Origin of the sequence: Stieleria mannarensis (genome assembly GCF_014154935.1) — a bacterium.
Taxonomy (GTDB): domain Bacteria; phylum Planctomycetota; class Planctomycetia; order Pirellulales; family Pirellulaceae; genus Stieleria; species Stieleria mannarensis.
Genome location: NZ_JACEHH010000006.1, coordinates 1 through 230686, shown reverse-complemented (window position 1 = coordinate 230686; position 230686 = coordinate 1). Strand labels below are relative to the sequence as shown.

The 230686-nt window shown below is 59.1% G+C and carries 162 protein-coding genes and 1 tRNA gene (1 of these 163 cut by a window edge); 80 read left to right on the top strand and 83 right to left on the bottom strand.

The window, feature by feature from the left end; all coding sequences use genetic code 11:
• From H1B37_RS06635 to hisA, 3 genes are all read right to left on the bottom strand, one after another.
• Window positions 1-1871, bottom strand: partial view of a sulfatase-like hydrolase/transferase gene (locus tag H1B37_RS06635; protein ID WP_182865840.1) — the 5' portion only. 313 nt of this gene lie to the left of the window's left edge; only the first 1871 of its 2184 coding nucleotides appear in the window; its start codon is at window positions 1869-1871; its stop codon lies beyond the left edge, outside the window.
• A 426-nt stretch (window positions 1872-2297) separates the two neighbouring features.
• Complete coding sequence (locus tag H1B37_RS06630) at window positions 2298-4301, bottom strand: prolyl oligopeptidase family serine peptidase (RefSeq protein WP_182865839.1); 2004 nt, start codon at window positions 4299-4301, stop codon at window positions 2298-2300.
• A 172-nt stretch (window positions 4302-4473) separates the two neighbouring features.
• Window positions 4474-5202, bottom strand: a complete 729-nt coding sequence (gene hisA / locus H1B37_RS06625; protein WP_182865838.1) for a 1-(5-phosphoribosyl)-5-[(5-phosphoribosylamino)methylideneamino]imidazole-4-carboxamide isomerase — start codon at window positions 5200-5202, stop codon at window positions 4474-4476.
• A 195-nt stretch (window positions 5203-5397) separates the two neighbouring features.
• On the opposite strand from hisA, the gene H1B37_RS06620 reads away from it, so the two are divergent.
• The 5 genes from H1B37_RS06620 (at window position 5398) to H1B37_RS06600 (ending at window position 10982) form a co-directional block, all read left to right on the top strand.
• Window positions 5398-6498, top strand: a complete 1101-nt coding sequence (locus H1B37_RS06620; RefSeq protein ID WP_182865837.1) for a LacI family DNA-binding transcriptional regulator — start codon at window positions 5398-5400, stop codon at window positions 6496-6498.
• A 22-nt stretch (window positions 6499-6520) separates the two neighbouring features.
• Complete coding sequence (gene rbsK, locus H1B37_RS06615) at window positions 6521-7444, top strand: ribokinase (protein ID WP_182865836.1); 924 nt, start codon at window positions 6521-6523, stop codon at window positions 7442-7444.
• Between the two features lie 69 nt (window positions 7445-7513).
• The gene (locus tag H1B37_RS06610; protein ID WP_182865835.1) at window positions 7514-8482 is read left to right on the top strand and encodes a sugar ABC transporter substrate-binding protein; all 969 of its coding nucleotides are present in this window, start codon (window positions 7514-7516) and stop codon (window positions 8480-8482) included.
• Window positions 8479-10035, top strand: coding sequence for a sugar ABC transporter ATP-binding protein (locus H1B37_RS06605; protein WP_353620791.1), 1557 nt, complete (start codon window positions 8479-8481; stop codon window positions 10033-10035). Before H1B37_RS06610 ends, H1B37_RS06605 begins: the two co-directional genes overlap by 4 nt.
• Window positions 10032-10982 (top strand): ABC transporter permease, encoded by a 951-nt coding sequence (locus H1B37_RS06600; RefSeq protein WP_182865834.1) that lies wholly within the window; start codon window positions 10032-10034, stop codon window positions 10980-10982. The genes H1B37_RS06605 and H1B37_RS06600 overlap by 4 nt, the downstream gene beginning before the upstream one ends.
• A gap of 163 nt (window positions 10983-11145) precedes the next feature.
• On the opposite strand, the gene H1B37_RS06595 is transcribed toward H1B37_RS06600, so the two are convergent.
• Both H1B37_RS06595 and uvrA read right to left on the bottom strand, forming a co-directional pair.
• Window positions 11146-11712, bottom strand: a complete 567-nt coding sequence (locus H1B37_RS06595; protein ID WP_220498073.1) for a GxxExxY protein — start codon at window positions 11710-11712, stop codon at window positions 11146-11148.
• 326 nt (window positions 11713-12038) lie between these two features.
• Entirely contained in the window at window positions 12039-14906 is a 2868-nt protein-coding gene (gene uvrA / locus H1B37_RS06590; RefSeq protein ID WP_353620790.1) for an excinuclease ABC subunit UvrA, read from the bottom strand.
• Between the two features lie 210 nt (window positions 14907-15116).
• Between uvrA and H1B37_RS06585 the strand changes: the two genes are divergently transcribed.
• From H1B37_RS06585 to H1B37_RS06575, 3 genes are all read left to right on the top strand, one after another.
• A complete protein-coding gene (locus H1B37_RS06585; protein ID WP_182865831.1) occupies window positions 15117-15605 on the top strand; it encodes a hypothetical protein in 489 nt (162 codons plus the stop codon).
• 103 nt (window positions 15606-15708) lie between these two features.
• The gene (locus H1B37_RS06580) at window positions 15709-16338 is read left to right on the top strand and encodes a Uma2 family endonuclease (protein ID WP_182865830.1); all 630 of its coding nucleotides are present in this window, start codon (window positions 15709-15711) and stop codon (window positions 16336-16338) included.
• A gap of 104 nt (window positions 16339-16442) precedes the next feature.
• A complete protein-coding gene (locus H1B37_RS06575) occupies window positions 16443-17333 on the top strand; it encodes a hypothetical protein (protein WP_182865829.1) in 891 nt (296 codons plus the stop codon).
• A 232-nt stretch (window positions 17334-17565) separates the two neighbouring features.
• On the opposite strand, the gene H1B37_RS06570 is transcribed toward H1B37_RS06575, so the two are convergent.
• Both H1B37_RS06570 and ftsH read right to left on the bottom strand, forming a co-directional pair.
• Window positions 17566-18552, bottom strand: coding sequence for an SMP-30/gluconolactonase/LRE family protein (locus H1B37_RS06570; protein WP_182865828.1), 987 nt, complete (start codon window positions 18550-18552; stop codon window positions 17566-17568).
• Between the two features lie 28 nt (window positions 18553-18580).
• A complete protein-coding gene (gene ftsH, locus H1B37_RS06565; protein WP_182865827.1) occupies window positions 18581-20689 on the bottom strand; it encodes an ATP-dependent zinc metalloprotease FtsH in 2109 nt (702 codons plus the stop codon).
• A gap of 218 nt (window positions 20690-20907) precedes the next feature.
• Here ftsH and dxr point away from each other — a divergent pair, with 218 nt between their 5' ends.
• From dxr to H1B37_RS06550, 3 genes are all read left to right on the top strand, one after another.
• On the top strand, window positions 20908-22170 hold the full coding sequence (dxr, locus tag H1B37_RS06560) for a 1-deoxy-D-xylulose-5-phosphate reductoisomerase (protein WP_436298238.1): 1263 nt from the start codon (window positions 20908-20910) through the stop codon (window positions 22168-22170).
• An 18-nt stretch (window positions 22171-22188) separates the two neighbouring features.
• Complete coding sequence (locus H1B37_RS06555) at window positions 22189-24348, top strand: site-2 protease family protein (RefSeq protein ID WP_182865825.1); 2160 nt, start codon at window positions 22189-22191, stop codon at window positions 24346-24348.
• Between the two features lie 812 nt (window positions 24349-25160).
• A complete protein-coding gene (locus H1B37_RS06550) occupies window positions 25161-25508 on the top strand; it encodes a hypothetical protein (RefSeq protein ID WP_182865824.1) in 348 nt (115 codons plus the stop codon).
• 338 nt (window positions 25509-25846) lie between these two features.
• Here the strand turns inward: H1B37_RS06550 and H1B37_RS06545 are convergent, their stop codons facing one another.
• On the bottom strand, window positions 25847-26941 hold the full coding sequence (locus H1B37_RS06545) for a molybdopterin-binding domain-containing protein (RefSeq protein WP_182865823.1): 1095 nt from the start codon (window positions 26939-26941) through the stop codon (window positions 25847-25849).
• Between the two features lie 40 nt (window positions 26942-26981).
• Window positions 26982-28460, bottom strand: a complete 1479-nt coding sequence (gene gnd / locus H1B37_RS06540) for a decarboxylating NADP(+)-dependent phosphogluconate dehydrogenase (RefSeq protein ID WP_182865822.1) — start codon at window positions 28458-28460, stop codon at window positions 26982-26984.
• A 405-nt stretch (window positions 28461-28865) separates the two neighbouring features.
• On the opposite strand from gnd, the gene H1B37_RS06535 reads away from it, so the two are divergent.
• The 4 genes from H1B37_RS06535 (at window position 28866) to H1B37_RS06520 (ending at window position 35036) form a co-directional block, all read left to right on the top strand.
• Window positions 28866-30263, top strand: coding sequence for a DUF1598 domain-containing protein (locus H1B37_RS06535; protein WP_182865821.1), 1398 nt, complete (start codon window positions 28866-28868; stop codon window positions 30261-30263).
• A gap of 107 nt (window positions 30264-30370) precedes the next feature.
• Window positions 30371-31165 (top strand): arginyltransferase, encoded by a 795-nt coding sequence (locus H1B37_RS06530; RefSeq protein ID WP_182865820.1) that lies wholly within the window; start codon window positions 30371-30373, stop codon window positions 31163-31165.
• Window positions 31166-31406: 241 nt separating this feature from the next.
• The gene (locus H1B37_RS06525) at window positions 31407-33161 is read left to right on the top strand and encodes a DUF1598 domain-containing protein (protein WP_182865819.1); all 1755 of its coding nucleotides are present in this window, start codon (window positions 31407-31409) and stop codon (window positions 33159-33161) included.
• A gap of 78 nt (window positions 33162-33239) precedes the next feature.
• On the top strand, window positions 33240-35036 hold the full coding sequence (locus H1B37_RS06520; RefSeq protein ID WP_182865818.1) for a di-heme oxidoredictase family protein: 1797 nt from the start codon (window positions 33240-33242) through the stop codon (window positions 35034-35036).
• Window positions 35037-35392: 356 nt separating this feature from the next.
• Here H1B37_RS06520 and H1B37_RS06515 read toward each other — a convergent pair whose 3' ends face one another.
• Window positions 35393-36442, bottom strand: coding sequence for a threonine aldolase family protein (locus H1B37_RS06515; protein WP_182865817.1), 1050 nt, complete (start codon window positions 36440-36442; stop codon window positions 35393-35395).
• A 27-nt stretch (window positions 36443-36469) separates the two neighbouring features.
• Window positions 36470-37468 carry a zinc-dependent peptidase gene (locus H1B37_RS06510; RefSeq protein WP_182865816.1) on the bottom strand — a complete coding sequence of 333 codons (999 nt, stop codon included), beginning with the start codon at window positions 37466-37468 and terminating at the stop codon, window positions 36470-36472.
• Between the two features lie 268 nt (window positions 37469-37736).
• Here H1B37_RS06510 and hemL point away from each other — a divergent pair, with 268 nt between their 5' ends.
• Window positions 37737-39038: a glutamate-1-semialdehyde 2,1-aminomutase gene (gene hemL, locus H1B37_RS06505; RefSeq protein ID WP_182865815.1), complete on the top strand. Its 1302-nt coding sequence runs from the start codon at window positions 37737-37739 to the stop codon at window positions 39036-39038.
• 712 nt (window positions 39039-39750) lie between these two features.
• Here the strand turns inward: hemL and H1B37_RS06500 are convergent.
• The 4 genes from H1B37_RS06500 to H1B37_RS34335 all read right to left on the bottom strand — a co-directional run bounded on the left by H1B37_RS06500 (window position 39751) and on the right by H1B37_RS34335 (window position 45011).
• Complete coding sequence (locus H1B37_RS06500; RefSeq protein ID WP_353620789.1) at window positions 39751-41124, bottom strand: sensor histidine kinase; 1374 nt, start codon at window positions 41122-41124, stop codon at window positions 39751-39753.
• 4 nt (window positions 41125-41128) lie between these two features.
• Window positions 41129-42457 (bottom strand): PP2C family protein-serine/threonine phosphatase, encoded by a 1329-nt coding sequence (locus tag H1B37_RS06495; protein ID WP_353620788.1) that lies wholly within the window; start codon window positions 42455-42457, stop codon window positions 41129-41131.
• Between the two features lie 144 nt (window positions 42458-42601).
• Window positions 42602-43207, bottom strand: a complete 606-nt coding sequence (locus H1B37_RS06490) for a nitroreductase family protein (protein WP_182865814.1) — start codon at window positions 43205-43207, stop codon at window positions 42602-42604.
• Window positions 43208-43505: 298 nt separating this feature from the next.
• Window positions 43506-45011 (bottom strand): SpoIIE family protein phosphatase, encoded by a 1506-nt coding sequence (locus tag H1B37_RS34335; RefSeq protein ID WP_182865813.1) that lies wholly within the window; start codon window positions 45009-45011, stop codon window positions 43506-43508.
• A 293-nt stretch (window positions 45012-45304) separates the two neighbouring features.
• On the opposite strand from H1B37_RS34335, the gene H1B37_RS06480 reads away from it, so the two are divergent.
• Both H1B37_RS06480 and H1B37_RS06475 read left to right on the top strand, forming a co-directional pair.
• On the top strand, window positions 45305-46096 hold the full coding sequence (locus H1B37_RS06480) for a hypothetical protein (protein ID WP_182865812.1): 792 nt from the start codon (window positions 45305-45307) through the stop codon (window positions 46094-46096).
• 216 nt (window positions 46097-46312) lie between these two features.
• The gene (locus tag H1B37_RS06475; protein ID WP_182865811.1) at window positions 46313-48766 is read left to right on the top strand and encodes a TolC family protein; all 2454 of its coding nucleotides are present in this window, start codon (window positions 46313-46315) and stop codon (window positions 48764-48766) included.
• Between the two features lie 395 nt (window positions 48767-49161).
• Here H1B37_RS06475 and H1B37_RS06470 read toward each other — a convergent pair whose 3' ends face one another.
• Window positions 49162-49524, bottom strand: a complete 363-nt coding sequence (locus H1B37_RS06470; protein WP_182865810.1) for a hypothetical protein — start codon at window positions 49522-49524, stop codon at window positions 49162-49164.
• An 89-nt stretch (window positions 49525-49613) separates the two neighbouring features.
• Here H1B37_RS06470 and H1B37_RS06465 point away from each other — a divergent pair, with 89 nt between their 5' ends.
• Window positions 49614-50810, top strand: a complete 1197-nt coding sequence (locus tag H1B37_RS06465) for a hypothetical protein (protein WP_182865809.1) — start codon at window positions 49614-49616, stop codon at window positions 50808-50810.
• Window positions 50811-51000: 190 nt separating this feature from the next.
• On the opposite strand, the gene H1B37_RS06460 is transcribed toward H1B37_RS06465, so the two are convergent.
• The 10 genes from H1B37_RS06460 to H1B37_RS06415 form a co-directional block, all read right to left on the bottom strand.
• Window positions 51001-51669, bottom strand: coding sequence for a DOMON domain-containing protein (locus H1B37_RS06460; RefSeq protein WP_286177470.1), 669 nt, complete (start codon window positions 51667-51669; stop codon window positions 51001-51003).
• Between the two features lie 161 nt (window positions 51670-51830).
• Window positions 51831-52220, bottom strand: a complete 390-nt coding sequence (locus H1B37_RS06455) for an amidohydrolase (protein ID WP_182865808.1) — start codon at window positions 52218-52220, stop codon at window positions 51831-51833.
• 14 nt (window positions 52221-52234) lie between these two features.
• Window positions 52235-52849 (bottom strand): hypothetical protein, encoded by a 615-nt coding sequence (locus tag H1B37_RS06450; RefSeq protein ID WP_286177469.1) that lies wholly within the window; start codon window positions 52847-52849, stop codon window positions 52235-52237.
• A 57-nt stretch (window positions 52850-52906) separates the two neighbouring features.
• Entirely contained in the window at window positions 52907-53998 is a 1092-nt protein-coding gene (ychF, locus tag H1B37_RS06445) for a redox-regulated ATPase YchF (RefSeq protein WP_182865807.1), read from the bottom strand.
• Between the two features lie 133 nt (window positions 53999-54131).
• A complete protein-coding gene (locus H1B37_RS06440; protein ID WP_182865806.1) occupies window positions 54132-55055 on the bottom strand; it encodes a DUF4339 domain-containing protein in 924 nt (307 codons plus the stop codon).
• Between the two features lie 5 nt (window positions 55056-55060).
• Complete coding sequence (locus H1B37_RS06435; RefSeq protein WP_182865805.1) at window positions 55061-57952, bottom strand: hypothetical protein; 2892 nt, start codon at window positions 57950-57952, stop codon at window positions 55061-55063.
• Between the two features lie 6 nt (window positions 57953-57958).
• Window positions 57959-59992 carry a GAP1-N2 domain-containing protein gene (locus H1B37_RS06430; protein WP_182865804.1) on the bottom strand — a complete coding sequence of 678 codons (2034 nt, stop codon included), beginning with the start codon at window positions 59990-59992 and terminating at the stop codon, window positions 57959-57961.
• 3 nt (window positions 59993-59995) lie between these two features.
• A complete protein-coding gene (locus H1B37_RS06425) occupies window positions 59996-61327 on the bottom strand; it encodes a hypothetical protein (RefSeq protein WP_182865803.1) in 1332 nt (443 codons plus the stop codon).
• Window positions 61328-61617: 290 nt separating this feature from the next.
• Window positions 61618-64623 (bottom strand): protein kinase domain-containing protein, encoded by a 3006-nt coding sequence (locus H1B37_RS06420; protein ID WP_182865802.1) that lies wholly within the window; start codon window positions 64621-64623, stop codon window positions 61618-61620.
• Between the two features lie 23 nt (window positions 64624-64646).
• Window positions 64647-65321, bottom strand: a complete 675-nt coding sequence (locus H1B37_RS06415) for an ECF-type sigma factor (protein ID WP_182865801.1) — start codon at window positions 65319-65321, stop codon at window positions 64647-64649.
• A 379-nt stretch (window positions 65322-65700) separates the two neighbouring features.
• On the opposite strand from H1B37_RS06415, the gene H1B37_RS06410 reads away from it, so the two are divergent.
• Together H1B37_RS06410 and H1B37_RS06405 are read left to right on the top strand one after the other, a co-directional pair.
• Window positions 65701-66699 carry a DUF1573 domain-containing protein gene (locus H1B37_RS06410; RefSeq protein WP_182865800.1) on the top strand — a complete coding sequence of 333 codons (999 nt, stop codon included), beginning with the start codon at window positions 65701-65703 and terminating at the stop codon, window positions 66697-66699.
• 182 nt (window positions 66700-66881) lie between these two features.
• On the top strand, window positions 66882-68444 hold the full coding sequence (locus H1B37_RS06405) for a sulfatase family protein (RefSeq protein ID WP_182865799.1): 1563 nt from the start codon (window positions 66882-66884) through the stop codon (window positions 68442-68444).
• 88 nt (window positions 68445-68532) lie between these two features.
• On the opposite strand, the gene H1B37_RS06400 is transcribed toward H1B37_RS06405, so the two are convergent.
• Window positions 68533-72252: a CHAT domain-containing protein gene (locus tag H1B37_RS06400; RefSeq protein ID WP_182865798.1), complete on the bottom strand. Its 3720-nt coding sequence runs from the start codon at window positions 72250-72252 to the stop codon at window positions 68533-68535.
• Between the two features lie 395 nt (window positions 72253-72647).
• Between H1B37_RS06400 and H1B37_RS06395 the strand changes: the two genes are divergently transcribed.
• The 4 genes from H1B37_RS06395 (at window position 72648) to H1B37_RS06380 (ending at window position 77857) form a co-directional block, all read left to right on the top strand.
• Entirely contained in the window at window positions 72648-73061 is a 414-nt protein-coding gene (locus H1B37_RS06395) for a GntR family transcriptional regulator (RefSeq protein WP_182865797.1), read from the top strand.
• Between the two features lie 71 nt (window positions 73062-73132).
• Window positions 73133-74083: an ABC transporter ATP-binding protein gene (locus tag H1B37_RS06390; RefSeq protein ID WP_182865796.1), complete on the top strand. Its 951-nt coding sequence runs from the start codon at window positions 73133-73135 to the stop codon at window positions 74081-74083.
• Entirely contained in the window at window positions 74080-76605 is a 2526-nt protein-coding gene (locus H1B37_RS06385; RefSeq protein WP_182865795.1) for a hypothetical protein, read from the top strand. The genes H1B37_RS06390 and H1B37_RS06385 overlap by 4 nt, the downstream gene beginning before the upstream one ends.
• Window positions 76589-77857 carry a hypothetical protein gene (locus H1B37_RS06380; RefSeq protein ID WP_182865794.1) on the top strand — a complete coding sequence of 423 codons (1269 nt, stop codon included), beginning with the start codon at window positions 76589-76591 and terminating at the stop codon, window positions 77855-77857. The genes H1B37_RS06385 and H1B37_RS06380 overlap by 17 nt, the downstream gene beginning before the upstream one ends.
• Window positions 77858-77872: 15 nt before the next feature.
• On the opposite strand, the gene H1B37_RS06375 is transcribed toward H1B37_RS06380, so the two are convergent.
• Window positions 77873-79774 carry a RecQ family ATP-dependent DNA helicase gene (locus H1B37_RS06375; RefSeq protein WP_182865793.1) on the bottom strand — a complete coding sequence of 634 codons (1902 nt, stop codon included), beginning with the start codon at window positions 79772-79774 and terminating at the stop codon, window positions 77873-77875.
• Window positions 79775-80315: 541 nt separating this feature from the next.
• Here H1B37_RS06375 and H1B37_RS06370 point away from each other — a divergent pair.
• The 11 genes from H1B37_RS06370 (at window position 80316) to H1B37_RS06320 (ending at window position 103435) form a co-directional block, all read left to right on the top strand.
• Window positions 80316-82076: a GspE/PulE family protein gene (locus H1B37_RS06370; RefSeq protein WP_182865853.1), complete on the top strand. Its 1761-nt coding sequence runs from the start codon at window positions 80316-80318 to the stop codon at window positions 82074-82076.
• A 410-nt stretch (window positions 82077-82486) separates the two neighbouring features.
• Window positions 82487-83596: a type IV pilus twitching motility protein PilT gene (locus tag H1B37_RS06365; RefSeq protein ID WP_182865792.1), complete on the top strand. Its 1110-nt coding sequence runs from the start codon at window positions 82487-82489 to the stop codon at window positions 83594-83596.
• Between the two features lie 120 nt (window positions 83597-83716).
• Window positions 83717-85429, top strand: coding sequence for a GspE/PulE family protein (locus H1B37_RS06360; protein WP_182865791.1), 1713 nt, complete (start codon window positions 83717-83719; stop codon window positions 85427-85429).
• Window positions 85430-85541: 112 nt separating this feature from the next.
• Window positions 85542-86981 carry a type II secretion system F family protein gene (locus H1B37_RS06355; RefSeq protein ID WP_182865790.1) on the top strand — a complete coding sequence of 480 codons (1440 nt, stop codon included), beginning with the start codon at window positions 85542-85544 and terminating at the stop codon, window positions 86979-86981.
• Window positions 86982-87155: 174 nt separating this feature from the next.
• A complete protein-coding gene (locus H1B37_RS06350) occupies window positions 87156-88418 on the top strand; it encodes a type II secretion system protein (RefSeq protein WP_220498071.1) in 1263 nt (420 codons plus the stop codon).
• A gap of 57 nt (window positions 88419-88475) precedes the next feature.
• Window positions 88476-89879 (top strand): type II secretion system protein, encoded by a 1404-nt coding sequence (locus H1B37_RS06345; protein ID WP_182865789.1) that lies wholly within the window; start codon window positions 88476-88478, stop codon window positions 89877-89879.
• Between the two features lies 1 nt (window position 89880).
• Entirely contained in the window at window positions 89881-91299 is a 1419-nt protein-coding gene (locus H1B37_RS06340) for a pilus assembly FimT family protein (RefSeq protein ID WP_182865788.1), read from the top strand.
• Window positions 91300-91358: 59 nt separating this feature from the next.
• Complete coding sequence (locus H1B37_RS06335; protein WP_182865787.1) at window positions 91359-92927, top strand: type IV pilus modification PilV family protein; 1569 nt, start codon at window positions 91359-91361, stop codon at window positions 92925-92927.
• Window positions 92928-93237: 310 nt separating this feature from the next.
• The gene (locus H1B37_RS06330) at window positions 93238-100338 is read left to right on the top strand and encodes a hypothetical protein (RefSeq protein WP_182865786.1); all 7101 of its coding nucleotides are present in this window, start codon (window positions 93238-93240) and stop codon (window positions 100336-100338) included.
• A gap of 85 nt (window positions 100339-100423) precedes the next feature.
• Window positions 100424-102964 carry a PulJ/GspJ family protein gene (locus H1B37_RS06325; protein ID WP_182865785.1) on the top strand — a complete coding sequence of 847 codons (2541 nt, stop codon included), beginning with the start codon at window positions 100424-100426 and terminating at the stop codon, window positions 102962-102964.
• 3 nt (window positions 102965-102967) lie between these two features.
• Complete coding sequence (locus H1B37_RS06320) at window positions 102968-103435, top strand: hypothetical protein (RefSeq protein WP_182865784.1); 468 nt, start codon at window positions 102968-102970, stop codon at window positions 103433-103435.
• A 237-nt stretch (window positions 103436-103672) separates the two neighbouring features.
• Here the strand turns inward: H1B37_RS06320 and crtI are convergent, their stop codons facing one another.
• The 4 genes from crtI to yacG form a co-directional block, all read right to left on the bottom strand.
• Window positions 103673-105187 carry a phytoene desaturase family protein gene (gene crtI / locus H1B37_RS06315; RefSeq protein ID WP_182865783.1) on the bottom strand — a complete coding sequence of 505 codons (1515 nt, stop codon included), beginning with the start codon at window positions 105185-105187 and terminating at the stop codon, window positions 103673-103675.
• Between the two features lie 39 nt (window positions 105188-105226).
• A complete protein-coding gene (locus H1B37_RS06310) occupies window positions 105227-105913 on the bottom strand; it encodes a hypothetical protein (RefSeq protein ID WP_182865782.1) in 687 nt (228 codons plus the stop codon).
• Between the two features lie 197 nt (window positions 105914-106110).
• Window positions 106111-106593, bottom strand: coding sequence for a transcription elongation factor GreA (greA, locus tag H1B37_RS06305; RefSeq protein WP_182865781.1), 483 nt, complete (start codon window positions 106591-106593; stop codon window positions 106111-106113).
• A 112-nt stretch (window positions 106594-106705) separates the two neighbouring features.
• On the bottom strand, window positions 106706-106903 hold the full coding sequence (yacG, locus tag H1B37_RS06300) for a DNA gyrase inhibitor YacG (RefSeq protein ID WP_182865780.1): 198 nt from the start codon (window positions 106901-106903) through the stop codon (window positions 106706-106708).
• A 664-nt stretch (window positions 106904-107567) separates the two neighbouring features.
• On the opposite strand from yacG, the gene H1B37_RS06295 reads away from it, so the two are divergent.
• Both H1B37_RS06295 and clpP read left to right on the top strand, forming a co-directional pair.
• Window positions 107568-108221 carry a ClpP family protease gene (locus tag H1B37_RS06295; protein ID WP_182865779.1) on the top strand — a complete coding sequence of 218 codons (654 nt, stop codon included), beginning with the start codon at window positions 107568-107570 and terminating at the stop codon, window positions 108219-108221.
• Window positions 108222-108276: 55 nt separating this feature from the next.
• Window positions 108277-108867, top strand: a complete 591-nt coding sequence (gene clpP, locus H1B37_RS06290; protein ID WP_147868826.1) for an ATP-dependent Clp endopeptidase proteolytic subunit ClpP — start codon at window positions 108277-108279, stop codon at window positions 108865-108867.
• A 172-nt stretch (window positions 108868-109039) separates the two neighbouring features.
• Here clpP and H1B37_RS06285 read toward each other — a convergent pair whose 3' ends face one another.
• The gene (locus H1B37_RS06285; RefSeq protein ID WP_182865778.1) at window positions 109040-109471 is read right to left on the bottom strand and encodes a hypothetical protein; all 432 of its coding nucleotides are present in this window, start codon (window positions 109469-109471) and stop codon (window positions 109040-109042) included.
• Between the two features lie 371 nt (window positions 109472-109842).
• On the opposite strand from H1B37_RS06285, the gene H1B37_RS06280 reads away from it, so the two are divergent.
• Both H1B37_RS06280 and rimO read left to right on the top strand, forming a co-directional pair.
• Window positions 109843-111051, top strand: coding sequence for a hypothetical protein (locus H1B37_RS06280; protein ID WP_182865777.1), 1209 nt, complete (start codon window positions 109843-109845; stop codon window positions 111049-111051).
• Between the two features lie 432 nt (window positions 111052-111483).
• Window positions 111484-112899 (top strand): 30S ribosomal protein S12 methylthiotransferase RimO, encoded by a 1416-nt coding sequence (rimO, locus tag H1B37_RS06275; RefSeq protein WP_182865851.1) that lies wholly within the window; start codon window positions 111484-111486, stop codon window positions 112897-112899.
• Between the two features lie 256 nt (window positions 112900-113155).
• Here the strand turns inward: rimO and H1B37_RS06270 are convergent, their stop codons facing one another.
• Window positions 113156-113383, bottom strand: a complete 228-nt coding sequence (locus tag H1B37_RS06270; RefSeq protein WP_182865776.1) for an FmdB family zinc ribbon protein — start codon at window positions 113381-113383, stop codon at window positions 113156-113158.
• Window positions 113384-113547: 164 nt separating this feature from the next.
• Here H1B37_RS06270 and H1B37_RS06265 point away from each other — a divergent pair, with 164 nt between their 5' ends.
• Entirely contained in the window at window positions 113548-114219 is a 672-nt protein-coding gene (locus tag H1B37_RS06265; RefSeq protein ID WP_182865775.1) for an NAD(P)H-hydrate epimerase, read from the top strand.
• A 132-nt stretch (window positions 114220-114351) separates the two neighbouring features.
• Window positions 114352-115347, top strand: a complete 996-nt coding sequence (locus tag H1B37_RS06260; RefSeq protein ID WP_182865774.1) for an SMP-30/gluconolactonase/LRE family protein — start codon at window positions 114352-114354, stop codon at window positions 115345-115347.
• A 23-nt stretch (window positions 115348-115370) separates the two neighbouring features.
• Here H1B37_RS06260 and H1B37_RS06255 read toward each other — a convergent pair whose 3' ends face one another.
• Window positions 115371-119324: an ATP-binding protein gene (locus H1B37_RS06255; RefSeq protein ID WP_182865773.1), complete on the bottom strand. Its 3954-nt coding sequence runs from the start codon at window positions 119322-119324 to the stop codon at window positions 115371-115373.
• Between the two features lie 115 nt (window positions 119325-119439).
• Between H1B37_RS06255 and H1B37_RS06250 the strand changes: the two genes are divergently transcribed.
• From H1B37_RS06250 to H1B37_RS34330, 5 genes are all read left to right on the top strand, one after another.
• On the top strand, window positions 119440-119820 hold the full coding sequence (locus H1B37_RS06250; RefSeq protein ID WP_182865772.1) for a response regulator: 381 nt from the start codon (window positions 119440-119442) through the stop codon (window positions 119818-119820).
• A gap of 877 nt (window positions 119821-120697) precedes the next feature.
• Entirely contained in the window at window positions 120698-122839 is a 2142-nt protein-coding gene (gene uvrB / locus H1B37_RS06245) for an excinuclease ABC subunit UvrB (protein ID WP_182865771.1), read from the top strand.
• A gap of 415 nt (window positions 122840-123254) precedes the next feature.
• Window positions 123255-125894, top strand: coding sequence for a DNA mismatch repair protein MutS (mutS, locus tag H1B37_RS06240; RefSeq protein ID WP_182865770.1), 2640 nt, complete (start codon window positions 123255-123257; stop codon window positions 125892-125894).
• Window positions 125895-126318: 424 nt separating this feature from the next.
• On the top strand, window positions 126319-127194 hold the full coding sequence (locus H1B37_RS06235) for a hypothetical protein (RefSeq protein WP_182865769.1): 876 nt from the start codon (window positions 126319-126321) through the stop codon (window positions 127192-127194).
• Between the two features lie 583 nt (window positions 127195-127777).
• Entirely contained in the window at window positions 127778-130579 is a 2802-nt protein-coding gene (locus H1B37_RS34330) for a DUF11 domain-containing protein (protein WP_182865768.1), read from the top strand.
• Between the two features lie 215 nt (window positions 130580-130794).
• Here the strand turns inward: H1B37_RS34330 and eno are convergent, their stop codons facing one another.
• Window positions 130795-132078: a phosphopyruvate hydratase gene (gene eno / locus H1B37_RS06225; protein WP_182865767.1), complete on the bottom strand. Its 1284-nt coding sequence runs from the start codon at window positions 132076-132078 to the stop codon at window positions 130795-130797.
• A 163-nt stretch (window positions 132079-132241) separates the two neighbouring features.
• Between eno and H1B37_RS06220 the strand changes: the two genes are divergently transcribed.
• Complete coding sequence (locus H1B37_RS06220) at window positions 132242-132874, top strand: riboflavin synthase (protein WP_182865850.1); 633 nt, start codon at window positions 132242-132244, stop codon at window positions 132872-132874.
• Window positions 132871-133782 (top strand): 16S rRNA (adenine(1518)-N(6)/adenine(1519)-N(6))-dimethyltransferase RsmA, encoded by a 912-nt coding sequence (gene rsmA, locus H1B37_RS06215; protein ID WP_182865766.1) that lies wholly within the window; start codon window positions 132871-132873, stop codon window positions 133780-133782. The genes H1B37_RS06220 and rsmA overlap by 4 nt, the downstream gene beginning before the upstream one ends.
• Window positions 133783-134053: 271 nt before the next feature.
• On the opposite strand, the gene H1B37_RS06210 is transcribed toward rsmA, so the two are convergent.
• Both H1B37_RS06210 and H1B37_RS06205 read right to left on the bottom strand, forming a co-directional pair.
• Complete coding sequence (locus tag H1B37_RS06210; protein ID WP_182865765.1) at window positions 134054-135325, bottom strand: outer membrane protein assembly factor BamB family protein; 1272 nt, start codon at window positions 135323-135325, stop codon at window positions 134054-134056.
• A gap of 210 nt (window positions 135326-135535) precedes the next feature.
• Entirely contained in the window at window positions 135536-136663 is a 1128-nt protein-coding gene (locus H1B37_RS06205) for an SGNH/GDSL hydrolase family protein (RefSeq protein ID WP_182865764.1), read from the bottom strand.
• Between the two features lie 339 nt (window positions 136664-137002).
• On the opposite strand from H1B37_RS06205, the gene H1B37_RS06200 reads away from it, so the two are divergent.
• Together H1B37_RS06200 and mog are read left to right on the top strand one after the other, a co-directional pair.
• Window positions 137003-138157, top strand: coding sequence for a M24 family metallopeptidase (locus tag H1B37_RS06200; protein ID WP_182865763.1), 1155 nt, complete (start codon window positions 137003-137005; stop codon window positions 138155-138157).
• Entirely contained in the window at window positions 138154-138711 is a 558-nt protein-coding gene (gene mog / locus H1B37_RS06195) for a molybdopterin adenylyltransferase (protein ID WP_182865762.1), read from the top strand. The genes H1B37_RS06200 and mog overlap by 4 nt, the downstream gene beginning before the upstream one ends.
• 73 nt (window positions 138712-138784) lie before the next feature.
• On the opposite strand, the gene H1B37_RS06190 is transcribed toward mog, so the two are convergent.
• From H1B37_RS06190 to H1B37_RS06080, 23 genes are all read right to left on the bottom strand, one after another.
• Complete coding sequence (locus H1B37_RS06190; RefSeq protein ID WP_182865761.1) at window positions 138785-140620, bottom strand: heparinase II/III family protein; 1836 nt, start codon at window positions 140618-140620, stop codon at window positions 138785-138787.
• A gap of 15 nt (window positions 140621-140635) precedes the next feature.
• Complete coding sequence (locus H1B37_RS06185) at window positions 140636-141982, bottom strand: glycosyltransferase family 4 protein (protein WP_182865760.1); 1347 nt, start codon at window positions 141980-141982, stop codon at window positions 140636-140638.
• 283 nt (window positions 141983-142265) lie between these two features.
• Window positions 142266-144413 carry a bi-domain-containing oxidoreductase gene (locus H1B37_RS06180; RefSeq protein WP_182865759.1) on the bottom strand — a complete coding sequence of 716 codons (2148 nt, stop codon included), beginning with the start codon at window positions 144411-144413 and terminating at the stop codon, window positions 142266-142268.
• A gap of 22 nt (window positions 144414-144435) precedes the next feature.
• Window positions 144436-145533 (bottom strand): glycosyltransferase, encoded by a 1098-nt coding sequence (locus H1B37_RS34325; protein ID WP_182865758.1) that lies wholly within the window; start codon window positions 145531-145533, stop codon window positions 144436-144438.
• 25 nt (window positions 145534-145558) lie between these two features.
• Window positions 145559-146638 carry a glycosyltransferase family 4 protein gene (locus H1B37_RS06170; protein ID WP_182865757.1) on the bottom strand — a complete coding sequence of 360 codons (1080 nt, stop codon included), beginning with the start codon at window positions 146636-146638 and terminating at the stop codon, window positions 145559-145561.
• 66 nt (window positions 146639-146704) lie between these two features.
• Window positions 146705-148021: a hypothetical protein gene (locus H1B37_RS06165; RefSeq protein ID WP_182865756.1), complete on the bottom strand. Its 1317-nt coding sequence runs from the start codon at window positions 148019-148021 to the stop codon at window positions 146705-146707.
• A gap of 52 nt (window positions 148022-148073) precedes the next feature.
• Window positions 148074-149375, bottom strand: coding sequence for a glycosyltransferase (locus H1B37_RS06160; RefSeq protein WP_182865755.1), 1302 nt, complete (start codon window positions 149373-149375; stop codon window positions 148074-148076).
• Between the two features lie 176 nt (window positions 149376-149551).
• Entirely contained in the window at window positions 149552-149836 is a 285-nt protein-coding gene (locus tag H1B37_RS33345) for an acyltransferase (protein ID WP_220498070.1), read from the bottom strand.
• A 243-nt stretch (window positions 149837-150079) separates the two neighbouring features.
• A complete protein-coding gene (locus H1B37_RS06150) occupies window positions 150080-151423 on the bottom strand; it encodes a CDP-glycerol glycerophosphotransferase family protein (RefSeq protein WP_182865753.1) in 1344 nt (447 codons plus the stop codon).
• A 93-nt stretch (window positions 151424-151516) separates the two neighbouring features.
• Window positions 151517-153055: a lipopolysaccharide biosynthesis protein gene (locus tag H1B37_RS06145; protein ID WP_220498069.1), complete on the bottom strand. Its 1539-nt coding sequence runs from the start codon at window positions 153053-153055 to the stop codon at window positions 151517-151519.
• Window positions 153009-154064 (bottom strand): sugar phosphate nucleotidyltransferase, encoded by a 1056-nt coding sequence (locus H1B37_RS06140; RefSeq protein WP_182865751.1) that lies wholly within the window; start codon window positions 154062-154064, stop codon window positions 153009-153011. Before H1B37_RS06140 ends, H1B37_RS06145 begins: the two co-directional genes overlap by 47 nt.
• 113 nt (window positions 154065-154177) lie before the next feature.
• The gene (neuC, locus tag H1B37_RS06135; protein ID WP_182865750.1) at window positions 154178-155350 is read right to left on the bottom strand and encodes a UDP-N-acetylglucosamine 2-epimerase; all 1173 of its coding nucleotides are present in this window, start codon (window positions 155348-155350) and stop codon (window positions 154178-154180) included.
• Between the two features lie 4 nt (window positions 155351-155354).
• Window positions 155355-156374 carry an N-acetylneuraminate synthase gene (neuB, locus tag H1B37_RS06130; RefSeq protein WP_182865749.1) on the bottom strand — a complete coding sequence of 340 codons (1020 nt, stop codon included), beginning with the start codon at window positions 156372-156374 and terminating at the stop codon, window positions 155355-155357.
• Window positions 156375-156378: 4 nt separating this feature from the next.
• Window positions 156379-157059 (bottom strand): acylneuraminate cytidylyltransferase family protein, encoded by a 681-nt coding sequence (locus tag H1B37_RS06125; protein ID WP_182865748.1) that lies wholly within the window; start codon window positions 157057-157059, stop codon window positions 156379-156381.
• Window positions 157056-157670, bottom strand: coding sequence for a NeuD/PglB/VioB family sugar acetyltransferase (locus tag H1B37_RS06120; protein WP_220498068.1), 615 nt, complete (start codon window positions 157668-157670; stop codon window positions 157056-157058). Before H1B37_RS06120 ends, H1B37_RS06125 begins: the two co-directional genes overlap by 4 nt.
• Window positions 157670-158857: a LegC family aminotransferase gene (locus H1B37_RS06115; RefSeq protein WP_286177457.1), complete on the bottom strand. Its 1188-nt coding sequence runs from the start codon at window positions 158855-158857 to the stop codon at window positions 157670-157672. The genes H1B37_RS06120 and H1B37_RS06115 overlap by 1 nt, the downstream gene beginning before the upstream one ends.
• Before the next feature lie 48 nt (window positions 158858-158905).
• Window positions 158906-160150, bottom strand: a complete 1245-nt coding sequence (locus H1B37_RS06110; protein ID WP_220498067.1) for a polysaccharide biosynthesis protein — start codon at window positions 160148-160150, stop codon at window positions 158906-158908.
• A 12-nt stretch (window positions 160151-160162) separates the two neighbouring features.
• Entirely contained in the window at window positions 160163-162700 is a 2538-nt protein-coding gene (locus tag H1B37_RS06105) for an O-antigen ligase family protein (RefSeq protein WP_182865746.1), read from the bottom strand.
• Between the two features lie 241 nt (window positions 162701-162941).
• On the bottom strand, window positions 162942-163985 hold the full coding sequence (gene gmd / locus H1B37_RS06100; protein WP_182865745.1) for a GDP-mannose 4,6-dehydratase: 1044 nt from the start codon (window positions 163983-163985) through the stop codon (window positions 162942-162944).
• Window positions 163986-164069: 84 nt separating this feature from the next.
• Window positions 164070-165038 (bottom strand): GDP-L-fucose synthase family protein, encoded by a 969-nt coding sequence (locus H1B37_RS06095; RefSeq protein WP_182865744.1) that lies wholly within the window; start codon window positions 165036-165038, stop codon window positions 164070-164072.
• Entirely contained in the window at window positions 165038-166447 is a 1410-nt protein-coding gene (locus tag H1B37_RS06090; RefSeq protein ID WP_182865743.1) for a UDP-glucose 6-dehydrogenase, read from the bottom strand. Before H1B37_RS06090 ends, H1B37_RS06095 begins: the two co-directional genes overlap by 1 nt.
• Before the next feature lie 53 nt (window positions 166448-166500).
• A complete protein-coding gene (gene nusG / locus H1B37_RS06085; protein ID WP_182865742.1) occupies window positions 166501-167085 on the bottom strand; it encodes a transcription termination/antitermination protein NusG in 585 nt (194 codons plus the stop codon).
• Between the two features lie 528 nt (window positions 167086-167613).
• Window positions 167614-169200 carry an MraY family glycosyltransferase gene (locus H1B37_RS06080; RefSeq protein WP_182865741.1) on the bottom strand — a complete coding sequence of 529 codons (1587 nt, stop codon included), beginning with the start codon at window positions 169198-169200 and terminating at the stop codon, window positions 167614-167616.
• Between the two features lie 409 nt (window positions 169201-169609).
• On the opposite strand from H1B37_RS06080, the gene H1B37_RS06075 reads away from it, so the two are divergent.
• Both H1B37_RS06075 and H1B37_RS06070 read left to right on the top strand, forming a co-directional pair.
• Complete coding sequence (locus tag H1B37_RS06075; RefSeq protein WP_182865740.1) at window positions 169610-170710, top strand: hypothetical protein; 1101 nt, start codon at window positions 169610-169612, stop codon at window positions 170708-170710.
• A 56-nt stretch (window positions 170711-170766) separates the two neighbouring features.
• Window positions 170767-172200, top strand: coding sequence for a polysaccharide biosynthesis/export family protein (locus tag H1B37_RS06070; protein ID WP_286177454.1), 1434 nt, complete (start codon window positions 170767-170769; stop codon window positions 172198-172200).
• Between the two features lie 181 nt (window positions 172201-172381).
• Here H1B37_RS06070 and H1B37_RS06065 read toward each other — a convergent pair whose 3' ends face one another.
• Both H1B37_RS06065 and H1B37_RS06060 read right to left on the bottom strand, forming a co-directional pair.
• Window positions 172382-175480, bottom strand: coding sequence for a right-handed parallel beta-helix repeat-containing protein (locus H1B37_RS06065; protein ID WP_182865739.1), 3099 nt, complete (start codon window positions 175478-175480; stop codon window positions 172382-172384).
• Window positions 175481-175573: 93 nt separating this feature from the next.
• Window positions 175574-176173, bottom strand: coding sequence for a hypothetical protein (locus tag H1B37_RS06060; protein ID WP_182865738.1), 600 nt, complete (start codon window positions 176171-176173; stop codon window positions 175574-175576).
• Window positions 176174-176732: 559 nt separating this feature from the next.
• Here H1B37_RS06060 and H1B37_RS06055 point away from each other — a divergent pair.
• The 12 genes from H1B37_RS06055 to H1B37_RS06000 all read left to right on the top strand — a co-directional run bounded on the left by H1B37_RS06055 (window position 176733) and on the right by H1B37_RS06000 (window position 187054).
• Window positions 176733-177143: a response regulator gene (locus H1B37_RS06055; RefSeq protein WP_182865737.1), complete on the top strand. Its 411-nt coding sequence runs from the start codon at window positions 176733-176735 to the stop codon at window positions 177141-177143.
• A 10-nt stretch (window positions 177144-177153) separates the two neighbouring features.
• A complete protein-coding gene (locus tag H1B37_RS06050) occupies window positions 177154-178860 on the top strand; it encodes a GspE/PulE family protein (protein WP_220498066.1) in 1707 nt (568 codons plus the stop codon).
• 5 nt (window positions 178861-178865) lie between these two features.
• Window positions 178866-180023, top strand: a complete 1158-nt coding sequence (locus H1B37_RS06045) for a type II secretion system F family protein (RefSeq protein WP_182865736.1) — start codon at window positions 178866-178868, stop codon at window positions 180021-180023.
• Window positions 180020-180364, top strand: a complete 345-nt coding sequence (locus H1B37_RS06040) for a type II secretion system protein (RefSeq protein WP_182865735.1) — start codon at window positions 180020-180022, stop codon at window positions 180362-180364. Before H1B37_RS06045 ends, H1B37_RS06040 begins: the two co-directional genes overlap by 4 nt.
• A gap of 150 nt (window positions 180365-180514) precedes the next feature.
• Window positions 180515-180841, top strand: a complete 327-nt coding sequence (locus H1B37_RS06035; protein ID WP_182865734.1) for a type IV pilin protein — start codon at window positions 180515-180517, stop codon at window positions 180839-180841.
• A 24-nt stretch (window positions 180842-180865) separates the two neighbouring features.
• Window positions 180866-181339: a GspH/FimT family pseudopilin gene (locus H1B37_RS06030; protein ID WP_182865733.1), complete on the top strand. Its 474-nt coding sequence runs from the start codon at window positions 180866-180868 to the stop codon at window positions 181337-181339.
• Window positions 181336-181779 carry a hypothetical protein gene (locus H1B37_RS06025; protein WP_182865732.1) on the top strand — a complete coding sequence of 148 codons (444 nt, stop codon included), beginning with the start codon at window positions 181336-181338 and terminating at the stop codon, window positions 181777-181779. Before H1B37_RS06030 ends, H1B37_RS06025 begins: the two co-directional genes overlap by 4 nt.
• Window positions 181769-182401: a hypothetical protein gene (locus H1B37_RS06020; RefSeq protein ID WP_182865731.1), complete on the top strand. Its 633-nt coding sequence runs from the start codon at window positions 181769-181771 to the stop codon at window positions 182399-182401. The genes H1B37_RS06025 and H1B37_RS06020 overlap by 11 nt, the downstream gene beginning before the upstream one ends.
• A 19-nt stretch (window positions 182402-182420) precedes the next feature.
• Complete coding sequence (locus tag H1B37_RS06015; protein ID WP_182865730.1) at window positions 182421-182813, top strand: hypothetical protein; 393 nt, start codon at window positions 182421-182423, stop codon at window positions 182811-182813.
• 10 nt (window positions 182814-182823) lie between these two features.
• Window positions 182824-184446 (top strand): PilN domain-containing protein, encoded by a 1623-nt coding sequence (locus H1B37_RS06010; RefSeq protein WP_182865729.1) that lies wholly within the window; start codon window positions 182824-182826, stop codon window positions 184444-184446.
• The gene (locus tag H1B37_RS06005) at window positions 184439-185050 is read left to right on the top strand and encodes a hypothetical protein (protein WP_182865728.1); all 612 of its coding nucleotides are present in this window, start codon (window positions 184439-184441) and stop codon (window positions 185048-185050) included. Before H1B37_RS06010 ends, H1B37_RS06005 begins: the two co-directional genes overlap by 8 nt.
• A gap of 171 nt (window positions 185051-185221) precedes the next feature.
• On the top strand, window positions 185222-187054 hold the full coding sequence (locus H1B37_RS06000; protein ID WP_182865727.1) for a type II secretion system protein GspD: 1833 nt from the start codon (window positions 185222-185224) through the stop codon (window positions 187052-187054).
• A 266-nt stretch (window positions 187055-187320) separates the two neighbouring features.
• Here H1B37_RS06000 and H1B37_RS05995 read toward each other — a convergent pair whose 3' ends face one another.
• Window positions 187321-189063 carry a Na/Pi cotransporter family protein gene (locus H1B37_RS05995; RefSeq protein WP_220498065.1) on the bottom strand — a complete coding sequence of 581 codons (1743 nt, stop codon included), beginning with the start codon at window positions 189061-189063 and terminating at the stop codon, window positions 187321-187323.
• Between the two features lie 207 nt (window positions 189064-189270).
• Between H1B37_RS05995 and H1B37_RS05990 the strand changes: the two genes are divergently transcribed.
• On the top strand, window positions 189271-191475 hold the full coding sequence (locus tag H1B37_RS05990) for a Na/Pi cotransporter family protein (RefSeq protein ID WP_353620787.1): 2205 nt from the start codon (window positions 189271-189273) through the stop codon (window positions 191473-191475).
• Window positions 191476-191600: 125 nt separating this feature from the next.
• On the opposite strand, the gene H1B37_RS05985 is transcribed toward H1B37_RS05990, so the two are convergent.
• Window positions 191601-191996 carry a DUF5684 domain-containing protein gene (locus H1B37_RS05985; protein WP_182865725.1) on the bottom strand — a complete coding sequence of 132 codons (396 nt, stop codon included), beginning with the start codon at window positions 191994-191996 and terminating at the stop codon, window positions 191601-191603.
• A 300-nt stretch (window positions 191997-192296) separates the two neighbouring features.
• Here H1B37_RS05985 and H1B37_RS05980 point away from each other — a divergent pair, with 300 nt between their 5' ends.
• The 6 genes from H1B37_RS05980 (at window position 192297) to H1B37_RS05960 (ending at window position 198351) form a co-directional block, all read left to right on the top strand.
• Window positions 192297-193472, top strand: coding sequence for a Gfo/Idh/MocA family protein (locus H1B37_RS05980; protein ID WP_182865724.1), 1176 nt, complete (start codon window positions 192297-192299; stop codon window positions 193470-193472).
• A 280-nt stretch (window positions 193473-193752) separates the two neighbouring features.
• Window positions 193753-195879: a phosphate acetyltransferase gene (gene pta, locus H1B37_RS05975; protein ID WP_182865723.1), complete on the top strand. Its 2127-nt coding sequence runs from the start codon at window positions 193753-193755 to the stop codon at window positions 195877-195879.
• Window positions 195876-197090, top strand: a complete 1215-nt coding sequence (locus H1B37_RS05970; protein WP_182865722.1) for an acetate/propionate family kinase — start codon at window positions 195876-195878, stop codon at window positions 197088-197090. The genes pta and H1B37_RS05970 overlap by 4 nt, the downstream gene beginning before the upstream one ends.
• A 2-nt stretch (window positions 197091-197092) precedes the next feature.
• Window positions 197093-197215, top strand: coding sequence for a hypothetical protein (locus H1B37_RS33675; protein ID WP_286177447.1), 123 nt, complete (start codon window positions 197093-197095; stop codon window positions 197213-197215).
• Between the two features lie 243 nt (window positions 197216-197458).
• Window positions 197459-197803 carry a hypothetical protein gene (locus H1B37_RS05965; protein ID WP_182865721.1) on the top strand — a complete coding sequence of 115 codons (345 nt, stop codon included), beginning with the start codon at window positions 197459-197461 and terminating at the stop codon, window positions 197801-197803.
• Between the two features lie 248 nt (window positions 197804-198051).
• Window positions 198052-198351, top strand: coding sequence for a hypothetical protein (locus H1B37_RS05960; protein ID WP_182865720.1), 300 nt, complete (start codon window positions 198052-198054; stop codon window positions 198349-198351).
• Between the two features lie 160 nt (window positions 198352-198511).
• Here H1B37_RS05960 and H1B37_RS05955 read toward each other — a convergent pair.
• The 10 genes from H1B37_RS05955 to H1B37_RS05910 form a co-directional block, all read right to left on the bottom strand.
• Window positions 198512-198584 (bottom strand) — tRNA-Gly (locus H1B37_RS05955).
• 119 nt (window positions 198585-198703) lie between these two features.
• Window positions 198704-200437, bottom strand: a complete 1734-nt coding sequence (locus tag H1B37_RS05950) for an alginate export family protein (RefSeq protein WP_182865719.1) — start codon at window positions 200435-200437, stop codon at window positions 198704-198706.
• Window positions 200438-200530: 93 nt separating this feature from the next.
• The gene (locus H1B37_RS05945) at window positions 200531-201511 is read right to left on the bottom strand and encodes an RnfABCDGE type electron transport complex subunit D (RefSeq protein ID WP_182865718.1); all 981 of its coding nucleotides are present in this window, start codon (window positions 201509-201511) and stop codon (window positions 200531-200533) included.
• Window positions 201508-203289 (bottom strand): CRTAC1 family protein, encoded by a 1782-nt coding sequence (locus tag H1B37_RS05940; RefSeq protein WP_182865717.1) that lies wholly within the window; start codon window positions 203287-203289, stop codon window positions 201508-201510. Before H1B37_RS05940 ends, H1B37_RS05945 begins: the two co-directional genes overlap by 4 nt.
• Before the next feature lie 6 nt (window positions 203290-203295).
• Window positions 203296-206856 carry a CRTAC1 family protein gene (locus H1B37_RS05935; RefSeq protein WP_182865716.1) on the bottom strand — a complete coding sequence of 1187 codons (3561 nt, stop codon included), beginning with the start codon at window positions 206854-206856 and terminating at the stop codon, window positions 203296-203298.
• Complete coding sequence (locus H1B37_RS05930; RefSeq protein WP_182865715.1) at window positions 206853-207485, bottom strand: hypothetical protein; 633 nt, start codon at window positions 207483-207485, stop codon at window positions 206853-206855. The genes H1B37_RS05935 and H1B37_RS05930 overlap by 4 nt, the downstream gene beginning before the upstream one ends.
• Window position 207486: 1 nt before the next feature.
• On the bottom strand, window positions 207487-209058 hold the full coding sequence (locus H1B37_RS05925) for a 4Fe-4S binding protein (protein WP_220498064.1): 1572 nt from the start codon (window positions 209056-209058) through the stop codon (window positions 207487-207489).
• Window positions 209055-209528 carry a FixH family protein gene (locus tag H1B37_RS05920; RefSeq protein WP_182865714.1) on the bottom strand — a complete coding sequence of 158 codons (474 nt, stop codon included), beginning with the start codon at window positions 209526-209528 and terminating at the stop codon, window positions 209055-209057. Before H1B37_RS05920 ends, H1B37_RS05925 begins: the two co-directional genes overlap by 4 nt.
• Window positions 209521-209745: a hypothetical protein gene (locus H1B37_RS05915; RefSeq protein WP_182865713.1), complete on the bottom strand. Its 225-nt coding sequence runs from the start codon at window positions 209743-209745 to the stop codon at window positions 209521-209523. The genes H1B37_RS05920 and H1B37_RS05915 overlap by 8 nt, the downstream gene beginning before the upstream one ends.
• A gap of 37 nt (window positions 209746-209782) precedes the next feature.
• Complete coding sequence (locus H1B37_RS05910) at window positions 209783-210367, bottom strand: hypothetical protein (protein WP_182865712.1); 585 nt, start codon at window positions 210365-210367, stop codon at window positions 209783-209785.
• 1245 nt (window positions 210368-211612) lie between these two features.
• Here H1B37_RS05910 and H1B37_RS05905 point away from each other — a divergent pair.
• A complete protein-coding gene (locus H1B37_RS05905; RefSeq protein WP_182865711.1) occupies window positions 211613-213508 on the top strand; it encodes a redoxin domain-containing protein in 1896 nt (631 codons plus the stop codon).
• Window positions 213509-214049: 541 nt separating this feature from the next.
• On the opposite strand, the gene H1B37_RS05900 is transcribed toward H1B37_RS05905, so the two are convergent.
• From H1B37_RS05900 to H1B37_RS05890, 3 genes are read right to left on the bottom strand one after another with little or no spacing between them, the layout of a single operon-like run.
• Entirely contained in the window at window positions 214050-215360 is a 1311-nt protein-coding gene (locus H1B37_RS05900; protein ID WP_182865710.1) for a type III PLP-dependent enzyme domain-containing protein, read from the bottom strand.
• Window positions 215361-215362: 2 nt separating this feature from the next.
• Entirely contained in the window at window positions 215363-216883 is a 1521-nt protein-coding gene (locus H1B37_RS05895; protein ID WP_182865709.1) for a hypothetical protein, read from the bottom strand.
• A 4-nt stretch (window positions 216884-216887) separates the two neighbouring features.
• A complete protein-coding gene (locus tag H1B37_RS05890; protein WP_220498063.1) occupies window positions 216888-218144 on the bottom strand; it encodes a sugar-transfer associated ATP-grasp domain-containing protein in 1257 nt (418 codons plus the stop codon).
• Between the two features lie 499 nt (window positions 218145-218643).
• Here H1B37_RS05890 and H1B37_RS05885 point away from each other — a divergent pair, with 499 nt between their 5' ends.
• Complete coding sequence (locus H1B37_RS05885) at window positions 218644-220059, top strand: L-serine ammonia-lyase (protein ID WP_182865707.1); 1416 nt, start codon at window positions 218644-218646, stop codon at window positions 220057-220059.
• Between the two features lie 125 nt (window positions 220060-220184).
• On the opposite strand, the gene H1B37_RS05880 is transcribed toward H1B37_RS05885, so the two are convergent.
• On the bottom strand, window positions 220185-222563 hold the full coding sequence (locus H1B37_RS05880) for a polysaccharide biosynthesis tyrosine autokinase (protein WP_182865706.1): 2379 nt from the start codon (window positions 222561-222563) through the stop codon (window positions 220185-220187).
• A gap of 419 nt (window positions 222564-222982) precedes the next feature.
• Here H1B37_RS05880 and H1B37_RS05875 point away from each other — a divergent pair, with 419 nt between their 5' ends.
• The 3 genes from H1B37_RS05875 (at window position 222983) to H1B37_RS05865 (ending at window position 226513) form a co-directional block, all read left to right on the top strand.
• On the top strand, window positions 222983-223888 hold the full coding sequence (locus H1B37_RS05875) for a hypothetical protein (protein ID WP_182865705.1): 906 nt from the start codon (window positions 222983-222985) through the stop codon (window positions 223886-223888).
• 360 nt (window positions 223889-224248) lie between these two features.
• Window positions 224249-225127 carry a hypothetical protein gene (locus tag H1B37_RS05870; RefSeq protein ID WP_182865704.1) on the top strand — a complete coding sequence of 293 codons (879 nt, stop codon included), beginning with the start codon at window positions 224249-224251 and terminating at the stop codon, window positions 225125-225127.
• A gap of 519 nt (window positions 225128-225646) precedes the next feature.
• Window positions 225647-226513 carry an alpha/beta hydrolase gene (locus tag H1B37_RS05865; protein WP_182865703.1) on the top strand — a complete coding sequence of 289 codons (867 nt, stop codon included), beginning with the start codon at window positions 225647-225649 and terminating at the stop codon, window positions 226511-226513.
• Between the two features lie 130 nt (window positions 226514-226643).
• Here H1B37_RS05865 and H1B37_RS33670 read toward each other — a convergent pair whose 3' ends face one another.
• Window positions 226644-227102 carry a helix-turn-helix transcriptional regulator gene (locus tag H1B37_RS33670; RefSeq protein WP_286177443.1) on the bottom strand — a complete coding sequence of 153 codons (459 nt, stop codon included), beginning with the start codon at window positions 227100-227102 and terminating at the stop codon, window positions 226644-226646.
• A gap of 89 nt (window positions 227103-227191) precedes the next feature.
• Between H1B37_RS33670 and H1B37_RS05855 the strand changes: the two genes are divergently transcribed.
• Window positions 227192-227368, top strand: a complete 177-nt coding sequence (locus tag H1B37_RS05855) for an SRPBCC family protein (protein ID WP_182865702.1) — start codon at window positions 227192-227194, stop codon at window positions 227366-227368.
• A 13-nt stretch (window positions 227369-227381) separates the two neighbouring features.
• Here the strand turns inward: H1B37_RS05855 and H1B37_RS05850 are convergent, their stop codons facing one another.
• Window positions 227382-227768, bottom strand: coding sequence for a group II truncated hemoglobin (locus H1B37_RS05850; RefSeq protein WP_182865701.1), 387 nt, complete (start codon window positions 227766-227768; stop codon window positions 227382-227384).
• 40 nt (window positions 227769-227808) lie between these two features.
• Between H1B37_RS05850 and H1B37_RS05845 the strand changes: the two genes are divergently transcribed.
• Window positions 227809-228213 (top strand): hypothetical protein, encoded by a 405-nt coding sequence (locus H1B37_RS05845; RefSeq protein ID WP_182865700.1) that lies wholly within the window; start codon window positions 227809-227811, stop codon window positions 228211-228213.
• 407 nt (window positions 228214-228620) lie between these two features.
• A complete protein-coding gene (locus H1B37_RS05840) occupies window positions 228621-229040 on the top strand; it encodes an SEC-C metal-binding domain-containing protein (protein WP_182865699.1) in 420 nt (139 codons plus the stop codon).
• Window positions 229041-229063: 23 nt separating this feature from the next.
• Here H1B37_RS05840 and H1B37_RS05835 read toward each other — a convergent pair whose 3' ends face one another.
• Window positions 229064-229960, bottom strand: coding sequence for a hypothetical protein (locus tag H1B37_RS05835; protein WP_182865698.1), 897 nt, complete (start codon window positions 229958-229960; stop codon window positions 229064-229066).
• Window positions 229961-230488: 528 nt separating this feature from the next.
• A partial coding sequence (locus H1B37_RS33340) for a hypothetical protein (RefSeq protein ID WP_220498061.1) occupies window positions 230489-230686 on the bottom strand: 198 nt, incomplete at its 5' end.

Below are 230686 nucleotides of genomic sequence, written 5' to 3'. Positions count from 1 at the left end.
AATTCTTTGACCGGCATTTTGCCGACGATCCACGGTTGCCCTTGCGGGTCGATGACCACCTTTTCGCCGGTGTGCGAGAGGATCCGTCGTCCTTTTTCTTCATACAACATGCCGTTGTAATTCGGATTGTCGGCCACGACGTCACACTGGTAACCGGTCACGACGTCCAGCCCCAGATCGGGCCGCGACGTGCCGCGGTATTGCAGCCCGCTGTTGCCGCCGGGGGACACCTTGACGTTAACCCGCAAGTCGAAGTTGCGGATCGTCGAACCTTTCCAGGTGATGAACCGATTCATCTTTAGCGAACCGTCGGTCACACCGGTCAACGCACCGTCGCGAACCGACCAGTACTTCGAATCGCCGGTCCAGCCACTCAGGTTCTTGCCGTTGAACAGATTCACAAAGCCGTCGTTGCCGGGCCGAACCGTCACGGCTGCGGAAGCTTCGGGGTGCGGAACCGTCGACGCGGTGAAGGGGGCTTTGAGCGGGGCGATCGGTCCGCCCAATTCCTCCACTCGCCGGTCCGTTCGGACTCGCATCGCCGCCAACGTCTCGGCATGGGCGGGGTCGGCGGTCAAGTTGACCAGTTCATCGGGATCGTTCTTCAAGTCATGAAGGAACTCATGGTTGCCATGGTCAAAGTAGCGGACGTATTTGTAACGCTCGTTTCGAATCCCCTCAAACGCCGGAATGCGGGTGCGGACGGCGAAGTGTTCGTGGAAGGATTCGGTTCGCCAGTCATCTGGTTTGGCCCCCGAAACAATTGGTCGCAAGCTGTGCCCTTGGTAACGCGCCGGAACATCACCCCCAGACCAATCAACGAACGTCGCCGGCAGGTCAAGGTTCAGTGCGATCGCATCGGTCACCTTGCCTCGTTGATCCTGCGCGACACGGGGGTCGGCGATGATCAGCGGCACGCGGAGTGATTCTTCGTAGTGCGACCACTTGCCGGCCAGCCCACGGTTGCCCATGTGATAGCCGTTGTCGGCCGAGTAGACGATGATGGTGTTGTCCGCCAAGCCGGCGTTTTCCAACTCCTTGATGAAGCGACCGATCGCGTTGTCGATGCCGCTGACCATGCGGTAGTACGCGCGGATATTCGTCTGGTACTTCTTGTCGGTGTTCCAGCGCCAGAAAAAGCGTTCGCGGTTGATCGTTGTTTTCAGAAAGTCCGGCAAGGCCTCAAAGATCTCCGGGGCATTCAACCGCGGTGGGGCGATGTCGATGTCGTCGTACATCCCGTCGACCGCCCGTGGCCAGGCAAAGTGGCCGATTCCGGGGCGTCGGTCGCCGTCTTCGGCATGGCAGGCATTGAACCACATGTTCAACGCGAACGGCTTGTCCTTGGGTTGTGATTTGATGAAGTCGATGCCGCGGTCGACGATCACTTCGGTTTCGTGTCGCAAACTGCCATCGGGTTGCTTCTTGTAGAACGGATTGCGGCCGATCGCTTCGAACTCGTCGAAATGGTCTTCCCGCTTGTATCCCTTGGGCATTTTGGCATGCCATTTCCCGAAGTAGCCGGTGCGGTAACCACGCTCTCGCAAGATGTCGCTGTACAGCGTGTTGACCGCTTCGGCCCGCGCCAGTTCCGGGTTGTCCGGTGATCCATAACTGCGACCGGTCAATCCGCTCAGGATCGTCGTCCGACTGACCCAGCAGATCGAGTGGCTGACGAACATGTTTTCGAACCGCGTCCCACGGGCGGCCAACGCGTCGATGTTGGGCGTCTGGACGACCTCATTGCCGTAACATCCCAGCGTACTGGTGGTTTGATCGTCGGTAAAGAAAAAGACGATGTTGGGCGGGGCGTCGGCAACGGCGGTGCCGGCGCACAAGAGCAGCAAGACAGTCGAAACAAACGTTTTCATGGTTGCAAACTTTGGGGGGAAGATGGCGGAGGGATCGGTATGGTTAGTCGTGTTGGTGTCCAGGCTTTCGCCCAATGCCACTTACTTGCGATCACAAACTGAGCCGTAGACGCTAGCCTCGGGCCTTACAAGTCTTGAAAGGCAATCCAAGGCCCGCGGCTAGCGCCGTCGGCTCAAAAAGTAAGTGGCATTGGGCTTTTGCCGCCAGGGAGCGCTACGGAGCAGCGAGGGGAATCGCCTAAAGGCTAATCACCAACGTGCGCTGGGGTGCAGGCTTTCGCCGCCCGGTGTCGCTGCTTGCCAGCGACCGGAAATCGCCTGAAGGCTAGACAGCAACGCCTGGATTCTAACCGGTTGGGTGACTCCGTGGGCTGGCATTTCGTTGTGACTTTGCGACAGACGCAGCCCGCCGGTTGGATCGGCGAGCTATTTCAGCTTCCACGTTTCGTCAAAAAAACCTTGCGATTTGATTTCGCCGGCGTAGATCGAGTCGTCCGGGGCGGTCACGTCCAGCACGGCCCAGTCGGGCAGCATCGCAATTTGACGCGAGTTACTGACGTTGGAAAATTCGCGGAACGTCAGCCCGCTGTTGACGACAACGTAGCGCCGTGGATTGACCGGGTTGGGATAGCAGAACACGGGCGCATGATCGACCGGGTCAAAACTTTGCTCCCCCACACGCAGTGTCTCGCGGGTCCATTGGATCGGAAGCCGGTCGGAGATGTTGAACAGGAAACGGTTGCTGCTGAAGTCGCCGAAGCAAATCAGGTGGCAGGTTTCGATTTGATCGTCGGTCAGGTCGCGATCCAAGACGACTTGCACGTCACCTCGCATCAGCCGCGACCACCGTTTTTGAAAATATTCAACTTCGCGATCGATCCAACGTTGGACTTGGCCGTGCCGAGCCGGTCGGCTGGGCATGACGATCACAAAGCGGTCGCAAAACGCATCGTCGATCGGTCCTTGCAACCCCGGGCGTTTACGCTGTGTCATGTCGTCGTCGGTCGCTTGCGTCCACTCGCCGGAGGCATCGCGGGCCAGTTCGCACTGAAACCCACGCAGGTTACCGGTGTCTTGGACCTCGTACGTCTGACCATCGATCTCTATTTCAACCGCCCCGCGGCGGCCCGGCCAACCGGAGTCGGAAAAGTCGATTTCAAGGTGCGTCACTCCGTCGGTGGCAATCCGCAGGCTCTCGGACTGGTTGTCGATGCGGGCGTTGACCGTTGCGGGCGTCCAATGTTCTCGCATCCCGGTCACGCGCAGCCATCCCGCGCGGCTGTAGCGGAGCGTGTACGTGACGAAATCAATTTCCGTCTCCGGCTCGTCGCCCGCTTCGGCGGCCCATTGTTCGATCTGGGCATCGATCCGCTGCTGCGACGGCGGATCGATTTTGTGTCCCATGCCTGCACCGATCACATAGGGAAACTCCAACCCCAACTCTTTGGCCCGAGTGACGACGCGATCGGCTGCCATCTTCTGCTTGTCGATTTCGCCGCTGTAGGCGATCGTGTGGGTTCCCCGCAGGTTTTGTGTCCACGGCAAGACGTCATACCAACGCAACAGTTTTTCCGCCGTCGGCGTGATCGGAAAAGGCGTCGATTGCGTCCAGCCTTGGTAGCGGATCGTGTCGACAAATCCGGCACCCGGATTGGCCGCCAACCAGCGCATCGGATCGTGAACGGCCATGTGCCAGCAACCGGCGCCGCCCATCGAGAATCCGCGGATCGAAACGCGCGACGGATCGACGGCGATGCGAGAATCGATGTCGTCGATCGCTTCATACACGTCCGTCTCGCCGGCAAACTTGAACGCATTGCAGTGGCGGCCGAACGGATGCAGGACAAACGTGTCGTCGGGAGCGTATTGGCCGACCTTCGTCATCCGCTCGGTCAAAAACGGCACCTCCGTCTTCGTGTCACCGCGACCGTGCAGCCAGACGTCCATCCGATGGGGCTGGTCGATCCGGTCCAACGTGAAACCCGCCGGAACGACAATCCCATATGGCTGGACCGAATCGTCGATGCGGGAGACGAACCCGGCGACCAAGGGCTGGGGATGATCGTTCGCGTCGGGATCGAATCCGATCAGCTGCAATCCACGGGTTCCCGACTGGGCCGCAGCAATCCGCCGTGCGGCTTCATCGAGCAATCGGTCGGCCGCATCGACTTCCTTGGGTTTGAAGAACAGATTCTGACGGAGTGCGAGATCCACCGCCCGGATCAAAACGTCCACGTCGCTCCGCCACAGCGATCCGTCGTCGGATTCCGCGACCGCGCGGCCGAGTCGCTCGCCGATCGATTCGACACGCTGCTGCAGTGCCGCGCGTCGTTGCGGGTCGATTTCGATCCCCGGCGGCGGCAATTGCTTGAAGACAGGCCGACTGGCCGCCGGCTGAGCGAATCCATGGTTTCCAAGCAAGATCACCACCACGATTGCCAAAGCAGAAGCTGAGCAACGCATCGGTCGACAACGCCACTTTGACGTCGCGACGCTCGCCAGAGCGTGGACTGCATCGAAATACCACCTTTTGGCGAAGGTAGCTACAATCGTCGCACCCCACGACGAGACGTTTTCGTTTACCCAGGCGTCGGCCCGCATCTCAGCTGTCTCCGGCGATCTCAATGACTTTGTCCAGTTGCATCACCCCATCATAAATCGATCGCCCGACGATTGCCGCCGGCATGTCCATTTCGACCAACTTCGTCACGTCGTCGTATGTCGTGACGCCGCCGCTGGCGACCAAGGGGATGTCGGTTGCGGCGGCCATGTCACGCAGCCCATCAAAGTTCGGGCCGCTCATCATCCCGTCGCGTGCGATGTCGGTGTAAATGATCGCGGCGATGTTGGTGGTTCGCCCCCGCAAGTCTTTCGCCAGGTCGATCGCCGGCGTGGAACTGGTTTCCAGCCAGCCGTCGGTCGCCACCATGCCATCACGCGCGTCGATGCCCGCGGCCAGCTTTCCCGGAAACGCGTCACACATCGACGCAAACCACTCGGGTTGCTTCAGTGCCGCCGAACCGACCACCAACCGAGCCAACCCCAACTCCAGCAGAGCCTCGATCGCGGCTTGGTCACGCACTCCGCCACCCATCTGACAGGGCAACCCGGTCGCCGCGACGATCCGCGCGACCGCGTCACGATTGGCCGTCGGGTCATCGCCCCGGGCCGCGTCCAGATCCACCAGGTGCAGCCGCCGGGCGCCGGCCTGTTGCCACTGCACCGCGAATTCGACCGGGTCGTCCCCGAAGACCGTTTTGCGGTCGTAGTCGCCTTGCCGCAAACGGACCGGTTTTCCATGACGAAGATCGATTGCAGGCCAAATTTCCATGATCGGGGTGGGGTTCGAGTTAAAAGGCAGAGGAGACAGGCAAAAAAACGGGACGGGAAAAACGCCGTTCCGCGGCCGGAATCGTCGTCGGTCCCGGCCGGTTGCAACGATACCGCATCGGCAGGTAGACTGACCAGGACAGAGCACAAACGATTGTGCATTGCCCCCTGACGCCTGCTGTCGCCCGGTCTTGCCGTGTCACCGAATCCTGCGCCGTCCCAACCCGTGACGCTGAAGAACGTCGCCGAGCGCGCCGGCGTCAGCGTTTCGACCGCCTCGCGGGCACTCAACGGCCAAGCACGCAAGTATCGGATCAGCCGGACGACCGAAAAAGCGGTTCGCAAAGTCGCCGATGATCTGGGGTTTCAGGCCAGCCAAGTCGCCCGTTCACTGCGGCTGAAACGCAGCGGGCTGATCGGCGTGATCGTCCCTGACGTCTCGAACCCGTTTTTTGCCTCCATCGCCCGTCAGGTCTCCTTGGGGGTCGAAGCGTCCGGGTTCTCGGTCTTATTGGGCGATAGTCGCGAAGAAACAGCGATCGAGCAGCGACTGGCCCGGCAGTTGCGTGCCAAGCAGGTCGAAGCCTTGCTGGTCTGTCCGGTCGGTGTCAGCTGTGACCATCTGATCCAACTGGATCGGGCCGGGTTGCCGGTGGTGGTGGTCGATCGTGTGTTTGAGGGGATCGAGTTGCCTTGTGTGACGTCGGACAATCTGCAAGCGGCGCGGGAGTTGGCAGAGGTCTTGATCCGCGCCGGCCATCGCCGGATCGGCGTCTTGTCGGGCGTCCGTGAAAGCTTGCCGGCGAAAACGCGATTGCAAGGATTACGCACTGCGGCCGAGCAAGCCGGGTTCACAATTGGTCCGTCATATGTGGCGGGCGACGCGTTCACCGAACAATCCGGCTACGACGCGACGCAGGAACTGTTGGATCGCCACCCCGATTTGACCGCGATCTTTGCGATGTGCAACCCGGCCGCGATCGGTGCGATCCGAGCGCTCCACGAGCGCGGCTACACAATCCCCGGCGACTGTTCGGTCGTCGCCTTTGATGACCATCCCTCGGCGGACCTGATGAAAACGCCGCTGACGGTCGCGGTCCAGGACATTTCACGTCTCGGACGCTTGGCCACCGACGTGTTGCTGGAGCGTTTGGATCTTCAGCCGACCGGTCACCAGGTTGATGCGACCGCGTCATCACCGAGCGTTCAGGGCGTCACCGCGAGATCGAATTCAGACCGTTGGCAGGTTCCCACCACCCTTCTCAAGCGGGCGTCCGTCGCGGAACCGTGTCGCTAAACCTTCCATCTCCTTCATCGCAATGAACAACGTGCCGAAGCCGACGATCGCCGTGTTGGGATCCATCAACATGGATCTGGTGATTCGCTGTGAACACCTGCCGAAACCGGGCGAGACGGTTTCGGCACAATCGATGACGGAGGTCCCCGGCGGCAAAGGTGCCAACCAGGCGGTCGCGGCGGCGCGCTGCGGCGGCGCGGTCCGCATGATCGGCTGTGTCGGCGATGACGGGTTCGGTCAAAAACTGCTCGCGAATTTGATCGCCGAATCGATCGATTGCGACGCGGTGTTGAAAGCCGAATCCTGTGAATCGGGGTTGGCAATCGTCAACGTCGAAAACAGCGGGGAAAACGCGATCATCGTGATCCCCGGTGCGAACGCGCGGATCACGCCCGAGGACGTCCGTCGCTTTGAACCCGCCATCAACGATTGTGATGTCTTGATGGTGCAGTTGGAAACACCCCAGCCGACGGTGCTGGCGGGAATCCAAACCGCCAAACGTTCGGGTGCCAAAGTGATCTTGGATCCGGCACCCGCGGCGACGCTCGAGAACGAATTGCTGGACGTCGATCTGATCTGTCCCAACGAATCCGAGGCCACAGCGATCGTCGGCGGAAGTCTGGAAACGATTGATGATGCCGTGACGATTGCCAAGCAATTGCATGCCCGGGGGCCGGCCGCCGTGGCGATCACGTTGGGCCCGCGAGGCACGATGCTGTACGACGGCGCGAGGGCTGAACTGATCGAGTCGATCGAGGTGGATGCCGTCGACACCACGGCCGCCGGCGACGCCTTTGCCGGCGCGCTGGCCGTCCGCTGGGCCGAAACCGGTTCACTTCGCGACGCCATCGCATGGGCCAACCATGCCGGAGCCCTTGCCGCGTCCAAGCGGGGCGCCCAGCCGAGTTTGCCGCACAGAACACAAATCCAGGCGGTGTGCGGTTGATCCGCCACCGGCCGGCGATCCCTCTCGCCGGTTTTCCATCCCCTTTCCCACCCCGCCAACGAGTCTTCGATGCGTCACTTCCTACTGACCACCCTGTTTGCCGCCGTCTTTATCGTCGTCGGCTGTTCCTCAAATAACGACACCGCGACGAGCGATCCGGGGGCGTCCGAAGGCGACGCGCGTCCGAAGGTCGCGTTGATCATGAAATCGTTGGCCAACGAGTTCTTTTCGACGATGGCCGAAGGCGCCAAGACGCACCAAAGTGAACACGCCGGGGAGTACGAATTGATCGTCAACGGCATCAAAGACGAACGTGACTTGAGCCGTCAGGTGGCGTTGGTCGATGAAATGGTGGCCGCCGGAGCCGACGCGATCGTGATCGCACCGGCGGATTCCAAAGCGTTGGTGCCGGCCTTGCGAAAGGCGATCAACAAAGGCGTCGTGGTGATCAACATCGACAATAAACTGGACGCGGACGTGTTGGCCGGCGAAGACGTCCAGATCCCCTTCGTCGGTCCCGACAACCAAGCGGGCGCAAAGAAAGTCGGCGACTACTTGGCCGGCAAGTTGTCCAGCGGTGACAAGGTCGCGATCCTGGAAGGCATTCGGACCTCGTTCAACGCCCAGCAACGATTGGCAGGCTTTGAAGCGGCGATGCAGGCGGCCGACATCGAGATCGTTTCCAGCCAAAGTGCCGAGTGGGAGATGGCCAAGGCGAATTCGATCGCCGCATCGATTCTGAGCGAGCATCCGGACATCAAAGCGATCTTGGCCGCCAACGACTCGATGGCGTTGGGGGCGATCGCCGCGGTCAAATCCGCCGGGAAAGCAGGCGACGTGCTGGTCGTCGGCTTTGACAATATCTCGGCGGTTCAGCAGGCGATTCGCGACGGCAAGATCCTGGCCACGGCCGACCAGTACGGCGACAAGCTGGCGGTTTTCGGAATCGAAACGGCGCTCGAACTGATCAGCGGCGAAACCGTCGATCCCAGCGACGTCGAAACTCCCGTCGACTTGGTCACGGCGGAAACACTGTGAGCGTGTTGTTCGATGCGGTCGGGATGACCAAGCGTTACGGCCGCGTGACCGTGCTGCGCGATGTCGACTTCGATGTCCGCGGCGGTGAAATCCACGCGTTGCTCGGTGCCAACGGCGCCGGCAAGTCGACGCTGTGCAAGATGATCGCCGGACTGACCGACGTCACCGCCGGCGGCATGCGAATCGAGGGCCGTCCGTTCGCCCCGGCGCACAAACAGGCCGCCGAATCGGCCGGTGTTCAGATCATCCAACAGGAACTGAATCTGATCGCGACACTCAGCGTTGCCGAAAACTTGCTGCTCAATCGTCTCCCCTCGGTCGCCGGCATCGTCCAGCGCCGTGTCTTGCATCGCCAGGCCCGCGAGGCGTTGGACCGGCTGCGGTTGGACCACATCGATTCCCACACGCTGGTCGCGGATCTGGGCGTCGGGACGCGGCAAATGGTGGAAATCGCCGCGGCGCTCGCGCGTGATTGCAAGCTGTTGATTTTGGATGAACCCACCGCGGCGCTCAGCGGCAGCGAAACGGAGTTGTTGTTCGATCAGCTGAATCAGTTGCGGAACCGCGGCGTCGGCATGATCTACATTTCTCACCGATTGGACGAAGTCAAACGGATCGCCGATCGCGTCAGCGTGCTCCGCGACGGCCAAAACGTCGGCACCGAAGACACCGCATCGGTTTCCACCGACCAGATGGTCCAGCGGATGAGTGGCGAGGCGGCCGCGGGGCCGACGCGCGTTCGGCACGTCGCATCGATCGATGCGGACGACGATGCCACCGGGGCAAACGGTCCGACCGTATTGGTCGTCGACGGACTTTGCCGTGGTTTCGTCCGCGACGTGTCGTTTGCGGTTCAAGCCGGGGAGACGTTTGGCATCGCCGGGCTGGTCGGATCGGGGCGAACGGAATTGTTGCGCGCGATCTTTGGCGCCGACCGACCGGAATCGGGCAGCGTCTCGATCGCCGGTTCCCAGCCCACGCAGTACGTTCACCCATCCCAAGCCGTCGCGGCCGGATTGGCGATGGTCACCGAAGATCGCAAGGACAACGGGTTGTTGTTGGAACAGTCGATTCGCTGCAACACGTCGCTCAGTGCGATGGTCAAACGGTTTTCCTGGTACGGCATCATCAAGGGCACTGACGAAGCGACCGTCGCCGACCAGATGTGTCGCGCCATGGAAACTCGCTGCACCGGTATCGAACAGGCGGTCGCGGCGCTCAGCGGGGGAAATCAACAAAAGGTCGCGATCGCGAAATGGCTGACCCGCGACGCCGACGTGTTCTTGTTCGACGAACCGACCCGCGGGATCGACGTCGCGGCACGGCGAAAGATCTATGACCTGTTCGGTTCCCTGGCCGAGGCCGGCAAGGGGATTGTGATCGTCAGCAGTGATTTAGAAGAACTGTTTGACACCTGCGACCGCATCGCGGTGATGTCGGCCGGTCGGTTGGTGGAAACCCGGCCGCGGTCGTTGTGGTCCGAAGATGCCATCTTGCAAGCGAGTTTTGCGGGGCATCGAACGAATGAATCTGCAGACGCACCTGGAACATGAAACAAAAGCTCTCACAGTCGTTTTTACAGTACGCCGGGCTCCTGGGAGTCCTGGTGTTGTTGATCGCGGTGTTCTCGGTCAGCTCTAACAATTTCTTTCAGACCCAGACGCTGGTCACGATCGCCAATTCCAATCCGGATTTGATCTTCGTCTCGGTCGGCATGACGCTGGTGTTGATCGTCGCTGGAATCGACTTGTCGGTCGGTTCGATGTTGGCGCTCGGTTCGGCGGTGATCGGGGTGCTGATGGTGCGGCACGAGTGGAGTTTGCCGTTGGCGTTTTCGGCGTGCTTGCTGGTCACGTCCTTGTGTGGTTTGTTCAATGGGTTTGTTTCGGTCTGGTTTTCGATCCCGTCGTTTATCGTCACGTTGGGCATGCTGGAAATGGCCCGTGGCGGGACGAAGGTGATCACGGATTCGCAAACGATGTACATCGGCAGCCGAGTGGAATCGTTCGGGGAACCGCTGTCATGGATCCCACTCTCGCCCGCGTTTTTGGTTGCCGTGACGATCGTGATCGCCGGACAGTTTTTGCTGACGCGAACGGTATTTGGGCGTTACTGCGTCGCCATCGGGACGAACGAAGAAGCGGTGCGGATGAGCGGGATTCGCACGGCGCCGTACACGATCGCGACGTTTGTGATTTTAGGGTTGCTGTGTGGGTTGGCGGCGTTGTCGCAGACCAGTCGGCTGTCCAGTGCGGACCCGAACGCGGCGATCGGGTTGGAGTTATCGGCGATCGCCGCCTGTGTGATCGGAGGGACGAGTCTGATGGGCGGGCGAGGCAGCGTGGTGGCGTCGTTCATCGGCGTGTTGATCATCGCTGTGCTGCAGTCGGGCCTGGCACAAATGGGAGTAGAAGACGCGATCAAACAGCTGATCACCGGAGCCGTCATCATCGCAGCCGTCCTGCTAGACGCCCTCCGCAGCCGCTGGGGAGGAAGGTAGGGGGGACAGAGAAATAGGGGCAGGGAAATTCGGGGAAGAAAAAGACAAGAAAATGGGTGACAAGAAAATGTCGTGGGGAGGGCAGGGGAGAGGACAGAAAAATGGGGGGCAGAAAAATGTTGGTGGGGAGGAATCGTGGGCAGGAGAGTGTAGGTAAATGGGACTAGGCGGCTTTGTGGAGCGTTTCGAAAGTTACCTTGTGTAGTCCGATGTTCAGCCAGTGAAGGCGATTCCTGTCGAGGTGGTTGAGGAAGAGTTGGCAGTGGCGCTGAAATTCTTCGAGATGCTGATTCAGGGTTGAAATCATGATCACGTCTCCCGTCAGATTGGTGCGGATATTTTGTTGCCCATAGTCTTTATTGCCAGAGGTTACCGTGGCGATCGAATGTGATTGATCCAGGCCACCGTACAAGAAGTCGGAGAGTGCCAGATAAAGACCTTGATCAAGTCCGGTGCCCCAATCTCTCAGGGCAGCGATCATGCCTTGCATCCAAGCATGATCCGAACTGGACGATGGAGAATAATTGTCGCTGTCTAAACCAAACGATTGTCGTTGAGCCCGCGTCAGAGCAACGTTGACGAATTCTTGCTCGATCGTTTCCGGGCGTAAGTTGACAAGTTTTCCCGCTCGCACTTCACACAGCATCAGATAGTTTAATAGCTGAGCACGGTGCATGTCGCATAATGCATCCACTGATTTCCATTCAAAGATTGCGGCACCGCTAAACAACGAATCCAAAGCTTAGCGACGGGTAAATTCGCCGTGGCTGACTACGATCGGTACCTCGTACAAGGTGTCGGCGAAGCATTCACGGATCCTTCGATGATAAATGGACTCGTTAAAGAATCGCCCCATTTCCTTTCGGATCGCAAACACACGCCCCATCACCTCATAGCAGATCTGAGAAAACTCTCGTTTCCCAACAGCCCGAATTTCCGCTCCGACTTCGATCGGCATCACATTTTCCTCCTTCCATTTTTCTGCCCCCTATTTTTCTGTCATCGCCCTCTTCCCCACAATATTTTCTTGTCTTCTTCCCTCGATTTTTCTGCCCTTCATTTTTCTGTCATCTCCCCGCGGCGGATCTCTTCTGCGAGCACCTTTCCGGTTTCGCTTTCGGTGCACTTGGCGATTTCCGCGGGGGGGCCTTCGGCGACAATTCTGCCTCCGGCGTCGCCGGCGCCGGGGCCGAGGTCGATGATGTGGTCGGCACTGAGCATCAGCAGGGGATTGTGCTCGACGACCAACAGCGAATGTCCGTCGGCGATCAGGGCGTCGAAACAATCGACCAACCGGATCAGGTCCTCGAAATGCAATCCGGTCGTCGGCTCGTCCATCACGAACAGCGTGCGTTTACGTTTCGCCGACGCCAAGAATGCGGCCAGTTTCAACCGCTGGCCTTCGCCGCTGGAAAGCGTGGTGGCGGGTTGCCCCAGCGACAGGTAACCCAGTCCGACATCAATCATCCGCTTGAGCCGCGCCTGGACCTTCGCCGCACCGCGGAAGAAGTCATACGCCTCGCGGGCGCTCATCGCCAACACATCGGCGATCGATCGATCACGATACCGTGCTTTTAAAATATCGTCGCGGAAACGCGTGCCGTGACATTCCGGACATTGCATCGAAACGTCGGCCAGGAACTGCATGTCGATCTCCAACACACCGGCGCCTTCACATTCCGGACACTGCCCCTTGGCGCTGTTGAACGTGAAGTGGCTGGGCGTCAGCCCTCGGGCCCTCGCTTCGACGCTCTCGGCAAACACCTTTCGAATCGGATCGAACGCCTTCAGATATGTCACCGGACAGCTGCGTGGGGAACGGCTGATCGGCGACTGATCGACCGACACGCAATCTTGGATCTGCCCCAGTCCGCTGACCGATTGGTACGGAAGGGGCTTGGCGGCTTGGTGCAGTTTTTCGTGACGGATCGCTTCCAGCAACGTGTCCTGGACCAGCGAACTTTTGCCGCTGCCCGAAACGCCGGTGACGACGCACAACACGCCGAGCGGAAAATCGACGGTGACGTTTTGCAGATTGTGACCGCTCGCTCCCCGCAAGGTGATGCGGCCGCGGGCATCGCGTGGTTCGTGATGCCGCAACGTGTGTCCCCGCTTGCCCGAAAGGAATTGCCCGGTCAACGAATCGCGGTTGCGCAACATTTGCTTCGGCGTTCCTTCGAACACCACGCGTCCTCCGTCGCGACCGGCCCCGGGGCCGATTTCGACCACCCGGTCCGCCGTTTCGATCATTGTTTCGTTATGTTCGACGACGATGACCGTGTTGCCACGATCACGCAACGAACCGATCGATTCGGACAAGCGACGGACATCCTTGGGGTGCAGCCCCGCGGTCGGTTCATCCAACACGTACAACATGTTGACCAGGTTTCCGCCCAAGGCGGCGGTCAACGCGACCCGTTGCGTTTCGCCGCCGGAGAGTGTTCGCAGGGGACGGTTCAGTTGCAGGTAACCCAGCCCGACCGATTCCAGGTAACCGATTCGATCGGCGATTTGACGCAAGGGTTCGGCTGCGATCGCGCGTTGCCGGGGTTCCAGCGGTGCGTCACGAAAGAAATCGGACGCGGCGGTTGCCGGCATTTCCAACAGGTCCGCGATCGTCCGATCGGCGATCTTGTAAGCCAGCGCCGAAGCGTTGTAGCGCCGGCCGTCGCAGCCGTCGCACGTTCGATAGCTGCGGAATCGCGAGGCAAAGATGCGGATGTGCATCTTGTACTTTTTGCGATCCAGCCAGGCAAAGAAACCGTCCAGCCCACCGAAGTCGCGCTCCGGGACTCCGCGTTGAATTAGTTTCAAGTGTTTCTTTTTCAGTTTGCTGTAGGGTACGTCGGTCGGCAGGTCGTAATCGTCCGCCAACGCCAACAACTCCTCCAGTTCATGTCGGTACGACGGTGTGTTCCAAGGCGCGATCGCCCCCTCGGCGATCGAAAGTGTCGGATCGGGCACGACCAGATCCATGTCCACGTCGACCAGTTCGCCGAACCCCTCGCAGATTTCGCAGGCCCCCAAGGGGTTGTTGAAATTGAAAAGTCGCGGCACCGGATCGGGGTAATCCAGGTCGCATTGATCGCAGCGTCGTTGGTCGCTGATCACGCGTTGGATCCAGTCGCGGCCGTCGATCTGGGTGATTCGGCCTGGGATCGAGTTGTCATCGGGGGGCGAGTCACCGCTGGGGGATGCAGGGAGCAGGGGGGCATCGGTCAGAACGACCGCGCGTCCGTGCCCTTCGTCCATGGCCGTTTCCAGCGATTCGGTCAGGCGCGACAGGTCGGTCTGGCCGGAAACGCGATCGACCACGACGATGCATTCGGCCCCCCCGCGTCCGATCTTCTTGGCCAACGCCGACCGATCGGAATCGGACAGGTGAAACGTTTCGCCGCCCAAGATCAGCCTCAGGTAGCCGGCCCGCTGCAGCCCCAGCAAGATCTCACCGCCGGATTTTCGATTGGGCAAGAAGACCTGGAATCCGATCATCGCACGTCCGGTCGACGCGGCCAGTTCTTCGGCGATGGTTGTCGGATCGTCCTCCCGGACTTCGCGACCGCACCCGGTGCAGTACAGCGTGGCGCACTTGGCAAACAGCAGCCGCAGGTGGTCGGCGATCTCGGTCGTCGTCCCCACGGTGCTGCGGTTCGTTTTCGATCCGCCGGCGCGGGTCACCGCCACCGCCGGTGGAATCCCGGTGATCGAATCGCAGGCGGGTTTATCCAGCCGCTGAAGGAATTGGCGGGTGTAGGCCGAAAAGCTTTCGATGTAACACCGCTGGCCTTCGGCATACAGCGTGTCGAGCGCAAGAGAGCTCTTGCCGCTGCCGGACAGGCCGCAAAAGGCGATCAGTTTACCGCGAGGTAAATCCAAATCGACATCGCGCAGGTTGTGGACGCGGCAACCGCGAACGGAGATCACTTTGGCGCTCGCCGGGGAACGCGTGGGGGCTGATGGTGAGGACAAGGGCAACTTGGGTGGAGTTTGGCGTCGTGTCGGAAACGAATCGCAAGCAGTGTAGCGCATCGTCAGCCTGATGTCGCCGCACCGCGTCGGGGACACACCACCAGCCGTGGGGCGCCTACAATGCGTGAACCAGTGCAGACGCGACAACTCCCTTGGGCGAAACGTATGGGTGTTCCCGAATCTTTCAGCTACATCCACCTGCCATGCGGACAGACGACGGTGATCTCGGGCCCCGAGTTTGAATCGGTCGCCAACCCGCTGTCGGGGATTGAAACGACGTTGTGTGTGCACTGTGAAATGCAGGACGACGTCGCCCAATTTCGCTGGGAAGGCGCCGAGGAAACGATCGCCGAGTATTACGATCGCTTGCTGGCCGAAATCCCCGAACAGGAACTTGAGCGTGCCGGCCGGCCGGGAATGTTCAAGTACATGAGCCTGGGCGGCGTTGCCGGCTTGGCGCTCGGCGTGCTGTTTGCGATTGCCCTGTCACGGCTCGGACCGATCGCGGCGATTGTGGGTGGATTGATTGCCACGCTGTTGATGACGACCCTCGGCGTGTTACTGGGGTTCATGCACTTCGAAAAGAAAGTCGTCGTGCCGGTCGTGAAGGAGTATTGGAACGTCGACGACGTGCGATTGCTTGTCGGTCGTTGAGCGCCAGTCCGGCTGTCCGATCCTTTGCATTGACGGCTGCTGCGGTCTATGTTGAAGATCATCCATGGCGAATGATCGGCCAATTTCCTTGTTTCACGCAACCATGTCCAGCCAACCACGAGCGAGTCGAATCGGCGAACCCACGTGGGAGATCGCCAACCTCTACCCGCGACAGGGGGCTTGGTCGGAGTCGGACTACCTGGGGTTGGACGCGGGACGACTGGTTGAATACGAAAACGGAGTGTTGGAGATCCTACGCATGCCGACGGAATTGCATCAGGCGATCTCGCTCTTTCTGTGGCTGCAGCTTCGAAACTTCATCGACACGCACCGCCGGATGCAGGGTATTTGCCTAGTCGCGCCTCTGCCGATTCGATTGTGGGATGGGAAATTCCGGGAACCTGATGTGATGTACATGTCAGCGGAGAACCGCGAGCGACGCACGCCCAAGTTCTGGGAGGGAGCCGACTTGGTGATGGAGATCGTCAGTGAGAGCGATCCGGACCGGGATTGGGTTGAGAAGCGGCAGGATTATTCGAAAGCCGGCATTCCCGAGTACTGGATCGTCGATCCGCGTGACCGCAGCGTCACCGTGCTTGGGCTCGACAACGGGGGAACAGGTTACGACGAATTGAGTCGAACCTTCGACGGCCAATCGGCGGCGTCGCGATTGTTGGCTGATTTTGCCGTCGACGTTTCCACCGTGTTCGATCGCCCCGAAGTGATTCAGTAGCGGTGGCGGAGAGCGAATCCGATTCGGACGGTGATGTCGCGCGAGTGGTTCCCGCACGCCCAAACCCAAGCAGCCGTTCGCCGAGAAAGTGGATCTGGTGGACGGTGTTGACGTTGCTGGTTTTCGGGCTGCCCCAATGCAGTTTGCTGGTCACGAAAATCATGGCCTGGATTCCGCTGGGGAATAGTCTGGACACGACGATCGAAATCGCGGTCAGTTACGCGATTTTAGGCTTTTCGACGGCGCTGTTGTGCTCTCCCGGTCTGGCGATCTTGGCGGCGATTTTTCTGCGTGCCGGCAGCGGCACGAAGCGTTGGGCGATGGCGATGGGTTACGTGGTCATCCACTGTATGGTGACGGGGGGGGTGATGGTGGTCACTGAACGCCGCTGGGTCACACACGCGATGATGTATGAAGCGGACTACGGACGCATCATTGGCCATCTCATCCTGGCTCCGGCACTCTCGTTCGCGTCGGTCGTCCCCGCCGCGGCGATGCAGTACTATCGCGGATGGACGATCAAGATTGGTCTACAGGAAATGAACAGACCGCGAGCAAGCTTGATCGGGCTGATGGAATGGGTGCTCGTGAGCGCCTTGTTTTTCACCCTCGCTCGCTTGTCGTTTGCAGCCAGCTATCAGTCCAACGCCTTAGCGTTCTTCTATGAAACTTTGGTGGTCGTCTTGCCGTCGGTTGGCGTCGGCATCGTGACGCTGCTGTTGTTCCTTGGGGGCCTGAGCGACGGTAGGTCACGGGGCGGCTTTCGACGCTTTCTGTTGATCGCGTTGATCCAAGTTGCCGTTTTTGCCATCGGCTTCATTGCGCTGCAGATGAAGACTCCGGCGCTGGGGCTGCATTGGAATCTGCAGTGCGCCGTCGCACCCCTGTCGACTTGCTTGACCGGAACCGTGATCGCAGGCAGTGTGGTCGTTTGCCTGCGGCGGATCGGTTATCGGTTGTATTCCAGAGGTGAGTTGCGCCGCCGAACTGCGTGAGAGCGGGCGAGGCAATTCGGCATGATTTGCACGCGCCCACGCGGACGGGCGAGTTTCGTAGCCGATGCGGAAAACGGGTAAGAAGATTTCGGAGGTAAGAAAATTGTGAGATGTACGTCCGAACCGAGATCAGCAATTTTCCTACCTCCAAAATCTTCTTACCTCTCCCCTTCCTGTCACGTTTGGAAGATGCAGGAAAGGGATGGCAGAATGATTCGGGGCGGCATGATGTTTACTTCATCTTGACGCGGCACAGGAAGTTGTCCGCGGTGATGTACAGGTAGGCTTCTTCGCTGTCGAAGGTACAGTTGCTGACGCGTCCGCCGGTGATCATGCGTCCGATCAGTTTGCCATCGGCGGTGAGCACATAGATCGCACCGGGGCCGCTGCCGAAAATCGTGCCGTCTTTTTTGATGGTCATCCCATCGGGAAGCCCTGGATAGTCCTTCATTGCTGCTTTGGCATCGTGCAGCACTTTCCCTTCGCCCAGATTTCCGTCGTCGCCGATCGGGAACGCCATCCAGATCGGTCGGCCGGGATCGCTTTGCGCGACGTACAGCGTCTTTTCATCCGGCGACAACCCGATCCCGTTGGGGCGTGTCATCTCTTTGGTCAACAACGTCAACGTACCGTCGGTCGCGAGCCGATAGACGCCACAGAAATCCAGTTCGCGACGCGGATCATCGGCGCGTTCGGGCAAACCGTAGGGTGGATCGGTGAAGTACAGGTTGCCCGATTTGTCGAACGTCAAATCATTGGGGCTGTTCAGTCGTTTGCCCTGGTAGCGATCGGCCAGTGTCAGTTTTCCGCCGCCGCGGGTCAGCACGGAGACGCGGCGATCGCCGTGTTCGCACATCGTCAAACGATGCTGGGGATCAAGCGTCAATCCGTTCGACCCGGGTTCCAATCCGTAGTAGCTGACCCCGGTGTAGCCACTCGGTCGCATGAACAATTCCACGCCGCGGGACTGGGACCAGCGGAAAATGCTGTTGCGAGGAATGTCCGAAAACAGCAGGTGCCCGCCTCCATCGTCGGTGATCCAAACCGGTCCCTCGGTCCAAGTGAATCCCCCCGCCAGCACCTCGATTTTGGTGCCGGCGTCGGCGTACTGTTCCATTTCCGGCGACAAGACTTCGATCTGGCCGATCGTGGACGGTGTTTGTGCGTCACCCAAGGAGGCGACCGCGAGCAGCAACAGCAAACTGATTGGTTTTCGCATGGAGTTGAATCAAATGAAGGGAAGAGCGTTATTCCGCGTCCTTCAGTGTATCCAAATCATTTTCCGGTTTGCGAATTTGTGCCCGAGGTTTTTCGGTAATGGTGCCGGGGACCAACCAGGGGCCGGTGGAATGTTCCTTGATGACTCGGAACAATTCGCTGTTGTCGATCGATTCGACTTCCAGCAACCGCTGCGTGATCGCTTCGAGCACTTCGCGGCGCTGGGTCAGGATCTCGCGGGTTTGCGTGAGCGCGTCTTCGACGATCCGCGACACTTCTTTGTCGATCAACTTGGCCGTGTCTTCGCCATAGGTCATGCTGTGTCCGTTTCCGCCACCGCCGGCCAGGAACGGCGATCCGGTGCTGTGGCGATAATTGATCCGCCCCAGCCGGCTCATGCCGAAATCCATCACCATGCTGCGGGCGATTTCGGTGCAGCGTTCCAAGTCGTTCTGGGCTCCGGTGCTGATGTCTTGCAGCACCATTTCTTCGGCCAGCGTGCCGGCCAACAGGACCTTCATCCGGCTTTCCAATTCCAGTTTGGTCATCAGGTAGCGTTCGGAGTCGGGGCGCTGCATGGTGTACCCCAGTGCGGCGAACCCGCGTGGGATGATGCTGACCTTGTGGACCGGATCGGTGTTGGGCAGTGCGGCGGCGACGAGCGCGTGGGCGGCTTCGTGATAGGCCACGCGGATCTTTTCGTCCTCGTTCATCACGCGGTTCTTCTTTTCCAACCCCGCGGTGACTCGATCGACCGCTTCGTCAAACTCGGTCGTGCTGACGGCGGACTTGTCGGCCCGCGCGGCCAGCAGTGCGGCTTCGTTGACCAGGTTGGCCAAGTCCGCACCGACAAAGCCGCTGGTGATCGAGGCGATGTGACGCAGGTCAACTTCGTCGTCCAATTTCACGCTGCGGACGTGGACTTTCAGGATCGCTTCGCGTCCGGCCACGTCGGGACGATCGACCAGCACTTGGCGGTCGAACCGTCCGGGCCGCAACAGCGCCGGGTCCAACGTTTCGGGACGGTTGGTCGCGGCGACCACGATCACGCCGTTGTTGGAATCGAACCCGTCCATTTCCACCAGCAGCGCGTTGAGCGTTTGTTCGCGTTCGTCGTGCCCGCCGACGACGCTGCCCGAGCGGCTTTTACCGAGGGCGTCCAGTTCGTCGATAAAGATGATGCACGGCGCGCGGCTGGTCGCTTGTTGGAACATGTCGCGGACGCGTGCGGCCCCGACCCCGACGAACATCTCCACGAAATCGCTGCCGGACAGACTGAAGAACGGCACCCCGGCTTCACCGGCGATCGCTTTGGCCAACAGGGTTTTCCCGGTTCCGGGCGGACCGACCAGCAACACGCCTTTGGGGATACGGCCGCCGAGTGCCTGGTATTTTTCGCTGTTCTTGAGAAAGTCGACGATCTCACGGACTTCTTCCACCGCTTCGTCGATCCCCGCCGCGTCTTCGAACGAGATCGACAGGTCTTCTTGGCCGTGCAACTTGCCGCGGCTGCGCGAGAAGGACATCGGCGAACCGACGCCGCCGATCCGCCGCAACATGATCACGCCGATGGCGATGATCGCTCCCAGCATGAACAGATTGAACCAGTTGTCCGCCAGCCAGCGATTGGGGCGTGCGTTGTCCCAGGTCACGCCGGAGTCACGCAAGATCTTGTCGAAGTAGGCGTCCTGCGTTTCGTTGACCACACGGACGGTTTCGAAATCGGTCCGCGTCGGCAAATTCTCCGGGTCGCTGGCCGCCTTGCTGCCCGAACCGAGGGAGCGATACATCACGGTGCCGGTGATTTTTTCGTCGCCGAGCAACACGAGTTGTAAATCAGAGAACTCCAGTTGGATCTTGGGGTCTTTCGGTGAATCGACGACGATTTTCGGCGTTTCCGCCTTGCCGCCTTCCTCTTCGATCTGCTTTTGTTTGGCGTGTTCGATCAGCAGTTTGGCCAAGTCGGGATAGCGCAGCGAGCGGCTGTTTTGCCCGAACAGCAGGGCGCTCATCATCACCGCCAAGATCACGCCGATGATGACCAGCCAGACGCCACCGGTCCGCGTTTCCCGCGATGGTGCGTCGCGTCGGTCATTTGGATCGTCGGAACCGCGATTGGATCGTTTATTGTCACTCATCAGAAATTGATATCAGCGTCGAAAAGTGGGAAAGACGTGATCGGGGCTCCCAGAAATTAATCGAATCCGTCCAGATCACACGCCATTGTTCGGTCCAATCGCCGATGGGACAACCCATTGCGGTCCGGGCGTGCGGCAAGGTCGGGTCGTAACAATCCGGCGGATCGTCCATGATAGGGGTTTCAAAGGATTCTACCGGAGCTGATGGAACCGTTGCCGTGACAAAATTCTCTACCGCCCCCCCCAGCCAGTCCGAATGGTCCGGCGATCGATCCGAACGATCGACGGTGAATGTTGCGGTCCTGGGGGCGACCGGCAGCATCGGCACGTCGACCGCCGAGGTGATCGCCCATTTGAATCAAATCGACCCGAAAAACGGCTGGCGGCTGTGGGCGGCCTCGGGGCACAGCAATCTGAAGGTGCTGGAGGATCTGGTCGGCCAGGCGGCACGCGACGGGGCAGCTCCACAGCGATTGATTTTTTCCGATCCGTCGGTGATTTCACCCCAGGCGGCTGCCGAGCGATTCGGACCGTTGGGGATCGATCGGGACGCCCTTCGCTTCGGGGCGGAACAATTGGTCGACGTGGCGCGGGATCCGCAGGTCGACGTCGTGGTTGCGGCGATCGTCGGCCGCGCCGGGTTGGAAAGCACGGTCGCGGCGGTCCAGGCGGGAAAGCGGGTGGCGCTGGCCAACAAAGAAACCCTGGTCGTCGCCGGGGGCCTGGTCAGCGAACAGGCCGCCGATTCGGGCGGGCAGTTGTTGCCGGTCGATAGCGAACATTCGGCGATCTGGCAGTGCATCGCGGATTCGCCGAGTCCCTCCAAGCGATTGATTCTGACCGCCAGCGGGGGACCGTTTCGATCGGCCAGTGCCGCGGAGATGCGGGATGCCACTCCGGAGGACGCGCTCGCGCACCCCACTTGGCAGATGGGGCGGAAAATCTCGATCGATTCGGCGACGATGATGAACAAAGCGCTGGAGATCATCGAGGCGCGGTGGCTGTTTGACGTTTCAGCCGATCAGATCGAGGTGATGATCCATCCCCAATCGGTCATCCACTCGATGGTGGAGTTTCAGGACGGGTCGGTGTTGGCCCAGCTGAGCCCGCCAGACATGCGATTGCCGATCCAGTATGCTTTGACGCACCCCCGACGTCTGGCCTGTCCGGCCCCGTCGCTGGATCGCCGCCAGAGCTGGGATTTGAGTCTCCAGCCGGCGGATTTGGAGCGATTTCCCGCCTTGACACTCGGTTTTGAGGTCGCCCGAGTCGGTGGAACTGCCGGTGCGGTGGTCAACGCCGCCAATGAAGTGGCGGTCGGTCTGTTCTTGAGCGGCGAAATTCGGTTTACTGACATAGTTCCCCTGTGCCAAAAAACCCTCGAAAATCACACCTTCGAGCAACGGCCCTGCTTGGCCCGTTTATTGGAACTCGACCACTGGGCTCGCCAAGAAGCGCGGCGCTGTGCCGAACGCCTTTAGTCCCCTCCCTTTGAATACATGAACGATATGATCAGCGACCTGTTCCTCCTCATTGCCCAATCCGAGCCGGATGGTCTGATGGCGCTGGGAGGTAGTATCCTGCTCTGGACGCGGGTGGCGCTGGGCATCGGCCTGGTCATCTTTGTCCACGAACTCGGTCACTTTGTCGCTGCCAAGACCTTCGGCGTGAAATGCGAAAAGTTTTACGTCGGATTTGACCCGCCGTTGAAGATCGGTCCGATCAAGCTGCCTTCGACGCTGGGCAAGTTCACTTACGGAGAGACCGAATACGGAATCGGGATCATTCCGCTGGGCGGCTACGTCAAAATGCTGGGTCAGGATGACGACCCGCGAAAGATGAAAGACGAAGCGGCCCGGGCGCGACAACTGTCCGGTGATGCCGAATCCGACGAGGAGGAAGACGAGATCGACGGCCAGACCGCCAAGGCTTCGGCAGACGAGTTGGCGGAATTGGATCCCCGCAGTTTGCCCGCCAAACCGGTCTGGCAGCGCATGATCATCATGAGCGCAGGCGTGTTCATGAACGTCGTGACCGGCGCGATGTTCGCCGCCGCCGCGTTCTTCTATGGCGTTCCGTACACCCCGGCTGTGATCGGTGGCGTCACCCCCGGCGGGCCCGCGTGGCAAGCCGGCATTGATCCCGGCGGACAAGTCGTCAGTGTCGATGGCATGGACGACGCTCAAATGCACTTTCGCGAGATGCGTTCGGCGATTCTGCATGCGGGTTTGGAAACGCCGGATCGCCCCATTCCATTGACCGTCTCGTTTGGCGACCGCAACGTCCAATACGAACTGGTTACGCAACCGCATCCGTTGCAAAAGCGATTCCGGATGATCGGGATCACCAGCCCGACCTCGACGACATTGAGCGAATCGGAAAATGCGGCACCGCGAAGTGTCGCCGCGTCGGTGCTGACCGAAGCCGACCTTGGCGCCACGATCGTCTCGTTTGACGGGACGGAAATCGACGAAACGGCGATGGTGCCCGGGACGCCGTTTTTTGATTACTTGAACACTCATCCCGACAAGACCATCAGCATCGGGCTGCGCCGCACCGACGGCAGCACTCACCAGATCGAACTGCCGCCGCAACCCTCCAAGTGGGTCGGAATTCGAACGGCCGTCGGTCCGGTGTCCGCCTTGGTGACCAACGGTCCGGCCGAACAAGCCGGCATGCAAGTCGGGGACGTGATCGAGGCGGTCGGGGATCTGAAATCACCCGACGCCGAGGAACTCGTGTTGGCGCTGGCACCTCGCCAGCCGGTCGTGTTCTCGGTGCGTCGCGGCGATGAAACGCTGGACATCGAAATCACCCCCGATGACTCCCCACAAACCCTCTCGCCGACCTACGGCACCGGCGACAAGGCGTCGGTCAATGCCTACGGTTTCGCGTTCGACATGCCGGCCGTGGTGGACGCGTTCAGCAAAGACCAGCTGGTCAAAGGCGACCCGCTCGAGCCGACCGACGAACTGAAAAGCATCACGCTGTTACAAACCAACGAGTACCCGGACGAATTTAAATCGGGCCCCTTGGCTGACTTGGTCACCGAACTGTCCAAGGGATGGAAATTTGACGAGGTCCAAACGGCGACCGGGTTCTTCGAATCGATCCAGTCGCTGCCCGAGGGGACGGAATTCAAAGTCCTGGCCGAACGGGCCGAAACCGGTGTGATCGTCGAATCGGTCGTCAAACTGGCCGCCGATCAACGTGTCCGGTTCGAACGTGGATTGGGGCTGGTCGCGTCCGAGCAGATTCAAACCGCCGGATCGATCAAAGAAGCGTCGGTGCTGGGGATTCGCGAGTGCCGGCGTCGACTGGGTGAAGTTTTCCGATTCCTGAACATGTTGGTCCACGGCAGCGTCAGCAAAGACCAAGTCGGCGGTCCGATCCGAATTTTCCAAGTCGCCGGCAGCGAAGCCGAGCGGGGAGTTTCGGCGCAACTGTTGTTCTTGACGATGTTGAGCATGAACTTGGCGGTGCTGAATTTCTTGCCGATTCCGGTGTTGGACGGTGGTCACATGGTTTTTTTGATCTGCGAAGCGATCATGGGACGGCGTGTGAACGAAGAGCTGGAGATGCGGTTGACGCTCGTCGGCGGGATCATGCTGTTGGCGCTGATGGTGTTCGTGTTCTTCAATGATTTGATCAACATCTAGAGACCGTCCGGCTTAGGGCGATCACTTTTCTGGGGGACGATGGCCCGTCCGGGCCGTCGCCTGTGGGGCTCGACGCGACGACCCAGAAAGGACGTCGTACAGGCTCCGCCACCTGATCGGCATGATCATTCGGATGTTGGGAGTCCTTGTTGTTGGCAAGACGAATGGACTCGTCGCTTCGTCCTCTACAGGGAAGTCGTCCACTACGGGAAAACTGAGCAACGACGGCCCGGAAAGGCCATCGAACCGGTAGGGCGGCGTTCTGCATCTGCCGCCTTTAACGGCGCGAGCGGACGCAACGGTCGACTTCAACATGCCTGTTGCGAGAGTCCTTCACGTTGCGAGCGTGGTTCATGTTGAGCGTGTCCGTCGCGGATGCGCGGGCGGCTGTTTGGGGCTGACCACACATTCACACCAGTTTCTTGCACGGGGCCCGCGGGGGCGTCGATATGACAGTTGTTCGATTAACCCTCGAATCGATTTTCAACTGACGACCCTCCCTCCCTAAGTCGGTTGAGATCGCGGCGCATCGGAGCATCGACGTCTGCCGTCCTGACCCCAAAACTGTCTCATCAGGCCCAGTCGCTAGGATTGGAACGGAGAGAGTTGGGCAGACGTCGCTGCTCGCCCGCGATCCCATCCAACGAATCAACTTGCCGTGCTGACCACCTCCCCACAGGTCACCGCTCGCTGATCCTTCCCCGAGGGCTCTGATGGTGAATGCGCAACCTCTCCCCTGCGCCGCGCGATTTTCGGGTCGATCGATGACTTCCCAGTCCGATCCAAGCGCCACTCCCTTTTAAGGAGGCACCATGGCCAAAAAAGACACCTACCGCGTGGTCACGCGCGGTCATGATGGTTCGTTGATGATTTCCGATTATCCCTCCATCGACCCGCTGATGCAGTCGCATCAACAGATCGGCATCGATGATTGCAGCACCGACCTGGCGCTCCGCGGGATGCCCGTGTTTCGCGGCCTGATCGGCCCGATGCCCGAAGGCAAGAACATCGTGCGTTATGAAACGCCCGAAGTGTTTGAAGTCCTGACGAAAGAATGGATGAATGCCAAACCTCGTAAGCGACGGCGCCGCACCGCCGCGCAAATCGCCGAAGAAGCCGCGCTGGCGTTGGAGCTGGAATCGCAAATGGCGTCGTCGTAGACGCTTCGAGTGCGAGTCGGTCCGTCGACCCAGCCTGCCAGAGGTCGTGCGGTTTTAAACCACTGAATTAACTGGCGATTACGACTCCACCCTTCCCCTGGGAGGGTCGCGGAGGAGTGAGCGCTCGGAGCGGGGAGGATTCACTGTGGCTCGAGTGTACTCAAGCACCACGATTCGACCCTCCCCTCGCTACGCTCGACCCTCCCTGTCAGGGAGGGTGAATTCATAAATTGATGCGTATGCCCCTCGCTGCGCTCGACCCTCCTGCCAGCAGGGTTAATCTGAAAAACCGCGCGACCTCTTCGGAGGAGCGTTTGGTCTTCTTCACAAAGAATTCCCTACACCGCGGCCAGCACTCGCTGGAGCACTTCGATGCGGCCGGGGTGCGATGACGTCGTCCAGCCGGCCAGCGGCAACGTGACCGAACCGTCGCCGCGAATCGTGGTGTCGGCGTGATGCACGCCGGGGACGGCGGCGGGCAAATAGGCCTGGGCGATCGATTCGCCGGGATCGGTCCCGCCGATTTGCAGCCGCACCGGCGTGACGTTTTCGGCCGTCGGCAGGCCGACGCGAATGTCGGGCATCGGCGACTGGGACAAATCTGACGGGGCGACGTGATTGTTGCGCCATCGCATCACGGTGTACAGGTTCTGGTCCGCGGTCAGCCGCAGCAGCGTGACACGTGAGACGATCGGAACGTCACCGTCATCCATCGGCAAGGCCGACTCGTTCCAGAGTGCGATCCACCGCAACAGCAACTCGCTGGCGATCGTTTCTTCGCCCGTTTGAAACGGCTGATCGCCGACCACAACCACGGTGGATCGGCTGTGCCGAAAATGCTCGTGCAGCCGGTCGGCCTCCGATGCAGACGCGCACAGCTCGTCCTCGCTGCCGGAAGTTTCCGTGCTCAGCAATTCGTGCAACCGCGAGAGCAGCGCGATGCCGGGCGCGGGCGTGTACTCGATCGCCAGCCCCGACTGGTTCAAACGCTCTTTCAATCGCGGCGTTGAATGGTCCAGATTGCCGATCACCCAGGCATATTCGGCGCGGCGGACCGCGTCGCCCAGCGTGGTGCCGAGCCATCCGTCGCGGGCGATCGTCTGGTCGAGTGCCCGAGCGGATGGGGAGCGATCGATCCGCAATTGGATCTGTCCCTGGTTGACCAACGTTTCGAGCGTTTTCGCTTCGGCGATCGTCGCCCCGTTGAAGTCGACGACCGGTTCGGTCGGTAGCGAAAGCGTTTGCCGCAACTGGTTCCAATCGACCGTCTCGATCGTCTGGGTTCCCAGTCTGGCCGCGGGTGGCCGGACGGCGGAGGTCAAGGCGACTTGTGCCAAATGGCACGGCACCTCGGTTTCTCCGCTGACGGGATCGACACGCAAGTCATCGCAACACAGCGGACAAAACGGACAGACGATCGGATCGTTGGGCATGATGCTCCCCGGGGGGAAGGGCTGTGGGAGGATTCCCCGGTTACGCCTTGGGGGTCTTGCGCAATTGCAACCACTCGCTGTGGAACGTGCCTTCCTTGTCGACCCGCTTGTAGGTGTGGGCGCCAAAGTAGTCGCGTTGGGCCTGCAACAAGTTGGCCGGCAAGCGAGCCATGCGGTAGCCGTCGTAGTAACACAGCGCGGTGCTGAATGCCGGCACGGGGATTCCCATCACCGAGGCGACCGCGACGACCTTGCGCCATTTTTCCTGGGCATTTTCGACGGCATCTTCGAAGTATTTGGCCAGCAACAGGTTTTCCAGCTTGGGATCGGCATCGAAGGCTTCTTTGATGCGGTCGAGGAACTGGGCGCGAATGATGCACCCGCCACGCCACAGCAGCGCGGCGGCACCGTAGTCCAGGTCCCAATTGTGTTCGTCCGAAGCGGCTTGCAGTTGGACAAAGCCCTGGGCATAGGAGACGATCTTCGACGCATAGAGGGCTTGGCGAACGGCTTCGATGAATTCGGCTCGATCACCGACCAGCGATTGGGCGATCGCTCGCATTTCCGGGTTGGAGGATTCCGAGGGGCCGTTGAGCGTCTTGCTGGCTCGCACCCGGGCTTGTTTCTGGGCCGACAGTCCACGGGCGAAGACGGCGGTCGTGACCAGGGTGCTGGGGACGCCCAAGTCGAGCGCCAACTGGCTCATCCATTTTCCCGTGCCCTTGGCACCGGCGACGTCCATGATTTTGTCGACCAGGAAATCGTCGCCGCCCTGGTCGTCTTTGACGCTAAAGATGTCGCGGCTGATTTCGATCAGGTAGCTCTGCAGTTCGCCGTCGTTCCACTGGTCGAAAACGTCGTACAGTTCGTCGTTGCTCAAACCGCCCAGCTCGCGGAGCAACTGGTAGGCTTCGCAAATCAGTTGCATGTCGCCGTATTCGATGCCGTTGTGCACCATTTTGACGTAGTTGCCGGCACCACCGCTGCCCAACCATTCACAGCAGGGGATGTCGTTGTTGGGGCCGACCTTGGCGGCGATCGATTGGAACATTTCTTTGATGTGCGGCCAGGCTTCGGCCGATCCGCCGGGCATCAAACTGGGGCCTTTGAGCGCGCCCTCTTCGCCGCCGCTGACGCCGCATCCGACGTACAGCATCCCGGCCTCTTCGACCTGCTTGGTGCGTCGTTCGGTGTTCACGTAGTATTCGTTGCCGCCGTCGATGATGATGTCACCCGGTTCGCAATGGGGCAGCAGTTGCTCGATGATCGCGTCGACGGCCGGTCCGGCTTTGACCAGCATCATCAGTTTGCGGGGGCGTTTGACGGCTTTGACAAATTCCTCGATCGTGTGCGTGCCGACGAAGTTCTTGCCCTTGGCACGCCCGGCGATCAGTTCGTCGACCTTGCTGGTCGTGCGGTTGTACACGGCGACCTTGTACCCGCGACTTTCCACGTTCAGGGCCAAATTCTCGCCCATGACTGCTAGACCAATCAAACCGAAATCGCAATCGCCGCTCATGTTTACAAACTCATAGGGAAGGTGGTTTCCAGACCGTCAGGCCAGATTCTACGGCAGACCCAAAAAACCGGAAGGGCGGGGAAAAACCGGCGCGGCGGAAGGCTTGGAGAGCTAAGATAAAATCGATTCGGTATGGCGTTTGCACCGCCCTTGGGTGCGAAATCGAATCGGTCCCGACCGACCATCGAATCTTCCCGCCAGGGAGGGGTTCGTGACCAATGGAGACACCGATGCCCCCTCAGGGGCCGGTTGGGACGGCAGATTTGCATCAATTCCTATTCCCTCGCGGTAGTTTCTTGCCGATTCGGCCGCGACTGATTACTGTCAACAGCAAGTGACTTTTCCCCCGCGCCTTCACAACCAGCGCCCCCACACCCCGGCCGCGTTTTGAAATTGGTTTCACCGATGACACGTCTTTTCCGCTCCTTTTTGCTTGCCGCGCTCGCCGCAGCCTTCGTCACGTCTGGATCCGGCGTCTACGGCCAGAATAACGGCGGCGGTGGCGGCGACACGAACATTAACTTCGCCCAGCCGATCGCCGGCGTGGACATCGACGCCCAAGGCGTTTTGAAGGTCCGCCAATTCGATCCGCGTGTCGCCCGAGAGCGTCTGATGGCCGCTCGCCAGATGCGTGATAACGACCTGATGCGGGGCAGCAAACTGCGAAAGGTCTCGCTGCAACGCTTGGAAGCCGCACTCCAAGAGCAACTGGCCGCCGGCGGCGCGATCGGCGATGATTTGAAAGCCCTCGCAGGCCTGACCTCGATTCAGTACGTGTTCTATTACCCCGAAACCCGCGACATCGTGGTTGCCGGGCCGGCCGAAGGTTTTGTCGCCGACCCCACCGAACGCTACGTCGGCATCCAATCGGGCAAGCCCACCGTGTTGCTGGAAGACCTCGCGACCGCCCTGCGTGCCTATGCCCCCGGTCAACCTGCGACCGGCGTGATCAGCGTTTCGATCGATCCGACCCAGGAAGGCCTGCAGCGGATGCAGCAATTCCTCGCTTCGGTCCGCGGCCGTGTTCAACCGAGTGATGCGGCGCGTTTGGCGGCCGGATTGAAAAACAACCTGGGGCTGCAAGACGTCACGATTCGCGGGATCCCCACCGACACACACTTCGCCCGCGTGCTGGTCGAAGCGGACTATCGCATGAAACTGATCGGGATCGGGCTAGAGCGGTTGCCGATGCGATTCCAAAGCTATGTCGATCGGGCAAACCCGTCGGCGGTCGCGGCCAACGCCATGGAACGCTGGTATTTCCAACCCCGATACGACGGCATCGCGGTCAGCGAAGACGGTTTGGCGATGAAGATCAACGAGCGTGGCGTCGAACTGGTGGGTGAAAACGAACGGGTCGCAGGCGGAAAACGCACGATCACCCGTCGCGTCAACAAAGCCAGCCAAGCGTTCTGCCAAGAGTTCACCAACAAGTTCCCGGCGATCGCCGATCAGGTGCGAGTCTATGCCGAATTGCGTCAGCTGATGGACATTTCGATCGCGGCGGCCTACATCCAGCAACAAGATTTCTACGGCCAAGCGGAATGGGCGATGCCGGTTCTGGGTAACGAATCGGCTCTGGCCGTCCAAACCTACACCGCACCGGAACAGGTCGAGACGGCCGTCAATGCGGTTTGGCGAGGCAACACGTTGATGACGCCCCTGGGCGGCGGCGTGCAAATGATGCCCCGCAAAGCACTCGCCAAAGAGACGTTGGTGGTGGATCGTGAAGGCCGAAACAACGAAATCAAACAGTCCGCCGGCCCGTCCGATTTGAAGGACGGCCAATGGTGGTGGGACTGATCCATTCGCACAACTCATCGGCCGCGACGCAGCAAATTTGTGTCGCCACCACGAAATCACGCTACACTGGCCGTCGGGAAACAGCTTCTCGCGGCCAGTGTTTTTTTATGAAATACGAGTCACCCTCGAAATCGTCCGAGTCGATCAATCGGCTCGACGCCAGCGAACAGGACCTCGCCAAGAAGGGCTTGGTCGTCGTCTACGACTCGCTGCAGGAGTGCCCGTATCTGGACGGAAAAGTGGCGCGGATGCCGCTGGAGTATCCCAAACGCCGGGTTTCGCCGGACGACCTGGATCGGCTGTTGCGACTCGGTTACCGTCGCGCCGGAACGATGCTGTACCGGACCCAGTGCCCGGATTGCGACGAGTGCATTGCGACCCGCGTGGACGTGCGACAATTTCGGTGGACCCGTTCGATGAAACGGATCCTCAATCGGTCCGATCGGGAATTGGAGGTCGGCTGGGGCAGGGTGCAGATCGATCCGGAGCGGTTACGGCTGTTCAATGATCACCGTGCGGCGCGACAGCTTTCACGACGGGGACCGGCGGATTTGGCCGATTACCACGAGTTTCTGGTCGCGACCTGTGTCGAGACTGCGGAATTGACGTTTCGAATCGATGGGAAACTGGTCGGAATCTCGATCGTCGATCTGGGACGCCACTCGCTCAACGCCGTCTACACCCACTTTGACCCCGCCTTTGGACGCTATTGCATCGGCACGCTGGCGGTGCTCAAGCAGATCCAGTGGGCCTTGGAAACCGATCGAAGGTACGTGTATTTGGGGCTGTTTGTCGCCGAAAACCGTCACCTGAACTACAAAGAACGGTTCCGGCCCCAGCAACGACTTTTGGACGGCGTTTGGCAGACGGTCCCGGAGGCCAACGGCCCTGGTGCAGTTTGAGGCATGTTGCAAATCAATACACGCGTGCTGCAGCATTTTGCTACGCTTGTCCGCTGCGAGATCAAGCGTTTGTGGCCGATTCGGAAAAATCCGTCATTGGCATGCTTTTTTCATATCGGGCTGGTGGTGAAGGAAGTTCCCGGCAACTGCAGACCGAAAAAGGCGACGTTAATATCTGCCCAATGGCGAGAGCCTTCGGGTTTCCGGAGCCACCACAACCAACCCCGTCAGGAAATACGTGATGAGTCGACCCCATCGCCTTGCGAGTTCGGTTTCCAGCGTTGCAATCACGATTGCCGTGTTCATGTCGATCGCTGATCAAGGTTGCTGGGCAGCCCCACCGGCGGATTCAGTCTCGGCAGGATCGGCCCCGGCGGATCAAGCAATCAAGGCCGGAGAATTCGCCGTCGCCAAATCGCTGCCCCCGGCGACCCTGCCCGGTGCGCGTGACCGTTTGCTGGCCCAGGTCGCGACCGCCCAATCCCTTTCGGGCGAATCGTCGGCCGCCGCCGCCACGGTGCGACAGATCGAAACACCGGCCGATCGCCAACACGTCCTCGACAACTCGCTGGGAGCCGTGCGGGACGCAAACGCACAAGGCGGAGGTGCGTTTGCCGATTTCGATTCGCTGATGAATCTGATCGAAACCACCGTCGTCCCCGACACCTGGGAAGCGCTCGGCGGCAACAGCACGATGGCTCCGTATCCTCAAGGGGTCTACGTGGATGCGGCCGGGACGGTTGAAATGGCCCCGTTGCCCAGTGAGGATCAATCGCTGGCCAAGGGAGCGATCGCCAACCTGGATGCACTGTTGGCCGCCGATCTGAACTCCCAAGCCCGAGACTGGCGTGCCCCGTCGCCGATGCGCTGCGTTTCGTTGCGACGATTGCGAGACGAAATCACAACGCGGCGAATGAGCGGCGTGCCGCTGGGCGACAGTCTGTTGCATCTGGCCGGCCTCTCGCGCGTTCAGTATTTAATCCTGACCGATGACGACATCGTTTTGGCGGCACCGACCAGCGGTATCGACATGGATCGTGGCTGGTATGTGGATCGCCAGTCGGGGCGAGCGACCTTGCGGAGCGATTTCCTGGCCCGCTGTCTGGCCGCCACCCAAGCCGGCACACCGTTCGGATGCACGATCGATCCGACGCCGACGGGAATGCAAGCGGCGATGCAGGTCGCCGACCAGATTCGTTCGGGCCAGATTCCGATCGGCAAGTCGGCGGAACAGCTGCGTCAGGCATTGGGCATGCAACGCGTCGAAGTGTTCGGCGCCGCCGGTGACACGTCGGTCGCGTTGCTGATGGTCGAAGCCGATCGACACATGAAACAATTGGCCTTGGGCCAGCAACCGATGCCCGAAGGCGTCGCCAATTACCTGGATGTGGTTGATGACTTCATCGACCAAGGCCCGCCCAACGGGTTGCTGTTGCGATTGTGGTTCACGGCTCACCGTCAATCGGTCCGCTGCGACGGCGAACGACGTGTTTTCGAGATTGCCGGCAACGCCGTTCGGTTGAGTGGTGAAAACCAACGGGCATTGGCCGACGGTGGACGGGGAGATGTCACCGGCGATCCGCGCAGCGCGCAGTTCGTCGCCGGGTTCAACCGAAACTGGGCGCGCATCCGTGACCAGTACCCGATCTATGGCGCGCTCGAATCGCTTTACCGTCTCGCGGCGGTTTCTCACTTGATCGACCGGTTCGGGGCCGAGACTGCGCATCGCGATCTGGCATTGGCGCTGGCATCCGAAGACGACGCGCGGGATTGGAATCTGCCGGCACCCAAACAGGTCGAATCAATTGCGACGATGCACACGGTTCGCAAAGGCAGCCAGCGACATCATGTGCTGTTGGCCAGCGGCGGCGTGTCGGTGGCGACCGACGCGACCGTCAAGTCAACCATCACGACCTACCCGACACTCCAGGCCCAAACGTCTTTGGCCAAACGACAACCGGTGGCGGTGAATCATTGGTGGTGGGACGGCCGGTAGGGCGACGGTGCGCGAAACGTTTCGTGGCGAGGGATCTACTTTTCTTTTCTGGCGGGGGCAACGATGTTGCAACAACGAATGGGTTCACGATGTGTCGGTGTCTTGATCTTGATCGCCGGCGCTGTTTCGCTGGTCGGGCAGTCGGTATCGGCGGTGTCGCCGGATGCGATCGCGGCCGGGCGGCAGCTGTTTGAAAAGAGCTGGTCGCCGCAGAACCCGGCGTTGATGGGCAACGACGGACTGGGACCGCTGTTCAACGGCCAATCCTGTGCGGTCTGTCACCGCCAGGGCGGCATCGGGGGCGCCGGTGAAGCCGAATTCAACGCCAAATCGATCAGCATCGAATCGATGCACGTCTCCGGCGGCCCGATCAACCCCGACGTCGTCCGCCAAGCGATCCGCGGTTTCCACCCGGGCTTCATCGATCCCCGCGCGGGAATCGTCAATTCGCTCTCGCTGGCACATCACGGCGGCACGTCGGCCTTCGCCGCCTCGCGCGACGCTTTCATGCAAAAAATCCCCGCCCTGTTCAGCGATAACGGCGGTTCGGTCAATGCCGCCGAAGTCCGACTGGCCAACGCGACCCCGATCTTGTACTCGTCGACCGACGGCAACTACCAAACGACCATCCGCGCCCGCATGTTCCAGCGAAACACCACGCCGCTGTTCGGTGCCGGGCTGATCGATCAAGTCACGGTCAAACAGCTGCGTGCGGTCGAACGAGAGCAGACCAAACACCCGGAAATCAGCGGCCGGCTTTCGACGTTGGCCAGCGGCGGCATCGGCCGGTTCGGCTGGCGCGGGAACGTGGAAACGCTGTTGGATTTTTGCGACCAGGCCTGTGCGGCCGAAGTCGGCCTGGAAACGCGCCGGATCAACCAACCCGCCGACCCAATGGCGCCGGCGTATCGTAACCCGACCTTCGATATCTCTGACTCGCAGATCAAAGCGATCGCCGCCTTCGTCGCCGGGTTGCCGGCACCGACGCGAGAGATTCCCCAAGACTCCGATCGACGCATGATGGCCGCACGCGGCGAACAACTCTTTGCCTCGGTCGGCTGTGCCGTCTGTCATCGCCCCACCCTTGGTCCGGCGGCGGGCATCTACAGCGACTTGCTGCTTCACGACATGGGGCCGAACTCCTACGACCTCAACCCGGCGGACCCCTACATCGTGCGTGCGACGCCGGTGACGCGGATGGATTTTGCCGTCGATTCCGAAACGTCCGTGTCCCGCACGATGGTCGATGACACCGTCATGGGAACCGCGTATTACGGCGGTAAGTATTCGATGGAGCCTGGGGCGACGTCCACCATTGCCGGACAGTCCTCCAGCGTCAATACGGCGACGTCCAAGTCCGCGATCCCCACTCGCCCCAGCGTCATGGTCTCACGCTATGAATATCGCTTCGAAGCCGCCCCCGTGCCGCCGATGACACTGCGATTCGTCAACGCCGAGAGTCAATCCAAGTCGTGGCAAACGACTAAGACCGACAGTCAGTTGGTCGAAAACCGAGTGAATCGCGCGAATCGAGAACGGACCGCTTCGGGACGCGATTCCTACACCACCGAGAACACGACGACGACGACTCACAACATTCGTCAGACCCGGACCGATTACACCCGCTTGCACCTGGAACCGACGTACTTCACCCAGGAATGGAGGACACCGCCGTTGTGGGGCGTGCGTGATTCGGCCCCCTACATGCACGACGGTCGCGCCGAAACCCTGCTCGAAGCGATCACCATGCACGACGGGGAATCCAAAGGCACGCGGGATCGGTTCTTGACGCTGTCGCTGGAAGATCGGCAGGCGGTGATCGAGTTCCTGAAGACGTTGGTCGCGCCGCCGAATGCGCCTCAGCCGGGGAGTTAGTTGGGAGTTGGGAGTTGGGAGTTGGGAGTTGGGAGTTGGGAGTTGGGAGTTGGGAGTTGGGAGTTGGGAGCGCCGGCTGCCCTCTCCGTCATTCTGCCCCGTATCATTCTGCCTCCCTATCGTTTTGCCCCTATCGTTTTGCTGGTCTGCGCGCTCGAACGGGGTTCCACGGGCCGCTCGCTTACCGGCCTGTTGATCTAATCAGCCGCACGGCGCTAGCCGCGGTTCTCGCCGCCGCAAAACCGGGGCTAACGCCCATCGGCTAATCGTTAGCTGTTTCATTTCGACTAAATCAACAGGCCGTAACGCTTCCCGCTGGCATTTCTGGTGATTGTTTTGCCGCCTGACGCCGTCGGTCACCCGACCAACGCGACGAACTGGTCGACATGATCGGTCGTGGTCGCAAACGAGGTCACCAGTCGGTACAACCCCTGGCCGGATTCCAGCTTGGATTCGAATTCCTCGGGGACCGGCCAGGGATAGAACCGTGCCCCCTGTTGTTTTAGCCGCTCGGCGGCGTCTTTGGGCATCGTGACGAACAGTTCGTTGGACTGGCATGGCCAGGCGACCGAAACGTGTGGCGAATTCGCCAGTCCCTCTGCCAATCGATCGGCCATCGCATTGGCGTGCCTTGCCAGCCGAATCCAAAGGTCGTCGTCCAGGTAGGCGTGGAATTGAGCCGCGATGAAGCGCGTTTTGGAAAACAGCTGCGCGGCGCGTTTCCGAATGAACGGCAGTTGTTTGGCCCTGGCGGGATCAAAAAAGACGAGCGCTTCGGCACACCAGCAACCATTCTTGGTCGCCCCGAACGACAGCACGTCGACACCGCTTTTCCAGGTCATTTCGGCCGGCGTCGATGCCAGCCGAACCATGGCGTTGGCAAATCGCGCCCCATCCATGTGCAGCGGCAATCCGAAGGCATGGGTGTGTTCGGCGATCGCCTGGACTTCGGCGTTGCTGTAGACCGTCCCGACCTCGGTCGCTTGTGTCATGCTGACGGCCATCGGTTGGCCGTGGTGGACGAATTCGGGATCAAAGCGTTCCAACCCACGACGCAGCGCGGCGGGATCGATTTTTCCCAAGGGGCCATCGATCGGGGCCAGCCGTGCGCCGGAGGTAAAGAATTCTGGCGCCCCGCATTCGTCTTCGATCAAGTGGGCTTCGCGATGACAGAGGACAAATCCGCCGGGGCGATTAACGGCCGAGAGCGCCAGTGAGTTCGCCGCCGTTCCGGTACCTACGAAAAAGACGGCGACTTCACGTTCGAACAATTCATTGAACCGCTGTTCGAGTTGTCGGTCCAGGTCGCTGGCCCCGTAGGCGGGCGAGAAGCCTTCGGAGTGGCGTTGCAAGGAGGCGGCGATTTCGTCGGCCGCGCCGGCCCAATTGTCGCTGGCAAAAAACATTGCGTGCAGGTCGGTAAAGAAAGGGAACTAGGGTCGTGACATTCGTTTCCGCCGGCAGCAGTGTTTGTACTTTTTGCCGCTGCCACAAGGGCACTTGGCATTCCGCCTCACCCGCTTGGGCCGCCGCGTGACACCGGCCAGAAAGCTGCGTGTGTTTTGACGATACATCTGTTGCATCATCTCATAGATCTTCGGCGCCTTGGACTGCAGCACCTCGGGGGCCTCAAAGAAGTACTCCGAGAGGACCGCGAAGTACTCTGCTTCATTGGTGTAGGCGTATTGATCGATGTGGTGTCGGCCCTCGGGTTTGTTCTTCAGCTCTTCGCCGATCCACTGAATCCAGGGGCCGATGGTCGCCAGGCTCGCTCCCGGCGGCAGCCCATCGACGCTGCCGTCGGCCTTGTCGACCAGGTGTGCAAATTCGTGGATGCCGACGTTGCGTTTGTCGTCGGGGTTTCTAAATCCCGCTATCAGATCGGGTTTGGACAAAATCATCACGCCGCTCAAATGGCCCACGCCGATCATGCCCAACGTCCGCCGGTCGACGTCGTCGTGTTCCCCCGAGGTGCTGTAATCGTCGCCGAACGCACTCGGATAGATCAGCACTTCGCCTAGTCCCGCGTATTCCCAATCATCGAATCCGAACACCGGGATGATCGCACTGGCGGCGACCAGGGCGCGCGTGGTGTCATCGACGTCGGTGCGGATGCCCGTGATCGGGGTTTCGTCCAGAAAGATTTTCACCAGATTGCGAAACCGTTCCCGTCCGGCATCGTCCAGGGCACGGTAGTAGGCGACGTCGTGGACGAGCGCGGTTTCTAGTTCCGCGGGAAAAGGCTCGGCCATCACCCGCAGCCGACGCACGGTTCTGCGCCGCCACCACCAATACGCCAGCGGCGCCAACGGCAGCCCGATCAATCCGAGCGGTGATTTCAGCGACAACAGCAGTGACGCGCCGCCGATCAGGACCGAGATGACGAGTGCCAGACGCCGGTTGGAGCGATCGGATCGTGCGGTTTCGAGCATCGGGTTGCTGTGACGGGTGAGGGTAAGAAAATTTTGGAGGTAGGAAGATTGTGGAGAGCGCGGGGGGGAGAGTTAATCGCTCATTTTCCTACCTCCAAAATTTTCTTACCCATCGCTTCGATCTTTTCCGCCTTCATCCTACCGCTGGACGTTTGACCGGAGCGGCGGAGGCAAGACTTTTCGTCGAAGTTTGGCAGGGTTTCGCCCGGTCTCGGATTGGCTGACAATGGCGTCTCTTTCCTTCCCCGAAACAGGACCATTTTCAGCTATGACCGAGCCCCGTCGATTTGCCGGCGAAAAAAGCGTCGCCGCGTTTGAACGAGCCCGCAAACTCATGCCCGGCGGTGTGAACAGTCCCGCTCGCGCGTTCGGCGCCGTCGGCGGCACGCCGTTGTTCATCGACCATGCCGATGGTCCCTATCTGTTTGACATCGATGGAAAACGCTACATCGACTACATCGGATCCTGGGGGCCGATGATTCTGGGGCACCGCCCGCCGGCGGTGATCGACGCGATTCAAAAGGCGGTCGCCAAGGGGACCAGTTACGGCGCGCCGACCGAGGCCGAATCGCGGTTGGCTCAGCAGATCATTGACGCGGTGCCGAGTGTTGAAAAAGTCCGGCTGGTCAACAGCGGGACCGAGGCGACGATGAGTGCGATTCGCGTGGCACGCGGGGCGACCGGGCGACACAAAGTCATCAAGTTCGCGGGCAACTACCACGGCCACGTCGACAGTCTGTTGGTCGCCGCCGGCAGCGCCGCGGCGACGCTGGGCGTTCCCGATTCGCCCGGTGTCACCCCCGGGGCCGGCCAAGACACGATCGTGCTGGAGTACAACGATTGCGCGGGAGTGAAAAACGCGTTTGCCAAGTACTCTGGCGAGATCGCCGCGGTGATCCTGGAACCGGTCGTCGGCAACATGGGCTGTGTTCCGCCGACGATGGAGTTCCTGGAAACACTTCGCCAGGAAACACTTTCGGATCATTCGATTTTGATCTTTGACGAAGTGATGACCGGTTTCCGGTTGGCCTATGGCGGTGCCCAGGAGCGGTTCGGTGTCGTGCCCGACATGACCACCCTTGGCAAAGTCGTTGGCGGCGGGATGCCGCTGGGAGCCTATGGCGGCCGCGCGGACATCATGGACAACGTCTTGCCGGCGGGGAAAGTCTTTCAGGCGGGAACGCTGAGCGGGAACCCGGTCGCGGTCGCCGCGGGCAGCGCGACGCTGGAGCAGTTGGCCGACGATCCGCCCTACGAACAACTCGATCGCATGGGAGATCGCTTGGCCGACGGATTGCACGCCGCCGCCGCCAAGCATGGGCTGCCCCACCAGGTCCAACACGTCGGCAGCATGTTGACGCTGTTTTTCAACGCCCGCCCGGTGACCAATTGGCCCGAAGCGGATCGCAGTGATCGGGAAGCCTTTGGACGTTACTTCTGGGGGCTGATCGAAAAAGGCATCTACATGCCGTGCAGCCAATTCGAAGCGTTGTTCTTCAGCAACCTGCACACCGAAGCCTTGATCGACGAAACCATCGACGCGGCGGATCAGGTGATGGCGGCGTTGTGAGGGCCTGTTGATTCACCAGCCCGCGGCGCTAGGCTTTGTCCCTAAACCCGTAGCGGAAGCCGCCAAGGCTTTCGTCTCGCAGCAGTTCCTTCCTCGTTCCAAGGCTCGGAACGTGAAATTAATTGCTGCTTCATTACGGTGCGTTCCCTCTCCCAAATAGCTCCCCTCTCCCAAAAACAGATCGCGCGAAAAATAGTGAGCACAGAGTGACGTTGACCGCGATCTGTTTTGGGGAGAGGGGCTGGGGGTGAGGGGCTCGTCATCTATTCGCTGCACATTGATTGTTCCACCAAATCCCCTTCGACTCTGTGATGCAATTGTTGCCGGCTCACTTCACTTCGGTGTGGAATCTCTGCGTCAGATCTGCCACGCTCCCAAACTTCGTCGACGCCTGGGAATCCCCCTCACCCCCGGCCCCTCTCCCCCAGAAAACCTGACTCGCTGAAGCTCGCCAGGTTTTCTGGGGGCGAGGGGAGCCAGAATCATCAATATCGTCTTGCAATGAAACGAGTCTAAAAAACTTTGTCTGGCAACATTGTCTTGCTCGCAATGGTAGGGAATTGGTCAGCAATTTATTTCACGTTCCCCGCCTTGGAACGCACTTTCGGTGTGGCTCCCGCCACACGCGGCCTTGTGCCCCTGGAGAGGCGGAGCCCGGGAACGAGTGAAGGCAGCGAGGGGGCAGTCGCCTAAAGGCGAGACACCAACATCTCTACGGCACGTTTTCCGGTTTGGCGATCGGCAACGTGACCACCGCCGAGGTGCCTTGGCCGGGGGCGGAGTGAAAACTGAGTGAACCGCCCAGTTGAGAGACGACGTTGCGGGTCAGGTAGAGCCCCAGCCCGATGCCGCGGCCGGGTTCTTTGGTGGTGAAGAACGGGTCGCCGACGCGGCCGAGGACCTCGTCGGTCATCCCCTGGCCTTCATCGGTGACGATGAATTCCACGTTCCGTCGATCGAGTCTTGATTCGACCCGCACACGGCCCTCGACCCCGCTGGCATCGAGCCCGTTGTGGATCAGATTGCGGATCGCCTGGGCGACTGCTTCTTCGGGCATCCAAAGCGTTTTGTTTTCGACCGCTTCGGTTCCATCGACCACGTCCACGCGGTGCGGATCACGCACGCCTTCGAGTGTGGCATCGATCAGTTCCCCGACGGTCGTGCGAAACCACTCTTGGGCCATCGAATCGCCGGCGGCGCCGCGCATCCGTTGCAGGATGTGTCGGCACAAATCCAGTTGGTGATCGATCAGTTTCAAATCCTGGTCGACCGTGGCGGGTTTATCGACGTCTTCCAGGTGCCGTGACAATTCACGCGCGACGACATCGATGGTCGAAAGCGGGGTGGCCAGTTCATGCGCAGCGCCGGCGGCCAAGGTGGTCAACGATTCCAACTTGCGATCGGCGGCTTTGGCCAATTGATATTCGCGCAGCTGGCGTTCGCGTGCCCGCAACAGACCGCTGGTTCGGGTGACGAAGTAAGTGACGACCGACGCGCAGGTGCCGAAGGCCAGCATCAGTCCGCCGGTGCGAAGATCGAATCCGCCCGAGACGGTTTCGCTGCTGAGTTCTTTGACGGGAATGCTGTAACGCAAGATCAGCGCGTAGCCGAGCGTCGCAACGACCGTCAATGACCAAGCGGCCTTGGGCCAGATCATCACTCCGCCGACGGCCAGATTGACGAAGTAAAAGAAACTGAACGGATTGGCCGCGCCGCCGCTGTAATAAAGCATGGCGGTCAGGGTGGCCAGGTCCAGCAACATCAACCCCAGGGCGACCTTTTGAACCTCCGGCGACCCGTCATGTTCCGCCAGCTCTCGGTCGGAATCCAGTTGACGGGCCTGCTGTTCGGGGGTGTTGTAGCGTCGCAGCCAAACGCCGTAGATCAGGTTGGTGACCGCGGTCAGCGCGACCAACCCCAGCAGCGGCGCGTAGGGCAGTTGGACACCGATGCCCCACCCGGCCAACAAAATGGTCACCAATTGCCCGGCGACGGCAAACGACCGCAGGTGCAGCAACCAGGCCGAAGATCCGAGTCGGGCCGAGGGCAGCAGCGGAATCGCAAGACGGACGGCGGGCTGATTCACGGGATCAGTGATCGATGGCGGTTTCGTCGGCCGAGCGGTTGTGTTGCTCGCGCAATTGATGCATCGTTTCGACGATCGCTTTGGCTTGCAGATGAATCGCGGTCTTGCCGTCGCCACGCCCCATGGCCGCCAAACCTTCCTGTTGAAACTGATCGATCTGGTGCCAATCCATCATCCAGTTTTTCAGTTTGGCGGCCTCGCGCAGTTCCTCCACCGTCTTTCCCAACCGATCGAAAAGCGTTTGATCCGGTTTGGACATGTAGCGTCGATACGGGGCGTTGCCGCCATAGGCTTTGGGAATCCCGCCGCGTTCGCCGGATCCGGACGAGGATCGTCGTCGCGTCTGTGTTTTCAGGTTGGAATAAAAGGTGGCGGCGACGACGCCGGAGATCAACGCGCCCAAGAGCGTGATGATCATCACGCCGTCGTTGAGTCGCAGAAACAGAAACACGAGCGACAGGATCGCCAGCAGGACGGCGACCACCAGCGAGACGACCATGCCGCGGTAGGTGGACGCGTCTTCGGCGACCGGTTTGGCAGGTGCTTTTTTGTCGTCGATCAAGGGGCCTTCGGTGACGGTGGTCACGACGACCGTGGTGTTGTCCGGTCCGCCGCGCAGATTGGCCAGATCGACCAACACCTCCACCGCCAGCTCTTCCGGCAAACAGTCCAACAAGGTTGCCATCTCGACATCGTCGACCTGGCCGGACAACCCGTCACTGCACAATAAAAACTTATCGCCCAATTCCAATTCGAAGGGACCTTCGATATCGATTTGCACTTCCGAATTCGGACCGAGCGATCGCGTGATGACGTTTTTCGGAAGTGCCTGTCCGAGCGCGCTGTCGGGATGCACCTGCCCACTGGCTTGGACTTCCCAAACCAGCGAGTGGTCGAAGGTCATCTGTTCAAAGACGCCACGCCGCAACCGGTACACGCGTGAATCGCCGACGTGGGCGATGATGCCTCCCACCGGCAGCAACGCCAACGTGCTGGCGGTCGTCCCCATGTTGTGGAATTCGGGGTTCTGCTGTCCCCGCTGGTAGATTTCCGCGTTGGCCTCGGCGACCGCCACGTGCAACGAGTTTTTCGCATCGGGGACCGCGGTGCGAAAGTAATTCATCGCGATCAGTTCGGCCGCCATGCTGCTGGCCAATTCACCGGCCGCGTGGGCTCCCATGCCGTCGGCGACGATGAACAGATGACCGCGACTGTCGAACCGCTCGCGCGATTGGGCGGGGATCACGGAATACGAATCCTGGTTGTTGGTTCGGCGCATGCCGACGTCGGTGCGTGAGGCACAGACGACTCCAGGGTTCCAAGATTCCGACACCGATCGTTTATCCAGCTGTGATGATTAAATGCAAAGGTGGTTGGCTGTGGCCGGTCAGGGGGCATTGAGCAGCCGCAAGTTCTTATTGTATTCGGCCAAGACCACGGTGGGAGATCGGCGGCCGTCGGGCACACCGTGGTTGGATCATTTCCAACCGACCGGGCGACCCCATGATTGACTGAACACGTGTTCGGAAAGTGGATTTCGTCTTCGCGCCGATGCTTCGCGCGCCGCCAACGCCCGGGCGTCTTCATCGCTCGGCTCGGATGTTTCGGGATAGCCGATCGCGATCGCGGTTGCCGGCTCAAATTCGTCCGGGATCTGGTATTCGGTCCGCACCTGACTGAGATTCACGCCAGCCATCTGATGGACCTGCAAGCCGATCGCGGCGGCCTGCAGCGCCAGGTGGGCGGCGGCTTGGCCCAGATCGTGCAGTGCGACGCGATTGGGGTTTTCGTTGCGAGAAAACGTGCGGCGGTAGGCCGTCAGCACCAGGGCGCCGGCGTTGGCAGCCCAGGCTTGGTTCGCCTCCATCAAGCAACCGAGCATCTTTTGAAATTCGTCGCCCTGCTCGCGGGTGGCGACGATCCAGCGCCAGGGTTGCTCGTTAAAACTGCTGGCCGCCCAGGTGGCGGCTTCAAAACATTGTGCGAGTTTTTCCTGCTCGACCGGCCGGGGGGTGAAGCGATAGGGGCTCCAGCGCTGTTCGATCGGGGAAACAAGCTCCCGCAGCGTGGGATTGGGCGTCATTGGCAACAGAGATCTCTTGGGGTCTGGGAGGGGGCCGCTGGGGGTCACGGTGCCGGGGGTCACGGTGCCGGGGGTCACGGTGCCGGGGGTCACGGTGCCGGGGGTCACGGCGCCGAGGGTGACGGCGCCGGGGGTCACGGTGCCGGGGGTCACGGTGCCGGGGGTCACGGTGCCGAGAGGACGCGAAAACCGTCTGGCGTTCGCATCGCGATCCTTGGAGGTTACCCTCGCCGGCGGGTGCGACTTTCACAGCATACCGATTTTATCCCCGCATTTGTGGATCACTGGCTCAAAAAAATCAGCCGCGTCGCCGTGAAAGCGACAAAAGTCCGCGCTCGTGACGATTGGGAAAACCTGCCATTTCACGACGCAACACCGCCAGCGCGTTTTGTTCACTCTGCAGGGCCGATCGCATGCAGCATCCCACCAGTTCTTGGCTGATCCCGTCGGCCCGCAACCCTTGCCCATACGTCACCAACGTTTCACCTTCGGCCAGCCGGAACTCCGACTCATAACATTCGATCTTCATCGCCGTGCCGAGCGGTTTGTCGCCCGTTCGCGTCAGCGGGCGATAGCCGTACTTGCCGGCAATCAATCCCGCGATGTCGCCGGCGGAGGCCAGTTCACCCTGGCCGGTTTCCGGATTCAGACGGGCGTAGAGCAACGAGACCAGCTGGTCGGTGGTGTTCGTTTCCCACAAGGTGTCGTTGATCCGTTGCAGCATCTGGTGGGGCGTGTGTTGATAACCGCTGTGCGCGGTCAGGGCGGCCCGAGCGGTCGCGGCGATCATCGCACCCCCGGCACGCGGGTCCGACGCCTCGGCCATCGCCAAGATCATTGATCCGTCGGGCAGAACGTCCCACATGTGCCAACCGGTCGACCAGTCGTGCGGCGATTCGATCATTCCGTCGACCAGCCATCCCGGCGCCAACCACTTGCCCACGGGTAGGGACGAGTATTGCCACGCGGCGATGTCGTTGATCGCGTCGACCGAACTGCGGTTGCGTTGTTCGCGGCGGACCTGGGCGGCCGACGAGAGTTCTTGCGTGATCTGAGACGACGCCATTTGCGCGATCGCCGAATGGGACGGATCCAATTGCTTCGGGTCGTTGGCGAACAACCACAGCGTACCGATCGGTAGGTCGCCTTTGTAGATCGCCGTGCAGACGGCCGCGCCGAACGATTCCGGTGCGTTCCACGTTTCTGCCAGATGGCCGCGGAGGTCGTCCATCAGCACCGCGTCCTGGACCATCGCTTCCAAATCGGCGCGACTGCCACGCAACATCCGCGGCTCGCTCTTGAGTCGATCCGACGGCAATCCGACCACCACGCGGGTCTTCAGGTATTGCGTCTCGTCGTCCAGCATGTAGACCGCCGCGGCATCAAACCCGGTCGCCTGGATGGCCCGCTCGAGCGTCAGATGGATCGCTTCGGATGCCGCCTCGCTGCGGGCCGGAGAAAATTGAACCGTCGCCAGACTTGCCAATTCGATCTCTTGGCGGCGGACCAGCGATTGCAACTCGTCGATTTCGGTCGCCATCGCCCGCGCCACGCTGGCCAGTTCTGTTGCGGTTTCCTTGACCACCGGCGGTTGGGAATCGGCCGGATCGTCGGCCATCACATCCATCTGCACCGCCGGCAAGACCTGCACGCCGTCGGCCTTGTGCCGGTCGTCGATCCGCCATCCGGTCGCCGCGGAAAAGGCACTCCAAAATTGGTCGCTCGAAGACTGGCCGGGGCGGGCGGCGGTTTGAGCGTCTTCGCCCAGGTGAAGTCGAAGGTAGGACGGTACAGGTGTGCTCACGAGAATCTGCTCTGGCAAATGGAAAGCGAATGACGGATGAAATCGCTCGGAATCCCGAGTCGAACGCTGTCTGGCGATCCTTGCCGTAGGGGTTCGGATCGACCGCAATCGCAATCGCGCTGAACGGATTTGCCAGCAAAGTTTCCGGAGTTTGCCAGCCGGCCGCCCCTGGCCGGAATGATCGTTAGCAACGTCGCAACTGGTGCTCAAAGCGAAATCCAGCACAGAGCGACTGTCCCGGTCGAACATAAGGGCAGGGTTCGTGTGATCGTTACCGGGAAAAGGATGTCCCCATGATTCAGCTTGATTTGAACTTTGTTTCGGCATTGGCCAAGTCGCGCCGCGCCGCCGCGTTTGCCGGTTTTGCCGCTCTGACGGTCGCGATGACCGGTTTGGCCGCCGCGCATCACCCCGACCGCGAGAACCAGACGGTTCACCCACGTGTTGATGTGATCGGACCGCTGGGCAATCGGCTGCATCCCAGCTATCGCCGCGTCTACAACCGTCCGACCTACTTGGGCGGCAAGCTGGCCTACCTGATCGCGCCGTCCAGCCAGGAAGCGATGGCCTGGCATCGTGCCGTCCACAGCGGCGGCTATGAAAAGCCCAAAAAGCATCTGCGGTTGGAGCAGCATTACTTCTATCCCAAGCCGTACCACGCGATGGACGTCGGACCGCGACGTCCCAGCAACCCGCGGGCGGGTGTCGCGTCGGATGCCGAGATGCTGGAAACCGCCCCGCTGCCGACCCGTTCTGCGACCGAGGGCGAACCACAGACCGATCCGCTTCCCGAGCCAGCCGATGTGCCGGAGCTGGACGGGCCGCAATTGGAATTGCCCGAGATCGAAGCAGGTGACGGGGTGCAATCCTCGTCCGACGCTGGCGCGCTGTCCGCTTGGGAAGTCCACGTTTCCCAGTCCGCTCCGCTTGCCAACGGGACGACGATCGCCGAACTGGTCAGTGGTGGGAAAGCCCGCGGCGTGAAACGCGAGCAATCCGCGGTTTCACAGCAAGACACGGTCTCCGAGCCGCTGATCGACAGCGCCAAACCGCCGATTTTCACGCCCAGCTGGCGAACTCGATAGAACTCCAGAATTCTTGGCAGAACCGTCAAAGTTTACCAACTCTGCCACCGATACCCACTCTTGGACAAGGTTTCTCACGGTTTATGACGTAGTGAGCCTGAGTGACCTTGGTGGGGGGCTTCCGTTTGGACTGCTCGCGACTGACTTCATCATTCGATGTGATCCTCCTTCACGATCGAAGGGTGACCGAAGTCGCGGCCTAGGGAAGCTCAGGGCATGAATCGCTCGTTGTTTCGAATCGCTGCGCACCTGCAACTCGTTTTGGCGATTGTATTGGCGACTGGATGTACGCCGACGCAACCGTTCTTTGTGAATGAGTCGCCGGATTTACAGCACTACCTCAACACTGCCACGTCGATCGAGTATCCCGACGTGGAAGTTGCCAGTATGCCGGAGGCGACCGAGTCGTTGCCGCCGCTGACGGTAGGCAATCATAACTACGAATTCTGGAACATGACGCTGGAAGAATGCGTCACGATGGCGCTGCAAAATGCGCGGTTCCTGATGACCACCGGCGGAACGGCGGAGACGCGCCAGAACATCGCCGCCCAGTTCGTCAGCGGATCACCGGGCCAGTTCGGCAGCGTCTATGACGTCGCGCTCCAGCAATCGACCACCCAATCGATTCCGATCACGACTGACAGCAACGGCAACCGGTTGCTGCCCCGAGGAGCCGTGCGGGCCAACCAGATCGGCGGCGTCGAGGACGCGTTGGCCGAATTCGACGCGGTCGTCAGCGGGTTCATCGATTCGTCCACCACCGACCGGCCGCAAAACGTCGGCAGTGGCAACACGATCAACCGTCAGTTCACCGTCGCCCAAAACTCGTCGCAACAGTCCGCGATCAGCAAACGGTTTGCGACCGGTGGCGTCGCAACGCTGCGTCAACAAATCCTGTACTCGCGAAACAACACCGAGCTGAGCAGCATTTCGCGGCTGTACGCCAGCGACTACACCGCCATCGTCGAAGCCCAAGTCCAACACCCGCTGCTTCGCAATCGCGGCACCTACATCAACCGCATTCCTGTCATGTTGGCCAGCATGAACGAGGACATTTCGATCGCGACGTTCGAACAACAAATTCGCAACCTGGTCCGTGACGTCGAAGTCGCTTACTGGGATCTGTACCTGACCTATCGAGCTGTCGCGACCGCCACGATCGCACGCGACAGTGCTCAAGCGACCGCCGAATTCACCAAACTGAACATGGACGCCGGCACCGGGACGATTCAAGAATTGTCGCAGTCGGTCGGCCAGTACTGGAATCTGCAACGCCGTCTGACCGCGGCACTCAATGGATCGAACTTGCCCGGCGACGACCGCTTCGGCGTCTACGGCCGCGAACGCGCGCTGCGAGAACTGCTCGGTTTGACCGCAACCGACGGACGTTTGATCCGACCGATCGACGAACCGACACAGGCTCGTGTGGATTTCCAGTGGTCCGACTCGGTCGCGCAGATGTTGTACCTGAGCCCCGAACTCCGCAGCCAAAAGTACTCGATCAAACAAGCCGAACTGGAACTGGCCTTGGCCAAGAACCAAGTCCTGCCCGACGTGAACCTGTCGCTGTTGTATCGCTACGTCGGCTTGGGGGACACACTGGGGCCTCCCGGACGTGACCGCGATCCGTTCCCCGCCGCTGGCAGCAGTGCACTGGCCAGTTTAACCAGTGGAGACTTCCAAGAGGGTGTGGTTCGTCTGGAGTTCTCGATGCCCGTGGGAGTCCGACGCGAACTGGCGCGGATCCGAAACGCACAATTGACACTTCGCCAGCGACAAGAGTTCCTGCAAGAGTCCGAGCGATTGGCCGTCAGCCAACTCAGCGACGCGATCGGCAAATCCGCTAGCCACTTCTCGCAACTGCAAGATGCGGCCAACGAGTGGCAAGCCGCCGAGCAAGAAGTTGACGCGCGGATGTTGGAGTACCAAAAGGGACTCAGCCCCGTGAACGTCGTGCTGCAAAGTCAACAGCGTCGTGCCGAAGCCCAGATTTCGTACTACCGTGCTCTGGTCGAATACAACAAATCGATCAACTATGTCGACTACCTTCGCGGCACCTTGCTGGCCAACAGCAACATCGCACTGCGGGAAGGTCCCTGGAACAGCAAGGCCTACTGCGACGCTTTGGAACGTGCACGTGAACGATCGGCAGGATACAAGTTGCAATACGGTGTGACGCGACCGGGTGTCGTGCGACGCGGACCGGTCGGTGACGCCAACGCCGCGGTCGAAGTGATGGGGTTCAGCGATTCGTCGTCCGGCCAGATCGTCTCGCCCGAACAAGCCGGATCGATGGGGATGTTCGAAAAATCCTACAACGAAGTGGCTCCGGTCGAAGACATGCCGCTGGAACAATACGGATCACCCAGCGAAATGCTCAATCCCCAGCCGATCAATCCGCCGGTGATTCCCGTCCCCGATCCGTCGGTGACGGAACCCGAGTCGTCGGCTCCATCTGACGGCACCCCGGCCGTGCCATCCCGGGACAGCAGCATTCTGGTCCCCGGTCAGCCGTCCGGTTCGATCGCACCGATCAGCTATCAAACCGAGCAGGTGGCTCCAGCCGCCGCGGCCGAATCGGTCGCCACCGCCTCGGGGGCACCCGTTCCGGTCCGCCGAACCGCGGTCCCCAAAGCTCCTCGTTCCGCCCCAACGCAAGTGGCACGCTGATCGCCACGCATTGGACCCTCGGTCCAACCATCAATCCATCCGTAGGGCGGAGGAATCGTATGGCCGTTCCCGAGACGCTTCGGGAGTAATGGGCGGCCATGCCAACGACTAGCTCGAGTCGCACTCACAAGGTGCCTCGAGCTTTTCGTCGTTGATTTCGTAGCGGAAGCCGCCAAGGCTTTCGCCATTGCAGTTCGCTCTCAAACTCCGCGGCGCCCCTCGCTCACGCTTCGCGCCTGGAAAGATCCGGTGAATCTTGCTGAGCCGAGCATGACAACAAACCGTTGGCGGCTTCCGCTACGCGATGATCGAAAGCCTTGGCGGCTTTCGCTACGCGATGATCGAAAGCCTTGGCGGCTTCCGCTACGAGTGATCGATCTGACGATTGCCCGTGTTCACGCCACTTCGTCGTAAACCAACTCCTCCCCGATCCAGATCCGAAAGCGACGGATCCGCAATCCTCGCGAAAAGTCGATTTCGATGCGGCCTTGGCGACGATTCGCGTCAAGCGACTCGGGCAACCGAAACTCGGCCTGTTTTTTCAACCCGATCCAGCTGATCTGGCGCCAAACCCGCTCGCCAGCAATGTCGATCGTTTGGCGGAACCACCAACCGGAATAAACGAACTCCGCCTCGATCGGGTGCCGGATCTCGACCACGCGATACAGGAACGCCCCCTCCTTTCGGCGGGAGTGTTCGCCAAAGTAGCCTTTCTGCAAAGGCGCCTCGGCGGTGACGGAATATGGGTTAATGCTCACGCTGTTTGCTTGCCCGGGGAAATCCCTCAAGCTAGTATGACTGGTCCGCTCGTTCTACACCCGGTTTCTACGTCTGTCAGAGTTTCCCGATGCGTACGTTTACACAGCCCCTGATGCCCTCACTGAGCATCGTGACGCCGGCCATTTTTGCGCTCGCGAGTCTGGTCTGGACCGATTTTGCGGCCGCCGCCGAGGGTGACGGCCAGCACTTGGTGGTCCAACAGTGGGTCGCGGCCAGCGCCGAAGGCCGACTGGATGCGGTGATTGTAGCGCCGGACACGTCGGCAGACACCCTCCCGGCGGGCAGCATCGGCGTTTCGCTCGTTTCTCAAGAGGGCGCGATCTATCGGGCTCAGCCGTCAGCCGAATCAGGTTTTCAGTATTCCTTTGCCGGGGTGCCCGACGGTGTCTACACCCTGGTGACCCGCGGCCCGAACCTCGTCGCCTGCTATGCCGTGCATGTGGTTGCCGCCAGTGACCGGCAAATCGACCCGCGGCATCATCAACTGGAGATCGCCGCCGCCGGGCTGCGTGTCAACAAAGTCAGAAACTCGGTGATCCGATACATGCCGTCGACCATCCCATTTGTGGCGGCATTTGAAGGCCCCCATGGGGTCAAGCTGATGAATGAGCTGCGTGCCGAGCACACCTACCGCGTCGCCCAAACGGCCGGCGGGATCTCGGGACGGATTTATCGTGCCGGGGCGAACGATGGCCAGCTTGACGGTGCCGCCGGCACCAACGTTTTGCTGTACCAAAACCGCGAGCTGATCGGACAGGCGATCACCGAAGCCGACGGCAGCTTTACGATCGACTCGTTGGCCCCCGGGTTTTACTCGGTCATCGCCATCGGTCCTGACGGAATCGGCGTGGTCGGAGTCCAACTGGTCGAAGAAGTGCTTGCCAGCAGCGAATCAGTCGGCGATGACGGCCGGCAGTTGGTCGCACTCCAGGCATCGACGTTCCAGCCCCAGTTTGAATTGCAGCTCGCGCCCAGCGGTTTAGAATCGCCGGCGATCGAGGAGCTGATTGAAGACCAACCGCAACAGCCCGAAATCCTGCCTCCCGGTGAGCCGGGATTGCCCGTTGAAACCGCGTCGATGGAAGGTGCACCCGTCGGTGGTGGCGGGGGAGGCGGTGGCGGAGCCGGCGGTGGCGTCGGTGGACGCGGCAGTCTGCTGCCCGTGTTGGGATTCGCAGCGGCCGGAGCCGCGTTCGCGGCCGGATCTTCGGACGACGACGACGCGTTTTCCACACCGCCGGTGACCAGCCCGATCACGCCTTAGTGCCGCCTCATTCCCAGACTCCGCTTGAGAACAAGGTGGGGAGCGCCACGGAATCCGCGCTCGGAGCGGGGAGGGTTCGCCGCGGCTCGTTGCACGCCATAACGATCGCATGACCTCTCCAGGACGGGTGAAGTCTTCCGTTGGCGCGTGTGATGGAGGAAGAGCACGCCCCCGGCCGACGAATCTGAAACTAAACCAAAACCGCGTCGGCCCACAAACTGGGGTCCTCGGTAACAGGGTATTCCGGGCCGGGGCCGAAAGTTTGCCAGCCGAGTTCGCGGTCGATGACGGCGTAGTAAAGTGCCAGGCGGGTTTGCTCGGCAGGCTCGAATCCGGTCAGTGCGGCGGTGGGGATCAGCCCGCGGAGTTCATAGCCGTCGTGCCGCGCGAACGTCTTGATCGACAGCGTGTCGGCGGCGATCGGTTTGGGATTCCCGCGGGCGCGATGGATTTCGATCAGGGATGCGATCGGGCGTTCGCGCCGTGGTCCGCCCCCGGCAGGCATGAACAGGAAACGATGACAGTACTGTGTCGCCCGGTGGATGTTGGGGCTGCAGCGGGTGTCGATCCAAAGATGAAAGCCGTCGCTTTCGTCCAGACGTGTTTCGCGGCACCAGGGGACTTGCCGTTTGCCGTTGACCAGCACATGCACGCCCAGCCCGGCGTCGGACCACGCCAGCCGTACGTCGGCAAACACCTTGCGGCCGCCGAGTGCCCCGAACGATGGCATCCGGCACGATTCGGGAAGCTGCAGACCTTTGGAGGTCCATTCCAAATCCGCTTTCTGGACGTCGACTTCGAAACGAAACAGAAACGTCGGATCGATGAAGTCTTTGGTTTTGGAGTTTGAGGTGGCCAAGTCGGAGCCTCCGGTGCATGGGGTTCCCAGGCTGTGCTTGGGAACACGTGGAAACGTTTTCGGGTAGTGGACGAGGCGACGAGTCCATTCGGATTGCCGGCTGCATGGACTCCTCGCGTCGTCCACTGCCGTTTGGCCGAAGCTTCGGGCGTGAAGATCGTCTAACTCCCCGGCGAGTTGACCAACTCGGTGATTCGATCGAGTGCCAGTCGCAGCGACTTGGCCGCCATCACAAAATTGGTGTGCCCGCTGACTTCGGGTTGGATTTCCTCGTACAGTTCGGTGGCTTTGCGCAGTTTGGACAGTTTCTTCTTGGCCATCTTTAAATAGCCGGCATCGTCCTGCACCTGATCGATCGGTCCGACGGCCAGGATGAAGTCATAGATGTCTCGAACCACACTCCGCAGCTCCTCGTCGTCCTCGGCCTCGTCGGCATGTTTCAGGAACGTCCGCACCATCCACAGGTGGGCGACTTGGCGGTCGATGGCCTCGACCCGGTCCGTTGGCTCGACCCGGTCCGTAGCAGCAGGCCGGTCATTTGCGTCAGGCATCGGCGCGTTCACCCTCACAACGTTTCGGCGGATTCCGATTGGGGTTCGCTCTCGGAATCCGTGGCGGGTTCGGCGACGGCCGCGGCCGGTTTTTTCGGGGCGTGACCGTGGGGCGTGTTCATCGCGACTAAGACCACGCCGACGACGGTCAGTCCCATGCCGACCCACAGCATCGGGTTGATTTCCAGCGGGCCGTGTCCGCGCAGTTTGATGATCGAAACGATCGCCGTGACCGAGACGGCGCCGCCGAACACGATCGGCATCACCAGCAGCGCGTTGCCGCGGCTGGTCATCATCGCGGTGGTCAAGCACAACGCTCCGAACGCGCCCAAGGCACCGGCCAAGAATCCCCATTTGGCCGGCAGGAAGTGCGTCACCCCTTCCACGCCCGGCACCGCGGCGGTGTAGTTAAAACTGTCGCCTTTGACCTTCATCATCGCCAAGCCGCCGACGATCGCGATCACCAGATAGGCGATCCCGATGAACACGTAGGGTTTAAACGGCGTCCAGCCGTCCGGGGGAAGCAACGGTTTGCCGTCGACCCGCGGTGTTTGCGCGTTTCCGATCGTCGGTCCGTAACAGCCCCAGAAAAGTGCCGTGCCGATGGCAAAGAGGATTGGAATCAACATCTTGTTCATGAATACCTAAGCGGAAGTGCTTCGTGGTGGTGGTGTTGGTGGGCCGAATCAAATTTTGTGCAGGAAATGACAGATGTCGCCATCTTGCATGACGTAGTCCTTTCCTTCCACGCGTAGTTTACCGGCTTGGCGAATCTCTTTTTCGCTGCCGTAGGTTTCCAGGTCTTCCAGTGTATAGACTTCACAGCGAATGAAACCCTTTTCGAAGTCGGTGTGAATCACACCCGCCGCTTGGGGAGCGGTCGCACCGACGGGGATCGTCCAGGCCCGGACTTCTTTTTCGCCGGCGGTGAAATAACTTTGCAGCCCCAACGTCTTGTAGGCCGCTTGGGCGATCGTGCTCAGCGCCGGTGCGTCCAATCCGACGTCGGCCAACATCTCTTCGCGATCGGCTTCATCCAGTTCTGCCAATTCGGCTTCCAGTTTCGCGCTGACGCAGACCACGTTGGCTCCCGATGCCTGGGCGTGCTGGCGGACCTTGTCCACCAGCGGGTCTTTGCCCTCCAGGTCGTTTTCGTCGACGTTGGCGACATACAGAATCGGTTTGGCGGTCATCAATCCGAAGCTATGGATCGACTTGGCCTCCGGTTCGGTCAAATTCAGCGTCCGTAAGGGCTGTTCCGATTCCAGGTGTGCGTTGCATTTTTCGATCGCCGTCACCCGAATCTTGGCCTCTTTGTCGCCGCTGCGAGCGGTCCGCTGGGCTTTGGCGAGCGCGTTTTCCAGCGTTTGCAGGTCGGCCAGAACCAATTCGGTCTCGATCGTGTCGATGTCCGCGACCGGATCGACGTTCCCGGAGACGTGGATCACGTCGGCGTCTTCGAAACAACGCACGACTTGGACGATCGCGTCGACCTGGCGGATGTGGCTGAGAAACTTGTTCCCCAACCCCTCTCCATCGCTGGCGCCTTTGACGATTCCCGCGATGTCCACCAACTTGAGTGCCGCCGGGATGGTCTTTTGCGGGGTGATGTACTTCGTGATTCGGCCCAAACGCTCGTCGGGAACGTTGACGATCCCCTCGTTGGGTTCGATCGTGCAAAACGGGTAATTCTCGCTTTGGGCGGCCTGCGAGCTCGTTAATGCGTTGAAAAGCGTGCTCTTGCCAACGTTGGGCAATCCGACAATCCCGGCTTCCATGGCTCTGTTCAAACAGGGGGCGTGTGTGAAACGGGAAAGCGTATCATCGGACGCCCGGTTTTCGTAGGCCACGACGGTTTTCGTGGCTGCGAAAGGGGATCAGGCCAATCCGCCGGTCAGGCCAATCCGCCGGTCAGGCCAGGACGTTGGTGATCGGGACGTTGGTCGCCAAGGCGGTGATCAGGACCAGCAACAGGATGCCCAGCCAGATCATCACGGCGACGGAGGTCAGCAGCCAGAATTGGTTGACCGTTCGGGCGGCCACCAGCGCGGCGATCGCCGAAGCGGATTGCGCGGCGGCCTTCAATTTCAGCGACGCCTGGACGGCCATGACGCCTGAGATGGCCGCCACACCGCTGAGCGAGATCCGGATCGCGGCGGACATGGTGTCGGATTTCAACTTTCGGCCGCCTTGATTGAGCGCGACGATTTGGCCGACCATAAAGATTGCGGCAATGATCAGCAAGCTGACGCCGAAAGCCATGATCAGCGCGTGGTGCTTGGCGATCTCGGTTGCCAACGCACCGGCGTCGGCCGGCGGGGTTTCGCTGGAAACGTGGCTGACCGTCGGGGTTCCGCCGCCGGGGGTGGCGCCGCCGAACAGTTCAGGAATCGCTTCGGCCGCCGGTTTCCACGTCTCCATGCCGTTTTTCCACACCAGCGAGTCCTTCTTCAGGATCTTCGCCTCGCTGTACAAACGCATCTGGTCCATCGACACGGGACCTTGTTTTTCGCCGTTGACGTGGGCGTACCACTGTGCGGTCGCGTTGTCGTTGGCCGCCGGTGCGGCGGGGCCGCCTCCGTCGTGGGATCCTTCGCTGCCCGGCGGAACGCTGGAGGCCGAGGCGGCCATGTCGCCGGCCATGCCTCCGCTGGGAGTGGCGCGGGGAAAGAAGTTCCCAAACTCATCGGCCTTCATCCAGCTCAACCCGTCGCCGGACAACTCATGCATCCGCGTGACTTGGCCCCTGCGGACCATGTCCTTGACCTTGTCCGGTGTCAACGGGCCGATCGTTCGACCGCGGAAGCGAATGAAGACGCGTTCGATTTGAGTCATGCGATTCAGTACGGGAACAAGAACAGGGGGCGTCCCGGGACTTGGTGCACGGGATTGGGTGTCAGTTGAACGTGGCCTTGTTGCAATTTTCCGACCGGAAAAAATGACGTCTCCGCGTCGCCCTCTCTCGCCGCGGCGACGACGTACAAGGTTCCATCGATTTCGGGGGTGCCACCACGAAGATGATACTCGATTTGGCCGCCGGCGGATTTCGCCAGAAACCCGACCCACTTGATCCGCTGTGATGCGACCGTTTCGTAATCCGACAGCGGGTTGGCAAAGCGTCGATAGGCGACATTCAATTCGGCCATGATCACCTTTCGCAATTCCGGATTGAGGTCGTCATTGGTCGGACGTGACTGGTGCCACTGTTCACGGACGGTGCTGCGTCGGGCCAGCATCCGCATCGTCAGCGGGATCATCTGTTTCAGGTCTTCGCTGCCGCGTGTGGCGGCATCCAACAGGTAATAGATCAGCCATTCCTTGATGATGCCGTCGAGGTTCTTTCGTTTCATCACCTCGCTGACCTGGATCAAGAACGTTTGCTCCCACTTGGTGTCAAACCCGATCGCTTGTTTGGATTTCTGGTCGACGACTTGGCTGATCGACCGCATCGGTTCTTCGACGACCTCGGGCAACGGTCCCTGGAAGGCTCGGTTTCGCACGCCGCCCAGCGGATCGGAAACCACGTCCACCCCGATGCTGCCGGCGCGCGACATGCGGTCGGCGTTCTGTTCGGCAAAGGTCTTGTAGATCAGGTGCGATGTCGTCCCGGAGGGGCTGTCCGCATCCGGGATCGGCAACGTCACCAGACGCGACAGGGGGTGTTTGGAAATCAGCCCAAAGGCGCCGTCCAAAATCACCTTGCGGCCCACGATCTCTTGCATCGTTTGGGTGAAATCGGGCATCGCCTTGAGCACCGGATTCGGGTCGGCGAGCGCGCGGATTTTTTCGGCCGACTCGATCAACCCGGACGCTTCGGAGGACGTCACCCCGTTGTCTAGCTTTGATGCCAACGCGTCCAACCAGGCGTTGGTGCGTTCGACGTTGAACCAGTGATCCTCTTCGTCGATGACGGTGCGAAATTCGATGAAATTGGTGCGTGAGACGGACTGGGTGGAGTAATCGCGCAGCCGGTCCGAGTAGACCTCCAGCGAGCGTGAGTTGAGCAACGAATCAATCGCGTCGTCGCGCTGTTGGGCAACCATGCTTTCGTCTTTCATCCGCTTCAGCGCCGAATCGACTTGCGAGCGCAACGTTTCCTGTTTGGCACGGGCGGCATCGGATCCCAGCGGGAATTGATTGGGCAATCGAACGATGGACGAAAGCAATTGTGCGATGGCCTGGCGGTTGGCGGCGGAGCTGCCACGTCGGGAGAGTTCACCGAACTGTCGCTGCAGTTCGGCGACCTTGCCGATCATTTCATCGGACTGCCGCATCGCTTCACCGGCCCGATAGGCGTCCTTGCGTTTGCGGAGATCGTCGACGCGCGCCTGTTCGCCAGGGCTGGCCGCCAATTCGTCCAACTGCGGCAACAGGATTTCGTCGATCAAGGCCGGGTCATCGTTGCTGGCCTGGGCGATCAGTTTTTCGAACAACTCCTGCCGCGTGGCTTCCTTTTCCACCGCCTTTTTGGCCGTCGCTTGCATCGCGACCATTTTCGGCAGCTGTGCGACCTCGGGATTGGTCGAGAGCAGGGAGTTGTAGTAGTCCAGTGCGGCGTCGTATTGTTCGGCCGAGATGAACTGGGTCATCTGGTCGACGGTTTCTTGTTGTGCGGTTTGTTTCCCCGACGACGCGAGGAACATGGCAACGCCGACGATTGCAATCAACACGACGGCCGCAACGCCGACGCCGATCAGGATCAACTTGCGTTTGGCTTGCTTGGCGGGCTGATTGGCCAGTTCTTCGACGCGATGCGTCAGTTCCTCCGGCAACGGCTGGCCGAACCGCGATGCCTGGTCGTAGGCTTTCTGGACGTCGTCGATCGGCGCGTGAGCCTGGAGCTTGGATTCCAGGTTGGCGACCGCCTGTTGACGTTCGCTTTCCATCACGGCTTGGCGATCCAGATCCTCCAGCCACTGCATGGCCGCCGCAACGGATGACTCAAGATGGCCGGGGACGCTGAGTTTGTGTTTGGCCCGTACCGCTTGCCAATTCGACCGCAAGCGTCGCGCTTCGGCTTCGTCACGCTGCTCAAACGCCGCATTGATCTGGGGCGCCAACACCCCCAATTCATTCTCCTGGGATTGTCGCACATGGGCTTCGGCGGCGAAGGAACATTGATCGATCAATCGCGAGGAGGGGGCGACGCGCCAGTTGCCGGCGGTCAGTTCCTGATTCAATTGATACAGGTGTGCGGAATCTTCCAGTTCCAGTGCGTGTTTGAGTTCCTTGTCGATTTGACTCAGCCGGACCTTTTCCCATTTTTCGACGTCGTCTTGCCAGACGCTGTTGGACGCGTCGACCCGCGCGATCTGTCGCAACGTGCGCAGCCGAACCGCCAGGGGGGCCTTGGCGATCGCCAGACGCCGGTGCCGTCGCAACAGCGCATCCAGGGGCAAACTTTCAATGATGGCTTCATTGATTTGTGCCACGTAGTCCTGATTGAGTTTGGGCGGCAACGGGATTCCCATGAACTGCAGAATCTCGTTCCATTCGTCCCACTCGGGGAATTCCAGGTCGGCCGCGGCATCGAGCGCGTTGGGCGTCATTTCGACCCGTTGGATCGCCTCACTGCGCAGCCCTTTGCGCAGCAACATCACGGCATCGTCGAGACGCTGATTGACCTCTTGGACTTGCGTCCGATAGGAATCGGCCAGCACGCGCATTTCGTCTTCGGCAATCCCGTCGCGTTTCTCAAGCGCGCGTCGAATCTTGTCAACGGTCGTTGGCATGGAAAATTACCAGGAAAAATGTATGTGAAGCGGAACACGTCGCAGCACGACGCTTTCCGATTCCAGGAATTTCAGTTCGGGCACCTCGACACGGTGTCCGGTTTCCAAGACGCCGAACCCTGCGTGAAGTTCCGCCGCAACTTGGGAAAGCTGTCCACAATCGTCGACGATCTGCACCAACGCCGCCTGTTGCTCTTTGGTGAGTGCTTTGCTGGACGATTCGAGTTTGGCACGCAACGCCGCCTTCAGTTTGGTTGCCGCCTCGGAAAGGTCCACTCCGCCGGCCCTGCGAATCAGAGAATCGATTCGCGCGTCGCCCTTGCCCGGAAACAGGTGTCGGAAGAACGCTTCGATGACCTCTTTCAAGTTCGCCGGCAGATGGTCGCTTTCCGCGTCGATCGAATCGGCCAGTTTCGCAAACCGGCTCAACTGGATCGCGACGTCGCGATAGGCTTGAGCCTGCTCGCCCAGGAACCCGGTTTGGCTGGTCCAATCAACGTCGGCGATCGCGATCAAATCGCCGGTCTCGCGGCTCCAATACATCTGTGTCGGCCCCAGTGATTCGGGCACCGAGGGGATTCGCTGGACGTTCATCGATTGTGTCCGCTCGGTCAACTGCGTCGTCCGCACCACAAGTTCTTGGGGCTCGCCCAACGGCGTGGCGGTTCCCCCCCAGGCGACCGAACGGGTCTGTTTGATATCGGGCACCGCTCCGGCAGCGTCGCTGACCGGTTTCAAACGCACATAGCCTCGCAACGAAACCGGATTGGGGAGCGGGGTTTCGTCGCTCGGGTTTTCGGCGGCATAGGCCGACAATTGCTTTTTGTCATAGTGCAGCACCAAGTCGTGCGTTTCGGCCGGTACCGGGGCCTTGGGCACGACGACCGGCGTTTCTTCGTCCATCGGCGGCGTGATGTCGACCGGCATCGGGGGAACCGGCGGCGGGGCAGACCCCGGCAGGATCGGCAATCCCGCCATCAGCCGCGCCACGGTCCAGGTCGCCCCGAGTCCGACGACCGCGGCAAGAATCGCGACGGCAATGACCAACTGCTTGCGTTTCTGTTTGCCGCGGATCAGTTCCAAAGGCAGCGAAGGCGGTTCGATTGACGGTGGCGGCCCGCTGACGACGTCCTCATCGGAGGACCAGGAGGATTCCACCGGAGGCGCGGCGTCGGGTTCTTGCACGGCGGTGAACGAAGCGCCCGAGAGCGCGCCGCCGGACAGAGGGTTGCCTGTGTCGCCCCGGATCACGCCGCGTGCCCGCTCAACCCACTGCGATGCCGTCGTGATCGTCGGATGCTTCGTCAAATCAATGGCTTTTCCCGACGACGCGGCAAACCGGGCCTCCTCGGTTCCGACCGGAACAAACCGAACCTTGCATTCGACGTCCGGTGGGATGTTGGCGGCAAAGGTATTGAAGGTCGCACGCCAACGCTGGGCCGCGGGCAACAAGGAAATCGATTCGTCGATCAGCTCCAGCAACCGCCCACGCTGGTCGAGCGGATAGATCACCCATAACGGTGTCGCATCGCCCTGGGCGATCGCCTCGGCCACGACGCCGCCCCAACCGGAATCGCCGGCGACGGATTTCCACGCCGTACAGATTCTCGGCGGTTGGTCGCCGCGGGGAATGGTCGGTCCACTGGCCGGGGTCTCACATTGGCCCAGCCACTCGCTGCGCATGATCGACCCCTGACTGATCAGCCAGGCCGGACCGGCCGCGGGCATCTCACCGGGCGCGACCGTCACGTGGTGCGCGATCTTGTTGGTGCGGCCGGTGTAGTCGGTTCCATAGGCCGCGATGCGGGAAAGCACCGAGACGACTTGGCCGCCCAGATTGACGCGTTGATGGGCGAACGAAACCGGGTTCTCCCCGGCGCGGTTGCTGTCGGGCGCAAACAGGTGGCGATAACTCGAGATGGCTTCCAGCTTGCCGATCACATTGATCGGCATTCCGGCGGTCGTCAGGACCGTGCAGAAACCTCGACTGCCGTGACGCAGACCCTGGGGGGCGGAAGTGTAAAGTAATTCAGTACTCAAGGGTCACTCTAGTTGTTCCGTCATCCAGCGACCATCTTCCAGGGACGCGGCGTCACCGGTCGCCCCGACCAAACCGCCCGCCCAATTGTGTAACGCCACCAACATCGGAATCTCGACCCAATACGGTTGCATGTCGCGGGGCCGAATCCCCAACGCTCCGGTCGCCGGATCGACCGACGGACTGCTGCCGCTGGCGCTGACCGGGATGAAGGTCAAACTGGTCGAAAAACCTTCCGCCGCGGCGACGATTTCCGGACAGATTTCCGACATCAATTCGCCGACCTTGTCGGACGTGTCTTTGATCCGGCGGCTGTCCAAGGTGCAGAACTTGGTGCCCTCGACCGGCAGATACGGCTCTTCGGTCGAAACGTCCGGCAACAGGTTCTTCCAAGCGTCCCACTTGGTCACGATCACGATCAACGGCCGCTGATGCAATTCGTCGTCCCGCAGACCCGCATGGCGGCGGACACGCTGGATCGCTTCCAACAGGATCGTGTCTTGACGCACGCTGGTCTCGCGGGCCAGGCGTGAGGTCCGCGACACCATTTGAGGATCGTCCGTCTTGCCCTCACACGCCCGTCGAAAACGCGTGTCTTGTGTGGGGTCGAAACAGAAAAACAGACACTTCGAACTGGCCAAGTGCCGCGTGACCGGGTTGACCGTCTTGTCGGCTCCGGGAAAGAAACTCTCCCCGGCATTGTCGTACAGGCAAACCAGTTTGGAGATTTCGCGGTTGCGGCGATACCGCGGATGATTCGACAGCGGTTGCAGATTGAACATGAACGGACGCGGCAACGTGACACTGTGGTCGCCCATGTCGACCGTGTCGTACATGTCGCCCTGTTCTTCTGTTTTTGCCAGTGCCACCGGTGTGTCCAGGTCCGGATTCATGAATTGCAGTTCTTCGTATTCATGAATCCGCGAATTCGTTTCCGCATCCACATCGCTCAACGAAACCGCGAACCGTTTGGGCAGCGTCTGGCGCAGCTTCCATGACAGCGACGTCAGAAAGTAGCTCTTGCCACAGGCCGGCGCCCCGAAGATGCTGAAGAACAAACTCGGCACCTGGTACATCGAACGCGGAACGTGCAAATGGCATTTAGGACACGCCATCCGCGTCGCGTACTGTCCCATCTCGTCGATCGCGTCGCCTTGGGGACTGAACCGGCTGGGCAAAAACCGCTTGGCGTGTTGGAACCCCAATTTGGCGTCACCCAGCAAATCGGGATGCTCGGAAATCCAAAGCGACTCCTCGGGGGCATACGCATGCCAGCAGTGCGGACACGTTACCTTGTTCAGCAGTGTCAAAGCCTTGGTTCGGACTGCGGTCGGCATGCGAAAAGGGTGACTCAACAGGGGGCGGAGATGCGGAAAGTGAACGCATCGCCAGTTTAGTCGATCAAGGGTCTCGATTCCACCAAGCCGGGGTGCCGGCGGGCGGTGTCTCGATCGCCGGCAGGACCGGGCGCGATTAAGCCTGTTGACGGGATTAGACGGTCGCGGTTCGGTTTTTCGGTCGCGGAACTCGGCCACCCTTTTGCGCCGGCGTGGCGACGCACGAGGGCCGAAAACCTTGGCGGCTTCCACTACGACACGAAACCTGCCTCCCGAGCCTTGGTCGACTGCTAGGCCGTCCGAGTGATGTCCTTGGCCGACGGTAGGTACGGCGCGGCCGCCGGGCGGACGCGAAGATCAAAGAACGCCGGATGCTGGGCCAACAGCAACGGGAACATCGTCGCCCCCGATTCGCTCAGCCGCCCCAACAGGCCGTCGTCCAGATCCGCGTCGGTTCGCAGATCAAAGATGGCGCGATTGAGTGATGACCCGAACGGTCCGTAGGGAAACTCGGCCAACCTGGTCTCCCGCTGACGAAAATACTCTTCGGCCGACGTCGGCTCGGCGGCAAATCCTTGTTCCGCCGCCGCGCTCCGGTAGTCCCGTTGTTGTTCGTAGATGTCGATCAGCAATCCGATGGCAAGCAGACGAGATGGATTGCCTTCGGGGGTCGAGTCACGATAGCGCTGGGCGTCGACAAGTGCACGGCGGTCGTATTGAAAGAACCAGTCGACGCGGCTCTTGTCGGTCTTGATCAGCATCGACATCGGGTTCAATTTGGTCGCGGTTCGGAGCGCGTCGATCGCTTGCTCGCCCAAACCGAGTGCGGCCAACAGCAAGCCGCGTTGATGTTGGACTTGAAAGTTGTATCGGTGTTGGCGGTGCAGTTCGGCGAACAACCGATACGCTTCATCGTAATGGTCCAACGATTGCCATTCGATCATCGCTTGAGCCACACGGGCGTCGACCGAGCTGGGGTCTTTTTCGAGCGCCTTGGTCATGCTGGTGCGTGCTTTTTCCAAGTGGGCGAGCGATTCGGCGGTGTCGCTTCGCGCCGCCAGGTTCAACGACGCCAGCGCGATCGCCGCCAGTGGTTCGCTCAACCGCGGGTCTTCTTCATGAGCTTTTTCAAAACAGCTGATCGCCCGCTCCAGCCCTTTGGTGCAATCGGCATCACCGTAAGCATGCCCTCGCATCAGACATCCATAGGCCATCGGGTCGGGGGCGTTTTGTTTCTGGCCGCTGGTGACCAACGCACGACCGATTTGTCGGGCGATGTCCGAGGCGACGACGCTTTGCGCCAGGAACTGTCCTCCCGGCAGGGCCACCGTTTGCTCGGTCACGAACTGCTTGCCGTCCAGAACGCTGCCGTCGACCGCACTGACCAATTGCCAATTGACCAACCAATACTTCTGCTGACCCGAAGTCTGGCTTTCATAAGAGCCGGTCAAGAACGCATCGACGCCCAATTCAGCTCCCAGCGAGACGAATTGTTGGGGCGTCTGGGCCGTCTGCGGCCGATAGGGAAGCACCGTCAAACCGTCCACGGCCGAGAGTTCGTTGACCAACGCCGAAGCGAGGATTTCGCCATCGGCCAAGCCGCGTTCGGCCAGCAGCATGTCCCCGTCGTTGTCCTCGGCCGTCGACGCGTTGACCTCACGCAGCGACAACACCGCGATCGATTCGATCGCCCCCATATTGACCGTCGCTTTTCCCAGCGTCAGGGAGCCGAACATGCCGCCGAGCAGTCCTCCGGCAAGGGTCGTCAACATGTGTCGACGCAGCATCCCTTCGCCGGAATCGATGCCGCACACGGGATGCCCCGCCCGCTCCGGAGCCGACGAAACGCTGCGATTGATGTCGAACCGCCGCAACCGCGCGTAAACGTCGGTGGCCGTCGGGCGTTTGGCGGGATCTTTGTCCAAGCATTGCGCGATCAGCTCGCACAGCACCTTGGACTTCTCACACGGCTGACGGTCGTATTCCACTTCGCCGCGAAGGGTGCCGGCCAGACGATCCGCCGGCGTGGCGCCCGGGATCGCCTGTTTGCCATAAAACACTTCGTACAACACGCATCCGAATCCGAACATGTCGGCCGCGGTGGTTGCCGATTCTCCGCGGGCTTGTTCGGGGGCCATGTAGCCCGGGGTCCCCAGGATCGTTCCCGAACGCGTCCGGCCGGCGTCCTGGTCATCGCCCGGAAACGCCGAATCGCTGACCCGCGAAAGTCCAAAGTCGACCAGTTTGACACGCGGCCCGGAATCGTGGTCCGAGTCGTGGTGGTCGACCAGCATCACGTTTTGCGGTTTCAAATCGCGATGGATGACACCGGCGGCGTGGGCCGTTGCCAACGCGCCGGCGATTTGCATTCCGATTTGGCAGGTCTGTTCGGGCGACATCGGGCCGGCGGCAAGCTGGTCGGCCAGCGTCAGCCCGCTCAAAAACTCCATCACCGCATAGGGCGCGTTGCCTGCCATGCCGACATCGAACAACTCCACAATGTTCGGGTGCGAAAGCGCCGCGACCGCCTTGGCTTCGCGCTCAAACCGTTCCACCAATTCGATCCGTTTGGGATCCGAGGACGCCAGATGGGGAAACCCCAGCATCTTGATCGCGACGGGACGATCCAGCCGGGTGTCCATGGCGCGATAGACGACGCCCATCCCACCACGGGCCAACACGCGGCTGATCGCGTAGGGGCCGATGGAGCTGGCTGATTCGCCGTCAGGGTGCTCGCGTCGTGCCCGCATGCTGGCATCCGCTTCGGCGACCTCGGGGCTCCCTTCTGCTTTGGTGTCGTCGTTGGCGTCCGCGGGAGTCGCGAAGCCCGGTGAGGGAGAGCCTGGTGAGGGAGAGCCTGGTGAGGGAGAGCCCGGTGAGGGAGCCATCCAGTGGGTGTCAGGCGATTGCTGATCGGTGGGGTCGAGATTGATCGCGTCGGAGGGGGAACGGTGCCCGGCAAAAGGGCTCGTGTCACGGTGGCCGGTGGGTGATCGTTCGGCGGGCATCCGCCCCAGGCCTGGCGATCCGGTCTTGGACTGAAAGGGGGTCGGGATCGATTCGGTGGCTTGACGGGCGCGATGGCGTTTGGATTGCAGTTCGCTCTCGATCGCCAGCAATTCCTCGCGCAGCAGTTCGATGTGCTCGCGGAGTGGGGTTCCGGCGTGTTGTTCGATGTACGCCTTGATCGCTTGCTCGACCGACAGCGGACGGTCGCTGTCAAAACATTCCTCGAACTCCAGGCACACCGTGTCGATGGCGGCCAATTCGGCGGCGGTCAGGTCGTCCAAATTCATCGTGTTTCCACCGGGGCATTGGTTCAATCAGACTCATCCGAGTCGTCTTCGTCGGAATGGGCAGCTTCCGACCACGTCCGCCGGATCAATTGCAATCGGCGTTCGGTCGCTCGTTTGCTGATCCCCAGCCGATCGGCGATTTCGTCTACCAGAAAGCCGTCCATCCGCATCACGGCGATCTGCCGTAATTGGGCGTCGGGCAATTGGTCCAGCAGCGTGTTGCAGGCCTCCTCCAGTTCGACATTCAAATCCGCCGTCATCGCTTCGTCGGACACTCCGCCGATTCCGGGCGACTTGCGGGTGTCGTCGCTATGCATGAAAACGGACTCGCCACGCACGGCGCCACCGCCACGTTTCTGACGGGTTTGGAATCTCAGGTGCGCATTGACTTTGCGGCCCGTCAATGTGATCAGCAACCCCCACAGGTTGTCGGGGCCACTCAGATCCGGGAATTGGTCGCGGCGGATCCCCGCGATAAAGCTGTGAAAGGCCGACAGGGCGATGTCTTCTTCGTCCCCAGCCCGTTTTAAATTCGCCGGCAGCCGTTTGGCCGCCAATCGAACCAACCGCTGGAAATAACCGTCCCAAAGCTCGCCGATCGCTTCGTCATCTCCGTCGCGGACACGCTCCAGGGCAGCGGCGAACCGCTCGGGGGCATCGACACCGGGCTCGCTTTCTTTATCGGGGTGGTTTTCCATCAAGTCAACGCAGACGTGAGAATCCGAACATCCGGTGGTACGGATATTGTGGAAAAACAGTTCAAGTTCGGGGGATTCCCTTGCCCAACTTGTTGGATTCGGTAATCATTCCCATCGTACCAGGATTCATACCGGAGAATGCGACAAGGGTCCACCGGCGGTCTAACCAGGACAGTCCCCCGAAGCCTCCCTAAGATCAACCGGCGCACCGATTTGACGACAATCGGCGGCGTGATTACGGCGAGGATTTTGTGGCGATGCGACCGCGAGATGCGATTTCTTGACCTAGGTTCCCTCCAGCGGGGAGCACCTTGTGGAGTATTCGCGCTACATGAATTTTGTCACGACAATCAATCGCCATCCGGGGGGAGTCCACCACATGTTCCGCGCCACCGTCACCGCCCTTGTCATCCTTGCGGCTTCGCTTTCGATCTCCGCCAGCGTCGCAGCCCAGTCCCAATGGCCCGACAACGCATTTGCGATCAAAAAGCACGACTTCGGGACCGTCGCGGTGGCTTCGAAAACGGAATTCCGATTCCCCGTTTACAACCCCTACACCGAGCCGCTGCACATCCAGACCGTGCGCCGCAGCTGTGGCTGCACCACCCCGATCGTCGAAACCGAGTACATCCAGCCCGGTCAGACGGGATCGATTCTGGCACGGTTTAACACCGACACCTTTCGCGGCAAGAAAGGCGCGACGCTGACCGTCGTGTTCGATAAACCGTTCTATCGCGAAGTCCGCTTGCGGGTCGACGGATACATCCGCAGTGACATGGTCTTCCACCCCGGTGCGATCGAGTTCGGAACGGTTGCCCAAGGCGAATCGGCGTCCAAGTCAACTCGCGTGCTGTACGCCGGACGCAGCAATTGGGAAATCGTCGACGTGCGTAGCAACGTGCCGTGGTTGGTCCCGAGCAAAAAACTGGTCAGCCGAGGCGCCGGACGGACCGACTATGAATTGACCGTCGCAATCCGCGAAGATGCCCCCACGGGCCCCTTCCAAAACGAAATCATCGTGATCACCAACGACACGAAACGACCCGAAGTTCCCTTCCCCGTCGCCGGAACGGTCGAAAGCCCGCTCAGCATCTCGCCCCAAGCGATCGCGTTTGGAAGCCTGAAACCCGGCCAAAAGATCGAAAAGCGATTGGTCATCAAAGGCGCCACCCCGTTCACGATCGAATCGATCACCTGTGAAGGCTGGGATGTGACGTTCCCCAAGGTTGCCGTCGCCAAGACCATCCATATCGTCCCGGCGACCTTCGTGCCGACCGACGCCGAAGGCCCACAAAAGGTCACCGTCTTGATCACCACCGCCGGTGAAGAATCGGTCACCGCCAAAGCGATCCTGACCGCCGATATCCGCGACGAGTGATCGCCGGCTCGACGAGGTTGCCTTTCCAACCCGAGCCCAACATCGAATCAGCCCACCGATGGCAAAGCGTACCCACGGATATAAATCGGTTTGGGATCCGTGGGTACGCTTTGCCATCGGTGGGTTTTTTTGTGCCAATTTCCCAGCCGTCATCCATTCAACTGGCGCCCTGTTTCGATCCCATGCCTCAAAGCCGCCTACAGTGCCCTCCGGTCTGTCTTCCACTCCTTCTGTTCTCGATCGGCTTGCTCTGTTGTTGCGTCGGCCGACACGCCTCGGCCGCACCGCCCAACATCGTCTTTGTCCTGTGCGACGACCATCGCTATGACTGCATCGGCGCCGCCGGACACCCGTTCATCGAAACGCCGCACATCGACGCGATCGCCGACTCCGGTGCGATGTTCACCAACGCCTACGTGACGACCTCGCTGTGCTCCCCCAGTCGCGCGTCGATTTTGACCGGACAATATGCGCACAATCATCGCGTCGTGGACAACTACCATCCGGTCGATGCCGATCTGGTGTTCTTTCCGCAACAACTGCAAACCGCCGGCTACCAAACCGCCTTCATCGGCAAATGGCACATGGGCGGTGACATCGACGACCCGCAGCGCGGCTTTGATCATTGGGTCGCATTCAAAGGACAAGGCACGTACTGGCCCGACGGTCACGGGACCACACGCGAAGTGCCCCAAACGACCTACGACGGTTTTAATGTCAATGGGAAACGAGTCGCCCAGAAAGGTTACATCACCGATGAACTGACCGATTATGCGATCGACTGGTTGGCGAATCGACAATCCGACAAACCGTTCTTTTTGTACGTCAGCCACAAAGGGGTTCATGCGGATTTCGTCCCCGCCGATCGTCACCGCGGTCGCTACGACGACCAACCGTTGCCGATCCAAATTCCCACGCCCGAACAGATGGACGCCGGAGACCTACCGATGTGGGTCCGCAACCAACGTAACAGTCGGCACGGCGTCGATTTCGGATACAACATGGCCGACTTTTCACCGACGGTTTATTACCGTCGCTACTGTGAATCGATCTTGGCCGTCGATGACAGCGTCGGTCGCTTAAATCAATACCTGCAACAATCCGGGCTCGCTGACAACACCGTGTTCGTCTACATGGGCGACAACGGGTTTCAATTCGGCGATCATGGTTTGATCGATAAACGCGTCGCCTATGAAGCGAGCGCCAAGGTGCCGTTGTTGATGAAGGCCCCGGGGCGAATCCCGGCCGGTCAAACCTACCACCACCTGATCGGCAACATCGACATCGCGCCGACGTTGTTGGAAGCCGCCGGCGCAGAATGCCCCGCGGCGGTCGACGGCATCAGCTTGTGGAAATCGATCTGCGGAACTTCGACCGACGAAGTGACGCGAAAACACTTGCTGTACGAATACTATTGGGAACGAAATTATCCCCACACACCGACGTTGCACGCGGTGATCGGCGGTCGTTGGAAATACATCCGTTGTCACGGACTTTGGGACCGCGACGAGTTCTATGACTTGCAAAACGATCCCGAAGAAATGAACAACCTGATCGATCATCCATCGATTCAAGCACGGATCAAAGCGATGAATCAGACGCTCTGGACGTTGCTGAAAGAATCCGGCGGCAACGACGTTCCGTTACTGGAAGACCGCGGTCCGAACTTTCCCTGGCGGCATCCCGATCACGCACCACAGGCCGAATTCCCGAAAGAGTATTTTCGCGAAAGCGAAAAAGGGTGAACCGTTGGTGTCTAGCCTTCAGGCGATCTCCCGTCGCGGCTACGCAGCGAGTGTGTGCGGCTAAAGCCTGGACACCAGCGCAGGGCTATCAACCCCCGTCCCCTTTAAACTCGCGCAGCCATTGGCGATCATCGGCGTGCAGACTTTTCAGGCTGACTTCGATTTGATCACCGTTTTGCTTCTGCAGGACGACTCGGTCTCGATGGGTCGCGATCCATTTGGCGATTGTCGCATGTTTGCCGTCCGCACTGCGCCAAGTCCGAAACCCGAGCGCATCGGCGGCGCCCGCATCGGGACCAATCGGCTGTGAAATCCCGGCCGCGGTAAAGGCGGCCCACAGGTGCGGCATGGGAGGAAGCCCCTGCGCATCGAGCCGGCGCATCGTGGCCAGTTGAGCCGATCGCAGCGCCGCCGCGGGGGGCTTGCCGCCGGACAGCTGGTCAAAGAAGTCCTTCATCAAGTCGGCCGTGATCTGGTCGGGGATGGACCACAGCGTCGCCACGACCGTTTTCGCGCCCGCAAGACGAAAGGCATGGCTCAACCCCGCCACACCCTCACCGCTGCTGGCGCTTCCGACGGCGGTTTGGCAGGCACTGAGGACAACCAGTTCGGTCCCTCGAAAATCGCAATCCAAGATTTCCAATCCCGTCAGAATGCCATCGCCCTGGCCACCGAAGGCCGAGTTTGCGTTAGCAAACGCCAATCCGCAGGTCGCCATCGGGTGTTGTTCGTGTCGATACTCCGAAAACCCGTGCGTGCTGAACACGGCGATCCGAGGCCGATTGGCGGTTTTCACGACGTCCTCTTGGGCATTGGCGCCGAGGGCGATTCGTGGGGCAGAGCCTGTCAGGGTTCGCAAATAAGGCGATACCGCCTGTGCTTCCTTGGCCGTTCCCGGTAACGGTGAAAAGGGGACGCTGGCCGGCTGGCCGTTCGCATCGTTTCCGTAGTCGGGATTGGCAACCATCAACGGTGCGGACACCGGCTGGACCGTTTTGATCGCCAACAGATCGCGACCGCTGAGCAGGTATTGGATTTCGTGGTCTTCGATGACCCGTTTCCCGTCGGGTTTGGTCAATGCCGCAAACGGGATTCGCCACAATTGATGATCGGGCGAGACGAGCCACTTGGGGGTGGTCATCACTTGGTCGGGCAGCGAATGCAGGACCAGTGTCGAGATGACGTCGAGGTGTTGGTTGATCGCTGCAATAAAGTCATTGGGAATCATCTGCCCGCCCAAGCTGGCATGAAATTGGATCAGCGGTCGCGACAATTGATTCCAGTCATCGCAGACCACTTCCAATTGAATCTCCCCGCGGCCGACCGGCGGGATGACCCAGACCAGGGCCTGCAACCCACGATGCGTCGGCGCGATCGAGATCAGTTCGCGGGTGATCGAACTGTCCAGTTTGGTGCGCACGCCGGCGACCGCGCATTCCAACAGCACCGCGTCGCCGGGAATGCGTTGCCGAACACTCGACAGGTCGCTCCATGGGGATTGCCGAAGCTCTGTCCAACCGGTCGAACCCAGTTGCCATGACAGTTCTGATTCGCGAGTGCGGAGCGCGTCGAGCCGGTCGTGTCGCTCCGCCGCGGCGCCCGTGGGTTTGAGTCCGTTGGTAGGATTCTGAAGAGCGGACAAGGTCAGCGATGAGATTTGTTCGCGGACTTCGGCAAGTTGCTCCGCAATCTTCCGGACTTGGGGATCTTGCGTCGATGCGGTCATGCGATGGCGTTCGGCCAGGGCGCGCGTTGATGCGCCTTTGGCGTTCAAGACCCAACCGGCAGACAATTCGGCGGCGCGGGGGACCGATTTCAATCGCACCGCCATTTCCAAGGCATCGTGAAACGCGGGTTGGAACCGCTGCCGCAAAAACTCCGCCTGCTCGGTCTCTGACAACAGTGGCAACGTCCGAGCGACGTAATCGCGAAAAGCCCGCTGGCTTTCATCCATTCCGGACAGCGCGAGCTCGAATTTTTCCAATCGTTCGAACAGTAGCGCCAGTTGCGCCGCTGCGTGAGCGGTGTCGGGATGATTCGGGCCCAGTAATTGCTTGGACTGCTTGTAGTGTTCGACCAAGGCCGGTTGGAGCACCTCCCACCGGTCCGTCTCGCGCACGTCAGCGAGCAATTCGGTCAACAGATCGCGTGTTTGACGACTGAGCGCTCCGTGCGCCTCGTCGGCCCGTTCCCACGCTTGCACGCGCCACTTGAGTGCGGCTCGGACATCTTCGGCCTTGGCTACGAAATTGGCCATCTGTCGATATTCGTCCCAGTCGACCGCCTTTTCCTGGGTGCGTTGGTGATCCAGGTAGCGTTGGTACGTCGCCACGGCGTTGTCGTGTTGCCCCAGCGCGTGTTGTGTCTCGGCAATTTGCCGCAACAAATACGTCCAACCGTCACCGAATCGCCCGTCCGATTCAGCCATCTGAATCGCCCGCTGAAGCAGTTCCAATCCACGCTGGTGGTTTCCTAAAACGTGTCGATAGGCCTGACCGCAGTTTCGGATCAGGTTTTGGTGTCGGATCGGGGCGCGTTGCAGGCGCCGGTCCCCGGCCGCCAACAGGTCCTGGATGGCTTTCTCCGCTTCGGCGACTTTGCCTTGTTCCTTCAGTTCACGAACCTTGGATTCGATGCCGCGGATCTCTTCAAGAAACGCCTCCTCGCGCGTCTTGGGCTTGGCGGCGACTTTCGGCGTCAGCGGTATGTGACGATGCTTCAGCGCGGGATCAAATTCCGTCGCCAACGAATCCATCGACCGATCCAATTTCCAAACCTGTGACAGTCGACCGTACTCCAGACGAAGGATCAGGTACTGGCGATCCGCTGAGAGCGCAAGGCCATCGGTGAAGAAATACGGATTGCGACTGATTATTGCGTTGACTTCGGGGGCGAACGGGAGATAACGAATTCGATCGGGTGATGCGAGTGCGCGAATCTGGACCGCATCGATCGCAGTCCCTTCGTCGCTGCTACCATCGCAGCTGAACAGGCGATCGGCTTTGGAATCGAAAACCGGCCAAGAGTGGTACGGCAGGTGCAAAAGTCGCCGCCCCGACCGTGCGTCAAAGCTTGCCACGCCGCGCTCCATCACCGTCTTTTGAAATTGGCCAATGATCTGCGTCCCTTCCGCAGCGATTGACAGGTGTTGCAACGAGTGCTCCAAGGGAATCGCCCTGGACGTCTTGGACGACAAATCCCACTGACGGGTCAGTTTTTGGCAACTTGACAAAATCGTCGTTCCGCGATCGTCAAAGTCACAGCTGGCGATGGATGTCGGATGCGGGGGCAGATCGGCGATCCGACTGCCATCGGTCAGGTCCCACAGCGAAATGTCGCGATCGTCGCAGAGTGCGAGAACCGGTTCGGCCGGAGAAATCACCGGGAAACTTCGAGTGCTGTTGACCGGCAACGTGCGAACGAGGACACCGTTCTCCAAATCAAACTGTCGCGCCGAACGTTGATCACAAACCACCAGGTAGCGGCCGTCGGCTGAACAGGCGGTCGTCCGGACGACCAGCGGTCCATCGAAGGCAAAGCGATTGATTTCTTGGCCCGATTTCAGATCGATCAACACGATCGCTTTGGTTTTTGAGGGCAACCGATTTTGTGGAGAGGCGGGATCGAAGACGCAGGCAACCATTCGATCACGCCCAGCGACATGGATGCCGACCGGGCCGTCTTGGGGCGTCATTGCCAGCGTGGGACGCTCGGCAGTGAGCGCAAAACGATCGTTGGCGTCAGCGGCAAATCCGATGCCCGTGACGAAGGCGATCGAAAGAATGAATGCGACGAGCCGAAGGGCCATGGTTGTCCTCAAAGAGCGTTTTGGTTTTACCGCGATCCTCTTGCTTGCGGCACTACCACAGACGCGGCAAGAGCCCAGATGGTTCCGCCGATTGTGTCGCCGGCAGGATGCAGATGTTGTCACCGGTCGACTGGGACACTTAGTCGCTCAAATCCAGGCGGAATGGGTGGGCGGGATCTCCCAGAAGGACGGCGCCGCATGTACCAGTGATGCCACAGCATGTCGATCGGCTCGCGCGTGCCCCGCGCCTTCGAATTAAGAACGAACCCTCCCTGGCGAGTTCGTAGTGAGAGTCTGTTGCCGCTTTTCTTCTCGTCAGCCCGATTGCTTGACACGCTCACCTGACCGCGTTACCATCTATCTAGTACACCAGGTGGCCGGAGATGTGGGAAGCGATGCTATTCACGATTGACCCTTCAAACGGCGTTGCGATCTATTTGCAAATCGTGCGTCAAATCAAATTTGCCATCGCTGAGCGGACGTTGCGGCCCGGTCAGCTTATTCCCAGCGTTCGAGCGCTCAGCCAGCAGATGACGGTCAATCCAAACACCGTCACGCGGGCGTTACAGGATCTGCAAGCCGAAGGCATCGTTGAAACACTGCGCGGGAAGGGAATGGTCGTCTGTGACGGAGCGACCGCGACTTGCCGAATTCAACGCCAAGAAATCATTGCGGATCGTATTACCGGCGTCTTAACCGAAGCGCTCAGCGCTGGGCTGTCGGGGAAAGAAGTCCAGCAGATCGTTACACGCAAACTGAAGGCCTTGGAGGGAAAGGTGGCTCAGATCGGGTCACCGGTTCCCGACTGAATTTTAAATTTCCTATCAGGTTTGCAGACTCCATCACCGCCCCCGCACATCTTTCACGCGGCATTCCATTCATGAATCACATTATTCAGACATCCGATTTGACGATGCGTTTTCGGGGCTGCGATGCGTTACGCGGTGTCACGCTGCACGTCGACGAAGGGACGGTTTTTGCCTTGCTCGGCGAAAACGGTGCCGGCAAAACGACGCTCATCCGCATCTTGACGGGATTTCAAATGCCGACATCGGGAACCTGCCGGATCATGAATCTGGATCCTGCAAAGGACGCTTTGGAAATCCGACGCCGAGCGGGTTATGTCTCCGACGCGCCGGCGCTGTATGACTGGATGGGGGTCGGTGAGATCGGATGGTTTGCAGCCACACTCTACGACCAACATTTTTTGCCGCGTTATCAGGAATCCATTCGGCGTTATGAGATTCCAGAAGACCGTAAAATTCGTCATTTGAGCAAAGGCCAGCGTGCGAAAGTTGCGCTGTCTCTTTCGCTCGCTCATGACCCTGAATTGCTCATTCTGGACGAACCGACGTCGGGGCTCGATCCGAAGGTCCGCCGTGATTTCTTGGAAAGCATGATCGATCGCGCTGCGTCCGGACGAACGGTCTTTCTCTCCAGCCATCAGATGGCTGAAGTTGAACGGGTGGCGGACGTCGTCGCAATCCTCCACGACGGCATCGTGCGAGTTTGCGAACCGTTGGACACGCTGAAGGATTCGGTCACCGAGGTGGCCGTCAGTTTCGAAGATCCGCTTGTTGCACTGCCGACACTTCCCGCGCCGGCCGAGGTGCTCGGCGAACAGAGCTATGGTCGGCAACGCAGCATGGTGATTCGTCACTATGACTCCGGGATGCACGACTTGCTGGCAAGCCGGGTGGGCGTGACCGGTGTTAGCGAACGAGCATTGTCGCTCGAGGAGATCTTCATTGCCTTTACCGGCAAGTCGCCATCGCGGGAATCAATCGATCGTGCCGAAGTCGCGGTGGAGATCGAAGGAGGGGGGGTATGACCGGAGCACTGATCAATAGCCGTGGCTTGATTTGGAAAGAAGTTCGTCAGCTCTTTCCATTGGCTGTGGCTTTGTTTGCCGCCGGGCTGGTATTGATGCTCGTCGCGCAAATGTCACCGGACAACATCTACGCAATGCGTCAATCTGGCCGCTACATTCCGCTGGCGTTGCCAGGATTGTTTGCCGTCGGTGTGGCTGCCATGACGGTTGGTCAAGAGCGTGAGCAAAAGACAATCCTTTGGCTCACATCGATGCCGATCTCACCGGGACGCCTGATCCGAATCAAGCTGATCGTTAGCACGTTTGCACTCGGCGTGATGTGGATCGGTTGCTGGGCACTGATCAAACTGGAAATGATGGTCGGTGCGTTTCCGGGCGGGTTCAAGTTTCCGCTGTTGCCAAGTTTGAGTCATGAGGCCTCGATCACACAACAGGTTGCGTTCCTGTCCTGGCATCTGCACACCTTCTACATCTTGGTTTGTGGATTTTATACCAGCTGGCGAATCAAGAACTCGTTCGCAAGTCTGATCGCCATTGTTCCGTTGGCGTTTGCACCATTTGCAGTCATACACCTTGGCGAGTACATCCGCCGGGAACACGTTGGAACGGCCTTCTTGGATCCGGTGACTTCGGATCTAGCGGCACTTGCGGTAACGCTGATCGCATCCGTCATTGTCGGTGCACTCGGATGGCGGGCGGCGATGCGTGTCCTGTCGCCGGCGAGCGCGGAGAAGGAATCCAAGGATGCAAATCGATTTTCACCCTACGCCGTGTTCGGCCCATCGTTCGGCACATCCGGTGAGACATCGCGGCGCGTCCCTGACCAACCCTTTCGGTCAACCTCGTTGGCGATATTCAGACAATCGTTCGGTAGCAATCGACTTGCGCTTGGGGGAATTTTATTTGTCATTTTTGCGGGCGTGATTGGCTCCACCGCCGGCGGTCTGCCGTATGTCGGGAGCTCGCGCAACGGCGGTACATTGCTTATCATCAGCGGCCTGTTAGGCGTCTGTTGCTTGGGCGTGTTCGCGTTTACCGGTGATGGCAAAGCTGAGCGTCTACGCTTTTTTTCCGATCGTGGTGCGTCACCGGCGAAACTCTGGCTCGGACGGCACCTCTTGGCGGTGGCTGTATTGGGGTTCGCATCGTTGCTCTACCTTCTGGTCGGTGTGATCTCAATATCGGTGGACAGCGAAGACAGGCACTACCTGTATATTCCGCCGTTGACGGTCGTCATCCTCTTGGCGGTGTACTGCTACAGCATTTCACAATGGATCGGCCAAAACTTTCGGGCGTTGTCCATTTCGTTGCTTTTAGCGCCCGCGGCAACCGCCGCTTCTCTTTTTTTAGCCGGCGCGGTGATTTCGATAGGCGGGACGACCAGGATCGGCGCACCGATCACCATCGCACTGGCAGTGGTTTGGTATTTTGTCCCGCTTCTCGCGACTTTGCTTTCGATGCGAGCGTATGCCGATGGGGTGCGGGGACGCAAACTAATCGCAAAGTCTGTCCCTGCACTTATTTTGTTCGTCGCGATTCCATTGATTCCTTGCACGGTGGAGTATGTCAGCTATCCAATCATCACCAGCACGCAAAGAACTTCGCTGGCGCAACAGGCGACGAAAGCCAACGCCTCAGTGAGAATGCCAATCGATAAAGTCTCATTCCAGACACCGGTTGGCAGACACCTTCCAGTCGTGAATCGCACGGGCGATTACACGTCCGAGGTCGCCTATGATGATAGGGACTTCTCCGCCGCCCATTTGGCAAATGTCTATGTGGATGACGCTCAGAAGCGAGGTGTCATGTGTGAAGCGACGACATTCGATGGAATCCTATCGCTCGCATCATTTGCAAGGGTTCGGTTCTTTCAGTCACCCGACGACCAGGCTGCGTTGGCTGAGCTAAATGAATGGATGGATACCATGACGAAACTGGCACGGAGACTGCGACGAAGCCCGCGGGTGATTGATCAAGATCACGCCGATGCGATCGTGTTTTGGCTCGCAGACACGCTTGCCAGCCCCCAATGCCAAATGCACTTGGACCGGCCCGCTGTGCAAGCAGCACAGGAGCTAATCGCCGACAGACAGGGATGGTCGGACGCTCGCCGCCGGGCCGTCTTGGTTTCTTGGTACAACTGGAATGAAGATCGTCAAAGCGGCGCACCTGCAGATCGGTTTGGCGGATACTCGATTGACGTCTGGATTAGAACTCACCGCGGCATGTTGGGTCAGTGGCTCTTTCGAAACCACACGATCGACTCGATCGCGTTCCATTTGCTTGATCTGTTGGACGCGGAAGAACAGGGGCAGTCGTCGATAGAGCAACGGAAAACGCTGGATGAATTGATCAGCGGGACATACCAAGTGTTTGGACAGGGCCCGTACAGCGATCGAGCGCGTCGCAAGGGTGCCTCACAGGCTGCTTTGTTGAATACCGAAATTCGATCCAGATATCCCGGTGCCCAATGGTTCGCTGCTTGGGAAAAGGAGTTGGCGCAGAATGCAATCACAGATTGAAACCGCATCGCGAAAACGGACGACGCCGCTGGAACGCAGATGGTTGACTGGATTGATTGCGCCTCCGCTGTTGGTGGCCGCCGCCGTTGTTCTGACCGTCGCTTTGGTCGTCAAGATGGCTTGGGACCATCAACACAATGCAACCGGATCAGCCGATGGATCTGCGGTCGTCGACCAAGCGACCGTTTACGACGCCGATACATCGACCGACAACTCGGCACGGTGGGAAACGTTAGCGTTTGCGGTGCAAGGCCTCGAAATTCGCTTCGATGGGTTGCTGGAAACCACCGATCAAGCTGGTGCATGGCAGATCGGTCCCGATGTATTGCAACGGTTCTCGGATGAAGCACAGCCACTGATCGATGAAATGAAACAGTTGCTTGCCGATGAAACGCCGGTTTGGAATCCCTATGTCGTTGGCCGAATGTGGGACATTGACATTCGGGGTTCGCTGCCCTTCATGCATCTGTTGGAAATTGAGTTTCATGCTGCAGTCGTCGAAAAGGATGCTGATCGAGCGCTCGAAACATTGCAACTGTTGGTCGACATCGCGCCCGTGATGGACTATTCCGCGGCGTTTCGTTTCTATTTGTGGCATGCACCGGCAAGTAGCACGCATCAACGTTTGATCGCTGAATCACTCGTTGTTGGCTTTTGGGACCAGCCCAACCAACTGACGAGACTTCAAGATCAATTGTCTGCATTTCAACAACTTAGCGCCGACCGGGCAGGATTGTACGAACCGTGGGATCCTCCCTTTGCCATCGACTTGCATGTTGCCAAGTGGAACTACCAATACGAAAACGAATTGCAAAACAGATCGCTGGTCGCGAAGCTCGCGGGAGTGCTGGTTGGTAGTGGAACTGCCCAGCAATTGAGTTCTCATCAAATGTCAACCGAAGACGCAATCGATTCGGTGGAAACGGGATTGAGGCTGACGCGAACGGCGATCGCCGTCAAACAATATCGACTGCAGGAAAAACGCTGGCCGTCGGACTTGGCGCTGCTGGAGAAGTTCGGGCTCGGTCGCGATGATTACATGGCTGATCCGGACACTGAATTCGGCTACGAAGTAGGTACCGACGCGATCGCCAAAATTTGGATTCCGAAGGATGCACAGGGCAATCCGCAATCTCTGCCCGAGGCGATACCCACTCGAGTGAAGCATTTCGACCATTCCATGAGACACATCTATCACTACCGCACGATAGCGGTTCGTGCATCCCGTGCCGTGGCGGGTGAGATGCAGTAGATGCATCGCAGCAGTCTATCGGTCGCAAGCCAGCGTGATGCGAATTTCGTCGTAGCTGACTTCGCCGTTGAAGTGATCGAAGATCGGTTTCAGTTTTCCGTCACCGGCCAGATGTTTATTGGCCAAGACGCGTTGAGCCGTTTCGGGTTTCACCCAGGGTGTCGGGTCGTTGATGCCGTTGTGGCGGATGTAATCGGTCAGATACCGCGTCACCGTGCTTTCGGCGCGAGACATCTTGCGGGCGACCGCTTCGATCGAATCGCCCGATTGGAAGTATTCAAAAGCGGCCAACGAACTGATCGCGGGCACGAAGGTCTCGTTTCCGCCGGCGGACTTCTTGCCGCGGCCGGTCGCCGTCAACTTGGGCGTGCCTTTGCCGCGGAGCAGGCGCCGACCTGCTTCGGTCGCCGCCAATGTGTGGTAGGGGCCGCTGCGGGACAGGTATTTCTGGCTGATCAGCTGTTGGATCCAGACCTTGACGGCCATCGGGCCGTGCTCGCCGAGTTCGCCAAAGCTTTTCAGCCGCTCGTGATGGAATTGAAGGACACGTTTGTCAGATTTTCCCGTCAGCACCCGCGCGGCGTGTCCGGCGTTGTGCTTTTGTTTCAAATCTCGAACACAGCCGACAATGGTGCGTGCAATTTCACGGGATCGTTCGTGCAGTTCCAACTCGCCCAGGCAGACATCGCAGGCACCGCAGCGCATCACGCCGTAGTCCTGACCGAAGTACTCGACGATCGCTTTGTGCCGGCAGGTCACATCATTGCAAAGTTCAAACATGGCCTGCAACGAATCCCGGGCGACTTGGCTGGCATCGCCGTGCATCACGTCGTTCCAGACCAGGAAGTCCCGCGGGCTGTGCAGCAAAACGCACTCCGAATCCAGCCCGTCGCGTCCGGCCCGACCGCTTTCTTGTTGGTAGTGTTCGACGGACTTGGGCATCCCGGTGTGGATCACGAAGCGGATGTCGGGCTTGTCGATCCCCATGCCGAACGCGATGGTCGCGACCATGATGTCGCAACGATCCTGCATGAAACGGTCTTGGTTCGATTTCCGCTGCGGACCGGTCATGCCGGCGTGGTACGGTTTGGCGTTGAACCCCAGCGTCCGCAACGCCTGGGTCGTCGTGTCGACTTCACGGCGGCTGAGGCAATAAATGATGCCCGACTGCCCCGGATGACGATGGACGACGTCCATGATCTGCTGCATCTTTTGCCCGGCGCGGGGCATCCGGTAGGTCAAATTGGGGCGATCAAAATTGCCGACCAAATGGCACGGGTTGGCAAGCCCCAATTGGCAGGCGATGTCGCTGCGAACCGCCTGTGACGCGGTGGCGGTGAAGGCGTGGACCGAGGCGTCGGGAAACAGCCGCTTCAGCGTTTTCAACTCCTGGTACTCGGGACGAAAATCGTGCCCCCATTGGCTGACGCAGTGGGCTTCATCGATCGCAAAGTAACGCACACATTGCTGTTGTCGCAAGAAACCGAGCGTCTTTGGGGACAGCAATCGCTCGGGGGCCAAGTACAGCAATCGCAGCTGGCCGCGACGAATTCGATCGGCGACCTGCCGCTTCTCCGACTCCGTTTGCAAACTGTTGACCAGCGCCGCGGGAACACCCTTCTTCTTCAGTGCGTTGACCTGGTCCTGCATCAACGAGATCAACGGGGACACGACGACCGCCAAGTTGCCGGATTCCGACTCGCCGCGACCAGCCCCTTCACGATCACGAGCCCCTTCACGATCACGGTGCCCCTTGCACAAGGCCGGGACTTGGAAACAAATCGACTTGCCGGCACCGGTGGGCAACACCGTCAAGCTGTCGCGACCATCCAGAATGGTCCGAATCGATTGTTCCTGAAGCGGGCGAAAAGAGTCGTAGCCCCAAAACTGATTCAACACGCGCCGTACATCTTCCATCGGTCTCTCCCAAGTCTACTTGTGTGCAAATGACAAAAGTGATCGGGTAGTCCGATGCCTCGGCGAGGACTTCAGATAGGTGATTCCAGAGAATCGACCCGCCGAGCGGCGATCAGTTCGCTGGGGGCATCATACCGCTCCGTCGAATCGAGTCAAGCATTTCGCTGGCTCCTTCGACGACCGCCCTTCGGAGCGGTCGCCTCAGCACGCCCCGCGTGCCGCCACGTACGACGGCCCTTCCGGGCGATTCCCCTCTCGCTGCTTTCGCGGCGAGAGGGGAATCGCCTAAAGGCTAAACACCAGCGCGAGTGAAATCGCCTCAACGCGAGACACCAGCGCGATCTGGAATTCGTCTCAACACCCCATCGGACGCAACCGATTGCTCGAAATGACGGCAGTTCTTTTGCTTGCCGATGACCGGTTTCGCGTTTGGGATGGTATCCTGTGTGATGTGCGGACAGACGCCGAGGAAGCGGATTCATCTGTCAGCACCCTTCTCGAAACGACAACGATCCCCCACAGCGCTAACGAAGGCGAAACCATGGGCCAGGCTATTCAAGAATTCACCGATCTGCTGCTTCGTAAAGGCATCATCAGCTTGGACCAGCTTTCCGAAGCGGAACAGGTCGCCCGCGACACCTCCACCGACGTCGGCGACATCCTGATCCAAATGGAGTATGCGACGCCCGAAGAGGTCGCTCGGGCGATGGCCAAGTTCCACAAGATCCCCTACGTCGACCTGCGGGAAGCACGGATCGCCGACGAGGTGATCGAATTGGTGCCCGAGTCGGTCGCGCGGGAAAACATGGTGCTGCCCTACAGCGTCGAAGACGGTGCGCTGCGGATCCTGATCGCCGACCCCTTCGATCTGGAAACGATCGAAAAACTTCGCTTCATCCTGAACCGAAAGATCGAAACCGCACTCGCCCCGAAAGAGTCAATCCAGGGGGCCATCAACCAGTACTACGGGCAGGTCGAAGGGGAATCGGCTGACTCGATGCTGCAAGAGTTCACCGACACCGCGATCGACTTTACCGAAACCGAATCCGGAGACAGCGCCGAGACCGCCGAGGACGCCGACGACAGCAGCGCGCCGGTGATCAAACTGGTCAACCTGATGATCCAGGAAGCCGTCCAGCTGCGGGCCAGCGACATCCACGTCGAACCCTTCGAAGAACGCGTCCGGATCCGTTATCGAATTGATGGCGTTTGCGTCGAACGCGAAAGCGCCCCGCGGCGGATGCTTTCGGCCCTGATCGCCCGGATCAAGATTCTGTCCAAAATCGACATCTCGGAAAAACGACGCCCGACCGACGGCCGAATCAAGATCACGGTGGGGGACAAACAGCTCGATTTGCGGGTCAGCATCATCCCCACCAACCACGGCCAGTCCTGTGTGATGCGGCTGTTGGACAAGGACAACATCAAAGTCGGCGTGCGGCAGCTGGGGCTGAACCAACGCGACTACCGAAACTTCAACACCCTGATCCGGCGGCCCAACGGAATCATCCTGGTCACCGGCCCGACGGGGTCGGGAAAGACCACCACGCTGTACGCGGCACTGAACGCGCTGAACCGACCCGACCGCAAGGTGATCACGGCCGAGGACCCGGTGGAGTACTACCTGCCGGGGATCAACCAGGTCGAAGTCCGGCACGCGATCGGGCTGGACTTCGCCCGCATCATCCGCTCGATGCTGCGTCAGGCACCCAACATCATCCTGGTCGGGGAAATGCGTGACCACGAGACCGCATCGATGGGAATCCAGGCTTCACTTACTGGACACCTGGTTTTTAGTACTCTGCACACGAACGATGCGCCCAGTTCTATTAGCCGAATGGTGGACATCGGTGTACCCGGCTACATGGTGGCAAGTTCGGTCATCGCGATCCTCGCCCAGCGGCTGGTACGGACCATTTGCCCGCGCTGCAAGGTCCGCTACCAGCCCACCGATGCCGTCATCGCCGACTCCATGCTGCCGCCCGAGATGGTCGCCCAAGCGGAGTTCTCGCGGGGTAAGGGCTGCCCCTACTGTGGACGAACCGGTTACCGCGGCCGGATCGGGATCTATGAACTGATGGTCATCAACGGCAAACTGCGTGAGATGATGTTCCGCGGCGCGGACACCAAGGAACTCCGCATCGAAGCCATAAATAGCGGCATGTCAACACTTTACGCCGACGGCATGCTGAAGGTGATCCGCGGCATCACGACCTTCGAAGAGGTCTATCGGGTGGCCAAAAAGACCGAGCAGGAACCGCTCGCGCTCAGCCACTTGGTCGGCGACCTGGACTCGCTGTAATCCCCCGAAAACGGCGCCAGCGGAGGACGAAAGCCGCCCCCGGGCGGCGGTCGATTTTGCTTGCAACCTGGGCCCGCGCCGGCCACTCGATGCTACCACGTTGGTTGTCAGCGGCGCCGGGACGTTCGCCGCGCCCTGCCATTGCAAAACCACAGTGGCCGCCAATCCGCCCGTTCGGTTCTTCCGGGGGGGCATTGGCAAAAAGTTTCGCGTCGATGGCGAAGTTTTTTGAAGTTTCCCTCGCAAGCGGACATAATGCCCGCATTCCGGGGAAAACTTGTTCTGCTTCTCGCCATCTGAATTCCCTTTCCCCGGCTGGGCCGGAATGCACACCACCCGCGTCGACGTCCGCGAGCGTGCAGCCACCGCCCACGAGAAAATGACTGTTCTCACTTTGAGGTAAACCATCGATGGCAACCGTCCTGATCGACAAACTGCTGCACGCCGCCATCAAGCAAGGCGTCAGCGACATTCACATCGTCGTCGGCCAGCCACCGGTGTTTCGTTTGCACGGGCGGATGCGGAAGTTGGAGACCAAGACGCTTGAGGGCGAGGACGCGGTCGCGTTGATGAAGTCGATCACTCCGGAACGCTGTCAACGCGAACTGCAGGAATCGGGCAGCACCGACTTCGGTTTCGCGTTCGGCGAAATGGCCCGTTTTCGGGTCTCGGTGTTCAAGCAACGCGGCTTCATTTCGATGGTGTTGCGTCAGATCCCCAACGACAAATTGACCCCGGAGCAGCTCGGGTTGCCCGAGGCGGTCGTCAAATTGGTGCACCGGCCCCGGGGGTTGTTCCTGGTCACCGGGCCGACCGGGTCGGGTAAGTCGACGACGCTGGCCAGTCTGATCAATCTGCTGAACGAGACGGTCGACCACCACATCATCACGATCGAGGACCCGATCGAGTTTTATCACGACCACAAGATGAGCACGATCAACCAACGCGAAGTTGGGGTGGACGTGCCGAGTTTTTCCGAAGCGATTCGCCGCGCGTTGCGGCAAGACCCCGACGTGATTCTGGTCGGCGAGCTGCGTGACCTGGAAACGATCGAAGCAGCGATCAGTGCGGCCGAAACCGGCCACGTCGTGTTCGGCACGTTGCACACCAACAGCGCCCAGGGCACGGTCAACCGAATCATCGACGCCTTCCCCGGCAACTTGCAGGACCAGATCCGAACCCAGTTGGCCAGCACGCTGATCGGCGTCGTCGCCCAGACGTTGTTGCCCAAGATCGGCGGCGGCCGCTGTGCGGCGTACGAGGTGTTGGTCGTCACGCCGGGGGTTTCCAACCTGATTCGCGAAAACAAGACCTTCCGAATCAGCAGTGCGATGCAGACCGGTGCCAAGTTCGGGATGCAGCTGATGGACGACGCCCTGTTCAACCACTGGAAAAACGAAACCGTGACCGTCGAAGACGCGTTGGCCAAGGCCCATCGCCCGGACGACCTGGCCAAACGCATCGTCCAGGCCCGTCGCGGGTTGGACGATTCGCCCGTCCCGATCGGCGACGAAGACTAAGCAGCGACGAAGACGTCCCCCTAATCAAAACAAACCATTCCATCCATTCGTTTCGCAGCTCGATGCCCCGCGTCGACGCTCCGGACACGATTCCTCCTTTTCTGTTGAAGCAAAACACCGATGGCACAACGTCGCATTGGACAGATCCTGGTCGACCTCGGTTTCCTGACCGACGAACAACGCGACATCGTGCTGGAGGAACAGGAACAACAGCCCGGTGCGCTGTTCGGAAAAGTCGCCGAGGACATGCAGTTGATCACCGAAGATCAGCTGATCCAGGGCTTGGCCGAACAGATGTCGATGCAGACGATCTCGCTGGAAGACATCCAGTTGCAGCCCGAGCTGGTCGAGAAGCTGACCGAGACGATGGCCCAGCTGTACCGCGTGGTGCCGATCCGGTTCGAAGGCAATCAACTGACCGTGGCGACCTGTGACCCGCAAAACTTGAGCGTCCAAGACGAATTGCGGACGTTCCTGGGGTATGACATCGAAGTCCTGGTGGCGACCGAGCGGGACATCAACGCCACGATCGGCCGCTACTATGACAGCGAAGCCGAGAGCGTCGAAAAGCTGGTCGCCGAGCTGGCCGAGGACGAAGAGCTGAAAGCGGCCGTCTCGGCGCTGGAGAGCGAGAAATTCAACATCACCGATGCCGAGGCGTTGGCCGATTCGGCGCCGGTGCGAAAACTGTTGAACATGGTGTTGCTGTTGGCGATCAAGGACCACGCCAGCGACATCCACTTGGAACCCTTCGAAGACGAGTTCCGGATCCGGATCAAGGCCGAAGGTGTGTTGTATGAAATGGTCCCGCCGCCGCGTCACTTGGCGTTTGCGATCACGACCCGGATCAAGGTGATGGCCGATTTGGACATCGCCGAACGCCGGCTGCCGCAAGACGGTCGGATCGAGTTGATGGTCGGTGGCCACCCGGTCGACCTCCGCGTCAGCGTGCTGCCGACGATTTTTGGCGAAAGCGTCGTGATGCGGGTGTTGGACCGATCGGTCGTGAACCTGTCGCTGGAAAACGTCGGCATGGACGAAGCGATGATGAAAAAGTTTCGCCACGCGATCGATCGCCCCAACGGCATCATCCTGGTGACCGGTCCGACCGGCAGCGGCAAAACGACGACGTTGTATTCGACGTTGTCGGAAATGAACGACATCAAAGACAAATTGATCACGACCGAAGACCCGGTCGAATACGACATCGACGGCATCATCCAGATCCCGATCGATCACGACGCCGGCGTCACCTTTGCCAGCTGTTTGCGGGCGATCCTGCGTCAGGACCCCGACATCATCCTGGTCGGCGAGATCCGCGACTTGGAGACGGCTGAAATCGCCATCCAGGCCGCCCTGACCGGGCACTTGGTGTTCAGCACGCTGCACACCAACAGCGCCCCGGCGACCGTCACGCGTCTGAAAGACATGGGCATCCCGGCGTTCATGACCTGTGCGACCGTCGAAGCGATTTTGGCCCAGCGGCTGGTCCGTCGCATTTGCCCCAAGTGCCGCGAAGAAACCAAAACCAACACCGAGCTGCTGTTCCAATTGGGGCTGAAACCCGAAGACGTCGCGGGCAAGAAATTCTTCCGCGGTACCGGATGCGACCAGTGCAACAACACCGGCTACAAGGGCCGGATCGCGTTGTTCGAATTGATGATTTTGAACGACAAGATTCGCGAGATGGTGATGGGCAACGCGTCGACCGACGAGCTTCGCGACGAAGCGGCCAAGGACGGCATGACCACGCTGCGGGAAGCCGGGATGGCGATGGCGTTTGACGGGATCACGACGCTGGACGAAGTCGTCCGCGAGACGGTTTCCGAATAAAACGATCACACACTTTTTCAACAACACGTTTTTGTAAGACAGCCGGCAGCGAGTGCCGCGGCGCAGTACGCGACCGCGGGGCGTGCCGGCCCACCGCCGAGGGCGACCGAGAATGCCTACCTATCAATTCGAAGCGATGGACGCGGCCGGACAAGAGATCCGGGATGAGATCGATGCCGCGAGCGAAGAAGAGGCGCAAACCACCATACGCCAGATGGGGTACTTCGTCACGAAGATCTCCGTCAAGAAGCAAGCCGCCGCGGCCGCTGCGAAAAAGAAGGGCAAGCGGGGGTTCGCGATCGGCGGTGCAAAGACCAAACACATCTGTGCGTTCACCCGCCAGTTGTCGATCCTGCAGGACGCCGGGCTGCCGATTTTGCGTTCGTTGAAGATTCTCGAGAACAACCAAAAACCGGGCAAGTTGAAGTTCGCCCTGATGGACGTCTGTGAAGAAATCGAAGGCGGGGCGACGCTCAGCGAAGCGATGTCCAAGTCGCCCAAAATCTTCAGCCGGCTGTACGTTAACATGATCAAGGCCGGTGAGGCCGGCGGTGCACTGGAGACGATTTTGCAGCGTCTGGCCGACTTCCTGGAACGTGCCGAATCGCTGAAACGCAAGGTCAAGGGTGCGTTGATCTATCCGATCGTCGTGGCGATCGTCGCGATCCTGATTCTGACCGGGATCATGATCTTCATCGTGCCGACGTTTGAAGAGATGTTCGAAGAGTTCGAACTGAAACTGCCGGCGCCGACGTTGTTGTTGATCGCGATGAGCAACTATCTGGCCAGCTATTGGTGGTTGTTGATCGTGATGCCGATCATGTTCCTGTTGTTCATCAAATTGATGCGCAAGTTCCGTCACGGGCGGACGGGGTTTGACATGTTCATCATCAAGGTTCCGGTGTTCGGGGGCTTGTTGGAAAAGAACATTCTGGCCCGGACGACGCGGACGTTGGGGACGTTGGTCAGCAGCGGCGTGCCGATTCTGGAAGCGCTGGCGATCACCCGCGAGACCGCGGGCAACGCGGTGTTCGAAAAACTGTTCAGCAAAGTCAACGAGGCGGTGCGTGAGGGTGAAGTGATCAGCAAGCCGCTGCGTGAAGAGAGCCGGTTGGGGTTTCACCCGATGGCGGTGTTCTTCTTTGCGATCTTCGGATCCTTTCCGGGGTTGCTGTTGTTGTCGGTGGCGATCACCAGTCGCGGCACCAAGTTGGATGACGGCGTGATGGTCCAGACGCTGACCTTCATCGCGGCCTATGCGATCGGCGGCGGGGCCGTCGGTGCGGGCCTGTTCTATGCCTTGAAAATCAAAAACCGCGTCGTCAACGACCTGGTCGTCAACATGGTCGACGTCGGTGAAGAGACCGGCGAGCTGGACACGATGTTGTACAAGGTCGCCGACCAATATGACGAAGAAGTGCGGACGATGACCGACGGCCTGACGGCGTTGATCGAGCCGTTGATGATCGTGTTCCTAGGCGTCACGGTCGGCTTCATCGTGATCAGTTTGTTCATGCCGTTGATCAGTTTGATCACCAGCCTGTCCAGTTAACACACCCCCTGTGGGATAGGCTTCCAGCCTGTCGCCACAACCACACGTACGACGGGGCTCCTGTCCCGTCGCAAACCCGACCCGCCGCAGGAACCGCGCGCGAGTCGCCTTATCACCCAACAACGACCCCGCGGCCGCAAGCGTGCCGCGTCATCCATCGAGCGAAACCCTGCGATGAGCAAACGAATGACAAGTCAACAAAGCGACACGCGTCGAAGCGGATTCACGCTGGTCGAGTTACTGGTGGTGATCACCATCATCGCCGCCCTGGCCGGCTTGGCCATTCCCGCTGTCGGTGTCGTCATGAAGTCGGTCCGACGCTCCGCGATGAAGGCCGAACTGACGAACATTGAGGGCGGGATTGATTCGTATTACACGAAGTACAATGACTATCCGCCGGATTTCTCGGACTGGAACATCGTCAAAAGTCACTATTTGAAGATCTTTCCAGACATCGCGACCAGCGAGCTGAACTTGCTGTTTGCATTGTGCGACACCTTTCCGGACAACGACCCAAGCGCGACTCCGCCGACCAGCCCCGCCCCCGTTTACGATCCGTTCGTGATGGACCGCGCCGAGGCGTTGGTCTGGTCGCTGGGTGGTTTCAGCAGCGATCCGCAATATCCGTTCACCGGTGCCGGCGGCCCGCTTGAGTTGCCCCCGTCGATCAACATCAACGGGACGGCGACCGCTCCCAACCCCGCACTCGCCTCTCACTACCAGTACCGAGCGGTACGGAATGCGCCCATCATTGATTTTGAACCGGAGCGGCTGCTGTTAAGTTCCATCAAATCGGCGGCTGGCCCGTCGTACAATTCATCGACGGGAGTCTACGATCGCAACGTCAGCACTGACGAGCCGAGGAACGTGACCGGGTTGCCGGCTCTGTACCAGACACCTGATATCTTCCCGGCGTATGTGCTGCGTGATGGGCACAAACCGGCCGTTTACTTCGACGCTCGAACCTACGCGTGGAACAACGGCAACACCGCGGCGCCGATCGTCTTCAATGCGTACGTCTCGTACGAGAGCGATTCGAACACGTCCAGCTTGGATCCGGACAGCATCGACGGCATCCGCCCGGTCTACACGACTCAGCCCAACACGCCGCCCGCCGGTGGTTTTGCGGCAACCTACGGCGCCTCGGCCGCCTCCTACCAGTTCGCCAACCCGAGTTCCTTCCAAGTGCTCGGCCCCGGATTGGACGGGCGGTACGGCTACCTGCTGGACGGCAACGGCGGCGGGCCGTCCGATTCGGCGCCCGTTTTCTGGCGGACCGACGGAGTGCTCTTGGGCTTGGTGGTCGGTGGCGCGGCGCAACCGATGACCGGGGTCTCGCGGTTCGATATCACAGGCTTTGTACCGAGCGCTACCAACAGCATGCGCGACAACATGTCGAACTTCATTACCAACACCTTTGAAGACGAATTGCCGTGATGATTTGACCGGTGTGAAAGAGTGTGTTCGGGTTCAATGCAACAAAGTAAATCAGTGATGCAGATTCATCCTCAAAATAGACGGTACCACGCTGACGCAGCGAAACGCTGTGGTCGGGGCTTCACGTTGGTGGAGTTGTTGGTGGTGATGACCGTCATGGTCACGCTGGGCGGCATGCTGACCTATGCGCTTGCCTCTGCAGCCACCGATGCCCGCATCAAACGAACTCAGGCGGATGTTCTGACGATCGGCCAGTTGTTGCAAACGCGGATGAATGAGGTTTCGCTGTCGAAGGTTTCCTTGTTCTATGGGACGACCGCGACAACGCCGCAAGGGGCCGTTGGTGGACTGGGCAGCACGTCGACCAGTTTGGCCGCAAGCCCGGGGTCGTTCGAAGCCGAAGAACGCAGCCGTTTGGTGCTGATGGCACGCCGCGATTTGGTTCGCATGGTGCTTCCGGAGTGTCGTGCTGATCTGTTGTATCCGCCAGCAACGCTTCAATTCCGCACCCGGACCGCGGGTGGTGGATGGCAAGGGAACGTGGCCCAAATCAAACCGCCGGCGCAGTGGAATCGAATGCGAACGTTGGTGGGGTTGGATTCCGCGGCAAGCTTGGACGCGAGACTGGCCAATAATCCTTGCACGGATCCCGCCGTTGATGGAATCGCGGCGGCGTACAACAGCGGGTTTCAATTTCCATTCAATCAGTTCGCCGACGGCGACTTGCTTTCGGATGACCCGGCCGATCCCGCCGATCGTTTTTGGTCGCGAACCAACGAATCGGCCGAGTGCTTGTATCTGATTTTGGCGACGACCGAGATGTTCGGCGGCAAGGCAATTGACCGGATCCCCAGCACAAGTATCGGTGACACCGACGGCGACGGGTTTCTGGAAATCTTGGACGCCTGGGGCAACCCGTACGAGATGATCCGCAACCCCGCCGGTTTGTCCTCGCGAGCCATTCGGAACTTCGTGCCCAGCGGAGGCAGTTTGCCGCAACAGTACCCACAAGATCCCGATCCATTTGATTTTTTGCTCAGCGATTACCGTTACGACGCCGCGAATTTCGCCTCAACGCCGCCCGCGCCGCAACAGGCGTACCATCCGTATTACTTGCCGCCGGTCGTGATCAGCGCCGGTCAGGACGGGGAGTTCGGGATCCGGCGCACGTTCTGGATCGATGAGGATGGCGTTCAGCAGGGCGTCAAAGATTTCTACAGTGCGTCTGCGGTTCGTATCGCAACGGACACCCCGTCGCCAAGATTCAACATGGCCTATCGCTACCCCGATCCGTTTTTCAATGTTGCGATGGCACCGATTTCCGGCGGTCACACGTCGCACGATTTCACACTTTCAGGCGCCCTTGGGATTCGCAACGCTCGCGAAGGCGGCGGATTGGGGGGCACTTTTGACCGTGAGACAGCGGGGGACAATATCACTTCGCTTGGTGGAGACCTATAGCATGAGCTTCCGATCCTATCGCCAGCCGACGCGCAGGTGTGGTTTCACACTGGTCGAGCTGCTGATCGCCATCACGATCGCGTCCGTGCTGACGGCGATCGCGTTGCCGACGCTCAAGGACAGCATGCGACAGACGTCGCTCAGTCGCAGCGCATCGCTGGTCAAGGGGGCGTTCATCAATGCCCGCACCCAGGCGATCCGGACGGGCCGCCCCTACGGCTTGGTGATCGCCCGCCAACGACGGGACATCGGCGAGGGGAATCCCGCCAACTTGAATTACTTTAGCGCGAACTACGCGACGCGACTCTACTACGTGCAGTCGCCGATGGAGTACCGCGGTGACGTCGACAGTGCGGTCGCGTACCCGATCATCCACACCACCTCGCCGACGCCGCCGACCACCTCGCCGCTGTATCCACGACAGCCACAATTCTTCATCCCACGCAGTTCGTCCGGGTTGCTGTACGCGCTTGCGTCGGGAATCAACTCCGCCGCCTCGGCGTTGATCCGCCCCGGAGTTCGATTCTCCGTCAACGGATCGGGCTACGTCTTTGTCTTGGAGTCTGCGGTCACAGAGGTCAGCAACAATATCCCGGCACTGGCACCGGTACTGGCCGCGGGAACCGATGGGACGTTGATCACGTTCAACTGTTTGACCGTGGCATCAGAAAACAACATGGTGTCGGGAAACTGGCGCGGCGCAACGAGCGATTGGGAATTCCCGATGGCGTTGTCGCTGACCCAACCGTATCCCTTCAAGTTCCGGGTCAATCCGATCCGGGCCCCACTGGCGCCGGTCAATCTGGTCGGCCGCACGGTGGTCGACCTTTCGATTTCCGGACCCTCGACCGCCCCGATCGCGTTCAATGCACAAGCGATCGTGGATTCGGCACCCGGGAATCAAATCCCGAACTTGCAGGTCGACCGAGAGCTCAGCGACGTCGTTGTGATGTTCGCTCCCGACGGACGGCTCAACGGGGTTCATTACGACGTGCGGAATGTTCAATCCGGGGTAATCGAAAAATTTGACCTGACACGATTTTCACCGTCGACAACCGTCTCGTTTAACGTCGGCTATGTCGATGGGATCCTGGAGAACATCGACGATGCGGCCCGCTATCCCCAATCGATCGGCGGCACGGATTATCAGGTCACCGCGAACGACCCGCCGCTGGCGACGCCGCAGCCGCCGGCGGCACTGACACCCACGAAGGTGCCCAATTTTGCCAACCCCGACTGCGCCTGGGTCAGCGTCCAGCCGCTCAGCGGTGCGATCAGCTTGGGGACGGTTGCGACACAACCACCAGCCGGCGTGTTGAGTACGTATTACGGGCTGGGGGCCAATCCGACCGCACGTCAGGTGATCAACGCCCGCATCCACCAATCACGACGGCTGACCACCGGGGGTGCTGTGCAATGAGACATCGCGAATTTACCTTCAACGGAGGTCGAAGAATCGTCCATCGAATACACCCCACCATGCGTCCCACGATACCGCGCCACATCAGCATGAAACGGCAGGGGCTGTCCATCATGGAAGTGCTGTTTGCCATCGCGGTGCTGACCATCGGCTTGCTGGGGGTCGCCTCGATACTGCCCGTGGCAACCAACAACGCGGCCAATGCGTTGCAAATCGACCGTGCGATCGAAGAGATCAACAATCGGGTGGCGACCGACATGGCGCGGTTGCGGGGTTCGTTCACCGAAGTGATCGTCGCCAACAACTCGTTTAGCGAATTCAACGCACCGACCGGCAGTTTTACGAACACCAATGCGTTCAATGCCCCACCGGCGGCTCGCTTCAAAAGCATCAGCACGGCGGAGTTCGGCAGCCACCTTTCGCAGTACGACGTGAATTATCCCGTCGACACCGGAGCTCCGACGAACCAGGCACGCATGCCTGATGCGTTTTGCATCGATCCATGGTTTTTGTGTGCAACCAACAACTTGCGTGATGACACCAACGCCACCAACCCCAACCAGCTGCGCAACGGATACGATCGCACCGTTTTTCCTTGCTTTGACCCGCGGTATCACTGTGTCGGATATTCTCCTTCCGATGCGCTCGATTCCTACATTCCGGTTCCGGGATCGGCTCCGAGTCCTGCGATGTGGAACCTGCCTCGGTTTACCAGACTGGCGCTCCCGCATGATGGGAATTCCGGGTTGCTTTCGGCGGCGGGGGCCAGGGCCTTGACCTTGCGCAGCGACGAGTTTTCGTTGTTCAATCCGAAGGACCGGACGCTCGGTCCGGGGTTGTTCGTTCAACGCAGTGCGAACGCCGCTCACTCGCTGACCCGCAACACGGTCAGTTCACGATTCAGTTCGATCGTCTTGATGTCGCGCAGCAAACCCGGCAGCAACCTGTTTGATGCCGCGGTCGTGACGATGCAAGACCGTCAAGTCGTCACGGTGCCCGGTGCCGGTCCAGCGTTGGCGCATCAATTGGGCCCCTACACGGCGACCGACCCGACGATCGTTAATGGGCCTCCGCCACCGGAGGATCAGTTGCTTTATCCGGGCGAGCAGTTGGGTTACGTCTCGGTGGCTGACGGACCATTCGTCGGCGGCGGCGGGGGAGAGTTTAAATTTCGCACCAGTCGTTATGTGTTACCAAACCTCAATGACAACGATTGGTTGATGCTGATGCGCCGCGAATACGTGACCGATCCGGTTACGGGGGCGGTTGTTCCGCAAACGTTGAAATTCGCGTGGTTCCAGGTCTCCGATGTGACCGGCCAGCCGACCGTGATCACGGATCCCAACGGTGTCGTTTGTATCGAAACCCAGGTCGCTGTTCGCGGACCTGATTGGGTGTTTCATCCGATTCAAGTTCAACCGTTTGCACCGGCGTCCACCACCTACGCGGCGCCTTATTACGGCGCACCTTCCCAACCGAGTTGGGGCACCGCACCCGCGTTTAATTACGACAACATGATGGATACGTCGGCGTCGGATCCGGCGGGATACAAGAAACAAGACTTCGGGACGGTGGTCGTGATCATGCCCGATGTGGTCAGCGTGAAACCCTTCCAGGTCCAACTTTGATGTGCCACCACCCTGACTAGTTCAATGGAGTTGCCGGCAAGATGTTCCGGCACACCCGTTCAAATGGAAATGCACGAATCGCATTTCGTTCACCAAGCAAGAATGCCCATTCAGCCCTTTCGGCCTTAATGTGTCGAGAGCCTTTTCTTTTCAAACAGCGATCGCACCGTTTCGCGGGCATGGGAATAGCCATGTCGTTCAACGGGGCCCCGGAATCGCGGGATGAAATTTGATGCCAATGTACAAGCCTATGAATCGACGAATTTCTCGATCCACCCGATGTCCAAACCGATCACGGCGAGGGATTGTGTTGTTGATCGTGTTGGGGATGCTGTCGTTGTTCACCGTGTTGGTGATCAGTTTTGTCGTCTTCAGTTCCCAAATGTCGGAATCGTCGTTTTCCAGCCAGCAACGACGCCAGCAGGAATTGTCGGCCACGCCGCCGATCGAAAGCGCGGTCTTGCAACTGTTGGTCGGAACCGAAGATCATCGTAGCGCCGCGTTCGGGGCGAGTCTTTTGGAAGACTATTACGGTGTCGACGGTCTCGAAATGCGGGTGGCGCATCGTTTGTCTCAGCCGAGTCCACCAACCAACGCCCTGCCCGTGCCTCCGCGGGCGCGAGGCCAATTGCTGCTGCCCCTGAACGGCCAACAAGAACCGCAATCGACGCTCTTCAAATTTCCCACCAATTGGGCGCGATGGCATTATCCCAATCCAAACATTTCGGGCCAACCGATCAATGTCGCGCCTGCACCGGGCAATGTCACACCCGTCACGACAGCGTTCCGCAACCGACTGCATATGGATTTGGACGATGCGCTGACCGGCCGGATCGTGACCTTTGATGAAGGGCCGCTGAAAAACCGACCGTTTCGAATCGTGCGGTCTTTCGGCACCGACAACGGAACGCCGGACCAGGGCGTCACCATCGGCGACAACGCCGAATACAGCATGGCAGGCAACTTAGTGATCGACCTGAGCGAGTTCGGCGACGAGGTGATCACGATTGATGGCGTCTCGGAGCGGCTGTTCGTCGTCGCCCAGAATTCGCCCAACCGATTGCTGTACAGCCCCGGGCCGGATGGCCAACCCGGGCGTGCCGGGGTGGATGACGATGGGGTCAATGGTCAAGACGACACCGGCGAATTGGGATTTCCCAACACCGACGATTATGGATTCCGTTTCGTCGTCAATGGCCAGATCTTCAACGGAGCCGGCCTGAATCCGGCCGGCGTGACTGGCCTTGCACGAAACGGAGCGGTCATCGAGCCTGCGGCACACATTGAATTCACATTGAATTCTCGTTTGACCGGTGCGGACTATCAAGGCGGGAATGGAACCGATTTCGCCTATCCCCAGCTTGATGAAGCCTGGGACGCGGCGGATATGGAAAACATCTTTCTGGCTTGGCAACCCAGTGATCACCGCCGAGTCGATACGAACTCCGCCTCCTTCGTTCCCATTTACACGGGGCCGAATGCTGCGGAACTGAATCGGCAATTGGGCCAGAACATCATTCCGTCATTTCACCGACCGTCGATCATCAATTACCTGATGAACGCACCGATTCGGCTGCCGACCGAGCCGGTGGGTGCAGGGCAAACGTTTGCGCAAATCAAGGCGAATCCGACGGACCCCAACGCCGCCCAGCGACTGGAAAAGCTGATGACGCAGATTCGTCGCGCGACGCTCCGTCCGTTGAACTTTCCGCATTTTTATTACAACGCAGGCGTCAGTGATTTGGATGACGACGGCGATCCGTTTGACGGGGCACCAGCCTTTTCGGGATCGAACCCGGCGGCGATCTTGACCCGGCCGATCGATTTGACGGTTCCCTTGCCGAACATCATCACCCAGATCGAAGATTTGGCAAAGTGGCTGATCAACGGGCCTTGGGATGTGGACAACGACGGAGATGGCTTGCCCGACAGTGTTTGGGTCGACCTCGGATTGCCTACGGTCACCGCGCCGGACGGTTTGGTGTTGAAACCGATGATCGCGCCGCTGATCGAAGATTGGGACGGCCGCATCAACGTCAATTATGCGGGCAGTTACAACCAACTGGTCAATCGCCGCTTTGACACCGGCCCCGGCAGCTACACCACCGACGCCGAGTATTTTGCCGTCAACCAAGCACTCGACTCGTTCGGCCGAGGCGGAGGTTTGGGCCCGGCAGAAATCGATTTTTCGCAGCTCTTTGCGCTGGAGCGTCTGCCGCTTCGCAGTGGCTTTCTGGGACCGATCCGCACGAACCAGGTCGGCGCTCCGATCTCGATCGATCAAGTGTTGTTGACGCGTTACGGCAACCTGTTGAACGTGCGGTATGGAGGCCAACCGTACAACTATGCCAGTCCGTATCCCTACTCGGCGCCCAACACTCCGCTGGCCAATTACCTTCGTTTCCCCGGTGCCGGGACGCGGTTCCAGCCGCAAGTGTTCACGGTCACGCCCAATCCGGCGGCGGATCTGTTGTCGCGGATCCCGTTCCCTGGGCGAGCGCTCAACCACCAAGCCAATTCGGTTGCGGGGCGACCGGTGGACATGGCGGGGATCATGAAAACTCGCAAGGACCCTCGGACCGGAACCCAGACGTTTAATCAGTTGGCCGCCGGAGATGAAATCGGCAACCAGCCTTATGAGTTCGGTGCCACGGAGATTCGCGGTGACGATCAACCGTTCACGCCTGCCGAGTTGGTGGATTTCCAGAACGGTGGCGAGCTTAACGGTCGTCTTTCCCAATTGCTCCGCGACGCCGCCAATCGCAACGAAGCACTGCGACGCTTGTTGGTGACCGACAGCCGCAGTGTCGATTCGCCGGAGTTGCCGGGCGAAGACGGAATCGTGCAGTTTCTGGCCGACAAACTCGGAACGGGCGTCGCCAGCAATGAACAGATTCACCGAATGCTGGCGTTGGAGTTACGGAAAGGTTCCAAGTTGAACTTGAATCGTCAGATCGGTAACGAGCAAGACGACACGGGCGAAGGCATCGGAGACGAATCCAGCGAGATCGACACATTCCTGGCGATCCGTTCGTCCACGCCCACGGTGGTTCGAGAAGCCAACTTGGCCAACAACCGGTTCTCTCAGGAAAACGCCTTTCCTCAGATCGCCGATGCCTTTGCCAATCAAGCCAGCCAGCGCGCTCACTATGGGCCCAATTCGGTGTACCGTCCTTCCGCGACGGTACCGGCGGATTTCGACGGTCTTGATACCGATGGGGACGGCATCTTGGACCAGGGGGATCTCCGCCTGGATTTGGACAACGACGCGACTACACCGTCGGTTCGCGTGAAGATGGCCGATGGGGCGGAATTGCTTGCCAGACATCTGTATTGCCTGATGTTCGCGCTGATCGAAAACAAGGGCACCGGCAATGTCTTGGTCCCGGATTTCCCCTACCCGGGTGACATCGCGAACGCTTCGGACGACATCAAGAACCGCTTTGTCGCCCGAAGGTTGGCCCAATGGGCGGTCAATGCGGTCGACTATCGCGATGTCGACTCGAAATGCACACGCCTTCGTTACGACTGGAATCCGTTCGACAGCAACGGCTTCGATTTGACCATCGCCGCCAGGAACACGGTTTGGGGAATGGAACGCCCTGAGATCCAGATCACCGAGACGTTTGCGACGCACGACAAACGATTGAAACGAAATCTGATCAAGACGCCCGCCGGTGGCGCAGGCTCCGGCTCTCAGGTGACTGCCGACGGTGAGTACCCGCAAGACGATGACACCAGCGATCCGACCATCGATTCGGACAGCGACATGGATCAATTCCGCATGCCGCAAGCGAGCGCCTTCGTCGAACTCCAGTCTCTCGCCCCGAAGATCGTCGGCAGCGGAGAAACGCAGCCGAGTTTGCCGGGAGACCTTTACACCAACAATGCGCTCGACTTGGGACGGATTGTCGGCGCAGGGACGAGACGAAGCCCGGTTTGGAGATTGGCGATCGGCGAATCTGCTGGAAGCAATCCGGACAAGGGGGCTGCGAACAAGAGCACACGTTGGACGTTCGATGCTGATCGGCTACGTGACTTGTCGAATGCCGGAATCGATTCTCCGAGCTACCTGGACATGGACGGGAATCCGGCGTCGGATGATTGGACGCCCAATGCCCAAGATGCCAATGTCACAACCTGGGAGGAATTCCAGCGTCATACCGCCGACATTCGACCGTCCATTCGGTTCGACACACCGCCGGCGGGTGACCGCAAGGAATACGTCACGCTTTCGGACGATGATCTGAATCCCTTCACCGATACTGCAGCCGGCAATTTGGCGAGAGTGGAACTGAAACGATTCGTTTGGTTCACGAACCTTCCCCCGGTCGACTTGGCGTGCGTTTCGGACGATCGCAGCGGGATGCGACCGGACAACGTGTTCAATCGCAAGAACGCGGTGAACCCTTACCTTGCGCCGGGGCAATACGCCGTCGTCGCCCCGCGAATCGAGACCTACTTTGGCCAAGACAAAGGTCCCGATCCGTCGTCGATGACCTATCAACCGTCCTTTCAAGTCTTGCGGTTGCGTGGCGCGACGACCGGTTCGCGGCTGGACTATTACACGTTAAGCAACGACAGCACGCCGACCAACGCGAACCTCAACCCCAACTCGCCCAGCTACTCCGATGACGTCGCGGCCGATGGGTACTATGAAGTGGACGACATCCTGCCACTGGTCTGTCAGTCGCTGTTTCCTCATCAGGCTCGCAACACGGGCGACGCCCCCTACGCCCCCGGTAGCAATCGCGCCGCGTGGCAACAGTATTACACGAACTTCAATGTCGCCGAACACGTGGACATGGGGTTCAACATCAGTGCTCCGTTGCCGAACGAGAATTTCTATATTCCGCCGACGCATCGGATCGCCAACGGAGCCCAGACGACACCGTCCGGTGCCGCCCCAACGCCCTATCCCCTTGTCGATGGTTATCACGACTACGACCAAGAGCCAGAGCCGCCGGCCGGGAACCCACCGTTTGTCATCGATCCGCTAACGGGAAGCCATCCCGATGAGCCGCTGGACCATCGTGCCACGGCTCCGCTGAACATCAATGAATGGTGGGGTGTCGGCACACATCAAGAAGCGGCCACGGTGTTCGTGCAGCGGCTTGCCGACCCGACGTCACCCTGGCATCCGATCGACAACCCCTACATCACGGTCGACTTCATGCCGATGGATTTGACCACCTTCAACGGCGAGTATGACGTCCGCGAACGGGTCGACCGAATGCAAGGTGGAGCCGTCGTGACCGATGATTCGGTCGATGACAAATCCGACTGGGACGACACCAACGCGAATCAGTTTTATCCGCTGGTCCGTTTCGACACGCGGCGTAAGATCCCGGACCTCGAAAAGGACCGCGGTGCGACGGTGTTCCTGCCGATCAATAACGCGCCGACCACGTTGGCCGATTACGAACGGGTCGTGGTGGCCAAGCGATCGCCGCTCAGCATGACGACAAGCATTTTGCGGCCGACGGCGATTTCGGTCGCCGAAAGCACGAACCCGAATGGTGCCTGTTGGCCGTACGATCTCGGTGCCATGTGGCAAGACAACGGCAACCTGACGACCGACGCGACCGGATTGCGAACCGACTACGATGCCGAACGTTACACGGGCGTCCAATTCGATGCCCAACCGTTCTGTCAAACGTTAGGATTCGTCAACCGCGAGTATGGCTACCCGGTTCAAAGCACGTCGCCAAGAATCTTGGCGGATAACTTTGGCAGCGCCCGGTTCTACGTCGGAAGCCCCAACGATGTCCTGCTGACGACGGTCCCCTGGATGAATCGTGAGTACCAGTCATCGTATGGACTGGCGAACGTTCCCGCGGTTTCGCGGACGTCGCTGTTGGAAACGTTTGGTCCGGGAACGCTGCGGCATGCGGCGAACCAGGAATTCGAGCGTGCCGAACCCTTCCGACACCTGCTCGGTTTCGACGTCAAGTATTCCGAGCAACGCACCGCCGACACCACCGGGCGGCAAAATTTGGGGATCATCGAAGACGCCCCGGATGAATTCGAAGACGCACCGGAAGATTTCACAGGCGATCGTGCGGGTTTCGAGCAAATCTTTGACTACGTCGATGTCGGACCGGTCTGGTTTGACAGTAAGCGTTGGTTTGATCCTCTCAAGACCCGTTTTCGACGTGACATTGAATTCGACTCCGGCAGCCAGGTTCAACTGTATCGGATGTTCAATCGCGCAGTCGAAACGCTGCAACCGCCGTACAACTACATCGGTCTGAACCGCACCCCCGGCAAGATCAACGTCAACACGTCGCCCGACTACATTCGCAAGGGCCGCGGTTTTATTGATCCGGATGCGTCGAACACGAATCCGCGGGTCGTGGGACACGAGTTCCTTGATGCCGGAGAAGACCCCGCGAACCCAGACCAGTTGCCCGCAGCGGCGGTGCGGAACGAGATTTACTCCGACCCGTACAACCAACAAACCGATGGGAACGGGTTTACCAGTGCGTTCTTGAATTCAAAGCTCTATGCCAATGGTTCGGTTTACCGATCGTTCGCGTGGGGGATTTCGACGCCTTATGAACTGGACACGACGTATGGTTCTCCGGCGACGATGGGGGAAAACAATCTGTTCCAGCAAACCGTGGATTCCGGTTTCGGAATCAGCTTTAAAGGCTTCATTGAAGCCCGGCGAGGGTTTAGCACGACGACGCGTGGTGATGCATTCATCAACGGGACCACGTTCTACGGCAACCCCGATCTGGACTGGCGTTATCCCACTCGTTTCGCCGGTGTGTTCGGACCGGCGCGGGCTGCGGCCACGCCGACCGTTCAGCGAATGATGCGGCAACCGGGGGACCCGACCAATGTGAACGATCCCGGTATGCCACGTCGGACACACGACATGATGTTGATGCGGCCGCATCCCGACTTTGATGAGCGGACGATGACGGCGGCGCAACGCAATGCGGTGACAACCGGTGCCGCGGAACCGAACAACTTTGCTCTGGATGTCGAAGCCGCGACCAACGGCGGATCGGTCACGCTGCCGGCGCTCGCCCCCGGCAACCCCGATATCGTCCAACTGGAAATGCCGTTGGTCAACAGCGCCCTGTTTGAACGTCCGCAGGCCGAATTGCACAAGAACTTGCGTGATCTGGATCGCGATGCGTATTTCCGCAACCAAAACACGGCGCGATTGGACGGGGTGACAACGCATCACAGCAATGTGTTTCAAATTCGATTGACGCTCGGATACTTCGTCGTTGACCCGACCACCGGTGCGGTCGGTCGTGAGTACGTCAACGAAACGGGAGAATCCATTCGTCATCGCGCCAATTACGTGGTCGATCGAACCATTCCGGTCGGGTTCTTGCGTGGCAAAGACATGGGGGCCGAACGCATGATTCTCTACTCTGAAGTCGAGGAATGAGCGTTTCCGCGGCCGGAGAAATTTTCGAAATGAGGACGGTCCCTGCAACGGGACCGTCCGGTCTCCAATACACAACTGATGATTTATGACGCCTGTTCAAAACCATTGTTCGAGAGAATTGCGACGCAAGGTGCGCGGATTCACGATTCTCGAAGTGCTGATCGCATTGACGGCATCACTTCTGTTGATGCTCGGTCTCGCTCGAGCCTACAAGTTGCTTAGCAACAAGATTACGAGCCGACAGTCGGAGTTGGATCTCAGTAGCCGACTGCGCGATGTGGCGTTGCGATTGCGCGACGAGTTGCAGCGGGCCACCTGTGACATGCGACCGCCGGCCCAGCAAGGGGCGGCCGAAGGCTACTTGGTCTATCACGAAGGGCCGTTTACCGATTCCACGACGATCTTGGGAAGTGTTGCCAATCCGACGCCGTTGGCCGAGAAGTATTTCCCGGACAGTCGATTCGGTGACTTTGACGATTTCTTGGCATTCACCGCGACGGCAAAAGAAGGCGCCCCCTTTGCCGGTTTCATCCCCCGGGCAATCCTGGATGCGAAACGCTATGCCAACAACCAGTTGTCTCCGGCTGAAATCACGAACTACAACAACATCGCCGGCTATGGCAGCCAGCTGGTTCCGTTTTATTCCGGGATCGCAGAAATCGCCTACTGGGTTTCGCCGCAGTGGGAAAGAAACGCCGACGGATCGCTTGTCTATGAAAATCAGGTGCCCGACAGCGGGGGCGCTTTTTCATTGTATCCGGTTTATCGAGATCGGAACGAAGACCTGCTGCCGGATCGCTTGCAGCTGCATCGTCGTGTCTTGCTGGTTCGTCCCGATTTGAACATGACACCCAGTGAGATGAATGCCGTCAATCGTCTGGCCAATGCCAGCAGCACCGTGCCGGCGACGCCGGCGACGACCCGCAACGTGCCGACAATCCCCTTCCTGGTGCCCAACGGTTCGGGGGTCGAAATCGTTCCCGTCTCGGACGAATCCGGTGCGAACGTTTCGCTGTTTCCCAATAACACCTTTCTGAGTGCTCCCGGGGTGTGGTCCGCCGGGGCGAACAATGCCTCACCGAATTGGTTGACAGGGATCGCGCGGCTGCAACAGGCGATGGATCTGTCCATCAGTCGAGTTGCGGACCGCTGGAGTGTTCCGGCGACGACCGTCGCGCCGGCCGTTTCACCCACCTACGGCATGCCGACGGCGATCCTGCGTGCGAATTCGTTGGACGCGTTGTCCAAACCGGAGAATCGTTTCGCTCACGTTCGGATCCCACATTCGCTGATTTCCGGCACGGAAGGCTCCTCGATGCCACAGATCGCACTTTGCCCACCGCACCCCTATTTGACCGCGCGTTATTCCACGCCGCCGTCCTTGCCCGACCCCAACGACCCATTGATGTCGGCCGGGTCGACGCCGACCACCTTTCCTGCCCAGGCCCACCACGTCGTCGGCAGCCCGCCCGGTGATGCACCGTACTTGGACACCTTCGGGCGGTTCACGATGACGACGTTTCTTCGGCCCGAGTTCAACCTGGCCGACCGCGTCAGCGATGTCGCCGCGGGCGGCACGTCGGTCGCGTTCGTCAATCGCGGCGGGTCGGATGTGATTGCCGAGGACTTGGTCGGTTTTGACATTCAAATTTTTGACCCCAACGCGCCACGCTTCGTCTGGCGCGGGCCCAATGGTGTGCCGGGAAATGTCGGAAACGACGACGGTCTGACCGTCGGGGGCGTTGCCGCCGAGACTGCCGAGGAACTTGGATGGCCCGGATCGGACGATGAATTCGTCTCGGTCAATGACCCGCGTATCGACGAAGTCCTGGTCAACAACGGCAACCGCTCGTTGAGCAACTGGAATCAAACTCCCGCGACCGTCTTTGATGTCGTCGATCGAGGTGACTTTGTCGACCTTGGTTACACCCGCCTGGCTGGTGGCCCCATGCGTGGACTGGTGCAATTTGACGAAGCCGGAAATGAGATTGCCCGACCGCCGACGCCGACAACGGTTTTCTCACGCTACGAGGATTTCGCCAGCCCCTACAGCGGGTTCGAATACAACGGCAGCCCGAGTGTGCGTTTTGGTCCCGGTCCGACAGCCTACTACTCGTTTTTCCCGAAGTCGTGGGAGCAGAGCGGTCGGTTCATCATTTCCAGCGCCGGCGGTTCCAATACCGTCTCATCGTTCTATCAGCCGGTCTATGACACCTGGACTGACGGTTACGGGTCAGACGGAATGGACCAGGAAGGCAGATTTTCGGCAGCCCAGTTTGGTGTCGTCCCGACCTACCAATACGCCTTTGCCGTTGCCGGTGCGACCACCGGCGTGCCGGGGTTCCAGGAAAGCCGCGTTGCCCAGAATAATCCTGGCACGGTTTCAAACCTGCAGCGTCCGGTGAGTGTGCGCCGGTGGAGTTCGTTCGATGGGGCGGTCGGAAATCAGGGCGAGTTCGTCGATCAGAACGCGGGTAATGAGCAGATTCCAGAGAACCTTTCCACGACCCCGATCGAACTCAGTCCCCCGATTCGTGATCCCTTGCGTGCGATCAAGATCAGTATCCGCATCAATGACTTTGCCGCCGAGACGATTCGGCAGCAGACGGTGATTCAGGAGTTTTGAGCCGTGGGAAGGTTGTTTCGTCTGCTGGTCGTGCTGGTCCTTGTCGGCGGTGTCGGCGCGCGGGCGGGGATGCTGGTCCGATTCCGGCAACTTGCTCCGCCGACCGCGGGCGTCGATCGGGAGGACGTGGCCGCGGCGATCTCCGATGTCGCGGTGGAGGCACAACCGTATTGCTTCTCCGCCTCCGCCCCCGTCTTGCTGACCGCCGGTCGCGATGGATTGCCCGGCAAAGCCGACGTCGATGACAACCTGGATGGCACCGTCGATGACCGCCGCGAAACCGGTGCCGTCGGCAGCGACGACGAATGCCTCGGTCCGGCGGACTCAGGTTACCAGGAGGCGCTGGACATGCCGGGGATGATCACGATCTCAAAAGGTGCGTTTGTGGCGTGTGACGCGCGGCAGAATGCTGAACGCTATTTGACGCCGCGGTGGGGGTGGTTTGTGGTTGGGAAGGAACAGGCAGAATGATACGGGGCAGAATGATGGGGAGTGGGGAAGCAAGACAAGAAAATGGTGCGCGGTAAGAGAAGATGACAGAAAAATAGGGGGCAGAAAAATGGTGTTAAGTCACGCGGATCGTTTGTTGCCCAAATTCCTTGTTGCCAGATGTGACGGTAGCGATCGAAGGTGATTGATTAGGACCGCCATGAAAACAGCTCGGATCTTCCTCCCCTCTCATTTTTCTGCCCCCTATTTTTCTGCCCCCTATTTTTCTGCCATCTCCCTTCGCGACATCTTTCCGTTGAAATCTTTTAGCACCAGCCCGCTGGTGATGCGGCTGGATTCATAGATCACCGGCAACCCGCTGCCCGGATGGGTGCCTCCGCCGACCAGATACACGCCGCCTAACTCTTCGAATCGGTTTCGCGGACGCTTGTGCAACATCTGCCCCAGGTTGTGCGCCAAGTTGAACGTCGCGCCTTTGTAAATCGCGTAGTCTTCGTTCCAGCCCTGCGGGGTGATCATGTGCTCGGTCCGGATCCGATCGCGAAGATCGCCCAAGCCGATCTGTGCCATTTTATCCAACGTCAATTCGCGAAACGCCGAAGCCTCTTTTTCCCAGTCGATCGATCCGGTTTGGTGAGTCACCGGAACCAAAACGTACAGCGTGCTGTGGCCTTCGGGGGCCAGTGAAGGGTCGGTGACGCAGGCGTTCTGGACATAGAACGACGGGTCGCCGCTAAGCGTGTGTGTTTGTTCGATCTCGCGTAGATTCTGTTCGTAGTCTTCGCTGATGTGAATGCTGTGGTGCGGCAGGTCTTGGTAGATGCCTTCGATTCCCAGGTACAGCATGAACGTGCTGCAGGAGAATTTTTTCTTGGCGATCGCATCGTCGCTCCACCGTTTTCGCTTGGCGTTGGGAACGGTGCGGGTGATCCAGTCGGCAAAGTCGGCGTTGACCACGAACGCATCGGCGGCATAGTGGCCACGATCGGTGGTCAATGATTTGACCTGCCGACCGTCCATCGTCACGCTGCGGACCGGTTCGTCGTAGCGAAACGTCACGCCCAGCTCTTCGGCGATTTCCGCCATCCGCTCGCTGACTCGACTGCAGCCGCCGATCGGGTGCCAGACGCCGTGTTCGTATTCCAGGAACGAGAGGATGCTGAACAGGCTGGGGCAATTGAACGGCGACATCCCCAGGTACTTTGACTGGAACGCGAACGCGATGACCAGCCGGGGATCGGTGAAGTAGCGTTGCAGTTCTTTCCCGAGCGATCGAAACGGGTGCAGGTGCTTGGCCGCCGCGATCATCGACGGACGCATCAGGTCGGTGATCGAGGAAAACGGTGACTCGAGGATCGGGCGAAACTTTTCCAGCTTGACGCGATTGTCGTCCATGTAGCGAGCCAGTGCGCCGACGTCGGCCGGTGAGAGTTTGGCGATCTGGCGATCCATCTCCTCCAGGTCCGGTGTGCAGTCGAGCTGTCCGCCGCCGCCGAAGGTCAGTCGGTATTGCGGGTCCAGCCGCTCCATCGGCACTTCTTTCATCAGGTCGTAGCCGACGCTAGCGAAGATTTCTTTCAGGACCCGCGGGTACAAGAAGAACGTCGGACCGCAATCGAATCGATACCCGTCTCGTTCGATCGCCGAGGTCCGGCCGCCGGGGCGGTCGCGGCGTTCCAGCACGGTGACGTCACAACCGGCATGGGCCAGTTGCATCGCCGCGGCCAGACCGCCCGGTCCGGCACCGACCACCACCACCTTTGGATTTGACACGGAGGGTTGTTTCCTTCTAAAGGCTAGACACCAACGTTGCTAATACGTTCCTTTCTGGATCCCGGCTTCGATTTGGCGGCGGACGAGGGTGTCGATGCCGACGTCGTCGGTTGGGTTGGCATCGACTTCCGCGCGGTCGGCGGAGGTTCGTGCCCGCACAACGACTTCGGCCACCGCTTGGATGTCCAACGGTTCGGCCAACGCCGCTTGCTCGCTGTCGGGATCGGACTGGAGGACCGGTGTTAGGATATGTACGAAGTCAATGGTGGTGATCTTGTTTCGTTCCACGCCCCGACGCAATCGGTCGAATTGGGCGGAATCCTCGGCCGAAAAATCGTCCGAGTGATCATCGACGAAGAGTTCGACGCGGCGGAGTTGCCCCCATTGCAGCACCGGCAGGCGGGTCAATCGCTGCATCACGCCCGAGGCCTGCCAGCCTTCCAGTCGCCCTCGCTCCAATTCGTCCGCGAACTCGTTGAGCATTTTGACCGTGGCCGCCTTTTCCTCCGGCGCCAACAGACTCTGTTCCACCGCCGGGATGAAACTGCCACGCATCGAACGTAGCGCCAGTTCGTCTTGCTTGTCGAAGATCAGCCAGGTCATCACCCCGCAGGTCAAGAAGCCCAGAATGCCCATCAACACCATGCTGGCCAGGATCGCCGGCATGCAGCCGGGACCTTCATCCTCGGTGGATTCAGGGGTTGGGGATGATGGGGAGGTCGACATGGGCTAGGTGTCAGGGGCAAAACGATGGGGGCAAAACAGTCGCCGTCCTCTCCGAGGTCGGCGCGGGGAAAGCTGCGCTTTTCACGCGCGCCGAGTTCGGAGAACACGGCGACACTCGGATCGCATCGTAAGGTACGGCAAGGGAGTCCCCGGGACCCCGGCCGAGGAGCCGGGCACGCTCGTCATCCGTTCGGATTCTACACGTCGGGGAACTCGATTTTGATGACTTTCAGGGTCATCAAGCCGGCGGGGACTTCGATTTTGGCGATTTCGCCGACCTTTTTTCCCAGCAAACCTTTGCCGATCGGGCTGGTGACCAGGATCTTGCCCGTCTTGTAATCGTCCTCGCCGGCTCCGACGAACGTGAACTCCTCTTCCATCCCGTCGTCCTGGTCTTCGACGGTGACGGTGCAACCGAAGACGACTTCATCGCGCGGCAGTTCGGACATGTCGACGATCGTGGCGCGGGCCAATTTGTCTTTCAGCAGGTTGATCCGCGCCTGGACCTTGCCCTGGTTCTCGCGTTGGGCGTGGTATTCTGCGTTTTCTTTCAGGTCACCTTCTTCGCGCGCCAACGCGATTTTTTCGGCGATCTCAGGCATCACCTCACGATCAAGATGCTCGATTTCGGCTTTGATCTTGTTGTATCCCTCACGGGTCATCGGCACCGATTCAACCATCACACTCTCCACGGGTCACTGAAAAAAAGAAACCTTCCCCACCCAGACGGCGGGAAAGGCTTCGTTGCATCAGCCGTTAGTTTTGCCGTTTTCGGCGAGACTGTAAAGGTCTTTAGCGAGTCAGGTCGGGGTCGATCGTTTTCGGCGACTCGTCGTCCTCAAACGGCAACCCGATGTCTTCGTCCAACCAACGGCCCAGATCGATCAGCCGACAGCGCTGGCAGCAGAACGGCGGGGCGTCGGTTTCGTCCATCCGAAAGCGTTTTCCGCAGGTCGGGCACTTCGATTTGTCGTCGTGTTCGTTGGGCATTCGGGATGGCGTTTGGGGGCATCAATGGAGTGGTATTAATGGTAGCGGAAGCCGCCAAGGCTTTCGCACGCCCCAGCGGGGCCGCCGTGGGCGAAACTCTTGGCGAGTTCCGCGACGACAAGCGGGGCCGCCGTGGGCGAAACTCTTGGCGAGTTCCGCTACGACAAGCGGGGCCGCCGTGGGCGAAACTCTTGGCGAGTTCCGCTACGACAAGCGGAGCCGCCGGGGGCGAAACTCTCGGCGAGTTCCGCGACGACAAAACGACTGACTCCGTGCCAGGTTGGCAGTCCGGGCTCGTCGCCGGGTTCTATTGATGCCACTGTGACGGCCCGATGTCAAGATAGGGAAGGCGGCGAGGCCGAATCGCGGTTGGTATTCAATTTGCTACCCGACAGGCAAGCGACCCGACGGGCAATTCGATGGCGCCATCGGTGCTGGGGGGCCGGCCAAACCGCGGCTTGAAGGTCAAGAACGCCTGATCGAAGTGGCGATATTGGGCTCATGGTCCGGCCGTGTGCCCGAAAGACTGGTCTTGCGGGCAACCGCACTGGTCTTGTCAGATTCTCTCCAGATGCGAACACTAACCGGTCCTAGCAAGGCCGACCAGGCTTGGTTCGGTCTGATCCCGATGCGATTTCCTTGCTTTTCAACCACGAAGAACTTTATGGATTCACCGTTAACGCACCCGCTTGCCGCGAGCCAGCTGTCCGGAAACCCGCTTTCCGCCAGCCACGCCTACCAGAGTTACCAACGCCAGCGGCAACTGACGCTGGGTGATTTGCTGCTAGAGAATCGCATCGTCTTCTTGCAGGGCGAGATCCACTACGGCAACGCCAACGAGTTGGTGATGAAGTTGCTGTACTTGCAGAGCGAAAACCGCCGCAAGGACATTCATTTTTACATCAATTCCCCGGGCGGAAGCGTGACCGCGACGCTGGCGATTTACGACACGATGCAAATCCTGTCGTGCCCGGTGGCGACCTACTGTGTGGGGGAAGCCTGCAGCGGTGCGGCCGTCCTGTTGGTCGGTGGTACCAAGGGCAAACGCTACTGTCTGCCCAACAGCCGCGTGATGATGCACCAACCGATGGGCGGTGTCGGCGGCCAGGTCAGCGACATCGAAATCCAAGCGGCCGAGATGTTCCGCTATCGAGACGTGTTGAACCAGATCATTGCCAACCATTCGGAGCAACCGGTTGAAAAGATCGCCAAGGACACCGATCGCGATTTCTTTCTCGGTGCCAACGAAGCCAAAGAATACGGCTTGGTCGACGACATCCTGACCAAGCCGCCGGTCGAAGACGAAGACGCGGACTGATCCGTCCCCCGTCACGTCTTCCCCCCCTGTAGTCCAACTAACCAAGAAACAAAATATGCCACTGATTCCCTACGTCGTTGAGAAGAGCGGGCGCGAAGAACGCACTTACGACATCTACAGCCGACTGCTGAAAGACCGCATCATCTTTCTGGGCCAACAGGTCGACGACCAGATTTCCAATTCGCTGGTCGCGCAGATGTTGTTCCTGATGAGCGACGATCCCAAAGCGGACATCCATTTGTACATCAACAGCCCCGGTGGAAGCATCACCGCGGGGATGGCGATCTATGACACCATGCAGTTCGTCTCGTGTGACGTCGCCACCTACTGCATCGGTCAGGCCGCCTCGATGGGGGCGGTGCTGTTGACCGCCGGCGCCGCCGGAAAGCGTTACGCATTGCCCAACGCCCGGATCATGATCCACCAGCCGTTGGCGGGCATGCAAGGGACGGCCCGCGAGGTCGAGATCCACGTCGAAGAATTGCGTCGGATCAAGAAACGCATGAACGAGATCATGATCGATCACACCGGGCACTCGCTGGAAAAGATCGAATCGGACACCGACCGCGACCGCTTCATGAGTGCCGACGAAGCCCGCGAGTACGGCTTGATCGACAAGGTCGTCAAACGAGCCGGCGAAGCGTAGGCGCCCGCCGATCGGACCGCGCGTGAGGAAGAGGTAGCGGAAGCCGCGGAGGCTTTCGCACCCCTACAATTGGTAGCGGAAGCCGCGGAGGCTTTCGCACCCCTACGCGACGAAGCCGCCGAGAGCGAAACTCTTGGCGAGTTCCGCTACGAGGAGATCAAGCGCTGTGGCTTTATTCCGCTTGCGGATGCTGACGCAACAACCGCAGCAGTTGATTCAGTTCGCGTTGGCGGCGGTCCAGTTCGGCCTCTCGACGGTCCAGCTGCAGTGACCATTGACCGAGCCGGGCGATCAGATCGCCGGCATGGTCGGTGAACAAGTCTTTGGACCGAGCGTCGATGGCGGGATCACGTGCGGGTGGCGCGGGTGACGTCGCTTCTTCGTTGTTGCGGCCGGCCCATCGCGGCGGCCGTTTGACATGGGGCGGATCGATCCGCAACCGCAACGCCCCGCGATTCGCATTTGCATCGGTGCGCGACAACGATCGCCGTCGGGGACGCGTCATCGTCGTTGCAGTGGCCCCGCCGAGGGTGGTCCCTGGCAGCGTCCGCAACCGAAACAGCGTCGGCGATGTCTCGATCGATCGGCTTGCGGTGGCTGGCATCGGAATCAACGTTGGGAAGGAATCGGGCGCCGCATGACACGAGCGTCGGTGGCTGGGTGATGCGAGTGGTCGATCACAGCTCAAATGGCGGGTGCGTGTCGTAGCGGAAGCCGCCAAGGCTTTCGGCGTCTCGCACATCATCTCGGGCGTCGTCGCCGCGCCCGTGCGAAACTCTTGGCGAGTATCGCGACCCGAAAACCAACTTGCGCCGGCGAATCAGCCCCTTGGCCTTCGTTCGACATCACAACCGCGACAGCTGCACGCATGTCGGCTTGGAACGTAGAATACTGGGGCAACTATAGTCATCAGAGCGGTTGTGACGTTCAAACCGCCCCACGCGTCCCCTCCTGCCCCTTTGGTTTCGATTCAGAATGAACATATCCGACGTATCAAGATTCTTCGCTTCCACCGTTTCCCGCACATTACCGGGCCTGCTGTTGATCACGGCATCCGCGCTGCCAGGCCGGGTGGTTGCGCAGGACGTCGCGTCGAGTGGCGACGGATCCGGCGGCACGGTGTCGCAATTTGAATCCCCGGCCCAGACCAACGCGGCGATCGATAAGAGTGTCGAGTTGGGGATCAGTTTTTTGAAGAATCGCGGTCAGACGCCAGACGGTGCATTCAGCCCCGAAACCGGCGTCGCGGTGACCTCGCTGTGTGTCCGCGCGATTCTGGAGCACCGCCCGTCGGACGTCGATTCGCCGGTCGTCCAGAAATCGCTGCAGTACATCTTGGACAACGTTCGTCCCAGCGGCGGGATCCATGCGACCGGTTCGATGTACCGTAACTACGAAACCTCCGTGGCGGTCGGTGCCTTGGTCGCCGCCAATCGTGACGATCGATACGACAGTCAACTCAAACGCGCCGAAGCCTACTTGAAGGAGATCCAGTGGGATGAAGGCGAGGGCGTGGAATCGTCGGACACGGCCTATGGCGGCGCGGGTTACGGAAAGCATGCTCGGCCGGACCTGTCCAACACCTCCTTCCTGGTCGACGCCTTGAAGGATTTGGGGAACGACGCCGACGACGAAGCGATTCAAAAAGCGTTGCGGTTTATCAGCCGCACGCAAAACCTGGCCGGACACGGCAACGACACCGAACATGCCGACAAAATCGGCGACGGCGGGTTTTATTACACGCCCGCGGCCGGTGGGGAAACCAAGGTGGTCAGCGAAGACGGCGACAACGGCGGAGGGCTGCGCAGCTATGGTTCGATGACCTACGCGGGGCTCAAAAGCATGATCTATGCCGGGTTGACCAGCGATGATCCGCGTGTCGCCGCCGCGATGGACTTTATCCAAAAGACTTATTCCCTGGACGAAAACCCGGGGATGGGAAAAGCCGGGCTGTATTACTACTACCACACCTTCGGCAAGGCATTGGCCGCCGCGGACATTCGCGTTGTGACCGATTCGGAAGGGACCAACCACAATTGGCGGCGTGAGTTGGCCGCCACGCTGGTCAGCGAGCAACAGGACGACGGGTCGTGGGTCAACGACGGCAACGATCGCTGGATGGAAGGCAATCGCAACCTGGTCACCGCCTACGCACTGTTGGCCCTGAAGTATTGCCGCGAGTAGGCGTCCGATCCGTAGCGGAAGCCGCGGAGGCTTTCGGACTAGCCCGTAGCGGAAGCCGCGGAGGCTTTCGGACACACCCCTGCGGCGTGATCGCCGCCTGCCGGCGGCAGTTTGGGGCGCGGAAAGAGGACCGAGAGGACGTCGGGGACCATTAGACCGATGCGCGGTTGCGGTCGCACGGTCGGTCATCTTGGTCGTCTACGTCGCATGGGGCCTATTGTCCCAGGGTCTTCCCGCGCGGCTTTGCCCCGCCACGGCGGCGCGGCCGTCGGTAGCGAAATTCTTGGCGAATTCCGCGACGTTTGTGGGGCCACGGCGGTGATTTCCCGGAACCGTTTGCTCGTTTTAGAGAATTCGGTTCCAATGGTTCGCTTCGATCTGCGGCGTTGTGCGATCAACGCCCTGAACCGCTGGCCCTTTGACCTGAAATCCATGCAACTTCCCGTCGTCAATCAGTCCGATTCCCCCCGAACCCCGGCTCCGCAGGAGGGTCAGGGGGACGCCCGCGGCAGTTACGCCGTCGTCTCGTTGGGATGCCCTAAAAACCTGGTCGATACCGAACAGATGCTCGGCCGGCTGGACCAAGATGGATACCGGATGGTGGGTGACGTCAACGCGGCGGATTTCGTCGTCGTCAACACCTGCGGATTCATCGATTCGGCGCGCGAAGAATCGCTCGGCGCGATCGACGAAATGTTGGATCTGAAGCGTCAGGGAAAAATTCGCGGCGTCGTGGTGACGGGGTGTCTGGCCGAGCGTCAGCAGGGCCAGCTGCTCGAAGCACGTCCGGAAATCGATGCCATGGTCGGCGTGTTCGGACGCAACGACATCGTCGACGTCGCCAATCGGCTGAAGAGTGGGATCGAAGAACAACAACGTGTGTTTCGCCCGGCCCCGATCCGCCCGCTGTCCGATGCCATCCGCTCGCCGGTCACCCCGCGGCACTTTGCCTATTTGAAGATCAGCGAAGGCTGTGACCGGCTGTGCACGTTTTGCGCGATCCCCAAGATGCGCGGCAAACACTACAGCAAACCGATCGAACAGGTGGTCGACGAAGCGAAACGGTTGGGTGACAGCGGTGTCCGCGAGGTTGTGATCGTCGCCCAAGACACGACGTATTACGGCAAGGACTTGTACGGCACGCCCAAGTTGACCGAGCTGCTGACGGAGCTGGACAAGATTGATTCGATCGACTGGATCCGATTGATGTACTTTTATCCGATGTACATCGACGACCGCTTGGTCGAAACATTGGCCGGCGCCCAACGGATCTTGCCGTACATCGACATGCCGTTGCAACACGCCAGCGACGCGATGCTGAAACGCATGTCGCGCAAGACCACGCGTGCGTCCCAGGAAGAAATCGTCGGTCGATTGCGTGACCAAATCAAATCGCTGGTGATGCGGACGACGATGATCACGGGATTCCCCGGCGAGACGGAGGACGACTTTGAACAGTTGGTCGAATTCGTCGCCGAGCAACACTTCGAACACTTGGGTGTGTTTACCTATAGCGTCGAAGAAGACACACCCGCGGCAAGGTTGCCCAACCGAGTTCCGGCCAAAATCGCCCAGCGGCGGATGAGCGACTTGATGGCCGTCCAACAACAGATCGCGTTTCAATGGAACGCGGATCGAGTCGGGACACTCGATGATGTGATCATCGATTCAAAGTTTGAAGAGCAGGACGGCGTTTGGATCGGCCGCACCCGTTCGGAAGCGCCCGAGATCGACGGTGTGGTGTACGTCAGCGGCGTCGATGCGGGCGCCGAGCCGAGCGTCGGCGACATCATCCCGTGCGAGATCGTCGCCAGCCAAGGCTACGACCTGGTCGCGGCGCCGCAGTGAGGCGCCCGGTGGACCCCTCCGCCGCCGCTTCTTGGTTTTCGAGATCGCGTCGTAGCGGAAGCCGCCAAGGCTTTCGGTCCCCAGGTGTGGCGTCGCGGCGCCTGCGCGAAACTCTTGGCGGCCTGTTGATTTAATCAGCCGTAGGGCGCGAGCCTACGGTCCCGGTGCGTCTTCGTGGTGGTTCAGGCCCGTACGCTCGCGCCAAACGGCTCATCCCTCGTCTGATCAGATTAAATCAACAGGTCGTTGGCGACCCTCATTCGCAGATCCCGCCACAGCAGCGTGGCGCCCCGCACGATTGGCCTTCGGATGCCATCGGCAGCGAGCCGCCGGAGCCTTTCATGTTGGGGGCAGACGGGGCGCTCATCAATCGTGTTAACTTCTTGCTCCCGCACTCGGGGCAGGCGACTTGTTCCTCTGACGATCGCACCAGTAGCTCGACGGACTTGTCACATTTGGAACATTCGTATTCGTAAAGTGGCATGGTTGGGGCTCGGTGTTAAGTGGAATGTTTGGAGTGTAACGGAGAGCCGTTCGCTGACGCGTCCCGCCCGCATGGCGGATCCGATATGATTTTTTGTACGATTGTATTATTGTTGGTTCACGACAGCGCTTTGGCAACGGGAAATCAGGCGGGGAGAGCGTGGCATGAAACGAGAGGAGGTTCGCCGGGTCGATCAGATCGCGATCGAATCCTACGGCATTTCCGGATTGGTGCTGATGGAGAATGCCGGCCGTGGTGCGGCCGAGCAGATCGCCGCCCTCCGTCACGATTCCGGCGCGGATGGCAACCGCGCCGTCTGCATCCTTTGCGGTCCGGGCAACAACGGGGGCGACGGCTATGTCATTGCCCGCCACCTCGAACTGCTCGGGGTCCCGGTTCGTATCGTTTCAATGGTTGCGACGGATCGTTTAACCGGCGACGCATTTGCCAACGCGGCAATCGCGATGAAAGCCGGGTTGCCGATCCAGGTTGCCAGGTCTGCCGAGAATTTGGATCAGTTGCTGCTGGACGACGAATTCGTTGTGGACTGCATGCTTGGAACGGGGGCGACCGGGGCACCGCGGGGCTTGTACGCCGACGCGGTCAAAATCGCCAATGCCCGGCGAGGGCTTCGAGTGGCGATCGATTTACCGACCGGACTGGACTGCGATACCGGGATTCCGTCGGAGGTCACGTTCCGTGCCGACTTGACCGTCACCTTCGTGGCCGAGAAAGACGGTTTTTCAAACGCGGACGCGAAACCTTGGCTCGGGACGATCCGGGTCGTCGGGATCGGCGTGCCCAAAGCGCTGTTGATGGAGTTCGGCGTCGGATAGTCCTCCGTCTCGCCTTGGCATTCGGGGAAACGGTCGTGGACGACCCGAAAATCGAGCTGCGGCGGAAGACTGGCGATCCGGCATGCTTATCACCGCATTGGATTCGATGTATCGTGCCGCTCGATCAGTCGAATGTTTCATCGTCCCCACCCTACGATTCGTCGAGGTTTGATTGTGCCCGAAGTCATCGAAGCCACTCCACTGAACGTCCCCGATTCGGACGCCTTGCGTTTTCTTCCCGAAGGGCCTTACCAGATCGCCCCGGGCGTTTTTTCCTGGGTGGGGATTCAGCACGGTGCGTCTGCGACTTGCGGCAGTTTGAATCGTTATGACTTCGCAACCGGGAACAACACTTCGCAGGATCTTCCCGGGCGGCCGGGATTTGCGTTCCCGTGTCAGACGCCGAATCGATTTGTCGTCGGGTGCGAGCGGTCGTTAGGCTACTTTGACGTCGTCTCGGGCGACTGGAAACCGTTTTGCGACACCATCGATCAGGATGTGACCAACACCATCATCAACGATGGCTTGCCGTTGGATGACAACTTGATCTTCGGCACCAAAGACTTGGAGTTCGCGACCAAAAAGGCCGGGCTGTATTTGTATCGTGGACGCGATCAGAAACTGATCCGACTGCGTGACGATCAGATCTGCAGCAACGGCAAGGCGGCGATCGTGGATGCGGATCGGCTGTCCTTGATCGACATCGATTCGCCGACCCGCCAAGTCGTTCGCTATGGGTTGGACATCGATCGCGGAACCTTGTCCGAAGCCGAGGTCGTGTTGGACCTGACCTCCGATCCCGCGGTCCCTGATGGAGCGATCTTGACTCCGGACGGGGCGGGGCTGATCGTGGCGATGTTCTTGCCGCAATCGGCCGCGTTTGGGGAAACCCGACTGTATGATCTGGCCAGTGGACAGTGCCGCAAGGTTTGGCGGACGCCGCTGTCACCCCAGAACACCTGTCCGGCGTTGGTCCAGCACGCGGGCAAGCTGAAACTGGTGATCACGACGGCCGTCGAAAACATGACCGCGGACGATCAAGCCGTTTGCTCGAACGCCGGCAAGATCTTCGTTGCCGACAGCGGGTTGGACGCCGCGGATTGGAAACCGCCTGTTTACCGGGCGTAGCTGCCAGAGCGACTGATGGATCTTTAAACGCTAAACGATCCGGACTTGGGCAACTGGGAAAGGCTTTGGGGGTGCGAGGGCACCGCGGGCTGCTCGTTCGCGGTGGGGATCGTGAACTCAAACCACGCTCCGTCGGGACAATCGACCGTGTACAGTTTGCCGCGGTGTGATTCGATGATCGAGCGACTGATCGCCAACCCCATCCCCATCCCGTTTGCTTTGGTGGTCATGAAGGTTTGAAAGATTTCTTCGGCTCGCCCACTGTCGATACCGGGGCCGGAATCGATCACCGACACCTTCAGCGATCCGTTCTCGGCGACGGCGATGATCTTTAGGGTCCGGTTCACTACCGCCGGATCGTCCATCGCGTCGACGGCGTTGCGGATCAAGTTGACCAGCACTTGCTCGATCTGAACCCGGTCGGCATAGGCCCGCGGAAGATCCTCCGGGATCTCGAGCCGCAATTCTTCGACCACCGATCGCGTCTGGTATTCACACAAGGCCAACGATTCGATGACCGCCGAATTCAGGTCGAACGCCGCAAGGTTGCTTCCCGGGCGACCGAATCGACGCAGGCTGTTGACGATTTTGTTGATCCGCTGGGTCTGTTCTTTGATCCGCGCGATCCATTGACGAATGTTCTCGTTGCCCTGTCCGTTTTCGCTGTTTTCGTGATCGCGTTCCAAAACCAGCAGCGACGCCGATGAGAAATTGGCAATCGTTGCGAGCGGTTGATTGATCTCGTGCGAGATCCCGGCCACCATTTCACCGAGCGCCGAAACCCTCGCCAGATGTGCCAGTTCCAACTCCTTCTCGCTCAGTCGATTCTGGGCAAGTCTTAGGTCCGTGATGTCGTTGCCGACGACTTGGTATCCGAGTCGGTTTCCGATCTGGTCGGTCAACACGCGGCAATGCCATTGCTCCCATCGCAGTTGACCATCATGACTCTGGTAGGAGACGGTCGAATCGCCATGTTGCGATCCGGGTTTCACACCCGCAATCACGCGTCGCAGTCGGTCGACGGCGTCGTCGGGTAATCTCGCAATCGCCGTCTGCCCCAAGACGCGATTGGCACGGAGGTAGGCGGAGTTGACGAACGTGACCTGTCCGTCGGCGTCAAAGCGGACGATGTATTCGCTCTGGTCCTCCACGATCGATCGATACTGCACTTCGCTGGCGTGAAGCTGTTGGTTGGCTTCGCGCAGCTCGCGCGTTCGCTGGGCCACGCGACTTTCCAGACTCTGGTTGGCACGTTGCAGGTCTTGTTCGGCCAACAGCAGCTTGCGATTACTGGTTCGCAGCGATGCCTCGCGCCGAAAGACGCGGCCGGTTTGGATGATCGCCAACCCGAACAGGATTGCCATCCCCAGCCACAATCCTTGGAACCAGCTCTGTTGCCAGAGGGCCGGTAAAACTTCGAATGTGATCTCCGCCGGCGTCGCGTCAATGTTGAAATCGGCATCGCGGGCGCGGACACGCAAGTGATGGGTGCCGACCTCCAAGTCGTGAAAGCGGGCGTGGGTATCCGTCGAGAACGCACTCCACGGCCGGTCGTCCAGACGCCAGGAGTACGTCAATTGGTCGCGTGGGGTGGCGTCCAAGAAATCGGTGCCGCTCCAGGACATCGAGACGATGTCGCCGAACTCCTTGTCAGCCACCCAGCGATCGAGAGTCGTTTCGGGCGGTCGACGATCGGGGCGATAACGATAGGTCTTGAATCGGTCGCGTAGCGAGCCCAGATCGCTCAGCGGGATGCCTTGGGACAGGTCGCGGGTCATGTACGCCAGCCCGGATGCGTTGAACCAGTACTGTTCACCTTGGCCTTGGTGCAGTCCGCCGTAATCCGTGTCAAACGCCAATTCACTTGGCAGGGCTGCTTTGACCCAGGTCTGGCCGTCGAAACGATCGAAACCCGCCGGCGTGCCAATCATGATGTTTGCCCCGGGCAACGCCAGAAGACTCTTGATTCGGTTGTTGCTGATCCCGGCGGCTTCGTCGTAGACGACGGCCTCGTACTCCGTTTCACCTCGGTGCCGCGCGTTCAGTTTCACCACGCCCCTGCTGCGTGTGCCGATCCACAAATTACCGTAGGAGTCATTGCACAGGGCGTCGGAAAATCCGCTCGCGGCCAACGGAACGTTCAGCGGCGAACCGAATCGGTCGTCCGGTCGGATTTGAACGAGCGACGGTCCGGCGAACCAAATCGATCCGTCACGTGTTTGGGCGATCCCATAGACGAAATCAAGTCGGTTGGTCGGTGGGAAGTGTTTCCAGCTTTTTCCGTCGAATCGCAGCACACCGCCCCGCTCGTCCTCTTGGACCTGTTGATTGACGGCCGCGCCGAACCACAGCCGCCCGTCGCGATCCTCGAACACCGCCCGTCGATCGATGGCCCACGCGAGTTCTGGATGCAGCTGGCGTTCCCAGCGGTCGCCGACCAGTCGTGCGGTCGCGGCAACACCGTCATGGCTGCCGGCTGCCCAGATGTCGCCGCCGGTTGTCGCGATCACGCGTAGCGGTTGTGTCATCAGCCCATCGGACGCATCGAATTGTTGCCAACGTTCGCCTTGGCGACGCACCACGGTCAATCGAGCAGTCAGGAACCACTCGTTGTCGTTGTCGTCGGTGTCTTGGTAAGCCAGTCCCCGGTACGACGTCCAACGCTTGCCTTGCGGTTCCATCCGCAGTGCAATGGAACCCTTGCCGGCGATCCAGACCGCGCCGTCGGACATACGTTTGACAATCGTGTCGTTTCCAAAGATGCCGTACTCGCGTAAATCGTGGTCGACGACGCGGCCATCGGTTTCGACCGACAGCACGGCGCCATTGGTGCCGACCAACAGTGAACCGTCATCGGCCGATTCGATCGATGAACCGAGTGCTCGCGGCAGATCGACTACCGTCCAACGTATGCCGTCGAAACGAAGTAGTGATTCGGTCGCCGTGTTACGCCCGACCGCAGCAACGCCCTTGGTGGTCGCCGCAATGCTGGGCATCGCCACCACCGGCAGGTTGTGTTGGCGGGTGTGATTGGTCCAGGTCGCTGTCCCGGACTGATCGCGCCGCAGCGAAAAGATCCGTCCCAGGCGAGTGGCAAACCAGACGGTGCCGTGATGGTCGACCACGATCCGCAACGGGCGAAATCGTTGGTACGTGCCTTCGATCGATTCGCACTGCAGTTCCAGATCGACGACCTGATCGCTGTCACACGGCAGGACTTTGACACGAATCGGTGTGCCGGGGGAATCTTCAAGTTCACGTTGGTAAACCGAGCGGCGAGGCTCGCCGTCGATGCCGACAATCCGGTCTCCGACGCGGATCCCCGCTCTGGCCGCGGGACCGTTTTCGGCAACCGCGACGATGGCGTTCTTGCCGACCGCTTGTCCGTACACACAGACCCCCAGCCCGGCGCGCCAGGCGACGGCCTCGGAAGCCGGGATGGTTTCGATCTCCATCGAATCGTCAAGGTTCTGTACCTGAAGATGGCGTCCGATCTCTGGCGTTGTGAACAGTCGGATCTTTCGCCACGAAACGTCGGCTGATGTGGCGCCGTTGCTCTGGAATTCAACGGCGCCTAAATCGGTCGATGCCCAAAGCGTCCCGTCGGGGCCGGCCGCTAAATCTTCGATCACCCAGGCGCGATGGTCCGACGCCGGAAAGACTTCGTGAAACGACTGGCCGCGCAACACGTGGACTGAGGACCGTGTGGCGGCATAGAATTGACCTCCCGCCTGGGCGAAAGCGATTGCCGGCCCCGGCAGATGGCTGGATGCATTAAATTCGTCCCAGTGCAAACCGTCAAAGCGGACGGCACCGGCGGCGATCCCAAACCAGATCGCGCCCCCGGAGTCCTCTGCGATGCACTTCAGTTCTCGGCCCTTCAGCTGAGGGAACGCCCGAATCCGCCAAGATTCCGACCAGGGATCAACGGACCGAGGTCGATAAAGATCCGCTTGAAGCGCAGCGCAGGTGGACACCGCATGCAGTGCAGCGACCAAGTAGACTAAGTAAACAGAAATCCGACCCACAATCTGACGTCCGCGCCGAAAATGAAAATTCGTCCGGTGAAATGATGATACGGAGGGACGATCGTTGTCCGTAGAGAAACAAGCCCGCATCGTCATTGTGGAAGATGACCCAGACGTCCGGGATTCGCTCTGCGCGATTATAGCGGCGCTTGGCCACCAGTGTGTCGCCTTTGAGTCAGCCGAAAGCACCCTTGCCTATCAAGAACTCGACCAGTGCGACTGCCTGTTGGTGGATTTCAATCTGCCGGGGATGAGTGGAACGGATTTCTTGCAAGAGCTACAGCAGGCCCAAAACCCACCCCCCGCCTGCCTGTACACCGGCCGCGTCGACCCACGCATCCACGACGCAGCAGCCGGCTTGAAAAACACGACGGTGTTGGAGAAGGGGAGCGATTCGATGTCGATCGTCACTCACTTGCAGCGATTGCTCCAACAATCGAGGTGAGGGCAATCCGGTCCCCTGCGACCCACGAAACACGCCCCCCCTCCCACGACCGGTCGCATCTCGGCCGCATCTGCCCCGATTGGGGCCATTTGTGGGTGGCACCAATTGAGGTGATCTTGGTGGGTGGCACCAATTGAGGTGATCTTGGTGGGTGGCACCAATTGAGGTTGGTGGGTGGCACCAATTGAGGTTGGTGGGTGGCACCAATTGAGGTTGGTGGGTGGCACCAATTGAGGTGATCTTGGTGGGTGGCACCAATTGAGGTGATCTTGGTGGGTGGCACCAATTGAGGTGGGCGCGAAGCCTCGCGGTGGGGTGCTGGGGGGAATAGGACCTATGGGACGTAGGGGACAAATGGGACCTCGGAGTGGTCGGGGGCACACGCCGTCCTATCGGTCGCATAGGTGATCTTGGTGGGTGGCACCAATTGAGGTGGGCGCATAGGTGATCTTGGTGGGTGGCACCAATTGAGGTGGGCGCGAAGCCTCGCGGTGGGGTGCTGGGGGGAATAGGACCTATGGGACGTAGGGGATAAATGGGACCTCGGAGTGGTCGGGGGCACACGCCGTCCAATCGGTCGCATGGGTCCCATCGCTCCTCTCTCCCCACCCGCCCAACTCCCAACTCCCAACTCCCAGCTCCCAGCTCCCAACTCCCAACTCCCAACTCCCAACTCCCAACTCCCAACTCCCAACTCCCAACTCCCAACTCCCAACTCCCAACTCCCAACTCCCAACTCCCAACTCCCAACTCCCAACTCCCAACTCGGACGGGGCGAATTGACTCGCTGGAAGCCTGTCCCACTTGGGCCGGGCGCCGGTCTGGGTGATAATCGGACGCGAAACGAGACCTTGGGCCCAACCCGGTGATGATCAGGATGGACAAACGAACAGATTCGCAAGCCACCGAAACGTTGCCTCGGGCGGAGTTTCATCTCAACCAACCCTTCCCACCGGCCGGCGACCAGCCGCAGGCGATCGAGCAATTGACCAAGGGCTTCAACGCCGGTGCCTCGGCCCAAGTCCTGCTCGGGGCAACCGGTACGGGCAAGACGTTCACCATGGCCAACGTGATCGCCAATGTCGGCCGGCCGGCGCTGGTGCTCAGCCACAACAAAACGCTCGCGGCACAGCTGTACAGCGAATTCAAGGAATTCTTTCCCGAGAACGCGGTTCACTATTTCGTCAGCTACTACGACTACTACCAGCCCGAAGCCTACATCCCCCAGCGCGACGTCTACATCGAAAAGGACGCGTCGATCAACGAAGAAATCGACCGGCTGCGGTTGGCCACCACCAGCAGTCTGGTCAGCCGCCGCGACGTCGTGATCGTCGCTTCGGTCAGCAGCATCTACGGCCTCGGTTCGCCGGAGGATTACAAGCAACTGGTCGTCGGCCTGACGCGTGGCGAATCGATTCGCCGCGATCATTTGCTGTTAAAGCTGGTCGACGTCCTGTACGAGCGCAACGACATGGCATTCGAACGTGGCAAGTTCCGCGTCCGCGGTGACAGCATCGAACTGTGGCCCAGCTATGAAGAATTCGCCTATCGCATCGAAATGTGGGGCGACCAGATCGACCAAATCTCGATCATCAAACCCGTCTCCGGCGAAACCGTCAAAACCGTCTCCCAAGTCTTCATCTACCCCGCCAAACACTTCGTCATGCCGGACGATCGCATCAAACGTGCGATCAGCGTGATCCGCGCAGAATTAAAACACCAGCTGGAGACGTTTCAAAAACAAGGCAAACTGCTCGAAGCCCAGCGTCTGTCCGCCCGCACACGCTTTGACCTAGAAATGTTGGCCGAAGTCGGGCATTGTCCGGGCATCGAAAACTACTCGCGCCCCTTGTCTGGCAAGGAACCGGGCGCCTCGCCGGACACGCTGTACGAATTCTTTCCCGACGATTTCGTCACCTTTGTCGATGAATCACACGTCACCGTGCCTCAAGTCCGCGCGATGTATGCCGGCGACCGCAGCCGAAAGCTGACGCTGGTCGACCACGGTTTTCGGTTGCCCAGCGCACTCGATAACCGGCCGCTGAAATTCGACGAGTGGGAGGAGCGAACCGGTCAAATCTGTTTCGTCAGCGCCACCCCCAGCGATTACGAATTGGAGCGGACCGGCGGCGAAGTGATCGAACAGATCATTCGCCCAACGGGATTGCTGGATCCCGAGGTGCAGGTGGTTTCGGCACGCGGTCAAGTCAATCATCTGATCAACGAGATTCGTGTCCGAGCCGAGCGAGACGAACGAGTCCTCGTCACCGCATTGACGAAACGGTTGGCCGAAGACCTGGCGAATTTCTTTCAAGAACAAAACGTCCGCTGTCGTTGGCTGCACAGCGAACTCAATGCGTTTGAACGTGTGGACCTGTTGCAGGAGCTACGTGCCGGGCACTTCGATTGTCTCGTCGGCGTCAACCTGCTCCGCGAAGGCTTGGACCTGCCAGAGGTGTCGCTGGTCGCCATCCTGGACGCCGACAAGGAAGGATTCCTGCGCAGCGAAACCAGTTTGATTCAAACCATCGGCCGCGCCGCGCGTAATGCCAACAGTAAAGTGATCTTGTACGCCGACAAGGTGACCGATTCGATGCGGTTGGCGATCGACGAAACCGAACGCCGCCGCGCGATCCAACAGGCCTACAACGACGAGCACGGCATCACCCCCGAAACGGTCCGCAAAAAGATCAAGGCAGGGATCGAAACCGACGCCGCCAAACGCCGCAAAACGGCCGCCAAGGCGCAGGAAGAATCCGAAACCACCTACATCACGCTGGAATTCGTCGAAGCACTGGAGCGCGAAATGCTGTCGGCCGCCGAAGATCTGGAATTCGAGCGTGCGGCCCAACTGCGAGACCGGGTCCTGCAACTGAAAGAAAACATCGGCAAACCGCTGGCGGAGGTTGAGGAGGAGAAACCGGCCAGCGCGACCGGCCGTCAAAAACAACGCGGACGCCGCAAAGGCACTAAGGGAACCGGGGGACGTAGCAAAATCCCACGCCCCAAACGTGGTTGAGCGAACGGGGGCGGCAAAGTGGAAACGCCCTCCTGCCCGGCAGCAATCGTGTTGTTGTTGACCTTTAAAGTATCAGGCGTTTACGACTTCACCCTCCCTCTGGGAGGGTCGCGGAGGAGTCTACGACGACGCGGGGAGGGTTCGCTGTGGTTCGGACGCACTCAGCCACCACCGAATCGACCCTCCCCTCGCTACGCTCGACCCTCCCTGCCAGGGAGGGTGAATTCTAAACTTTTTGCGTATCCCCCTCGCTGCACTCGCCTCTCCTTTTCAGGAAGTGTATTGCAGACGATCGAGTCACTGCCCCGTAGAGTTTTCCTGACCGGAATCTGGCTGCCCCGAAGTGGCCCAATCGCCGCTCAGATCGGCCGCGCCTGGCTGTTAATCGGCGTCGGCCGCGGGTACGATTCTGGCCATGACTCCGATGATGAAACAGTACCACGAGGCGAAGGCGGCGTGCGGTGACGCACTGCTGCTGTTTCGCATGGGCGACTTCTATGAATTGTTTTTGGACGACGCCAAAACCGCTGCCCGCATCCTCGGGCTGACCCTGACCAGTCGCGACAAGGACAGCGCCAATCCGACCGCGATGGCGGGGTTCCCCCATCATCAGCTCGATTCCTACCTGAGCAAATTGATCCAAGCCGGGTTCCGCGCCGCGGTCTGCGAACAGGTCGAGGATCCGAAACAAGCCAAGGGGCTCGTCAAACGCGAAATCACCCGCCTGGTCAGCGCGGGGACGTTGACCGACGACGATCTGCTGAACCCGCGTGAAGCGAATTATTTGGCCGCGGTCGTGTTGCATTCGCCGCGCAAGGGCAAAAAGCAGACCGATGAGCCCGTCGCGGGGATCGCCTGGGCGGAGCTTTCCAGCGGACGCTTCTGCGCCGGCGTGTTCCCGGTGTCGCGGGTCGAAGATGAACTGGCGCGGATCGGACCAGCCGAAGTCATTTACCGCGAAGACGACGCCAACTTCTCGCCGGATTCGACGGCCCCCTGGTCCTGGACGGCGCGACCGGCGTGGAGCTTTGCCGAAGATGCGTCGATCGAATTGCTGTGCAAACAGTTCTCGGTCGGTTCGCTCGAAGGGTTCGGATTTCGCGACGATGATACCGCCGCGGTTCGAGCCGCCGGTGCCGCTCTGACCTACCTGCAAGAAACACAGCCCGGCGGCCTGGACCACTTTCGATCCATCTCGGCACATCACCGCAGCGGCGTGCTGGAAATCGACGCCTCGACGCGACGCAGTCTGGAGATCACGCGAACGCTGCGAACCTCCTCACGCGACGGATCACTCGTCGATGCGATCGACATGACTTGCACGTCGGCCGGATCGCGGTTGTTGGCCGATTGGATCGCCGCACCACTGGTCGAATTGGACGCGATCTGCCATCGACATGATGCCGTCGCAGAATTCCACTCCGCGGCGTCGCTGCGTGCCGAGGTCCGATCGACGCTGAAACAGACCTACGACATCACACGTTTGTTGGCACGAATCGCAACCGGCCGAACCGGGCCGCGCGATCTGCAACAGGTTGCGCGGACGCTTGCCGGGTTGCCGACGCTGAAAGCCAAACTGGCCGGACGTGAACCCAAACGCATCGCGCATTTAGAATCGCATCTGCACTTGTGCCCCGAACTGCGCAGCGAATTAGAATCAGCGCTGGCCGACGAATGTCCGCTCAACGCCGCCGACGGAAACTTTGTCCGGGAAGGGTTCGACCCCGAACTCGACTCGCTGCGCGAATTGGCTGCCGGCGGAAAGCAGTGGATCTTGGAATACCAACAAGGTCAGATGGACGCGACCGGGATTCCTAACCTGAAGGTCGGCTACAACAAGGTCTTCGGGTATTACCTGGAAGTGACCAACGCGCACAAAGACAAGGTGCCCGCGGATTTTATTCGCAAACAAACGCTAAAGAATTGTGAACGCTACATCACGCCGGAATTGAAGGAGTACGAGGAGAAGGTGCTTGCGGCGGATGAGAAGGCATCGGCCCGAGAACAATTGATTTTCCACAACCTGCGGACTCGGACGCATCAGCATCTGGCAACGCTGCAGGAAGTCGCCGCTGCGATGGCGGAGTTGGATGTGTTGGCGGCACTGGCCGAGTTGTCTGCACAGAGGAACTGGGTGCGTCCGCAGATGACCGATGATTCGGTGTTGCGGATCGAAGAAGGCCGACACCCGGTGTTGGATGTGTCGTTGCCGCAAGGCGAGTTCGTCCCGAATGATTGTGTGCATTCACCGGAAACCGGGATGATCCTGCTGATCACCGGCCCGAACATGTCGGGAAAGAGCACGTACATCCGACAGGTCGCGTTGATCACGTTGCTGGCACAGGCCGGATCGTTCGTCCCCGCTCGTTCCGCGTTGATCGGGATCGCCGATCGGATCTTTGCCCGCGTGGGAGCCAGCGATGAACTCAGCCGCGGCCAAAGTACGTTTATGGTCGAAATGGTTGAAACGGCGCGAATTTTGAACACCGCCACGTCACGATCGCTGGTGATTTTGGATGAAATTGGCCGCGGCACCAGTACCTACGACGGTCTGTCGCTGGCTTGGGCGATCACCGAGCACTTGCACGAACAAATCGGTTGCCGGACCCTGTTCGCCACGCACTACCACGAACTGACTCAATTGGAAGAGTCGCTGCCTCGCGTTGCCAATCTGAACGTGGCGGTCAGGGAATGGAATGACGAAGTCGTCTTCTTGCACCGCATCATTCCCGGCGGTGCAGACAAGAGTTACGGGATCCATGTCGCCCGCTTGGCCGGTGTGCCCGCTGAAGTCAACGAGCGAGCCAAGGATGTGCTGGCACAGTTGGAAATCGATCATCGCGATGCACTGGATCGGCCCACGATCGCTCCGCCGCAAGGACACAACGCTCGCGAAGGCGGATCGTACCAGTTGACGCTATTCGGGTTCGCCGACCATCCGGTGCTCAGCCAGATCCAGCGATTGGACCTGAATTCGATGACCCCGATGGACGCGATGCAGTTCCTGCAGCGGGCCCAACGGGAGTTGCAGACCAATCCGGTGGTCAAGAGCTAGTCTTTGTCCCTGAACCCGGCAAGGGTCGTATGTGGTAGCGGAATTCGCCAAGAATTTCGGCTTTTCCCGTGTGAACCGCTGCGAGACGAAAGCCTTGGCGGCTTCCGCTACGGGTTTAGGGACAAAGCCTAGCGTCCCACGGACGACAGCCCGGAAGGGGCATCGTACCTGGAGGGGCGAGTCGAACAATGCACCAGCGGTGGGAACGCATTGCGATCCGCGGCTGCAATTCGCCACCGGTTTTGCCTTTCTTTTTGGCAAAAAACTCGATCTTTCGTGAAACCCTGCCGGCTCGGCGTGGTTTGAACAGGGTACATCCCGGCACGGGGCCTGCTGAAAAACGGGCGGACGTCGGGGGTCCAGGCACGGCGGAACTTCTCCGTACGACACACTCCTCTTTTGCACTTTCTGGGAATTGAATTCAATGAAGATCACAAGCGGCCCGATGGCCCTGTTGTTCGCGGCAATCTTGGCGATGGTCGCCACGGATGTGATGGCTCAACGCGGTGGCGGTGGCCGTCCCGGTGGCGGCGGACGCCCCGGAGGCGGGTTTCGCGGCGGCCCCGGTGGAGGATTCGGTGGCTTCGGCGGTGGGCGCGGCCCTGGCGGCGGCTCGATTCTGGGGCTGTTGCAAATCGAAGAGGTCCGAGAAGAAATCGAGGTCATGCCCGATCAGGAGGAAGCGCTCAAAAAAGTTGCCGAAAATCGGGAACGCGTGGAGTTTCCTCGCGACTTCGATCGTGAAAACCGCGACAGCGAAGAGAACGTCGCCAAACTGCAAGCTTTCATGAAGAAAGTCGAGGAGGCTGACAACAAGATCCGTGAACAACTCGAAGAAGTGTTGCTGCCCGAACAGATGACTCGGTTGGAACAAATCGAAGTCCAGCAGATGGGTACCGGTGCACTGATGAACGACCGCATCGCCGGCAAATTAAAGCTGACCAGTGCCCAGAAAGACGAATTGCAAAAGACGATGGAAGGGTCACGTGATGAAATGATGGCCAAGATGCGGGAACTGTTCCAAAGCGGTGACCGTGAAAACATGCGAGAGAAAATGGAAGAGGCTCGCAAAGAGATCGACGAAAAGCTTGTCGCGGTGCTGACCAGCGAGCAAAAGAAGGAGTTCGAAGAACTCAAGGGCAAACCGTTTGAAATGCCCGAACGTCGAGGACGTGGCGGATTCGGTGGCGGTCGCGGTGGCTTCGGCGGACCGGGAGGAGATCGTGGTGGACGCGGCGGCCCGGGAGGAGATCGCGGTGGACGACGAGGTGGCGCGGATCGTCCTGAAACGGAAGAATAATTTGACCGAACGAAGTTAACCCGCTTCGCTGCTGGACTCGAAACGTCGACTGCAGCGAAGCGCTCCGCTGTATCGACCAGGGACAGGTTCTCCATGTGAGAGCCTGTCCCGTTTTTGTTTTAAGTTTCAGGTTTCAGGCAAAATCCTCTCTGGCAGTGGCCGTGCGTTTTTTGGGGGATTTACCCTCCCAGGTTGGGAGGGTCGAGCGAAGCGAGGGGAGGGTCGATTGGTGGTTTGAGTGCCTGTGAGCCACAGCAAACCCTCCCCGCGTCGTCGCTCACTCCTCCGCGACCCTCCCTGGAAGGGAGGGTGACTGTTCTGCGGTTAGTGAATCCGCGACTTGAAACGCGAAACTTTCGACACAACCGCTGCAACCGTCACACCTTCGTTGCGTTTCCGCATCATCGGAGGTTGCATTTTCGCATCATCGGCGTCAGTTGCGTGCTAGGGTTCCTCGGACGAGGTCTGGATGGCATCGTCCCTCGATCGCCCCCCCTCATGCGTCTGATTCAAGCCGATGTTCGCTGTCTCCCCACACTCAAGCTCCCGCGCGATGGCTGGCAATGCCTGCGCACGGAGCGCGGTGAAGACGTCGACAGATGCGAGTCGCTGGGTGTTGGTCGCCATGCTGGTGCTCATCCAGTTGGCCGGTTGCTCGCGATTGCGATTGCCCGCGATTGATCCGACGGGGCAACGAATCTTCAACCCGCTACCGGCAACCACTTCGATCGCGTTGCCGGGGTCGGCCGGCGAAGGTCGTCTGGGAAACTGTTTTAAGAACCTCGGCGATCCGCTCAACCTCTGCCCGCTCTCGCTGCCCGAGCCCGCGTTTCCCGAACCGGCTGATCCGCCCGCCTGTTTGACACCGGTCCCGGCAACCCCCGCCGCACCACTGTCGTCCGTCGGGCCTGCCTCCAGCGGACCCTGTGTGCCGAGCACCCCATGCACCGAGGACTGCAAACACGGTCCTCCGGCGATCCTGTACGGCAACGAGTGCCAGATGAAAGAGCTGTGCCGATTACCCAAACGCGGCAAACGAGGATGCATCCTGCTCTCGCCGCAAAAGATCGTGGCGCCGGTCGGTGGTGAAGTCGTTTTGTTGTCCGGGATCTGTGGTGACCAGGGCCATCTGCAAGTCGGTGAGCCGTTGGAATGGATGCTGACGCCGGAAAGCGTCGGCACATTCATCCAAGTCGGTGACGATGACCCGGGCGTGATGCACCGACTGGCGCGGATCAAAAAGGCGTCCAAACAAGATCCCTCCTACGCGTTCGGCGTGACCAGCACCAAACGCGTCAAAATCACGCGTGGGAATCTGAATCCCAACGACGACGTGCAACTGGAAAAGGGACAAACCTGGATCACCGTCAGCAGCCCCAGCGAAGGGACCAGCAAGGTCACGGTGTTGGCGCCCGAGAGCGAATGTTGGGATCAACGAAAAGCGACCGCGACGATCTATTGGGTCGATGCGGCACGGCAGTTTCCGGGGACGCAAATCGTGCCGGCGGGAACGCCTGTCACGTTGACGACTCGCGTCACGCGATCCGAAGGCATGTTGCCGGCTCGGGGATGGAAGGTCTACTACGAAATCATGCAACCCGAACTCGGTTCGTTCGCTTCGACCGGCGCATCCTTTGTCGAAGCCACCGTCGATGGCGAAGGCAACGCGACGGTCCAGTTGATCCCCACGCCGGGCACGTCGGGCACCGCAGCGATTGCGATGCGGGTGATTCGGCCCGGCGGTGAAACCGACAACATGCCGCCGCTGACATTGTTCACCGGCGAGACGTATGTTACGTGGAGTGCCCCGCAGTTGGCGATCCGTGCCGGTGCACCGTCGATCGCGTCGTTCGGCATTCCCTTCGAAGCCGCCGCGGCGGTGTCCAACCCCGGCGATCAAGCGGCCACCAACGTGCGGGTGATCATGCAGATCCCGCCGGGCGTTCAAGCATCCAGCACCGATTCATTCGCACAAAACCTGCCGAATGCGATCGTCTGGGAAATCGGTGAACTGCCGGCCCAGCAGGAATTGGATCTGTTGCTCAACGTCACCACCGAATCTTCGATGGTGTTGAATTTTGAAGCCCGGGCGGATGGTCCGTTGGTGGCAACCACCTCGGTCACGGTGGACGTGTTCCGACCGTCGTTGGTGTTGAGTGTTGCACCCGAAAAAGACCGTTACGAGGTCGGCGAGGAAGTGACGTTCAACATCGATGTTCGCAACACCGGTGATCGACCGCTCACGAACCTGCAATTGATCGCCAACGGTGACGATTCGATGCTGCACACGCCCAGCAATTTGCGCCGCGTGGTCAAACCCAAGCAAGATCCGAACACGCAAGAAGACATTCCGCTACAGCCCGGTGAAACCTGGCCCGTTGCCGTCACCTTCATCGCCACCGATCCCGGACGACGATGCATCCAGCTGGAAGCGACCGCTGATGCCGGCCAACGAGCGACGACCGAGTCCTGCGTGACGGTGATCAACCAGCCGCCGCCGACACCCGCAGTCACCGCAACGCTCTCCGGACGCAGTCGGACCTCGGTCGGTAACGAAACACTGTTCCGCGGCGTCGTTGTCAACACCGGCAGTGTTCCGCTGGACAACGTGAAGGTCACGATGGCCTATGATCCCCAGCTCAGCCCGCTCGGGGCGACCGATCAATACTTGTCCGACCCGCGCGCCGGCCAGTACATGATCGAGTGGGTGATCCCGCGGATGGAACCCGAAACCAGCGAAACCTTGGAAGCCAATTTCCGAGTGATCGGAACCAACCCGCGTAGCACGGTCGTGTTGGCCGTTGAATCGCAACAAGGTGCCCGGGCGAGCGAACAATTGCAGTTCGAAATCTTGCCCTCCGCGGTCCGACAACCCGCCCCAGCACCAGCGCCCCCGAACAACCTGCCACCGGCCACGGCACCACCGATGATCCCCGATCGGCAACCGACGCCTGCACCCGATCAGGGGCCGGCACCGCGTCCGGCGCCCGGTCAACCGGCTGAACCGCAAGCTTTGGGTTTGTCGATCACCGGCCCCAATGCGGCGGTGTTCGTCAATCAACCGATCCGCTACGACTTGAAGGTCACCAACCCGTCGTCGCAACCCGATGGCAACGTCAGCATCCGGTTTAACCTGCCCGAGGGCGTCGATGTGATTCGGGTCACGCAACCACTGAGTCCCGAACTGGGTGAGTTCAGTCCCAACGGCGGTTACATCTACTTGAAAGACATCGGAACGCTCAGGCCGTTTGAATCGATCGACTACCTGATCCTGTTGACTTGCAATCAACCCAAGACGTTCACGATCACCGCCGAAGCGGTCAGCCGAGGCAAACCGCTGGGGGCGAGATCCGAAGTGACGACGCAGGTGTTTAGCGATCAGTGAGGCCCCTGCCAGCACGACGCGTTAGCGAGTGGCGGGCGATGGAAGTCTCACTCACCCGTGCCGCTCGCTCACCGGCCTGTTGGTCTAATCAGCCGCACGGCGCTAGCCGCGGTTCCCGCCGCCGCAAAACCGGGGCTAGCGCCCATCGGCTAATCGTTAGCTGTTTCATTTCGACTAAATCAACAGGCCGTCACGCTTCCCGCTGGCATCCGGATCTACTTCAGCTTGGCGGCGAAGTGCGGTCCGCCGTACAGTGCGGCGTCGCCGAGCATCTCTTCGATGCGGAGCAATTGGTTGTACTTCGCCATCCGGTCGCTTCGGCTGGCCGAACCGGTTTTGATTTGACCGGTGCACAGTGCGACGGCCAGGTCGGCGATCGTGCTGTCTTCGGTTTCACCACTTCGGTGGCTGGTCACGGCGGTGTAACCGTGGCGTCCGGCCAGTTGGATCGCATCGATCGTTTCGGTCAGCGAGCCGATTTGGTTGACCTTGATCAAGATGCTGTTGGCGATTCCTTCGTCGATGCCTTTTTGCAGGCGCGTGACGTTGGTGACGAACAAGTCATCACCGACCAGTTGGACGCGATCACCGACGCGCTCGGTCAGTTTCTTCCAAGTGTCCCAATCGTCTTCGTCGCAACCGTCTTCGATGCTGCAGATCGGGTACTTTTCGCACCAGTCGGCCAGGAAGTCGACCATTTCGTCGCCCGAGAGCTGTTTGCCGTCGATCGAGTACTTCTTCGATTCACGATCGTAGAACTCGGTTGATGCGGCATCCAACGCGATCCAAACCTGTTCGCCGGCTTTGTAGCCCGCTTGGTCGATCGCTTGCATGATGACGTCCAGGGCTTCCTGGTTGCTCTTCAGGTCCGGTGCGAATCCGCCTTCGTCACCCACGGCGGTGTTGTAGCCCTTGCTGCTGAGCACCTTCTTGAGGTTGTGGAAGACTTCGGTTCCGCAACGCAGCGCGTCGCTGAATCGTTCGAATCCCAGCGGCATGACCATGAATTCTTGGATGTCGACCGAGTTGTCGGCGTGCTCACCACCGTTGATGATGTTCATCATCGGGGCGGGCAGCAATCGAGCCCCGACACCACCGAGGTAGCGGAACAGGGGTTGTCCGGTCGAAGCGGCGGCGGCGTGTGCGGTGGCCAGCGAGACGCCCAGGATGGCGTTGGCTCCCAGGTTGCTTTTGTTTTCGGTGCCGTCCAGGGCCAACATCGCGGCATCGATTTCCGCTTGGTCCAGCGCGTCCATGCCTTGCAGCGTTTGGCCGATCTTTTCGTTGACATTGTTGACGGCAGTTTGGACACCCTTGCCCATGAAAACGGACTTGTCGCCGTCACGCAGTTCCCACGCCTCGTGGGCACCGGTGCTGGCACCACTCGGGACGGCCGCACGGCCGTGGGCACCGTCTTCCAGCAGAACTTCGCATTCGACGGTGGGATTGCCGCGGCTGTCCAGAATTTGGCGTGCGTGAATCGCTTCGATCAGGGTCATCGGAGACCTCTTATGGGTGTTGGGGGGTGTGGCGGGGAAATGTTTTGTTGTCGACGAGCGCGTGCCATCGCTTGTCCATTTGGGCGGCATTCTGTCCAATGCGGGGCAAAGTGGCTACCCGCCAACCGTTTTTGACGCATTTTCCGCCGTTCTGCTATCTGCAATGTTCACTGGTCTGGTCGAAACTATGGGCGAGATTGTCGAAATCGTCGACGATCCCCCCGGAAAACTCCTTCGAGTCCGCTCTTCGATGGTTTTCAGCGACGCCGCCATCGGCGACAGCATCTGCATCAACGGGTGCTGTCTGACGATCGTCACGCTCGACGGCGAGGTGGCCGATTTCGAGGCCGGGCAAGAAACGCTGTCACGGACCAACCTGGGCAAATTGGTCGCCGGTGATCGCGTCAATTTGGAACGCTCGCTGGCCGTCGGCAGCCGGATGGGCGGCCACTACGTCAGCGGCCATGTCGACACGCTGGGCGAACTGATCGAGCGAACCGAAGACCCGCCCTGGGCGAACCTGAGGTTTCGCATCCCGACACAGTACGCCAGCCAAGTCGCCAGCAAGGGCAGCATCGCGATCGACGGCATCAGTTTGACGGTGGTCGACGCCGACGACGATTCCTTTACCGTCGCATTGATCCCGCACACCCTGGCGATGACGACGCTGGGATTTCGCAATGTCGGCGACGCTGTGAACCTGGAAACCGATCTCCTGGCCAAATACGTTCAACGCTCACTGGGGTTGCTCTCGGACGACCAGATTCACGACCCCAAGCTCAATTCGGACGCATGAATCAACCACGTCAAACTGCCAGCTATCTCTCCAGACGACTCTCCGAAGCCGGTTTGCGGCCGGTGTCGAAGTACGGCCAGAACTTTTTGATCGATCTGAATCTGGTCGACTTGATCGCCAACTCCGCCGAACTGCGAAAAACGGACGTCGTCTTAGAAATCGGCACCGGCGTCGGATCGTTGACCTCTCGGCTGTCCGATGCCGCCGGAGCCGTCTTGTCGGTCGAAATTGACAAGAACTTGCACCAGCTAGCCAGCGAAGAGTTGACCGGTCGCCCGAACGTCAAATTGTTGCAAGGCGACGCGCTGCGGAACAAGAATTCGCTACGAGCGGATTTGATCGAGTTGATCACCGAGGCGATGCAGCGAATCGGCAGCGAGGCACGGTTCTTGTTGGTCGCCAATTTGCCCTACAACGTGGCCACCCCGATCATTTCGAATCTGTTGCATCAATCGCCCGCACCCGACGTGATGGTCGTCACCATTCAAAAGGAATTGGCCGAAAGGATTGTCGCCGAGCCGGGGACGAAAGACTATGGGGCGCTCAGCATTTGGATCCAGTCGCTGTGTCGCGCGGAAATCGTGCGGGTCCTCGGCCCCAAAGTCTTCTGGCCGCGACCGAAAGTCGACTCGGCGGTGATCCGTTTGGACTTCGATCCCGAGCGTCGCGATGCCATCGCCGACCTGGACTACTTTCATCAAACGGTGCGCGCGTTGTTTTTCCACCGCCGAAAATTCTTGCGCAGCAACGTCATCAGCGCGATGAAAAACCGACTCAGCAAACCCCAAGTCGACGAGGTGTTGCAGTCGCTCGGTCACGGTGAAACCGCGCGTGCCGAAGAACTTTCCGTCCAGCAAATCCAGCAACTCGTCGAAGCCCTCCGCATCGCCGAAGCGAACGCGGGTTAGGCCCAGCCAATGCCAGCACGACGCGTAAGCGAGTGGCCAACGATGGTGTCGGCAATTAAGCGGGCCGCTCGCTTACGCTTCCCGCTGGCATGAGACAAACGCCAATGCCAGCACGCAGCGTCGGCGAGTGGCTAGCGATGGTGTCGGCGATTATCCGGGCCGCTCGCTTACGCTTCCCGCTGGCATGAGACAAATGCCGATGCCAGCACGACGCGTCAGCGAGTGGCCGACGATGGTTTCTGCGATTATCCGGGCCGCTCAGCGCCCAACCTCACTGCGCCTCTCCCAAGCAATACAAATACTCCTGACGCCGATCCTCCTCATAATGCGCCACGCGCGTGTAAATGCGGCTATCACAGATCGTCGGGGTGGCGAACACACTTTCGCCCAACTTGTTCTCCGCGATTTTTTCGAATCGCTGCGGGTCTGCTTTGAAAATGAACGTTTCGCCTTGCTCGTTGGTCGCGTAGATCCGATCGCCCACGAGCACCGGTGAACTGCTGAAGTCTCCGCCCAGGCGTTTCTTCCATTGGGTTTCGCCGCTCGCGCTTTCCACACACTCCGCGATCCCCGCATCAAGTGTCATGTACAGGTAGCCGTCCTTGTGCAACATCGACGGGACATAGACGCGAGTGTTGGTCCGCCAGGCGACTTTGCCCGAGCCATCGGCCACGACCGCGGAGAGATGATTGTCGGGATAGCCGCCGCTGGAAAACACATGTTTGCCGTCGGTCAGGGTCGTCGTCACGCATTCCGTCGTCGCACCTTCGATCTCCCAAAGCGTGGCGCCGGTCGCGGGATCAAGGCTGGTGATCAGGTCGCAACCGGTAAACACCAGTTGGGCTTTGCCGTCGATGGTCAGGATGGAAGGGGAGGCATAGTTCGGTTTAGCAGGGCGATCGCGTCGCCAAACAATTTCGCCCGAAACACGGTCCATCGCGACGATCGCGCCGCCGGCCTTGTTGTCCGCCGAGCAAATCACCAGCTGTTTGTAAATCGCCGGCGACGATCCATAACCCTGGTGGACGACATAATCGCACAGACGCTGCGTCCACACGATCTTGCCGCTCAAATCCAGCGCCGTCGTATGGATCGCTTCATCGTTGAAAAAATTGATGAACAATCGCTCGCCGTCGGTGGCGAGAGTCGATGAAGCCGACGACGCCTTCTCGTTCGCTTTTCGTTTTCCCTTGGACTCGTACTCGCCTTGATGCACGATCGCTTCCCATTCAACCGTTCCGGTTCGGCGGTCAAGACAGAGCACGACTTGCACCTTCCGTTGGTCATCGGCGGTCGCCAAATAGACGCGTTGGCCCAACAACATCGGTGATCCGTGACCGCGCCCAGGGATGGCGGTTTTCCAAATGACATTTTCGTTTTCACTCCACCGCGTCGGCGGGTTCTGGTCAGGCGACGCGGTACCGTCTCGCTGCTGGCCTCGCCACCAAGGCCAATCCGTCGCCGGAAACGAAGGCGTTTGGGCGGACGCCGTGTTCATCGCGAACGTGAACAGGACGGTGAGGAGGATCTGGGCCGTTCTCATTTGCGTTTCATTCGTTTTATGGTGTGAACTTATGTGTTGCTTATTTAGCGTTTAGAGCATAGCGGACCCCACCTGCGGCTTTTTGATTGAGTCAATGTTCCGAGGTCGATTTGATAATGCCAGCCCGACGCGTGAGCGAGGGGCACCGCGCGGCCCCTCGCTCACGCGTCGGGCTGGCATCAACAGGGACCTACCTTCTGGCGACGCCGGCTAAGCTCTCAACGCCTGTCGCAGCGCCGGTTCCATCGCATTGGCTTGGTTGAAAAAACCGAGATCCGATGGGTGTGAACCGTCCGTCGTGTCATCGCGATTGTCCGTCAGCAGACTCTCGCCATCGACATAGAACAGACGTTCCGTCCCGGCGTCCAGCAATCTGCGGTAGGCCGCCTGGAACGCCTCACGACTGGTGCGGTTGCGAGTTGCCTGGGACTGTAGCAACCACGAACCCGAATAAGACCGATCTTCGACCAATACGATCGGAACGTTTGGATGGGCACTGCGAAGCTGGCGGACCATCGGCTCGGTCCGTTCGGTGATTTCCGCGGCGACCATGTTGGGCAAGCAATCCAGCACATAAACCGACGGATCGAGTTCGACCAAGAATTGACCGACCTCTTTTTCCAGTTTGCCGTTGCCGGAGAAACCCAGGTTGATCACCGGGCGATCAAGCCTGCGTCCCAAGATCGCCGGGTGGGGCATGCCGGGCCGCGACGCGCAGGCTCCGTGTGTGATCGAAGTGCCGTAGAACACGATCGGCTTTTCCGTGCGTGGTGCCATCGGTTCGAATCGCGAGGTTGAATCGACACCAATCTGCAACGATTCGGTCCCGTTGTACAGCGGCAAATAGATGGAGTAATCCCGCATCCCCGGACGAAGCCCCTGGACCAGCGTCGTCTTCATGTGTTGCTTGTTGGGTTTACAGACGGCCACCCACTTCCAATTGCCTTGTTCGTCCTGGCCGTAAAGATCCAGCCCGCTGACGCCGGTTGCCGGCATGTGGGGCATGGCAAGATTGGATGAAGTCACCGCATAGTCGACTTGGATTTCCGTCGCATCGGTTCGGAAACGGACCATCATCCCGGCCGAATGTCGACTGAGATTCCAGACGGCGTTGCGGACGACACCCTTGGCTCGCGCGGGCAGGCGGTCGAAGTATTTTTCGGTGTCATCAAATCCGCGGCCTTCGATCCCCCAGTCACGGACATCGTGCCACTGGACTTGTGACGAATCGGCTGCTGCGGAGGAATCAGCGGCAAAGGTCAGCCGCGGGGCGGCCGAAGTGGCAATCCCTGCCGCGGCGACAAAGAGAAAGTTGCGTCGAGAGAATGTCGGATTCATCGGGAGGTGCTTCTTCGGTGGGGGAGTCGGTTCGGGGGGATGCCTATCATAGCCACCCTCTGCGTCGCCGTGTCGCCTCGCAAAATAGGCTAACAATCCGCTATAACGTCAGCGCGACATACTCTCCCGTTGGTGTCTTGCCTTGAGGCGATCCCCCCGGGCGACGCTGTTGGTGTCTAGCCTTTAGGCGATTTCCCCGGGGCGGCAACGCCGCCCACATCCAGGCGTTAGCCGATGCTCGGCTACGAAGAATCGCCTAATAGCTAGACACCAACGTTTGCCGAGTCCTGGTCAGGGGCCCGTGCGATTCGTCGCGCCGATGACTCGACCGAAATCCAAATGAGTTTCAGGATGCCCGATGTTTCACTGCCGGCGATTTTTGCCGGAATCCCCCTCAAGAACCCATCCCTGTTTCGTCGCATCTGCGTCCCGATCGGTGATCCGGCGGCCTGGATCGAAACTCCGGATCGTCGCGTGGCATTGGTTCGCGACATCGAAATGGACCGCGTCCGTGGCAGCAGCAACGCCGACCGAGTGGTCTGTCCGGCGGACTATGAACCGGCCGACAAACTGGACGCCGATCGCGAAACCGCAACGGCGCAAGCGGTCGCGGAATATTGTCGGCGAGAGAACCTTGCTGCCGTTCGCGTCGACCGGACGCTGCCGTTTGTTTTTGCCTGGCACCTGCAGCAAGCCGGAATCGAATTGACCTACGATTCGGACCTGGGGGTCCTTGACCGACGTCAAAAGACCGAGCAAGAAATCGCTTGGCTGGCCGAAGCCCAAGCGGTCACCGAAACGGTAATGCAATTCATGTGTGAAACCATCGCGAGGTCAACCGTGGCCGCCGATGGAACGCTGGTGCACGACGGGGAGACGTTGACCAGCGAGCGAGCGCGAGCGATGGCGGCCGCGGAGTTTCTGCGACGTGACTACTCGATGTCACACGGTGCGATCGTGGCGACCGCCCCCGACGTGGCCGACTGCCATCACGCCGGCGCCGGGGCCCTGCGAACGGGCGTGCCGGTGATCGTCGACCTGTTTCCGATGAACAACCAAACCCGCTACTGGGGCGATTGCACGCGGACGGTCGTTCACGGCCAGCCGACCGAGACGGTGCAAAAGATGCACGCCGCCGTCGTCGCTGCGAAAACCGCGGCGGTCAAACAACTCCGCGTCGGACAAACAGCCGAGTCGGTGCACTTGGCCGCCGATCAAGCGTTGCTCGACGCCGGATTCGAATCCTCGCGTGGAACCGTCTCGGATCAACCGACGATTCAACACGGCACCGGTCACGGGATCGGGCTGGATGTGCACGAGCCGATCCTGTTGGACATCGGCGGCGGCCCGGTACTCGAGCGCGAGGTGTTCACGGTCGAACCGGGACTCTACGGACGCGACGTCGGCGGTGTCCGGGTCGAAGACATGCTGGTCGTTCGCGACGGCGACGCCCAGAGCCTGAATCAACTGCATGAAGGACTCGATTGGACATGACGCAACCGAATCAGAATCAATCCGTTGCGGCCCGAATCGGAATCGTCACGGTGTCCGATCGCGCCAGCCGTGGCGAGTATGAAGACCTGGGCGGGCCGGCGATCGATGCCTACCTGAAAGAAGTTCTGACCAGCCCGTGGACGCCGATCTCGCGCGTGATCCCCGATGAGCGAGAGACGATCGAGGCGACGCTGCGGCAACTTTGCGAAGTCGAGCGTTGCTGTCTGGTGGTGACGACCGGCGGGACGGGACCGTCGGCGCGGGACGTGACGCCGGAGGCGACCGAAGCGGTTTGTGACCGCATGATGCCCGGATTCGGGGAACTGATGCGAAAGGTGTCGCTGGAGAAGGTGCCGACGGCCATTCTGTCGCGGCAAACCGCCGGCCTGCTCGGTGACAGCTTGATCATCAACCTGCCGGGAAAACCCAAAGCCATCGCCGAATGCTTGGACGCCGTCTTCCCCGCCGTCCCCTACTGCATCGACCTGATGCACGGCCCGCGTTTAGAAACCGATCCTGAACGATTGACGGCGTTCCGCCCGAAGTCGAAGTAACCAGCTTGACGTCGCGACGCTTGCCAGAGCGTGGAATCCCTGGGGGTGGGCGCCCGCCTTCCCGCGAAGGCAGCTAATTCGGCCGACCATCGGCAGTCGAAACGCAAAGCGATGCTCCGTCGACGAGCGTGACCTTCAATTGCCCCTCCGTCAATTCAACTCCCGGGGCGGCCGTCGCCGCGGTGGATTGGAGCGGAAGGTGGAACCCGAGCCAGCCACGGGAGTTGCACTGTTTAACACTGGTGACAACGCGGTTGGCGATTTGCTCTCCGAAATTCGGACAATAGATGCTGTCCTGAATCGATAACTTGGCAGTTTCGCCCAGGCCCTCGATGATGTACTTCATGTCATGCTCGCTCGTGTGTGTCGCCACGACCGTCTGATGATTCGCGTCGAGTGACAACAGCCACTCCGGATGCCAGTGCAACCGGGAGATCGCTTCGATGGTGCCGGAAAATCCATCAAACCAGTCGATGATCGTCCATGCGGCTCTGCACTCCAGGACCAACCGTCCCGCTGGACACCCAAAACCATCATGAGCCGCGGCACACCAAGCGGATTCCTCGGTCGTGCCGTGCCGTTTCCAAAGCACTTTTCCGCGGCGCCCCATTCGAAAGCTGGACCAGAGGTCGCATTGTTCAAGCGTCCCGAGCTGAAGCACGTTGTGGGCTGCGGTCTGTCGGCATTGTTGACGCAACGCCCCCGGTTCATACTGAAAGTTTCCCGAATCGACGATCGCGTCACGCGCTCCGAGCGTGGCGGTGATTTGCAACAGATCGGCATGGCCGTGGGCCGGCAGATGATCACAGGCCAGCGGGCCGACGTCGAACAGGATTCGATCTCCCCGGTCGGATTGACTGGCCCAATAGTCGACCGTCGGATTCCCCTTGGCGTCGGGATCCCAGAAAGTATCCGCCCATTGGAACACTTGATCTAAGTCTGGAGTTCCGCCCCGTACCGAATCGGCCAGCAGTGGGAAATGTCCGTCGGGTTGGCGAATCCACAGCGCGAACTGATACATCTGGCTGATGACGGTTCTCAGCGAATCCAAGTCACTCGACTGAGCAAACCGGGCCGCTTCGGCACATTGCAAGACACTGACCATCATCAGCGCGTGGTAGGTCGGTGCCCGCTCATAGTGTTCTCCTGACGGCAAGATTTGTTCGTCCAGCTCGGCCAACAATCGCGGCTGAACTGACGACACTCGGGCATCACCCTCAAGTTCCAGGAATGATTCCGCCAGGAAGAGTGCCGTCAGGTTCTCCAGCAGATGGTTTCCGCCCAGGTCCCATTCACAGTTGCGACGCAACCAGTGGACTTGGTCAGCAACGTAGCGCCAGAACGGTGCGGCGATCTCCGCCGGTGGATCGTGCATCGCCGCCAAGGAAAGCCAAACCGGCAACCGTCGAGAAATACAAAACGGATGCCACGCATCGGGATCGCGAACCGGGCTCTGATGACGCGGTTCCGCAAGCCACGAGCCGACGATGCGGTAGGCGGCGTGTGCGCCATGCCGGTCGGCCAGGTCAGTCAAGTATTCCTGGCATTGAAGGTGAAAACGCCACAATCGTGGAGCCGCTGGATTCCAGTCCACTTGGGGGGCGCCGCCTGCGGTATGGATTCGCAGATCGCGCGTCTGATGAAGGAATCGAAACCGCCCGGCGACGATGTCAGCAGCATCGGCATTGCGTTCCGGCCACAGCCCTAGCCTATGCGCCGCGATCTGTTGAAATGCCGATCGGGCGCCCGGTTTCCAGTGGGCCTGACGCCTCCCGATCTTCAGCACCCACCGTTCGGGCAATCGCCTGCGAACGTGTCGTTGCACGGTACGGTACAGCCGCCAAGCAAACTGGCCGGGGCGGTGGTAGCGGAGGAGCGCGACGAGGCGAGAAAAGCGGCGTAGCGCCATTAAAACTCCAGCCCTTCAGCAATGACTGCCGCCGGAAGATCCCACGGGGGTCAGGCTGCAGTCATACGGGCGATCGTCAGACTTCTCCCCCCAGTTTCGATCCTCAAGACAAAACACTTCACCTTGGGAGGTACGCTGAACGATCGACAACATCTCCCGCGCCAGTTGATCTCGATTGAAATGTTCGATCACGAACTTGCGGCCGTTTCGTCCCATTTGCCGAACCGTCTCCGGGGCACCCATCATCCGGTTCAGAATCTCAAACAGTTGAGCGTCGTTTTCCGGTTCCATCGCGACCCCGCTCTCGGCCGCAAGCACGATCTCCAGGGCGCGCCCGCGAACGCCCATGATGATCGCTCGCTCCATCGCCATTGTTTCAAAGATCTTGGACGGGATGACGTGCTCAAACAGGTCCACTTTGCTGAGATGGACCAAACAGGCGTCCGACGCCGAGAGCACCTGGGGAATCTCCGTTTTGTCCAACCGGCCGGTCAGCCGGATCAGATCACCGAGCCCTAATTCCGTCACCGTGCGTCGCAATTGCTCCAGCTTCGCCCCGCCACCGACAACCAAAAACAGCACGTCATTTCGCCCCGCTTGGTGAAACCGTTGCGCCGCATTGATGATGACGTCCAAACCGTGGGCCATCCCCACCGTACCGACGTAGGAACAAACGAACTTCCCCGCCAATCCATGCCGCTCAGCAAACGAGGAGCACTCGGTATCGGGCTCGAACTGCTTCGGGTCAACTCCGTTGGTGACGATCGAAATCCGATCCCCAACGTCGACCTTTGAAAGGATATTGTCGCGATATCCCGGGCCGACTGCGACAATGTGGTTGGCACGGCGGTACATCCAACGCTCGATCCACTCGAGCATTCGAATGATGACGCCGCGTCGAATCGCACCGACAGTCACGATTGACTCCGGCCAGATGTCGCGTACCTCCAACACCAGCGGGCACCACTTCAACCAACTCGCAAATACCCCAGTGAGTCCACAAAAAAATTGCGGCGTGGTTGCGACGATCACGTTCGGTCGACGTACGAAGAACGCAAACGCCAATAGGGCGGAAATCAGATAGCTGAGGTAGTTCAGGATCAGCGCCGCTCTTCCGCGACGATTCTGAATCAAGGTCCAGACGCGGACCACGTCCACCCCATCGATCGTCTCCCGCTGCGGCCAAAGGCGATTCCTGTAGCCATCGTACACCTTTCCATCGGGCACGTTCGGGGCGCAAGTGATGACCGTAACTTGGTCAACATTCGGCTCGCGAAGCCAACGAGCGCAGTGATCGGCCGTTCGAGAGGCCGGTGCATTGCCTTCCGGCGTGTAGTAGTGCGAGAAGAATACGATTTTCACAAAACAACTACGTTTAGATAGAAACTGAAAATCTCTTTGCGGCCAAACTTGTATCGGATTCGAATTCCCCATGATCCTTCATGCCAACGACCCTCGCAACCGACCCAACGCACGATCATTCCGATTCACACGGGAATCCAAGGGTTACCGGGGCTCAGGGCTCCACTGATCACAAAACAATCACGAGTGTTCCATCCGTCAACGTGCCATTGACCAGCAGACCGGCAGCCCCATAAATTCCCGATCCACAATGCCCGAGTATTCCCGCTTTTGTGGGGGGCGGCTATGCGGGCTCGATGGATGCAGAAATCTGGCTCCGGATTTGCTCGTCGGCGTCAAGCGTCGCCAGACTCACCTCGGCCAATTCCTGTGGGGGGATCGGCCAATGGCCTTCGCGACAAGCCCTTTGAATAAATGCTTCGACCCCGCCGGCGTGCCCCTTGTCCTGACTGCGTGTTTTGAGCGATTTCTTGTCACCGACGACGAAGGATCGGCGGAAATTATTGACGACGAAGACCTTCCCGCCGGCGAACACTTCCACCCGTTCTTTGGGGAACGCACTGTTCCCGTTGGCAAGATAGTGAATCGTGGCAATCGATCCGTCTTGGAAAGCCAGCTGAATCGCGGCGCAATCCCCCAATCTTCCGTCGCCGCTGCGCATCGCCGTCGCGACAACTTTCTCGATCGGACTGTCGACGACGAATCGTGCAAGATCAATAAAATGACAGGCTTCGCCGATGATGCGTCCTCCCCCTACTTCCAAATCTTGCGTCCAGTGGTCCGCCGGAATTTTGCCCCCATTGATGGTCAGAACGAGCGCCTTGGACGAGTGCGCCGATCTCAGCCAACTCTTTAACGCCACGGTGTGCGGGGAAAAACGCCGATTGAATCCGACCATCAAGCGTTGTGAGGGATGGTCGTTCAAGCAAGCAGTCACTTGTGCGAGTTCCTCTCGATTCATCGCGAGCGGCTTCTCGACGAAGACGTGCTTTCCGTGCTCCAATGCTTGAACGACGAACGAAGCATGCGTATTGTGCGGTGTTGTGATAAACACCGCGTCGACCGTTTCGTCCTCAAGCACTGCCCGCATCTCGGTTCCGCACCGAGAGAATCCAAACTTTTTTGCCGCGTGCGACGCCGAGACCCCAGTTCCGCTGATGATCGAATGGCGAACCAGATTCTCGCTGGGCAGAAGCGGTAACAGCATTCGCGTTGTAAATCCTCCGGCACCGATGAACGCTACTGACGGCGTCTCCGTCTTCGATCCCGGTTGATCTGCAGTTGGCTTGCCGACCCACAGCAATCGCGAGTTTCGCTCCGGACGCGCCTGTTGCTCGTATTCGAGCAGAATGCCCATCGCTCCCTTTTCATGAATCGCATCGTAGCCTTTGAGTGCCTCATCGAACTTGAAGCGGTGCGTGGTCAAGGAATTGGTATTGATTTTTCCACTCTCGAGCAACTGCAGGACCGCCTCGAAGTTTCGCTGTTCTGTCCAACGTACAAAACCGATCGGGTAGTCCAACCCACGTTGTTCGTAGTTGGCATCATAGCGACCCGGCCCGTAGGAACAGGAGACCTGAAACGAAAGCTCTTTTTCATAAAAATCGGCCCGCCGAAGATTCAATCCGACAACGCCGACCAGCACAATCCTGCCGCGTTTTCGACACATTGTCGCCGCTTGATGGATCAGTTCATCACTCTTCGTCGATGCGGTGACCAACACCCCGTCGACACCCTGTCCCCCGGTCCAGTATTCTGCGACCCGCACCGGATCTTCATCTGCGGCGAGATTGACCGTCATGGCGCCGAAGGATTCGGCAAGCTTTAGCTTGTGCTCGTCAAAGTCAATTCCCAAAACCTGACATCCCTGTGCACACAACATTTGGACGGTCAGCAAGCCGATCAGCCCGAGCCCGCTGACAACAATTCGTTCGCCGAGGGTGGGCTGCAGCAGTCGGATGCCCTGCAATCCAATTGCCGAGACCACCGTATAAGCGGCCGCTTCATCGCAAACCCCCGACGGAATCTTGGCGACCAAATTCTCGCTTACGCTAACCATTTCCGCGTGTGGTCCATTGCTGACCACCCTGTCGCCAACGGCAAAACGAGATTGACGTGAAGTTTCCGTGACGACCCCGACGTTGCAGTACCCCAACGGGATCGGCGTATCGAGTTTCGCTCGAACGGCGTCGACCGTCGTCAACAGTCCATCGGTCTTGATCTTTTGGATCACCTGCTTGACCTTGTCCGGCTGGGAACGCGCCTTGGCAAGGTACCCCCCCTTTCCAAAGTCGACCAACATCTTCTCGGTTCCGAGCGAGACGAGTGACCGTAAACTTTGGATCAATACGCTCCCCTGGGCCCGTCGGGGACACGGGACATCGGCGAGCAGCGTTTCGCCGCTGCCAAGGTTCTGCAGGATTTGTTTCATGGAAGCTTCTTGTAAGTGCCTGTCACCGCATCAACCATTCGACGAACGCATCAAGCCGATTGGGAAGCACGATTTTGCTAGGCGAAATTTGATAAGTCTGATCGGCGTGTCGATGACACTCCAATGGGCTCGGTCGCTCAGACCCTCGAATTGCCTCGCGGATCGAGTTTGCAATCGAGTCCACCGACATCGCGTCAAAAGTCAGCGATGCTTTAACGATGTCGTCAAAGCACGCGTCGTTGGGGATGATCGCTTTACATCCCGCTAACACACCTTCGACAATTCCAAGGCCGATCGTTTCTAAAAGGGATGGAAAAACCACATACTCACATCGACTGGCCAATGCGATCGACTCTTCCCACGATACGGCTCCCAGCAGGTGAAGATTCGTCGGCAGGTCATCCGAGCAGCCGGCTTCGTTGCGGGAGATGGTGACGTACAGGTTGCCATCGTTTTCGGTTTGCTGAACGCGTCGCCACGCCTCGATAAGTCGGCGGTGGTTCTTATGGGGACGCGCGTCGCTGACATACACGAACGACCTAGGCTGCCGAACAGTTGATTCGGTCTGACGAATGGCAGTCTCGATGGCACGCCTGTCGAAAAACGGAAAGCATTCGATGCGTTTCGAGTCGCATCGCAGTTCCCGCCCCAGCGTTTCGCTGATTGTCGGCGTCTGCGTAATCCAGTCGTCGGTGTGTTTCGCATTTTGCTTCACTCCCCGCCGCAGCATGGAAAACCGCAAACGATCTTTCAGATTGTATCGAATACGATTGTCCAGAGACGCAAGCAGGTGGGCGTTTTGAAAGTAGGTGGCGACCTCCGTCCCGTCCAACTTGCAAGTTGGCGGAACGTTGCCGAAACAAAGCAATCGTGCGGGCCGAAACCGTTTCACTTGGTCGACCAGCAAACGTCGCCTGCGACCGGAAAAGGGATGACAGGGAGCTTTAAAATCAATGTTGGGACGGTCTGAATTGGAAACGGCCAAGGACGCGCGCGTGTTGTCCGATGCAATCACGCGTGTTTGATCCTGGGGAAGCGCATCGACCAATGTTCGCAGCAGCGTTCCGCCACCACCCCCGCTCAGGTTTGTCGCATCGATCAATAGATGTGTGGATGACACTTCGGATTCCTCCCGCCGCCTGGCACTAGCGTGTTTCAAGCAGCTGTGTTAGTTCTTGGTCCATCCTGGCGGCGACGGAGACAGCCGTGTGCGGAACGCAAAGCTTCTGCGAGCGTTTTCCCATTGCGGTGCGACGATCCGCACTGGTCTGATGAAACCACAGCAATGCGTCGAGAATCGCGTCTGCACTGTCCGGTTCGATCACCAATCCATTATCGCGATCGATGATTAAATCAGCGGTCGCACCACACGTGTTGGTGCCGATCATCGGCATCCCACAACAAGCTGCTTCTGCCAACACCACACCCCATGCGTCGTACACACTGGGAAGAATAAAGACATCCGATTCGTAAAAATGTGTCGGCAATTCCGAACCGTCCACGAACCCCTTGTAGTCGATGCCTTCGCCCCGACAGAGAGAATCAAGTGGCCCTCGACCGCACACGGTCAGCCGCCACGGAGACTGGACCTTCTGGCGGTAACGCGAATAGGCCTCACAAAGCAGGTCGAACCCTTTCCGTGGAATGAGTTGTCCTGCAAATAAAAACGATGGTTCATCGCAATGGACCGTCGCGGCTCGCGTGGCAAATTCACCGATCCGGTCTGAATCCACATTGTAAAGACCGACCAGCAGCTTCGACTTTGGGACCCCCCAGTACTCCATCAACTCCAATCCCGCCCTGCCAGGGACCCAGACGCGTGCTGATCGAGCCAACACGGAACGTAAGGCAAATTTTCCGATGAATTGTTTCCATGTCCCACGCAATGTGTTGTCGGAGCAAAGCACAAGGGGGAGATGCGCGAGTTCGCGATTCGAATAAAGCTTTGCGTACCCCTTGTATTGCCACCCGCTAATCATCAACACGTCGGGCGACACCGCTGCCACCAACTCCGCAACCGCGTTGGCGTCGTTTGCGGTTCGTTCCGTGATTTCAAGTTTCTCAATTCCGTCAAAAAGCTGGTCGCTCACGGGCGATTCGCCTTCACCCAAATTGTCATTTCCGATGCCGGCGACAATCACTTCATGTCCATACTTGCTTTCCATTTCCCGGCAAAACCCCGCCAGATAGCTCGGCAGCCTTGCCCACAGCAGCATCATTTTCATTGTTTGGGAATCTTCCGTGGTTCGTGGACTCGCCCCACAGGCAGTCCGATTCGGAGACGATCTTGATCAGTAGGAAGAGGGCTCAGGCCGATGCCCGTACGCAACCGGTGTTGGGCTGACCGGTACCAATCGGTGCATGATCTGCATGCAAACCAACGAACAGATCGTTCCGATGATCATCGTGTCAATAAAAAAGTTAACTTCTCCGCGCGGCACAGCGAAAAGTTGCCCAAGTCCGCATAGCATGGGCAGGGTGTAAATAAGATGTCGTCGGGAATCGATGTAGCCGTCCATCCATTTCAGCCCATAGCCGATCAGTATCGCATAGATGATCAACGCGTACACGCCACCTTCGCACATCGCATGCCCGATCAATCCGGCGCCAACATTCAATCCACCGACGTTGCGAAGCCTGGCCTGGCCTGGAATCTGAATCCCCAATCCCTCCGGCTTGTCAGGCCAAAATGCCCGTGGAATAAAGTAGTGCACGGTAGCGCGAGCGGAGTAGAGGTGACGATACGGGAATCGTTTCGGGTAGTTCTCCATGCACCACAAAGAGATCGTTGCCGAACCTTGGAAATTTGCGAGGCGTTGTAGACCATGGCCGATGTCTGCTTGGATCATCAATTCGATCGCCTGGGAAACCGTCCTGGGATGGCGCACACGTGCCTCGGAAAACGCCGCAAGCAGAATAATCATGGGGCTGGTCAGCAAAATGACTGTCATCGCGAGTTTTGGCAGATTCACATTTCTCAAAAAATGTGAGTGACCAACCCACGCCACCATCAATGCAAGTGACAGGAGACCGCGACGACCGTATTCCGTGAGGTGCGGTACGCAACTCACTGCCAAAACAACGAGGAAGGTCCACATCAAGAACACATTCTGACGGTCCCGGAACCATGCGTACGCCGCGATCCCCGTCGCAGTCGCGCCAATCCCAGACGACGCATAAAGCATCAGGTCCTCCATCGCGATGAACCCCAGTCCCCAGACGATCGCCGAAGCCAATGAAAGTCCAACCGAATGCAAGAACAGCGTACGGGTTCCAATCTCCTCGGGCTCCATGAATTCGCGTTCCCTGAATCTGGGCCTGAAGAACCGATACGAACCGAAGACGAAAACCAGGCACACGATCTCGAGGCAAATGAACTTTAGGGAGGTGATCGAACCGGGGTCCCGAATCTTGTATGCCCACAGCGAAAATCCGCGGCGATTGAGCAGCCAGATGTTTAGTCCGAAGTTTTGAAAGTAGAGGAACCCGAGCAGAAACAGATTCCGGCAGCAAAACAACGGAACCGTGCCATTCCTATTGTCTCGGGCGACAAGATAAACAACCGCAGCTACAATCAGCGCGTTGGCAACAATCAAAAGAAAGATCATGTGTGTTCCATTCCGATAGACGCAACCGCTATTGCGACGTCGATGAAGGCATTCATGCTTGACCGTTTCCTTCCAAGACCGCATCGGATCTGCCAATCACCCCTGCTATCCAGGCATGCAGTTGCTGGCACTGCGTCTTGCGTTGATAGGCCGAGATAAATCGCGACGATTGATTCAGGAGCAGAGACGGGGGAGCGGAGATCGCGACAAGCAGCGTGCGCTTTAGTTCCCGCACAGAGGGATCGTCGAGCACCGACGCGTGCGGCCACTGCTTCAGGAAAAGCCGATCCGAACGCGTCGGATTGACATGAATGACAGGACGTGCTGATGCCAAATACTCAAACAGCTTGGAACTCAGCCCCATCCCGGCAGCGTGCTGATCCGGAAGATGACTGAATAACACGTCCGCTGCGATCGTTTCCGAGACCGCTTGCTGATGCGAAATCCTGCCCAAAAACCGAAAGCTCGCTTGGTCGGTGTCTCCCGGGATAGCTGACGGAGCGTTTCCACAAAACCGCACGCTCAGACATTTTTCCGGATACAGTTCAGTAAATGCCTGGGATAGGTTGACGAGTGTTGCAGGTTCGATGGTCGACGAAGAGAAAACCTGGATTTGGGGCTTGTCGATCAAGGGGATCGGAGCCGACTTCCCGAGTAGCCCTGCAATTTCATCGGGGACACCGTTGGTCAGCAGTCGCATCTTGTCGGCCCATTGGGGCCGTTGTCGTCGCATCCATCGATAGTGAATCGGAATCGCGTGAGTCACAAGCGACGCTTGTGCATACACGGACTCCTCGAACCGGTTGGTAAAGTAACGCTTTGCGAAGTTCGTTTTCGATGCCATGAAACGCCTGTCAATCGTAAACGGATCTCGAAAGTCCGCAATCCACGGCACCTTGATCGCCGCCGCAATTCGCCCCCCCAACCAATGAATCGAATGCGGCGGGCTCGAAACGATCATGATCTCGGGCGCGACAGACTCCGCAACGCAAAGTGTTTTCTCCAACAGGCGACGCTGTCTCCAAATCGCCACGTCTGGCACCGAAATCCCGCTGACCAGGGAAGTGGCCAGCTTGCGAGCCGCGTGCCTGGCCTTTCGTGAGACGGAATCCCCAGACGATTTCTCGGTGTTGCGATCGCCCCCGTCTTCGGTGCGGGGCATGCCCAACCGAATCAGATTGACGCCTTCAAGGTCCGCCCCGGACTCCATTTGGCGCCGCGTCAGATACTGCCTGCAAACAACCGTCACTCGGTCTCCCTGGTTGCGAAAGTATTTCGCCCATTCGGTGACGCGGATCGCTGCCACGGTCGGGTCGGGATAAAACGTGTTCGATAAGATCAGGATTCGTTTCAACGTTCAAATAGCCGTTCAAATAGCCGTTCAAATAGCCGTTCAAACACTCTGGCATCGTGAGCGGTGTCTAAGTTTGGGCCTTCGTACGATTACCATCGAAGACTGATCGCCGGTGGTCAAGAGATCCGACCAGAACAGCGACCGACTTGCCGCGTAGTGTTGATTGAAGATGGACGCTATGCGAACTTTCCCTGCGTCTTCAAGTTTTCATAGTGCTCGACATCGCGCATCTTGAATACTTTCGCAGGGTGCCCGCCGGCAATCGCACACTTGGGGACATCGCTGACGACGACGCTGCCAGCTTGGATGATCGCACCTTCACCGATCGTGATTCCGCCCAACAGAATCACGCGGTCCCCCAGCCAGACGTTGTCTCCGATCTCTATGTCCAGCAGAACGTATTCCTTGGAATCATAGGGGATCGCATTTCCATCGTCGTAACGATGGTTCTGCGTGATCATTCTGATCTCGGTGCCGCTGTGGAAATTGTCGCCGATGACCACTCGACCACCACCAACAATTTGAATTCCGTTAAAGTTGGTATTGTGTCCCAGATGCGTCGTCCGGGTGAAAACGCACTTCGCGTTGACGTTGGGAATTGATTTGCAAGATGCAACGCAGCGCATTGCCCGACGCGATCTTAGCCTTCGCAGGAACCGATGTCGCGCGATAAGAATACTGCGGTAGAGCTGTCTTAGCATTGGCTAACCCTCTTCGCCTTCAGCCTTCCACTCATAATAGCTATCGTCCGTTTTTCGCCAGCCGCTCGGTTCGGTCGCCTGGCAAAGATGCGCGATCAAATCCGCGGCAAGCGTCGCCGCGGCAGGGCGGTCTGCCTGGCCGCAACCGGCGCAAAAATACTCCGCCTTTTCTGCCAACACCCTACGAGGCTGATGGTCCAGGTCGTCGATTTCCCGCGCAATCGCGTCAAGACTTTTGGCATGCCGGGACAGCCCCTGTTTCACAAATCCGTAAACATCTCCGATCTCGGATGAATAATGCAAGACACTCGGCACACCCATCAATGCAGCTTCCAAAACGATGGACGAGGCGCCACACACGAGCACTCCCACACGTGCCAAGAAGCCAAATGAATCCTCTGCCCGACTGTCTGAAATGCAAATATCCAGATCGGCACACAACTGCCCGACCGCTTCGCGATGAGATGGCGGTGTCGCTGGGTGCAACCTCGCCAAAATCTTTCGCCCAGCGAAGTCACTTCGCAGTTGCTCGAGCATCCTTGTCGTGTACTGAAAGTCATCTAGCAGGTTGAAACACACGCCGATCGCTGATCCTTGCCCGTCCCCACTTAAAGACAAACATGTTTCGACCCGTTGCGTGTGATCGTACTTGGCAATTCCCGTGAGAAACACCTTGGTTCTGGTCGACGTGCCGTACTTGTCAAACGCATCGCGACCATCCAGCAAGGCATAGTCAAATTTCAACGTCGGAAAATGTGCGGCGACACATGCGTGCTGAATGTAGACCGTTGGTATGCCTTCGTCTTGGGCAGCCTGGTTGAGAGCACAATACGTACCGACGTGGTCATTGGAAAGGATAACGCAACCTGGACGCGACTTTTTCAGCCAATACCTTCCCGCAATGTAGATACCGTAGGTGCGCAAGTAGATGCGAAAGCTTTTCTTGAAGGTGCGCTTGATCCGTTGGTTGCACTGCAGCCATCGTAGCAACAAGACAGGGGTGTAAAAGAGACTGAACTTTGCCGCTGAGACCGCAAGCAGATCTAATGTTGCAGCGTCAATCCACGCCGATTGGCGCGGGTAGCTACGATACACCGGGCGAAGTGCATTCTCCTGATTCTTTGTGCCTGCGATCCATGCCGGTTCGCTGTCAATCAAGGCAAGCGGGACGCTCGAAGCAGTCAACGAACGGACCAACTTGGCGATGCGACTACGCATGCGAGCGAACCGACCCGTTGACTGATTCGCTTCCTCCTCGCTCTCCAGCGATTTTTGCAACCCCTTCTCGAAGGCGGTTTGGCTTCTGACTGGGTTCAATTCAATAACGTCCAGGAACGCGGCGTCCAACAGAATGCGAGGCAAGTCGAAAAGGGACATCAATGTTTCATCGCAAAGAGACGGAGACCGGCGTCGGATAGGATCCGCGATTAGCAGGACAGATCACGATTCGACTGGTCGTCCGCTGAGCCGCTGATGAACACCCAAAATTCCACTCACGTGGAAAAAGCACGCGCTCATCATCACGAGTGCGGCAAGCTTGATCGAGATCCTGGCCAGTGCATTCAAGTCAATGAACACCAACTCGCTCAACAAGACGGTCAGCACCGCGGTACAGGCCATTGCCGCATTGATTCCGGCATTCCAATCAAGCCGATACGACCGATTGGATAGAACCAGTGCAATCACAAACGACAACGCAAAAGCAATCAAAGTTGTCCAGGCCGCAGCGATCGCTCCGACGATCGGAATCAGAGCGAAATTTAATGCCACGTTCACAATGCCCGATGAAAGCGTGATGATTGGAATCCAGCGGGTCTGCTTTTCAAAAAACAGCGGCTGTACAGCAAAGCAGTACCATCCGCGAAAGACGTACGCTGCCGCCAAGATCGGGATGAACGGACTGACCGCATAGAATTCCGGTGGAACGAGAATCGTCAGCACTTCGGTTGCAAACAGGCTCAGCAAAACCCAGGCGGACAACATCGCGGCAGTCCACTTGGTAATGATCTGCCGATACTCACGAACGGTGTCTGCCTTAGACTCCAACGACAGTTTCATAAACTGTGGCGAATTTGCTCGATTGAAGGCATCGACACAGATTCGCAGCGGTCCAGTCAACCGTACTGCGATTCCATAAATTCCCACCGCAGCAAGGTCGGTGTAGCGTTCCAAAATCAGGATGTCGGAGGATGTGTAGAGAAAGGCCCCGAAAAAATGAGGGATGAGCGGTAAGCAATACGCCATGCAGGGGCGCACGATCGAGACATCAAATTGCGGCCGGATGGAGTCGCGAACCAGAATGAGCAAGATGAGCGCGTTGACGAACGCACTTGATGCGGTCGCGAGAAACACTCCCAACGGCCCCCACCGAAGCCAGACGACCAAAATCAGCGTCACGCCAGCCTGGACGATGGCAACGACCGCCGAACTGACGAGCAAGCTGGTGGCCTTGCGCTGCACCTGCAGCAACGTGCTGCAACATCGCGTCACGACGCCAAGGTAAGTTGTTACCGAGGCAATGAAGAAGTATGGGAAAAAGCTTAGCTTTGATTTGGGGTAGCAAAGGGCGACAAAGAAATCTCCAAATATCCACAAGAGCGAGAAAATGGAAACGCCAATTAGACAGCTCGCAAAAAGCACCGTCGAAAAAAAACGCGCGACTCGGTCCTCCTCGTAGTCAAAAAAGAATCTGCCGACGACGGCGGGCAGTTGCAACGCGATGAAACCGCTTGCGATCGCCGAAAACGTCGTCACCAGGTTGACGATTCCATAGTCTTCCTTGGTAAGAACGCGAGTGAGCACAGGAAGCAGAAGCAATGCGAGCAGCTGCGGAAGTGCTCCCTGGATCCCATATGCCAAGGTATCCAGCAGCGTTTTGAAGCGTCGTTTCGAGGAGCGGGATGATGTCACCTCTTCAACTTCCGTGCGAAGTTCATTCGCCCCGCGCCTCAGCCAGTTGATGCGGTTGACCGACGTCAATCCAGTCGTCAATTCGAAACGCGCCGACGTGTTTCTTTTCGCTGAGCGCTTCTTCAATCAAGCTCGTGATCGGAGTGAATTTCGGCTTCACCGTCGCGATGATCTCGGGCGAGATCGCGTAGATTCCCGTATTGATGGTTTGCTGGAGCACCGGTTTTTCAACAAGCTTGGTCACCATGCCACCGTTGGTCTGCAGGCAACCAAACGGGACTTGGTGCGTGTAGTTTTTGACTCCAACGGTGATGACATTTGCATCACGATGGTGCTGCGATAGCATGGCTTGGACGTCGAAGTCGACCACCAAGTCTCCGTTCATCACCAGCGTCGCATGTTCGATTTGCTGGCCGTGGAGCAAGGCGAGCGGTCCGCCTGTGCCCAACGGTTTGTCTTCTTTCAAATATTCAATCGAACAACCGAATTGGTTGCCATCGCCGAAGTGTTGCTCGATTTGCTCGGAGAGATAGTTGACCGACAAGTAGATCTTTCGAATTCCACTGCCGACCAGGTGGATGATGATCCTTTCCAGAATCGGACGACCGGCGACACTGATCATCGGTTTGGGAGTCGTTTTCGTCAGTGCTCCCAAACGGGTTCCTTTTCCGCCGGCGAGAATCACCGCGGCGTTCGGCAGAGTCTCCACCTGAATCAATTGGTTCAAGAGATGGAGGCCGCAGACGAAGCCCGCGTCATCCAAGACGGGCAACTGCTCGATCGTGAAACACTTCATCAAATCCAGTGCTTCATTCCGGCTGGTTTTGACATTGACGGATCGATAGGCGGTGTTGGCAAAGGGCATCACAGCGGAATGCAGGTCCGCGCCGTTCAATAACGCGCGACGCAGATCACCATCGGTGATGACGCCCAATAGTTTTCGTTGCCGGTCGACCACCAGGGCCAACCGCGCAGCCCCCTCGTCGATCACTCGCATCGATTCAAGAATGGTTGCGTCTTGGTTTACCAGCAAACGCTCGATTCTGCTCTCATTCAGCAAATTGGTTTCAGTCTTCATGGGCTCCTGTGTGGATTCTTGAACCGACTGATGTCAAAGGACGATCAACGATTCAACGCGAGCCAGCGGGCCGCAACTTGAGAGAACGTTGGTTCACTTGGCGGTACTGTGCACTACACAACCACCAGGTCATAGAATGGCTTTTTCAGAACGCCATTCAAGTCAACCTGTTTCAGAATCTCCTTGGCCTTTGATGCGGCGCCGGCGGATCCGTAGGGGTTTGATGCACCTTCAATCTCTCTGGCAAAGTCTCGACTGCAGCATCGTTCGATCGCGTTCCGGATTGCTGCACGCTCGGGGGGGCAATGCACGACGGTTGGTCCGGCCAATCTTCCTTTTTGACGATCACCGATGTTGACGGTTGGTGTCGCGAAAAACGGGGCTTCAATCAGGCCGCTGGACGAGTTGCCGACAACGGCATCGACGATCTGCATCGCGGACAGGTAGCGTATGAATCCCAATGACTTGAATTGCCAAACTCGTTCACCGTTGCGTGCGGCGAAACGGTTGATTTCGTCAGCGACGAAGTGGCTTCCTGGGTCTGCGTTGGGATGCGTGACAATCACACCGAATTGGGAAAGCTCCTCAAGAGCAGCTATGAGTTCAACAAATTGATCCTGAGCGGATTGATCATCCAGCGTCACGGGGTGAAAGGTCACGAGCAGGTTTCGTTCACGGAATCTAATCCCTGTGCTGGCCTCGAGTTCTGTCCTTGTTAACAACTTGCATTTCGCCGCATTGTCTAGTCCGAACGCACCCACATTGAAGACGCGTTCGGGATCTTCTCCCAATTGAATGACACGATTCCGATATGCCTCGGCGGCAGTAAAATGAAAGTGAGACATTTTCGTGATGCAATGCCGAAACGACTCGTCAAACGCGCCCTCGGTCGTTTCGCCACCATGAAAATGTGCGATCGGTATTTTCAGCATGGTGGCGGCAATGGCCGCCGCAAGAGCCTCAAAGCGATCACCGAGAACGACAATCAGATCCGGCGAGAGCTCTGCGAACGCCTCTGCACAGAGACCAACCCCGCGTCCGGTTGAACGCGCGACAGCGACTGTTGAACGGTCCTCTTCGAGCATCTCGACGCGTTTGGAGATCTCGAATCCGTCATCAACAATTTCCTTCCATGTCGATCCGTAGCGTTCCGAGACATGCATCCCTGTGACGAGAACCTGCAGGGCAAGGTCGCCGTCAGAGTGCACTTCGCGCATGAACCAACGCAGCAGGCCATATTCGGCGCGTGATCCGGTCACCACGCAAATTGTTTTGGCGGTACGCATTGGTTCAGTCGATTGGTTCGTCAACGTCATAGTTGCGTTCGGCCTTTGTCCCGATCACCTGCAACCAGTCCATCGGTGATCGACCGGTCGCGGGGCGTTTCGTCGTCAGGTTCGCTTCTGTGAAACGTTCGCCGGCCCGAATCGGCGACGCCGCCACGATACTTTTTCTTGCGACGACCACATTGGGGAGTTCACTGGGGCTGACCTGTTTTACGCCATCTCCCATTGCCGCCTCCGTGTTGCGGATCGCGCTGACCATTTGCTCAAGCTCATTGGGCTGCAAACTTGCTGCGTGATCTGGGCCGGGCATCGTCCGGTCGAGTGTGAAATGCTTTTCAATCAATTTGGCGCCGATCGCTACGGCCGCAATTGGGATCTCGATTCCAAGGGTATGGTCGGAGTATCCGACCGTGACCTCAGGAAAGGCATCGCGGATCGTCAACATCGCTCGCAAATTGACGTCCGTCATCGGAGTCGGATACTGCGTATTGCAGTGCAGGACGGACAGCTGACCAAGTTCCAGCCCATTGTCACCGAGGACTCGCAAGCATGCACGAATCTCTGCAAGATTTGCCATGCCTGTCGAGACGATCGTTGGCTTTTGAAGGCTTGCGATCGTCGCCAACAGCGGAAAGTTGGTGATCTCCCCCGAGGGCACCTTGAATATTGGAACGCCCAAGTCGGCAAGCATCTTGACGCTTGCGTCATCGAATCCGGTGGACAGGAATTGGATTCTCCGAGTGGAGGCATACTCGATCAATTCCCGGTGGTCCGACAGGGAAAGCTCGAGCCCCCGAAGCATTTGCAACTGTGATGACTTACCGGTCGATGCAGTCTGGTACTCGGCTGCAGAAGCGTCCTTGGTGACAAGCTTTGATGCGACGAAGGTTTGGAATTTGACAGCATCGGCCCCCGCGTCTGCGGCGGCATCGATTAGTTGTTTTGCAATACGGATCGATCCGTTGTGATTAACTCCGGCTTCTGCGATGACGTAAGCGGGACGATCGTTCAACCAAGGAATCATGCCACTAGCCTCTGATAATCATTTCGCAAATCTTGAGGTCCATCTCCGTATCGATGTCGTAGGACCGTTCCGGCGACATGACGTACGCCGTTGTTTTGGAGCCGAACAGCGTCTGTTGCTGTTGCATCTGATCGGTTCTTGCGACATAAATCGCACCGTTCAAGGCAAACACCTGCTCGAGCGACTGCCGAGTACCCGAGAGCGGTTTGTCTTCATAGCGTGAGAGAAATCCGCCGTCTTCTTCCTTGAATAGCCAGTTCGGATGGTGTTTGGGAGGCGTCACACTGACACAGAAATCCGCGTGCAAGTCCTCAAGCCGCTCGATCGCCAAGTCGATGTCCTGTTCGGTCCGCAACGGGCTTGTGGGCTGCAGCACCACCGTCAGATCGTAGCCGTGGATCAATTGACAGGCATGCAACACCGCATCAACACCGGGCGTTTCGTCTGTCGCCAACTCCGCGGGCCGCAGAAACGGTACGGATGCTCCCAAGCGAAGCGCAACGTCGCGAATCGCTTGGCTGTCGGTTGACACCACCACCTCGTCGACATAACAAGACGCTTTGGCGGCCTGGATTGTGTAGGCGATCAATGGCTTTCCCGCCAAGTCAATGATGTTTTTGCCCGGCAGCCCCTTGCTGTTTTGCCGCGCCGGAATAACGGCAAGCACTTTCTTTCCTTTGATCATTGGATCGTCTTCCTCACGCGAGCCTTCGATCGTCCATCAATCCATTGCCCAGCTCCGATCACCAACCCCGGTTCAATTTGAATCGCCTGCTTGACGATTGTTCCACTTCCAACAAAGCAATCCTCTCCGATGATCGCTCCCCCGTTGACGATGGCGCCGGTCGCAATGTGGCAATGGTCACCCACCGCGGCATCGTGTTCAATCAAAGCTTTCGAGTTGATAATGCAATTGTTTCCGACACTTGCGCAGGCATTAACGATCGCATGGTGCATCACAATCGACCCTGCTCCAACGCTCGCGTGCTTCGACACGTGAGCCAGCGGGGAAACAATCGTTGGAAATCCCCCCCCTAGTCGCACCACTTCTTCATAAAGTTTGACCCGAATCGCGTTCGTCTCGATTTGTCCGATCGTAATGAGGAAGTTACCGTTTCGTTCCACAAGTGCCGGTAGATCCCGGTCGGTAGAATCGACGCGATAGCCGAGCAACTTCTGCCCAAGCTCGTGTTCCTGTCCGACGATCGCGGTGATGCGGAAATCTCCCGACATCTCGACGACATCGATGCACGAGCGGCAATGACCGCCACAGCCGATCAGGACCAACGGTTCCATCAGTTGTGTGCCCGGGGTTTGAGACTTCGCTCAGCGACGGACACACCACTGGGGAGATTGACCAGGCGTGACTGCAACGACTCTGCCTGGCTCAGATCGATCCGAGGACATGATTGAAACATCGGCAATTGGTGCATCAGCTCCCAAGCTGGACGCGTCATGATGCTCTGCTCATTGGTCTCTTTCAACATCGCATCTCTGAGATTGAGGTCGTTCTCGTCAATCAGGATCGCATTCAACCAGTAGTTGCTTTTGCAGCCACGAGGTTCCGTAAACACCGAAACGCCCGCGACGTCTCGCATCGCGTCGATGTATCGGCGTGCCAGGTTGCGTTTGACGGCGATAAACCGGTCAAGTTGTTCCAGTTGCCCACAGCCGAGTGCCGCGTTCAAATTCGGCATTCTTAAGTTGTAACCGACTTCGTCATGAAAGAACTTCCACGCGTGAGGGAGCTTTGCCGTCGTTGTCAGATGCTTGGCGCGATCCCCCAACTCGGCGTCATTGGTCAGGATCGCCCCACCTCCGCCCGTCGTGACGATCTTGTTGCCATTAAAGCTGATGATCGAAACCCGTCCGAAGGTGCCGGTATGTCGTCCCTCGCGAGTGCTGCCGAGCGATTCGGCCGCATCTTCGACCACCTGCAAATTGAATTCTTCTGCCAGCGAAACGATCTCGTCAACCGCACAGGGGTGACCGAAGCAATGCATGGGCACAATCGCGGAAACCCGCCTGCCCGATTTGCGATTGTAGGTGTGTCCCCCGACAACCCGCGTCGAACTTGCCAACTCAGAACGCAGCTTGGCACAATCGATTCCCAGGGTGTCTGCTTCGACATCCACCAAATAGGGCACAGCACCGCAGTGACAAACGGCATTGGCGGTTGCGACAAACGTCAACGCAGGAACCAGCACCTCGTCACCGGGTTCGACGCCGGCAAGCTTTAGCGAGAGAAACAGAGCCGACGTTCCGTTGGAACAAGCGACCACCCGTTGGGCACCGGTGATCTCCCGCAGCATCTGTTCAAAACGCGTGACAAAACTACCCACCGACGAAACCCACCCCGTCGAGACACATTCGCTGACGTATTCAAGTTCGTTTCCGTCAAAGGTGGGCGTGTGCAGCAATGCTTGTCCACTGCCGATCACCGATCGGATGGCCGAAATCGTATCGCTAATGACGCCGTTCAATGGTTCTTCGTTTCCCAGGTTTCTTGGCATCGGTCGGGTGCACGCAGGCTACATCTTTTGATCAAGATTCTTGCCGGTCGCAACATGATTCAGTTCGGGAACGCCCAATCGAACCGCATCGATCAGCTCTGCGGTGGTCCATGTCCCTCGTGACAATGCATCCTTGATGGCCGCCAACGCGTCGCGGACACCTTCCGTGCCGTGAAAGACAGGTTTTGTGACCACCCCCACCTTAGCGAAGCGAGTCTCATCGGCGGTTTCACGCGGGTCAACAAACTCCTCAAACGGCTTCTCGCCACTGGTGTCGGAGCCCGAAAAGAAACAGGGCCACTGAGTCGATGAATCCTGCAGGGAGCCAGCGATCTCAAGCGCCTCGGCCTCCGAATCGCATTCGATCGGTTCCAAACCGTTGGAACGCAGCACCAGCCTGGCGATCTCGGCAAACGAGAGCATGTCCTGCTCTTGTCGGAATTGCGGGTAAAAGATTTCCCTGTTCTTGCCGAGAAAGCACCCGAGAAAACAGAGCTGCCCCGCCTCTTCATGACTGATGAAGTATCGCTTGACATCGTTGGGAGCGGAAAGTGGCTGACGTTTCAAAAGCCGGTGTTGAAAACTGTCGAGCAGACTGCCGGCAGAGAAAGCAACATTCGCGAATCGTGCACTGGTAAACGGCATGCGATCGGCATGTGCCAGAAACACTCGCTCCATCAGCGCTTTCGATGCGCCCATCAGATTGGCAGGCCGCACGGACTTGTCGGAGGACACGCTAAAGACATGCTTGGTTGCCCCGCCGTCGAGTGACCGTAAGAGCGATTCGTTTGCAATCACGTTGACGTTCAGCAAACGCATCAACGTGAATGGATCTCGTTCGGACCGGACATGCTTGAGTGCCGAGAAGTTCAGGACAAAGTCATAAGACTGGGTGTTCAGCAAAGCCTCAAATTCAGGTCGTGAAAAGTCGACCGCAAACGTCTTGAAGTCGTCCGGCAAGGAGATCCCAGAGGAACGTAGGTCGCGCACTACCTCGACTAGGCAATTCTCACTGATGTCGACAAGATGTAACGCAGCGACAGAGTACTTTGATAAAACTTTGACGAACGCGCCGCCGATGGAGCCCGCAGCGCCGATCACCAACACACGAGAAGATCGCACTTGACGGCGGATTTCTTGCGCATGGGCTGCAATGTCCTCTTGCAGCAGGGATTCTTTTCGTCCAAGAACGGCTTCGAGCACCCGATTGCTTTCTGGCATCATTCGACCTAGGCGTCGTCCTACAAGATTGTCAACATTCATGTTTGTGTGCTCTCACCTGTCGCGCAGACGCGATGCTTCTTCCGCTCGGCCGTTGGCGACAAGTCTCTTGATCAATTTCTTCCGAAGCCGACTGTTGGTCGGGGTGTGCTGCAACGCTCTGTTGTAATGAACAAAACTATCGTCTAGCTGGTTCAGCTTAAAATGCATGTCCCCCAAGAGCTCCTCACAGACAGCCGTTTGACGCTTCGTCTGGCAGCGATCGCAGGCGACTTTCGCGATTGCATGTTCCAGGAACTTATCGACCTGAGGTTTAAGCCTGGGGAACTCCAAATCATGCTCTAACAAATATCGTGATGCAGCTCGCTGGCACTCGGCGGTCTCCGCAATGATCTCTGAAAGATTTAGCTCCGGATATCGCTCGGCGTACCGCAGTGCATTGTGGGTCAAACGCACGTTGCGTTCGGTGGCCTTTCGCCAATACGTAGCGCTCGATTCAAGATTGCCAGCATCCCCCACCAAAACCGCCAGGATCGCCATCTGCTTTGCCGTCTGGCTTTGCAACGTCGCCAACTGAGCGATCGCACGTTGTGATCGATCAACGTCCTGATGCACAAAATCGAGATAGACCAGGTGCATCCTTGATTCGATGCCGAGCGGCGATTTGGCAAGCGCACGCTGGCTCGACCGCACCGCGTCGAAATACGCCTTCACCGGTTTTGGAGCTGTGGATGGTTGGTGATACCATCGACGTCGCTGTTCGATCCGACGTGCACGCTCAAACGCGTCAAGGACTTCTTCAGGGGTGCCCAAGTCTTGCGCGGTAACCGTTTGCACGCGACCGATCCAACTGTAAAGTCGCACATCTGCAATCAGGATCTCGGGGGTCGGATGCGTGAGGATCGCAGCTCGAATCCTGTTGTGAATTCGTTGCACTGCATTTGGGTCGACCCGGTCGCGCGACAGCTCCAATTCGGCCGAACGGACGAGCGTGTCGTTAATGGCATCGGATTTCAGTTGAGGAAGACAGGCGGCGCCGACGAGCACCACCGATATGCCGAAGGCGGCTTGGAACATCCGCTGAGGTTTGCTGATCAATCCGCCTTCAAACACGACAGATGCTGCGGGTGCGCTATCCAGCCCTTCCGTCAGATGCTGTGCCCCAGACTTTGTCATGAGCGCTGGGCGGAAGCCGCGGGCGACGATCGCCGATGCCAATGCCGCGGACGTCAACAGGTTGCCTGGAAGGATCAAGCCGAAGTCAAACATCTGAGTCACGACCGTCGTGCCGATCAGATACCAGCCGCACGCCCCAAGCCCTTTGTCGATCGGATCAACCGAACCGGAAAGCCGGTGCGCCGCCACCGCAAGGATCGCCATGACCGAAGCTGCCAGTAGGATCCCCGGGAACCCCTGTTCGGCTGCAAGCTCGAGCCAAAGGTTGTCTGCGTGGTGAAACCAATAGGGTGGACTCGTCTGTTGGTAAGGCAGATGTGCATACGCATAGGTGCCAAGACCCGAGCCAGCGGGAAAATAGGATGCTGCGGCTCGCGCGCCGTCGGGCCAGTGTCCGATACGCCCGTCATGCATTCCGGCTCCCGATTTGATGTCGAGATCTTCAAATCGATTAAACGTCTCAAAGACGCCTGGAAATGCAGAGATCGCAAGTGCCACTAAAACAACCGACACCAAACCGATTGCGGGAATCGTCACAATTCCGCGTCGGCTTCGCAACCAGCCAAACGCCAAAAGACAACCGAAAAATGCCCCGATCACGCCGCCTCGGGAGCCGCAGACCATCAGACCAGCTGCACTGACGCCCACAGATGCCATGCCAACCAACAGATCGCAGTGGTACAGCAGCATCACCCAGTCGCCTGACTGTGGGCTTCGGTGGTTGATATCGTCCGAGCGGAATACCGCGACACGATGGGCAATTAGCCCAAGACCGCAGCCGAGCCCAAGATTGAAAAGGAATGCTGCATTGTTTCGATTGAGAAATGTCCCAAAGCTTGTTGACGACGCAATCTCAACTCCACTCGACGTACCCACCACTGGCACCTGAGGGAATACCACGCCTGCAACGAAATGACCAGCAATCCCAATTCCGATCACTCCCATCAGCACAAGGATGTTTCTCCGTTCCCGACAAGCTATCGCAACCGAGTAAACAACGGGAATCAGAAGCGTGAGCATCGCGGCCGAATGCTTGGTGGATTCGGGAGCGATAGAGACTGGGATAAGATGCGGCTGGAGATCCGGGGGCAGTATCGGCGATCCCCATTCCATGTAGGCCGAGTGAGCTCCGGGGCTGAAAATCGACACCCATCCAGGACTGAGCGGAAAGCTTTGCAACCAACTGTAAGCCGCCCACACCAATAGAGGCCACATGAGGGAAAAACTTCTGATGCCAATCGCGCGTCTGTCGGAAGCAGCGGAGAATGCCGCGACCGCCGAGAGAACGACTATGGCCAACGCCGCGACGTACTTTGTCCAGGGAAGGACTCCACCAAGGTCGGCTGAAACAACCGGCCCAAAAGCGCCAAGGCAGATCACCAGCGCAAGTGCGACAGACTGCCGAATTCTATCCATCAGCAAGCTTGAAAAACCTTGCGGTCAAAGCCTGTAGTCGACTTCGCTTTGTGAACGTCCCCGCCGATTCGCCGGCTGTGGCATGGCGCGTACCAAAGAAGTGAGGCCGGACGTTCCTGCAAACACATTCGCCGATTGGTATCGGCGTACGCTGTCGCAATACCCGATGAGCTCGATGGAGGTGAGGGCTGGCGGAGCAATATTGTTCCGCGACGTTCCGCGTCAGGTTGTGGGGACTTTCTTAGGCAAGATTTGCCCCCGCCATCTCACTTCGCGCCAGTTCCATGTCGTGGTCGACCATCAGCTTGGCGAGTTCTTTGCAGCTGGTTTCCGGTTCCCAGCCGAGGACGTTTTTGGCTTTGCTGTAGTCGCCCAACAGCAAGTCGACTTCGGTCGGGCGGAAGTAACGTGGGTCGGTTTCCACGTAGTCCTTCCAGTCCAGCTCCAGGTGCTCGAACGTGTAATCGAGAAACTGACGGATTGTATAGGTCTCGCCGGTTGCCAAGACGTAGTCGTCCGGCGTGTCGTGCTGGAGCATCAGCCACATTCCACGCACGTAGTCTTTGGCGTAGCCCCAGTCCCGTTTGGCATCCAGATTGCCCAGGTACAGTTTGTCTTGCAGCCCCAATTTGATTCGCGTCGCCGCTCGAGTGATCTTTCGCGTCACAAACGTCTCGCCCCGTCGTGGCGATTCGTGGTTGAACAGGATCCCGTTGCAGGCGAACAGGTCGTAGGCGTGGCGGTAGTTGACCGTCTGGTGGAATGCGTAAACCTTGGCACAGGCGTAAGGGCTTTGCGGTTGAAACGGTGTCTTTTCGGTCTGTGGTGTTTCCAGCACGTCGCCGTACATCTCGCTGCTGGACGCCTGGTAAACGCGGACCGGCTTTTTCTTGTTCAGCTGGCGGGCCGCTTCCAGCACGTTCAGGGCCCCGACGGCGGTCGTTTGGACGGTGTAGACCGGGGCATCGAACGAGACGCGGACGTGCGATTGAGCCCCCAGGTTGTAGATCTCGTCCGGCTCGATATTCAAAACCAGATTCGTCAGGTTCTGTCCGTCAGTCAGATCGCCATAATGCAAGAACAGACGCGCGTCTTCGTTGTGCGGATCGATGTAGATGTGATCGATCCGGTCCGTGTTGAACGTGCTGCTGCGGCGGACGATGCCATGGACGTAGTAACCTTCATCGAGTAGCAATTCGGCCAAATACGATCCGTCTTGACCGGTGATTCCGGTGATCAGTGCTGTTTTAGGAGCCCCTGCCGAACTGCCTGCTGCGTTGCTCATGACTCGTCTCGCCGCCTTGTAGATTTCAAAATGAGAGGGTATCGGATGCGTCCTCGCGCATCGCCGCCTGACTTCCCGGGCGACTTAGACCGCTCTCAGCGCGCCGGAGTCGTTCGCCCGCAAAAAGTCTTCGTAGGTTTTTCGGACGCCGGTTTCCAGATCAATCCGGGGTTCCCAACCGGTCGATTTTATCAGATCGATGTTGGTTCGTTTGACCGGCGTGCCGTCGGGCTTGGAGGTGTCCTGCGTGATTTTGCCGTGAAAACCCGTGATTTCGGCGATCAAGCCGGCCAGATCGCGAATCGAAATATCGGTCCCCGTGCCGACGTTGACCAGGTTGGGGGGATCCTCAAGATTGACCAGATGAATCAGCCCGCGAGCCAGGTCATCGACATGCAAGAATTCGCGCCGGGGTGTTCCGGTTCCCCAGATCACGACTTCATCCCGTCCGTCGCGGACCGCTTCGTGAAAGCGGCGGATCATCGCCGGCATCACGTGTGAGTTTTCGGGGTGATAATTGTCTCCCGGCCCATACAGATTGGTCGGCATGGCGGAATGAAAGGTGACGCCGTATTGGGTGCGGTAGTGTTGGCAAAGTTTCAATCCACTGATCTTGGCCAACGCGTAGGCTTCGTTGGTCGATTCCAAGGGGCCGGTCAGCAAGCAGTCTTCGGGCATCGGCTGGGGGGCCATCCGCGGATAGATGCACGTGCTGCCGAGAAACAGGAACCTGGCGGTGCCGAATCGATGAGCCGCGTGAATCGCGTTGGCGGCCATCATCAAATTGTCGTAGATGAATTCGGCCGGGTAGGTGTCGTTGGCATGAATGCCCCCGACTTTTGCAGCGGCAAACACGACGACATCGGGACGTTCGGAATCAAAGAACGACTCGACATCGGATTGTCGAATCAAATCCAGTTCGCTGCGATCGCGCGTGATCAGGTCGGCGTCATCGATCCCCAGTGCTTGCAGATGCCGAACGACCGCGGCGCCGACCATTCCGCGATGGCCGGCGACGTAGACGCGTCCTTTGGGAAGTCGCTGCGAAGTCATCAGAAACCGATCCCGTGGTAGTCAAATCCCTTGGCCTTCAAATCAAGGTCTTTCAGTCGGTTGCGCCCGTCGAAAATGAAGGCGGGCTTTTTCATCGTGTCATGAACGGCGGTGAAGTCGACGTCGGCAAATTCGTCCCATTCAGTCAGCACCGCGATCGCATGGGCATCGCTGGACGCCTCTTGCGCACTGGAAGCAAAGGTCACGTGTTTGTCGATCAGTTCACGTTTGGCTTCGCTGATTTTGTTGTCACCATCGGTGAACACGTACTCCAGATCGTTCAGGATTTGATGCTCACTGACCTGCGGGTCGTAAATGCAAACGCGTGCCTTTTCCAGCAACAGGTCACGGCAGACATAGATCGCTGCGGACTCGCGGGTGTCATTGGTGTCTTTCTTGAACGCAAAACCCCAGATCCCGATCTTTTTGTCCGACACGGTGTTGAACATCGTTCGTACCATCCGCGTGACAAAACGCTCTTTCTGGTAATCGTTCATCCGAACAACCTGTTCCCAGTAATCCGCGACTTCGGGCAGGCCAAAGTATTGGCACAGGTAGACCAGGTTCAGGATGTCTTTTTGAAAACAGCTGCCGCCGAAGCCGACCGAAGCTTTCAGGAACTTTGGCCCGATCCGGGAATCGGTTCCGATCGCCGCAGCGACTTCGTCCACATCCGCCCCGGTTGCCTCACACAGGGCGCTGATGGCGTTGATAGACGAGACGCGTTGGGCCAGGAACGCATTGGCCGTCAACTTGGAAAGCTCACTGCTCCACAAGTTGGTCGTCAGCAAACGATCGCGTGGGACCCAGTTGGCATAAACGTCGACCAGCGCCCCGATCGATTCGGGCCGTTCCCCGCCGATCAGCACTCGATCGGGCTGCAGCAAATCGTCGACGGCGGTCCCTTCAGCCAAAAACTCCGGATTGCTCAAGACGTCAAAGGTGGCGCCGTTGGCCGTGTTGGACAGGATCCGCTTGACGGCTTCGGCGGTGCGAACGGGCAGGGTCGATTTTTCGACGACGATTTTATGGCCTTTGGAAACCTCGGCGATCCGTCGGGCACACTTCTCGACGAACTCCAAGTTTGCCGCCCGGCCGGCGCCCACCCCAAATGTTTTCGTCGGCGTGTTGACCGAGATGAAGACCATGTCCGCCTCACCGATCGCCTGATCGATCTCGGTGGTGAACGTCAGGTTCTTGCCACGGCTGCCGTGCACGATTTCGTCCAGCCCCGGTTCGTAGATCGGCAGCCGATCGGAATTCCACTGCGCGATCCGATCCGCATTGATGTCCACGACTTTGACGTCGATGTGAGGGCACTTGTGTGCGATCATCGCCATCGTGGGGCCGCCGACATAGCCGGCGCCGATGCAGCAGATCTTTGAAACGGGCGGTATCGTGGTTGTCATCGTTTTCTCATCGCGAGTGAAGAATCCATGAAATCTCAAGAAGCCGGTGTGATTCAGACATCGCTGCCTTGGGGTTCGGGAGCACTGCCGAGCGGTTCGAGCTGGCAGTCGTCCAGTTTGACGCTGACGCCTTGATCCATGAATCGAACCGAAACCAGCAATCGAGTCTCTTGATCGCGGCGGATCACCACGCCTTCAAATCCCGCGAACGATCCGTTCTTGACGCGCACGGGCTGGCCGGGTTGCAGCCTGCCTTCTACCGAAAGCGGCACACCGATGTCGACCAAGTCACTGATCTGCGTCAAATCGTACAACAGCGGTTCGACATCCGTGATCTCGCTCGCCTTTTGCACACAACCGGTACAGATCGACTGGTAGCGTTCCTCATCACCGCCACACAGGAACACGTAGTTATTGAACAGCGGCACGTAGCTTGTTCGGATGCGTCCCGAGGGAGATCGACGACGCTGTTCGATTTGCGGCCCGTAGTGCGGAATCTGCAATTGACGCAGCTGTCGCATCAATTGCTTCTCCTGTCGTGATTTGGTGTACAGCAGCCACCAACTGGAGTTCTTGGCTTGATCGGATGAGAGCAGTTCGTCGGGGAACCGATCGGGCTCTTTCGCAAGGATGGGCATGGGGATCGCGCTCGATAACGTCTTGGACGGATGGATTGAACGGATGGTCGCTGTCGTTTGAACAAAGCAGCAGTTTGAACGAGCCGGCGGCGATTGTTAAGTCAACACGTGCCTCGATTAGCGCGGACTTCGTCCACTTGGGTGACGCACAACCCTTGCAAAGGGGTAACGCGCAATAACCCGACCTTTGACAGACAGCAATTTCGGCCGATCCGAAACGGAAAGCTTACCTAACCATCTCGCTTCGCCTATCGGCTACGGATTGTGTCGGCGTCTGGGTCTGTTTTCAATCAGCATCCGGGACCGCGAATCGATTCCTGTCACCGTTTGGTGTGTAGCAAAACGCTTTTGATTGCTATTCCGATCATGCGGGGAGGAGATCCGGTGAAGTTCGTCGCCATCGGCGATGGCATTGCTCTGGCGATTGTCTCAAACCCACTCGACCTGGAGAAGGACACTCGCCCCGAATCACTGGGGCGGTCAAGGTCGTGGACGCGGGGCAGCAAGCCTTCAATGGACAGCAAACGCTCAATGGCGACCGGGCAATAGCGCGGCCGGCTCGCCGGCACGCTCAGTACTCACATACCGAGGCGTCGGAACGTTTCCGGCCACCTGAACCTCCGCCGGTACGGCGTGCTGGCGTTCCAGTTCCGCGATGATCACCTGGATCTGCGGTTCAAGGTCTGCCAGCCGCAAGCTCAGATCCGCAATTCGTTCGTGAACGTTGGGCGACGTCACCGAGGCGACGACATGCAGCATTCCGATATTGACCGAATTTTTGCTGGGGCCGACGGAGATCACGATCGGCCATTTCACTTGTACCTGATTGTCGCGATCGGGCATACGGACGTCGGACCAACTGGCGTGATACCCCTCGTGCAACCAGGACAAATTGAGATCGATGCTGATTTTGGCCAAGTTGTGGATTTGGGCAAAGTCGACCAAGGGCTCCCAAATCAGGTTCCAGTCGCCGCTGCCTTGAAGGGGCAAACAGCGGTGATTCTTTTCCAGCGACGACTGTTGCGGCGTGATGAAAAAGGAACGCGTCATGTGCGACGCTTTCATCATCACCAACTGACATTCGGCATGCCCGAAAGAGCGTGTCACGACCAAGAAGGCACCGGCGAGAAACATTCCCAGCAGTGCCAGCCAGGGCATCGCATAATGCGCCGACGCGATCGCCAACACGGTGGTCAAGGAGCACAATGCGGCGACGATAAACAGCATCCCGAACTGTCCGTATTTTTTCTGCAGCAAGTGATGCAGGTGGGCACGGTCGGCCGCGTAAATGCTGCGTCCGGTCAGCCACCGCCTCGCGATTGCGGCGAGCGAATCAAACAGCGGAACGGCCAGGATCGCGACCGGCGCCGATGCCAGCAGGGTCGAACCCTTGACGCTGCCCCAGACCGACAGCACACCGACCAACAGGCCGATCACCATGCTGCCCGCGTCGCCGAGAAAGATGGTCGCCGGGGGTTTGTTGTAAAACAGGAACCCGATCAGGCTGCCCGCCAGACTGAACGCGAAAATACACCCCAACGGCGTGCCGTGTTCCAAACTGAGCACCGCCAGGCCCAGGCTGATGAAGCAGCCCGCGGTTGTCGCAACGCCGTCGGCACCATCGATCAAATTGAGCGCATTGACCGCGATCAGCAGCCACAGAACCGTCACGGGAAAGGCCAGCGACCCCAGGTGTACCTCGAACCCCAGCAGCCCGACCTTTTCGACCACCGTACCGCTGCCGACCAGCGCCGAAATGATCAGGATTTGCAGCAGCAACTTCTGACGTCCACGCATCACCCATGCGTCGTCGATCAGTCCGACCACCAGGATGGCGGTAGCGGCAAACACCAGCCCGTACCACTGGGAAGTCACATAGCCGAGCGAAAAATCACCGTAACTGCGGTCATACAGGATGGTGCAGACAAATCCGACCAACAGCGAAGCGAACACTGCAACGCCACCGCACAGCGCGATCGGCTCGCGATGGAGTTTGCGTTCCTCGTCGGGCGCGTCCACCAATCCGACCCGACGAGCCAGAAAGCGGACCACCGGGACAAGCACCATCGCTGCGAGGACGGAACAGAGCAGAGAAACCAGAGTCAACCAAATCATTGGTGTCGTATCACGCGGCAAGTTAGTCGAGACATCGAAAGCGGACTGTCTGAATCGTCCCCTCTGGGGAATACATCGTCGTCATCACAGTTTACCCGACGATTACAGAAGCACTCAGTCTAAAACGCAACCCGCCTAGGAGAATGAGTTGAATCTTCACTTTGGGTTTTCTTTGGAACGATCGGAGGGAAAGCCCGCCCGGATATCCCCTCCGGAGAGGCGGCATTGTCACTAAAGGAACGGCCGACACAGGCGATAGAACCCCTACAGCTGCCGTTTCCGTCAGTTTTAGCTAAATCCTTTTGACCGTTACGGCGATAAACACCCCTAGGACGGTACGCCGAAATCGGTGGGCTGCCCGAAATGCATGACCCAACTTCGAATTCCGCCAGCAGCCAAGGGGGGCCAAATGGCGATTCGTTCAGTACGTGCGGCCAGCGCACCCGAACACCACCCGATTCCGTCGGGAAGTCACACCGAAACACCACCGCCGTCGCCAAGCGACTGCGGCCCGTGGTCGCAACGCCGACGCACCGCACGGGGACGCCTAAGATCGTTTCTCTTGGCCGGTACAGCCGCCGTGATGCTGGCAAGCTCCTCGGGATGCTCGCTGGTCTCCAACGCCTACCGACAGATCCGGAAAGCGGAATACTTGGACGAGTTCATGCTCGCCCACCGCAACAAGGTCTTCGCCACCAAGGCGTGGCTGCGAGAGAAACACTGCCACAAGAACCGTCCGCATCTGTCGGAATTCAAAGCAGGCTTCATTGAAGGCTACATCGACGTTGCCAGCGGCTCGAACGGGTGTATCCCTTCGATCGCACCGAGCCAGTACTGGGGGTGGAAATACCAGTCTCCAGGCGGGCAGGCGGCGATCGACGCTTGGTTCGCAGGCTACCCCTTGGGGGTCAAAGCGGCGGAGCAGGACGGCGTCGGCTTTTGGAGCCGAGCTCCGGTCATGGCACCGGCGTCCCAACCCGCCGGCACGACTGACCCGGCTGCGACACCGACCGCAGCCGAGGCAGTGCTCGGCCCCGATGGCAAACCGATCCCGCCGGAAATCATCGTGCCCGGATCGACTCGGATCATCGAGACGACAACGCCCGTCGAATCGATGCACTTGGAACCGCTCGCACCCCCGGTCGCCGAACCGGCAATCGATGGAGAAATCCTGAGCGTTCCCGCGATCGGTGATGACGCCTCGCTGCAATCAAGCCCACCTGGTTCATCTGACGCGGACGCGTTGGGCGCTGTTTCCGAGGCCGCCAGCTTGGTGCCACGCCAATCGGCAGCGACTTTCACACTGGAAGATCGCAGCAGTGCGACCGGTTCGCCGGGCGATGATCCGGTCGAGGGGATCTTCGGTTCGATCGAAATGCCGGCCGAACAAATTGACGCCGGTTCACAGCCCAGCGCATCACAAGCCCCCTCGGGGTTCCTGATCGAAGGTGCCGCGGTCCCCGAAACCGCAAGTGCCGAATCTGACCCGATTCCATTTAAGTTCGAATAGCAACAGCCAGTGGTCGCTTCAAAACACGCTGAAAACCTACAGTGACGAGTGCAGGGATGAATAACAGTATTGCTAACATGGGCCCCGATCAGCCATGCCGCACGCGGCAAGACATCGGTGACCGCAGCGACGGCCGCAACGGCTTGCTCACAGCCCTCCGCATTGGCCTTCGCTGCATCGGCGCCAAGGCGGCCGCGGCGGCGTTGCTGGCCGGTTCGCTGACGGGATGCTCCGCGTTGACGCAACCCATCGATGGCGTGCCCGCGGATCGACTGCCACCGCAGTACTTCGCCGAACCGAAGAACGATCTAGTTCCGGTGGACATCTCCGATCTGTCACTTGAACCGCCGCGTGAATACCTGATCGGCCCCGACGACATCCTCGGCGTTTACATCGAAGGTGTGCTGCCGTTCAATCCGCCCAACGCGCCCCCGGAACCGCCTCCGGTCAACTTCCCCGACGCCGAAAGCACCTTGCCGCCGTCGATCGGCTATCCGATCGCGGTCCAAGAAGACGGATCATTGGCACTACCGTTGATCGAACCGCTGAACGTCGACGGATTGACACTTGATCAAGTCCGAGACGCGATCCGAGATGCCTACATCGACAACGACATCCTTCGGCCCGAAAAAGCACGTCCGATCGTGACCATCATCCAGGAGCGGACGATCGATGTGATCGTCGTACGTGAAGACGGTGGCGGGGGCGGCGGACTGTCGACGCAAAACGTCAGCGCACAATTCCTCCTCGGCGGCAGCGACCGCAGTGCCAGCGGCGGTCTGGTCAAGCTTCGAGCCTATCAGAACGACATCCTTCACGCCCTGGTTGAAACCGGCGGATTGCCGGGTGTCAATGCGAAGAACCAAGTCAAGGTGCTTCGCGCCAGCAAAGAGAACAAAGCAAAGCGTGAAGCGTTTCTGAAGAAATTCCGCGCCCAACGTCAGGCCGCCATGCTCGATCCCTGTGCCTGCCTGCCAAAACTGCCTGAGGATCCGAACATCTTAAGAATCCCGTTGCGGCTTCCCCCGGGTGAATCGTCCAATCTGACCCAAGAACAGATCACACTCAGAGATGGGGATATCGTCTACATCGAGTCTCGCGAAACTGAGATCTTCTACACCGGCGGGTTGTTGCCGGGCGGTCAGTTCCCTTTGCCTCGTGACTATGACCTCGACGTGCTCGGTGCGATGGCGTTGGCCGGGCAAGGCGTCTACGGCTCCGTTGGCGGCAGAGGAGGCATCGGAGGCATCGGTTCACAAATCGCAACGATTCCGCCCGGACGTCTGTTCATCCTTCGCAAGACGGACTGCAACGGACAAGTCGCGATCGAGATCGACTTGACCAAGGCGATCAACGATCCGAGATCACGACCGCTGATTCAAGCCGGTGACACCCTGATCCTGCAATACAAGCCGGAAGAAGAACTGCTGAACTTCGGCCTGGGAACCTTCTTCACCTACGGAATCCAGGAACTGTTGCGAAACAACTAACGTTCCGCAACGGCCTGCCAACTGACGATCGCCGCGAAAGGCAACTTTCGCGGCGATTTTTTTGTGCTGCACCACTAGGATCGGCTGCCAGCCCGTCATGACGGAATTGACATCGCGTACGCGTGTCTTCCACGTCGCCTTCAGCGGTAGTGGACGACGCGACCAACCAAACAGCAAGATCCTAATGAGCCACTTCGTCCCAGTTCAACACGCGAATCGATCCGCTGGGTTCCATGAACTCATACGCCCCCATCTCATAGCCTTGAAAACTGGGGCGGGGGTTTCCGTCCAAATCGATCGAAACCAGCCCCGACAGATCGAGGCCCGAATTGATCGCTGGGGATCCCATCGCCAAGTGAAAATCGCCACCGCCGGGATCGACGAATTGCGGCGGGTCGTTGACTTCTCCAATGCCGGGCCCGCTGTTGGTGTACGGCCGACGCGACGCATGAACCAAATTGTACTGGTGGTCGAATACACCATCCGGGTTCGCGTTGTAGAGCCCGTAGTATGTGACGTCAAAAATGGAGTTCCTGACCGTCGTGTCGCCGGAATAGCGGATCAAACCAAAAAACTTTGCCGCTGCAACGGTCGTCTGCACGATCGAATACATCGCGTCGGCACCACGCAGGTGAATCCCATAATCGGTTCCGGCGATCACACAGTTGGTGACCGAACCCTGGGCGGATTGCATCGCGATCCCGTATCGTCCTGCCAGAATTGACGATTGGCTGATGTCGCAGCGGGCACCTCGGGCCAGAATCCCCCAGCTGCCGGTCAACCGAGTGAATGTGCAACGATGGATCGTGCCCGATCCGCCGGCTTGATAAACCCCCGTGCTGGACAGGTCGGCGAAATGCACGTTGTCGGATGTCACCACGGCATCACGGTACACCAACCCTTGCCGACCATTGCGAATGCTGCAGTCACGAATCTGGACGGCGGTTTGATTGGCCGGGTCGCCCCGAACGTAGACGCCACATCGGGTTGCCCCCACCACCCGTGACTTGCTGATTCGAATCGGCGAACCCTGCGTGCCGACGCTGCGCAAGTAGATCCCGTACGCAGCATCGTTGAATTTGCTTTCCGCGATCTCACACGCGCCGTCCAGGTAACCGAGTACCCCGTAGTTGGTGGCAGCCACGTTGCATTGCTCGATCGACAAACGCCCGCGACTGCAATACGCACCGACGTCATTGCCAACCAATTCGATCCCCGTCAACGTCAGCTGGTCATTTTGGCACAGCACGCCGTATTGGTTACCAGTCACCTGGACATTCATCGCAGGGGTCAACGTCAACGGTTGGTTGTTGACGCGAAGACCGTAGCGGTTGCGATTGAGCTGAAGGTTGCCGGCGGACGCCGGGGTGATCGTTGTCCCCGTCATCAGCAATCCGTATCCAGTGTTGCCCGAGAAGTCGCAATCACGTATCTCCGGGATGGCGTTCTGCTTGCTGTAAACGTAAGCCCCATGGCCGTTTCCGCGTGATGTACTTTTGCCGATTCGGACGTTCGTGCAGTCATTGATCCTGACCCCGTAGGATCCGCATCCGCTGACGGTCAAATTGGTGATGTCAATCGCCTTGGACCGATAAGCATAGAAACCCGTGGTCGTCCCCTTGGCCGTCGTGTCGGCGATCGAGCACTCGCCGTAGTAATCGATGATCGGGTATTGGCAGGTCTCGCTGGTGGTCACGTCTCGGATCGACCATGTCACTGCGTTTGCCATCACGCCGCGTGGCGCCCCCCGAAACACGTTGTTGTCGGCATCCGTGTAGGTCCAAGTCCCGTTGCGCAAATACAACGCCGCCGCGGTGTGGTTTTCCGAAATCAGGTTTCTCAACAGCGGTGGATTGTCCGACGTGTTGTGGATTGTGATCCCGTACCTGGAGTTGATAAAACTGCATCGCTGGACATCAATCTGGTCCGATCGCGCGTATAGTCCGTATGCACACGACTTGGGATCGGCCGGGTTTCCGCCAAACGTGCTATCAGAAATCCGCACCGATTGACTGTCCGACACGTACGCCCCCATCGAAGTTCCGCCGAAGGTACAGTTGTCGACCGACACGCGGGTTCGATAGCTGACCAGTCCTCGAGCGTTACCGCTCAAGTCTCGATCGGACAATATCAAATCGGCATCTTCGCCTTTTGCATGGTTGGTGTAGATGGCGAAGTCATTGTCGATGAAATCGATACGGTCCTGCTTCGACAGCGTCAGCCGCTTGTTTCCCGAACGCTGGTACAACGCATACTTATTGCCGCGTAACGTCACGTTGCGGAAATCGTAGTCGCCCTGGTGCGCGGTGATTCCGACTCGCATGGATTCGATGTCCAAATCGGATAGCGTCGCGGATTTGCCCGTCGTGTCACCAAGCGTCACACCGTAGTGCCCGTCTTTGACGCTGCAACGGCTGATCGACAACGATTCGCCGTCACAGCGGACGGCATGCGAGGTGGTTTCAAGGAAATTGCAACGCGTGATTGCGGCCTGTTTCAGTGCCGTGCCATAGACACCGACCGTACTGCCGCTGAAATCACAACGCGAAACCGCGAGCGCCGTGCGGGCCGCGTAGACGCCCCGTGTGCTGGTTGCCGGATCATTTGCGTCGACGCGATCGGTGAAACGAGAACGCGTGACCGAAACACCGCTTCCGTCATACCCGATGCACCCGTATTGCGTCGCGGCGAACTGACAATTGATCACGTTGGTCGATTGAATCCCCGACGTGTAAATGCCATACCTGACTCGTTGAAATTTGCACCCGCTGGCGAACAACCGGTGCGTCCCCAAGTCGCGGAGGGCATAGGTCAAGCGATGAAAGTTGCAATTCAGGTAGTAGGCACTGCCCGCGGTGTTGGTGACCAGACAGCCATAGTTGCGGTCGTCGATTGCGGGGTTGCCTTCGAATGCGAAACCGAAGAACAGGATGTTTCCGGTATTGAAAACTCGAACCGTCCAGGTCCTCGTCGCAGGCCGAACAATGACGTCGCCTTTGTCCCCGGTGTAGATTCCTGTTCGGTCCGCGTACAGCACGAACCATCCCGCCGCGTTTGACCCGCTGCCGTTGATGACGACGTTTTCGTCATAGGTCCCCGCGCCGACGAACAGAATGTCACCTTGTCCTGCGACAGAGGTTGCTTTGGTGAGCGTGCGAAACGCCTGGTTGCGATTCGTCCCCAGGTTGCTGTCGTTGCCGGTTTTGCGAACGTAGTAGTTGGCCGCATGGACCGTTCGTGTCCAGACCGTCGTGGTCCAGCCAAGCGCAACGAGCACCATCACAATGATTGGTCGGCAATGAAAGAGGCGGTGCGTCACGGCAGCAGACCGGTGGGATGGTGTCAAAGAGAATCGCCGAGCCCAGGTGATGTCTTAAGGCAGCTCCGGCAAACCCTCCAGTTCGGGCAACTCTGGCATCTCCGGCAACGGCAGGTCGTCCGGAAGTGCAATTTCCAATTCCTCGGAGATGGATTTCAGCCCCAGATCGGGATCGGCAGGCGTTTCCCATCCAGGATCCGGCAATTGGAAGTCCTCGCGAATTTCCCCTGGGGGGGAGATCGGAACCCGGCTCGGTGTTCGTTGCCGGCGGCGTCTCGGTGACGGCCCCTCGACCGCCGGGTTTTCGATCGGTTGGTTCATCATCACCAACGTCAATCGCTCACCCAGATACCCAATCTCCGCAGACCTTTCTCTGCAACTGATTGATATCATCGAGATACCATCAAATTCCTCTCCGGCATGCAAGGGCACCAGCTTGCCGCCGACACGCAACAATGCCAGCGTTGATGACGTGTTGTCCGGATCGGTCGTCACAAATCCGATCAGCCGAATGATGGCCTGCTCGGTTTCCTCCTGCGGCGTTTCCACCTCGACTTTGACCGTCTTTGCTTTCGGGGGAGAAAAGAAGTTGACGTTCTCGGGGATCGACGGCAGATCAAGTTGCTCGATCGAGACCTCTGTCGTTAGGTCCATTACGGTCGATGGCTCCGCATCCGGTGACACCTCGTTCAGATTGGCTGGGGGTAAATCGTTACTGACCTGAGTCACCGCCAATGCCGGCGCTGCGTCCGATTCGGAATCAATCGATGTCAAATCCACTGGTTGGTACCGGTCCACATGCGGCTGATCCGTCGACTCTCCTGGCCCCGTGCAACCAACACAACAAACAACCGTGGCGAGCGCCGCTGAGCAGACGCGTCGAAAAGTGTTTAACGATACGGAGCGTTTGCTTTTTGTCACGATTGGTCGTGGTGTGAATCGGTTCAGGGAATCCTCTCTGTCGGACTCTGTGACACGCCGTCACCCCGCGGAGGTTTCGGCCGAGCAATTGGCGGTTTTCCCTCGGGTTGAGGGCGATCTCGGGTCGGTTCTATGCGATCTTTGCCAACTGTCACGTCTTCGGTTGACCGTAGGTTTCGGCAACCTAGCGTTTGGACACCGCAACAGCCTCCAGTGTTGTCAATCCCACAGTCGTCAACCTCACTGTCGCCAATCCCGGCGTCATTCTTACCGGCGTCTTCAAACGCGTGCAATGAATTCCAAAGCCAAGAAGATCCTGGTCTACATCGCTCATCCAACCGTGTTGGAAGTGACGGTGTTTCGTCTCGAGCTGCTTGGGATGCGGACCACGGGGGTCAGCAGCAGCGACGAGATGGCCGACGCGCTCACGGCCGGATTGCCCGATGCCGTGCTGGTCGACCTCGATTTGGAAATGGGCGAAGGGATCCGTTGGGTCGAAAAAATTGCATCCGACGAGTGCACCAGTCATATCCCGATCATGTGCATCTCCAGCCGCGGGGATCTGGTCGAAGTCGAAAACGCATACAAGGCCGGCGCAAAAAGCTTTGTAATCTCGCCCTACGATCCGGTCGTTCTGGAAACCAAGCTGGTCGCACTTCTGAATCCTCATGTCGAGCCCGTCGGCTCTCACCGAGAACCCTAGGGGAACGACGATGAGCAGCGTGAAGATCCGCCGCATCGGTGACATTCTCTTAGAACACGGGGTCATCACCGAACAGCAACTGCAAACCGCACTGGTCGACCAGCGTCAAACGCGACTGCAACTGGGCGTTTTCCTGCTGCGGCGCGGTTTGGTGACGCGAGATCAGCTGGGCAAAGCACTCGCCGAACAATACGAATTGCCGTTCTGCGATTTCGAAGAACACGACACGCACGGGCAACTGGTTCGGTTGCTCCCAGAATCGTTCGCCCGACGCCGCAAGGTGGCTCCGGTCCAGCTGCAAAACAAAGTGTTGCGATTGGGGATGATCAACCCCAGCGACATGGAGGCGATCAGCGAAATCGAATTGATGACCGGCTATCAGGTCGAACCGGCAATCTGTTTGGAAGAAGACATCGACCGCATGCTCGAATCGGCCTTCGATGACCGCATCAAAGCCAAGCAGACCGCTGTCGATATCCGCATCCAAGAACTCAACGAGCGAGTCTCGGAAATCGTCGATGGCGATGAAAACCTGGAAGACAGTGACGCCCCGGTCGTGCGATTGCTCGACGCGATTCTGATGGGAGCCGTCCGCGCCGAAGCCAGTGACATTCACCTTGAACCCGACGCGCCGCAGATGCGAGTTCGCTATCGGATCGACGGGCAATTGCACCAGATCATGACCGTGCCGGGGGATTCGGAGGACGCGTTGGTGGGCCGCGTGAAGGTGTTGGCCGACTTGGACACCGCCGAAAAACGACGCCCCCAGGACGGAAACCTGACGATCCAAGACGGAGAGACCCGCGCCAGTTTTCGCGTCAGTTGCATCCCCTGTGTCCGCGGCGAAAAAGTCGTCATGCGGGTGCTCGATGAATCCAGCAAGACCTTCGACTTTTCATTGTTGGGAATGCAAGAGCGTCAACTGGCCGCCGTCAAACAACTGCTCGATCGCCCCCACGGCATGATCGTGATGACCGGTCCGACGGGTTCCGGGAAAACAACGACGATGTATTCCATGTTGTGTAGCATGGACTCTGCATCGAAAAACATCTCGACGATCGAAGACCCCGTTGAATTTCGCCTGCCGGGAATCAACCAGGTCCACGCCAACAACGAATTCGGAATGGGATTCGCCAACGGGCTGAAGTACCTGATGCGCCAAGACCCCGATGTCATCCTGGTCGGCGAAATCCGCGATCACGAGACCGCCGCAACAGCCGTTCAAGCCGCACTCACCGGGCACTTGCTGATCAGCACCCTGCATACCAACGACGCCGTCGGCACCGTTGCTCGATTGGGCGATTTGGGACTGGACAACTTCAAAATCGCCGGTGCCCTGGTCGCTTCCATCGCTCAACGTCTGTTGCGTCGGCTTTGCGAAAACTGCAAACGCAAGTGCGAACCGGACCGACGATTGGTCGAACTGATCTATCAAGGTCGCGAGATCCCCGCCGATCTCGACCTGAGCGGTGCATTCTATGAACCGGTCGGCTGCGATCAATGCGGTGGCACCGGGTATGCCGGCCGGGTTCCGATTTTCGAAATCATGGTCGTGACACCGCAATTGGAACATGCGATCGAATCCGGAATGCCCGGCAGCACGCTGCGCAACATCGCGTGCAGCGAAGGCATGGTGGATCTGGCCACGATGGGATTGGAGCAAGCCAGACAAGGCGTCACGTCGATCGAAGAAGTCTACTTTAAACTCTCGGGCTAGCGACCATGAGTACCGCATCGGGCCACGGCGGTGCACGTGCCATCACGGGGAACCAGCACGCCGAATCACAGAACCTGTTCAAGACATTGCACGAGATCAAGTTCGGCAATGATCCCCAGCGGCGATTCAAGCGAAAGGATTTAATCCTGTTCCTCAGGAACCTGACCACGCTGGTCCAAAACGGAGTCTCGCTGACGCATGCGTTGGAAACCGTCACGCGAGACCGGTCGCTGAAAAAGTACCACCACATTTTGTCCTCGATTTCGCGGGCACTCAAAGGCGGAGAATCGCTCTCGACGGCGATGAAAGCGTTTCCCAGTGCCTTCAACGTCACCTTGATCAGCCAGATCGAAGTCGGTGAGCGTTCCGGGGCTCTGGATCAAGCCTTGGTGCGGGTGACCGAACAGCTGGAACGTTCCTCGGGCCACCGCAAAATGATTCTCAAAAAGCTGGCCTACCCGGCGATCCTGGTCGTCGCGGGAACGGGAAGTGTCACGTTCATGCTGTTGTACGTGATTCCGACGTTCCAACAAATGTACGAAGACGCCGGCGCGACCTTGCCCGCGATCACCCAACTGTTGATCGATTCCAGTGTGATGATTCAGAATTACGGCGTTCATTTGCTGGGTTTGATCATCGTGCTTGCCGTCGCCGTGGTCACGCTGTTCCGAAATGTCCAATCGAGGCGATGGATCGACCGCAATCTGATCCGCATCCCCGTCATCGGTGACTGGTTTCGCAATCTCGCGATTTTGCAGTTTGCCGACGTCTTGGGCAATCTGATGGAAAGCGGATTCACCTTGGCCGAAGCCTTGCCGCCGGCCGGCCGCGCGATCGGCAACCGCCATGTCCGAGAAAAGATCCTCGGGTTGTACACGGCGATCCGGCGCGGTGAACGATTCAGCCAGTCACTGGAACGCGAAGGCGACTTGTTCCCTGCCGTGGTGAACCAATTGGTGATTGTCGGTGAACGGACGGGGCGTTTGGTTCCGGTCACGCACCAGATCCGAAAGCACCTCCGCCGTGACGTCGAAGACAGCACCGATGCGTTGGTCGGCGCGATCGAGCCGATCCTGACCATTGTCTTGGCCGTCGCCGTCGGCGGGATCTTGCTGGCCGTTTACCTGCCCATGTTCGACTTGATCGGAAAGGTGAATCATTGAAGGCATCACACACATCGAACCGTCAACGGCGGCGCGGCCTTTCCTTGCTGGAACTGTTGGCCGCGTTGGCCATCATGGGTGTGATCGCGGTCGCAATTGTGCCGCGGATCAGCGGCGGCGCACGCGAGGCCAGCGACAGCAGTTGCCAATTGCGAAAGGCCGTCATCGAAGTGCAGGTGTCTTTGTGGCGTCGTGAAAGGGGACGTTGGCCGTCGGGCGATCTTTCCGACATCGGAGCCGACGTCCGCTTCTTTCCCGACGGTCTTCCCCGCTGCCCCGTTGACGGAACTCGATACGCGATCGATGAATCAACCGGGAGGGTAAACGGGCATCATCACTAGGCCAAAGGGGGGACTTTCTCGGTTGCTTTGACCTATTTTTCAGCACCGAGCGTTCCCGCCCATCGACCGGAACGCGTCGGCCCCGAAATTGATCCTATCGGATCGATTCATCGTGTGGGCACTCCCATCGCCTCTCCATTTAGACACACCATGCAACGTACAACAAACGCCAAGCGAACCGGTTTTTCACTGCTGGAACTGTTGGCCGTCGTCACCATTCTGGCCGTGATCGCCGCTGTCGTCGTTCCGCGAATCTCCAGTTCGAAACTGGCCGCTCAACAAGAAGTCAACAAGCAGAATATCGCAGAGATCAATGCCGCGGTTGAACGCTGGTACTTCGAAAAAGGAAGCTACCCGCAGCTGAACCTGTCCGACATTGCGGCGGACGTTCAGTATTTCCCGGAAGGAATCCCGCCGAACCCGGTCGACAATTCGGCCTATCAGCTCGATGCAACGACGCACCGCGTGATCAAATAGCGTTTCGAGCCCTCAGATGTCCCCGTGTTCCAACGTCATCACCATCGTCGCGGTCTCAGCCTGATCGAGTTGCTGGTCGTGGTCACCCTGCTGGGTGTGTTCGCAACCGCGGCCTTGATGCGATTCGGTCGCGACACGTTTGGGGATACGGGCGCCCGCTCGCAAGCACGATTGCTGTCGCTGGCCATGCTTCACGCCCAGCGAGCCGCCATTCGCACCGGCGATCCGCACGGCGTCGTGATGCAAGGCCCCGCCGCGGCGGCCACCAGTTGGGCCGTCGTCCGCCGCCACCAGGACGGTTCGAAAGTGACCGTCGAGGGACCGCATGCGGTCGCCGAGCGCGTGCGGGTGTCTGCCAATGCGACCGAGATGTGGTTCGATTTTGAAGGGGTCGGGTCACAGCCCTTTGCGGCACAACTGCGAGGCCCGAATCGATCTTACACCGTCCAGGTCGAACCTTGGACGCGGATGATCAGGACGCAAGAATCGTCGCCATGAACAAGCCGAACCTGCGAAACGGACAGACGATGTTGGAGCTGATTGCGGCGACCATCGTGATCTCGATTGCGCTCGTTCCGGCGCTCAAACTGACCCGCACGCGGATCGCAAATACCGAGGCGTTGGAACGCGCCGAAACCCGTTTGGCGTTGTGCACCGGCAAACTGGAAGAAGAACTGGCCTACACGGCTGCCAGGTGGGAATTGAATTCCCATCGGGGCAACTTCAGCAGCCTCGGACAACCCGACGTCTGTTTCCAGGTGTCCAAGTCCGATGCGCTCGCCGCCGGCGGACGCCCCGGATCACTCGCGGCCATCGATGTCCTGGTCTGGCACGACGACGACGCCGACGACAGCCTGGACGCCGAAGAGCAACGCGTTCACCTGGCAACGAAAATTGCCAAACTGGAGTCTTACGCGAGGGAGTTCAATGGGCCGTAGATTCCCTCCGCAGCTGGCAACTCCAGTAGCGGAACTCGCCAAGAGTATCGGCCGGCGCGCCGCACCACGCGCCGAAAGCCTTGGCGGCTTCCGCTACGGCGCGATTGCCAGGCGCCGCCGTGGCGTCAGCATGCTTGAACTGGTGATCGCCGGCAGCATGCTTGCCGGCGTGATGACCGGATTGTCGCTCGTGTTGCGGACCGCACGCCAGTCGTGGGATACGATCGACAGCGAATACGCGGTGCTGCAACAGATGCACGCCACGTCCAGGCATTTTGTTCGCACGGCCCGTGAAGCAAAGGGCGTCGTCACGATTGTCCCCGACGGCAATGCCATCACACTGGCGATGCCGAACGATCAATCCGCAACCTGGCAATGGTATCCCAGCCGATCCGGCCAGCGCGGTGTTGTCACGTTTCAAGACTCGTCGCTTCCGTCGCAGTCGCAACTTGCCCACGACATTGACGCCTTGCAATTTTCCAGCTTTGCGGCCGATGGAGTTACGCCGACGAACGATCCGGATCAGATCCACGTGATCGAAGTCAAAGCAACCGTGACGCTGCCACGATCGGCCGTCCCCCAACGGACCACCCAGTCCAAAGTCTGGATCCGGTCATGGTGAATCATCTGAGGTGCAAACGATGACCACAATTCGTATTTCGAATCGTCTGCGTTTTGCAAGTCGCAGGGGAGCGGCGCTGTTGCTCGCGATCTTTGTCATGACCTTGGTCAGCACCCTGGCCGTGGCGACACTTGATGCGGAGATGATGCGTTACATGGCACTTCGAAACACGCGCGAGTGGGACGAGGCACGCTACTTGGCCGAAGCAGGTTTGAACGATGCTTTCGCGCACCTGGAAGACGACATCTCCTGGCGCGACGGAATCCCAGCCACCGAGTACCCCCAAGGCAGCGGATGGATCTATCGCGTCAGTGTCGCCGACGGCGGCGACGCAACGGTGGAGCTAACTTCCACCGGCACGGTCGGCAATTTTACCAGAACGCTTCACGTGAGAGTGAAACAGGGAGGTTAATGACGCAGCGATGACAGTCGAAACTCAAAATGATTTAATCAAGGCGATTGATCGCCAGCCGGCAACCGCGGAACGCCGCCAGACGCCACGTCGACGCGTGCGTCGCGACCGGCGAAAGGGCGTCAGCCGGACCGTCGGCATGCACGTCTCGCCAGCGGGAATCGCGATCGCGGTGGTCGAGCAAGCCGGCGATCAGTCGAATCTGATCGTCCAGCAGATCCGCTTTCCCGATGACAGCGGCCCGCGGCATGGCGACTGGAGCGACAACACTCTGGCCGACGCGCTCAACGAACTCGCCGCCCGCTACAACCTGGGCGGCCAAGCCGTGACCGTCGGTCTGGGCGGGAACCCCTGCGTGACCCGTGTCGTCGCCGGCGACAATGAAGAAGTCGATCACGAAATCCGTGAGCTGACCCACCGGACCCAACGTTACATCGGGATGGGGTTGGGCAACAAAGTCAGCTGCCAAACCACCAACCGGATCGATGCCAAACGCAAACGTGTCTGCGTCACGATCGCGATCCGTCAAATGGTCGATGCGATCGCTGCGGCGATTCAGTCCGCCGGCATGCGACTGGCGCACTTGGAACACAGCATGCTGGTGTTGTGCCGGATCTTGCACGCCTACGAAAAAGACAGCCAGGAACCGGTCCTGTTTATGGTGGAAGAACTGGGACGCGTCGACCTGGGGATCTCCTACCAAGGCCGATTGCTGTTGGACTATCGCCCGGCCATCCCCGAGGCTTCGGCGACACATGGCTCCATCGTCCAGCGGCACCTGAAATGCTTGCGGCGTTACATTCACGCCCAATTGCCCAACGCCTCGGCGGACTTGTCGACTTTGTTCGTCACCCAGCAACCGTCCGATCATGAATCGCTCGGGCAAGGCTTGGATGAATCGTCCATCCTCAGCAGCCAGCGTTTTCCCATGCAACAGCTTTGCGACGGCTTGCAGGTCCAAGGAGAGCTGACCGAAGACTCTGGCATGATCGCCGCGATCGGATTGGCTCGCCTGAACAACGACGCACGGTTTGCCGAGGAGACCATTGATTTGGTGTCCACGCTTCGCACCGGCCGTCGCGTTCAATGGATTCCACTGCTTCGCTACACCTGGCCCTTCACCTTGGCCGCATCGATCGCCCTGGCACTTTTTCTGGTGGGGCAACATGCCAGCCGTCAGGCGGAACGCACCGAGGCAAAGATCGAAACACTGACCGAGCAGAACGCGCAAGGCAACCAGATCCGGTTGATGTTGCAACGCCGCATGCAACGAACCGAGCAGGTCGATGCACTGGCCGCCGGAATTCCCCACCGTGATTGGACCAACGTGTTGATGACCGCCGGACAATGTCTGCCCGACGGCGCCTGGCTGGAATCCGTTCGGATCGAAAACGATTCTACGGTCCGGATCGCCGGTGCGAGCCACTCCGGCGAATCCGTTTACGCCTACATCGATCGCCTGAAACGGACCGGGATATTTTCGCAAGTCGCGTTGGAATCGACCAGTGCGACCCGAAACAGTGTCGGTCCCCAGTACCGGTTCCATGTTTCGGCGATGGTTCAAAACCGGACCCCGTCGCCGCCTTCTCGAAACCTCGCGACGACCAACGTCAAAGGACCGGATCGTGGATAATCAGCTTTTCCAAACTTTTCTCGAACACCCCCGACGCGGCACGATCGTGTGGGGCGCCACCATCGTCTTTGCGTTGCTGTTCGTCGTGCCTGCATGGGATCATTACAGCGGGGCACGCGGCGAAGTCGCACAGTCTAAAACCGAACTGCGCGAGATTTCCTATTCGCTGTCCAATCTGGATCTGCTGCGGTCCAAGTTGAAGGAGATCGAATCGAAACCACACGCCAGCAACGACATGATCGACGCTGACGCCGCCGCCCAGATCCGTGAGGCGGTCACCAAGCTCGCCCAGCGGATCGGCTGCCGCGTCCGCCGCCTGACGATGAGCCACCCGGTGATTCGGCCTTGGCATGTCAATGACGACCCCTTCGACGAAAACCGGGCGCGAAACGCCGAGGAAACGAACTTCAGGCTGGAAACCCGCACGCTGACCCTGTCGGTCGGAGGAAGTTTTGCAGAACTCACAAAACTCACAATCGCGCTCACCCGACTGCACCGGTTTGCCGTACCGTCAAACATGAACTTGCAGCGTGAGGGCAATGACGGACATTTGATCTTGGACGTCGAGATTTCGTTGTTCAACCTTGCCGAGACGTACGATTGAGCAGGTGGGCACGGATGCTCACACGCGCCGACCGGCATTTTCGTCACCACCGGGCGGCTCTTTTCAGGGAGAGGTCTCTTGGATTCCGACCACAATCGCGGTCCAACGCAACGAATGCGGATCAAATCGACGTGCCGGCGATCAGGCCACGCGTTGGTGGAAGCTCACGCCATGGTGGAAATCCGCGCGATGGTGGCAGTTTGCGTGATGGTGGCCGCGTGCCTGTTCTCGGGCGGGGTGTCCGAGGCGCAAACCAGTCTATCGCTCAAACACGACGCTTCGGCCGAGATCCAGCAAAAATTGTCCGATCGTTACAGTTTGGACCTGCGCGACGCGACCTTGCTGGAAGCTCTGTTCGCGATTCGCGATGTCAGCGGATTGAACATCGTCGTCGGCAACGAAGTCACCGGCACCGTCAACGCGTCCTTTGCCGACACGGCCGTTTACGACATCCTGGACTCTTTGTTGATCACACGAGGCTACGGCTATCGAATTGTGGGCAACAGCTTGGCGATCGTGCCGTTGGCAAGCCTGGGCGATCAATTGCCGCTGTTCCAAACCAAAGTTATCGGGCTGGTGCACTGCAAACCCGGCGACGTGCTGACGTCGATCGAATCGATGCTTTCACCGGAAGGCCGAGCCCACGCTGTTGAATCGAGCAACTCGATCGTCGTGATCGATTATGCCGACCGCATCGACACCGTGCGCCGACACCTGGAAACCCTGGAGACCGCGGCGGCTCGCTATCGTCAGGAACAAGCGTCGGCCAACGATCGCCAGTCATCCGGCCGCAGCAACTCAAGCCCCGCCGAGGGCGACATGGTGCGCGTCTTCCAAACCCAGTACGTCTCTCCCGAGATTCTGACCGAAGCGATCAAACCGTTGTTAAGTCAAACCGGGCAAGCAACGCCCGTGGTCCAGGAGAACAAGCTGGTCGTCGCCGACACCGCCGACAAGATCCAACGGATCGCGATGGCACTGGCGGAATTGGACCAGCCCCGTCGGCAGGTGAGGATCTGGGCGTTGATCTACGACTGCAGCACCGATGATCTGGAACGACTGGGCGTCAACTGGGGCGGCGGTCTCAACAGCAGGGCAATCGCCGCGGCGACCGGCGAGGCGGCACAATCGATCGTCGTTCGCAGCGTGACCGCACCGGTGGAAAGTGGGACTAACGGCGTCGTCACCCTGACCAGTCTGAATCGCCACATGAACATCGATTCGATCATCCAAGCCCTCGATACGGCCGACGATTCGCGACTGTTGGCTGACCCGAATGTCGTCGTGATGAACCACGAACAAGCCGTCGTCGAAATCGTCACCGAAGTCCCCTATCAACAGTTGACCCAGGGACTCGAAGGCGGCACGATCGGCACGACGGAGTTTCGCGAGGCCGGCGTGACATTGAACGTCGTTCCACACATCGCCGACGACGGAACCATTGCGATGGTCGTCAACCCGCGTTTCAGCCTGTTGACCGGGTTCAGCGAACCGGACAACGCGCCGATCATCGATCGTCGCGAAACGACCACGACGGTGCGGGTCGAGAACAACCAAACCATTGTTCTGGGCGGCCTGCGGCAACGCACCCGAATCGCCGAGCGGAGTGCGATCCCGGGACTGGGCAACATCCCCTACCTGGGAAAGCTGTTTCGACACCGTTCGGCCGCGACGCGTGAAAGCGAATTGTTGGTGTTCATCACGCCACAAATCGTGACGAGCCCGTGCATCGGATCGGCCCGCGAACACTGTGTCAATCAAATGCTGCAGCGAGAAATCAACCAGACCCCGACCCATCCGTTGCCCTTCGGCATCGAAGTCCTGCGGGCCGAACAAGACGCCCAGGCACACAAGATTGACTGCTTCGGCCACCCCAAACCGACGCATGTCCATCAACCACTTGCGTCGTCAAACGAGTGCGAGCGTTGCATAACTCCTTGGAACGGGACGCTTGAATCCGAGTCGGAACTGATCGACATCGGGCTGTCGGATCGGGAACTGTAGCGAGACGAGCGAACCGACTTGATGTCGAGCGCCGCGAGCAGGGTGGGCGCCAAGGTAAACGAAAACTCTTCCTGAAAGCATTGGTGTCCACAAGTTTCAATGGCTCCCTTCTCCCCGGCTTTGTGGGGGAGAAGGGAGCCTGTCCTCGATTGCGAGCCGACTTGTGTAGACAACAGTGCCCTGAAAGGGAGCGTCGATCGGTGAATCCACACCGTCTCGAGAAGGCGTGCGGTACCGTCTCCCACTACCGCATGCTCACGAAGACTTCAAACGCGAACCTCGTCAAGGTTTTCAGCAGCTTCCTGCGGCGGCACCTCCGTTTCCCGCCCGCGGCCGTTGGCCGTTAACTTGGCGATGCGTTTGGCAAAATAAAACATGCGTTTGAGATACTCCATGATCTCGGATTCCAGCCGATACATGGCCAAGCGATTCGGGGCATCGGCGATCAACCGGCCGGACAGGTGGACTTCCGCCTGATCGGCCAGCGCGTTGATCGTCGACTTGGCCTCCAAGACGATACGTGCCGAGTCGACATCGCCCGAGACGAAGGATTCGATTGCCCGTTCGGTCGCGCGAATCACCTCGCGGTTCAATGCCTCCAACACGGCTTCGGTTTGCTTGCTGATCATCAACCGATTGGCGATTCGGTCTCGCCCGGCTTCGACCAGATTGGATTCGATCATGTCGCCAATGCTTTCCAGATAGTTCGCCACGGACAAAAACTCGTGTAACTGCTCCGATTGATGATCCGACAGATTTTCTTGCGACAGGCGCCCCAAATACGTCACAATCGCGCCGTGCAATTCATCGACATGATTATCAAGTTCGTGCAGTTGGCTAACCTGCTGCCGCGAGCCATGAATGATCGTGTGCAAGGCGCCGCGCATCATGTGGAGTGCGGCCGCCCCCAAACGCCCCAGTTCCAACCGGACAACGTCCACGGCCAACGCGGGGGTTTGCAACAACAACGGATCGAGATACTTGGGGGCACCAGGCCGGTCGGCCGAAACCGGCTTCTCGGGAACCAGTCGTTTAACCAGCCAGACCATCGGTGTCGTGAACCAGATCAGCATGAACGTGTTGGCGACGTTGAAAACCGTATGGGCGTTGGCGATTTGGCGTGGCGTTTCCGCCGCGACACGCGCCAGCCCACTCAGTTCCGGACTTTGCGGTGACACCCACTGCACCAGCGCCGACAACTCGGGGATGAAGGCGAACCAAATCGCCACGCCCGCGATGTTGAACACGACGTGGGCCAACGCGGCGCGAACGGCTTCCCGAGGCTTACCGATCGATGCCAGCCCTGCCGTGATGCAGGTGCCGATGTTGGCGCCAAAAATCAATGCGATTCCGGCGTCCAGCGAAACGAATCCTTGACCGGCAAGGGCGATCACCAGACCGGTCGTCGCCGCCGAACTTTGCACGATCGCCGTAAAGATCGCCGCGACCAGAATCCCCAGAAACGGACGATCCATTTGATGCATCATCTCGATAAAGGGACGATACGAACGCAACGGCTCGGTTCCGTCACTCATCAATTGCATCCCAAAAAAGATCAATCCTGATCCCATGATCAGCTGACCGTAGTAGCGAACGCCATCATGCCGAGATGCGAACTGCAAGAAAAAACCAGTGGCCACCAACAGCAATGAATAGTGCGTGACCTTGAATGCGATCAGTTGGGCCGTGAACGTCGATCCGATATTGGCGCCCATGATGACGCCGATCGATTGCGTCAACGTCATCAGACCGGCGGAAATGAACCCGACCACCAGCACCGTGGTGACCGACGATGACTGGACGACCGCCGTGACGATCGATCCGGCAACCGCGCCGGTGAAACGGTTGGTCGTCAGCGTCGCCAACACCTTTTTCAAACCATCGCCGGCGATCATCTTCAACGACTCGGACATCTGGTCCAGACCGAACAGAAACAAGGCCAGGCCGCCGATCAATCCGGTCAGCAGCGGCCCAAACTGCAATGCATCAGATGTAACTTCAGCCAGCAACACAGCGGTCCGATAAGAGGGTAAGATTCGCCAAACCTTCTGCAAAGATTAACACATTGTTCATCGCAATTTGCCCTGCGGTCCGTTTGTCCCAATTGCCCCGCGTGTCGCATGGGCGAATACGCACACCCTGGGCTGCGATTGCCTTGCTGAACATCAACGCCCTTTGTCAATCGCTGCCGGTATTCGTCAAAAACAAGCATGCCAGTGACACGTCATCTTCGAAATTTCCGCGTGGGAATCATCGGTCGCTATCCCGCCCCCCTGTCGGAACGGGCCCACACCCCATTTGTTTGTCTGCCGCAGTTCCGCCTCGTCGCCGCGCTGTTGTTGGCCGGAATCCTGCTCGGCCACAGCGACGGCACGCCGGGGTGGGCACAATCACCGCGGACCGCCGCAGACGCCAAGGCCGAGCGGATTACTGATGGTGACTCCGGCGGCGGCAGCGAGGAACTGACGACCAAACTGATTCCCGACCAGAAAGCGTTCCTGGGATCGCCCGCCACCCTGATCGATCTTTCCGAGGTGTTTTCGGAAACCGAGATCGGTGAGGAACCGTTCCAGGTCGAGGTTCTGCGTGGCAAGCAGGATGTCGCCGAGGCTGTCGTGGAGGGAACGCAATTGCGGCTCAATTGGCAGCGTCGGACGGCGAAGAAACGCGAGATCCTGTTGCGGGCGACCAGCGATTCGGGAAAGACCGTCGACACCAAATTCTATGTCGAGCTCTGGGAACCGGACTATTGGAAATTGATTCTGACCGTCCTGGGCGGGCTGGGGCTGTTCTTGTTGGGGATGAAGAACCTTTCCGAAGGCTTGCAGGCGATCGCCGGCAATGGGCTGCGTCGGATGATCAGCATCGTGACCGACAATCGGCTGATGGCGACCGGCGTCGGCGTGTTGGTGACGATGCTGGTCCAATCCAGTTCGATCACCACGGTGATGGTCGTCGGATTCGTCAACAGCGGTTTCATGACGTTGACCCAAGCCGTCGGCGTGATCATGGGGGCCAACATCGGGACCACCATCACAGGCTGGATCTTGGTGCTAAAGATCGGCAAATACGGTCTGCCGTTGGCCGGTGCGGCGGCGTTTTTTTACCTGTTTTCCAAACGAGATCGCATCCGCTATGGCGCCCTGGCGGTGCTGGGGCTGGGGCTGGTCTTTCTGGGTTTGGAGATCATGAAGGATGGTTTCGCCATCGTCAAAGAGCTTCCCGAGTTTGAAGCTTGGTTCAAAGCCTTCGATGCCGGGACGTACTTGGGGGTCCTCAAATGCGCCCTGGTCGGCTGCGTGTTGACCTTCATCGTCCAGTCCTCTTCGGCGACGTTGGGCATCACCATCGGACTGGCGCAGATCGGGGTCATCGACTTTTCGACCGCGGCGGCGTTGGTGCTGGGCGAAAACATCGGCACGACCATCACGGCCTGGCTGGCTTCCTTCGGATCCAACACCAATGCGAAACGAGCCGCCTACTTTCATATCAGTTTCAACCTTTTGGGTGTCGCCTGGATCACGGCCGTCTTTCCGTTCTACCTGATGCTGGTTCGTTACATCGTGGCCGGTGACACGGCCGCCGACATGACCTTGGGCGCGGTGTCGAGCGCAGAGATCACCGCCGCGATCGCGATGGCGCACACCGGTTTCAACGTCACCAACACGATCGTGTTCCTGCCGCTTGCCGGGTACATGGCTTCGGCATTGATACGGATAATCCCGGATCGAAAGAGTCTGGTCGACGAGGAAGAGCACTTGACCAACTTGGACATTCGCATGCTCGAATCGCCCGTCGTTGCGGTCGAACAATCTCGCGTCGAAGTGTTGCGGATGGTCAACGCCTGTAAACAGATGATGACCTGGCTGCAAGAGTTGTTGGAAAGCGACGGCCCCGGCAAGGAGCTGCGCAAAAAAATCCTGGACATGGAAGAAGAATTGGACGTGATGCAAGGCGAGATCGTCACGTTCATGTCCAACTTGTTGGTCGGCAATGTGCCTCACGACGTGGTCGATGAAGCGCGTCGGCAATTACGCCTGGTCGACGAATATGAATCGATCAGCGATTGCTTGGCCACGGTGGTCAAAGCGCACCGTCACCTGGTCCGTCACGACACGCAATTGCCGCCCGATCAACAGCAAGAATTGCGTGAACTGCACGCGATGGTGTCCGAGTACTTGAACCGCGTCAGCGGCTATTACGAGCAATTGGGACACTCCGGCGGAGTGGTCGAGGTGCTGCCGCACGGCGAGTCGATCACCAAGCATGCCAAATCGTTGTACAAACGCGTGCTTGAAAAGGCCCCCGAGGAGCAATTGGAGGTCCGGTCGCTGGTTTCGTACAACCGGATGGTGGCCGCCTATCGCCGCGTCCGCGACCACCTGGTCAACATCGCCGAAGCGCTGGCCGGCGAGAAATAGCTGGCCGGCGACGTATTGACGTAGCTACGCTCGCCGGAGCGCGGAAAATGCTGCACCGGCCATTTCCGATGCTTCCGCTGAAACCGTACCCAATTAAAATGCCCGAGGTGCAAATCGGCCGGCGATTACGCCGCAGCCACGCCCTGGTACTTGGCGTCACCGAATCCCAGGATCGGGTAGAAGATGAAACCTAAAAAGGCTAACCCGATGCCGAACCCGACGCCCTTGCCAAAGTTTTTGGCCACGTCGATCGAGATGACGATCGCGATGATCAAGTTCACCAACGGGATCAAGCACAACACAATCCACCAGATCGGTCGGCCGGCGATTTGCAGCAGCAGGATGATGTTGTAGATCGGGATGATCGCTCCCCATCCCGGCTTGCCGGCCTTTTCGAATGTCTTCCACAGCCCGGCGATCACGACCACGATGATCGCAAGTTGGATCACCAACATCAACAAGCCGATGATTCCGCCACCCTCGTCCTGGGCCAGCGGAAGAGTGAATTCAAGGATGCCCATCGTGACGCCTCGTGGTGGTTGTGGTTGCGATCAAAACCAAATTGCGTTGCCGTCAATCGCCAAACCGCCGCGTGAGGTCCGTGCCAATCCCCACCCGCATGCGTGGCGATCACGCACGTTCATTGTAACGGATCCGCCGCCTGCAATTGTGGCAAAATCACGGCACGGCAAAACGATGCCGAAACTCACCCGCGTCGATGGCTTGTTGACCGTCCGCGACAAGCCCTATACTGGCGAATCCCCCATGATCGGCGGGCAAGAAACAGACTCCAATCTAATCGCAAAACGGCAACGAATTTCATGAGTCAACGACCTCTCAATGTTGGATTGATCGGCGGTGGCGGCGGTGCATTCATCGTCCAACCGCATCAACGCGCTATCCATTTCGACGGAACCCGACGCGTGGTCGCCGCGGCACTGCACCCGGATCCGAAAGTGGCATTGGAAGAGGCCGCCAATTGGGACTATCCGATCACCGGATACACCAATTACGACGAAATGATCGACGTCGAATCCAAAAAACCGGTCGGCGAACGGGTTGATTACGTGGTGGTCGTGACGCCCAACCACGTTCACTTTGATCCCTCGATCAAGTGTGTCCGAGCCGGCATCCCGGTGTTCTGCGAAAAACCGTTGACGCTGAACCTGGACGAAGCCAAGCAGTTGGTCGATGCCGTCGAAGAAGCCAAGATCCCGTTCGGCGTCGCGCACACCTACCTCGGTCACTGGACCAGTCGCTTCGCCCGGTTCATCGTCACCAGTGGGTTGTTGGGTGACGTCCGCTGGGCCGATTCTCGCTACCTGCAAGGTTGGTTGGCGGGTCGGACCGAAGATGAAGGCGTCGCCCAGGCCGAGTGGCGTGTCGATCCCAAAAAATCGGGCATCAGCTGCTGCGGCGGCGACATCGGGACCCACGCGTTGATGCAGTTGCGATACATCACCGGACTGGATGTCACCAAGGTCCAAGCCAACCTGGTCACCTTCGTCGGCGGACGCCAACTGGACGATCACTTCACGACCTACTGTGAACTGTCCAACGGGGGAAAAGCACTCGTCCGCGCCTCGCAAATCGCCATCGGTCACAAGAACGACCTGGGCATCGAAATCAACGGCACCAAGGGCACGTTGATCTGGGACCAAGAATTTCCCGAACAAGTCAAGATTTTGTTGCCCAACCAGCCCGACCGGACCTATTTCCGCGGTGCGATCGCTGCCAACGACGGATTCCTCGGCGATCTGCCCGAAGAACTGATGGCCGAGCCAAATATCCCCGCCGGACACCCCGAAGCGTTCCACGACGCCTATGCACGGCTGCACCGTTGTTTCGAACAAGACGTTCGTGCCTACAACGACGGCAAACCGTTCAGCTGTGACGGCAGCAAGTACGCCAACGTGCAAGACGGTCTCAACGGCATGCAATTCATTCAAGCCGCCGTGGACAGTTCGGCCAACGGTTCGACCTGGGTCGAACTCTAAGCGTCAAGCGACGTCTCGTTGAACACGAGACGACAATCAAGTGTTAGACTCTCTCCCTCTGGGAGAGAGGGCGTTTGCGCAGCAAGCAAACGCCAGAGAGGGGCTGGGCCACAATCGTCGGCGCCAGCCGCACTGATACCGACCACTGCGGCGAGACTCCCCCCATCAAGCTGGACAGATCGCGCACGCGTTGCGTCGGATGTTGCAGCCGAAAACGCCCTGGTCTAAACAGAGCCGGTACACACCGAGCCCGTCATCGACGCACCAGGATCGCAGTTCAATGGCTCAAAGTCTCTACATCGCCGCGTCCGAACCGGACAGCGGCAAATCGCTGGTCGTGCTGGGCATCATGGAAATGTTGTCCCGACGCGTCGAGCGTCTGGGCTTTTTTCGTCCGATCATTCGTAGCGACGGCAAACGTGACAACGACACCGAATTGCTGTTGAATCGCTACCCGCTGTCGCAAAGCTACGAAGACAGCTATGCGTTCCCCTCCGATGAAGCCGAAGAGATCGCGACGGAGAAAGGGCTGTCGGTGCTGTTGAGGATCATCTTGGAGAAGTACAAGGCGATCGAAGCACAGTCTGATTTTGTACTTTGTGAAGGCACCGATTTCGACGGCGTCACGTCCGCTTTCGATTTTGACCTTAGCGCACAGATCGCAACCCACCTCGGGACCCCCGTGCTGAATGTTCTTTCCGGACGCAATAAATCCCCCGAGAGTATCCGTAGCGCCGCCCATGCGACACGAATCGCGATGGTCGACGAAGGCTGCACGGTGACCGCCAACATCGTCAATCGCGTCGCGCCCGAGCAGATGGACGCGGTCCGCGGGGAGGTCCAAAAAAGCTGGGACTACGAAGACCCGATTCTGTTCGTCGCCGACGAACCGACGCTGGAATCGCCCACGGTGGGCGCGGTGGCCGAGGCTCTCGGTGCGGTCCCCATTCGTGACGGCGAAATGGATCTCAATCGCGAGATCCAGACGATCGCGGTCGCCGCGATGCAGTTGCCCCACTTCTTGGAACGAGTGCAGGAAAACAAACTGGTGATCACACCGGGGGATCGATCCGACATCTTGCTCGGCTGTCTGGCCACCGTCGCGTCGGACAATTATCCCAATATCTCGGGGATCGTGCTGACCGGTGGGCTGCGACCTCCCGAAACGGTGACCCGTTTGATCGAAGGGATTCGCCGTCCCCTGATCCCGACCTTTGCCGTCGAAACCGACACCTACGAAACGGTCCGAAACGTGATGGCGGTCGAAGGTGTCATCAGCGCTGATAACGAACGCAAGATCCAGGCCGCCCTGGGCGTTTTCGAGTCATCGATTGATTCGGAAGTCTTGCTCCAGCGGGTCGACGTCGTCCGCTCCCGGGTGGTCACCCCGGCAATGTTCGAATACGAGTTGATCGAACAGGCGAAACGGAAACGCCAACGGATTGTCTTGCCCGAAGGCGAAGAAGAACGCATTCTGCGGGCGACCGAAATCTTGCGGCGTCGTGATGTGGCGGAGATCGTTCTGTTGGGCAACCCGGCAAAAATCCGAACGCTGGCCGACGAACTGGCGATCGACCTGACCGACGTCGAAATCATCGACCCCAGCGACAATCCCTATCTGGATTCATTCGCACACAAGTTCTACCAACTGCGACGACACAAAGGGGTCAACGAGGACCAAGCCCATGACACGGTGCAGGACGTCAGCTACTTCGGGACCATGATGGTTTACGAAGGGATCGCCGATGGGATGGTTTCCGGATCCGCGCACACGACCGCCCACACGATTCGTCCCGCCCTGCAAGTCATCCGCACCAAACCGGGATGCTCGATCGTTTCCAGTGTGTTTTTGATGTGCTTGAAAGACCGCGTGCTGGTGTATGGCGATTGCGCGATCAATCCCCGACCGAACCCGGCCGAGCTGGCCGATATCGCGATCAGTTCGGCAAGCACGGCCAAGGCGTTCGGGATCGATCCGGTCGTCGCCATGCTGTCCTATTCCACCGGCCAATCCGGCAGCGGCGAGGAGGTGGAACGGGTCAAGCAGGCAACCGCGTTGGCCCGCCAGGCCCGCCCCGATCTGTTGATCGAAGGCCCCATCCAATACGACGCCGCGATCGACCCGGGCGTCGCCAAAACGAAACTGCCCGACAGCCAGATCGCCGGCCGCGCGAGCGTCTTTATCTTTCCCGACTTGAACACCGGCAACAACACCTACAAAGCGGTCCAACGCGCCGCCAACGCCGTGGCGATCGGCCCCGTGTTGCAGGGGCTGAAAAAACCCGTCAATGACCTCAGCCGCGGTTGCACCGTGACCGACATCGTCAACACCGTCGCCATCACCGCGATCCAATCCCAACGCAACGGGAACGGAGAGCAGCGCAACGGGAACGGAGGCCCGGCATGAAGCAAGTCCTCGTGCTCAATTGCGGCAGCTCGTCGATCAAGTACGAGTTGTTCGAGATGGATCAAGGCCGGGCGCTTGAGGCCGGCTTGGTCGAACGAATCGGCGAAGCGAAGAGCTGCCTGAAGCAAACCTCGTCCGGGTCCGGGACCAACTGGCCGTCGCGGACGACCGAAGTTTCGGTGCCCGATCACCGTCATGGAATCGATATGATCCGACGCGTGCTGTCGGAAAACGCAAGTTTTGACGGAGGCCGCCATCTGGTCGGCATCGGACACCGTGCCGTTCATGGCGGTGAAACATTCTCCCGTCCGACGTTGATCGACGATCAAGTCTTGGCGGCGATCCGCGATCTGATCCCGCTCGCTCCACTGCACAACCCGGCCAACCTGGTCGGCATGGAAGTCGCCCGGGCGGCGTTCCCCCATGTGCCGCAAGTCGCTGTCTTCGACACCGCCTATCATCAAACCCTGCCCCGATACGCCTATCACTACGCCGTGCCCCAGGATTGGTACGATTCCTACCGCGTTCGCCGCTACGGTTTTCACGGCACCTCGCATCAGTACGTTGCCAAACAAATCGCGCGTCACCTCGGGCGGTCCGCGGACGAACTGAACACGATCGTGCTTCATTTGGGCAACGGATGCAGCGCGAGCGCGATCCGCGGCGGCGTCAGCGTGGACACCTCGATGGGACTGACGCCGTTGGAAGGCTTGATGATGGGGACGCGCTGCGGTGATCTCGATCCGGCGATCCTGGTCCACATGGGCAAGCAAGCCGGAATGAGCCTGTCACAGTTGGACACGGCGCTCAACAAACAAAGCGGTTTGAAAGGCCTTTGCGGCGTCAACGACATGCGCGAGGTGATGGCGATGGCGGCCGGCGGAGACGGAGCGGCGAATCTGGCCGTGGAAATTTTCGTCTATCGAATCAAGAAGTACATCGGCGCCTACCATGCGGTGCTGGGACGCCTGGATGCGATCGCCTTCACCGCCGGAATCGGCCAACATTCCCCGGAGATCCGAGCCCGCAGCTGCCGTGAGCTGGAAGCCATGGGCATCGCCATCGACCCCGCGCGCAACACCGCGGCGACTGGATCGGAAACAAGCGAAATCCAAACCGTCGACAGCCGTGTCAAAGTGCTGGTCGTTGCCACCGACGAAGAACTAGAAATCGCCCAACAAACCCTCACCTGCGTGCGCGACGCTCAATGAACATGAAACGACGCGAGTTTTGCGTTTCTCTTGCGGTCGTTTCGGTCGCCGCGACGCCGAGCTTGCTGTCCGACTTTCAACAGTCGATCCGGCGGCAGGGCATCGAAACCCATTGGAAACGCTGATCCACCGGGACGATTGCTCGGCACCGCCCCATCATCGGTTCGGGCGCACCGGTGGAACGATTGGCAAAACTATGGGGGCAAAACAATCCCAGCCCGTGATGCCCGTTCCCTCCAACATCCTCCTCTCTGCCATCATTCTGCCTCCCATCGTTTTGCCCATCGACTTGCCGACTTTCCGAATCAAGCCGACACTGGTGTGACTTGACTTCCACGCCCTGACGCGATCGAGATCGGAGGAAAGACATGGACTTTTGGGATCATCTCTTTGACAACGAATACAAACGGCGAGCCGACATCGAGAAGCTGAAGCGAACGGCGCGCGCCCGCCGTCTGGCTCGCCGCCGCACCGCCGACCAAATCGACAGCCAGGAAAAACGGATCGAACAGCTCGAAGACAAAGTCGGCGAGCTGGCTCTGTTGTGCCGATCTCTGCTGACCATCTTGCGCGAGAACGGTGCCGTGGATCCCCAGCGGTTTCAGCAGATCATGACAGAAATTGACGCCGAAGATGGAGTCGTTGATGGCAAGATCACGAACCCGTCGCCTCCCGACGATCCGCCGGATGTGCCAGAGATCCGTGCCTGGTAGCCCGCCGTGACCCACCAGATCGTTTCCAGTGTCGACGTCGCATGAGGGCACGCTCCGCTGCACATCACCACCGTTGATCGTGCGGCTGTCTGTGCGTCCATGCACGGCGGCGGCCGAGATTGATCGCCCGACGTCGTTGTTTGTGCGGAAGCGGCTCCCCAAATCGCAGGCGGCGAGGTTGGTACAAGAATTGCTCCCGCTTCGGAGCAAGGCGGCACCATATCCAGACTCGTTGGAGGAACAGCGCCGTGTCATCCCAAATGCGAATCGCGGGCGATATTCGCGACAGGTTGGAGCAGCGGTATTGGAAGCTAAAAAAGCAGCGTGACGATCGGTGCCGATACCTCGCCGGTTGGTGTGGTGTCGCGATCGACAGCGGCAGCGAACCGGTCGATGTGTTGGACCTCTGCAAAGAAGCGGCCGAGGTCTGCAATGACAGCGAAAAGCTGGACGTCGTCGATCGGATCAACAACGACACGCTCGACATGCGAAAGCTGCAAGAGTTGCTCCGCACGCTCGACCAAGATCGCAGCCACTTCGTGATCTAACGCGAGCTTGATTTTCGGATACCGGACCAGGCGACGACTCCATCCGGATCGCCACCGGCAGGGACTCCTCGCGTCGTCCACGACCGTTGACTTTCGGGCCGTCGTCCGTGGGACTCGGTGCGACGCTGCGCCCGACTCACGGTTCCCTCGTCACCGCCAAAGCGGGTGACCGGATTCGAACCGGCGACAAACAGCTTGGGAAGCTGTCACTCTACCAACTGAGTTACACCCGCGAACCGCCGGGTGCATCTTATGCGATGCGCCCGCGGCAGTCAAAGTAATCCGCCCGCGGCCGTCAAAGTAATCCGCCCGCGGCCGTCAAAGCTTGACCGCCCGCGGCCGCCGCAACGGCTCACCAACGCTGCTGGAAAATCAGATACAACGTTTCCGCGTCGGAGGCTTGCCCGGGCCCGGCAGTGGCTTCCAGGAAGCTGCCGCCGAACAATTTGTTGTAGCTGACCAGGAGATCGGAATACCGGGTGAGGTGAAAATTGAGCACCAGATCGATTTCATCCCCGACGTTATTGCCGGCCGCTCCCGTCGGATCACGTCGATAGGGGACGCCGCCGGCGTTGTAAAGGGCGTCGCGTTCTTCGGCCAAGTAGAAGTGATGGTACTGCAGCCAGACCGTCGTCCATTTCGTTGGATAGAGGTACAGATGTGCGTTGAGATCGTGAATGTTCTGACGGCCGACCAGATCCATCCAGCCCAGGTAGTAGTGCCCGAAGGGAAACTGTTGGTTGAACGTGTTGGATGTCCCCGATGTCGGGTCATTGTCTCCGCTGGCGTAGTCGTAATACAGCCAAAACGAGGGCGACCATAATGCCTCGCTCCAGTGTTTCCCCAGGCCAATCGTGCCCATCCCGGCAAACAGGTCGCGATCGGCTTGGTGGCCGCTTTGCAACGCCGCTTCCGCATCCCATAAGAAGCCATCGCGGCTGCCCGCCCAGCGCGATCCAAACGTGTGAGTTTGAAAGGGGGCTCTGCGGATGCCCAACGGCATCGCCGCGTTTTCATTGTCATAGAACAAGTAGTACAGGTCGCGCGACTCGCCTTTTTGTGGCCGCTGGGTCGCCCAAAGTCCGGCAAACGTTTGATTGTCGTCCGCCGAATCAAACTCGCTCGCTTGCGGTGGGACGTAGTGGGTCCAGAATGCGTCAAAGTCAAACGTTTCCCCTTTACGAAACAGCCGAAACCCGTCGAAGGAGTGACGTTTGTTGGCCCACGGAAGAGGGGTGACCAGCCGCTGTGAACCGAACAACAGTTCTTGGCGTCCGCCACGCAGGTAGACCGGTTTTCCAGCCAGGTCCCCCAGGCGGACATCAACGAACAAATCCAGGATGTCTCCGCGATCAACGTCGGGCGGGACGGGTGCCAGCTCTTCTCCGAAACTGTCCGCCCAAACGTATTCGCCATAAACACGAAGGTTGTCGCCGTACCATACATCCAGGTACTGCCGGACGTGGCTGAGCAAATAGTCGTTTTCGGTCCCCGTCAGCCGGCTGTTGGTCTCGTTGGAATAGCGGAGCCAAAACTCGCCTCCCGTGCTTAGCAACAGCCGATCGGTCGCGCGGATTCGTTTCAACCGCTCGACGATCGTGCGTTGATTGTCGCGAACGTTTTCCACATACCGCCAATCGGCGTCAAAGAATGGCCAGGCGTTGATCGCAAATGGTGCGTACCCCGACGGCGGTTGGGCCGGGCGACACCGGTCGGTCAAGGCATCCAATGCGGAGTAGTAGCCGCAACCAGTCGGCGGAATCGAAAAGATCCCCGGCCGAGGCATCTGGCGGATCGTTTCAGGGTACTTGGACCAATCCACACCGGCGCCGGTGACGTTGCATTGGCACCGAGGGGACAGCGGCGCGACCGGGGGCGGAATCCGATCGACGGCCGACATCACAACCGAGGCTTGCTCCGTCGTTTCGTGTCGTCCGACCCCATCGGGGGCCGGCGATGCCGCGTCGACGACGACCGTGTCGTGAAGAATGGGAACGGCACTGCCATCATCGGCCACCGCGTTGGAAATAGCGGCAAACGCCACCATGAGGGCCAATCCCTGCCCTCCGGCTCGAGCAAAATGCATCGGTACGCCTCTCTGCGCAAAACTTGTTTCTGGACAACGTTTTGCTCAACCCTTGGCTACGGTCTTCGTCACGTTCAACGCGCCGAAACGCTCTCAAGTTGACTGCGGTGCTTCAACTTCCCCGAGGGAGCCGGAACCGGCGGCATTTTTGTCAAGGTTTACCACCGACTCGGGGGCCTTCGCCCGGCCGGCACGATCTCGCGTCCATCGCATCTCAACGGCCAACGCCACTGGCCCGACCAGAAACAGAGCGTAGTACGGTGCGTGAATGAATTCAGCCAACCGCAACAGCATCTCCACCGCCGCGACCAAAAACGCCACCAAGCACTGCCCCCATTTGGGCCGAACCGTCGTTTTCGGATCGGTGATCATGAAGAAAACGAACAACTGGTACATCGGCCCGGTCAGCGGTGACACGTTGGCCAAGAACGGGCTGCCGGTCAGCCAACTCCGTGCCCCGGCGAACGCGATGAATGAAATCACATACGTCAAACAGATGTGAAACCGTTTTAGCCGGCTGATGATCATCGCCCCCAAGCACCACACCACCAGCATCGGCCACAAACTGTTTCCCCACTGGATACTCAAGCTGGCCACCGCCGACGGATACAGAAACAGCATCGCGCTGACACCGAAATTGGAAGGGTTCCAAAGGTGCCGATTCTGAATCCTCAACACGTACTTCGACATGATCGACAGGCCCGCGCACATCGCATACGGCCAAATGAAGGGCGATCGGATCAAAATCCCGACGCTGATCCCAGAAATGTAAGCACTCGCCAGGTGTGGAAATCTTCCGACCACCAACTTGCCCAACACGAGCTCGCAAGCGATCGCAATTCCGATGGCGATCAACGTTCTGGACCAGCTTTCAAGGATGCCGAACGTCAACTGGCCGGCCAATAAGATGCTGGTGATCAACAGGGGTGCCAGGAACCGATTTTCCAGCGTCAACCATCTGCGCCAGGTCCCGCCCGGCGAGACTTGCGCCCCATCGGATGCGGAATCGGTTTCGACGGCATCACCGACCGAGCTAACATCGGATGTCGACTGCAGGGATTGGGAATCGCTCATCGTACCTCTCGAATCGTATGGACCTGATCAACCGCAGGGGCGATGACTTGTTGTTCCTTTCCGCTGGGCCATCGGATGACGACGCGGTCCACATCGGATACCGCGCCCAGGCCGAAATGCAGCCGGCTTTGGTTTTGCGACGAATAGCCACTCGCTGCAACCCTTTCTTGCAACTGCTGCTGACCGTTCCAAAACACACGGACGCGGGCACCGATCGCACTGCGATTGCTGACGATACCTTCCAGTTCGAACGCAATCCAATGCCGTGACGAATCGACCGTGTTTTGATACACCAATGCCGGCCCCCGCTGATTGGCAACCACGACATCCAAGACGCCACGGTTGCGGAAATCCGCCAGTGCGATCGCGCGACCATCGTGCCGGTCGGTCACGCCCACCCACTGGGCGACGTCTCGGAAGCTGCCCGCACCGTCGTTGACCCACAGACGCGTCGATTGGTAACCCGCCAGACTCCGCTGACGCATATCCGGCCAGTTGGACGCGTCGGAAATGATTTGTTCATGCCCGCCGGTGATCTGGGAAAAGTCGTACCAGTAGCTCGTCCCTTGATCGCCCGAAACGTATCCGTTGGTGACGGACAGGTCGTTGAACCCGTCGTTGTTCAGATCACCGAATTGGGCTCCAAAACTCCATCCGCCGAGTTCCACACCCATCACCGAGGCCAGGTTGTCGAAATGAATCGAACCGTCGCCTGAGGGAAACCACAAGTTGTTGCCCTGCAGCAGCACACCTTCTTCGGAGATATTCGATTCATAGATCGAAAGTCGGCCTTGGTTCAGAACGTCTCCGACCGACGCATTCATCCCGCTCTTGGGTGCGAATCCGACGCCCGCGTCCTTGCCGACTTCTTGAAATCGTTTGCCACCTTCATTGCGAAAGAGTTCGGAATTGCCGTAGTCGTTGGCCAGGAACAGATCGACAAAGGAATCATCGTCAAAGTCGGCCGCCACTACCGCCAGCGTCCAACGCGTGCTGTCGACGCCGACTTCGTCCGTGACGTCTACGAATCGCCCGCCGCCGACATTGCGCAGCATCCAGTTGTGGCCCCCATTGTCGGCATATTCAAAGCTCTCCGGCATGATGCGTGTGTCTTCCAAATCGTCCAGATGCACGTGATCCGGCCAATAGCCCGCCAGAAACAGGTCGACCCGTCCGTCGCGATCGTAATCCAGCCAGGTCGCGGTGCCGATGTTGGCCCAGTCGGGCAGCCCGGCAGAATCTCCGATCGATTCAAACCGTTTGCCTTCGTGGTTCATCAACAATTCTTGACGTCCCCAGCGATAGACCAGCACGTCGTCAAATCCGTCGTTGTTAATGTCGGCCCAAACCGACCCCATACAGGCCCCCACACCGTCCGCGTTCAAATCTGCCAAACCGAGTTGTTCCGCAATTTCCGCAAACGTACCGTCGCCGCGGTTGCGGTAGAAATGGTTCTTCGCTCCCGGGGCGCTTGAGGTGAGATAGAAATCCTGCCAGCCATCCTTGTCCACATCGACGATCGAGACGCTGGCTCCCATCGCTGCGATCTGCGGTTCAATGTGACGGAGTCGCATATCAACCCGCGGCGGTTGATGAACAAAATCGATGCCGACGTCCTTGGCGACTTCTTGCAATGAGAATCCATAACGTTGCAGCCGCGTGTCGGTCGAAATCAACTCACGGCCTTCGGTTTCCGAGTTGTCAGACGACCAACGAAAGTACGCGGCCGGACCAAACAGCAAACCGGCAAAGCAAATTGCGATCAATGAGCGAATCATGGGCGGTTACTTGTCAGAGGAGGGAAATGGCGAGCGATGATGTCGCATCAGTTTTTGTTGAAACGCGTCAGGCGTGACGTAGCGGGTATGGAACAGCCGCCAGTCCGTTTCATGTTCCAGATAGACCGGGTCCGTCGTCAGCGGCGGCAAAGGGCGACTGCCATCCGGGGCGTCGTAGGCGTTCCGCGAATCGCTCGGCCGACGGCCTGACGCGTGCCTCGGCGCGTGCCTCGGCAGGGGCCGCACGGTCCGAGAATAGGTCGTGTTGAAATCTCCATCCTTGACCCAGCCGTCACCGACCAACACAAAGGTGCGTTTTGTATCCGCCCCACCGGTTTCAATTGGTGGCGGATCATTCTCAACGGAAAAACGAAGCCTCAACTCGTCACCGGCGTTCATGATCACGTAGCGATCATCGACGTGCCGCAGCAATTCGCCGACGTTGCCATACCGCGTGTAGTACCCTTCCAGATCCAACCACTGCGGTGTGCGAGCGGTCACTTCGTAGACCGGAGTGTCGGGGCGACGTCGATCGATCGGTTCCAGCTTCGAGAATCCGCGGCCGAGCAACTGCGAATTCGACATCGCGAGTTGGGATTGCGTGACGTCGTGATCGGCCAGCCGAGACGACCAACGCAAGGAGTCCCAGTAGACTTCCATGTTCGTCCGCAACCGATAGCGGGTCTCCGATGACAATTCCTTGCTGTCGAGCACAATGATCATGTCCTTGTGCTTCCCGGCCGGAAAACCGAGGTCCTCGCGAAGCAGTTGCCAGCTTCCGTCGGCCGACAACTGTTCCAAAACCAACCCGTGCGGTCGCAGCGATTCGTTTTGCGAAATGGCGACGTTCAGCGAACTGTCGGTGGGATAGATCCAGCCGTGCCCGATCAATAGGATCTCGCCCCCGACCAGTGCTTCGCGAGGGAATTTGAATTCGATCCAATGCTCGGCGGCCAGTCCCTGATAAGGGCCGAGCGGAAAGTGGTCGGCGTACCTGCCATCGTTTTCGTAGAGCACTTTATCGACAGCGGCCCCGGTCGAATCGATCAGATTCAACAATGCCGTTGGTGCGGAACCAACCAGGACCTCGTTGCGTGGGGCTTTTTGAGGGACGAAGCTTTCGTCCACATAAATCTCAGTGTCTCTGCCGTGGTCGATGGCCAGCAAGGACACATGATCAAAGAAATGGGTTTCCCACAACTCCGCGGTGATGCGGATTTCGTATTCGCCGTCGCGCTCTACCAGGGCGTCGCCCGGAATCTTGATCCGGTCTTCGGTTTGAGTGATTCCGGCGGTGTCTTGGGCATTGATTTTCAGCCCCAACGGCGACCGCCAAAGGAAATCTTTGATGAAGCGGAATTTGTCGCCATCGTAAGTGAATACCCACGGGCACGATCCTTTCAAACGCTGCACCGCGAGCGAAGACGCGTTCTCAGGCAATTCGAATTCGGCTTGGCTGGTGCCGTTGGGCCACACCACCCGAGCGACATCAATCTGCGTTTGATTGCCCAGGCCGAAGTGAATGCGAGGCGAATCGATCATCCGCGATTGGACCGTGTTTCCGGCACGGATTTCAATCCTGCCGCCGATGCCGAACGGGTTGATTCGTTTGTCGCCGTCGGCCCGTGTCGCTTTCGGCCCGATACTGTGCCAACGGTAACCGGCGCGGCTGTCATTTTTCCACAGCCTTGCTTCATCGTCGCTCTGTCCGATCAAATCCAGCAACCCATCGCAATCCATGTCGATGACCGAGGTGACCTGGGTTTGCGCGACATTCGGCAACGAGAACCAGTCCCCACCGCTGTCTTGCAACCAGATCTGGGTTTGCCCGGCGACACTTGCAACGACATCGATCGCACCGTTGTTGTCCAGGTCCGCGGTGCCGAGAAAACCTGGGACAGGAGGCTCGGTCGCGTCCCCACCGTTCTGGAAGTCCGGTTGCAGGATGTGTTGAACGGCCCATTGTTGCCCGTCAAACTCCCCGGACAGGATCTCCGCCTGACGAGTAATGCACAGGATCTCATATCGCCCATTGCGGTTCAGATCGGCAACCGCGATCGCGACGCTCGCTCCGATCCCGTCTAGCGTATGAAGATCAAAGTGTCCTCCACGGCCATTCGTCCACACCGTCAGTTGGCCGTGACGATCAAGGCTGACCAGATCGACATCGCCGTCAAGATCGAAGTCAATCTCCTCGAGCGCCATCACTGCGGGGACCGACGGGATTTTGTCAAACGATTGAAATCGATTGGCGCCGTTGTTCAGCACACAGCGAATCTCGCTCTCGCCGTCGCTGAGCAGGAGATCTAAATCCCCGTCGGTTTCGATATCGGTGCACCATACCCTTGTCCATGGTCGTGCGAACAACTCCAGTTCGCTTTCCAGTGCGGTGTACTCGCCCGACGGTTGCGACAGGAAGATGTAGCAGCCCCGCTCGCCGACAACAATGATGTCGTTGTGAAAGTCATAATTCAGGTCGGCCCAGGCGAGTGAGGCCGTGCCGTTACCAGGGGTGTATCCTGGAAAGGGCAGCGCGGCCGACTCCTGGATGTGAAGCGTATCGCCGGCGAGCGACAAAAGGGTTGAGCATCGCTCACCCGGCTGCTTCACAGCCCATGTGAAATCGTGCCGCGCTGCTTTTCCAAGCATGTCGGTTGCACTGAATTGCAATTCTCGGTCCGCCGGCGCTGCTTCGGATGACGGCAACGACAACGCCAGGAACGAACGGACCGGAGTCCCCACGGCGGTGACCGAGAGGATGCCCAACTGGTCCAGACTTTTCTGGTAAATCGGCATCGGCTTGACCACGTTTTCAAAAAATGTCAATGCCACCGCCACTTGGCGATAGTCTCCGTCGCTGGCCGCTTTGGACGCTTGGTCCAATTGGGATTGCTGCAAGGCAGTCCAGTCTTGCCCCAAGGATTCAAACGTGCCGATCACCTGGTCCAACCGCTGTCGATCCGAGACGGTGGCCGCCAAACGGGCGTATTCGCATCGCACACGCAAGTTTTCAGGGGCCCGCGCCAGGATCTTCGAAAGCAATTCCAGCCGCTCTTGGTCCGCAGCGTCGGTGTTGGGCTGATCCAACAACGTGCTCAACTCGAACGCAACTTGAAGGTTCCCCGGCCAGTCCGCGTGCACCGTGCGTAGCGTTTCAATCGCTTCGGGGATCTGTCCCGCTGATTTGAGTAGCTGGGCTTTTAAAAGCAACAATTCACGCGATCGAGGCAATTGGGCCAAGGCGGAATTGAGAGCCTGTTCGGCGCCGCCGAGGTCGTTCAGGCGGAGCTTGGCAACCGCAAGATTGGCCCACAGCGCAGGCTCGTTGGGCTGTTCTTTCACCAGTCGATCCAACACCTCCGCGGCGCGTTCGTTCTCTTCGACGTCCAATGCCGCAAGACTGACGTAGAAACCGGTCGCCGTCTTCGTGTCGGCAACATCTGGCCGGTCACCTTCATCGGGCTGCGATGGCTGTCTTCGGACGATCAGAAGAATGGTCACGACGATTGCCACGATCGCCAGGCCGCAAATCCAGATGGTTTTTTGTCGTCGTTCGATTTCGGTCATCGTGATCCTTCCATCAGCACGTGTTCTCGATGTCGCTCGTCGTTGTGTCCTTGCCCGCCCCGGACGATTTCGCCGGAGGGTCCGTTCTGCAATGCCCGGTATTGGCGAATCCGTCTCACCATCGCGTAGGACCAGACACCGCCGATCAAAACGAAAGGAAACAGGTAGATGGCTAAATCCCAGACGCCATAGCCAGGCGGAGTCGATTCCACCTGGACCACGGTTTCTGCGGTTTCCCCCTCCGAATCCTTGATCCGCAGACCGACATTCCAGATGTCGCGTTGATCAAAATACGGTTCGGCAAAGAATTGCATGCTGTTTCGCAACGCTTGTTCCTCAGCCGCATAAGACGCCCGATCCAGACGACCACTGGTCGGTTCCGTCCACAACGTGACGTCCGGCGTTTTCAACGGCCGATTGCCGTCGCGGGTTTCGATAACAATAAAGAACCGCGCCTCGCCGATATCCGGATCGGCCCAAACCGAAACCAGCTGGTTCGCGACGAGCTCGTCGATCAGGACCGGGAACGGCGGTCCTTCATGCGCCCACGCTGCCCCCTCCCGGCTGATCCAGGACACGCCCCACAGCATCATGGCGAGGATCGCGAATCGTAGGTGGTACTTTTGCATTTCAGCCTCCCAAGAATGTCCCACGCATGTCCATCGGCTGATTCATGATCCAGACCGCTGACAGAAACAATGCAACATGCAACACGCCCCACGGGGCCAGGCTCCAACCGGTCGGCCGTTCCACTGCGGTGTTCGCCGTGTGACGTCCGATCGCCGATGCGACGATCAACGACCCGAGCAGCCCCAAGGAAAGGAATCCGAGTTCGATCGCATAGACGACCGATTCGGGTAGCCCACCGAGTTGCCACTGGGGTCTCCCCAGCCAATCGGATCCCGTCGCTTGCCGAACGGCGTTTTGCGTTACCGGGATCACCGTCAGCACGCCCGTCAAAAAATGAAATGCGTAGTGCGCCAGCCAGACACCGAATCCGATCGGCAGCAATGAAGGCGCGTAGCGTTTGACGATCACCGGCAGCGACTCGCTGCTTTGGGTGATGCGACGGGTGATTGCCGCCGCACCGAGCAGTAAGACTGCGGGTTCGATGATCAAGAACAGCACGAAAATCGCGCCCAAGATCGGCCATTCCACCGTCAAACCGGTGGCCATTGCGATCGCCGATTCCAACGCATAAACCGGGCTGATCATCGCAAACGCATTGAGCAGGGCACCGAAGGTAAACACGATCGCCAACGCCGAAAAATCGCTGCGACGCTCCGGGACGCCCAGTCCCGATCGAGTGCCGGTCACGCACAACTCTTCACCCGGGATGCGGGTGAAAAGGCCCACATTGTCTTCCGGGCAGGCGTACACACAGTCCAGGCAAAACGTGCAGTCCAAATTTCCCGTCTTACGGGGCTGAAACAGCGCCATCTCACAGCCGCGTTGAACGACCGGAAGTGCCCCGGACCTCTTGCTCGGTTGCCCTGCGTCTGAATGAGTGGCCGTCGATGATCCACCTGATCGACCTCGAATGCAGTCCTTGGTTTCGCATCGATCACAAACACTGCGGTCACGCACCGATATTTCCAGCGGCGAAAGCGTTGCGCCCAGGAAATTGAATTGCCCGATCGGACAAACAAACTTGCAAAACGATGCACGTTGAAACAATGCGTCGATGACCAGCGCGATGATCATGTACGTCACGATCAAGACGCCGGTCCACCAAGGGCTGGAAAACAAGTCGCACCATTCATAGACAAACAAAACCCCGACGAACAGCACGATCGCGGGCCACTTGTTGCTCAAAGATTTCGGCCAACGGAGACTGGGAGTGTAAAGTTTGCGTGCCAATTCGCGAGGCAGCATGAACGGACAGGCCATGCAAAAGAAGTTGCCCGCAAACAAGATCACCAGAACCACCAGCCCGCGAAAGTGCACCCAGGTCAACAAGGCGGCGAGGTTCTTGGGAGCCAACTGCGGCCCCCAAAACGCATGGGCAATCATTATCAAGCTGATCAAAAACACGGGAATCTGCAGCACCAACCGGGACCGATGCCAACGCAGAAAACGGCCCAAAAGCGGCAACGCCAACAGATCGAACCCGTGATCGGGGCGTTCCAACGACGGGTTGGCCACCGACGCAGGTTGCGCCGATGTGTTTATTGATCGATCATCACCCGTCTGCGATTTCACTCGACGCTCACTCCGGGAACGTCAATCGTTTGCTCCACCAATGTCCCTTCGTCGGTGATCGCGGTGACCAGCAAAAACCAATCGCCGCCCATCGTGAAATCGATCGTTCCCGAATACACACCGGGTTGATCGGTTTCCTTGATTGCCGCAAAGGACGGTTTCATGCCGGCATGGTTCATGTTTCCTTCGACGGTCAACTTTGCATTATCGATCGGATTGTCTTCCGCATCGAACAGCTTGACCGTCAGGTGGCACTCACCCATCGACGGCTTTTCCGGATCAAGCTGGACGACGGCTCGACCCGACGTCGCCGCCGAATCCGCTCCCGCACCACCGCACCCGACGATTCCGCCCGCCATCGACAAAAGCAGTGTCGACAGCAACGTCACCACCATGCGTGGCCGAGGTGGATGATCAACATCGCATTGCAAACGTTTGTAGCGCATGTGCATCAATCTGTTCCTAAACATGTTGTGAGGCATCGTTAACTGGGGCGTCGCCGTGAAGCGGTCGGGCACTCCATAACAGTGCAAAACAGCCCACGGACATCAACCCGCATAGGACCAGCACGACGCGAGCCCCGATCGCCTGGGCGGCGGGTTGTCCGCCGGCCCAAATCCAACCGGCGATCGAAACAGCGACCAAGGCGATCAGGAAAAATGAAATCACGGCTCTGACAAGATTCATATTGGTTCTCCCGGTATTTGCGGAGCGCGACGGACGATCAGGTCTTCGGTGCACGAGGCTGCCAAGCGCACGAACAGCCTTGATGGCCGGCTTCGCCCGGCAACGGAAACATGTGGTAGAACATCGCGATCACCATCGGGACGAACACCACCGTGTTGTAGAACAGGTGCAGTTCCACCCGTGGAATCACGAGCTGCAGCATGCTGACCGGAACCGGAGATCCGAACAGGTTGTGTTGGAAAATCGCCTGCCCTTGCAACAACGCATGTTCGATGTGGTGCCAAAACTGGATCCAAAAAGCGATCATCCACCAAGTGTACGACTGGCCGCCGAACCCTTTACGAAGGAGCCAAAAGGCGATCAACATGATCAGCGCGTAGGCGTAATGCAGCAGTTCCGACTTGACCATCCACGGGTACCACAACCCCAGAACGCCGCGTGATTCCGCGATCGGCCAATCGAGCACATAGATTTGAATGGCCTGCGCCAGGTGTTCACACCAATGCGCGAGCACGATCGCCGTGTACAGCCAAAGCGCTTGTTTGTGGTACGGGCCATTGATCTTGTCCATCCAGCTCATCTGGCTGATGGACGACGGCACGGTGCAGGTAGAAGCAGACATCGATGGTCTCCTTTAAAAGAATCTCAATTCAATCACAGACAGGAAGCGGTAGACGGAGCATGGCACGGAGACCTAGCGGCAGCGTGCGGACAATGAACGACCGGATCGATCGCGAGCGGCAGATCAACCAACGGCAATCAACGGTCGACCCCTTGATTCGCCCGACCGGACCTTCGGCCTTGGTGGCCAAGGCTAGGACGACAGGTTCAGCAGGCGAACGCGAGACCGATGGTCACCACGCGCGGCGCAGTGTTGACCTGATTTCCCGATCGTTTCAGATTCACGGGGGATCGGCGTGGAAGACACCGACGCGTGCATTACCGGCCTGGGCAATCGGCCCATGGACTGCAATGCAATCGTCGGAGCGCTCAACAAACGCAATGCATGGAGACTGAGGTCAGACAGACGCTGCGACACCGCACGTGGGTTAACGTGCCTCGGTGAATACCGACGCGCAGGGCGATGGCCAAAAGATCAACTCATGCAATGGAATGGTCCACGCATCCAAACACAGGATTCAGAAACCCTGGATTCAGAAACCCTGGATTCAGAAACCCTGGGGAGGTCGTTCGATACGACCGGGGTGGCCCGGATGACCACTGGCGTCCTGATCGAAGAAGAAATCCGTTGACTCGTCACCAATCAAGGATTCATGAGACTGCTGGCGACACGCTGAAACCTCGACGGTTTCCTGCGATGTTGACGCCGCGGAATGAGGGGGCACGGGCGGATGAGGATTGCTCCGGCAATTCGGACCGTTGCATGGCTTGGGTCGAACCGGCGTCGGTGAATCCACCTGCTCGGCCGGATCCATCTCGGGCGAATGATCGGCACCGGACGGATGCGCCAGCCAATCGCCGCAACTCCCGTAAGCGGTTGAATCCGTCAAACCAAAGATGGCAACAGACAACAACATCCCCGCCACAACGCAGTTGCGGTGGTAGCGTAAGGGCGCGTGTCGGAGCCGGGAAAACGGATTCATAGCGGGATTAAGTTATGCGGGGGGGAAGGCCCTGTCAACAGAATTTGCCGAAGTTCAAATCGTTTTGCCCTGGAAGCGTTTTCGTTCCTTCGCCACAGCGATCCTGCATCATGCCCGTAGCGTTCGACGACCGCTGCCGTCGCGGGTCAGGCGATAAAATCACCCCACACCGACAAACCTCAAGTTCTCCGCGGCAAATCGGGGCAACTCTTCGGCCGATCGCTCGACTCATTGTTTCACGGGCCTACAGATCAGTTGGATGCATGTTTCGCATCCCGAATCTTCCGAACCGTCTATCCGCCACTGGAATCGACGCGATGGTCATCCGCGATCGCAACCGCTACTCTCTGCTGTGCACGTTCGGCGTGTTGGTCCTGGTTTGCTTGGGCAACGTGTTTGATGTCGGTGCCGCCGGTCAGCAAGCCCCGACGGTGCCTTTGGTCCAACGCATCGCCTCCGGGACATCGGATCCCAACGGCTCCGCGATTGTCGTCGTCTTTTACGCCCGCCCGAATTGTCGAATCTCTGCCTTGCAGACGCCTCGCATGAAGGAACTGGCCGACGCGTGGCGAGACCGCGGCGTCTCGGTCGTGGCCGTGATCCCTCCACGCCCGGACGGCAAAGCGGTCGAAGCGTTCCGCGCTGGACACGAATGGACGAACGCCATCGAAGACGACGTCGACTTTGAGTTCGCCGAGCGTTTTGATTGCCGCGTCGTGCCCGAGGTGCTGGTCTTTGACCGTCAAGGTCGACTCAAGTACCGCGGGGCCGTCAACGATCGGTATCAATTGGGAGTCCAACAGCCGCAGGCGAAACACCGCTACCTCGTCGATGCCGTCGAATCACTGATCCAGGGGCAGCCGATCGCGGTCGAACAAACCGAACCGATCGGATGCCGGCTACGACGATCTAGCAGCACCAAGCCAACGGAACTGACGTATTTTCGCGACGTAGCCCCGATCATCGGTCGGCACTGCCAATCGTGTCATCAACCGGGCATGTCGGGGCCGTTCGAACTGACCAACTACGAACAAGTGGTCGATTGGTCCGAAATGATCTGCCACGTCGTCGACCAGGGACTGATGCCGCCGTGGCATGCGAATCCAAAGTATGGTGATTTCTCCAACGCAAATGTGCTTACCGATCCGCAGAAGAAAGTGCTGAAGGATTGGGTCGCCGGAGGCTGTGTCCGCGGGGAGCAAGTCAGTCAACCGAAGCCGCAACAGCCCCGTGGCAAAAAGGAATCTGATCAATGGGAAATCGGCGATCCCGATGCGGTGTTCACGTCCACTCCGTTTGCCGTGCCCGCCGAGGGCATCGTCGAGTATCAATACCAGACCTTTGATCCCGGTTTTGAAGAGGAAAAATGGATCGCCGCCGTCGAGATCAAAGCATCCAACCCGGCGGTGCTTCATCACGGTGCCGTCAATCTGGTCTCGCCGTCCGGTAACAGCAGCATTCGGCTATCGGGCCAAGCGGTCGGGACGCCGCCGAGTGTCTACCCGCAGGACACCGCCAAACGACTGCCTCCCGGCTGGAAACTCGAACTGATTCGCCATTACCAGGCGATCGGATCGGAGCAAACCGACCGCACCAGCATCGGGTTGAAGTTCATCGACCGCAAAGATGTCAAGAAAGAAGTCGAAACGATCGCGATGCTCGATTTCAGCTTGAAGATTCCGGCCGGTGCGGAGCAACACCGCATCGAGATGAGCACCAGGGCCTGCGAAGACTTGCTGTTGATCTCGATGTACCCGCACATGCACTACCGCGGAAAGGACTTTCGTTACGTCGCGACCTACCCCGATGGAACGCAACAGATTCTGCTGGACGTGCCCCGTTGGGATTTCAACTGGCAACACCGCTACCAGCTCCGCGAACCGGTTCGGCTGCCCGCGGGGACCACACTGACGGCGATCGCGCACTACGACAACTCGTCCAACAACCCCTTCAATCCCGATCCCGGCGTCGAAGTCTACTACGGCCCCGACTCGACCGACGAAATGTTCAACGCGTTTGCCGACGTCGTCTCGGTCGATCAAGACATGACGTCGCTGAAGTCGCGATCCTTGGCATGGCTGAAAAACTACGGGGTGGTGATGGCAGCCTCGATCCTGGGCTTGCTTTCCTTCGCGTTCATCGGCCGGCGTAGGCACTAGATCGACAGTCGTTTCCCTCCCCGAGGGAGGTCCGGCGGTTTTTACCCTCTGATTTAACAGACGTTTACGACGTCACCCTCCCCTTAGGAGGGTCGCGGAGGAGTGAGCGACGACGCGGGGAGGGTTCGTTGTGGCTCGGATTGACGCAAACGCCACGAGTCGCCCCTCCCCTCGCTGCACTCGAACCTCCATGCCAGGAGCGTGATCTCCCAAAACCGCACCAACTCTAGGTCGGCGCGGGCAAAGCTGCGCTTATTTGCGTGCCGAGTTCGAAGAACACAGCGACGATTCCATTTGATTCGCAACGAAGGCCCTGGGGATCCACGTTCTGGCGAAGGTAGCTACGTTTGCAGAACGATCCATGGTGCTTTTGTGCAAGGTGGCGCTGTCCAGCTAGGCTTTGTCCCTGAACCCGGCAAGGGGCGTATGTGGTAGCGGAATTCGCCAAGAATTTCGGGTTTCCCCGTGCGAACTGCTGCGAGACGAAAGCCTTGGCGGCTTCCGCTACGGGTTTAGGGACAAAGCCTCGTCGCCCCCCAAATCATTCGGAACCGCTGCTCCACAATTGCACGATGTCTGCCACCGTTTCGCTGGGGCGAAGCATCGACAGACGCCCCTGATCAAAACCAAGCACGGCGGGAATCGCTCGATTGCAGTGTCGCGACCACATGCTCAACGTGTACGCGCCACAATCCCGGATCGCAATCCAATCATGCTCCTTCACACTTGGAATCGAGAGTTGATCCGCCAGAATGTCACCAGAAAAGCACAACGGGCCTGCAATCGTCACCGGTTCGTCGTGTTCCGTGGAGATTTTCCCCTGTCGGTCAAACACAAAGAACTCATGTTTCCAGTCGTCGCCGCGGTAAACGGGCCGCAATAGAAAGTCTGCCCCCAGGTGAATCACGGCCAGCTTTCTTGAGTTCGGCAACCGGCGGACCGTTTCGACACGGCTGAATGCCAACCCGCAACCCGCCTGAATCGCACGACCGAATTCCGTCATCATGGTCGTGTCGGCTTGGAACAGCCCCGGGACCGACTGACGCAATTGGTCGGCATACTCCGCCGGCGTCGGCGGGTTGTCGTCGGCCAGATAGGCGGCCGGCAAACCACCGCCGATGTTGAAAATCGAAATCGGCCGGCCCACTTCCGATTCGATCTCGCGCCGCAATCGCTCCACCTTGGCAACCGCTTCGCACAGCAACTTGACACCGCAACCTTGCGAACCGACATGCGTGTGAATCCCAACCAGCCACGGATGCGTGGCGTACGCCTGGATGATCTGTTCCCGCTGATCCGAGATCGACAGACCAAACTTGGATCCGACGCTGCCGACGCTGGTGTGGGCGATGCTTCCCGATCCGACCTCGGGGTTGATCCTCAGCCCGATCGCCGATTTCGAACCGCCCCGGCGGATCGCCTCGTCGACCCGAGACAACTCGATAAAATTGTCAACGTTTAAAATCACACCGCATCGCAATCCATGTTCGATTTCCCAAACCGTTTTGGCGGGAGAATCAAACACGATTTTATTGTGCGGGCATCCGGCGGCGATCGCCAACTCCACTTCCTCGATGCTCGCCGCCTCCAGCCCAAACCCCTCGGCAACCGCAACCTTCAACACTTCGACCAGCGGATTCGCCTTGATCGCCAGCGAGTGTCGGGTGCTGGAGGGAAACGCATGTTTGAATTCGCCCAGACGTTGTTTCATCCGTTCCAGGTCGTGGACCAGAAACGATGACGCGTGCTCGGGCAACAAACCGGATTCTAGCGCCGACCGGAGAATCCACTCGGCGCGGGATTGATCAATTCTTGTCGAAACGGAATCTACGGCGGTTGCATCGATCGTCATCGTTATCTCTGCACCTGTTCCTGCGTCGGGTGAATGTGGTGTGATTGGGTGGCAATCTGATCGGCCACCCTGCTGAGATGGTCGTCCAATGAATCCAAACGTTGCTCCAGATTACGCCCCCATTGAATGTCGGTTGCGATCTGGGTCACCAGCGGAGCGCCCAAGGCGATTCTCAACACATGGTGGCCCGGGGCGAGCGTCACGGGTTGTCCGAGGTGGATTGGCATCGAGTGTTGCGCGTCGTTGACACTGCGGTGCAACCGAATCAACGCAGGCTTGTCGAATCGATTGGTGCCATCATTGACGAAGAATGAAAACACGGTCGGACAGGGTTGTATGTTCCCGTCCGCCCAATCCGAGTCGCGATGGTCAAACGAATCGCACAGTTCGATCTCCCGTCGACGGGAAAGGTGCCGAACCGTCGACTCGGCAAACCGCGCCATGATCTCGCTGATCGACTGTGTTGCGATCGAAGCGAACGAGGTGATCTCCGCCATCGCCGCTTTCCAACGCAACAGTGCCGGAAGATTGATCCACGGATCCAGCGAGTTGCGAATCGAAGTCCAAGACTTCGGCATTTCGGCACCGCTAAAGTAGCTGCCCAGCGCCGCCGGGATTCCACGCGACCGCCCTTCGATCTGCATCGATCGGGGGACCAACAGGGCGGCAGAAAACGGTGGCCCGCCGAAGAACTTTGATCCGGTCACGTTGATCATGAATCCGCGTTCCAGCAATGCCCGATAACCGACCGTCGCAAATCCACGGCCCAGACGCGCCTGTGCCGCATCGATCAACACGACCACATCGCGGTGCAGATGCGATTGAATTAGATCCAAGACTCGCAATCGAGGCGCGAAGACACCGGTTTTGGAGTGCGCGACCGCGTGCAGCAAGACCTGATGTCCGCCCGAAACCGCGGTAGATACCCGTTCGTGGATTTCCGCGTCGATCTCCATGGCGGCGCGGATTTTCCCATCCGAATGACGGATTTGCACCGTTTCGGTTTGGATCCTTCGCGCCAGACCTGCGTCGACCGGGCCGCCGGGAACGACTCGGTCGCCGTGGGGAACTCGGTCGTCGTAGTGTCGTCCAGAAGCGGCACGCAACGTTCCGCTGCCCACTTCATCCGGCCCCACGACGATATTGACGATCCTTCGGTCGGGATCGCGATCGGCAATCGACACGGCCAGCAATTCCGCATCCGTTCCCGATGGCGTCAACGCGATGTCGGTCTCATCGGCCAACTGCAAGTGCCTGCGGAGACAGGATCGAATCTCGCCGAGCGTCTGGTCGACGATCGGTGATCGGTCGTTCGCCGATTGCAGTTCGGCGAGCAATTGTTCCGCGGCCGCAACGCCACGCGGCGATGGGCTGGAACAACTGCACGAACCCAACGCAATCGCTCGGCGCGGCCAAACGCTGCACCCGTATCGATTCAGCCCGTCGGACCCCGGGACCAGGCGACTGTCGCACCCGGCCGTGATCAGTTCGGCGTAACTTTGATTGAGATCACGTTGCCACATGGAACTAATGAACCGAGGTGTTGGCTCCGCTTTGCAGTCCGCCGGGGGCACCGGGGACGACGATGGGAGCCGGTTTGCTCGCGGATTCCACTTCCTCAGCCTTCGGTTCCGCCGTCTCTTGTTGCTCCGCGACATTGTGCAGCTCCACAGTGTCTTGCAGCTCCTCGTCCGGCGAGACGTCGGCACTGGGTTTCGCCGATGCAAGCGACACGATACTTTGCTTGAACTCTTGTCGGCCTCGCTTGCGCCGGTCCGACTGGCCTTCCTTCTCTCGCTCTGCGATTCGATCGATGATCGCCAGGTAACGCTCGTTCAGCAGGCCGCTGTCAAAGCACAGTTGCTCCATGATCGGGTTTCCGCCGTCGCCTTCCAATTCGACCAACACCGGCCCGCGGTCGGTCATCGCGACGTCCCAGCCTTGGAAGTGGCAGGACGGCAAATGTGTCGCGGCACTCAACACCACGTCACGCATCTGGTCCCAATGCGGGAACGTCATCTCAGAGAACTTGACGTTGGTGATGGGATGCGCTTCGATCGGTTCGGTACCGCCACCCTTTCGGATCAACGTGCGACCGATCTTTCCCGTCTCGACATCGATCCCGGCCAACATGTTGCCCGCACGCCAAAAATTGTCTGCGTCGTTGGCCGTCGCGGGAATCTTCCAGGAAGCCCGGAACAAATCGCATCCGTTGTCGTCCGACATCACGAACATGCGAACCGAGCTGACGCACGGCCCGATCAGCTTTGCGATCGAATCGTGAGGCAGCATCAGGGTTTGGAACAGGTAGGCGCGTCCGAGTTGCTCGACCAAGTCGGCGATCTTTTCAACCGGGACTCGATGCCCGTCGCCGACGATGACCGCGTCTGCGGCTTTGTCGTAACCGGTGATCTTGGCGGTCCCGACGCTGCAGGCGCAATCGAAGGGTTTGCCGAAAATCGGGTACTTCGCTTCGCTTCGCAAAAAGCGACACACGTCGTCTCGGCCACGCAGCGCGGCGGCACCTGGGTAGGTTCGCGTGGAGTGAACGATGGCCTGCGTTTCCGGCGTCGGCAATCCCAACCCTTGCAACAATGCCGACAGGATCTGTTTGTCCCGAGCGACCTCGGTCCAGGGCGAATCGAACATCATGTTGCTTTGGCTGAGAAACGTTTGTTTCGTTTCCGGCGTGTAACGAGCGTCATCGTACAGCTCGTACATGAAATACTCGTCGGGCTTCAGCCGTCCACGTCCACGCCGCAGACGAAAGATCTCCATCATCATGCTCGACAGGCTCTTCCCTGATGCCTGGGCCTTTCGAAGACCACGCAAAAAATCGAATGTCGGATTGGACCGTTCGAGGTCGAGTTCAAATTGATCGGTAGACACGGAACGCTTTGGGGTGGGAGGAGAGATCGGCGGAAGGGAGTGGAGGTGCGAGCTCGTGGTGCCTGCTGCATAGGGTGCCTGCTGCGTAGGCGGAGTTCGCCGTCGTTTGGATCGATCGGCTAACCCTGCAAGACGAATGCAAAGGTTTTCCAAACAGCTGATTTCTGGCGGTTGCGTGGGTCGTCAGACGCCGGGGCTGGAGGTGTTCCCCCAAATGCGAATGTCCCTCCACAGTACGGATCCAAAACACTTCGGAGCGTGCGTTGCGTATCGGCTTGGGGCGATCTAAAAAGTGCCCCTCGGGACATGCACTCCAAGACGTCCACTTTCAACGCAAGGATTAGTGGCAGGCGGCGGCCTCTCGTCCACAGCCCCCTCGACAATGCCTTCGGCAATGCAACATCAATCGCTAAGCGTCTTCGACATGTTCAAGATCGGGGTGGGCCCCTCCAGTTCCCATACGATGGGCCCCTGGCGAGCCGCCCTGCAGTTCGTCGATCAACTCGGGCCGAACAGGGCAGCGGTTCAGCGGATCGTTGTTGACCTCTATGGCTCGCTGGCCAAAACAGGAAAGGGGCATGGAACCGATGTTGCCGTGCAGCTGGGATTGTGTGGTCACGATCCGACGACGATCAATGTCGATTCGACCGACCGGTATCTCCGCCAGATCGCTGCGGACCGAACGATCCGACTCGGTCAGACCGACGTTGCCTTTGACCCGACGGCTGACATCCGTTTTCATTTCGACCAGCAACTGCCCCAACACCCCAACGCCATGCGTTTCACCGCGTGGTTCGCTGAGGGCGAACAGACAGAGGCGATCTTTTTTTCGGTCGGTGGCGGTTTCATCGTCCAAGAGGGTGAGCAATCGTCGACCAGCCATTCGGTCGACTTGCCGTTTCCGATTGACCGCGCAGACGATTTACTCGGTCACTGCGAACGCCAATCACTACGGATCAGCGAAGTGGTGATGCAAAACGAGCGGACGTGGCGGGATGACACAGCGATTCGTGACGGTCTTGCCGCGATTCGCGAGACGATGTTGGATTGCATCCATCGCGGGTGCATGACCGAAGGGATCCTGCCGGGCGGTTTGAATGTCCGGCGCCGCGCCCCGACGGCGGCACGACGTTTACTCGGTCATGCCTGTCCACCGGACCGCCAGCAGTGGATCGCTACGCTCGGGCAACAACCGCGAGACTTTCAGTCGGTCATGGATTGGGTCAGTTGTTTCGCCTTGGCGGTGAACGAGGAAAACGCGGCGTTTGGACGCGTGGTGACGGCGCCGACCAATGGAGCGGCCGGCGTCATGCCCGCCGTCCTGTTGTATTTCGAATGCTTCTGCGATAGTGACGACGATTGGTTTGCAGACTTCTTGCTGACGGCCGCGGAAATCGGTTGCATCTTCAAAAAGGGCGCCACGATCTCGGCGGCCATGGGTGGCTGCCAAGCCGAAATCGGTGTCTCCTCGGCGATGGCCGCCGCGGCGCTCACCGAATGCCTGGGCGGTTCGCCGCGTCAGGCAACGATGGCCGCCGAAATCGCCATGGAACACCACCTCGGGATGACCTGCGATCCGATCGGCGGGCTGGTTCAAATTCCATGTATCGAACGCAATGCCTTCGGAGCAATCAAAGCCATCACCGCGTCACAGATCGCGCTCGGTCGCGACCCCGACGATGCCCGCGTCTCGCTAGACGCCGTCGTCCGCACAATGTGGGAAACCGCACAGGACATGAACTCCAAGTACAAAGAAACCTCCGAAGGCGGCTTGGCCGGCCAGATCTCCGTCAATCTCAGCGAGTGCTAACGCGATCCTAGCTTTGTCTCTAAACCCGGCAAGGGGCGTATGTGGTAGCGGAATTCGCCAAGAATTTCGGCTTTTTCCGTGTGGACTGCTGCGAGTCGAAAGCCTTGGCGGCTTCCGCTACGGGTTTAGGGAGACTCCAGGTGCAAATCACGAGCCGCGGGCGACAGCCGATGCCCTTCCACCTCGTCGCCTTCCTCTCCGACGCCGTTGATGATCACGCCGACCACGGTGGCATCAGCGTTCTTCAACGCTTCGGTCGCCTTGATGGCCTGATCCAGATCTCGAGGGCTCGGACCGATGACCACGGCAACGGCATCGGCCACCGGAGCCAAATCCCGCGACGCCGACACCGACGCGAGCGGCGGCATGTCAACCAGGACCAGATCAAACAGGTCGCGAAGGGACTCGTAAAGCCCCGCGACGCGCGTGGGCGAAAGGAGATCGCTAGGATTCTCGCGTGACTTTCCCGCCGGCAGCACCGACAAATTGCTCGTCGGTCCCTGTTGAATCGTCTGCATGACTTGATCCGCGATCTCATTGCCGCTGTTTGCCGACGCAATCCCCTCCAGGATCCGCTGCAATCCGGGCGAATCGGTCAGTCCGAACAAGTCTTGCATCTTGGGACGCCACAGATCGGCGTCGATCAGCAACACCTTCTTTCCGTCCCTGGCCGAGGCAACGGCCAGGTTTGCCGTCACCGTCGATCGGCCCACTTCCGGCTTCAGGCTGGTCACCTGGATGATCCGATGATCGCGGGAAGCGGAAGCGTACAGCAGGGCGGTGCGGATGGTGTTGAAACTCTCCGCCGCTCGCCCATACGGTGCACTCACCGTGCAGAGCTTCGACGCGTCAGGTCGGTGTTCTAAAGCCCCCGCCGTACGCGTTGATGCCTTCGGTGGTGCAATGAGCGGGATTTGCCCGAGCACCGGTGCCGACAAGAATTGACCTGGATGGACTTGGATCGGCACGTCGCGCTGTCGTGGGGGCAACAGCATCGCCAGCAAGATGCCGGTGCCCAATCCGATTAAACCACCCGCCAGTGTCTGTTTTTCCAGCGGACGCTCGACGGCCTGCCCGGCGCGTGGATGTTCCAGGACCGAAACCGCGACACCTCGATCCTTCGACAGCAAACTCACTTCGTCCATACGCGCGAGGATCTTTTCGTACAGCTCGCGTTGACGTGCGATGTCCCGCTCGAAGCGTTCGGATTCACGAATCGCCTCAATCTCCGCCTTGGCCGCAGCCGATTCCTCGGCGTAGGACGTGTTGACCGATTCGAGCTGTCGATCGAGTGACTCGAGTTGCTGCTTCAGGCCATTGATCGCAAGTTCGACGCGTGCACGAAGCTCCGCCTGGGGATCGATTTCCGCATCGGGTTTTCCGCCCAACGTCATGATCTTTTTGATCATCGCTTCCTTTTCGTCCTCTTCCGCCTCCATTCGGGCAATCCGCTTGCTGACGACATCAATCTGTGTTTGAACCTCACGGACCCGCGGATGGCGACGCCCAAACTTTTCCAACAGCTTGTCCCGTTCCATCTCCAACGGTGTCTGCTCGGTCTCACGCATCCGCACCGACGCGCGATCGCGCAGCTCGTTTCGCAAGCTGTCCAATTGGTTGGACAGGCTCTGGTTGATCGCATCGGAGGCTGTTTCCGATTCCGCCTTTAACGAGAGCATCAATGTTCGCGGATCGCTTTGTTCCAAATTGATCTCCGCCGAACGAATGCGACTCTCGATCTCCGCCCGTTCAATCATCAACTCTTCGCGCTGGGCCAGGAACCGGTCTGCGATCTTGCGATGCACGCTCTGTGGTTCGCCGTCCAGGAAAACCAACTCCGTCCGCTGCAAGAACGCGTCGTGTTGTCGCTCCAGTGCTTGAAGATCCTTGAGCGCCGTTTCTCGCGAGGCCAAAATCCGAGCCATGGCTTCGTCGTCGCCCCGCTGAAAACTCTCCTGTCTGAACCCCACGTAGGCGTCCAAGATGCCTTGGACCACCTGCTGGGAACCGGTGGGTGTCGCTGCGTCATATCGGATCCGTATCACCCGGGTGGATGTCTGATCGCCGGCCGGTTCGACAACAAGTGCGGGGGTGCTGCTAAGTCGGGTCGCAATCTCTGCCTCGGTCATTCCGGTGAACGGTTCAACGCCTCCCAGGGACGTTTGACGGATTGCCCGACGAAGGATCTGATCACTCCGTACCACGAACACTTCGTCACCGAGCGACGCTGCCCGGCTGGGCTCTGATTCATCGCCCGTCATCGGGGGATCCGCTGCGTCGATCTGGACCAACGCGGCGGAACGGAACGCCGGGGGCTGAGAACGCATCCAGACGTACGTCGCCCCGGCCCCAATGATCCCGCACACGACCGCCAGCCATGCAAAACGCGTCAGCCAACGGACCCAATAGCGGTCAACGACGTGAGCCGTGATTTCCGCGGCGGCGTCGTTCAATGGAGTGGCCGACGCGAGTCCGTTTTCCGAAAGAAGGTATTTCGTCTGCATGGATGACTTCGCGGGTGCGAGGAGCAGCGGGCTTCGTGCGTCGCGCTGGCAAGGTGGAGCCTGAGACACATTTCGGGACCACCATCTTATCTACTTGAAGCCCCCGAAGTCACAGGGGCATCAAAAAGCGGGGGTGATGGCCCCTCGTCGCCGCCGAAACGGGAACACGGCCGTTGACGGTGCGGATGGGAGGGGCAAAACGATGGGGGCAGAACGATGGAGACAAAACGAGAGCGAGGTGACGTGTGGATCGGCAGCCATCGCTTGCGTCGACGAGCGATGTGCGTCTGACAAAGCATTTGGCAGCGGCAACTTTCTGGGGAAACGTTGCAGAATTGTGGTAACAAATTCGTCCGAGTTACGAGGACAGTGAATGTGTCCTCCCGCGAATCACCTCTTTCGTTCCACATGGTGTTCCCATGGGTATTCTCAAGTCGACTCCGTCGGTCCCCGCCATCTTTCCGCCTCCCGGTCACGTCGGGGCATACCCGGTCAAGGACGGTGACGATTGGTTCAGCGTGGCGTCCCGTGAGGCCGGTCGGTCCGATCCCTGGGACCTGATCGAATTCAACTTCGCGACGCGTGATCCCCGCGAAGTCAATTGGTATCTGGAAAGCTACTTGAATTGCACTGAATCGAGCGATGGAAAAAATTACAGCTTCTCCACCGGGGCTGGCGAAATTTATTTGCCGCCGGCCGATTGGGATCCTTCGATCGAGCGTTCGTTGCAACTGATCGTGCTCGGCGCCCTGTCAAACCGGGCGACAAAGTCGATCAATTTCCTGCGTGGAAGTCATCGGGTTTCCACTCGCGAACTGATGGTCGTGGGCAATGCGATCATCGACGGCAAGATCCGCGTTCTACAGTCCAGTTCGATCCGAAGCGGTCGGGCGGTTTACGATTCCGATCGCAACGTGATTGAACTCGGCCGCAGCGCCGGTCGCACGAACAAGAGCAAGGCACTGATTGTCCATGAGTGCGTGCACGCGTTGTTCGATTTGCGTCAAGATACGATGACCGTCGGCGTTTCTGAAGGGTTGGCCTACGTCGCGCAATCAATCTTTATGGTCCAGCACACCGATGATCCCGAGGATCGGTTGCACGTGGACATTCCCAGCTTCGGTCCCGGAGGAGCGACCCCGCAAGAGATTCGCAACGCGATCCGCCGCGATGCGGTGTTCCAACAAGCCTGGAAAATCGCCCTGATGATCGTCGACCGAAAAACCGTTCCCTCCAGTGAATGGAACCTGCTCGATACCGCCATCAGTTTGCACCCGTCCTACAGCAGCAGCGCCACCCACAACGCGATCTTCGATGGCGTCTGAGGAGGATCGCACGAGTTCACTTGCTCACGGGGGACCAGGATAACGAGAGGAGGGTCAAAAAATTTGCTGGTCAAAAAATCCAGTCATTCCGCGGCAACGCGCCTCTTTTCACCTACATTTTTGAGCATTCAATCTCTTGCCCCTTCTCCGATGCAGATCCAGACTCGCCACACGAAAGCGTGAATCACGCGAAGACATAATCGGGGACAGTCCAATCTTCCTGCCCCAGAATCTGCCTCGTCCCGATTTCAGTTGCTTCCAAGTAGACCAAACCGTAGGTGGAACGACGGGACCGTTCCAAGGACGCACTAGACTTCCAGCGTAGCGTTTCAACGAATCACTGATCCGAGACCGAACACGATGCCGACCGCTGCGCAGGAATCATCGATACAACAGCGATTATTAAACAGATCCGAAATCGCCTCGCAACCGGACGATCGCCGACGTGCCAAAGGCTGGCCGATGCTCCGCATTCTCGCCGTGTTTTGGGATAGCATTGGCATCGCGTTTTTCGGCCTCCTGTTCTTATCCGAGTCGTTCGACACACTCGAAAACCTGACCGGCCTGAGGATCACATGGGTGACCAAACCCTTGGTGTCCTACATCCTTTGTGCCGGGTTTGTCCTGGCGCTGGCGTCCCCGCTTCTGACCCGTATCCTCAAAAAGCAATTCCGCGAAATGCGATTTGAAGCGGTCCCCGAGACTCCATGGTTTCTATTCCTATACCGTGAGAAGGCTGAAACAGCCCTCGATGAATTTGGTTTTCGTCGAATGGAGACTTTTCGTGTCGATGGCGATGCTTCCCCCACGTTTGTTGAGGTCTATCTCAGTTCTCGGCAGCGGGTGGTCGCCGTTTTCCATCTGCAGATGGGAACCAAGTGGACCGAATTGGTGTCAATGTCCGACTGCGGACGCGTCATCGTGACAAGTTCACAGGCTGACGGTGAAATTGGCAATGAAACCGATAACGCCACGGAAAGCACACCGTCGATCGTTATGACAACCGTTACCGAAAGATCCTTCGAAGACATGCTCGCCATTCATCGCCATAAGTCAATCGAAACTACCGAAGCAATAGAATCGCCCATCACGGAACTGTCCGAGACGGACGTGGTGGACGTGCTGCGATACTGCAACCGCGCAAAGCATGATCTGCGGGTCAATCGCGGGTTGTCCCGCGACAAAGTCGGCCCGATGTCCTACGGCCGATTCCGGTTTCCGGTAGGTGTCATTGCGTGATCGGTCGGCTGATGGTCAAAAAATTGAGTGGTCAAAAAATGCTCGCTCCGTGTAGCGTCCCTCTCGCGATTCACATCTTTTGACCAACTCATTTTTTGACCAGTCTCCTGCACGAAACGGAGATATGCAAATAATGGCCGATGCGTTCAAACGTATCGATGGGGTTCCTGTGATCGTTGTTGGAAGGCATTTTCAACGTTAGAGTGTTTATTGCTCGTCCGTGGGACTTTGTACCTGCTTCACCAGCACGTGCTGGACCAAGCGAGAGCACGCGTCTGATCGGCCGGTGAGGGAAAGGCATAAAGGCATTGACGAGGACCGCTGGTCGCGGATCGCGCAGTTCGAACGATTCTTGACCGCGGCCGTCGCGATTGGTTCTCGATCGTCCTCACGCCAGCAGACTGGGCATGGCGACTCACCCAATGACGACCTTCTGGGGCATCTTTTCGCCGACCGGTACGCTGTTTGCTTATTCGTGCCGCGGTTCAGACGCCTCCCCAAACCAGCGACGCAAAATTGATGTCCGCGACGATTCCATCTGCTCCGCAACAGAGCACGCTCAGCACCCCCGATGGCCGCGGCTTGCACCTCCGGCGCTGGGGCGACACGGCCAATGAAACGGCCCTCGTGGTCGTTCACGGTTTAGGTGAGCACAGTGGTTGGTACGGCGAACTGGGCGATGCGATGGCTTCGTCCGAGGTGACAACCTACGCCTACGATCAGCACGGACACGGGAAAAGTCCTGGTGTCCGTGGGCACGCACCGTCGCTGGACCGCTTCATCGACGACGTGCAATGTGTTTGCGAGCATGTCGCCGATCGACAGCCCGACGCGGAGATCGTTCTGTTGGGGCATAGCATGGGCGGGCACATCACCTTGCGGTTCTTGCTCGACCGCAACCGACCGCCCATTAACCGAGCGATCGTCACCAATCCGATGATCCTTCCCAAAAATCCACCGACGAAGGCACAGTCATTTGCGGCCTGGTTGACGGCCAAGGTCATCCCGCGAGTCCGTTTGTCGGCGGACATCAAGCCGAGTCAGCTGACGCAGGACGCTGAGATGCTGGCGAGACTTGCCGCCGACCCACTTCTGCACGAAAAGTTGTCGATCGGCATCGGTGGCGAATTGATGTCCAGTGGGCACGAAATATTGGAGCAAGCCGACCAGCTCCGCACTCCATTGCTGTTCTTAATTGGTGAGGACGACGAGATTTGTGACGCTGAAACGAGCAAAGCGTTTTGCACGCGGTCGGGCGAGTGTTGCACGACGAAAAGATTCCACGGTCTCCGCCATTCACTGCTGCTGGAAACCCGCCGCGATGCTGTCTTGGACACGATTGCGGCGTGGATTTCAAGGGCGGATCAGGCGCGAGATGCCGGTTGAGCATATCGGCTGATCAACAATTCGACATCGCTTCGGCACGCTCCTGGGGTACATCGAAGCGGTCGAGCATCATCACTTTGCGCCACGCTTTGAGAAAGTAGAACGGAAAAGTGGTCAAAAAATTGGAGGGTCAAAAAATACCGCCACCGCATAGCCACTGCCACCGCATAGCCACTGCCACCGCATAGCCACTGCCACCGCATAGCCACTGCCACCGCATAGCCGCTGCGCAGCAGCAACTTCGCAACAGTTCGCATTTTTTGACCAGCCCATTTTTTGACCAGCCCATTTTTTGACCAGCACCCAATGCGAAACGGGACACGGCGAGTGAAAACCGATACGCCCGCCGCATAGACGGCGCCCCAAATCTTCTTCCCTCTCGATCCCAACCAGCCCCAACCGGACGCTGCGGTAGCCGACTCCCCGCTTCGCCAACGATGGGGACACCCGAGGACCGCAGATCTGCCACATCGCGGTAGATCGTGCGAACCCCGATGTCCATCTCCGCGGCAAGCTCCTCCCCGGTGACGGCCTCGCGGCGCGCCTTGAGGTACTCGACGATTCGAAACAAGCGGTCGGCGCGGCGCATGTGGCTTGCCAGCAGGCAACTCTGGTATTTCCGGGATCCTGACAGTCTCCTGACAATACGCTGTCAGTAGGGCTCTGTAAAGTTCTCCGGTGAGCTCAGCCGTCATCACGATCACGTTTGAAGAGACGAGCGGGGTGACCACCGTCGCAACCCGGATTGAATATGCCTCCAAAGGGGCTCGCGATGCCGCCCTGGCGGCCGGCATGACCGCGTCGATGGAAATGGGCTACTGCCGCATCGATGACCTGCTCACTGAATCGTCTTGATTCCTTCGGGCCATCAATCGGCGCGATTGCGCATGTGATCCGCCGTGCGAAAGAATGTCATCTTCAGTTGTGAAACGAGCAGCGGGTTGTCGACCAGTTCGTCGAGTGCTCTATTCATGCACAACAGCCATTGGTCTCGTTCGTTTTCACCGATCGGAAACGGCAAGTGCCGCGCTCGCAACCTCGGATGTCCATATTCTTCGATATACAGCGACGGCCCGCCGAAGAACCCCGACAAAAACTTGAACAGCTTGTTTCTCGATTCGGTTAAGTCGCTGGGATGGAGTGCGCGAATGGTCTTCGTCTCGGGCAATTCCGACATCAGGTCGTAAAACCGATCGACGATGCCGCGCAATTTCTCTTCGCCACCGAGCTGCTCGTACAATGTTGGGGGATTCATCGGAACAAAAATACTCGAATGCTCTGCGACGGGCTACCTGATGACTGCTGATGTTTTTTCCGAGTTCCTCGATCCATTTAAGCGACACAGTGTGCTGCGCGAGCGCGTGCGGGCCGTGTTAGAGCGGTTGCCGACACCGGTCGTGGAGGATTTTTTGCAGGACGAACGCTTTCGCGTCACGCTCGAGAATTTTGTTCCCGGCCAAGGTTGGTCGCTGTGGATGGCGATGCCGGGGGCGAATCGCAGCGGCAGTCGCGTCGTCGTACTTCGAAAACGGCTCAACGTCTGCAACGAAGACTTTGCGCTGTACATCATCGCACATGAATTCGCGCACGCGCATCTTCACAACGGCGGCTGGGGCGAACACACCGATCCAGAGCAAGCGGCCGACGCCCTGGCCGATTCCTGGGGATTCCCCAAAGTCGCGCGTTCCCCGCAGGACTAGCGCCGATTTTCAGTTCGAACGCCACGGGGAAGATTTGCGCTCAAGCTGTGGGCGGCAGCGTGCCATAAGGAATGCTGGTCAAAAAATGGATTGGTCAAAAAATGCAGGCACCGTGCGGCAGCGGTGCTTTCGTCTTCCATATTTTTTGACCAACCCATTTTTTGACCTTTCTCCCATACCAACCGTGGACTCGGTACAAGAAGCCCCGTGCACGCAGGTTCATCGACAGCGATCCGCCGGATCTTCTTACCCCGTCCCCGTCCAAATCGAACGCCGCTCCCTAACAGGATTGGCTTTCCGATTCTTGCGGTCAGGCCCAGATCACGCAAAAATCGAGGGGATGGCTTCGCGATTTTCGGCGAGTGATCCGAACGCGGGATCATCGCACACGACGGGGAGGACGGACGATGGGAGCGATCGGCGACGCAATCACTGCGTACGCGCAACCGCTGATTGATGAAACAGACGGTTCGCGGGAGCAGGTACAAGGTGCATTGAATCTGGCCATGATGTGTTGGAATATTGGGATTTTGCCCCAGGAAAAACAACAATCTGCCATCGACGCACTCGCTGAAGAGTTTGGGCTAGACGACGCCGAATTTGAAGACTTCAAGGAGTCCATGCTTGGCCCGATGCTCCTTCGCTACAAGCAAATGTTCGGACAGTCAAAAGGAAGCTCGCCAGAGGGACCTCCTCTTTGGGAACCCCCACTGCATCCAAATACGCAGCAGCAGGCAATAGAAAAACCGGGCCGCTACGATCCCTGCCATTGCAACAGCGGAAAGAAATACAAGTTCTGCTGCGAACGTGCCGATCGCGCCCGCTAGCAACAACGTTTCGAACGCGTCCGTCATTGCTGAATCATCGATTCTATGTCTTTGATGCTGACGCTGTCGTACAGTCGCGATGAATTGAAATTCCCTTCTCCTGGATGATCCAAGTAGTTGGGAAGATGCCAAACCTGCCTCCCGTTGTGCTTGAGCCAAATCTCCTGGAACGCCAATGAACCGGGCGCGTACTTCCAGACGAGACCCTCGTCGGTCTCGTGGCATTCAATCAACAGTGTGAGTTCGGGATCGGTGCCAAGCTGATTCGTGAAGATAAAGAGTGATCCGTCGATGACAGCCGAATCCGCCTTCCGCAACTCCGTTGCGTTGAGGCGAAAAACAGCCTTGGGAATGAGTCTGAGCGCATCAACCTGCCCCGTCTGGACCGATCGTGTTTCCGCGGTGAACTGCTTCGCGATGCCTCGCATTTGTAGATCCCTTCGACGTCTTGAGAGGTCGTCATCACCGGGCGGAGGCGTTGGCGCTGTCGGCAACGATCGCAACTTGACACCAACCGGAGACCACATTTGCCCCCACTTCATCGGACTTCGAATCGGCCTGGGTGGCGTCTCGATCAGTGCTTGAAATTCCTGGTAGACTTCCCGTCCCGATGGAGTCGGTTGGGATAAGACGCCGCCGGCGACCACCGCTCGGCCTTGGTAGGTCCAAACGTAAACATCTCCCGAATTCGGCGCGAGGGTATCACGATACTTCTGATAGTCCAGTCCCGTCCACGTGAAGACGGGATCTTCGAGTTTCAGCCTTTGCAAACCGTCGTCATCCAGTCGGAAACGAACCCGCTTCGCCTGGTGGCGATAAAATTGCTTTAGGGTTTCATACTCTTGCGTCGGCTCCTGAGCCCACATCGTGGACACGATGGTCAAGTGACACATGCAGATCATGACCATCGACCGAATCATGGTATTTCCCTTTCAATCAAGTTGAGATGCCGACCGTATCTTTCAGACAGAATGTCTGTTTTAATAAGCATACCAAATGGCAGAAGCGAATCAATGCGTGGTCGGCTCAACAGCGCTACTCATCTTGCACGCTCTCATCGGTTGGACGTTCTTCAGGGAGAGTGTCATTGGGGGCACCTGTGATCGGTCCGTCAACGAAACGGGCTTGTCGTGTCGTAGCTTTACAGGTGAGTATTATCCGTGTGAGGCGCACCCGTCAGCTTTCCGCTCAACACGCCAAGCGGAATGTGGGTCAAAAAATGGGTTCTTCGCGGAGTTTAGTGGCTGATCGCACAGGACCCAGGTTTTTTGAGGCATTGCTGCGATGTCCGAATGGGTGTTCGACGACAAACGCTCGGCTCAAACGACCCTCCGCCGACACGGGGGCCGGCAGAGGGCACGAAGCACCTTCGCCGCATCGCAGACCAAGTTATTCCTTGGCGGGTTGCTCCTCCGCAGAGCCCGTCTCCGCTTCACCCGGCTTCGCCATCAGACCGAACAGAACCGTCGGACATCGCAGCCATCCCTCAAAAAACCTTCCCCGAGTATCCGAGAGCAGCCACTAAATTCGCGGAAGAACCTTTTTTGCCCCTTCTCCCATACCAACCGCTGACTCGGCACACCAAGACGGATGCCTGCAAACGCATCCACGGCGATCCACAGAATCTTCTTACCCCCAAAATTTTC

Bases quoted from the DNA above. Each gene is read 5' to 3' on its own strand.
- hisA (WP_182865838.1), bottom strand. From the start codon at position 5,202: ATGGAAATTTGGCCTGCAATCGATCTTCGTCATGGAAAACCGGTCCGT.
- rbsK (WP_182865836.1), top strand. From the start codon at position 6,521: ATGAACAACGTGCCGAAGCCGACGATCGCCGTGTTGGGATCCATCAAC.
- H1B37_RS06610 (WP_182865835.1), top strand. From the start codon at position 7,514: ATGCGTCACTTCCTACTGACCACCCTGTTTGCCGCCGTCTTTATCGTC.
- H1B37_RS06600 (WP_182865834.1), top strand. From the start codon at position 10,032: ATGAAACAAAAGCTCTCACAGTCGTTTTTACAGTACGCCGGGCTCCTG.
- H1B37_RS06585 (WP_182865831.1), top strand. From the start codon at position 15,117: ATGGGTGTTCCCGAATCTTTCAGCTACATCCACCTGCCATGCGGACAG.
- H1B37_RS06580 (WP_182865830.1), top strand. From the start codon at position 15,709: ATGTCCAGCCAACCACGAGCGAGTCGAATCGGCGAACCCACGTGGGAG.
- H1B37_RS06570 (WP_182865828.1), bottom strand. From the start codon at position 18,552: ATGCGAAAACCAATCAGTTTGCTGTTGCTGCTCGCGGTCGCCTCCTTG.
- ftsH (WP_182865827.1), bottom strand. From the start codon at position 20,689: ATGAGTGACAATAAACGATCCAATCGCGGTTCCGACGATCCAAATGAC.
- H1B37_RS06555 (WP_182865825.1), top strand. From the start codon at position 22,189: ATGAACGATATGATCAGCGACCTGTTCCTCCTCATTGCCCAATCCGAG.
- H1B37_RS06550 (WP_182865824.1), top strand. From the start codon at position 25,161: ATGGCCAAAAAAGACACCTACCGCGTGGTCACGCGCGGTCATGATGGT.
- H1B37_RS06545 (WP_182865823.1), bottom strand. From the start codon at position 26,941: ATGCCCAACGATCCGATCGTCTGTCCGTTTTGTCCGCTGTGTTGCGAT.
- gnd (WP_182865822.1), bottom strand. From the start codon at position 28,460: ATGAGCGGCGATTGCGATTTCGGTTTGATTGGTCTAGCAGTCATGGGC.
- H1B37_RS06535 (WP_182865821.1), top strand. From the start codon at position 28,866: ATGACACGTCTTTTCCGCTCCTTTTTGCTTGCCGCGCTCGCCGCAGCC.
- H1B37_RS06530 (WP_182865820.1), top strand. From the start codon at position 30,371: ATGAAATACGAGTCACCCTCGAAATCGTCCGAGTCGATCAATCGGCTC.
- H1B37_RS06525 (WP_182865819.1), top strand. From the start codon at position 31,407: ATGAGTCGACCCCATCGCCTTGCGAGTTCGGTTTCCAGCGTTGCAATC.
- H1B37_RS06520 (WP_182865818.1), top strand. From the start codon at position 33,240: ATGGGTTCACGATGTGTCGGTGTCTTGATCTTGATCGCCGGCGCTGTT.
- H1B37_RS06515 (WP_182865817.1), bottom strand. From the start codon at position 36,442: ATGTTTTTTGCCAGCGACAATTGGGCCGGCGCGGCCGACGAAATCGCC.
- H1B37_RS06510 (WP_182865816.1), bottom strand. From the start codon at position 37,468: ATGCTCGAAACCGCACGATCCGATCGCTCCAACCGGCGTCTGGCACTC.
- hemL (WP_182865815.1), top strand. From the start codon at position 37,737: ATGACCGAGCCCCGTCGATTTGCCGGCGAAAAAAGCGTCGCCGCGTTT.
- H1B37_RS06490 (WP_182865814.1), bottom strand. From the start codon at position 43,207: ATGACGCCCAATCCCACGCTGCGGGAGCTTGTTTCCCCGATCGAACAG.
- H1B37_RS06480 (WP_182865812.1), top strand. From the start codon at position 45,305: ATGATTCAGCTTGATTTGAACTTTGTTTCGGCATTGGCCAAGTCGCGC.
- H1B37_RS06475 (WP_182865811.1), top strand. From the start codon at position 46,313: ATGAATCGCTCGTTGTTTCGAATCGCTGCGCACCTGCAACTCGTTTTG.
- H1B37_RS06465 (WP_182865809.1), top strand. From the start codon at position 49,614: ATGCGTACGTTTACACAGCCCCTGATGCCCTCACTGAGCATCGTGACG.
- H1B37_RS06455 (WP_182865808.1), bottom strand. From the start codon at position 52,220: ATGCCTGACGCAAATGACCGGCCTGCTGCTACGGACCGGGTCGAGCCA.
- H1B37_RS06450 (WP_286177469.1), bottom strand. From the start codon at position 52,849: ATGTTGATTCCAATCCTCTTTGCCATCGGCACGGCACTTTTCTGGGGC.
- ychF (WP_182865807.1), bottom strand. From the start codon at position 53,998: ATGGAAGCCGGGATTGTCGGATTGCCCAACGTTGGCAAGAGCACGCTT.
- H1B37_RS06440 (WP_182865806.1), bottom strand. From the start codon at position 55,055: ATGACTCAAATCGAACGCGTCTTCATTCGCTTCCGCGGTCGAACGATC.
- H1B37_RS06435 (WP_182865805.1), bottom strand. From the start codon at position 57,952: ATGCCAACGACCGTTGACAAGATTCGACGCGCGCTTGAGAAACGCGAC.
- H1B37_RS06425 (WP_182865803.1), bottom strand. From the start codon at position 61,327: ATGCCGACCGCAGTCCGAACCAAGGCTTTGACACTGCTGAACAAGGTA.
- H1B37_RS06420 (WP_182865802.1), bottom strand. From the start codon at position 64,623: ATGAATTTGGACGACCTGACCGCCGCCGAATTGGCCGCCATCGACACG.
- H1B37_RS06415 (WP_182865801.1), bottom strand. From the start codon at position 65,321: ATGGAAAACCACCCCGATAAAGAAAGCGAGCCCGGTGTCGATGCCCCC.
- H1B37_RS06410 (WP_182865800.1), top strand. From the start codon at position 65,701: ATGTTCCGCGCCACCGTCACCGCCCTTGTCATCCTTGCGGCTTCGCTT.
- H1B37_RS06405 (WP_182865799.1), top strand. From the start codon at position 66,882: ATGCCTCAAAGCCGCCTACAGTGCCCTCCGGTCTGTCTTCCACTCCTT.
- H1B37_RS06400 (WP_182865798.1), bottom strand. From the start codon at position 72,252: ATGGCCCTTCGGCTCGTCGCATTCATTCTTTCGATCGCCTTCGTCACG.
- H1B37_RS06395 (WP_182865797.1), top strand. From the start codon at position 72,648: ATGCTATTCACGATTGACCCTTCAAACGGCGTTGCGATCTATTTGCAA.
- H1B37_RS06390 (WP_182865796.1), top strand. From the start codon at position 73,133: ATGAATCACATTATTCAGACATCCGATTTGACGATGCGTTTTCGGGGC.
- H1B37_RS06385 (WP_182865795.1), top strand. From the start codon at position 74,080: ATGACCGGAGCACTGATCAATAGCCGTGGCTTGATTTGGAAAGAAGTT.
- H1B37_RS06380 (WP_182865794.1), top strand. From the start codon at position 76,589: ATGCAATCACAGATTGAAACCGCATCGCGAAAACGGACGACGCCGCTG.
- H1B37_RS06375 (WP_182865793.1), bottom strand. From the start codon at position 79,774: ATGGAAGATGTACGGCGCGTGTTGAATCAGTTTTGGGGCTACGACTCT.
- H1B37_RS06370 (WP_182865853.1), top strand. From the start codon at position 80,316: ATGGGCCAGGCTATTCAAGAATTCACCGATCTGCTGCTTCGTAAAGGC.
- H1B37_RS06365 (WP_182865792.1), top strand. From the start codon at position 82,487: ATGGCAACCGTCCTGATCGACAAACTGCTGCACGCCGCCATCAAGCAA.
- H1B37_RS06360 (WP_182865791.1), top strand. From the start codon at position 83,717: ATGGCACAACGTCGCATTGGACAGATCCTGGTCGACCTCGGTTTCCTG.
- H1B37_RS06355 (WP_182865790.1), top strand. From the start codon at position 85,542: ATGCCTACCTATCAATTCGAAGCGATGGACGCGGCCGGACAAGAGATC.
- H1B37_RS06350 (WP_220498071.1), top strand. From the start codon at position 87,156: ATGAGCAAACGAATGACAAGTCAACAAAGCGACACGCGTCGAAGCGGA.
- H1B37_RS06345 (WP_182865789.1), top strand. From the start codon at position 88,476: ATGCAGATTCATCCTCAAAATAGACGGTACCACGCTGACGCAGCGAAA.
- H1B37_RS06340 (WP_182865788.1), top strand. From the start codon at position 89,881: ATGAGCTTCCGATCCTATCGCCAGCCGACGCGCAGGTGTGGTTTCACA.
- H1B37_RS06335 (WP_182865787.1), top strand. From the start codon at position 91,359: ATGCGTCCCACGATACCGCGCCACATCAGCATGAAACGGCAGGGGCTG.
- H1B37_RS06325 (WP_182865785.1), top strand. From the start codon at position 100,424: ATGACGCCTGTTCAAAACCATTGTTCGAGAGAATTGCGACGCAAGGTG.
- H1B37_RS06310 (WP_182865782.1), bottom strand. From the start codon at position 105,913: ATGTCGACCTCCCCATCATCCCCAACCCCTGAATCCACCGAGGATGAA.
- greA (WP_182865781.1), bottom strand. From the start codon at position 106,593: ATGGTTGAATCGGTGCCGATGACCCGTGAGGGATACAACAAGATCAAA.
- yacG (WP_182865780.1), bottom strand. From the start codon at position 106,903: ATGCCCAACGAACACGACGACAAATCGAAGTGCCCGACCTGCGGAAAA.
- H1B37_RS06295 (WP_182865779.1), top strand. From the start codon at position 107,568: ATGGATTCACCGTTAACGCACCCGCTTGCCGCGAGCCAGCTGTCCGGA.
- clpP (WP_147868826.1), top strand. From the start codon at position 108,277: ATGCCACTGATTCCCTACGTCGTTGAGAAGAGCGGGCGCGAAGAACGC.
- H1B37_RS06285 (WP_182865778.1), bottom strand. From the start codon at position 109,471: ATGCCAGCCACCGCAAGCCGATCGATCGAGACATCGCCGACGCTGTTT.
- H1B37_RS06280 (WP_182865777.1), top strand. From the start codon at position 109,843: ATGAACATATCCGACGTATCAAGATTCTTCGCTTCCACCGTTTCCCGC.
- rimO (WP_182865851.1), top strand. From the start codon at position 111,484: ATGCAACTTCCCGTCGTCAATCAGTCCGATTCCCCCCGAACCCCGGCT.
- H1B37_RS06270 (WP_182865776.1), bottom strand. From the start codon at position 113,383: ATGCCACTTTACGAATACGAATGTTCCAAATGTGACAAGTCCGTCGAG.
- H1B37_RS06265 (WP_182865775.1), top strand. From the start codon at position 113,548: ATGAAACGAGAGGAGGTTCGCCGGGTCGATCAGATCGCGATCGAATCC.
- H1B37_RS06260 (WP_182865774.1), top strand. From the start codon at position 114,352: ATGTTTCATCGTCCCCACCCTACGATTCGTCGAGGTTTGATTGTGCCC.
- uvrB (WP_182865771.1), top strand. From the start codon at position 120,698: ATGGACAAACGAACAGATTCGCAAGCCACCGAAACGTTGCCTCGGGCG.
- mutS (WP_182865770.1), top strand. From the start codon at position 123,255: ATGACTCCGATGATGAAACAGTACCACGAGGCGAAGGCGGCGTGCGGT.
- H1B37_RS06235 (WP_182865769.1), top strand. From the start codon at position 126,319: ATGAAGATCACAAGCGGCCCGATGGCCCTGTTGTTCGCGGCAATCTTG.
- eno (WP_182865767.1), bottom strand. From the start codon at position 132,078: ATGACCCTGATCGAAGCGATTCACGCACGCCAAATTCTGGACAGCCGC.
- H1B37_RS06220 (WP_182865850.1), top strand. From the start codon at position 132,242: ATGTTCACTGGTCTGGTCGAAACTATGGGCGAGATTGTCGAAATCGTC.
- rsmA (WP_182865766.1), top strand. From the start codon at position 132,871: ATGAATCAACCACGTCAAACTGCCAGCTATCTCTCCAGACGACTCTCC.
- H1B37_RS06210 (WP_182865765.1), bottom strand. From the start codon at position 135,325: ATGAGAACGGCCCAGATCCTCCTCACCGTCCTGTTCACGTTCGCGATG.
- H1B37_RS06205 (WP_182865764.1), bottom strand. From the start codon at position 136,663: ATGAATCCGACATTCTCTCGACGCAACTTTCTCTTTGTCGCCGCGGCA.
- H1B37_RS06200 (WP_182865763.1), top strand. From the start codon at position 137,003: ATGAGTTTCAGGATGCCCGATGTTTCACTGCCGGCGATTTTTGCCGGA.
- mog (WP_182865762.1), top strand. From the start codon at position 138,154: ATGACGCAACCGAATCAGAATCAATCCGTTGCGGCCCGAATCGGAATC.
- H1B37_RS06190 (WP_182865761.1), bottom strand. From the start codon at position 140,620: ATGGCGCTACGCCGCTTTTCTCGCCTCGTCGCGCTCCTCCGCTACCAC.
- H1B37_RS06180 (WP_182865759.1), bottom strand. From the start codon at position 144,413: ATGAAACAAATCCTGCAGAACCTTGGCAGCGGCGAAACGCTGCTCGCC.
- H1B37_RS06170 (WP_182865757.1), bottom strand. From the start codon at position 146,638: ATGAAAATGATGCTGCTGTGGGCAAGGCTGCCGAGCTATCTGGCGGGG.
- H1B37_RS06165 (WP_182865756.1), bottom strand. From the start codon at position 148,021: ATGATCTTTCTTTTGATTGTTGCCAACGCGCTGATTGTAGCTGCGGTT.
- H1B37_RS33345 (WP_220498070.1), bottom strand. From the start codon at position 149,836: ATGATCACGCAGAACCATCGTTACGACGATGGAAATGCGATCCCCTAT.
- H1B37_RS06140 (WP_182865751.1), bottom strand. From the start codon at position 154,064: ATGAAGACTGAAACCAATTTGCTGAATGAGAGCAGAATCGAGCGTTTG.
- neuC (WP_182865750.1), bottom strand. From the start codon at position 155,350: ATGCGTACCGCCAAAACAATTTGCGTGGTGACCGGATCACGCGCCGAA.
- neuB (WP_182865749.1), bottom strand. From the start codon at position 156,374: ATGATTCCTTGGTTGAACGATCGTCCCGCTTACGTCATCGCAGAAGCC.
- H1B37_RS06125 (WP_182865748.1), bottom strand. From the start codon at position 157,059: ATGATCAAAGGAAAGAAAGTGCTTGCCGTTATTCCGGCGCGGCAAAAC.
- H1B37_RS06120 (WP_220498068.1), bottom strand. From the start codon at position 157,670: ATGGAACCGTTGGTCCTGATCGGCTGTGGCGGTCATTGCCGCTCGTGC.
- H1B37_RS06110 (WP_220498067.1), bottom strand. From the start codon at position 160,150: ATGAATGTTGACAATCTTGTAGGACGACGCCTAGGTCGAATGATGCCA.
- H1B37_RS06105 (WP_182865746.1), bottom strand. From the start codon at position 162,700: ATGGATAGAATTCGGCAGTCTGTCGCACTTGCGCTGGTGATCTGCCTT.
- gmd (WP_182865745.1), bottom strand. From the start codon at position 163,985: ATGAGCAACGCAGCAGGCAGTTCGGCAGGGGCTCCTAAAACAGCACTG.
- H1B37_RS06095 (WP_182865744.1), bottom strand. From the start codon at position 165,038: ATGACTTCGCAGCGACTTCCCAAAGGACGCGTCTACGTCGCCGGCCAT.
- H1B37_RS06090 (WP_182865743.1), bottom strand. From the start codon at position 166,447: ATGACAACCACGATACCGCCCGTTTCAAAGATCTGCTGCATCGGCGCC.
- nusG (WP_182865742.1), bottom strand. From the start codon at position 167,085: ATGCCCATCCTTGCGAAAGAGCCCGATCGGTTCCCCGACGAACTGCTC.
- H1B37_RS06080 (WP_182865741.1), bottom strand. From the start codon at position 169,200: ATGATTTGGTTGACTCTGGTTTCTCTGCTCTGTTCCGTCCTCGCAGCG.
- H1B37_RS06075 (WP_182865740.1), top strand. From the start codon at position 169,610: ATGGCGATTCGTTCAGTACGTGCGGCCAGCGCACCCGAACACCACCCG.
- H1B37_RS06070 (WP_286177454.1), top strand. From the start codon at position 170,767: ATGAATAACAGTATTGCTAACATGGGCCCCGATCAGCCATGCCGCACG.
- H1B37_RS06065 (WP_182865739.1), bottom strand. From the start codon at position 175,480: ATGGTGCTCGTTGCGCTTGGCTGGACCACGACGGTCTGGACACGAACG.
- H1B37_RS06060 (WP_182865738.1), bottom strand. From the start codon at position 176,173: ATGGACCTAACGACAGAGGTCTCGATCGAGCAACTTGATCTGCCGTCG.
- H1B37_RS06055 (WP_182865737.1), top strand. From the start codon at position 176,733: ATGAATTCCAAAGCCAAGAAGATCCTGGTCTACATCGCTCATCCAACC.
- H1B37_RS06050 (WP_220498066.1), top strand. From the start codon at position 177,154: ATGAGCAGCGTGAAGATCCGCCGCATCGGTGACATTCTCTTAGAACAC.
- H1B37_RS06045 (WP_182865736.1), top strand. From the start codon at position 178,866: ATGAGTACCGCATCGGGCCACGGCGGTGCACGTGCCATCACGGGGAAC.
- H1B37_RS06035 (WP_182865734.1), top strand. From the start codon at position 180,515: ATGCAACGTACAACAAACGCCAAGCGAACCGGTTTTTCACTGCTGGAA.
- H1B37_RS06025 (WP_182865732.1), top strand. From the start codon at position 181,336: ATGAACAAGCCGAACCTGCGAAACGGACAGACGATGTTGGAGCTGATT.
- H1B37_RS06020 (WP_182865731.1), top strand. From the start codon at position 181,769: ATGGGCCGTAGATTCCCTCCGCAGCTGGCAACTCCAGTAGCGGAACTC.
- H1B37_RS06015 (WP_182865730.1), top strand. From the start codon at position 182,421: ATGACCACAATTCGTATTTCGAATCGTCTGCGTTTTGCAAGTCGCAGG.
- H1B37_RS06010 (WP_182865729.1), top strand. From the start codon at position 182,824: ATGACAGTCGAAACTCAAAATGATTTAATCAAGGCGATTGATCGCCAG.
- H1B37_RS06000 (WP_182865727.1), top strand. From the start codon at position 185,222: ATGGTGGAAATCCGCGCGATGGTGGCAGTTTGCGTGATGGTGGCCGCG.
- H1B37_RS05985 (WP_182865725.1), bottom strand. From the start codon at position 191,996: ATGGGCATCCTTGAATTCACTCTTCCGCTGGCCCAGGACGAGGGTGGC.
- H1B37_RS05980 (WP_182865724.1), top strand. From the start codon at position 192,297: ATGAGTCAACGACCTCTCAATGTTGGATTGATCGGCGGTGGCGGCGGT.
- pta (WP_182865723.1), top strand. From the start codon at position 193,753: ATGGCTCAAAGTCTCTACATCGCCGCGTCCGAACCGGACAGCGGCAAA.
- H1B37_RS05970 (WP_182865722.1), top strand. From the start codon at position 195,876: ATGAAGCAAGTCCTCGTGCTCAATTGCGGCAGCTCGTCGATCAAGTAC.
- H1B37_RS33675 (WP_286177447.1), top strand. From the start codon at position 197,093: ATGAAACGACGCGAGTTTTGCGTTTCTCTTGCGGTCGTTTCGGTCGCC.
- H1B37_RS05965 (WP_182865721.1), top strand. From the start codon at position 197,459: ATGGACTTTTGGGATCATCTCTTTGACAACGAATACAAACGGCGAGCC.
- H1B37_RS05950 (WP_182865719.1), bottom strand. From the start codon at position 200,437: ATGCATTTTGCTCGAGCCGGAGGGCAGGGATTGGCCCTCATGGTGGCG.
- H1B37_RS05945 (WP_182865718.1), bottom strand. From the start codon at position 201,511: ATGAGCGATTCCCAATCCCTGCAGTCGACATCCGATGTTAGCTCGGTC.
- H1B37_RS05940 (WP_182865717.1), bottom strand. From the start codon at position 203,289: ATGATTCGCTCATTGATCGCAATTTGCTTTGCCGGTTTGCTGTTTGGT.
- H1B37_RS05935 (WP_182865716.1), bottom strand. From the start codon at position 206,856: ATGACCGAAATCGAACGACGACAAAAAACCATCTGGATTTGCGGCCTG.
- H1B37_RS05930 (WP_182865715.1), bottom strand. From the start codon at position 207,485: ATGCAAAAGTACCACCTACGATTCGCGATCCTCGCCATGATGCTGTGG.
- H1B37_RS05920 (WP_182865714.1), bottom strand. From the start codon at position 209,528: ATGTTTAGGAACAGATTGATGCACATGCGCTACAAACGTTTGCAATGC.
- H1B37_RS05915 (WP_182865713.1), bottom strand. From the start codon at position 209,745: ATGAATCTTGTCAGAGCCGTGATTTCATTTTTCCTGATCGCCTTGGTC.
- H1B37_RS05910 (WP_182865712.1), bottom strand. From the start codon at position 210,367: ATGTCTGCTTCTACCTGCACCGTGCCGTCGTCCATCAGCCAGATGAGC.
- H1B37_RS05905 (WP_182865711.1), top strand. From the start codon at position 211,613: ATGTTTCGCATCCCGAATCTTCCGAACCGTCTATCCGCCACTGGAATC.
- H1B37_RS05900 (WP_182865710.1), bottom strand. From the start codon at position 215,360: ATGACGATCGATGCAACCGCCGTAGATTCCGTTTCGACAAGAATTGAT.
- H1B37_RS05895 (WP_182865709.1), bottom strand. From the start codon at position 216,883: ATGTGGCAACGTGATCTCAATCAAAGTTACGCCGAACTGATCACGGCC.
- H1B37_RS05890 (WP_220498063.1), bottom strand. From the start codon at position 218,144: ATGATGATGGAGATCTTTCGTCTGCGGCGTGGACGTGGACGGCTGAAG.
- H1B37_RS05885 (WP_182865707.1), top strand. From the start codon at position 218,644: ATGCAACATCAATCGCTAAGCGTCTTCGACATGTTCAAGATCGGGGTG.
- H1B37_RS05880 (WP_182865706.1), bottom strand. From the start codon at position 222,563: ATGCAGACGAAATACCTTCTTTCGGAAAACGGACTCGCGTCGGCCACT.
- H1B37_RS05875 (WP_182865705.1), top strand. From the start codon at position 222,983: ATGGGTATTCTCAAGTCGACTCCGTCGGTCCCCGCCATCTTTCCGCCT.
- H1B37_RS05870 (WP_182865704.1), top strand. From the start codon at position 224,249: ATGCCGACCGCTGCGCAGGAATCATCGATACAACAGCGATTATTAAAC.
- H1B37_RS05865 (WP_182865703.1), top strand. From the start codon at position 225,647: ATGTCCGCGACGATTCCATCTGCTCCGCAACAGAGCACGCTCAGCACC.
- H1B37_RS33670 (WP_286177443.1), bottom strand. From the start codon at position 227,102: ATGCGCCGCGCCGACCGCTTGTTTCGAATCGTCGAGTACCTCAAGGCG.
- H1B37_RS05850 (WP_182865701.1), bottom strand. From the start codon at position 227,768: ATGAATCCCCCAACATTGTACGAGCAGCTCGGTGGCGAAGAGAAATTG.
- H1B37_RS05845 (WP_182865700.1), top strand. From the start codon at position 227,809: ATGACTGCTGATGTTTTTTCCGAGTTCCTCGATCCATTTAAGCGACAC.
- H1B37_RS05840 (WP_182865699.1), top strand. From the start codon at position 228,621: ATGGGAGCGATCGGCGACGCAATCACTGCGTACGCGCAACCGCTGATT.
- H1B37_RS05835 (WP_182865698.1), bottom strand. From the start codon at position 229,960: ATGATTCGGTCGATGGTCATGATCTGCATGTGTCACTTGACCATCGTG.